General features: G+C 72.1%; 195 protein-coding genes, 3 tRNA genes, 3 rRNA genes, 1 other RNA gene, 8 pseudogenes and 1 riboswitch (2 of these 211 only partly in view). Of the genes and pseudogenes, 96 read left to right on the plus strand and 114 right to left on the minus strand.

The genetic code is table 11. The features are described 5' to 3' along the window. Positions 1–556, plus strand: a pseudogene (locus tag ACN28G_RS24135) (acyl-CoA dehydrogenase family protein) (its annotated part extends 74 nt beyond the left edge of the window); the annotation flags it as partial. Positions 557–563: 7 nt separating this feature from the next. Here the strand turns inward: ACN28G_RS24135 and map are convergent. After that, a complete protein-coding gene (gene map, locus ACN28G_RS24140; protein WP_091445163.1) occupies positions 564–1334 on the minus strand; it encodes a type I methionyl aminopeptidase in 771 nt (256 codons plus the stop codon). A gap of 66 nt (positions 1335–1400) precedes the next feature. Between map and ACN28G_RS24145 the strand changes: the two genes are divergently transcribed. Continuing rightward, positions 1401–1697, plus strand: a complete 297-nt coding sequence (locus tag ACN28G_RS24145) for a helix-turn-helix domain-containing protein (protein ID WP_421480389.1) — start codon at positions 1401–1403, stop codon at positions 1695–1697. Between the two features lie 185 nt (positions 1698–1882). Here ACN28G_RS24145 and ACN28G_RS24150 read toward each other — a convergent pair whose 3' ends face one another. Together ACN28G_RS24150 and ACN28G_RS24155 are read right to left on the minus strand one after the other, a co-directional pair. Beyond that, positions 1883–2914, minus strand: a complete 1032-nt coding sequence (locus ACN28G_RS24150) for a hypothetical protein (protein ID WP_175440691.1) — start codon at positions 2912–2914, stop codon at positions 1883–1885. Next, a complete protein-coding gene (locus ACN28G_RS24155) occupies positions 2911–3867 on the minus strand; it encodes a transporter substrate-binding domain-containing protein (protein ID WP_229688676.1) in 957 nt (318 codons plus the stop codon). Before ACN28G_RS24155 ends, ACN28G_RS24150 begins: the two co-directional genes overlap by 4 nt. Before the next feature lie 126 nt (positions 3868–3993). On the opposite strand from ACN28G_RS24155, the gene ACN28G_RS24160 reads away from it, so the two are divergent. Next, positions 3994–4293 carry a hypothetical protein gene (locus ACN28G_RS24160; protein WP_091445179.1) on the plus strand — a complete coding sequence of 100 codons (300 nt, stop codon included), beginning with the start codon at positions 3994–3996 and terminating at the stop codon, positions 4291–4293. A 55-nt stretch (positions 4294–4348) separates the two neighbouring features. Here the strand turns inward: ACN28G_RS24160 and ACN28G_RS24165 are convergent, their stop codons facing one another. The 7 genes from ACN28G_RS24165 to ACN28G_RS24195 all read right to left on the minus strand — a co-directional run bounded on the left by ACN28G_RS24165 (position 4349) and on the right by ACN28G_RS24195 (position 12257). Beyond that, positions 4349–5932, minus strand: coding sequence for a serine/threonine-protein kinase (locus tag ACN28G_RS24165; protein WP_091445181.1), 1584 nt, complete (start codon positions 5930–5932; stop codon positions 4349–4351). A 31-nt stretch (positions 5933–5963) separates the two neighbouring features. Then, positions 5964–6479, minus strand: coding sequence for a hypothetical protein (locus ACN28G_RS24170; RefSeq protein WP_229688677.1), 516 nt, complete (start codon positions 6477–6479; stop codon positions 5964–5966). Between the two features lie 145 nt (positions 6480–6624). Further along, positions 6625–10224: an adenylate/guanylate cyclase domain-containing protein gene (locus tag ACN28G_RS24175; RefSeq protein WP_091445182.1), complete on the minus strand. Its 3600-nt coding sequence runs from the start codon at positions 10222–10224 to the stop codon at positions 6625–6627. Further along, positions 10221–11060, minus strand: coding sequence for an MBL fold metallo-hydrolase (locus ACN28G_RS24180; RefSeq protein WP_091445184.1), 840 nt, complete (start codon positions 11058–11060; stop codon positions 10221–10223). The genes ACN28G_RS24175 and ACN28G_RS24180 overlap by 4 nt, the downstream gene beginning before the upstream one ends. Positions 11061–11171: 111 nt before the next feature. Next, positions 11172–11633 (minus strand): RidA family protein, encoded by a 462-nt coding sequence (locus tag ACN28G_RS24185; RefSeq protein ID WP_091445186.1) that lies wholly within the window; start codon positions 11631–11633, stop codon positions 11172–11174. Further along, positions 11630–11785: a DUF4177 domain-containing protein gene (locus ACN28G_RS24190; RefSeq protein ID WP_091445188.1), complete on the minus strand. Its 156-nt coding sequence runs from the start codon at positions 11783–11785 to the stop codon at positions 11630–11632. Before ACN28G_RS24190 ends, ACN28G_RS24185 begins: the two co-directional genes overlap by 4 nt. A gap of 49 nt (positions 11786–11834) precedes the next feature. After that, positions 11835–12257, minus strand: coding sequence for a hypothetical protein (locus ACN28G_RS24195; protein ID WP_091445190.1), 423 nt, complete (start codon positions 12255–12257; stop codon positions 11835–11837). Positions 12258–12664: 407 nt separating this feature from the next. On the opposite strand from ACN28G_RS24195, the gene ACN28G_RS24200 reads away from it, so the two are divergent. From ACN28G_RS24200 to ACN28G_RS24210, 3 genes are read left to right on the plus strand one after another with little or no spacing between them, the layout of a single operon-like run. Beyond that, positions 12665–13213 carry a hypothetical protein gene (locus ACN28G_RS24200; protein ID WP_229688678.1) on the plus strand — a complete coding sequence of 183 codons (549 nt, stop codon included), beginning with the start codon at positions 12665–12667 and terminating at the stop codon, positions 13211–13213. 26 nt (positions 13214–13239) lie between these two features. After that, positions 13240–14217, plus strand: a complete 978-nt coding sequence (locus ACN28G_RS24205) for an ArsA-related P-loop ATPase (RefSeq protein ID WP_421480390.1) — start codon at positions 13240–13242, stop codon at positions 14215–14217. A 54-nt stretch (positions 14218–14271) separates the two neighbouring features. Continuing rightward, on the plus strand, positions 14272–15423 hold the full coding sequence (locus tag ACN28G_RS24210; protein WP_421480391.1) for an ArsA family ATPase: 1152 nt from the start codon (positions 14272–14274) through the stop codon (positions 15421–15423). On the opposite strand, the gene ACN28G_RS24215 is transcribed toward ACN28G_RS24210, so the two are convergent. Continuing rightward, positions 15410–15751, minus strand: a complete 342-nt coding sequence (locus ACN28G_RS24215; RefSeq protein ID WP_091445195.1) for a WhiB family transcriptional regulator — start codon at positions 15749–15751, stop codon at positions 15410–15412. The two genes, ACN28G_RS24210 and ACN28G_RS24215, sit on opposite strands and share 14 nt — an antisense overlap. Before the next feature lie 402 nt (positions 15752–16153). Here ACN28G_RS24215 and ACN28G_RS24220 point away from each other — a divergent pair, with 402 nt between their 5' ends. After that, complete coding sequence (locus tag ACN28G_RS24220) at positions 16154–18565, plus strand: penicillin-binding protein (protein WP_421480392.1); 2412 nt, start codon at positions 16154–16156, stop codon at positions 18563–18565. Positions 18566–18685: 120 nt separating this feature from the next. Here the strand turns inward: ACN28G_RS24220 and ACN28G_RS24225 are convergent, their stop codons facing one another. Continuing rightward, complete coding sequence (locus tag ACN28G_RS24225) at positions 18686–19141, minus strand: GatB/YqeY domain-containing protein (RefSeq protein ID WP_091445198.1); 456 nt, start codon at positions 19139–19141, stop codon at positions 18686–18688. A gap of 25 nt (positions 19142–19166) precedes the next feature. Between ACN28G_RS24225 and ACN28G_RS24230 the strand changes: the two genes are divergently transcribed. Beyond that, positions 19167–20063, plus strand: a complete 897-nt coding sequence (locus ACN28G_RS24230) for a metallophosphoesterase (RefSeq protein ID WP_091445200.1) — start codon at positions 19167–19169, stop codon at positions 20061–20063. 77 nt (positions 20064–20140) lie between these two features. After that, positions 20141–20214 (plus strand) — tRNA-Pro (locus tag ACN28G_RS24235). A gap of 148 nt (positions 20215–20362) precedes the next feature. Here the strand turns inward: ACN28G_RS24235 and ACN28G_RS24240 are convergent. After that, positions 20363–20813: pseudogene (locus ACN28G_RS24240) on the minus strand (site-specific integrase); the annotation flags it as partial. 768 nt (positions 20814–21581) lie between these two features. On the opposite strand from ACN28G_RS24240, the gene ACN28G_RS24245 reads away from it, so the two are divergent. Both ACN28G_RS24245 and ACN28G_RS24250 read left to right on the plus strand, forming a co-directional pair. Beyond that, positions 21582–22022 (plus strand): CPCC family cysteine-rich protein, encoded by a 441-nt coding sequence (locus ACN28G_RS24245; RefSeq protein ID WP_421480393.1) that lies wholly within the window; start codon positions 21582–21584, stop codon positions 22020–22022. A gap of 1159 nt (positions 22023–23181) precedes the next feature. Then, a pseudogene (locus ACN28G_RS24250) lies at positions 23182–24043 on the plus strand (transposase). Between the two features lie 447 nt (positions 24044–24490). On the opposite strand, the gene ACN28G_RS24255 reads toward ACN28G_RS24250, so the two are convergent. Both ACN28G_RS24255 and ACN28G_RS24260 read right to left on the minus strand, forming a co-directional pair. Further along, a complete protein-coding gene (locus ACN28G_RS24255) occupies positions 24491–25003 on the minus strand; it encodes a hypothetical protein (RefSeq protein WP_139135791.1) in 513 nt (170 codons plus the stop codon). Then, positions 24993–25997, minus strand: coding sequence for a hypothetical protein (locus tag ACN28G_RS24260; RefSeq protein WP_139135792.1), 1005 nt, complete (start codon positions 25995–25997; stop codon positions 24993–24995). Before ACN28G_RS24260 ends, ACN28G_RS24255 begins: the two co-directional genes overlap by 11 nt. Before the next feature lie 645 nt (positions 25998–26642). Here ACN28G_RS24260 and ACN28G_RS24265 point away from each other — a divergent pair. Further along, positions 26643–26997 (plus strand): annotated as a pseudogene (locus ACN28G_RS24265) (NUDIX domain-containing protein); the annotation flags it as partial. A 6-nt stretch (positions 26998–27003) separates the two neighbouring features. Here ACN28G_RS24265 and ACN28G_RS24270 read toward each other — a convergent pair. Further along, positions 27004–27258 (minus strand): annotated as a pseudogene (locus ACN28G_RS24270) (XRE family transcriptional regulator); the annotation flags it as partial. A 99-nt stretch (positions 27259–27357) separates the two neighbouring features. Between ACN28G_RS24270 and ACN28G_RS24275 the strand changes: the two are divergent. Next, positions 27358–27930, plus strand: coding sequence for an NUDIX hydrolase (locus tag ACN28G_RS24275; protein ID WP_229688665.1), 573 nt, complete (start codon positions 27358–27360; stop codon positions 27928–27930). On the opposite strand, the gene ACN28G_RS24280 is transcribed toward ACN28G_RS24275, so the two are convergent. Continuing rightward, positions 27893–28984, minus strand: a complete 1092-nt coding sequence (locus ACN28G_RS24280; RefSeq protein WP_229688666.1) for an XRE family transcriptional regulator — start codon at positions 28982–28984, stop codon at positions 27893–27895. The two genes, ACN28G_RS24275 and ACN28G_RS24280, sit on opposite strands and share 38 nt — an antisense overlap. A gap of 267 nt (positions 28985–29251) precedes the next feature. Here ACN28G_RS24280 and ACN28G_RS24285 point away from each other — a divergent pair, with 267 nt between their 5' ends. Further along, on the plus strand, positions 29252–29596 hold the full coding sequence (locus ACN28G_RS24285; protein WP_091445214.1) for a DivIVA domain-containing protein: 345 nt from the start codon (positions 29252–29254) through the stop codon (positions 29594–29596). 379 nt (positions 29597–29975) lie between these two features. Here ACN28G_RS24285 and ACN28G_RS24290 read toward each other — a convergent pair whose 3' ends face one another. Beyond that, positions 29976–30377, minus strand: coding sequence for a winged helix-turn-helix domain-containing protein (locus ACN28G_RS24290; protein ID WP_091445218.1), 402 nt, complete (start codon positions 30375–30377; stop codon positions 29976–29978). Between the two features lie 425 nt (positions 30378–30802). Between ACN28G_RS24290 and ACN28G_RS24295 the strand changes: the two genes are divergently transcribed. The 5 genes from ACN28G_RS24295 to ACN28G_RS24315 all read left to right on the plus strand — a co-directional run bounded on the left by ACN28G_RS24295 (position 30803) and on the right by ACN28G_RS24315 (position 33198). Further along, the gene (locus ACN28G_RS24295; protein WP_229688668.1) at positions 30803–30967 is read left to right on the plus strand and encodes a hypothetical protein; all 165 of its coding nucleotides are present in this window, start codon (positions 30803–30805) and stop codon (positions 30965–30967) included. Continuing rightward, positions 30954–32159 carry a helix-turn-helix domain-containing protein gene (locus ACN28G_RS24300; RefSeq protein WP_421480394.1) on the plus strand — a complete coding sequence of 402 codons (1206 nt, stop codon included), beginning with the start codon at positions 30954–30956 and terminating at the stop codon, positions 32157–32159. Before ACN28G_RS24295 ends, ACN28G_RS24300 begins: the two co-directional genes overlap by 14 nt. After that, positions 32159–32404, plus strand: coding sequence for a hypothetical protein (locus ACN28G_RS24305; protein WP_421480395.1), 246 nt, complete (start codon positions 32159–32161; stop codon positions 32402–32404). The genes ACN28G_RS24300 and ACN28G_RS24305 overlap by 1 nt, the downstream gene beginning before the upstream one ends. Before the next feature lie 98 nt (positions 32405–32502). Continuing rightward, positions 32503–32784 carry a helix-turn-helix domain-containing protein gene (locus tag ACN28G_RS24310; RefSeq protein ID WP_421480396.1) on the plus strand — a complete coding sequence of 94 codons (282 nt, stop codon included), beginning with the start codon at positions 32503–32505 and terminating at the stop codon, positions 32782–32784. Positions 32785–32877: 93 nt separating this feature from the next. Continuing rightward, on the plus strand, positions 32878–33198 hold the full coding sequence (locus tag ACN28G_RS24315) for a DMT family transporter (protein ID WP_091445226.1): 321 nt from the start codon (positions 32878–32880) through the stop codon (positions 33196–33198). Positions 33199–33293: 95 nt separating this feature from the next. Here the strand turns inward: ACN28G_RS24315 and ACN28G_RS24320 are convergent, their stop codons facing one another. Further along, positions 33294–34871, minus strand: coding sequence for a DHA2 family efflux MFS transporter permease subunit (locus tag ACN28G_RS24320; RefSeq protein ID WP_091445228.1), 1578 nt, complete (start codon positions 34869–34871; stop codon positions 33294–33296). A 273-nt stretch (positions 34872–35144) separates the two neighbouring features. Between ACN28G_RS24320 and ACN28G_RS24325 the strand changes: the two genes are divergently transcribed. The 4 genes from ACN28G_RS24325 to ACN28G_RS24340 all read left to right on the plus strand — a co-directional run bounded on the left by ACN28G_RS24325 (position 35145) and on the right by ACN28G_RS24340 (position 38460). Next, complete coding sequence (locus ACN28G_RS24325; RefSeq protein WP_091445229.1) at positions 35145–36074, plus strand: diacylglycerol/lipid kinase family protein; 930 nt, start codon at positions 35145–35147, stop codon at positions 36072–36074. 87 nt (positions 36075–36161) lie between these two features. Next, entirely contained in the window at positions 36162–37034 is an 873-nt protein-coding gene (locus ACN28G_RS24330; RefSeq protein WP_139135793.1) for a hypothetical protein, read from the plus strand. Positions 37035–37132: 98 nt separating this feature from the next. Beyond that, a complete protein-coding gene (locus ACN28G_RS24335) occupies positions 37133–37666 on the plus strand; it encodes an NADPH-dependent FMN reductase (RefSeq protein ID WP_421480397.1) in 534 nt (177 codons plus the stop codon). A 47-nt stretch (positions 37667–37713) separates the two neighbouring features. After that, the gene (locus tag ACN28G_RS24340; RefSeq protein WP_421480398.1) at positions 37714–38460 is read left to right on the plus strand and encodes a hypothetical protein; all 747 of its coding nucleotides are present in this window, start codon (positions 37714–37716) and stop codon (positions 38458–38460) included. A gap of 90 nt (positions 38461–38550) precedes the next feature. Here the strand turns inward: ACN28G_RS24340 and ACN28G_RS24345 are convergent, their stop codons facing one another. Both ACN28G_RS24345 and ACN28G_RS24350 read right to left on the minus strand, forming a co-directional pair. Next, positions 38551–38997: a lamin tail domain-containing protein gene (locus tag ACN28G_RS24345; protein WP_091445236.1), complete on the minus strand. Its 447-nt coding sequence runs from the start codon at positions 38995–38997 to the stop codon at positions 38551–38553. A gap of 142 nt (positions 38998–39139) precedes the next feature. Continuing rightward, positions 39140–39796 (minus strand): histone deacetylase, encoded by a 657-nt coding sequence (locus tag ACN28G_RS24350; protein ID WP_421480399.1) that lies wholly within the window; start codon positions 39794–39796, stop codon positions 39140–39142. 118 nt (positions 39797–39914) lie between these two features. Between ACN28G_RS24350 and ACN28G_RS24355 the strand changes: the two genes are divergently transcribed. Beyond that, on the plus strand, positions 39915–41336 hold the full coding sequence (locus ACN28G_RS24355) for a diguanylate cyclase (protein WP_091447628.1): 1422 nt from the start codon (positions 39915–39917) through the stop codon (positions 41334–41336). 70 nt (positions 41337–41406) lie between these two features. On the opposite strand, the gene ACN28G_RS24360 is transcribed toward ACN28G_RS24355, so the two are convergent. Then, positions 41407–42468, minus strand: coding sequence for an aspartate-semialdehyde dehydrogenase (locus ACN28G_RS24360; protein WP_091445238.1), 1062 nt, complete (start codon positions 42466–42468; stop codon positions 41407–41409). A gap of 6 nt (positions 42469–42474) precedes the next feature. Next, the gene (locus tag ACN28G_RS24365) at positions 42475–43740 is read right to left on the minus strand and encodes an aspartate kinase (RefSeq protein WP_091445240.1); all 1266 of its coding nucleotides are present in this window, start codon (positions 43738–43740) and stop codon (positions 42475–42477) included. A 275-nt stretch (positions 43741–44015) separates the two neighbouring features. Between ACN28G_RS24365 and ACN28G_RS24370 the strand changes: the two genes are divergently transcribed. From ACN28G_RS24370 to leuA, 3 genes are all read left to right on the plus strand, one after another. Continuing rightward, entirely contained in the window at positions 44016–44810 is a 795-nt protein-coding gene (locus ACN28G_RS24370) for a hypothetical protein (protein WP_139135795.1), read from the plus strand. A 41-nt stretch (positions 44811–44851) separates the two neighbouring features. Continuing rightward, complete coding sequence (locus tag ACN28G_RS24375) at positions 44852–45520, plus strand: nitroreductase family protein (protein WP_421480400.1); 669 nt, start codon at positions 44852–44854, stop codon at positions 45518–45520. Between the two features lie 294 nt (positions 45521–45814). Next, positions 45815–47572 carry a 2-isopropylmalate synthase gene (leuA, locus tag ACN28G_RS24380; protein WP_091445246.1) on the plus strand — a complete coding sequence of 586 codons (1758 nt, stop codon included), beginning with the start codon at positions 45815–45817 and terminating at the stop codon, positions 47570–47572. 52 nt (positions 47573–47624) lie between these two features. Here the strand turns inward: leuA and ACN28G_RS24385 are convergent, their stop codons facing one another. Continuing rightward, the gene (locus ACN28G_RS24385; RefSeq protein ID WP_421480401.1) at positions 47625–49118 is read right to left on the minus strand and encodes a DHA2 family efflux MFS transporter permease subunit; all 1494 of its coding nucleotides are present in this window, start codon (positions 49116–49118) and stop codon (positions 47625–47627) included. A 112-nt stretch (positions 49119–49230) separates the two neighbouring features. Here ACN28G_RS24385 and ACN28G_RS24390 point away from each other — a divergent pair, with 112 nt between their 5' ends. Together ACN28G_RS24390 and ACN28G_RS24395 are read left to right on the plus strand one after the other, a co-directional pair. Then, positions 49231–49884 (plus strand): HNH endonuclease family protein, encoded by a 654-nt coding sequence (locus tag ACN28G_RS24390; RefSeq protein WP_421480402.1) that lies wholly within the window; start codon positions 49231–49233, stop codon positions 49882–49884. Further along, a complete protein-coding gene (locus ACN28G_RS24395) occupies positions 49884–50237 on the plus strand; it encodes a hypothetical protein (protein WP_421480403.1) in 354 nt (117 codons plus the stop codon). Before ACN28G_RS24390 ends, ACN28G_RS24395 begins: the two co-directional genes overlap by 1 nt. An 80-nt stretch (positions 50238–50317) precedes the next feature. Here ACN28G_RS24395 and ACN28G_RS24400 read toward each other — a convergent pair whose 3' ends face one another. The 9 genes from ACN28G_RS24400 to ffs form a co-directional block, all read right to left on the minus strand. Continuing rightward, the gene (locus tag ACN28G_RS24400) at positions 50318–51421 is read right to left on the minus strand and encodes an ABC transporter ATP-binding protein (RefSeq protein ID WP_091445252.1); all 1104 of its coding nucleotides are present in this window, start codon (positions 51419–51421) and stop codon (positions 50318–50320) included. Next, on the minus strand, positions 51418–52545 hold the full coding sequence (locus ACN28G_RS24405; RefSeq protein WP_421480404.1) for an ABC transporter ATP-binding protein: 1128 nt from the start codon (positions 52543–52545) through the stop codon (positions 51418–51420). The genes ACN28G_RS24400 and ACN28G_RS24405 overlap by 4 nt, the downstream gene beginning before the upstream one ends. A 68-nt stretch (positions 52546–52613) precedes the next feature. Beyond that, the gene (locus tag ACN28G_RS24410) at positions 52614–53588 is read right to left on the minus strand and encodes an ABC transporter permease (protein WP_421480405.1); all 975 of its coding nucleotides are present in this window, start codon (positions 53586–53588) and stop codon (positions 52614–52616) included. Then, positions 53585–54589 (minus strand): ABC transporter permease, encoded by a 1005-nt coding sequence (locus ACN28G_RS24415; protein WP_091445257.1) that lies wholly within the window; start codon positions 54587–54589, stop codon positions 53585–53587. The genes ACN28G_RS24410 and ACN28G_RS24415 overlap by 4 nt, the downstream gene beginning before the upstream one ends. Before the next feature lie 77 nt (positions 54590–54666). After that, positions 54667–56331 carry an ABC transporter substrate-binding protein gene (locus ACN28G_RS24420; protein WP_091445258.1) on the minus strand — a complete coding sequence of 555 codons (1665 nt, stop codon included), beginning with the start codon at positions 56329–56331 and terminating at the stop codon, positions 54667–54669. 257 nt (positions 56332–56588) lie between these two features. Next, complete coding sequence (recR, locus tag ACN28G_RS24425; protein ID WP_091445260.1) at positions 56589–57182, minus strand: recombination mediator RecR; 594 nt, start codon at positions 57180–57182, stop codon at positions 56589–56591. A 9-nt stretch (positions 57183–57191) separates the two neighbouring features. Continuing rightward, entirely contained in the window at positions 57192–57500 is a 309-nt protein-coding gene (locus ACN28G_RS24430) for a YbaB/EbfC family nucleoid-associated protein (RefSeq protein ID WP_217628957.1), read from the minus strand. 145 nt (positions 57501–57645) lie between these two features. Beyond that, positions 57646–60546, minus strand: coding sequence for a DNA polymerase III subunit gamma and tau (locus tag ACN28G_RS24435; protein WP_421480406.1), 2901 nt, complete (start codon positions 60544–60546; stop codon positions 57646–57648). A 212-nt stretch (positions 60547–60758) separates the two neighbouring features. After that, an RNA gene (gene ffs / locus ACN28G_RS24440) (signal recognition particle sRNA small type) lies at positions 60759–60848 on the minus strand. A gap of 82 nt (positions 60849–60930) precedes the next feature. On the opposite strand from ffs, the gene ACN28G_RS24445 reads away from it, so the two are divergent. From ACN28G_RS24445 to ACN28G_RS24460, 4 genes are all read left to right on the plus strand, one after another. Beyond that, positions 60931–61015, plus strand: a tRNA-Ser gene (locus tag ACN28G_RS24445). Between the two features lie 191 nt (positions 61016–61206). Further along, a complete protein-coding gene (locus tag ACN28G_RS24450; RefSeq protein WP_421480407.1) occupies positions 61207–62382 on the plus strand; it encodes a hypothetical protein in 1176 nt (391 codons plus the stop codon). 186 nt (positions 62383–62568) lie between these two features. Beyond that, a complete protein-coding gene (locus ACN28G_RS24455; RefSeq protein ID WP_421480408.1) occupies positions 62569–63180 on the plus strand; it encodes a hypothetical protein in 612 nt (203 codons plus the stop codon). A 32-nt stretch (positions 63181–63212) separates the two neighbouring features. After that, positions 63213–63737, plus strand: coding sequence for a hypothetical protein (locus tag ACN28G_RS24460; protein WP_421480409.1), 525 nt, complete (start codon positions 63213–63215; stop codon positions 63735–63737). A 66-nt stretch (positions 63738–63803) separates the two neighbouring features. On the opposite strand, the gene ACN28G_RS24465 is transcribed toward ACN28G_RS24460, so the two are convergent. Continuing rightward, positions 63804–64844 (minus strand): cytochrome P450, encoded by a 1041-nt coding sequence (locus ACN28G_RS24465; protein WP_421480410.1) that lies wholly within the window; start codon positions 64842–64844, stop codon positions 63804–63806. Between the two features lie 211 nt (positions 64845–65055). Beyond that, positions 65056–65142, minus strand: a tRNA-Ser gene (locus tag ACN28G_RS24470). 75 nt (positions 65143–65217) lie between these two features. Here ACN28G_RS24470 and deoD point away from each other — a divergent pair. Further along, positions 65218–65925, plus strand: a complete 708-nt coding sequence (gene deoD, locus ACN28G_RS24475; RefSeq protein WP_091445272.1) for a purine-nucleoside phosphorylase — start codon at positions 65218–65220, stop codon at positions 65923–65925. 82 nt (positions 65926–66007) lie between these two features. Here the strand turns inward: deoD and ACN28G_RS24480 are convergent, their stop codons facing one another. The 4 genes from ACN28G_RS24480 to ACN28G_RS24495 all read right to left on the minus strand — a co-directional run bounded on the left by ACN28G_RS24480 (position 66008) and on the right by ACN28G_RS24495 (position 67921). Continuing rightward, the gene (locus ACN28G_RS24480; RefSeq protein ID WP_091447637.1) at positions 66008–66475 is read right to left on the minus strand and encodes a nucleoside deaminase; all 468 of its coding nucleotides are present in this window, start codon (positions 66473–66475) and stop codon (positions 66008–66010) included. A gap of 178 nt (positions 66476–66653) precedes the next feature. Further along, complete coding sequence (locus ACN28G_RS24485; protein ID WP_421480411.1) at positions 66654–67184, minus strand: tRNA adenosine deaminase-associated protein; 531 nt, start codon at positions 67182–67184, stop codon at positions 66654–66656. A gap of 98 nt (positions 67185–67282) precedes the next feature. After that, positions 67283–67450 carry a hypothetical protein gene (locus tag ACN28G_RS24490; protein ID WP_175440694.1) on the minus strand — a complete coding sequence of 56 codons (168 nt, stop codon included), beginning with the start codon at positions 67448–67450 and terminating at the stop codon, positions 67283–67285. An 84-nt stretch (positions 67451–67534) separates the two neighbouring features. Further along, positions 67535–67921 (minus strand): hypothetical protein, encoded by a 387-nt coding sequence (locus tag ACN28G_RS24495; RefSeq protein ID WP_421480412.1) that lies wholly within the window; start codon positions 67919–67921, stop codon positions 67535–67537. A 68-nt stretch (positions 67922–67989) separates the two neighbouring features. Here ACN28G_RS24495 and ACN28G_RS24500 point away from each other — a divergent pair, with 68 nt between their 5' ends. The 5 genes from ACN28G_RS24500 (at position 67990) to ACN28G_RS24520 (ending at position 74196) form a co-directional block, all read left to right on the plus strand. Then, positions 67990–68760, plus strand: a complete 771-nt coding sequence (locus ACN28G_RS24500) for a M23 family metallopeptidase (protein WP_421480413.1) — start codon at positions 67990–67992, stop codon at positions 68758–68760. 21 nt (positions 68761–68781) lie between these two features. Beyond that, positions 68782–69855, plus strand: coding sequence for a PHP domain-containing protein (locus ACN28G_RS24505; RefSeq protein WP_091445280.1), 1074 nt, complete (start codon positions 68782–68784; stop codon positions 69853–69855). A gap of 77 nt (positions 69856–69932) precedes the next feature. Beyond that, on the plus strand, positions 69933–70532 hold the full coding sequence (locus ACN28G_RS24510) for a Uma2 family endonuclease (protein ID WP_091445282.1): 600 nt from the start codon (positions 69933–69935) through the stop codon (positions 70530–70532). Positions 70533–70557: 25 nt separating this feature from the next. After that, positions 70558–72228: a DUF885 domain-containing protein gene (locus tag ACN28G_RS24515; RefSeq protein WP_091445285.1), complete on the plus strand. Its 1671-nt coding sequence runs from the start codon at positions 70558–70560 to the stop codon at positions 72226–72228. Positions 72229–72363: 135 nt separating this feature from the next. Then, the gene (locus ACN28G_RS24520) at positions 72364–74196 is read left to right on the plus strand and encodes a VanW family protein (RefSeq protein WP_421480966.1); all 1833 of its coding nucleotides are present in this window, start codon (positions 72364–72366) and stop codon (positions 74194–74196) included. Between the two features lie 76 nt (positions 74197–74272). Here the strand turns inward: ACN28G_RS24520 and ACN28G_RS24525 are convergent, their stop codons facing one another. The 5 genes from ACN28G_RS24525 to ACN28G_RS24545 form a co-directional block, all read right to left on the minus strand. After that, positions 74273–74905: an NADPH-dependent F420 reductase gene (locus ACN28G_RS24525; protein ID WP_421480414.1), complete on the minus strand. Its 633-nt coding sequence runs from the start codon at positions 74903–74905 to the stop codon at positions 74273–74275. 165 nt (positions 74906–75070) lie between these two features. Beyond that, positions 75071–75187: ribosomal RNA gene (gene rrf / locus ACN28G_RS24530) — 5S ribosomal RNA — on the minus strand. 84 nt (positions 75188–75271) lie between these two features. Beyond that, positions 75272–78383 (minus strand): 23S ribosomal RNA (locus ACN28G_RS24535). Positions 78384–78741: 358 nt separating this feature from the next. Next, a 16S ribosomal RNA gene (locus tag ACN28G_RS24540) occupies positions 78742–80256 on the minus strand. The 16S, 23S and 5S rRNA genes sit together here, the layout of an rRNA operon. Before the next feature lie 626 nt (positions 80257–80882). Then, a complete protein-coding gene (locus tag ACN28G_RS24545) occupies positions 80883–81140 on the minus strand; it encodes an SCO4848 family membrane protein (RefSeq protein ID WP_421480415.1) in 258 nt (85 codons plus the stop codon). A gap of 213 nt (positions 81141–81353) precedes the next feature. On the opposite strand from ACN28G_RS24545, the gene ACN28G_RS24550 reads away from it, so the two are divergent. The 5 genes from ACN28G_RS24550 (at position 81354) to ACN28G_RS24570 (ending at position 86930) form a co-directional block, all read left to right on the plus strand. Further along, complete coding sequence (locus ACN28G_RS24550; protein WP_091445290.1) at positions 81354–81776, plus strand: SRPBCC family protein; 423 nt, start codon at positions 81354–81356, stop codon at positions 81774–81776. Between the two features lie 34 nt (positions 81777–81810). Further along, entirely contained in the window at positions 81811–82620 is an 810-nt protein-coding gene (locus ACN28G_RS24555) for a hypothetical protein (protein ID WP_421480416.1), read from the plus strand. A gap of 47 nt (positions 82621–82667) precedes the next feature. Next, complete coding sequence (locus tag ACN28G_RS24560; RefSeq protein WP_229688686.1) at positions 82668–83285, plus strand: ABC transporter ATP-binding protein; 618 nt, start codon at positions 82668–82670, stop codon at positions 83283–83285. After that, entirely contained in the window at positions 83282–84709 is a 1428-nt protein-coding gene (locus tag ACN28G_RS24565; RefSeq protein ID WP_421480417.1) for a DUF6297 family protein, read from the plus strand. Before ACN28G_RS24560 ends, ACN28G_RS24565 begins: the two co-directional genes overlap by 4 nt. 184 nt (positions 84710–84893) lie before the next feature. After that, on the plus strand, positions 84894–86930 hold the full coding sequence (locus ACN28G_RS24570; RefSeq protein WP_421480967.1) for a cellulase family glycosylhydrolase: 2037 nt from the start codon (positions 84894–84896) through the stop codon (positions 86928–86930). Between the two features lie 79 nt (positions 86931–87009). Here ACN28G_RS24570 and ACN28G_RS24575 read toward each other — a convergent pair whose 3' ends face one another. Genes ACN28G_RS24575 through ACN28G_RS24585 form a run of 3 tightly spaced genes read right to left on the minus strand, consistent with a single transcriptional unit; the run spans position 87010 to position 89206 of the window. Continuing rightward, positions 87010–88188: an MAB_1171c family putative transporter gene (locus ACN28G_RS24575; protein ID WP_421480418.1), complete on the minus strand. Its 1179-nt coding sequence runs from the start codon at positions 88186–88188 to the stop codon at positions 87010–87012. A gap of 15 nt (positions 88189–88203) precedes the next feature. After that, on the minus strand, positions 88204–88716 hold the full coding sequence (locus ACN28G_RS24580; RefSeq protein WP_175440695.1) for a hypothetical protein: 513 nt from the start codon (positions 88714–88716) through the stop codon (positions 88204–88206). Next, positions 88706–89206 carry a helix-turn-helix domain-containing protein gene (locus tag ACN28G_RS24585; RefSeq protein ID WP_217628877.1) on the minus strand — a complete coding sequence of 167 codons (501 nt, stop codon included), beginning with the start codon at positions 89204–89206 and terminating at the stop codon, positions 88706–88708. The genes ACN28G_RS24580 and ACN28G_RS24585 overlap by 11 nt, the downstream gene beginning before the upstream one ends. A gap of 162 nt (positions 89207–89368) precedes the next feature. Here ACN28G_RS24585 and ACN28G_RS24590 point away from each other — a divergent pair, with 162 nt between their 5' ends. The 7 genes from ACN28G_RS24590 (at position 89369) to ACN28G_RS24620 (ending at position 96557) form a co-directional block, all read left to right on the plus strand. After that, positions 89369–89596, plus strand: a complete 228-nt coding sequence (locus ACN28G_RS24590) for a hypothetical protein (protein ID WP_091445301.1) — start codon at positions 89369–89371, stop codon at positions 89594–89596. Positions 89597–89629: 33 nt separating this feature from the next. After that, on the plus strand, positions 89630–89857 hold the full coding sequence (locus tag ACN28G_RS24595) for a hypothetical protein (RefSeq protein WP_091445304.1): 228 nt from the start codon (positions 89630–89632) through the stop codon (positions 89855–89857). 96 nt (positions 89858–89953) lie between these two features. Further along, positions 89954–91960 (plus strand): alpha/beta fold hydrolase, encoded by a 2007-nt coding sequence (locus ACN28G_RS24600; RefSeq protein WP_421480419.1) that lies wholly within the window; start codon positions 89954–89956, stop codon positions 91958–91960. Continuing rightward, positions 91957–92526: a DUF5819 family protein gene (locus tag ACN28G_RS24605; protein WP_421480420.1), complete on the plus strand. Its 570-nt coding sequence runs from the start codon at positions 91957–91959 to the stop codon at positions 92524–92526. Before ACN28G_RS24600 ends, ACN28G_RS24605 begins: the two co-directional genes overlap by 4 nt. After that, entirely contained in the window at positions 92519–93289 is a 771-nt protein-coding gene (locus ACN28G_RS24610) for a class I SAM-dependent methyltransferase (protein ID WP_421480421.1), read from the plus strand. The genes ACN28G_RS24605 and ACN28G_RS24610 overlap by 8 nt, the downstream gene beginning before the upstream one ends. Further along, a complete protein-coding gene (locus ACN28G_RS24615) occupies positions 93286–95088 on the plus strand; it encodes an ABC transporter ATP-binding protein (protein WP_421480422.1) in 1803 nt (600 codons plus the stop codon). Before ACN28G_RS24610 ends, ACN28G_RS24615 begins: the two co-directional genes overlap by 4 nt. An 11-nt stretch (positions 95089–95099) precedes the next feature. After that, on the plus strand, positions 95100–96557 hold the full coding sequence (locus tag ACN28G_RS24620) for a phytoene desaturase family protein (protein WP_421480423.1): 1458 nt from the start codon (positions 95100–95102) through the stop codon (positions 96555–96557). 176 nt (positions 96558–96733) lie between these two features. Here the strand turns inward: ACN28G_RS24620 and ACN28G_RS24625 are convergent, their stop codons facing one another. From ACN28G_RS24625 to ACN28G_RS24640, 4 genes are all read right to left on the minus strand, one after another. Next, positions 96734–97435, minus strand: a complete 702-nt coding sequence (locus tag ACN28G_RS24625; protein WP_421480424.1) for a SanA/YdcF family protein — start codon at positions 97433–97435, stop codon at positions 96734–96736. Positions 97436–98331: 896 nt separating this feature from the next. Further along, positions 98332–99393, minus strand: a complete 1062-nt coding sequence (locus tag ACN28G_RS24630) for a hemolysin family protein (protein WP_091445342.1) — start codon at positions 99391–99393, stop codon at positions 98332–98334. Continuing rightward, positions 99390–100811, minus strand: coding sequence for a hemolysin family protein (locus ACN28G_RS24635; RefSeq protein WP_229688286.1), 1422 nt, complete (start codon positions 100809–100811; stop codon positions 99390–99392). Before ACN28G_RS24635 ends, ACN28G_RS24630 begins: the two co-directional genes overlap by 4 nt. Positions 100812–100989: 178 nt before the next feature. Further along, positions 100990–102888, minus strand: coding sequence for a sigma-70 family RNA polymerase sigma factor (locus ACN28G_RS24640; RefSeq protein ID WP_421480425.1), 1899 nt, complete (start codon positions 102886–102888; stop codon positions 100990–100992). Between the two features lie 117 nt (positions 102889–103005). Between ACN28G_RS24640 and ACN28G_RS24645 the strand changes: the two genes are divergently transcribed. The 3 genes from ACN28G_RS24645 to ACN28G_RS24655 all read left to right on the plus strand — a co-directional run bounded on the left by ACN28G_RS24645 (position 103006) and on the right by ACN28G_RS24655 (position 107854). After that, the gene (locus tag ACN28G_RS24645; protein WP_421480426.1) at positions 103006–105594 is read left to right on the plus strand and encodes a S8 family serine peptidase; all 2589 of its coding nucleotides are present in this window, start codon (positions 103006–103008) and stop codon (positions 105592–105594) included. 47 nt (positions 105595–105641) lie between these two features. Further along, positions 105642–106517: a hypothetical protein gene (locus tag ACN28G_RS24650; RefSeq protein ID WP_139135798.1), complete on the plus strand. Its 876-nt coding sequence runs from the start codon at positions 105642–105644 to the stop codon at positions 106515–106517. Positions 106518–106849: 332 nt separating this feature from the next. Next, positions 106850–107854, plus strand: a complete 1005-nt coding sequence (locus ACN28G_RS24655) for a glycoside hydrolase family 11 protein (RefSeq protein WP_091445332.1) — start codon at positions 106850–106852, stop codon at positions 107852–107854. A 112-nt stretch (positions 107855–107966) separates the two neighbouring features. On the opposite strand, the gene rpmG is transcribed toward ACN28G_RS24655, so the two are convergent. Together rpmG and ACN28G_RS24665 are read right to left on the minus strand one after the other, a co-directional pair. Further along, positions 107967–108134 (minus strand): 50S ribosomal protein L33, encoded by a 168-nt coding sequence (gene rpmG, locus ACN28G_RS24660; protein WP_091445329.1) that lies wholly within the window; start codon positions 108132–108134, stop codon positions 107967–107969. After that, positions 108134–108271 (minus strand): annotated as a pseudogene (locus tag ACN28G_RS24665) (large ribosomal subunit protein bL28); the annotation flags it as partial. The gene rpmG and the pseudogene ACN28G_RS24665, both read right to left, overlap by 1 nt. 86 nt (positions 108272–108357) lie before the next feature. Here ACN28G_RS24665 and ACN28G_RS24670 point away from each other — a divergent pair. After that, positions 108358–109644 (plus strand): CobW family GTP-binding protein, encoded by a 1287-nt coding sequence (locus ACN28G_RS24670; protein ID WP_091445327.1) that lies wholly within the window; start codon positions 108358–108360, stop codon positions 109642–109644. A 95-nt stretch (positions 109645–109739) separates the two neighbouring features. Then, entirely contained in the window at positions 109740–110903 is a 1164-nt protein-coding gene (locus ACN28G_RS24675) for a 5'-methylthioadenosine/S-adenosylhomocysteine nucleosidase (RefSeq protein ID WP_139135797.1), read from the plus strand. 48 nt (positions 110904–110951) lie between these two features. On the opposite strand, the gene ACN28G_RS24680 is transcribed toward ACN28G_RS24675, so the two are convergent. From ACN28G_RS24680 to ACN28G_RS24695, 4 genes are read right to left on the minus strand one after another with little or no spacing between them, the layout of a single operon-like run. Further along, positions 110952–112934 (minus strand): dynamin family protein, encoded by a 1983-nt coding sequence (locus ACN28G_RS24680; protein ID WP_175440698.1) that lies wholly within the window; start codon positions 112932–112934, stop codon positions 110952–110954. A gap of 4 nt (positions 112935–112938) precedes the next feature. Continuing rightward, entirely contained in the window at positions 112939–113424 is a 486-nt protein-coding gene (locus tag ACN28G_RS24685) for a hypothetical protein (protein WP_421480427.1), read from the minus strand. After that, positions 113421–114758 carry a GTPase gene (locus ACN28G_RS24690; RefSeq protein ID WP_421480428.1) on the minus strand — a complete coding sequence of 446 codons (1338 nt, stop codon included), beginning with the start codon at positions 114756–114758 and terminating at the stop codon, positions 113421–113423. Before ACN28G_RS24690 ends, ACN28G_RS24685 begins: the two co-directional genes overlap by 4 nt. Then, positions 114755–116776, minus strand: coding sequence for an Hsp70 family protein (locus ACN28G_RS24695; protein ID WP_421480429.1), 2022 nt, complete (start codon positions 116774–116776; stop codon positions 114755–114757). The genes ACN28G_RS24690 and ACN28G_RS24695 overlap by 4 nt, the downstream gene beginning before the upstream one ends. 152 nt (positions 116777–116928) lie before the next feature. On the opposite strand from ACN28G_RS24695, the gene ACN28G_RS24700 reads away from it, so the two are divergent. Further along, positions 116929–117477, plus strand: a complete 549-nt coding sequence (locus ACN28G_RS24700) for a hypothetical protein (RefSeq protein ID WP_421480430.1) — start codon at positions 116929–116931, stop codon at positions 117475–117477. 45 nt (positions 117478–117522) lie between these two features. Here the strand turns inward: ACN28G_RS24700 and ACN28G_RS24705 are convergent, their stop codons facing one another. Next, positions 117523–117972 (minus strand): MarR family winged helix-turn-helix transcriptional regulator, encoded by a 450-nt coding sequence (locus ACN28G_RS24705; protein WP_229688250.1) that lies wholly within the window; start codon positions 117970–117972, stop codon positions 117523–117525. 200 nt (positions 117973–118172) lie between these two features. On the opposite strand from ACN28G_RS24705, the gene ACN28G_RS24710 reads away from it, so the two are divergent. The 8 genes from ACN28G_RS24710 (at position 118173) to ACN28G_RS24745 (ending at position 128310) form a co-directional block, all read left to right on the plus strand. Then, the gene (locus ACN28G_RS24710; protein WP_421480968.1) at positions 118173–119891 is read left to right on the plus strand and encodes an ABC transporter ATP-binding protein; all 1719 of its coding nucleotides are present in this window, start codon (positions 118173–118175) and stop codon (positions 119889–119891) included. Positions 119892–120029: 138 nt separating this feature from the next. Next, positions 120030–120179: riboswitch (cobalamin riboswitch) on the plus strand. A gap of 98 nt (positions 120180–120277) precedes the next feature. Next, the gene (locus tag ACN28G_RS24715) at positions 120278–121318 is read left to right on the plus strand and encodes a peptidase (protein WP_421480431.1); all 1041 of its coding nucleotides are present in this window, start codon (positions 120278–120280) and stop codon (positions 121316–121318) included. Between the two features lie 116 nt (positions 121319–121434). Continuing rightward, positions 121435–121923 carry a hypothetical protein gene (locus tag ACN28G_RS24720; RefSeq protein WP_091445350.1) on the plus strand — a complete coding sequence of 163 codons (489 nt, stop codon included), beginning with the start codon at positions 121435–121437 and terminating at the stop codon, positions 121921–121923. A gap of 155 nt (positions 121924–122078) precedes the next feature. After that, the gene (locus ACN28G_RS24725; protein ID WP_421480432.1) at positions 122079–123578 is read left to right on the plus strand and encodes a cell wall anchor protein; all 1500 of its coding nucleotides are present in this window, start codon (positions 122079–122081) and stop codon (positions 123576–123578) included. Beyond that, entirely contained in the window at positions 123575–124537 is a 963-nt protein-coding gene (locus tag ACN28G_RS24730) for a hypothetical protein (protein ID WP_421480433.1), read from the plus strand. The genes ACN28G_RS24725 and ACN28G_RS24730 overlap by 4 nt, the downstream gene beginning before the upstream one ends. Next, positions 124530–125708 (plus strand): CbiQ family ECF transporter T component, encoded by a 1179-nt coding sequence (locus ACN28G_RS24735; protein ID WP_421480434.1) that lies wholly within the window; start codon positions 124530–124532, stop codon positions 125706–125708. Before ACN28G_RS24730 ends, ACN28G_RS24735 begins: the two co-directional genes overlap by 8 nt. Continuing rightward, positions 125705–127384 (plus strand): ABC transporter ATP-binding protein, encoded by a 1680-nt coding sequence (locus ACN28G_RS24740; RefSeq protein WP_421480435.1) that lies wholly within the window; start codon positions 125705–125707, stop codon positions 127382–127384. The genes ACN28G_RS24735 and ACN28G_RS24740 overlap by 4 nt, the downstream gene beginning before the upstream one ends. 89 nt (positions 127385–127473) lie before the next feature. Next, the gene (locus tag ACN28G_RS24745; RefSeq protein WP_421480969.1) at positions 127474–128310 is read left to right on the plus strand and encodes an ECF transporter S component; all 837 of its coding nucleotides are present in this window, start codon (positions 127474–127476) and stop codon (positions 128308–128310) included. Here ACN28G_RS24745 and ACN28G_RS24750 read toward each other — a convergent pair. The 5 genes and pseudogenes from ACN28G_RS24750 to ACN28G_RS24770 form a co-directional block, all read right to left on the minus strand. Next, a complete protein-coding gene (locus tag ACN28G_RS24750) occupies positions 128281–128571 on the minus strand; it encodes a hypothetical protein (RefSeq protein ID WP_421480970.1) in 291 nt (96 codons plus the stop codon). The genes ACN28G_RS24745 and ACN28G_RS24750 overlap by 30 nt on opposite strands. 268 nt (positions 128572–128839) lie before the next feature. Continuing rightward, positions 128840–129502: a nucleotidyl transferase AbiEii/AbiGii toxin family protein gene (locus tag ACN28G_RS24755; protein ID WP_421480436.1), complete on the minus strand. Its 663-nt coding sequence runs from the start codon at positions 129500–129502 to the stop codon at positions 128840–128842. Positions 129503–129504: 2 nt separating this feature from the next. Beyond that, positions 129505–129852: pseudogene (locus ACN28G_RS24760) on the minus strand (hypothetical protein); the annotation flags it as partial. 120 nt (positions 129853–129972) lie between these two features. Then, a complete protein-coding gene (locus tag ACN28G_RS24765) occupies positions 129973–130239 on the minus strand; it encodes a hypothetical protein (protein ID WP_091445360.1) in 267 nt (88 codons plus the stop codon). Positions 130240–130243: 4 nt separating this feature from the next. Then, positions 130244–130858 carry a superoxide dismutase gene (locus tag ACN28G_RS24770; protein ID WP_091445363.1) on the minus strand — a complete coding sequence of 205 codons (615 nt, stop codon included), beginning with the start codon at positions 130856–130858 and terminating at the stop codon, positions 130244–130246. 292 nt (positions 130859–131150) lie between these two features. Here ACN28G_RS24770 and ACN28G_RS24775 point away from each other — a divergent pair, with 292 nt between their 5' ends. From ACN28G_RS24775 to ACN28G_RS24785, 3 genes are all read left to right on the plus strand, one after another. Then, positions 131151–132083 (plus strand): TerC family protein, encoded by a 933-nt coding sequence (locus ACN28G_RS24775; RefSeq protein ID WP_421480971.1) that lies wholly within the window; start codon positions 131151–131153, stop codon positions 132081–132083. A gap of 283 nt (positions 132084–132366) precedes the next feature. Further along, entirely contained in the window at positions 132367–135489 is a 3123-nt protein-coding gene (gene ileS / locus ACN28G_RS24780) for an isoleucine--tRNA ligase (protein ID WP_091445366.1), read from the plus strand. Between the two features lie 66 nt (positions 135490–135555). Then, positions 135556–135771 (plus strand): hypothetical protein, encoded by a 216-nt coding sequence (locus tag ACN28G_RS24785; protein WP_091445367.1) that lies wholly within the window; start codon positions 135556–135558, stop codon positions 135769–135771. Positions 135772–135848: 77 nt separating this feature from the next. Here ACN28G_RS24785 and ACN28G_RS24790 read toward each other — a convergent pair whose 3' ends face one another. Next, the gene (locus ACN28G_RS24790) at positions 135849–136130 is read right to left on the minus strand and encodes an SCO0607 family lipoprotein (RefSeq protein ID WP_421480437.1); all 282 of its coding nucleotides are present in this window, start codon (positions 136128–136130) and stop codon (positions 135849–135851) included. 222 nt (positions 136131–136352) lie between these two features. Here ACN28G_RS24790 and ACN28G_RS24795 point away from each other — a divergent pair, with 222 nt between their 5' ends. Then, positions 136353–138452, plus strand: a complete 2100-nt coding sequence (locus ACN28G_RS24795; protein WP_091445371.1) for a cellulase family glycosylhydrolase — start codon at positions 136353–136355, stop codon at positions 138450–138452. 110 nt (positions 138453–138562) lie between these two features. Here ACN28G_RS24795 and ACN28G_RS24800 read toward each other — a convergent pair whose 3' ends face one another. After that, positions 138563–139870, minus strand: coding sequence for an ABC transporter permease (locus ACN28G_RS24800; RefSeq protein WP_421480438.1), 1308 nt, complete (start codon positions 139868–139870; stop codon positions 138563–138565). Then, positions 139867–140565, minus strand: a complete 699-nt coding sequence (locus tag ACN28G_RS24805) for an ABC transporter ATP-binding protein (protein ID WP_091445375.1) — start codon at positions 140563–140565, stop codon at positions 139867–139869. Before ACN28G_RS24805 ends, ACN28G_RS24800 begins: the two co-directional genes overlap by 4 nt. Positions 140566–140793: 228 nt before the next feature. On the opposite strand from ACN28G_RS24805, the gene ACN28G_RS24810 reads away from it, so the two are divergent. From ACN28G_RS24810 to ACN28G_RS24820, 3 genes are all read left to right on the plus strand, one after another. Next, positions 140794–141933 carry a sensor histidine kinase gene (locus ACN28G_RS24810; protein WP_217628882.1) on the plus strand — a complete coding sequence of 380 codons (1140 nt, stop codon included), beginning with the start codon at positions 140794–140796 and terminating at the stop codon, positions 141931–141933. After that, on the plus strand, positions 141930–142625 hold the full coding sequence (locus ACN28G_RS24815; RefSeq protein ID WP_091445379.1) for a response regulator: 696 nt from the start codon (positions 141930–141932) through the stop codon (positions 142623–142625). The genes ACN28G_RS24810 and ACN28G_RS24815 overlap by 4 nt, the downstream gene beginning before the upstream one ends. 202 nt (positions 142626–142827) lie before the next feature. Then, positions 142828–144456, plus strand: coding sequence for an alpha/beta hydrolase-fold protein (locus ACN28G_RS24820; protein WP_421480439.1), 1629 nt, complete (start codon positions 142828–142830; stop codon positions 144454–144456). A gap of 73 nt (positions 144457–144529) precedes the next feature. Here the strand turns inward: ACN28G_RS24820 and ACN28G_RS24825 are convergent, their stop codons facing one another. After that, a complete protein-coding gene (locus tag ACN28G_RS24825; RefSeq protein ID WP_421480440.1) occupies positions 144530–146350 on the minus strand; it encodes a sensor histidine kinase in 1821 nt (606 codons plus the stop codon). Next, a complete protein-coding gene (locus ACN28G_RS24830; RefSeq protein WP_091445383.1) occupies positions 146347–147054 on the minus strand; it encodes a response regulator transcription factor in 708 nt (235 codons plus the stop codon). The genes ACN28G_RS24825 and ACN28G_RS24830 overlap by 4 nt, the downstream gene beginning before the upstream one ends. A gap of 90 nt (positions 147055–147144) precedes the next feature. On the opposite strand from ACN28G_RS24830, the gene ACN28G_RS24835 reads away from it, so the two are divergent. The 3 genes from ACN28G_RS24835 to ACN28G_RS24845 are packed head-to-tail and all read left to right on the plus strand — an operon-like array spanning position 147145 to position 150298. Further along, positions 147145–148338, plus strand: coding sequence for an efflux RND transporter periplasmic adaptor subunit (locus tag ACN28G_RS24835; protein WP_421480441.1), 1194 nt, complete (start codon positions 147145–147147; stop codon positions 148336–148338). Continuing rightward, positions 148335–149057 carry an ABC transporter ATP-binding protein gene (locus ACN28G_RS24840; RefSeq protein WP_091445387.1) on the plus strand — a complete coding sequence of 241 codons (723 nt, stop codon included), beginning with the start codon at positions 148335–148337 and terminating at the stop codon, positions 149055–149057. The genes ACN28G_RS24835 and ACN28G_RS24840 overlap by 4 nt, the downstream gene beginning before the upstream one ends. Then, positions 149054–150298, plus strand: coding sequence for an ABC transporter permease (locus ACN28G_RS24845; protein ID WP_421480442.1), 1245 nt, complete (start codon positions 149054–149056; stop codon positions 150296–150298). The genes ACN28G_RS24840 and ACN28G_RS24845 overlap by 4 nt, the downstream gene beginning before the upstream one ends. Positions 150299–150367: 69 nt before the next feature. On the opposite strand, the gene ACN28G_RS24850 is transcribed toward ACN28G_RS24845, so the two are convergent. From ACN28G_RS24850 to ACN28G_RS24865, 4 genes are all read right to left on the minus strand, one after another. After that, positions 150368–150919: a hypothetical protein gene (locus ACN28G_RS24850; protein WP_139135801.1), complete on the minus strand. Its 552-nt coding sequence runs from the start codon at positions 150917–150919 to the stop codon at positions 150368–150370. Between the two features lie 207 nt (positions 150920–151126). Next, on the minus strand, positions 151127–152794 hold the full coding sequence (locus ACN28G_RS24855) for a cellulose-binding protein (protein ID WP_421480443.1): 1668 nt from the start codon (positions 152792–152794) through the stop codon (positions 151127–151129). A 153-nt stretch (positions 152795–152947) separates the two neighbouring features. Next, complete coding sequence (locus ACN28G_RS24860; RefSeq protein ID WP_139135802.1) at positions 152948–153646, minus strand: hypothetical protein; 699 nt, start codon at positions 153644–153646, stop codon at positions 152948–152950. 134 nt (positions 153647–153780) lie between these two features. After that, on the minus strand, positions 153781–157083 hold the full coding sequence (locus ACN28G_RS24865) for a non-ribosomal peptide synthetase (RefSeq protein WP_421480444.1): 3303 nt from the start codon (positions 157081–157083) through the stop codon (positions 153781–153783). 171 nt (positions 157084–157254) lie between these two features. Between ACN28G_RS24865 and gntD the strand changes: the two genes are divergently transcribed. Next, positions 157255–158328, plus strand: a complete 1074-nt coding sequence (gene gntD / locus ACN28G_RS24870; protein ID WP_421480445.1) for a guanitoxin biosynthesis L-enduracididine beta-hydroxylase GntD — start codon at positions 157255–157257, stop codon at positions 158326–158328. Positions 158329–158409: 81 nt separating this feature from the next. Here the strand turns inward: gntD and ACN28G_RS24875 are convergent, their stop codons facing one another. Continuing rightward, entirely contained in the window at positions 158410–158787 is a 378-nt protein-coding gene (locus ACN28G_RS24875; RefSeq protein WP_217628883.1) for an ACT domain-containing protein, read from the minus strand. A 70-nt stretch (positions 158788–158857) separates the two neighbouring features. On the opposite strand from ACN28G_RS24875, the gene ACN28G_RS24880 reads away from it, so the two are divergent. Next, positions 158858–159259, plus strand: coding sequence for a VOC family protein (locus tag ACN28G_RS24880; protein WP_091445405.1), 402 nt, complete (start codon positions 158858–158860; stop codon positions 159257–159259). A 40-nt stretch (positions 159260–159299) separates the two neighbouring features. On the opposite strand, the gene ACN28G_RS24885 is transcribed toward ACN28G_RS24880, so the two are convergent. Both ACN28G_RS24885 and ACN28G_RS24890 read right to left on the minus strand, forming a co-directional pair. Continuing rightward, entirely contained in the window at positions 159300–161906 is a 2607-nt protein-coding gene (locus ACN28G_RS24885) for a condensation domain-containing protein (protein ID WP_421480446.1), read from the minus strand. Positions 161907–161922: 16 nt separating this feature from the next. Further along, positions 161923–165261: a non-ribosomal peptide synthetase gene (locus ACN28G_RS24890; protein ID WP_421480447.1), complete on the minus strand. Its 3339-nt coding sequence runs from the start codon at positions 165259–165261 to the stop codon at positions 161923–161925. A 234-nt stretch (positions 165262–165495) separates the two neighbouring features. Between ACN28G_RS24890 and ACN28G_RS24895 the strand changes: the two genes are divergently transcribed. Beyond that, positions 165496–166773, plus strand: a complete 1278-nt coding sequence (locus tag ACN28G_RS24895) for an MFS transporter (RefSeq protein ID WP_091445413.1) — start codon at positions 165496–165498, stop codon at positions 166771–166773. Here ACN28G_RS24895 and ACN28G_RS24900 read toward each other — a convergent pair. From ACN28G_RS24900 to ACN28G_RS24990, 19 genes are all read right to left on the minus strand, one after another. Continuing rightward, positions 166763–168406, minus strand: a complete 1644-nt coding sequence (locus tag ACN28G_RS24900) for a condensation domain-containing protein (RefSeq protein ID WP_421480448.1) — start codon at positions 168404–168406, stop codon at positions 166763–166765. The two genes, ACN28G_RS24895 and ACN28G_RS24900, sit on opposite strands and share 11 nt — an antisense overlap. Position 168407: 1 nt before the next feature. Next, entirely contained in the window at positions 168408–171767 is a 3360-nt protein-coding gene (locus ACN28G_RS24905) for a non-ribosomal peptide synthetase (RefSeq protein ID WP_421480449.1), read from the minus strand. Position 171768: 1 nt separating this feature from the next. Beyond that, positions 171769–172923, minus strand: coding sequence for an acyl-CoA dehydrogenase family protein (locus ACN28G_RS24910; RefSeq protein ID WP_421480450.1), 1155 nt, complete (start codon positions 172921–172923; stop codon positions 171769–171771). Beyond that, positions 172920–174062, minus strand: coding sequence for an acyl-CoA dehydrogenase family protein (locus tag ACN28G_RS24915; RefSeq protein ID WP_091445422.1), 1143 nt, complete (start codon positions 174060–174062; stop codon positions 172920–172922). The genes ACN28G_RS24910 and ACN28G_RS24915 overlap by 4 nt, the downstream gene beginning before the upstream one ends. Beyond that, positions 174059–177442 carry a non-ribosomal peptide synthetase gene (locus ACN28G_RS24920; protein ID WP_421480451.1) on the minus strand — a complete coding sequence of 1128 codons (3384 nt, stop codon included), beginning with the start codon at positions 177440–177442 and terminating at the stop codon, positions 174059–174061. Before ACN28G_RS24920 ends, ACN28G_RS24915 begins: the two co-directional genes overlap by 4 nt. Positions 177443–177445: 3 nt before the next feature. Continuing rightward, positions 177446–178297, minus strand: a complete 852-nt coding sequence (locus ACN28G_RS24925) for a [LysW]-aminoadipate kinase (protein ID WP_091447685.1) — start codon at positions 178295–178297, stop codon at positions 177446–177448. An 11-nt stretch (positions 178298–178308) separates the two neighbouring features. Then, positions 178309–179334: an N-acetyl-gamma-glutamyl-phosphate reductase gene (gene argC / locus ACN28G_RS24930; RefSeq protein ID WP_421480452.1), complete on the minus strand. Its 1026-nt coding sequence runs from the start codon at positions 179332–179334 to the stop codon at positions 178309–178311. Continuing rightward, on the minus strand, positions 179334–179498 hold the full coding sequence (gene lysW / locus ACN28G_RS24935; protein ID WP_091445428.1) for a lysine biosynthesis protein LysW: 165 nt from the start codon (positions 179496–179498) through the stop codon (positions 179334–179336). The genes argC and lysW overlap by 1 nt, the downstream gene beginning before the upstream one ends. 185 nt (positions 179499–179683) lie before the next feature. Beyond that, positions 179684–180769 carry a BtrH N-terminal domain-containing protein gene (locus ACN28G_RS24940; RefSeq protein WP_421480453.1) on the minus strand — a complete coding sequence of 362 codons (1086 nt, stop codon included), beginning with the start codon at positions 180767–180769 and terminating at the stop codon, positions 179684–179686. After that, a complete protein-coding gene (locus tag ACN28G_RS24945; protein WP_421480454.1) occupies positions 180759–181379 on the minus strand; it encodes a hypothetical protein in 621 nt (206 codons plus the stop codon). Before ACN28G_RS24945 ends, ACN28G_RS24940 begins: the two co-directional genes overlap by 11 nt. Then, positions 181376–182359, minus strand: coding sequence for a transketolase family protein (locus ACN28G_RS24950; RefSeq protein WP_091445434.1), 984 nt, complete (start codon positions 182357–182359; stop codon positions 181376–181378). The genes ACN28G_RS24945 and ACN28G_RS24950 overlap by 4 nt, the downstream gene beginning before the upstream one ends. Continuing rightward, positions 182356–183213, minus strand: a complete 858-nt coding sequence (locus tag ACN28G_RS24955) for a transketolase (protein WP_091445436.1) — start codon at positions 183211–183213, stop codon at positions 182356–182358. The genes ACN28G_RS24950 and ACN28G_RS24955 overlap by 4 nt, the downstream gene beginning before the upstream one ends. Further along, positions 183210–184541, minus strand: coding sequence for a DegT/DnrJ/EryC1/StrS family aminotransferase (locus tag ACN28G_RS24960; protein WP_421480455.1), 1332 nt, complete (start codon positions 184539–184541; stop codon positions 183210–183212). The genes ACN28G_RS24955 and ACN28G_RS24960 overlap by 4 nt, the downstream gene beginning before the upstream one ends. After that, positions 184538–184888 carry a hypothetical protein gene (locus tag ACN28G_RS24965; RefSeq protein WP_421480456.1) on the minus strand — a complete coding sequence of 117 codons (351 nt, stop codon included), beginning with the start codon at positions 184886–184888 and terminating at the stop codon, positions 184538–184540. The genes ACN28G_RS24960 and ACN28G_RS24965 overlap by 4 nt, the downstream gene beginning before the upstream one ends. Continuing rightward, positions 184885–185772, minus strand: a complete 888-nt coding sequence (locus ACN28G_RS24970; protein WP_217628887.1) for a RimK family alpha-L-glutamate ligase — start codon at positions 185770–185772, stop codon at positions 184885–184887. Before ACN28G_RS24970 ends, ACN28G_RS24965 begins: the two co-directional genes overlap by 4 nt. Then, on the minus strand, positions 185769–186953 hold the full coding sequence (locus tag ACN28G_RS24975; RefSeq protein ID WP_421480972.1) for a M20/M25/M40 family metallo-hydrolase: 1185 nt from the start codon (positions 186951–186953) through the stop codon (positions 185769–185771). Before ACN28G_RS24975 ends, ACN28G_RS24970 begins: the two co-directional genes overlap by 4 nt. A 2-nt stretch (positions 186954–186955) precedes the next feature. Next, positions 186956–187726 (minus strand): 2OG-Fe dioxygenase family protein, encoded by a 771-nt coding sequence (locus ACN28G_RS24980; protein ID WP_421480457.1) that lies wholly within the window; start codon positions 187724–187726, stop codon positions 186956–186958. 154 nt (positions 187727–187880) lie between these two features. Next, positions 187881–190799, minus strand: coding sequence for an AAA family ATPase (locus ACN28G_RS24985; protein ID WP_421480458.1), 2919 nt, complete (start codon positions 190797–190799; stop codon positions 187881–187883). Between the two features lie 116 nt (positions 190800–190915). Continuing rightward, the gene (locus ACN28G_RS24990; RefSeq protein WP_091445446.1) at positions 190916–191125 is read right to left on the minus strand and encodes an MbtH family protein; all 210 of its coding nucleotides are present in this window, start codon (positions 191123–191125) and stop codon (positions 190916–190918) included. 118 nt (positions 191126–191243) lie between these two features. Between ACN28G_RS24990 and ACN28G_RS24995 the strand changes: the two genes are divergently transcribed. Next, positions 191244–193556 (plus strand): M20/M25/M40 family metallo-hydrolase, encoded by a 2313-nt coding sequence (locus ACN28G_RS24995; RefSeq protein ID WP_421480459.1) that lies wholly within the window; start codon positions 191244–191246, stop codon positions 193554–193556. 4 nt (positions 193557–193560) lie between these two features. Here the strand turns inward: ACN28G_RS24995 and ACN28G_RS25000 are convergent, their stop codons facing one another. Together ACN28G_RS25000 and ACN28G_RS25005 are read right to left on the minus strand one after the other, a co-directional pair. Next, complete coding sequence (locus tag ACN28G_RS25000) at positions 193561–194286, minus strand: hypothetical protein (protein WP_217628889.1); 726 nt, start codon at positions 194284–194286, stop codon at positions 193561–193563. Then, positions 194283–199556 (minus strand): MupA/Atu3671 family FMN-dependent luciferase-like monooxygenase, encoded by a 5274-nt coding sequence (locus ACN28G_RS25005; RefSeq protein ID WP_421480460.1) that lies wholly within the window; start codon positions 199554–199556, stop codon positions 194283–194285. Before ACN28G_RS25005 ends, ACN28G_RS25000 begins: the two co-directional genes overlap by 4 nt. A 155-nt stretch (positions 199557–199711) precedes the next feature. Here ACN28G_RS25005 and rsgA point away from each other — a divergent pair, with 155 nt between their 5' ends. Beyond that, entirely contained in the window at positions 199712–200764 is a 1053-nt protein-coding gene (gene rsgA / locus ACN28G_RS25010) for a GTPase RsgA (protein ID WP_421480461.1), read from the plus strand. A gap of 54 nt (positions 200765–200818) precedes the next feature. Here rsgA and ACN28G_RS25015 read toward each other — a convergent pair whose 3' ends face one another. From ACN28G_RS25015 to ACN28G_RS25035, 5 genes are all read right to left on the minus strand, one after another. Beyond that, positions 200819–201967 carry a homoserine dehydrogenase gene (locus ACN28G_RS25015; protein WP_421480462.1) on the minus strand — a complete coding sequence of 383 codons (1149 nt, stop codon included), beginning with the start codon at positions 201965–201967 and terminating at the stop codon, positions 200819–200821. Positions 201968–202112: 145 nt separating this feature from the next. Continuing rightward, a complete protein-coding gene (locus ACN28G_RS25020; RefSeq protein ID WP_091445454.1) occupies positions 202113–202484 on the minus strand; it encodes an ArsR/SmtB family transcription factor in 372 nt (123 codons plus the stop codon). A 66-nt stretch (positions 202485–202550) separates the two neighbouring features. Beyond that, positions 202551–202721 carry a hypothetical protein gene (locus ACN28G_RS25025; RefSeq protein WP_175440702.1) on the minus strand — a complete coding sequence of 57 codons (171 nt, stop codon included), beginning with the start codon at positions 202719–202721 and terminating at the stop codon, positions 202551–202553. A gap of 74 nt (positions 202722–202795) precedes the next feature. Beyond that, positions 202796–203014, minus strand: a complete 219-nt coding sequence (locus ACN28G_RS25030) for a hypothetical protein (RefSeq protein ID WP_139135806.1) — start codon at positions 203012–203014, stop codon at positions 202796–202798. 68 nt (positions 203015–203082) lie between these two features. After that, positions 203083–203499 carry a DUF4260 domain-containing protein gene (locus tag ACN28G_RS25035; RefSeq protein ID WP_091447701.1) on the minus strand — a complete coding sequence of 139 codons (417 nt, stop codon included), beginning with the start codon at positions 203497–203499 and terminating at the stop codon, positions 203083–203085. An 86-nt stretch (positions 203500–203585) separates the two neighbouring features. Between ACN28G_RS25035 and ACN28G_RS25040 the strand changes: the two genes are divergently transcribed. The 6 genes from ACN28G_RS25040 to ACN28G_RS25065 all read left to right on the plus strand — a co-directional run bounded on the left by ACN28G_RS25040 (position 203586) and on the right by ACN28G_RS25065 (position 210450). Beyond that, complete coding sequence (locus ACN28G_RS25040; protein ID WP_217628890.1) at positions 203586–204770, plus strand: sensor histidine kinase; 1185 nt, start codon at positions 203586–203588, stop codon at positions 204768–204770. Positions 204771–204778: 8 nt separating this feature from the next. Further along, entirely contained in the window at positions 204779–205465 is a 687-nt protein-coding gene (locus ACN28G_RS25045; RefSeq protein WP_091447708.1) for a response regulator, read from the plus strand. Positions 205466–205591: 126 nt separating this feature from the next. Next, positions 205592–207199, plus strand: coding sequence for an alpha/beta hydrolase (locus ACN28G_RS25050; RefSeq protein WP_421480463.1), 1608 nt, complete (start codon positions 205592–205594; stop codon positions 207197–207199). Between the two features lie 98 nt (positions 207200–207297). Further along, positions 207298–208572, plus strand: coding sequence for a glycosyltransferase family 2 protein (locus ACN28G_RS25055; protein WP_175440703.1), 1275 nt, complete (start codon positions 207298–207300; stop codon positions 208570–208572). Positions 208573–208761: 189 nt separating this feature from the next. Further along, positions 208762–209880, plus strand: a complete 1119-nt coding sequence (locus tag ACN28G_RS25060) for a hypothetical protein (protein ID WP_421480464.1) — start codon at positions 208762–208764, stop codon at positions 209878–209880. Positions 209881–210090: 210 nt separating this feature from the next. Next, the gene (locus ACN28G_RS25065) at positions 210091–210450 is read left to right on the plus strand and encodes a hypothetical protein (RefSeq protein WP_421480465.1); all 360 of its coding nucleotides are present in this window, start codon (positions 210091–210093) and stop codon (positions 210448–210450) included. Between the two features lie 43 nt (positions 210451–210493). Here the strand turns inward: ACN28G_RS25065 and ACN28G_RS25070 are convergent, their stop codons facing one another. Together ACN28G_RS25070 and ACN28G_RS25075 are read right to left on the minus strand one after the other, a co-directional pair. Continuing rightward, positions 210494–210958: a CPBP family intramembrane glutamic endopeptidase gene (locus tag ACN28G_RS25070; protein ID WP_217628892.1), complete on the minus strand. Its 465-nt coding sequence runs from the start codon at positions 210956–210958 to the stop codon at positions 210494–210496. Between the two features lie 132 nt (positions 210959–211090). Next, entirely contained in the window at positions 211091–211744 is a 654-nt protein-coding gene (locus ACN28G_RS25075) for a hypothetical protein (protein WP_421480466.1), read from the minus strand. Between the two features lie 101 nt (positions 211745–211845). On the opposite strand from ACN28G_RS25075, the gene ACN28G_RS25080 reads away from it, so the two are divergent. Beyond that, positions 211846–212469, plus strand: a complete 624-nt coding sequence (locus tag ACN28G_RS25080; RefSeq protein WP_421480467.1) for a TetR/AcrR family transcriptional regulator — start codon at positions 211846–211848, stop codon at positions 212467–212469. 111 nt (positions 212470–212580) lie between these two features. Here ACN28G_RS25080 and ACN28G_RS25085 read toward each other — a convergent pair whose 3' ends face one another. Continuing rightward, positions 212581–215967 carry a S8 family serine peptidase gene (locus tag ACN28G_RS25085; RefSeq protein ID WP_421480468.1) on the minus strand — a complete coding sequence of 1129 codons (3387 nt, stop codon included), beginning with the start codon at positions 215965–215967 and terminating at the stop codon, positions 212581–212583. Positions 215968–216132: 165 nt separating this feature from the next. Here ACN28G_RS25085 and ACN28G_RS25090 point away from each other — a divergent pair, with 165 nt between their 5' ends. Continuing rightward, the gene (locus ACN28G_RS25090; RefSeq protein WP_421480469.1) at positions 216133–216666 is read left to right on the plus strand and encodes a SigE family RNA polymerase sigma factor; all 534 of its coding nucleotides are present in this window, start codon (positions 216133–216135) and stop codon (positions 216664–216666) included. Then, entirely contained in the window at positions 216653–217834 is a 1182-nt protein-coding gene (locus ACN28G_RS25095; protein WP_421480470.1) for a hypothetical protein, read from the plus strand. Before ACN28G_RS25090 ends, ACN28G_RS25095 begins: the two co-directional genes overlap by 14 nt. A gap of 109 nt (positions 217835–217943) precedes the next feature. Here the strand turns inward: ACN28G_RS25095 and ACN28G_RS25100 are convergent, their stop codons facing one another. Further along, positions 217944–218423, minus strand: a complete 480-nt coding sequence (locus ACN28G_RS25100) for a MarR family winged helix-turn-helix transcriptional regulator (protein ID WP_229688259.1) — start codon at positions 218421–218423, stop codon at positions 217944–217946. A gap of 189 nt (positions 218424–218612) precedes the next feature. Here ACN28G_RS25100 and ACN28G_RS25105 point away from each other — a divergent pair, with 189 nt between their 5' ends. Both ACN28G_RS25105 and ACN28G_RS25110 read left to right on the plus strand, forming a co-directional pair. Then, entirely contained in the window at positions 218613–219185 is a 573-nt protein-coding gene (locus ACN28G_RS25105; protein WP_091447714.1) for an NADPH-dependent FMN reductase, read from the plus strand. An 89-nt stretch (positions 219186–219274) separates the two neighbouring features. Further along, a complete protein-coding gene (locus tag ACN28G_RS25110) occupies positions 219275–220138 on the plus strand; it encodes a pirin family protein (protein ID WP_091445478.1) in 864 nt (287 codons plus the stop codon). On the opposite strand, the gene ACN28G_RS25115 is transcribed toward ACN28G_RS25110, so the two are convergent. After that, positions 220122–220502 carry a VOC family protein gene (locus ACN28G_RS25115; RefSeq protein WP_091445481.1) on the minus strand — a complete coding sequence of 127 codons (381 nt, stop codon included), beginning with the start codon at positions 220500–220502 and terminating at the stop codon, positions 220122–220124. The two genes, ACN28G_RS25110 and ACN28G_RS25115, sit on opposite strands and share 17 nt — an antisense overlap. Before the next feature lie 120 nt (positions 220503–220622). Here ACN28G_RS25115 and ACN28G_RS25120 point away from each other — a divergent pair, with 120 nt between their 5' ends. Continuing rightward, positions 220623–220994: a winged helix-turn-helix transcriptional regulator gene (locus tag ACN28G_RS25120; protein WP_091447718.1), complete on the plus strand. Its 372-nt coding sequence runs from the start codon at positions 220623–220625 to the stop codon at positions 220992–220994. 10 nt (positions 220995–221004) lie between these two features. Here the strand turns inward: ACN28G_RS25120 and ACN28G_RS25125 are convergent, their stop codons facing one another. From ACN28G_RS25125 to ACN28G_RS25140, 4 genes are all read right to left on the minus strand, one after another. After that, entirely contained in the window at positions 221005–221421 is a 417-nt protein-coding gene (locus tag ACN28G_RS25125; RefSeq protein ID WP_421480471.1) for a hypothetical protein, read from the minus strand. A gap of 97 nt (positions 221422–221518) precedes the next feature. Next, positions 221519–221698, minus strand: coding sequence for a hypothetical protein (locus ACN28G_RS25130; RefSeq protein ID WP_091445490.1), 180 nt, complete (start codon positions 221696–221698; stop codon positions 221519–221521). A 232-nt stretch (positions 221699–221930) separates the two neighbouring features. Continuing rightward, positions 221931–222578: a response regulator gene (locus ACN28G_RS25135; RefSeq protein ID WP_268239658.1), complete on the minus strand. Its 648-nt coding sequence runs from the start codon at positions 222576–222578 to the stop codon at positions 221931–221933. A gap of 129 nt (positions 222579–222707) precedes the next feature. Continuing rightward, positions 222708–223883, minus strand: a complete 1176-nt coding sequence (locus ACN28G_RS25140) for a sensor histidine kinase (protein ID WP_421480472.1) — start codon at positions 223881–223883, stop codon at positions 222708–222710. Between the two features lie 157 nt (positions 223884–224040). Between ACN28G_RS25140 and ACN28G_RS25145 the strand changes: the two genes are divergently transcribed. Beyond that, complete coding sequence (locus ACN28G_RS25145) at positions 224041–225195, plus strand: sensor histidine kinase (RefSeq protein WP_421480473.1); 1155 nt, start codon at positions 224041–224043, stop codon at positions 225193–225195. A 93-nt stretch (positions 225196–225288) separates the two neighbouring features. Here the strand turns inward: ACN28G_RS25145 and ACN28G_RS25150 are convergent, their stop codons facing one another. The 4 genes and pseudogenes from ACN28G_RS25150 to ACN28G_RS25165 all read right to left on the minus strand — a co-directional run bounded on the left by ACN28G_RS25150 (position 225289) and on the right by ACN28G_RS25165 (position 228266). Continuing rightward, positions 225289–225729, minus strand: a complete 441-nt coding sequence (locus ACN28G_RS25150) for a hypothetical protein (protein WP_421480474.1) — start codon at positions 225727–225729, stop codon at positions 225289–225291. A 265-nt stretch (positions 225730–225994) separates the two neighbouring features. Further along, a pseudogene (locus tag ACN28G_RS25155) lies at positions 225995–226378 on the minus strand (MFS transporter); the annotation flags it as partial. Positions 226379–226836: 458 nt separating this feature from the next. After that, positions 226837–227163, minus strand: a complete 327-nt coding sequence (locus tag ACN28G_RS25160; RefSeq protein WP_091447728.1) for a TraR/DksA family transcriptional regulator — start codon at positions 227161–227163, stop codon at positions 226837–226839. 86 nt (positions 227164–227249) lie between these two features. Continuing rightward, entirely contained in the window at positions 227250–228266 is a 1017-nt protein-coding gene (locus ACN28G_RS25165) for a methyltransferase (protein ID WP_421480475.1), read from the minus strand. 455 nt (positions 228267–228721) lie between these two features. Here ACN28G_RS25165 and ACN28G_RS25170 point away from each other — a divergent pair, with 455 nt between their 5' ends. The 3 genes from ACN28G_RS25170 to ACN28G_RS25180 form a co-directional block, all read left to right on the plus strand. Further along, on the plus strand, positions 228722–229981 hold the full coding sequence (locus ACN28G_RS25170; RefSeq protein WP_421480973.1) for a replication-associated recombination protein A: 1260 nt from the start codon (positions 228722–228724) through the stop codon (positions 229979–229981). Between the two features lie 186 nt (positions 229982–230167). Beyond that, the gene (locus tag ACN28G_RS25175) at positions 230168–230641 is read left to right on the plus strand and encodes a DUF488 domain-containing protein (protein ID WP_229688261.1); all 474 of its coding nucleotides are present in this window, start codon (positions 230168–230170) and stop codon (positions 230639–230641) included. Next, positions 230638–230686, plus strand: partial view of an asparaginase domain-containing protein gene (locus ACN28G_RS25180; protein ID WP_421480476.1) — the 5' end (the start) only. It continues 1616 nt past the right edge of the window; only the first 49 of its 1665 coding nucleotides appear in the window; it begins with the start codon at positions 230638–230640; its stop codon lies off the right edge, out of view. Before ACN28G_RS25175 ends, ACN28G_RS25180 begins: the two co-directional genes overlap by 4 nt.

The raw sequence follows: 230686 nt of genomic DNA on the forward strand, positions 1-230686 counted from the left end.
CTCACCGGAGAACCAGTTCCTGCTCTATCTCGACGAGGTACGGGTCCCGGCCGACGCGCTGGTCGGCGGGTCGGTGGACGCCGGGTTGCCGGCGCTCTTCGCCGGGCTCAACCCGGAGCGGATCACGGTGGCCGCGATGGGTGTCGGCACCGGCCGGTACGCCCTGGAACGGGCCTCGGAGTACACCGCCACCCGCCGGGTGTGGCGCGGCCGGAGCATCGGGTCGCACCAGGGAGTGGCCCATCCGTTGGCCCACGCGGCGGTGCAGGTCGAGTTGGCCCGGCTGATGATCTACAAGGCGGCCACCCGTTACGACGCCGGCCGGGACCTGGAGGCGGGGATCGCCGGCAACCTGGCCAAGTACGCCGCCGGGGAGGCCGCCGCACTCGCCGTGGACACCGCCGTCCAGGCGCTCGGCGGGGCCGGCATGACCACCGAGTACGGGGTGGCGACCCTGCTCGGGGCGGTCCGGGCCGGCCGGATCGCCCCGGTCAGCCGGGAGATGATCCTCAACTTCGTCGCCCAGCACGTGCTGGGCCAGGAGAAGTCCTACTGACCGTTGGTCACCTCGCCACGGTGAGGATCTCGGCGCCGTCGTCGGTGATGGCGATGGTGTGCTCGCTGTGCGCCGTCCGGCAGCCGGTCGCGCTGCGCAGGGTCCAGCCGTCCGCGTCGGTGACCAGCTCGGCGGTGTCCGCCATGATCCACGGCTCCAGGGCCAGCAGCAGCCCGGGGCGGAGCCGGTAACCGCGACCGGGCCGTCCGGTGTTGGCCACGTGCGGGCCCTGGTGCATCGTCGAACCGACCCCGTGCCCACCGAACTCGGTGTTGATCCGGTAGCCCGCCGCGCTGAGCACCGAGCCGATTGCGTGGGAGAGGTCGCCGATCCGCGCACCGGGGCCGGCCGCGGCGATCCCCGCCCGCAACGCGCGCTCGGTCGCGTCGATCATCGCCAGGCTCTCCGCGGGCCGGGTATCGCCGACGACGAAGCTGATGGCCGAGTCGGCGACGACTCCACCCAGGGAGACCGCGAGGTCGAGCGAGAGCAGATCGCCGTCGGCGAGTTGGTAGTCGTGCGGCAGTCCGTGCAGCACAGCGTCGTTTACCGAGGTGCAGATGTAGTGGCCGAACGGTCCACGACCGAAGGACGGTTCGTAGTCGACGTAGCAGGACTGCGCCCCCGCCTCGACGATCATCTGTTCGGCCCAGCGGTCGATGTCCAGCAGGTTCGTGCCGACCGTGCTGCGGTCCTTCAGGGTCTGCAGCACGTCGGCGACCAGGGCACCGGTCTCCCTGCCCTGCCGCAGCTCGGTGGGGCCCAGAATCTCGATCATGCAGCGCCTTCCCTCAACTGCCAATAAGAATCCCGGCCATACTATCCCGGTACTAGAATCGGAGTCATGGTCAGGTTGCCGCTCACTCCCGAGGAGGTCGAGCGCGGGCAGCGCCTCGGCGCTCTGCTGCGTCGCGCCCGGGGAGACCGGTCGATGCTGCGCACCGCGCTCGCCGCCGGCATCTCACCGGAGACCCTTCGCAAGATCGAGTCCGGCCGGGTGGCCACCCCGGCCTTCTCCACCATCGCCGTGATCGCCGGCGTCCTCGACCTCTCCCTCGACACGGTCTGGACGGAGATCAGCCAGCCGGCCGAAGACCTCACCGGACCAATCCGCCCCGCCGACGAACGCCTGGCCTCCTGACCCACCCCTGTCCCGCCGCCCCGCCTGCCCCGCCGCCCCGGCCCCGCCCCGGCCCAGCTGCCCCGCCGCCCCGGCCTGCCCCGGCCCAGCCCAGCTGCCCCGCCGCCCGGCGTGCTCCGGCCCTGGGGTGAGGTGTGAGCGGGGAACCCTTCTCTACCAAATGCGTTAATAGGGGGCCCTTCCTTTCACCCGGTGGTGCGGCAGGCGGCGTCGATGCGGTGCACCGGACGCACCCGCCGGCCCAGCCCCTCCAGCAACGAGTCCTCGATGTGGAAGTCGTGGATCCGCAACCGGTGCCGGGGCAGCTCCTCCTCGGCGGGGCAGAGCACCTGAGCCCGTACCTGGTCGACCGGGACGTACCGCACGCCGCCGCGCTCCTGCAGGATCACCATGCTGACGTCGTCGACGCTGACGACGTGCCCCCGGAGGTCCTCGGTCGCCTGCGGACCGGCCACCGTGGTCACCGTCAGCGGCAGCACCGGCGTGCTGATCACCGGCAACGCCGCCCAGACGATCACCGCCGCCACGGCGAGCTCGGTGAGCGTGCTCAGCGGCCGGATCACCCGGGCCGGCAGTGGCCCGGCGATGGCCAGGGCCAGCACCGGCGGCGCGACCAACAGCACGACCACCAGCAGCTCCCGCTGCGCCACCGCGTCGGTCAGGGTGGCCCAGAAGAACCAGAGGTACCCGCCGAGCAGCCCGACGACGATCAGCACCCGGGGGCCGAGCCGGTCGTGCAGCCGGGCCGGGCCGAGTTGGAACGCGGCGGCGAACGCGGGCAGCAGCAGCGGCAGGTAGAGCAGCTTCCAGGTGATCAGGGCGAGCAGGAAGCTGGCCACCACGAACCAGTCGGGAGTGATCTCGGTCCAGCGGGCGAAGAGCGGCCGGCGGAACGTCGCCGGCATCCGGTCGGCGCTGACCGCCAGCACCGCGCCGAGGGCGAAGACCGCGACCAGCGCGGTGGAGAGCAGCCGGGCCGCCGTGGTGAGGAACCCGGCGACCAGGTTGACCGGGCCCACGTTGGCCACCAGCAGCAGAGTGGTCTGCAGCTCACCGCCGGCCTCGACGCCGAGCCGGAGCACCGAGAAGACCGCCGGCACCCCCACCACCGCCGTCCAGAACGACTGGCTGGCCCGGGCCCGACGCTCCGGGTCGGCCCGTACCGCCCGTCCCCGGACCGACCCGGCCTCCGTTGTCGGGTCGGTGGATCCCCTCACCGCTGGGGGGCCCGGTCGTCGAAGTCCACCAGCTCGGGTACGTCGAGCGGCTGCGGCTGGGTCCGTGGCACCCCCAGCCAGCCACCCAGGGTGCGGTTGTACGCGCTCTGCCACGGGCTGTTGCCCGTCTCGCGCCCCTGTCGGTAGCTCTTCTGCAGGAAGAAGGCGACCAGGTCACGCAGCGCCGGGTCGCCGATCGGCACGCCGACCCCGATCAGCTCGCTGGTCCCGAAGGGCATGTTGACGATCTCGAAGTCGTCCGGGTAGAGGTAACGGAATCCGGCCAGCATGGTCTCGTCGGAGGCGGCGGCGTCGTACCTGCCCTCCAGCATGCCCTTGACGCAGTCCTCGACCTCCTGGACCACCCTGACCGGTACGTCGTGCTGACGCAGCTCGGTCTCCGTGGTGGACCCGCCGCTGGCGCAGACCTTGTACGCCGGATCGGCGAGGTCCTCCAACGTACGGATCTTGTCCTTGAGCGCGACCGGCACCAGCACCTCCGGGGTGGTGACCAGGTACGGCCCGGCGAAGCTGACCAGTTTCTCGCGTTCCTCGGTCATCGAGAAACTGGTGACCACGAGATCGACCGTGCCGGCCTGCAGTGCCTCGACCCGCTGCTCGGTGGTCAGCGTCACGAAGTCGATCCGCTGGTCCCCCTCGTAGCCGAGTGAGGTCGCGATGTACCGGGCGATCTCGATGTCGAACCCGGAGAAGGTGCCGTCGGCGTTGCGTTGGCTCATCAGCGGGGAGGTCGCGGAGACGCCGATCCGCAGCTTCGGCTGGCCGTAGATGTGGGACTCGCGGATCTTGTCCCGGACCGAGGGCAGCTTCGGCTCCTGCTGGTTGTCACAGCCGGCGGCAGCGGCGAGCGCGAGGGTCAGGGCCACCGCGACGGTGGTGGCGACGGAGCGCAGCCGGGACCGGGAGAGGGTCAGTTTCAACGGCGACCTCACAGGGTCGAGTATCCTGCGGAGCACCGAGAGTAGCCGGTGTCGTCCAGCCTCGACCACGGTTGACAACCGCCCCGCGCGGTACATGCTTGTCGGGTGAGGAGATTACCCCCGTTCGATGCTCGCGCGGTGGCCGTCCTCGCGTCGCTGGCGACGCTGTCCATCCTGGTGGTGCTGCTGCTGTGGCGGCGCGACGACGTCCTGACGGTGGCTCTGGCACTGCTCGGTGTGCTCTGTGGAGTGGTCACGGTGGTGGCGGTGAACGCCGCCCGGTACGGACGTCAGCCGCGCGAGACCGCCGCGCCGCAGCCGTACGTGCCCACGCCGCTCGGCGTCGACGCGGACACCCTGGACACCTTGGACAGCCGGGACGCCATGCACGCGGTGAACGTCCGCCGTCGCCGCGCGAGCGGCCTCAACGACCGGTGAGGGCCGGTCGACAGCGGCCGGTGGCCGCCGGTCGACAGCGGAGGCTCGGACGGTCTCAGCGACCGGTGAGCGTCGGGGTGGCGAGCGCGTCCACGCCCCGCCCGGCCAGGCAGCGGTAGGTCTGGTCGCCGTCCGGGTCACCGGGTGGCAGTACCTCCAGGTTCCACCCGCTGGGGTCGCTGAGCCCGCTGGTCAGCCGGAACGTCTGCGGGTGGCAGACCTCCCGCACGGTCGCGTCGGCCCGGACCGCCTCGTATCCCGCGCCGACCAGGTCGCCGGGCAGCTCGCCCTCGGCGTAGCTCTCCCAGGTGTGCCGCCCGTCGCAGGTGACCCGGACCGCCTCCACCCGGCTGTCGCGTACCCGCAGCGGCCCGAAGCACTCCAGCTCCGGCGCGCAGCGGGCCCCGGCGGGCAGCGCCTGGGTGCCGCCGGTGCCGGGCAGGCAGCCCGGCAGGGCCCCCCAGCGGCCCGCCGGTAACACCGCCCGGCTGGTCGCCGTGGTCGTCGGCGACCCGACCGGGGCGCCCCCGGCGACCCAGGCACCGGCGGTGGCCGACCCGGCGAGCGCGAGCATCCCGGCACCGCCGAGGAACCAGCGTCGGCGTCGCCGGACCGACGCCGGCACGGTGGGGTGCGGGTCCTGCTCGGCGGCCGGACGCGGCGCGGGGCGGGTCTCGGCGCGTTGACCGGACCCGGCACCGCCGGACGGGCCGGAGCCGTCGCGGGGGCCCGGCCACTGGGCGTGGGCCGCCGCGCCGCCGGAGTACGGGCCGTACGACAGGCCGCCCCCGGGCAGGCCACCGGAGGTGCCGGGAGCCAGCGGCAGCCCCATCAGCAGTCCCCGCAGCTCGACCGCGGAGGGCCGGGCACCGGGGTCGTTGTCCATCCCGGCGCGCAGCACGTCGAGGAACTCGGCCGGCACCCCGGGCAGGTCGGGGATCGGCTGGTGGAACATCTCCAGCACGGTGACCAGGCTCGGGTTGCGCTCGCTGCGCCAGCGGGGCGGGCGGCCGTACATCACCGCGTAGAGGGTCGCGCAGAGCGCGTAGACGTCGACGGCGGGCGACGGCGGGCTGTGGTTGAACATCTCCGGTGGCGCGTACGCCGGGGTGAGCACCTCCAGGGCGACCGAGGCGTCCCGCATCTCGGCCACCACGGCCAGCCCGAAGTCGGCAAGCACCGCCGAGTTGAACTGCGAGTGGAGGATGTTGGCCGGCTTGACGTCGCGGTGCAGCACGCCGGCCGCGTGCGAGTGCACGATCGCGTCGGCGATCTTGATGCCGAGGTCGCACGCCTCGGCCGGCCCGAGCGGCGAGTTGCGCATCCGCTCGGCGTACGACCCGTCGCAGAGTTCCATGATCAGGTACGGGTGCTGGTCGACCGTGACGCCGACGTCGAAGAGGTCGACCACGTGCGGGTGGGAGGACATCCGGCCGGCCGCCCGCGCCTCGCGCAGGAAGCGGGCCTGGTCGCGTTCGCTGTCCAGGGTGCGGTTCTCTATCTTGACCGCTACCTCGCGTCCCACCGAGATCTGGACGGCCCGGTAGATGGTCGCGTACCCACCTCGGGCAAACATCTCCAGATCGGTCAGACCGGGCACGATGGGTGCCGGACGGGCACCGGGCGGAGTCTCGGTCACAGCTTCGAAAATACCCAACTCGATTGACGGCTCAGCGGGCCGTGTCGGCGCTGGCAGCCGTGGCGGGCCCGGAGCCGTCGCCACCACCAGCCGAAACAGTCTTCTCGGTGCCAACCGGACCGGCTCCGTCGGCCGACGCGACCGGCGAACCCGCGCGGGCGTCCCACCGCAGACCGAGGAAGGTGGCCAACGCGCCGAGGCCCTCCCAGGCGGCCACCCCGAAGAACCGGTCCGGGGCGATGTCGGCCAGCACCGCCAGGGTGAAGACGCTGAACGTCACCAGCCGGAAGAAGACCGTGAACCGGAAGAAGGCCCGCCACTCGGTGGCGGTGGCCAGCAGGTAGTAGACCCCCATGTTGAACGAGGCCATCGAGGAGGCCATCAGGAATGTGCCGGTGTAGTCACCCGGCGCCCGTTGCTCCGGCACCTCGAAGCCGAGCAACCGCAGTTGCGCCTCCGGCCAGAGCAACCCGACCGCCCCCATGACCAGCGCCAAGACGCCGAAGACCGCGATCGTCCAGCCAGCACCGGAACGCGGCAACCTCATGACACCCCCTCTTCCACCCCACAGTGGACCCCCGCGTGCGTCCCACCGGTGGGACCCCGCTCGCGCCCCACACGCTAGCCGGTCCGCCCGGCGAGCACATCGGCGAAACCGGCACGTCCCACCGCGACCCGTCGGCCCGGGGCGATCAGGGGCGTCCGCTGAGGCGGGCGTGCAGCCGGGTGGCGGCGAGCCGCTCGCTTATCTGTTCGGTCGAGAAGGCCAGCCGTACCGCGTCCTCGGCACTGGCCAGGGCCTCCTCCGGCCGGCCGGCGGCGGCCAACGCCTCGGCGAGCACGCTGGCACCGACCACCTGGCTGCGGACGTCCTCGGCCGGGGCGGCCACCGCCCGTCGGGCCCAGTCCAGCGCCTGTTCCACCTGCCCGTGGGCGAGCAGCGCGGAGGCGTACCGGGCCATCGTGTGGCGGCGGGAGAAGAGCAGGGACGGCGCGTCGGCCGCGGCGGTCGCCACCGGGGCGAGCAATCCGACCGCGGTCGCCGGGTCACCGGCGGCCAGCCGGGCGGTGGCCAGCAGCACCCGGGGTCCCACCTGCGCCGGGGCCTGCGGATTGTGCGGTTCGACGGCGGCCAGCACCGCCCGTGCGGACCGTTCGGCGGCCTCGCAGTCGGCCATGTCCAGGGCGACGAACCCGCGCAGCGTGCCGGCCATCCCGGTCAGCAGCGGATGCGAGGTGCGCTCGGCGTAGGTCGACGCCTCGGCGAGCAGGTCCGCCGCGTGCTCCGGCTCCCCCAGGCCGCGCGCCACCACCGCCCGCACAACCAGCGCGAACCCGCAACCCCAGTCGTCGGAGGCCTCGGCGAACTCCCGGTACGCCCGGCGGGCCCCCCGGTCCGCCTCGCCCAGCTCACCCAGTTCGGCGGCGGCGTACGCCTCGACCGCGCGCAGCGTGCCCACCGCCCAGGCCTCGCCGACCCGCTCGCCGAAGGGCAGGAAGACCCGGGCCAGCCGGCAGGCCTCCCGCAGCCGGCCGGCGAGCAGCCGGGCGAACGCGGTGGTCCCGCGCAGCCAGGCCCGCCCGTACGGGTCGCGCAGCTCGGCGAAGAGCCGGGCGGCCCGGCCGAGCACGGCGTCGGTACCGGCGAAGTCACCCCGGGTGGTGGTCACCCAGGCCAGGTTCTGCAACGACCAGGCCTGCCCGCGCGGGTCCTGCGCACCCAGGCTGACCTGGTACGCGGCGGCGAGCCGGCTGCTGGCCTCACCCAACCGCCCGGCCACGAAGTCGGCCATGCCGAGCCGCCGCATCGCCGAGGCCCGCAACGTCGGCAACGCGCCGGCCGTGGCCACCTGCATGGCCTCCTGCCAGCAGGCCACCGCCCGCTCCTGGTCGCCGAGGGTCTGGTGGGCCTGCCCGGCCAGCAGCAGGGCACTGACCCGGATGGTGTCGTCACCGGTGTTGGCGGCGATCTTCTCGGCTGAGGCCAGCGCGTCGGGGACCCGCCCTACCTGCAGCAGGGCCCGGGCGTGCACCACCCGGTCGGCGGCGGGTACCGGCTCACGGGTCAACTCGGCGGCCCGTTCGGCGTACTCCACGGCCAGGGCCGGCTCACCGGCGGCCAGTGACCGGCGGGCGGCCCGGCCCAGCGCGGCGATCCCCAGACCGGCGACGGCCCGCGCCGGTGAGTCCGGGCGCAGCCCGACCGCGTCGGCCAGGGCGACCGCCCGCTCGACGTGCGCGGCCACGAAGTCGTCCCGCCCGGCCTCGGCGCCGGTCCCGTCCCGGTTGGCCCCGGTGAACCCGCCGTCGCTCGGGGTCGCGCCCTCCGGCGCCGGGGCGGCCCAGCGGGCCAGCGCGGCGTGCCGCTCGGCCAACTCGGCCTTGCTCACCCCGGCGTAGGCGGCCTCGCGCATCAACGGGGTGGCGAAGGCGTATCCGGTGCGGGTCTTGTGCAGCATCCGGCGTTGCAGCAGTTCCTCGACGGCCCGGTCGAACTCCAGGGCGACCACCGCCGCCGGTCGGCCGTCCCGGCCGGCCCGCTGCCCCCGCAGCGCCTCCAGGGTGCCGCCGGGCACGGTGTCGCCGACCACCGCGGCGTCCCGCAGCACCGAGCGGGCGTCGGCCGGCAGGGCGTCGATCCGGGCGGCCAGCACGGCGGCCAGGTCCCGGGAGAGCAGCCGGCTGCCCAGCGAGCCGGGGGCCAGTCGCCAACCGCCGGCGCCGACCGCGGTCAGCGCGCCCCGCTCCATCAGCAGGGTGACCAGCTCGGCCAGGTAGAACGCGTTGCCCTGGGCGGTGGCGAGCAGCCGGTCGCTGTCGGCCTGGGGCAGCTTTCCGCCGCTGAGGTAGCTGGTGAGCAGCCGGGCCGCGTCGGCGCCGCGCAGCGGGGGCAACGCGTGCACCTCGGCGTCCGCGACCCGGGTCAACGCCCCGGCGGTACGCACCAGCTCGGGCCGCCCGAGCAGCAGCACCAGCACCGGCCCGGAGAGCCGGGACAGGGTCAGGCCCAATGCTCCGATGGTCTCGGCGGTGGCGTCGTGCAGGTCGTCGACGATCACCGCCAGGGGTGCCTCCATCGCCAACGCGCTGAGCAGGTCGGCGACGGCGGACGGGGCCGCCTCGGCGTCGGCGGGCGCCCCGCCGGTGCCCCACTCCCCCTGGTCGGTGGGGCTGCCGGTGGGCAGGTCGGCGTAGCCGAGCAGGGCCAGCAGCTGGTCGGCGGCGATCGGGGGCGGCTCGGGGCGCAGCCGGGCCAGGCGTTGACTGAGCCGCCGCAGCCGCTCCTCCACGGCCGGGCGGGTGAGCGCGGTGGCGGTGTCGCTGGGCAACCCGACGGCGGCCCGGACCAGGTCGGCCAGGGGGGCGAGCCGGCGACGTTCACCGAAGGCGGCACAGCGTACGGAGAGCACCCGGGCCCCGGTGTGTGCGGCGTACCGGCCGGCGCCCACGTCGTAGCCGGCGGCGAGGCGTTCCACCTCGGCGGAGAACCGGGACTTGCCGATTCCCGCCTCGGCGGTCATCAGCAGCACCCGGGGTTCGCTGCGGTCGATCACCTCGGCGAGCCGGCCGGCGACCCGCCCGATCTCGGTCTCCCGGCCCACGAAGGGCGCCTCGTCGCCGAGGCCGGAGCGGGTGCCCGGGGCGTCCAGGAGCCCGAGCAGCTCGTACGCCTCGACCGGCTCGCGTTTGCCCTTGAGCCGCAGTGGCCGCAGGGCCCGCCAGGAGGCCACGTGCCGGGTGGCGGCGGAGGTGCGTCCGCCCGCGTAGACCGCCCCGACGGCGGCGGCGTCGGCGAGCCGGGCGGCGGTGTTGACCGTGTCCCCGATGACCGTGTACTCGATGGCGGCCTGGATGCCGGCGATCACGTCGCCGGTGTTCAGCCCGACCCGCAGCCCCAGCGGCGCGCCGCCGCCCCGCTCGTCGTCGAGCACCCGGCGGACCGCCCGCTGCATGGACAGCGCGGCCCGGACCGCCCGTTCGGCGTCGTCCTCGTGCGCCACCGGGGCACCGAAGACCGCCATGATCCCGTCACCGGTGAGCTTGTCGACGTGCCCGCCGAAGGTCTTCACCGCGCCGGCCAGCGCGGCGAGCACCCGGTCGGTGACCGCGCCCACCCGTTCCGGGTCGAGGTCCTCCGACCAGGAGGTGAAGTCGGAGAGGTCGCCGAAGAGCACGGTGACCACCCGGCGCTCGGCCGCCGGCAGCATCGCGGCGGCCGGCAGGGCCGCCCCGCAGTTGTGGCAGAACCGTGCGCCGGGTACCGCGACGGTTCCGCACACCGGGCAGGTCACGGCTGGTCCAACCGCGGCTCCCCGGCGCCGGATTCCCCGGTCGGCACCCCGAGGTGTTCCAGCTGGGCCCGGACCGACCACTCGGCCGCCCACCACAGCGAGCGGTCCACGTCGGCGTAGACCCTTGCGACCACCTCGGCGGCGGTCCGGTCCCCGGCGGCGACCGCCGCCCGCACCTGGTCCAGCCGGGCCCGCCGGTGGGCGAGGTAGTACCGGGCGGCGGCACCGCAGTCGGCCAGCGCCGGGCCGTGTCCGGGCAGGGCGGTCACCCCCTGGTACGCGGTCAGCCGCTCCAGGCTGGCCAGGTAGTCGCCGAGGTTGCCGTCGGGGTGGGCGACCACGGTAGTGCCCCGGCCGAGGATGGTGTCACCGGTCAGCAGCACCTGCTCGTCGCCGTGGCTGACCAGGAAGCAGACCGAGTCGGCGGTGTGCCCCGGCACCGGCAGCGGTTCGATCCGCAGCCCGGCCAGCTCCAGCACCGCACCGTGCGGCGGGCCGAGCGGGGCCGCGGTGATGGTGTGTGCCGGGTCGACGGCCCGGACCTCGACCCCGCCGAGCAGCTCGGCCAGCCGGGCCGAGCCGGCGGTGTGGTCCGGGTGCCCGTGGGTGATCAGCACGGCGGCGATCGGCCCGTGCCCGGCGATCCGGGCCAGGTGCCCCTCGTCGGCCGGGCCGGGGTCGATCACGATCGCCTCGGCCCGGCCGGGGGCCCGCAGCAGCCAGGTGTTGGTGCCGTCGAGGGTCATCGGCCCGGGGTTCGGCGCACGCAGCAGCGTCACCCAACCCGGCAGCTCGTCGGCGAGGGCCGCCGTCGGCGTGGTCACATGACCGGTCATGGCTGCGATCGTACGACCCCGGCGGGCACGGGCCGCGATCTTGGCGGGGCCGGCCGGTGCCGGCGGAGGCGGCGGTGACGCTCGGGCAGGAGGCCGTCGCCCCCCGCACGCTCAGGCGACCTCGAAGAGGACCTCCACCTCGACCGGGGCGTCGAGCGGCAACTCGGCCACGCCGACGGCGCTGCGGGCGTGCCGCCCGGCCTCGCCGAAGACCGTGCCGAACAGGTCGGAGGCGCCGTTGATCACGCCCGGCTGCCCGGTGAAGCCCGGCGCCGAGGCGACGAACCCGGACACCTTGACCACCTTGACCACGTTCTCCAGGCCGACCAGGGCGTCCACCGCGGCCAGCGCGTTGATCGCGCAGCGCTGGGCGAGGTCCTTCGCCTGGTCGGCCGAGACCCCCGCGCCCACCTTGCCGGTGGCCAGCAGCTTGCCGTCGGCGATCGGCAGCTGCCCGGAGACGTGCACGTGCTGGCCGGACTGCACCGCCGGCAGGTAGCTGGCCACCGGGGGCACCACCTCGGGCAGGGTCAGCCCCAGCTCGGCCAGCTTCGCGTGGGGGCCGCCGCTCACGCCTTGGCCCGCTTCAGGTACGCGACGAGCTGATCCGGGTTGGGTCCGGGGATCACGGCGACGAGCTCCCACCCGTCCTCGCCCCAGTTGTCGAGGATCTGCTTGGTCGCGTGGACCAGCAGCGGGACCGTGGAGTACTCCCACTTCTGCATCGCTTCGGGGCTCCCTCTCGTGGCGTCGACTGTCCCCGACAGCCTACGGTCAGCCCGTCGTACGGGGCGGGGGGCGCTGCTCGGGGGCGGTCGGCTCGCCGCACTGCCCGTGGTGGTCGTACGGCTGGGGGCAGCGGGAGCGGTCACCCAGGAGCAGGTCGCAGAAGACCCGTCGCCGGTTGTTCTGGTCGTCGGTGCTGGAGACGGTGGTCTCGCCGGCGTCCAGTTCGGGCAGGAAATCGAGCGACACGGCGACCCGGTTGGCCAGGGCGGTCGCCGCCGCCAGGTTGGTCACCCGGATCGGCAGGTGGATGACGTACCCCGGCTCCTCGTCGTCGCGGCCGTGGTCGTCCAGACGGCTCAGCGTGCGTACCAGTTCGCCGGGGTCGGCGAGGCGTCGGTACGAGCGTTCGTTCAGGGGTGGACCGTTGACCGGCCCCTCAGGTCGGGGGTTGTCCTCCGCGTCGTACATCGCAGTTCCTCCGGGCCTCGTCGTCGTCCATCATTGGCCTGCCGGGCGGACTCTTGGTCGTCGTCCACCGGTGACCTTCACGGGCGCTTCCTGGTCCGCATCGACCCCGCCGTTCGGGCCGAAAGTAGGATCACACCGCACAAGGTTCAACTAGACGCGCAGATTCGACGACCTCAAGTCACATACTTGACAGACGGCGAATCCCGTGCTGACCACGTCACCAGCCAGCCTTTCGTCCGGCGCACATCCGCACGACGGGCCGGCGGCCCGACCATCGGGCCGACGCCCTCCCCGCCGCCGGAGTATCGACGGTTAACCTTCCCTCGGGCGCAGCCCGGCTCGCCCGCCACGCTCGACTCGCGCCCGGCCGCCTCCGCGTGGCCGGACGCCGCATCCCGGGGGACCAGATGACGCAACCACCGTCCGGTGGCTCGACCCCGCAGCACGCCGCCGCCACCGGGGGCCGCCAACCCGCCGCCACCGGTCAGCCGACCCGCGCGGCGCGTTCGCCACGCAGCCGGCGCGGCCTGGTGGTGGTCTCGGTGGTGCTGGTCGCGACCCTGCTGCTCTGCGGGGGCGGCGGCGCCGCCGCGTTCTTCGCCCTGCGCAACGCCGAGAACGGCGAGGGTGCCGAGGAGCCGGCGGTGGCGGTGGAGAGCTTCCTGTCCGCCGTCTACCAGGACCGGGACCCGGCCCAGGCCGCCGAACTGGTCTGCTCGGACGCCCGCGACGACGAGAAGATCGCCGCGAAGGTCGCCGAGGTGCAGGCGTACGCGGCCAGGTACCGCAACCCCCGCTTCCGGTGGTCGTCGCCGAGCGTGGACAGCCAGAACGGCGAGCGCGCCACGGTCAGCACCAAGCTGACCATGACCACCGCCGACGAGAAGGTCGCCGAGCAGAACCTGCGCTTCACGGTGGTACGCAAGGCGGGTTGGTGGGTCTGCGAGGTGGGCTGACGTCGGCGACTGGATAGGCTCGACGGGTGCGAGTCTCTGAGCAGCCGGCTGGCCAGTCCGGTGCGGGCTGGCCGGGCCGCCTGCACGTGGTGACCGGCAAGGGCGGCACCGGCAAGACCAGCGTGGCGGCGGCCCTCGCCCTCGGGCTGGCCGCCGGTGGCCGGCGCACCCTGCTGGTGGAGGTGGAGGGGCGGCAGGGCATCGCCCAGCTCTTCGACACCGAGCCGCTGCCGTACGCCGAACGGCACCTGACCGCGGCACCCGGCGGTGGTGAGGTCCGCGCCCTGGCGGTGGACGCCGAGACGGCGCTGCTGGAATACCTGGACATGTTCTACAAGCTCGGCGGGGCCGGGCGGGCGCTGCGCAAGCTCGGCGCGATCGACTTCGCCACCACCATCGCCCCCGGCCTGCGGGACGTGCTGCTCACCGGCAAGGTGAAGGAGGCCACCACCCGCACCGACGGGCAACGCCCGGCGTACGACGCGGTGGTGTTGGACGCGCCGCCGACCGGACGGATCGGCCGGTTCCTCAACGTCACCGCGGAGACCGCCCGGCTGGCCAAGGTCGGCCCGATCAAGACCCAGAGCGAGGGGGTCGCGGCGCTGCTGCGGTCCACGGTGACCAGGGTGCACGTGGTGACCCTGTTGGAGGAGATGCCGGTCCAGGAGACGGTCGACTCGATCGCCGAGCTGACCGCGCTCGGTTTCCCGGTCGGTCGGGTGATCGTCAACGCCGTCCGGGCTCCGCTGCTCGCCGGGCGGGCGGTCAGCCAGGCCGAGCTGCGCCGGGGACTGCTCGCCGCCGGCCTGCCGGCCGAGAAGGAGGTCGTCGCCAGGCTGCACGACGAGGCACGGGAGCAGGTTGTCCGGCGCGAGCTGGAGGATTCCCTGCGGGCCGAGCTGGGCGAGCTGGGCCGCCCGTTGACCGAGCTGCCGCTGCTGCCCGACGGGGTCGACCGGGCCGGGCTGGAGACGCTCGCGGCGCAGCTCGTCCGGGCGGATTGACTCACACCTGCCGCCGGCACCGGGCGCGGTCGCCCCGAAGCCCGATACGCTCGTTTGGTGCCTTCCGAAGACGCGGCCCCTCGGCTGGACGTCGACCAGATCCTCGCCGACCCCGGCGTCCGGATCGTGGTCTGTTGCGGTGCGGGCGGCGTGGGCAAGACGACCACGGCCGCCGCTCTCGCGCTGCGCGCTGCGGAGCGACACGGCCGGCGTACGGTGGTGCTCACCATCGACCCGGCCCGCCGGCTGGCCCAGTCGCTCGGCCTGACCGAGCTGGACAACACCCCCCGCCAGGTCAAGGGCATCGACGGCGAGGCCAGCGGCGGTGAGCTGCACGCCATGATGCTGGACATGAAGCGCACCTTCGACGACGTGGTGCTCCAGCACACCGATCCGGCGAAGGCGGCGGAGATCTTCGCCAACCCCTTCTACCAGGCGATGAGTTCGACCTTCGCCGGTACGCAGGAGTACATGGCGATGGAGAAGCTCGGCCAGCTGCACGCCCGGGGCGAGTGGGACCTGATCGTGGTGGACACCCCACCGTCGCGCTCCGCGCTGGACTTCCTGGACGCGCCGGCCCGGCTCTCCCGGTTCCTGGACGGGCGGATGCTGCGGCTGCTGCTGGCTCCGGCGCGTACCGGGGGGCGGAGCATGTTCAGCTTCGTCACCGCCAGCTTCGGGCTGTTCTCGAAGGTGGTACAGAAGGTTCTCGGCGCTCAGCTGCTCACCGACCTGTCCGGCTTCGTCGCCGCGCTGGACTCGATGTTCGGCGGCTTCCGGCAGCGCTCGGAGCAGACGTACCGCATCCTGCAGGCGGCGGAGACGGCGTTTCTGCTGGTCGCGGCCCCGGAACCGGACGCGGTCCGGGAGGCCGCCTACTTCGCGGGCCGGTTGCGTGACGAGCGGATGCCGCTGGCCGGGCTGGTCTTCAACCGGGTGCACCGACCGGCCGCGGGGACCCCGGAGGCCGCGGCCAGCCTGGCCGCCGCGCAGCGCCTGGCCGACCTCGGTGGACACGAGGGCACCGTCGAGGTGTTGCGGGCCCACGCCGCCCTGGCCCAGCAGGCGGTACGCGAGCAGCGGGTGGCCGCCCGGTTCACCACGGAGTTCCCGGCGGTGCCGACGGTGTCGGTGCCGGCACAGCCCGTCGACGTGCATGACGTCGACGGGCTGCGCACGATCGGTACGGCGATCAGCCGACCGTGACCTGCGGGCCGGAGCCCGCGTTGATCAAGATCTTGTCCCTGCCGTCCTTGTCCTTGGCGTCCTTGCGCATGGCCGCCTCGAACATCTTGCGCCAGCTCGCCACCTGCGGGTGTCGACGCAGCAACGCCCGGCGTTCCCGCTCGGTCATGCCACCCCACACGCCGAACTCGATGCGGTTGTCGAGTGCGTCGGCCAGGCATTCGTACCGGACTGGGCAGCTGCGGCAGATCCGCTTGGCGACGTTCTGTTCGGCGCCCTGGACGAACAACGCGTCCGGGTCCCCGTTCTGGCACGCCGCCAGCGCCGGCCAGTCAGTGATCATGCCCATCGTTAAACGTCCCCCCTTGGAGTACAACCGACTTCGTGCGACGCCGCGCCTGTCTCCCCCCGGTCGTCCCGCCGGACCTTCGGTGAGGCGGCGCGGACGACCTGCGGCTGTGTCGCCGTCACCATCATGCTCTGTAGTCGCCTGATTACGCAACGTTGTCGGCCAAATCCATCATTCCGGACACACCCGGCTTACCGGGCGCTCGCCGGCCACTTACCCCGCCCAGCTACGTGAAAACGCTGCGCGACGCCCCGGTTACCGAGGAGACTCACCGTGGTTCACCGCAACCTCCCGCAGGGGGTCGTGCGTTTAGCACAACGAGGTCGGCGCGCGCAGGAAATGGGGAAAGTACGCCCCAGCGCCCCTCGTTCCCTGTTCGCGTACCCTGTCGAGGTGACTTGGATGCGGAAACGTGACCACAATGTCTTCACCAACGCCGCATCGCTGCTCATCTGTGGCCTGTTGGCCGGGGTGGTCGTCGCCGCGGCGGCCTTCCCTGCGGTGGCGATGTCCGGACTGGCAGCCAAGGCGGGTGCCGAGACATTCGGCAACCTGCCCAAGGAGCTGACCGCCGCCCGCCCGCCGCAGATCAGCTACCTGCTGGCCTCGGACGGCAAGACCCCGCTGGCAACCATGTACGACGAGAACCGCCGGGACGTCAAGCTCGCCGACATCTCGCCCCTGATGCAGAAGGCGATCATCTCGGCCGAGGACCACGACTTCTACAAGCACAACGGAGTCGACCTGCAGGGCGTCGCCCGGGCGTTCGTCAACAACCAGTCCGCCGCCAACTCGCGGCAGGGCGCGTCGACGCTCACCATGCAGTACGTCCGGCTGAACATCGCGTACTCGGCGACCCACCCGCAGGACGTGGTGGCCGCGACCGAGGACACCAGCGCCCGCAAGATCCGCGAGATGAACTACGCGCTGCAGGTGGAGAAGGATCTCACCAAGGACGAGATCCTGGAGCGCTACCTGAACATCGCCGCGTTCGGCAACGGCGCGTACGGCGTCTACGCCGCCAGCCAGGTCTACTTCGGCAAGCCGCCGAAGAACCTGAAGATCGAGGAAGCCGCGATGCTGGCCGGCATGGTGAAGGCCCCCACCGACTACAACCCGGCCACCGCCAGCGGCAAGCCGCTCGCCCTGGACCGGCGCAACTACGTGATCCAGAACATGGTCATCACCGGGGCCATCACCCAGCAGGAGGCGGACGCGGCCAAGGCCACCAAGCTCGTGGTCAAGGGCAAGCGGGCCCCGAACGGCTGCGTCGCCACCAACAAGAAGGGCTGGGGCTTCTTCTGCGACTACTTCTACCGCTGGTGGATGAGTCAGGAGGAGTTCGGCTCGACCACGTACGACCGGGAGCGGCGGCTCAAGAGCGGCGGCTACACCGTCACCACCACCCTCGACGTGCAGGCACAGGACGGCGCCGACAAGGCGGTCCGCAAGAGCCTGGGCGTGAACAGCAAGGCGGCCCGGATGGTGGCGGTGGTCGAGCCGGGCAGCGGCCGGGTGCGCGCCCTGGCGGTGAACCGCAACTTCAAGCTCGACGACCCGGACAAGCCAAAGAACAAGATCTCCAGCGACCCGAAGAAGGCCGCGAAGAAGATCCGGGGCAGCTATCCCAACACGGTGAACCCGCTACTCACCGGCGGTGACGGCATCACCGGCTACCAGGCGGGCTCGGTCTTCAAGATCTACACAATCGTGGCCGCGCTGGAGAAGGGCATCCCGTTGGGGTACACCTTCAACTCGCCGCAGCAGTTCAAGTCGGAGTACATCGTGGAGGCGGGCAGCCCGGCCGCCTGTCCGGGCACCAACAACTACTGCCCGACCAACTCCGACCTCAAGCCCGGTGGCCCGCAGACCATGTGGAGTGCGTTCGCCCGGTCGACCAACACCTACTTCGTCCCGCTCCAGCAGCGGGTCGGCGCGGACAACGTGATCGACGTGGCCAAGCGGCTCGGCATCGAGTTCCGGGTGAGCAGCGAGGCGAACTGGGCCAACAACAAGGAGGCCGCGAAGGACTGGGGTGCCTTCACCCTGGGCGTCTCCTCGGTCACCCCGCTCGACCTGGCCAACTCGTACGCCACCCTGGCCGCGGACGGCAAGTACTGCGAGCCGATCCCGGTGCAGGAGATCAAGGACCCGGACGGCAAGAAGCTCGACATCGCCGACCCGCGCTGCAAGAAGGTGATCAGCACCGAGGTGGCCCGCGCCGCCGTGGACGCGGCCCGCTGCCCGGTCGGTGACAACTCCTCCACCAGCCGCTGTGGCGGCAGTCGGACCGCCGCCAACGTCCGGGGGATCGTGGACGCCCCGGTGGCCGGCAAGTCCGGCACCACCGACTCGGAGAAGACCTCCTCCCTGGTGGCGATGACCAAGCAGTACGCGGTCGCCGGCATCATGGCCGACCCGGACTGGCCGCAGACCAACCAGCAGATGGGGCACGGCAATCCCCAGGGCATCAACCCGCCGGTGTACGAGACGCTGCGGGACGCGATGAAGGGCAAGAAGCGGATCAACTTCACCGCGCCGGGGGAGAAGATCTCCGTGGGTGACCAGCGGAGCATCCCGACCGTCGCCTGCCAGTCGCTGGAGAGCGCGAAGTCCCGGATCCAGGGGGCCGGCTTCGAGGCCGTCGTCTCCGACGTCCGGGTCCCGTCGACCTGCCCGCCCGGCACCGCCGCCGGCACCAGCCCGGACGGTCGGACCATAAAGGGTGGTGTGGTCACCATCCAGATCAGCGCCGGCGGAGGCGGCGGCCCCTCCGGGGGCCAGAGTCCAGCCGCCAACCGGGACAACAACTAGCGGGACTGACAGGCACCACACGCGAGGGGGCGGCACCGACCGGTGCCGCCCCCTTCGTCGTACCCGGGGTGTTTCGTCGTGCCCGGGGTGGGTCTGGTCGGGCCCGGGGTGTCGAAGCTCTCAGAGGCCGAGCTGGCGACGTACCTCGGCGGCGACCCGACCACCCTCTGCCCGGCCGGCCACCGCGGCCTGGGCCGCCTTCATCGCCGGGCCCATCTGGCCCTTGCCGGTGAAGCCACCGGCGGCCAGCGCCCCCGAGACCAGCTCGGCCACCTCGGCGTCGGAGAGCTGCTTCGGCAGGTACCTGTCGAGCACCTCACCCTCGGCGGTCTCCTTGGCGGCCTGCTCGGTGCGACCGGCGTCGGCGAAGGCGGTCGCGGCCTCCCGCCGCTTCTTCGCCTCCCGGGTCAGCACGGCGAGCACCTCGTCGTCGGAGAGCTCGCGCTTGGCCTTGCCGGCCACCTCGGCGTTGCCCACGGCGGCCAGCGCCATCCGCAACGTGGAGGTGGTCAGCTCGTCGCGCGCCTTGAGCGCGGAACGCATGTCGGCGGTGAGGCGGTCCTTCAGCGTGCTCATGGTCGGTCAAACTACCCTGATCGGCATGCGAAAGCGCACACTATTCCGCCGGCTCGCGGCCGGGACCGTGGTGGCCGGCGCGGCCACCCTCGCCTACGCGTCGCTCGTCGAACGCAACATGTTCACCCTGCGCCGGTTCGACGTGCCGATGCTCCCCGCCGACGCGGAGCCGCTGCGCATCCTGCACCTGTCGGACCTGCACATGATGCCCGACCAGGCCCGCAAGCAGAACTGGGTAGCCTCGCTTGCCGCCCTCGACCCCGACCTGGTCGTGGTGACCGGGGACAACATGGCCGACCCGGCCGCCGTCCCCGGGGTGCTGCGGGCCCTGACCCCGCTGCTGGACCTGCCCGGCGCGTTCGTCTTCGGCTCCAACGACTACACCGGCCCGGTGCTGAAGAACCCGTTCACCTACTTCCTGCCCGACCGGGAGTACGCCGAGGGCGCCGAACTGCCGTACGAGGAGCTGCGCGACGTCCTGGTCGGTGCCGGCTGGGCCGACCTGAACAACGCCCGTACCTCAATCAAGGCCGGCGGACGGCTGATCGAGCTGGCCGGCGTGGACGACCCGCACATCGGCCGGGACGACTACGACCTGGTCGCCGGCCCGGTCTCGACCTCGGCGGACCTCTCCATCGCGCTCACCCACGCCCCCGAGCCGATCGTCCTCGACCAGATGGCCGCCGACGGCTTCGGCCTGCTGCTGGCCGGCCACACCCACGGCGGCCAGGTCTGCGTACCCGGGGTGGGTGCCCTGGTCACCAACTGCGGCCTGCCCCGCTCGATGGCCAAGGGCCTGCACCGCTGGCCCGGCTCCGACGCCTGGCTGCACGTCTCGGCCGGGCTCGGCACCCACCCGACCGCCCCGGTCCGGTTCGCCTGCCCACCGGAGGCCAGCATCCTCACCCTGATCCCCCGCTGATCCGGCTGCCTCCGTCGGGGGGTGGGGTACTGAGTTTGCCCCCGGAGCGGGGTGGGCTACTATTTGTCGGCACGCCTCGGGGTGTGGCGCAGCTTGGTAGCGCGCTTCGTTCGGGACGAAGAGGTCGTCGGTTCGAATCCGGCCACCCCGACAGAGGTCAGAGGGCACATCCGATCCATGGATGTGCCCTCTAGTGCTTTGTACAGCAGTGGAGTACACCAGCGGCGGTGATCACCGCAGGCTCTCGCCCGGCCGCTTGAGGGCATCGCGGGTGGCGTTCAAGGTAGGCGTCTTAGTTTCCGGTGCAGCAGTTGGCCGCCGACCCGCGGCAACTGCCAGCCGATTGACAGCTCCCCCGCCGCCAGGTCGACGGCGTCCCCGGTGAGGCCGAGCACCTCACCCCTTGCGCAGGTTGAACACTAGAATCAGCACGTACGCGGCGTACAACGGGGTCGCGGTCGGCCCGCGCGGACTCCAGGAAGCGACGCGCCTCGTCGCTGGTCCACACCCGGCCCCTGCGGCGGCGGACCGGTGGAAGCTTGACCAGTGCGGCGGGGTTGCGGGTGACCAGCTCCTCGGTAGCCGCGTGGTTGAGCGCCGAGCACAGCACGCCCCGGACGTCCTTGACGGTGCGGGCGGACAGCACGTCACCGCAGCACCGGCCGAGCGCGCAGGAACGCTTTCTGAGTTCCGGGCAGGCGTCCTTGCCCTTGGCCGGCACTGGCAGGTGCGGGCCACCTCGTTGATCCAGTGGTGCCGGGTGTGACGGCGGTGAGGGTGCCGGCCAGGCGGATCGGGCGGGTGCAGCCTCCGGCTGCGCGGGTGTGCTCCAGCCAGCCGAAGTAGTGAGGGTGGACACGGTTTTCTCCTCAAGGGGTGGCAGGGGACGGGCGACGAACTGCCACCGGACGCCGGAGCGGTGTCCGTCGGTGGTGTTCGTGGTGTCTCCTGCCACCGCCGGAGAGGGCGGCTCACACCGGAGGGCGGGTGCAGGCCATCGGCCTTGGACCGCCGTTGAGCTGGGTTCCTGTGTTCTGGGTGATGCCGGGACGGGTGGGGTGCCTGGTCGTCGGCTTCCGGTGGTTGCCGCAGGCGATCCCCACCCGTCGAGGTGTGCGAATCCGAGGGCCATCGTGGACGGCAGGGAAGGCCGTGCTGGGCCGCTCAGCGGACTTCGGACCGGCGCAGTCGCCGGTGCGATCGAGAGCAGGCGGGACGTGACCCGCGTCAGCGGCAGGAAGGCCGCCAGCAACTCCGAATTCAAGTTCAGCGATCCGGCGGGAAGGCCGCGCTGGCGTGCTCGACGAGGAACACGTTAGCACCGAGCACCGACGCGTCAACCCGCCGTGACCCCGGACCGGAGGCGATCCAGCCGGCTGCCGGCCGTGTCGGGTCTCAGGACGTGCGTGACACGTCCCGTTAGACCATCTTGTCTGCCTCGGGCAGTTCGTGGCGACAGAGTTACGGAAGGTACGTGTAAGCGAAGCGGTAGCGCCACCTCCCTCCGGGGGCCTTTCTGTGCTGAACTCGATCCTTGAACTGGATCGACAGCGAGAGGTGCTGATGGACGATCATGCCGGTAAGGAGGAGGGGCCGTCCGCGGAAGAACTCGCGTGCCGCACCAGGTGGTTCGAGCAGTACGTCGAGGCGTTGAACCAGCGATCTGTAGTGGCTGAAGCGGGTGACGAACCGTATGCGTGTCCCTGCTGTCGGCACCCGACGCTTGAGGGGCGAGGTCAGTTCGAGATCTGCTTCGCCTGCGGCTGGGAGGACGACGGGCAGGATGACGAAGACGCGGACACGGTGCGAGGCGGCCCCAACGGCTCGCTGAGTCTGACGGCTGCCCGGCGTGCCTACGCCGAACGGCCGGTCAGCCTGGCAGATGCGCGGCGTGCCTATGCCAGACGACAAGCCCGTTGGGAAGAGCGCAGACGCCGATCGGCGCGCGAAACGACTTGACGTGATTGTGATCGCACGCCGATCGATTCGGCGCTCTCGCGGAGTGTCACCCAGGTCCTGATACCGATCTGCCACGGAGGTCCTGGGACCGGACAGCCAGCTGCCGGCCGGTGTGGGAGGACTTTCTGTACCTCTATCAAGGCGGCCCTAAACGGGCCGCACGCGCCGCCGCCAGGGCGCGCGTCCGTCGCTCCGCTGGCGCTCCGACTCCGGCCACGCAACACGCCCGGCGGGCTGGCGCGAAGGGCGGGTAGCCCGGTGGGCCGCCGAGTGACGGACAGGCCGTTGTCCGGTGGGGGGTGGTGGGGCCGGCAGCCGGCCGTGCCGCGCGGAGAGCACCGCGCGGCGTGAGGAAGCAGACGCCGGCCGCGTCGGCGAACTGGCGGCGGGTCGCGGGGTGGCGGTTACTGCGCCTCCGGCGGGGGTGCTCCGGCTCCGGGATGACCAGGGGTCCGTCGGCGGCTTGCGGTTCGTGCGTGGTGGCGGTGGGAGCCATCCCGGCCACCGTCGACCCGGGCAAGCCGAGCAGACCACCGCCCGACCCGCCAGCGTCCGTACGAGCCGTCAAGGCCGTCTTGACGTGGCGGGCCGGGCGGCGGCCCGCTCCCCAGTAGGGCGGGTCGACGGCAGACGGGATGGCTGGCTGCGCGCGACCCGGGCGTGTCAGCTCTTGTTCACCCAGAGAATGTAGCCAGGCGAGTCATGTTCGCATACGTATCGCGCGACGACCCCCGCATCGACGTAGGCTTGCCCCAATTCGCGGCAGTGAGACTGTTTCGCCCAGTGGCTGTCGAATATCCAGCCACTTCCTGGCGGTATCGCCTGTGCTGGCGATCCGATTGCCACGACAGCGAAAAGCCCGGCCGCGAGCGCGCCAACCATAGAGGTCACGAACTTTACCCTTTTCACAAGCTTTCCTCCCCCGTGGGCGATTTTTATTAGCGTAGGGCAATGCGTGGAGCTTGGCAACGGGCCGGTTGAACTTCGGCTCGTCGTGTGCCAACCGGTTACGGGCCTGATGCAGGGCGCCTGTCCGCCGCTGCACGGTCAGGCGCCGCTGGCCTGACACGGCGCAATGCAGCAGGCCGGCCGGGTCTGCTGCACCGATAGGTGACATCTGAAATGGCTTGCCTGGTGGGCAGGCTGGAAGGATGTCGCTGTGCCCAAGCCCTACCCCCGAGAGTTCCGTGACGACGTCGTGCGTGTCGCTCGTGACCGCGAGCCAGGCGTGACGGTTGAGCAGATCGCCAAGGATTTCGGCGTGCACCCGATGACCTTGTTCAAGTGGCTGCGCCAGGCCGACATCGACGCGGGCGCCACCCCTGGGACGTCCGGCAGCGAGTCGGCCGAGTTGCGCGAGGCGCGTAAGCGGATCAGGTTGTTGGAGCAGGAGAACGAGGTCCTGCGCCGGGCCGCTGCGTACCTGTCGCAGGCGCATCTGCCGGGAAAAGGCTCTACCCGCTCGTGAGTGAGCTGGCCGCCGACGGGATCCCCGTGGCGGTGACGTGCCGGGTGTTGAAGATCGCTCGTCAGCCCTACTACCGGTGGCGTGCCCACCGTGTCACCGACGCCGAACTGGCGCAGGCGTATCGGGCGGACGCGTTGTGCGACACCCACCGCGACGATCCGGAGTTCGGCTACCGGTTCCTGGCCGATGAGGCCCGCGCTGCCGGCCAGCCGATGGTCGAGCGCACCGCCTGGAAGATCTGCTCCGCCATGGGCTGGTGGAGCGCGTTCAGCAAGCGCAAGCGTCGGGGCAAGGGCGGCAAGGTCGGTCCGCCGGTGCACGACGATCTGGTGCGCCGCGACTTCACCGCCCATGGCCCGAACCGGTTGTGGCTGGCCGACATCACCGAGCACCGCACCGCCGAACCTGGACGACCCGGCAGCAGTTGAGGACCGCGATCGTGACCTGGGTCGAACGGACCTACCACTGCCGTCGACGCCAACGATCCCTGTCCCGGTTGACCCCTATCGAGTACGAGACCATCATGACCCCGCCGGCGAGTCAGGCCGCGTGACTGAAACTGTCACCTATCGGTGCAGCAGACCCGATCGAGAAGGGCGTCCATGAGTTCCGCACCGCGCACGTGTAGCTCTTCAGCTGCGATTGGTCTGCCGCCTTCGTCCTGTACGTCGAATCCGTGGATGATCAGGAACTGAATCATCTAGTCCTACCCCCTTCATCGTCGATCCAGCAGTCGTGTCGGCGTGCCCCACTGATGACCTCCTTATCGTAGTTCGGGTTGGAGGGCGTGAGGTGGACTTGTCGCTGATGTAGCCCACACGGACAACGGACCGTGTAGTACTTGGGCGGGTCGAGCATCTTGCAGCCGTGTCTGTGTAGAGCGTCCAGCACCCTCGCTAGATCTTCGTCTTGATGCCTCTGCCAGTTAGGGCGAGTAGCTGCCCGGCACCGTCAAGAGCAGATTGACAAGACGACGGCACTGCTGCAGGACTTCACCGAGCTAAAGACGAAACTGCTCGTATGCGGCTTGAGTACGTTTCAGGGCCATCAACATGATCAGAAGGAGGTGACAAATACTGAAAACAGAAACCGTGCTGATCGGCACGCCTAGCGCATGATCCTTCAAGGTCGTACTCACTCCGACGATAAGCACCGTGGTGGTAAAGAGTCCCACCAGAACGGCGTAAGCGACGTTACCTTGGAGCTGATCGACTAGTTGTGCCGTCTTTCCACTCTTTGAAATGCGGGGGTCATCGGTGATCCGGAGTCCGAGCGAAAAAACGTGAACCAGCAGTCCGAATAGGAGCGCTGTGAAGATCGCAACACCCGCTAGCAGCCCCTCCACGCCACGGAGGCGAAAGCCCGTCAAGAATCCGGCAGCAGCAAGAGCCAGCGGAAGTCCGAAAAGGCCGAGATAGTCACCTACCCGTGGTCGCTGCTTCGGATCATTCTGGTCGACAAGGGTGTTCAGCTGTTTCTTGATGATTGGTGCCACGGACCACTTAGCGCTCACGGACGGCTCCCATCTTCACTGTAAGCTGATCCTTTCGCCACTCAGCGGAGTCCCAGTCCCCGGGAAGTTCGAGTCCAAGCTGCTTCGTAAGGACTGGGACAACGCTATGCATTTCGCTGTATACGACAGAATCTTTTGCGCGTTCCTTGCCATCATGATCAACTGCATACACGAGCGCTGGCAAGTTCTCCTTACCAAGGACTACTTGGCGCTCCTGGTCGCCATCACTGAGCGTAAGGCGCGTCTCATCACTATCTTCCTCGGACAGACCAAGAAGCCCGTGCGCCTTAAGTTCGCCACCCAGTAGTCCGTTTTTCATTCTATTTCCGAGACCCTCAATACCCCAACGGGGCTTAGCCTCGTAAACAATTTTGCCAATAACTTCGGGGTCAATTCCATCTGCGAGATCGTGCGATATCTTGTAGCGTACGACCTTCACGCTGGTAAGCTTAGATCTCTCACGAAAGACTCGCCACTGCTCATTATCGATAAAGCTTTCTGAATGAAGGATTAGATCGGAGAACTTCGCCCTGAATGCCGCCTCCAACTGCCTGAGGAAAATACTCCCTACTCCACGGTTACCGTAACGCTCCGTAAAGAACACCGCAGTCTTCGACCGCGCCAGACAAAGAACCATGTTCCGAATAGGAACAATGGCGGATTCGTCAGCCCCGTACGTATGAGTAGTTTCATGGCTGCGGGTGTGCCGAATTCCCCCTTCGAGGCCGAACTTCCCGTACTCGGCATTGAAATGTATTCGGGCACCCAAGGGTTCAACTTCATCTATGTAAAGGTAGTCTTCGGACTTATCTTCCCGAAGTGGCTCATCCTTAAGATCCCGCAGGAGGCCGTGAATGAGTGACAAGAGGCCGACCCTTTTTCCTCCGATGTCGTCGAGCGGCAGTCGTTCATCCGGGCGGTAGCGCGGTGATACGTGTAGACCATAGGCGGCGAAGGCATGCCTACTCATCGGGATCCTAGCTTCAGTGAACATTGGACGAGCGTATAGGGTATCCGGTCGATCACTTTCCGCGATATTGCTTGTCGGCTGTATGACTCATCCCGCCCCGGTACCACCGCACGTCCCAGCTAGATGCTTGACAACGCAAGCCGCGCTTGCTCCTTCCTGGGCTACGGAACCCACCTGCACCTGGGGTTGGCCGACATCGACAACCGGGCTACGAGGCCGGGCGGAGAAGGATCCCCACGTCGCTTGACAACCTCGTACATCTCATTTGCTGCACCTTTGGACAGAGCAATGTAAACCATCAGGTATCAGTCAAGCTCGTAGGCGCAGTCGGCACGCAGTTACCCGTATACGGGCTCGACCGTGATGGCAGCCTTCGCCGTACCCTTCGTGATCCCCGCTTACGTTGCATCGATGGCGGGATGGTTTCTATTGGCGTGACGGCTTGCAGGGGTCGCCCGAGCGCTCGCCACTCTCGTTAGCGTTGCCGCGCCCCTGAGTCAGGGTGCCCCTTCTGGTCGTCAGATACATCGATGTTGACAGGCGGGAGTGACATTTCTGGCACAGAGGCGGCTTTTCGCAGATGGGCGGGGCTCAGTAGGTGAGATAAGGCCGAGACGAGGCAGCAAAAGCCACGACCAGCGGCAGACAACACGCGACGACTGCCACGGTCGCGCCCACAGAACGATGTACGACAGCATCCCTTGGTGGGAGCTGCACGGCGGCTACGTCGATGGCGAGGAACACCTAGCGTAGTGCGCGGTAGGTAAGGTCGAGGAGGAAATCGGCCGGCAACCCTAGGCGGTGCAGCCGTTTCTGTCCTTCCAAGCGCAGGTCGGGACTGTGGCCCTGAGAACCTTCTCGTCCTGGCCAGGGCGCGCCCGTGGACGTCAACGAGGCGGAGCAGGTCACCTGGATTCCGCTCGACGAGGCGTACAGGCTGGTGCTCCGGCGTGAGATTGCAGTACCGGCAGGGTGATCGCAGTGCTGGCGATGGATCGCGCGCAGGGCTCGCGGGAAGCTGTAGGGGCCGACGTCGCCGGCCGAGGGTGCCGTCGATGCGGCCAGTGAAGTTCCGGACGGCGGGTAGCCGCCGGTGCTGGGCGAGTTGCGCTTGCCGGTCGTGCAGGTAGCGGACGGCTCAGGCGGAGCGAAGTTGGAGGGCCAGGGCTTCCACGCCGAGGGCGCAGGCCCGGCCGGGTTCGCCCTGCTGGGCAGGGACGCTGGAAAGCAGGGCGAGGTTGAAGACTCTGCTATGTACCTAGCGGCTGTCCATGCGCAGGGATCGAACGCCCTTCAACATCTTGAGCAACTGCCCAACCACCCAGTGTTGTAATCCGCTCACGTTCAGGATCTGATGGCCGATGAGCATGGGTAGGGTGGCAGCGTGTGGGACGGGGAGGCGGGCGATGCTGAGCCGTGGTCGATCTTTGGTGAGCGGTCGATCTACGACAGCGAATGGGTCCGGCTCGGACTCGTTGAGGTTCAGCCGCCTGGGATGGAACGGTTCGGGCACCATGTCGTGCGGCTCGGTCATGTGGCGGTCATCGCCATGGTCGATGAGCAGGAGCGGGTGCTCATGTTGCGGCGCTACCGCTTCATCCCTGGGCGGTCGGCGTGGGAGCTGCCGGGCGGCATGGTCGAGCTCGGCGAAGAACCAGCCGATGCGGCATGCCGCGAGGCCGAGGAGGAGACGGGCTGGCGGCCCCGGGTGGTGCAACGCGTGGTCACCTTCCAACCCATGATCGGCATGGTCGACTCACCGCACGATGTCTTCGTCGGCTGGGGCGCGGTGAAGGTAGGCACACCTACCGATCCGGAGGAGGCGGGCCCCGTCGAGTGGATCCCCGTCAACGAGTTGCCGGGTCTCCTGGCGCGCGGGGAGTTGGCGGGGGCCGGCACGCTGGTCGCGGTGCTTCATGTCATGGCCGGGTTGTCGCGGCGGCCATCGTCTTCCTGATCCGTTCGACGCGTTGGCGATAGCGTACCGAGCCGGTCAGGTTCGTCAGCGAGCGTGCTTCTCTCAGGTGTTCCTGAGCGGCGTCCGGCTCGCCCCAGGTGAGATGTGCTTGGGCGAGGTCGCATCGGAGGCCGGCGGCAGCTCTGACGAATGTCCGGTCCATGGACATCAGCGCCGTGGACAGTTCCTTCACGGCTCGTTGGTCGCCCAGCAGTGCCAGGGAGTGGCCTCGCCAGCGGGCGAGGTGGGTTTCGTCCAGGAAGATTCCTGGCAGCTCCGGATCGCGTACGCCAGTTGTCAGCGACAGCTTCTTGTCGGCTCGGTCCAGTGAGCGGCGGCATTCGTCCGATCGGCCGCTGAGCGCCCACAGTTCGGCCTCGGCAGCGGCGAGCCAGGCGGCCAGCCGGGGCGGTGCGGTGTCAGCCACGCGTCGTTGTGCTTCTGTGGCGAGACGGGCACCGAGTTCTGGTCGGCCGGCGTCGGCCAGGACGTAGGCCTGCTCGCCCATGGCGTGAGCGAGGTAGAGCGAGTCTTCTGCCTCCCTGGCTGCGCTTTTCGCCAGTTCGTAGTGTCGCCAGGCCCGGTCGGCCGCGCCGACATCGAGGGCCTGCCAGGCGGCGAGGGAGGCAGCCTCGGCGAGGGCGCGAGCAAGCGGACGCCTTGACTCAGGCAACACGGTGAAGGAGAGGCATTCTTGAAGTTTGCCCAGATGACTGTGCATCTGGTCGACCAGGCGTGCCGCGCCGCACTGGCGGTCCAGGGTGCGCAGGAGTTCGGTCTGGCCGGTCAGGGCCTCGACCATCGAGCGACCGACAGCAGATGAGGCATCGAGTTGCTGGATCAGTCTCGCGTAGCCGTCGTCTGGCGGGTCGGCTGCCTCGTCTGCTCGGAAAAGCTCGTCGTCGGTGAGGCCCACCAGATTTCGGAGGATGGCGGCGTAGTCGGCGGAGATCTTCCGCCGCTCGTTCTCCCACTCGGACACGTAGACCCGAAGGCTCGCCATCGAGGCGACGCTTAGCGACCTTCGGCGAGCAAACTGCTGGATCTCGTGCACCAGCCTTGTCTGCGACCAGCCACGTGTGAGTCTCGCCTGCCGTAGATGATTGCTCATTCATATCCCCGTCTGCCGATTGGCGCCCATGGCCAGCTTGCATCACCTGACTCTCAATACCAAGGGGTCACAAGGTAACTGTGGACAGTTAACCCCTGTTGGCTACCCCTTCCCGCTCGCATCGGGTCTTCTGAGATCAGGGACGAGGACCAGCGGCGACGAAGCCGCAGCGACTTTGTCCTCCCTCAACTCTGAGAGAAGGGCGTGGTAATGCGAAATCTCTTTCGCCGCACAGTTGGCAGCGGTCGACATGCAATTGCGCGTATTCGGGAATCCCATCGGAGATTCGAGGGTGAGCCGTCGCGGGGGACGGCGTACCGGAGTGTGGTTGCCGGGCCGTTGCGGCCCTGGCAGGTCCGCGAGCGGTTGTTCACCGCGCGAGGTAGGTACGGGGTTGACGCCGCCGAGGTGCGGGCCTTCCTCGACCGGGTCGCCGACGATTTGGCCGGTCTCTACGCCGAGGTAGCCGTCACTCACGCCGAGGCCGACCGGATTCGTGACGCTCTGCGTCAATGGCAGACCGAGATGGCCCGCGACCTGGCGGGCGTCCGGTGACCGAGCGTTTTGTGGCGCACCTGCCGTTCACCGCCGCCGACCTGACCGCCGCGCGACAGTTCGCCGGCAGCCTCGCTCGATCCGTGAACTTCTGGTCCGAGGTGGATGCGGGTGAGACCACCGTCTCCGGCGAGGACGAACAGGGCGTACACCATCGGGTCTTCTGCGACCTGCCGCTGGGCAGCGGCCTGCGCTGCGCACGACGCGTTGACCACGACGGACACTGCTCTGTCCGGTCCTCGCGGAGGTCTACCCGACTTCAGCCCAGGCACGGTCGGTGCGATACATGATCCCCAGGCGCTTGAGGGCGTCGCGGGTGGCGTCCGAGGACGGCAACGGACGACGCGCTCAGAACTTACAAGCGAGGGCTCACCGGCTGCTAGCGGCCCACGCGTACGCGGTCGGCTGCGTACAGCTCGCGGGAGCCGTCGGCGCGGAAGACTACGAGGACCGGGACGCCTTCGCCGATCTCCAGTTCACGGCGCTCGGCAGGCGTCGGCATCCGGGCGGAGGCGGTGTCGCCCTTGAGTAGTTTCACCGTCTCGGTCGGCTCGATGGTCCGGACGAAGGTGCCGCGCGGCGGTTCTACGATCACGAGCCCTTCCGACCGGAGTATTGCTATCGCCTGCCGCACACTCGTACGGCTAAGCCCGTGCTCCTGAGCCAGCCGTAGTTCACTCGGCAGTGACGCACCAGGCGCGATGTCGCCAGACGTGATCCGGTCCCGCAGGAGGTCTGCGAGCTGCCGAAACACGGCCCGATCCGAGCTGGGGTCGATCACGAATGTGACGCTACGTGTCCTACAGTTCTACATCTTATTGTATCTACAGTCCTACGTCGGTATGGTGAACGAGCAGGCGCGGCGGCCGGATGACAGGCCCAGGCCCGGCCTCCGCGCCGTCGACCCGCCCGAGGGGAGATCTGGTGCCACGCGTTTCGTACGAGGAGTACTTGGTAGCCGCCGCCCTCAGCTTTGCCCGGCGGCATCGATCGGTCTGGTCCTGGCAGAAGTGGCGGCGGATCTGCCGCTGCGGAGCCGACCTGCCCTGCCACGCCCGACACCGCATCCCCATCAACCGTGGCCACTGGCCAGGAGAGGAGACGCTAGGCGCGGACGGTGTGGCACATGAACCCCGGTCGCATTCCAACCGAGCGCAGCGGTGGCGGTTCCTCCCATCCCGCCGCAGCACACCCGTGGAGGTGGCGATGAGTGACGACAAGCCGGTCAAGAGTCTGGGCGAGCAGGTGCAGGCGGCTGAGCATGCGGCGGCCAGGGAGCGGATTCTGGCGCTGGCCGAGGCGGAGCGGGTTCCGGTCGAGGAGACGACACGGGTGGTCTCGGATCGTCGGTGGCGTGATGCGCAGCGCTGACAACTCGCTACCGATCGGCCGGCGGGTGGCGTACTGGAGGGGTCGGCGACACCTGTCGCAGCAGGTGTTCGCCGATCGGCTCGGCAAGTCCAAGAGCTGGGTCGACAAGGTCGAGCGCGGCGTCCGCGCCCTGGACAAGGTCTCCACCCTCCAGGAGATCGCCACGGTCCTCCGTATTGACACCGCCGTGCTTCTCGGTCGCACCATCCAGCCCGTCGGCGTCATCGCACGGGCAGACGAGGTCGAGCGGATCCGGGCGGCCCTGTCCCGCTACGAGATCCCCCTCGGCAGGCCGCCGGGCAGTCGTCAGGTCCTGCCCGCCGACCGCCTGGCCCGGCAGGTGGAGCACGCCTGGACCACGTTCCAGTACGCCCGCTACCCCCACCTGGTCACCCTCCTGCCCGGCCTGTTGGCCGACGCCCAACGCACCCACGCCGCCGACCCGGCGGGCGGATGGGTACCACTGGTGCACGCGTACCGTGTCACCGCCGCGCTCCTGGTCAAGCTCGGTGATGCGGGGCTGGCGTGGTTGGCTGTCGACCGGGCGATGATCGCCGCCACCGGCGACCGGGTCCTCGTCGCCGCCTCCGCCGTGCAACTCGGACAGGTACTGCGCGCTGCCGGACGGGCACGAGAGGCGAAGTCGGTGATGCTCGCCGCCGCCTACCGCATCGCCCCACCCGTACCCGAATACGCCCCCTGCCCCGAGCTCTCCCTCTGCGGGACGCTCCTGATCCAAGCCGCCCTGGCCGCGGCCCGAGACGGCGACGACTCCGCGACCGCCGAACTCCTCGACGAGGCCACCGCGCTGGCCGCCCAGGTCGGCGACGGCCTGGACCACCACCGGACCGGCTTCGGGCCCACCAGCGTGGCCCTGGCCCGCGCCACGGCAGCGGTCGAGTTGGGCGACGCCGGGCAGGCCATCGTCTGGCACCAGAGCGGCATCCGCCGCGACGGCTGGCGCTGGCTGGCCACCGAACACCGCGCCGCGCACCTGATCGACGCCGCCCGCGCCCACCTGCACACCGACGACGCATTCTCCGCCGGGCGGCTCCTGGCCGAAGCCGACCGGACCGCACCCGCCGAGGTACGCCACCGACCCGCCGGCCGCGACCTCCTCGGTCAGATCGCCCGCGACCCCCGCGCCCCGACCACCATCACCCACCTCGCCATCTCGCTCGGAGTCGGCTGATGACCGGCCCGTTCCTGAGCCTGGCGCAGATCCACAACCGGCTGGTCCTCACCGCCCGTCAGGTCCTCCGCCAGCACCAACCAGGGCCAGACCGCCGATGCCCGAGCTGCCGGACGACCGGCTGCCCGATAGCCGACGCCGCCCGCGACGTCCTACACGCCGCCAAGGAACTACAGCTCTGGCGCACCGCACCCGAACCGACCGCACCCGACCCCGACCCCGACGACCCACCACAGCCCCTATGACCTCGGCGGACGCCCGTCGGACGGTTTCGCGCAGAGGCCCCAGCATTCAGCAGACGCAAGAAACGAAGGAGGTTACGATCATCCGTCAAGGAGATACCGTGATCATCCAGCAAGCTGCCGACCTACTTGGAGTCAGTCGACCCACGATGGTCAAACTGCTCGACGAAGGAAAGATTCCGTTCGAGCGGGTAGGAACCCACCGCAGGGTTCAACTGCCCGACCTCCTTACCTACCAAGAACAGCGCAGGGCCGAGCAGTACGCCGCCCTGGAGGCCACCTCGGTGAGCATCGACGACGAAGAAGACCTCGACGTGACGCTGAAACGTCTGCGGGAGGCGCGGCGCGCGATCGCTCGTCGACGACGCGGCCTGACAGGCTAGTGCTGCAGATCCTCGACGATCAGCGCGCTCAGATGACGTGGTCGCCCAGCAGCTCTGCCGGATGTCGGCCACTCCAGATCGGAGACGGAGCACGTGGCGTATCTGTTCCTGCTGGGGGCCATCACCTCCGAGGTGATCGGCACCAGTCTGCTCAAGGCGACCCACGGGTTCACCCGGCTCTGGCCCACGGTAGGGCTGGTCGTCGCCTACGTCATCGCGTTCGCGCTGCTCGCCCAGGCGGTCAGGACCGTGCCGGTCGGGGTGGCGTACGCGATGTGGTCCGGGCTCGGCACGGCGGCGATCGTGGCGATCGGGGCCGCCTTTCTCGGTGAGCCGTTGAGCCTGACCAAGGTGGCCGGGGTCGCCCTGATCATCGCCGGGGTGGTCATCCTCAACCTCAACTCCGCCCACTGACCCCGGCGAGCGACGACCACGCGCCGAACCCGGGGACCGACCACGGCCGGGGCACCTGTTCCCCCGATACAGGTGCCCCGGCCTGCCCAGAGGGGTCAGTGGATGAGGACCGGGGTCGGGGTGTCGGTGTCGTCGAGGAGTTGGGACGGCTGGCGTCGGCGGGGCAGGAAGAGCGCCGGGACGAAGGTGGCCAGGATGAGCACGAAGCCGACCATGAAGGTGGTGGCGAACGAGTCGGCCACGAACTCCAGGCCCCGTTGCAGGAGGCCGGGCTCGACCGGGAACTGCTGGGCCAGCTCCGGCTCCCGGGCCACCGCGATGGCCAGGCCGGCCTCGGTGACCGGGGCTCCGGTGGCGGGGTCCACCACGCCGGGGATGGCCGGGGAGCCGTTCAGCTCGTTGGTGAGGATCACCGACATGAGCGCGGCGCCGACCGAGCCGGCGATCTGCTGGAGGATGTTCAGCAGGGTGGAGCCGCGGGCCACCTCGTGGTTCGTCAACGTCTTCAGCGCCGAGGTCATCACCGGCATCATCGTGCCGCCCATGCCCAGCCCCATCACGAAGAGCGAACCGCAGAGCAGCCAGTACGACGTGTCGGTGTCGACCTGGGTGAAGGCGAAGAAGCCCGCCGCCAGCAGCACCAGCGCGAACGGGACGGTGCGGCCGACCGGGATGCGGTCGGCGAGCATGCCGGCGATCGGCATGGTGACCATCGCGCCGAGGCCCTGCGGGGCCATCAGCAGGCCGGCGTCGAGCGTGGACTCGCCGCGCACCTGGAGGAAGTAGCTCGGGAAGAGCAGCCCGGCCCCCATGAAGGCGACCGTGAAGACGGCGAGCGTGACCGAGGCGACGGTGAGGTTGCGGTCGCGCAGCAGGCGCAGGTCGAGCAGCGGGTGCCGGGGCTTGAAGGAGTAGAGCACGAAGCCGACCACCAGTGCCCCGCCGACCAGCATCGGCAGCCACACCTTGGTGTCTTCGAAGGTGCCGGTCTCGGGGAGCGAGGAGACGCCGAACAGGAACAGCGCCAGCCCCGGGGAGAGCATCAGCATGCCGAGGAAGTCGAACGACTCGGACGGCTCCGGGCTGTCCTGCGGCAGCGCGAGCTGCGCGTAGACCAGGGCGGCGAGGCCGATCGGCAGGTTGATCAGGAAGATCCAGTGCCAGCTCGCGATGTCGATCAGCCAGCCACCGAGGATCGGGCCACCGATCGGGCCGAGCAGCATCGGGATGCCGAGCACGGCCATCAGGCGTCCGATCCGCTGCGGGCCGGCCGCCCGGGTCATGATGGTCATGCCGAGCGGCATCAGCATGCCGCCGCCGAGGCCCTGCAACACCCGGTACGTGATGAGCTGGCCGATCGAGTCCGCGGTGGCGCAGAGCCCCGAGCCGAGGGTGAACAGCAGCAGCGCGGTCATGTAGAGCCGTTTGGTGCCGAACCGGTCGGCCGCCCAGCCGGTCAGCGGGATGACCGTGGCCAGCGCCAGGGTGTACCCGGTCATCGTCCAGGCCACCTGGGCGTAGGACGCGCCGAAGTCGGCCTGGAAGGTGGGCAGCGCCACGCTGACCACGGTCACGTCGAGAATCGACATGATCGCGCCGAGGACGACCACCCCGGCGATCTTGAGTACGGCGGCGTCGAGTCGATCCGACACCGCCACGGGCTGACTGCTCACCGAGTCTCCTGAACAACGCCATCCGGCCGCGTACCCGTTGGCACGCGGCGTCCCCACCGGGCCGGCAGCTACCGGCAACCCTGCGGAACGATCCCACGACGGTCCGACAACCCGCCCCGCCTTTCCGTCGACCACAACGACGAAATACCTGCTGACAGCTGCCTTGCTGACACCGGGAGTGACCACGCTCACAGCTTCCGGACGACAATCGGTCACCGCGGCGGCCGGGTCAGCATCGACCGCACTCGCGGCGCGCCGATAGGGTCGGTGGCCATGCGGACCAAGCAGGAGCTGAGCGCGACCATCCGGCGGGACCGGCGCGCCGCACTGGTCATCAACGCCCACTCCCGACGCGGCCGTCGGCTCTACGAGCAGGCCCACTCCCGCCTGGTGGCGGCCGGTTTCGACCTGCTCGGCACGTACCCGGTGGAGAAGCCGGGCGAGCTGGAGCGCAGTCTCACCGAGGCGGTCGGGCTCGGGCCGGACCTGCTGGTCGCCGGGGGTGGCGACGGTACGCTCAGCGCCGCCGCCCGGATGCTCGCCCACCGGGACATGGCCCTCGGTCTGCTGCCGCTGGGCACCACCAACAACTTCGCCCGTACCGTCGGGGTGCCGCTGGACCTGGACGGGGCCGTCGGTGTGCTCAGCGACGGGAAGGTCATCGACGTCGACCTGGGGATGGCCGGGGAGATGCCGTTCGCCAACCACGTCGGCATCGGGCTCTCCGCCGACATCATGCGGGCCACCCCGCCGCGCCTGAAGCGGGCCAGCGGTCGGCTCGCGTACCCGCTGACCGCCCTGGCGCTGCTGGCCCGGCACCGTCCGTTGCGGGTCACCGTCGAGGCGGCGGGCGCCGAGCACGAGTTCGTCACCCACCAGCTGTACGTCGCCAACGGCGGCTTCCAGGCCGGCCGGCCGATCACCGCCGACGCCGACGCCGACGACCGGCTGCTGGTGGCGTACCCGGTGGGTGGGCCGACCCGGGGTGGGCTGCTGCGGGAGTCGGCGCGCAACGCCACGACCGGCCACCGGCGCACCCTCGGCGAGGATCCGTTCCTGGCCGTCGACGAGTTGTGGGTACGCACCGACCGGCCGGCCCGGGTGGAGGTGGACGGCGAGCTGTGCGGGCAGACGCCGATCCGGCTCGGCCTGGCCGCCAACGCGCTGCGGGTGATGGCCGCCGCCGACAGCCCCGACCGCTGACCCGGCCGACCGGTTCGGGCCCGGGAGGGAACCGGTGCCGCCGCGTCGACGTCCTAGTCACGGGGAGCTGACAAGACGGAGGACGAGATGCGTGGCAGAGGGTACGTCGTCGGAATGCTGGCCGTGGGCCTCCTGCTCAGCGGATGCGCCGGGCGCACCGACGGGCAGGACGCGCCGGGGGACTCGACGGTGGGGTGGGACGTGGGTGAGCCGACCGGGTTGATCGGCTCGTGGACGGTGACCGGCCTGGACGGGGCCGAACCGATCCTGCGGCTCGCCCCTGACGATCTGTCCGTCTTCGAGGACTGCGGGGTACGTCTCGGCCAGTGGCGGGCCCACCCCGACGGGCTCTTCGTGGCCAGTGTCTCCGGCGGCCTCGCCACCAGCAGGAGCGCCGGTGGTGAGTGCGCCGGTGAGACCGAGACCCCGGACTGGCTGGCCCGGGTCACCGGCTTCCGTACCGACGGTGACCAGCGGGTCCTCCTGGACGAGCAGGATCAGCAGGTGGCCCGGCTGCGGCCCGGTGCCCGCCCCAGCGCGCCGCCGGAGATGTCGGCCGAGCAGGCGGCCCCGCCGGTCGTGACCGACCAGGCGCGGCGTGACCTCGGGCCGGTCAAGGAGTTGCCGGCGGCGCTCACCGCGCCGGCCCGGGACGCGGTGCTGGGCCGGTGGGCGCCGGCCGACGGTGCCCGGGGTGGTCCCCGCGCGGCGCACGTGGAGTTGCGCGCCGACGGTGACTGGCGTGGCTCGGACGGCTGCAACGGCCAGGGTGGACGCTGGGTGCTCGGCTCGGGTGGTGCCTTCCTGGCCAGCAGCGGGCCGAGCACGTTGATCGGCTGCGACAACGTACCGGTGGGGTCCTGGCTCGACGGCGCGCGACGGATCGGGCTCGACGGCGCGGTCCTGGTGCTCTTCGACGCCCAGGGGGCGGAGACCGCCCGCCTGCACCGCGCCAGCTGAGCGCCCGACCGCACCGCGCCAGCTGAGCGGGTTGACGTCAACCTCGGTTGAGTTCCTAGCGTCGTTCTGGTCAGCACCACCGACCAGAGGGAGCACCCATGACCAGTCGACCGCTGCACGTCGCCGTCCTGCTCGGCAGCGTCCGACCGGGCCGGTTCGGGCCCGTCGTCGGCAGCTGGTTCGCCGACCGGGTCGAGGGCCGGGACGATCTCACCGTCGACCTGGTCGACCTGGCCGTCCCGGAGCAGCTCACCGCGCGACTGGCCGCCGCCGACGCGTTCGTGGTGGTGACCCCGGAGTACAACCACAGCTACCCGGGCCGGCTCAAGGAGGTCATCGACGCGCACTTCGTGGAGTGGCAGGCCAAACCGGTGGGGTTCGTCTCGTACGGCGGGCTCTCCGGTGGCCTGCGCGCGGTCGAGCACCTGCGGGCGGTCTTCGCCGAGCTGCAGGCGGTAACCATCCGGGAGACCGTCAGCTTCCACGGGGGGTCGCAGCGGTTCACCGCCGAGGGCCAGCCCCACGACCGGGCCGACTGCGACGCCGCCGCGCACCGGCTGCTCGACCAGCTCGCCTGGTGGGGACACGCGCTGCGGGACGCCCGCGCCGCCCGACCGTACGCGGCTGCCTGAGTCGCCGGTCAGCGGCGAAGTTGCGCTGACCAGGTAAGAATGGCGACATGCCGAGATCCGGACGTCAACCAAGCAGGCCACAGGCGATGCTCACCGTGGTGGTGGGCGTCGGGATGCTGATCGCCGGAGCGGTGCAGTTCGTCGGCAACGGCTTCAGTTCGTTCGGTCTGATCTGGGTGGTGATCCTGCTGGCCGTCATCGCCCGGGCCGTGTCGGCCGCGCTGCCCGGCCGCGGCGACCGGCCGACCGTCGACGGGCCACACCGGTCGGAGTTCGAGACGGCTGGTCGGCCGGGTCCCGGTGAGCCCGGCCGGCCCGGCGAGGTCGCCCCGGGCCCCGACGGCACGAGGGGTTTCGGCGGTGCCGGCCTCGGCGGGACCGACCCGGGCCGGGACGTCACGACGGGTCCGGTCCGTCGACCGGGCGTCGCCGACAGCTACGTCAGCCCGGTCCAGGAGACCGGCTCCGCCTGGTCCCGGCTCTTCCGCCGGGGCGACCGGGCCGATCAGGACCGTCGGGCCGCCCGGCCGACCGGTGACCGGCCGGACCGCCGGGACGACCGGCGGCGCGTCCAGTCGAGCCGGGTGAGTGCCCTGGTCGGCGCGGCCGTCGGGGTGGTCGTGCTGGTCGTCGGGGTGAACGTGCTGCGCGACTTCAGCCAGTTCGGCCAGTTCGGGCCGTTCGCCGCCTTCGGCGAGCGGGCCGATTCGTTCGTCGTCCTCTGGGTAGTGGTCGGGGTGAGCGTCATCGGCTTCAACCTCTGGTCGGCCTTCGCCCGCCGGGACCGCGACTGAGGCGGACCGCCCGGAGCAGCCGGAACGCCGTCGACGCCGGCCCCCGGGACCGGGGCGGCGTCGACCGCGCGCCTCAGCGCCGTACGAGGGTCAGCACTTCTTGTAGCTGTCGGTCTTCTTCCACGAGCAGGAGTCGATCTTCTTGCCGGCGGCGGTGCGCAGGTACGCGGTGTCCCCGGTGTTGTTCCAGATGTGCCAGCCGGAACCCCAGTACCGCTTACTGGCGGTGTTCTTGCCCTTGCCGCTGTAGAGCACCACGCTCGCCTTCGGCTTCAGCTTGAAGTCGCCGAAGGTGTAGACGTGGTTGGCCTTGTCCCGCACCGTCCAGGACTTCAGGCTGACCGTGCGGGAGCGCCGGTTGGTCAGCTTGACGTACTCGCCGTTGACGCTGCTGTTCGCCCGGGTGTCGGTGCCGGGCGCGTTGACGTACACCTTGGTGATCTCGATGACCGGCGCGGCCTGGGCCGGCCCGGCGGCGGTGAGCACCGTCCCGAGGCCGACGGCGACCGCCGCGGCGAAGCCGATGAACTTCCTCATGCTGTTCCCCACTGCTGGTGACCGGCCCCTGTCCGGCCGGTCGGTGCGCCACGCCGTGGCGTGGTCGGGTGAGGTTATCGACGCCCGACGTCCGCTGTGGACCGGTGCGGCCCGGCGGCGGCGATTGGACCTGCGGGGACGATCATGGTGTCCCCGATCGGTGGCCCCCACCCGCACGAACGGTCGCGTCGGCCACCAGGGTGGCCAGGTCGCGGGCGGTCCAGTGGCCGGCCACCCCCGGGCGGTCGGCCAGGTACGCGGTGATCCGCCGGGCGGGCCAGCCGTGCGCCTCGCGCAACCCGCCGGCGATCATCGCGAGGTAGACCGGGGCCGGGGCGGTCCACGGCACGTCCGCCGCCGTCCAGGGCGCGGTGAAGGTGAGCATCGGTACGCCGTCGAGCCGCCCCACCCCGAGCAGCGTCTCGTAGCGGCCGGGCCCGAGGGTGACCCGGCCGGTGGCGGCTGCCGCGACCAGATCGAGGTCGGAACCGGGCGGCCGGTACATCTCCTGCGCGGCGATGTCGGCGAACTGCCCGACGGTGACCAGGTAGGCGCGGGCCGCCGCCCGGCCGGGCAGCTGCGGATCGTAGAAGGCCATCCCGCCGGTCCAGGCCCGGGACTCGCCGGCGAAGTAGACGCCGCCGGGGATCAGCACCGGTTCGGTGCGCCGGGGCGCCCGGCCGTCCCGGCAACCCGGGTACGTCCGCCGGCCGCCGGGCGGGCAACCCCCGGTCAGGTACCAGCCGAGGCGCGCGGCGTACAGGTTCGAGCCGTAGGCGACGTACCAGACCAGCTCCACGCGGGGCCACACTACCGTCCACAGCCTGTGGATAGCACATGTGTACGACGGATGGCTGAGTACCCTTGACCAGGCCCGGTACCCCGCCGGGGCCACCCCTAGCCGGAACGACGTGTGCGTGGATCACAACCGGGTCATCCGTGACGCCACGGTCCGCCTCTCCATGGCGTCGACCGCGGTCGAGGCGTGCCAGTGGACCGTCACCACCCTCGCCCGGTACGCCCCGGCGACCGTCTCCGTCCTGCTGCACGTCCATGATCGGCTCCGCACGGTCGCGGCCACCGGCTCCTGGCAGGTCTTCTCGACCGTCCCGCCGAAGGCCGGCATCGTCGGCCGGGTGTACGCCTCCGGCCTGCCGGCGACCGTCGGCCGGGTCGCCGAGGATCCGGACTACCTGCCGGTGCACCCGGACGTGACGGCCGAGATCTGCGTACCGGTCTGCGACCCCGCGGGAAGCCCGATCGGCGTGCTCGACCTGCAGTGGCGTACCGAGGTGGAACTGGACCCGTGGCGGCGGACCGCCGAGCTGCTCGCCGCCCGGCTGGGCGCGCGGATCATGGCGCTGGGTGGCCCACCGGCGGAGAGCCGCAGCGAGAAACTCCTCCGGCACGCCACCGCGATGACCGCCGCGCAGACCGAGTGGGAGCTGCTGGGCACGGCGATCGGGGCGGCCCGGGAGGTCTCCACCCTCGCCGCGGCGATCGTGGTCCTCGGCGGTCGGGACGGCCCCCGACTCGACGCGCCGACCGGGGTGCCCGGCGAGTTGGAGGGGCGGCTGCGGGCCGAGCTGGCCGAGGCCGGTCCGGCGGCGCTCGGCCGGCTGGTCGCCCGCGCCCACCGGCACGGCGCGGCGTACACCCTGGGCGAGGCGGGACATCCGCCGACCGAGGACTACGCCCCGCTGGACCGGGCGGGGGTCCGCACCCTGATCGTGGTGCCGGTCGGGCAGCCGGACGTCGGCGGGGTGCTGCTGGTCGCCGACGGGCGACGGCTGCGCCCCGACCCGACCACGGTCAACCTGATGGAACTCCTCGCCGGCCAGGCCTGGAGCTGCCTGGATCGGCTCCGCACCCTCCACCAGCTCAGCGAGCAGGCCAACTCCGACCCGTTGACCGGGCTACGGCACACCGGCCCGTTCGGCCAGCGGATCGCCGCAGCCACCCCGGGGCGTACCGCCCTGCTGGCGATCGACGTGGACGGCTTCAAGAGCGTCAACGACACGTACGGCCACCAGGAGGGTGACCGGGTGCTGGTCGGGCTGGCCCGGGCGTTGCAGGCGGCGCTGCGCCACGGCGACGAGCTGTTCCGGATCGGTGGGGACGAGTTCGTGGCGGTGATCGAGGTGCACCGCCCGGCGGAGGCGGTCCGGATCGCCGAACGGCTTACCGAGGCGGCCCGCCGTACCGGCCGGACGATCAGCGTCGGGGTCGCCGTGGCCGAGCCCCACGAGTCCCCCGAAGCCACCCTCCGCCGCGCCGACCAGGCCCTCTACTTCGTCAAACGCAACGGCCGCGACGCCGTCCGGCTGGCCGCCGACTGACCGGCCGGTCTGCTCGGTCGGCGGCTGGGCAACGCGGCCGGCGGCTGGGCAACGCGGCCGGTCCGCGCGGTCAGCGGCCGGTGAGTTCCTTGGCGACCAGTTCGGCGATCTGGGCGGTGTTCAGGGCGGCGCCCTTGCGGAGGTTGTCGCCGGTGACGAAGAAGTCGAGGGCGCGCGGGTCGTCCAGGGCCCGCCGGAGCCGGCCGACCCAGGACGGGTCGGTGCCGACGGCGTCGATCGGCATCGGGAACTCGCCGGTCGCCGGATCGTCGACCATGATCACCCCGGGGGCGTTGCGCAGCACCTCACGGGCGCTCTCCGCGTCGACCTCGGCGGCGAAGACCGCGTGTACGGCCACCGAGTGTCCGGTCACCACCGGCACCCGGACGCAGGTGGCGGAGACCTTCAGGTCGGGCAGGCCGAGGATCTTGCGCGACTCGTTGCGTACCTTCATCTCCTCGGCCGACCAGCCGTCGTCGGCGAGCAGACCGGCCCAGGGGACCACGTTGAGCGCCAGCGGGGCGGGGAACGGACCCAGATCGTCACCGACGGCCTGGCGTACGTCACCGGGGCGGGAGCCGAGCGTCCGGTCCCCGGCGATCTTGCCGAGCTGGGTGTGCAGGGCGTCCACGCCGGCCTGCCCCGCGCCGGAGGCCGCCTGGTACGAGGCGAGCACCAGCTCGCGCAGCCCGTACTCGCGGTGCAGCGGTGCGACCGCGACGATCATCGCGAGGGTGGTGCAGTTGCCGTTGGCGATGATCCCCCGGGGCCGGTGCCGCGTCTGCCCCGGATTGATCTCGGGCACGACCAGCGGGACGTCCCGCTCCATCCGGAAGGCGCCGGAGTTGTCCACCACCACCGCGCCCCGGGTGACGGCGATCGGCGCCCAGTGCGCGGCGACCTCGTCGGGCACGTCGAACATGGCCACGTCGACGCCGTCGAAAGCCTCCGGGGTCAGCGTCTGGACGGTCAGCTCCTCGCCCCGGCAGCGCACCTGCCGCCCGTCGGAGCGGGCCGAGGCGAACAGCTTGATCTCACCCCAGACGTTGCGCCGGGCGGAGAGCAGCTGACACAGCACGGTGCCGACGGCACCGGTCGCCCCGACCACGGCCAGGGTGGGCAGTGCCGGCACGCCGCGCTACCGCCCGGTCCCGGCGTACACCACGGCTTCGGTGTCGCCGCCCAGGTCGAAGGCGTCGTGGATGGCGCGGACGGCCTTGTCGAGGTCGGTGTCCCGGCAGACCACGGAGACCCGGATCTCCGAGGTGGAGATCATTTCGATGTTCACCCCGGCGGTGCCGAGGGCGGCGAAGAACCCGGCCGCGACGCCCGGGTGCGAGCGCATGCCGGCGCCGATCAGGGAGACCTTGCCGACGTGGTCGTCGTAGAGCAGGCCCTTGAACTTGACCGGCTCCTGGATCTTGCTGAGCGCGGCCATCGCGGTCGGCCCGTCCGCCTTGGGCAGGGTGAACGAGATGTCCGTGCGGCCGGTCCCCTCGGTGGAGACGTTCTGCACGATCATGTCGATGTTGATCTCCGCCCCGGCGACCGTGTCGAAGATCGCCGCCGCGGCGCCCGGCTCGTCCGGCACCCCGACGATCGTGATCTTCGCCTCGCTACGGTCGTGGGCGACCCCGGTGATCAGCGCCTGTTCCACAGGAAGGTCCTCCATCGATCCGGTGACCATCGTGCCGGTGTTGGTCGAGTATGACGAACGGACGTGGATCGGCAACCCCGCTCGGCGCGCGTACTCCACGCTGCGCAGGTGCAGCACCTTCGCGCCGCAGGCGGCCAGCTCCAGCATCTCCTCGTAGGTGATGTCCCGGATGTGCCGGGCGTTGGGCACGATCCGCGGGTCGGCGGTGAAGACCCCGTCCACGTCGGTGTAGATCTCACAGACGTCGGCGTGCAGCGCGGCGGCGAGCGCCACGGCGGTGGTGTCCGAGCCGCCCCGGCCCAGCGTGGTGACGTCCTTGGTGTCCTGCGAGACGCCCTGGAAGCCGGCCACGATGACCACCGCGCCCTCGTCCAGCGCGCCCTTGAGCCGCCCCGGCGTGACGTCGATGATCCGCGCCCGGCCGTGCACCGAGGTGGTGATCACCCCGGCCTGCGAGCCGGTGAACGAGCGGGCTTCGTACCCCAGGTTGTGGATGGCCATGGCCAGCAGCGCCATGGAGATCCGCTCCCCGGCGGTGAGCAGCATGTCCAGCTCGCGGCCCGGCGGCAGCGGGCTGACCTGGTTGGCCAGGTCGAGCAGCTCGTCGGTGGTGTCGCCCATCGCGGAGACCACCACCACCACGTCGTCGCCGGCCTTGCGGGCGGCGACGATCCGCTCCGCGACCCGCTTGATCCGCTCGGCGTTGGCGACGGAGGATCCGCCGTACTTCTGCACCACGAGTGCCACGACGGCGCACTCCCTCCCAGCGTCCCTGAGCGTGCCGACGCCGCCGGGGTTGGGCCGGCGGCGTGGGTCGGACGCCCTCAGGGTATCGGGCGGCCCGGACCGCCGGGTCAGGTGATCCCACCATCCGGCCCGACCGGCCCATCGCCGCACCCCGCCCGACCAGCACCGCGGACTCCTGCGGTGCGATCTCGGTCACCCACCCGAACGGGTACGACACGCCGGGGCCGGGCCGGCGGTGCACCGGTGCAGCCGGCGGCGGGCGGAAGAATGGGCGGGTGTCCGCCCGCCTGGGCCCGGTACGCCGAACGGCCGGCCTGCTCACCCTCGTCCTGCCGGTGTGCCTCGCCGCGTGCGCGGCCGACCGGCCGGTGACCCCGCCACCGCCGCCGGGCGGGTCGGTCCCGGGTGACCTGGACGCGGCCCGCGACGAGCTGGCCGCACGGGCGGCGGCGGCCCAGGACCGCCACTTCACCGCCGGGTACGCCCTGCGGACGCCCGGGCACCCGGACCGCTCGGTCACCGTGACCAGCGCCGCCGACGGCACCTGGCGGGTCGACGTGACGTACCAGGTCGACCCGGCCGACATCGATCCCGCCGACACCGACCAGGTGGTTGACGTCTCCCTGGCGGCCACCGGCGACGGGCTCTACCGGTGTGTGCTGCCGTCGGCGGACCGGCTGGCCGGCTGCGTCCGGCTCGGCGACCCGACGGACGTGCTGCCGCACCGGCTCGATCCCCGGGTGCAGCACCCCTTCACCGACTGGCTGGCGGTACTCACCGACCGGCGGGCCCCACTGGCGGTCTCCCGGGCCCGGCCGCTGCCCGGCGTGACCGGGGGCTGTTACGCGGTCGAGTCGACCTCGGCGGCGTTGCTCCCCGCGCTCGACCCGGGGGTCTACTGCTACCAGCCCGACGGCACCCTCACCGCCGCCCGGACGGGTACCGGCACGTTGACCCTGGCCACGCCACCCGGGCCGGCTCCCGCCACCGTGCAACTGGCCGGGCCGGTGACCGACGCCACGCCGCTGCAGACCGGAGGTTACGGGTGGCTTTCCCCACATCCAACATAACCCCTTAATTGAGCAAAACCGGCATAAGGAACGCTTGGGGCATGGCCGACCTCACACCACTACTCGCCGTCCGCTGGAGCCCGCTCGCCTTCGACCCGACGGCGGAACTCACCGCCGCCGAAGCGTCGGCCCTGCTGGAGGCCGCCCGCTGGGCCCCGTCACACGGCAACGTCCAACCGTGGCGGTTCGCCCTGGGGCGGCGCGACGACGAGACGGGCAAGCGGATCCTGGCCAACCTGCCCGCCCGCGACCAGCGCTGGGCCCGGCACGCCGCCGCCCTGCTGGTCGCCGCCCACCTCGCCGACCCACCCGCCACCGCGCCTCCCGCCGCAACCGCAGCCCCCGGGACCGCACCGGTCGACGCGTTCGAGGCCGTGGACGCCGAGGCGTTCGAGGCCGCGCCCGTGGACGCGTTCCGGATCACACCGGCCGACGCGTTCGAGGCCGGCCAGCGACGGGCGTACGACCTGGGTCAGGCCGTCGCCCACCTGAGCGTGCAGGCGACCGCGCTCGGTCTCTACGTCCACCAGCTCGTCGACGTGGACCACGCCGGACTCGCCGCCGACCTGGACCTGCCGGCGGAGGTCCGCCCGCACGCGGTGGTGGCCATCGGCCGGCTGGGCGACCCGTTCGCCCTGCCCGCGGACCTGCTGCACCGGGAGACCGGGCTGCGCCGCCGCCACCGCGTCGCCGACCTGATGCTGCGCTGAACCCGACCCGCGTCGCGGGGAGGCCCGGTCGGGTCGCGGGTGGGGCGGGGGTACGTCCCAGATTACGGACCGGGCTACCAGAGTCCTTGGTGACGACGTAGGGTCACTTCTGTCATGTGGCAGGCGAGCCTTCTCCTTCGTTGCCGCGGCGAGGCCCCATCGGCCGGCACCTCGTCGCGGAGTTGACGCGCGCCGTCCAGCACACCGTCCTCGCGGGAGCCCCTACGCCCCGCCGTCGGCACCGACGCCGACCCACCGACGCTGACGCCACCTGACCTCCGGGAGCGACCCACCATGGCTCAACCCGCCGGCACCACCGACGCCGACACCGATCCGATCGCCCGGCAGCGCCCCAGCCGGATGCCGTACCACCGCTACCAGCCGTACCAGCAGCAGTTCCGGATCGACCTGCCGGACCGCGCCTGGCCGGGCCGGCACGTCGAGGCCGCGCCGCGCTGGTGCGCGGTGGACCTGCGCGACGGCAACCAGGCCCTGATCGACCCGATGTCCCCGGAGCGCAAGCGCCGGATGTTCCAGCTGCTGGTGCAGATGGGCTACAAGGAGATCGAGGTCGGCTTCCCGTCGGCCAGCCAGGCCGACTTCGACTTCCTCCGCCAGCTCATCGAGCAGGACCTGATCCCCGACGACGTCACCGTCCAGGTGCTCACCCAGTGCCGGGAGCACCTGATCGACCGGACCTTCGAGTCGCTGCGCGGCGCGAAGCGCGCGATCGTGCACTTCTACAACTCGACCTCGACGCTGCAACGTCGGGTGGTCTTCGGCCTGGACCGCGACGGCATCACCGACATCGCCACCACCGGGGCCCGGCTCTGCCAGAAGTACGCCGAGATCCACACTCCGGACACCGAGATCTTCTACGAGTACTCCCCCGAGTCGTACACCGGCACCGAGCTGGACTACGCGCTGGAGGTCTGCTCGAAGGTGATCGAGGTGATCGACCCGACGCCGACCCGGCCGCTGATCATCAACCTGCCGGCCACCGTCGAGATGGCCACGCCGAACGTCTACGCCGACTCGATCGAGTGGATGCACCGGCACCTGCCCCGGCGGGACAGCGTGGTGCTGAGCCTGCACCCGCACAACGACCGGGGCACCGGGGTGGCCGCCGCCGAGCTGGGGCTGCTGGCCGGCGCGGACCGGATCGAGGGCTGCCTGTTCGGCAACGGCGAACGCACCGGCAACGTCGACCTGGTCACCCTGGGGCTGAACCTCTTCTCCCAGGGCATCGACCCGATGATCGACTTCTCGAACATCGACGAGGTCAAGCGGGCCGTCGAGTACTGCAACCAGCTGCCCGTGCACGAGCGCCACCCGTACGCCGGCGACCTGGTCTACACCGCCTTCTCCGGCTCCCACCAGGACGCGATCAACAAGGGCTTCAGCGCGCTGAACGCCGACGCGGCGGCGGCCGGGGTGCCGGTCGACGAGCACACCTGGGAGGTGCCCTACCTGCCGATCGACCCGAAGGACCTGGGCCGCAGCTACGAGGCGGTGATTCGGGTCAACTCGCAGTCCGGCAAGGGCGGCGTCGCCTACATCATGAAGACCGAGCACCAGTTCGACCTGCCGCGTCGGCTGCAGATCGAGTTCTCCGGGGTGGTCCAGCAGGTCACCGACCACGCCGGTGGCGAGGTCGACCCGGACACCATGTGGCAGATCTTCGCCCGCCACTACCTGGTGACCCACCAGGAGTCGCCCGCCCTCACCCTGGTCGGCTACACGATCGGCACCGCCGACGGCAAGGTCGAGATCAGCGCCGAGATCGAGCTGGCCGGCGCGCGGCACTCCCTCGTCGCGGTCGGCAACGGCCCGATCGACGCGTACGTCAACGCGCTGCAGTCGGTGGGCGTGGCGGTACGGGTGCTCGACTACCACGAGCACGCGCTCTCCTCCGGCGGCGACGCCCAGGCCGCCGCGTACGTCGAGGGCGAGGTCGACGGTCGGACGGTCTGGGGTGTCGGCACCGACGCCAACATCGTCACCGCCTCGATCAGGGCGGTCACCAGCGCCGTCAACCGCTCCCGCACCTGAGGTGCAAGGAAGGGCCCCCTGTTAACGCTTTCGGTAGAGAAGGGTTCCCCGCTCACCGCTGCCCGTTAAGAGGGGGCCCTTCCTTCGCGGCGGGAGCGGCGGTGGTGGGGGGAGCGGGGGCGGGTGGGGGGCGGTGGACGAGGAAGGCGGCCAGCGCCGCGCCGGCCAGGAGCAGGCCGGCGCACCAGAGCAGCGCCCCCCGGTAGGCCGAGGTCAGCGCGGCGCTCTGCTCGTACCCGGTGCCGCTCAGCCCGACCAGCAGCGGCAGCGCGGCCACCGCGAGCAGGCTCCCGGCGCGGCTGGCGGCGTTGTTGAAGCCGCTGGCCACCCCGGCGAACCGGTCGGCGACGGCGGCCAGCACCGAGGCGGTCAGCGGGGCCACCACCAGGGTCAGGCCGGCGCCGAAGAGGATCACCCCGGGCAGCACGTCGGTCCAGTACGACGCGCCCGGCTCCACCCGGCGCAGCAGGAGCAGGCCGGCGGCGGCGACGACCGGGCCGACGCTGAGCGGCAGCCGGGGGCCGATCCGGGCCGACAACGCCCCCGCCCGCGAGGAGCCGAGCAGCAGCACCGTCATCGGGATGGTCGCCAGGCCGGTCAGCAGCGCCGACCAGCCCACCACGTTCTGCAGGTAGACCGAGAGGAAGAAGGTGAAGCCGCCGAGCGCGGCGTACACCACGACGGTGAAGACGTTCAGCACCGAGAAGAGCCGGCTGCGGAAGAGCCTGGTCGGCAGCATCGCGGAGTCCCCCCGATGCCGTTCCACCAGCACGAAGGTGACCGCCGCGAGCAGCCCGACCAGCACCGCGGCCACCACCGACCACGAGGCGAGGCCCCGCACCGGGGCGTCGATCAGGGCGTACGTCACCCCGCCGAGGCCGAGCGCGCCCAACACCGCACCGGTCACGTCGAAGCGCCGGTGTCCCGGCCCCCGCCCACCGGCCCGGGAGACGTTCTCGTCCCGGCTCTCCGGGATCCAGCGCATCGCCGCGAGGAAGACCGGCACGGCCAGCGGCACGTTGATGAAGAAGATCCACCGCCAGGAGAGGGTGTCGATCAGCCAGCCGCCGACGAACGGGCCGAGCGCGGTGGAGACTCCGGACAGTCCGGACCAGGTACCGATCGCCCGCGCCCGGTCGTCGGGGTGGAAGCTGGCCTGGAGCACCGAGAGCGAGCCGGGGGTGAGCAGCGCGCCGCCGGCGCCCTGCAGGAACCGGGCCGCGATCAGCCACTCGGTACCCTGGGCCAGGCCACACAGCATCGAGGCGACGGCAAACCAGAGTACGCCGAGCAGGAACACCCGCCGCCGGCCGAACCGGTCGCCCAGTGCCCCGCCGAGCAGCACGAACGCGGCCAGCATCAACAGGTAGCCGTTTACCGTCCACTGCAGACCGGCCACGGTGGCACCGAGATCGGCACCGAGCCGGGGCAACGCGACGTTGACCACGGTGCTGTCCAGGAAGACCATCCCGGAGGCGAGGATCGCCGCGAGCAGCGCCCCCCGTCCGGCGGAGGTGCCCATGCGGAGTGCGGGAGCGGAAGCCATGGTTACCAATCTGCCTCGACGCGGGTACTGAGACGCCAGAAAACGCCGAATCCGGCAGCCCGGGGTACTGTGCGGGATCGCCGGGAGCACGCAAGCTGGAGGGGTGTCGTCTGTGCGTACCAGATCAGGACCGCGGGTAGCGGTCGCGGCCGCGCTGGCGGCGGTGCTCGCCCTGGGCACCGCCGGTTGTGTGGCCATCGAGGAGTCGGGGGCGGACCCCTCGCCCAGCAGCGGCGGTGGCGGCGGTAACGCCACCGCGCAGCTCGGCGAGCTGACCGTGGCCAGTGCCGGCTCGATGAAGGGCTACAGCCGGAGCCGGTTCCCCCACTGGCGCAGCACCGGCAAGAACTGCGACGTCCGCGACACCGTGCTGGAACGAGACGGCCGCGACATCAAGCACTCCGGCTGCAACGTGGTCGGTGGCAGCTGGGAGAGCGTGTACGACGGCCGGAGCTTCTCCGACCCCTCCGACGTGGACATCGACCACATGGTCCCGCTGGCCAACGCCTGGCGCTCCGGTGCCGACGAGTGGGACGACAAGAAGCGTGGCGACTTCGCCAACGACCTGGACCGACCGCAGCTCTTCGCGGTTTCCGCCAGCTCGAACCGGGCAAAGGGTGACCAGGATCCGTCCCAGTGGGAGCCGCCGAGCCAGTCGTACTGGTGCACGTACGCCGAGGACTGGGTGGCGGTGAAACACCACTGGGAGCTCTCGGTCACCAGCGCCGAGAAGGACACCCTCGCCGACATGCTGAAGGGGTGCTGATGGGGGACCAGAAACCGGACACCGCGGCTGACACACCGAGCCCGACGGAGGCCGACGCACCGAGCCCTGCGGCGGCCGACCCGTCCGGCCGGACGGCGGCCGACCCACCGAGCCGGACGGCGGACATCGTGGCCGGGCCGGGCGGGGTGATGACCGACGAGGTGGGTGTGGTCACCGGTGAGCTGACCCTGCGCACCGAGTACGCCGACGGCCAGGTCACCCTGCACGTGCAGTACCGGGAGGCCGACGAGTGGTACGTGGTGACCGGTGGGCGGGCCCCGCTGGCCGACCCGGCCGCCCTGGACGCGGTGCACACCATCGCGGTCGGCCTGCTCGACCGCCCCGAGGGCTGAGCGGCCGCTGCCCCGATCGCCCACCGGGCCGCCGCCGATCTCAGCCCGGCCGGGTCGATCTCAGCCCGGCCGGGCGCCGGTCAGACGTACGAGCCGGGCTCGGTGGGCGCGGAGACGACCGACGGGTCCTCGCCCTCGTCCGCCGGGCGGGTGAGCTGCGGGCGTACCTGGTGCGGACGCAGCTCGCCGCTGGCGATCGGCTCGGCCCAGTGGCAGGCCACCCGGCTGCCGCCGATGTCCCGCAGTGCCGGCCGCTCGTCGGCGCACCGGGTCGGCTGGGCCCACGGGCAGCGGGTGTGGAACCGGCACCCGCTCGGCGGATTCGCCGGGGAGGGCAGGTCACCGGAGAGCAGGATGCGCTCCCGGTTGTCCTCCACGTCCGGGTCGGGCACCGGCACCGCCGACATCAACGCCCGGGTGTACGGGTGCAGCGGCTCGGTGTACAGCCGGTCGCTCGGCGCCTCCTCGACCAGTGCGCCCAGGTACATCACGCCGACGGTGTCGGAGATGTGCCGGACCACCGCCAGGTCGTGCGCGATCACCAGGTACGTCAGCCCGAGGCTGTCCTGGAGTTCGTCGAGGAGGTTCACCACCTGGGCCTGGATCGACACGTCAAGCGCGGAGACCGGCTCGTCGGCGACGATCAGCTCCGGCCCGAGCACCAGCGCCCGGGCGATGCCGATGCGCTGACGTTGCCCGCCGGAGAACTCGTGCGGGTAGCGCGACAGCGCCCAGCGGGGCAGCCCCACCGCGTCCAGGGTCTCGCCGATGATCCGTCGGCGTTCGTCCCGGTTGCCGCCGATGCCGTGCGTCTGCAGGCCCTCGGTGAGGATCGACTCGACGTTCTGCCGGGGGTCCAGGCTCGACATCGGGTCCTGGAAGATCATCTGCATCCGGCGGCGCATGGTGCGCAGCTTCCCCGCCGGCAGGGTGGTCAACTCGGTCCCGTCGAAGTTCACCTCGCCGCCGGTGGGCGGGGTGAGCTGCAACAACGCCCGACCGAGCGTGGACTTGCCACACCCGGACTCGCCGACCAGCCCGTACGTCTTGCCGCGCGGAATGCTCAGGTCCACCCCGTCGACGGCCTTGACGTGCCCGACGGTCCGGTCGAAGAGCACCCCCCGCCGGATCGGGAAGTGCACCTTCAGGTCCCGTACCTCGACGAGGATGTCGTTCCCGGTCACGGCTTCTCCTCCTCGCGCTGTGCGGGCACCGCCGGCGCGCTCTCCTCCGCCACCGGCCCGCCGGCCGCCGGCCCGGTGGTGACCGGTCCGTCGGCGGCCGCTGCGGAGCCGGTGCCGGCAGCCGGCCTGGTGACAGCCGGCCTGCTGCCGGGCAGCGGGGCCGGGTTGACGCAACGGTAGGCATGGTCGTCCTGGGTGGGCACCATGGCCGGCGGCCCGCCCACGCACTCGTCGGTCCGGCGCTCGCAGCGCGGGGCGAACGCGCACCCCTGCGGCCAGGGCAGCAGGTCCCGGACCGAGCCGGGGATCGGGTTGAGCCGTTCGCCGCGCCCGGCGTCCAGGCGCGGCACCGAACCGAGCAACCCCACCGTGTACGGATGCCGGGGCTGGCGGAACAGCGGACGACGGCGGGCCGTCTCCACCACCCGCCCGGCGTAGAGCACGTTGATCGTGTCGCACATCCCGGCGACCACGCCCAGATCGTGGGTGATCATCACCAGCGCGGTGCCCGACTCCCGGACCAGGTCCTTGAGCAGCTCCAGGATCTGCGCCTGGATCGTCACGTCCAGCGCGGTGGTCGGCTCGTCGGCGATCAGCAGCCGGGGCTGGCAGGCCACCGCCATCGCGATCAACGCCCGCTGCCGCATCCCACCGGAGAGCTGGTGCGGGTACTCCTTCAACCGGCGGCGCGGGTCCGGGATGCCTACCCGGTCGAGCAGCTCGGCGGCCTCCTTCTGGGCGGCCTCGCCCTTCATCCCCCGGTGCCGCCGGAGCACCTCGGTCACCTGCAACCCGATCGGGATGACCGGGTTCAGCGAGGAGAGCGGATCCTGGAAGATCATCGCCACGTCCCGGCCCCGGATGTCCCGGCGGGACCGGTCGTCGAGCCGGAGCAGGTCGGTGCCGTCGAAAACCGCCCGCCCGCCGACGCTCAGGCCGGGCTGCTTGGGCAGCAGACCCATGAGGGCCAGCGACGTCACGCTCTTGCCGCAGCCGGACTCGCCGACCAGGCCGACCACCTCACCGGTGTCGACCGAGAAGGAGACCCCGTCCACCGCGTGCACGGCCCGCTGCCCCCGACGGGCGAACGTGACCGAAAGGTCGTCCACTTCGAGCAGTGCCATTATCGACCTTCCGTTCGCGACTGCGGGGCTCCGCTGCGCTGCACTCCTCGCGCTTCACACATGCCGACCTACTTCCGCAGTTTCGGGTCGAGGGCCTCGCGCATCGCCTCACCGAGCAGGGTGAACCCGAGCGCGGTGATGATGATCGCGACCGCCGGGTAGATCGCCAGCGCCGGCCGGATACCGAGGTACGGCTGCGCGTCGGCGAGCATCACCCCCCACTCCGGTACGGACGAGTCGGGGTTGCCCAGGCCCAGGAAGGAGAGCGCGGCGGCCTCGATGATGGCGGTGGCCAGCGTCAGGGTGGCCTGCACGATCACCGGGGCGAGCGAGTTGGGCACCACGTGGGTCAGGGCGATCTTCGACTTCTTCACGCCGAGCGAGGTGGCCGCCAACACGTAGTCACTGTTGGCCTGGGAGATCATCGAGCCGCGCAGCAGCCGGGCGAAGACCGGCACCGACACCACGCCGACGGCGATCATCACGGTGGTCAGGCTGGCCCCGAGCAGGGCCGCGATGCTCACCGCGAGCAGCAGGCTGGGCAGGGCCAGCAGCATGTCGATGAAGCGCATCAGGGTGCTGTCGATCCAGCGTCCCCAGCGGCCGCCCAGCCCGGCGGCGGCACCGGCGACCCCGCCGATCAACGCGCCGACGGCCAGTCCGATCAGGGTGGAGACCACCCCGACCAGCAGGGTCTGCCGGGCGCCGACGACCATCCGGCTGAACACGTCCCGGCCCTGGTGGTCGTAGCCGAACCAGTGTTCGGAAGAGGCACCGGGGATGATGCCCTGCCCGGAGCGGACCAGCCCCTCCCGGATGCCGATGGAGTCGGTCGGCCCGTACGGCACGAAGAAGGGCCCGACCAGCGCGACCAGGATGAAGATCGCCAGGATGACCGCGCCGATGATCGCGGCCGGGTTGCGGCGCAGCCGGCGGAACGCCTCCTGCCAGAGGCTGACCCCGCGCTCGTCGTCGCGGACGGCCGCCAGCTCGGCGAGCCGGTCGATCTTCTCGCCCTTTTTGCGGCCCAGGTTGACGGTCATCGCACTCTCACCCTCGGGTCGATCAGGCTGTAGGAGAGGTCGACCAGGAGGTTCACCAGCACGTACACCACCGCGATGATCATGATGAAGCCCATCAGCACCGGGTAGTCACGCTGGCTGATCGAGTCGGCGACGAACGCCCCGATGCCGCTGAAGGCGAAGACCGTCTCGGTGAGCACCGCGCCGGAGAGCAGACCACCGGTGAGCAGGCCGATCGAGGTGACCACCGGCAGCATCGCGTTGCGCAGCACGTGCCGGCGACGGACGGTGTTCTCGGTCAGGCCCTTGGCCTCGGCGGTGCGTACGAAGTCCTCGTTGAGCACCTCCAGCACGCTGGCCCGGGTGATCCGGACGATGATCGCCAGGGGGATGCTGGCCAGCGCGACGCCCGGCAGCACCAGGTGCCAGATCGCGTCGGCGGCGGCGTCCCACTCCCGGGTCATCAGCCCGTCGAGGACGAAGAAGTTGGTGATCCGGGTGGCCCCGATCGTCGGGTCCTGCCGGCCGCTGGACGGGAACCAGTTCAGGTTCTCCGCGAAGATCGCCTTCAGCACGTACGCCAGGAAGAAGACCGGGATGCAGATGCCGATCAGCGAACCGCCCACCGAGGCGTGGTCGAGGAACCGGCCGCGACGCCGGGCGGCCAGGTAGCCGAGCGGGATGCCGACGCCGATGGCGAGCACCATGGCCATCACGGTCAGCTCGACGGTGCCCGGGAACCGCTCGATGAACTCGGTGGTGACCGCCCGCTTGGTGGCCGTCGAGGTGCCCAGGTCCAGCCGGATCATCCGGCGCAGGAAACGGAAGTACTGCACCATGATCGGCTCGTCGAGACCCAGGTTGCGCCGGATCTCGGCGCGCATCTCGGGGGTGCCCCGCTCGCCGAGGATGGCGGTCTCGGGGCCGCCGGGCAGTCGCCGCAGCCAGATGAAGAGCAGGATGGAGAGCCCGAACAGCGTCGGTATCAGCTGTAGCAGGCGTCTGACGATGAACCGGAACACGGGCGGCCTCGAAAGGTGTACGGCGGGCTGCGGGCGGGCGCTGTGGTCCAGCGCCCGCCCGCGTCACCTGCCTCAGGTCAGGACTTGAACTCGGCCGTGGCGAACCGCTCGTCGGTGAGCGGGCTCGCCGTCACCCCGGTCACGTCCTTGCCGAGCACGATCGCCGGCGGCGAGTGCGAGATCGGCACACCGGGGAGGAAGTCCATGATGGTCTTGTTGATCGCCTTGTACTTCTCCGTCCGGGCCGCCGGGTCGGCGGTCGAGTCGGCGTCCTTGAACTGCTCGAAGAGCGCGGCGTTGGTGAAGCCCCACTCGTCCTTCTTGCGGTCGAAGAAGGTGCCGATGAAGTTGTAGCCGTCGCCGTAGTCACCGGTCCAGCCGAGGAAGTGCAGGTCGTGGTTCTTCCCGGAGGTGGTGGCGTTGAGGTAGTCCGGGCTCCACTTGAGCGGAATCGCCTCGATGGTGATGCCGACCGCCTTCAGGTCCGCCGAGAGCAGCTCGAAGAGGTCCTTCGGGTTCGGCATGTACGGCCGGGTGACCTCGGTCGGGTAGTGGAACTTCAGGGTCAGGTTCGACGCGCCCGCCTCGGCCAGCAGCTGCTTGGCCTTCTCCGGGTTGTAGTCGTACTTGGTGACGTCGCCGTTCCAACCCTCGACGGTGTCGGGGAAGAAGTTCACCGCGACCTGCGCGCCCGGGGGCAGCTTCGAGTCGACGAGCGCCTGCCGGTTCAGCGCGTGGGCGATCGCCTGCCGGACCTTCAGGTCGGCCAGCTTCGGGTTGCCCGACTGGTTGATGGCCAGGTAGAGGATGTTGAACGCCGGTCGGGTGAGCATGTTGAAGCCCTCACCCTTGAGCGGCTCGACGTCGGCCGGGCCGACCAGGTCGTAGCCCTGGATGTCACCGGAACGCAGCGCCTGCTTGCGGGCGTTCTCGTCCGAGATGGTCTTGAAGATGAGGGTCTTCAGCTTGGCCTTGTCGCCCCAGTAGTCCTCGTTGCGCTCGATGGTGAGCGTCTTGTTGGCCACGTCCCAGGCCTTGAACTTGAACGGGCCGGTGCCGGTCGGGTGCTCCAGCGCGTACGAGGGGTACTTGATGTCCTCGGCGGTGCCGGTGACGTCGCTGGCCTTGTACTCCTCCAGCGCCTTCGGGCTGTGGATGGAGAACGACGGCAGCATCAGCGCGGCCGGGATCTTGCTGGAGACCCGGGTGAAGGCCAGGTCCACCGTGGTCGGGTCGGTCGCGGTGCAGGACTTGAAGAGGCTCTCGCCGAGGTCCGGGCTCTCGTTCTGGGCGTAACCACCCATCACGTCCTGCCAGTAGGCGGTGACGTCGGGGCTCTGCATCAGGCCCTTGGCGTTGTACCACCGGTTGAAGTTGACGCAGACCGCCTCGGCGTTGAAGTCGGTGCCGTCGTGGAACTTCACCCCGGAGCGCAGCTTGAAGGTCCACACCGTGCCGGTGGAGTCGGGCGTCCAGGACTCGGCCAGGCCGGGGCTGGGCTTGGTGCCGCCGTCCTCGGCGCGGATCAGCGTCTCGAACACCTGACGGGCCACCCGCAGCGACTCGCCGTCGCTGGCGAGGCTGGGGTCGAGCACCTTCGGGTCGCCGGCGACGCCGAAGACCAGGGTGTCCTTCTTGCTTCCGCTGGAGCCTTCCTCACGGTCGCTCTCGGCACAGCCTGCTACCGCGAGGGCCGCGACCGCGATGGCCGCCACGGCGACCTTCGGCCTGCTTGCACGCATGGTGCTTTCACCTCGTCCTTGGGGGTACGGGACAACGTGGTGACAGGGGTCACCGATGGCGGAGACCTTAGCCTTCGTTTGGACCGACGGGAAACTGGCGGTAGCCGCTTTGGTATCGGATCGTGTCCCAACCCGGCGTGCAGATTAGATCCTTCGGCGAAGGCGGCGATTCGCCGAAGGATCCGAGGTCGCGATGCGAAACTGTTACGTCGAGTAGGCCCGCTCGGCCGGCGGGTGTCAGATCGTCGGGATCGACGTCAGACGACCCGGCGGCCCTCGAACGCCCGGCCCAGGGTGATCTCGTCGGCGTACTCCAGGTCACCGCCGACCGGCAAACCGCTGGCCAGCCGGGTCACCGAGATCCCCATCGGCTTCACCATCAACGCCAGGTACGTCGCCGTCGCCTCGCCCTCGGTGTTCGGGTCGGTGGCGAGGATCAACTCCCGCACCGCCCCACCGCCCAGCCGGGTCATCAGCTCCCGGACCCGCAGGCTGTCCGGGCCGATCCCCTCCAGCGGGTTGATCGCGCCGCCGAGCACGTGGTAGCGGCCCCGGAACTCGCCGGTCCGCTCGATCGCCACCACGTCCTTCGGCTCCTCGACCACACAGAGGACCTCATCGGTACGCCGTGGGTCGCGGCAGATCCGGCACTGCTCCGACTCGGCCACGTTGTAGCAGCTGGTGCAGAACCGCACCAGCTCCTTGACCTTGCGCAACGCGCCGGCCAACCGGTTGACGTCGGCCGGATCCGCCGACAGGACGTGAAAGGCGATCCGCTGGGCGCTCTTCGGTCCCACCCCCGGCAACCGGCCCAACTCGTCGATCAGGTCCTGGATCGCACCCTCGTACATCGTGTCGGCTCAGAACCCGGGCAGCCCGAGGCCGCCCATGCCCCCGGCGACCGGCCCCATCTTCTGCTCGGTCAACTCCCGGGCCGCCTCGTTGGCGTTGCGGATGGCCGCGAGAACCAGGTCCTCCAGGGTCTCCACGTCCTCCGGGTCCACGGCCTTCGCGTCGATCCGGATGCCCTTCAGCTCGCCGGAGCCGGAGACCGTCGCGGTGACCAGCCCGCCGCCGGCCGTGCCGGTCAGCTCCGCCTCGGCCAGCTCCGCCTGGGCCTGGGCGATCTGCTGCTGCATCTTCTGCGCCTGCTTCAGCATCTGCTGCATGTTCGGCTGTCCACCTGGGCGCACGGACGACTCCTTCGACACTCGACTTGACCGGCCGCCGCCAGCCTATCCCTGCCCCCTGACTCCCCCCGCGCGGCGCTCGCACCGACCGGCCACGGGGTGTGGGACGCACGGAGCAACCCGGTCAGCGGGCGTCCACCTCGTCGATCTTCTCGGCGCCGAACGCGTCCCGGAGCAGCTGCACGGCCTGTTCCTCACTGCTCTGCCGGGCGGTCCGCTCGTCGATCACCTCGTCCAGCGGCTCGTCCCCCGGATCGAAGCCCTCGAACGCCGCAGCCGGCGACGCGCCGTGGGACTGGGCCGCCGGGCCACCGGGCCGGCTTCCGCCCCGGACCGGACCGTCGAAGTCGGGATCGTACGGCGGCTCGCCCGCCCAGTCGGCGTCGGCGGTCTTGCGGGCCCCCGCCGGCTGCCCCCGGTGCGCACCGGACGCGCCCGCTCCCCGGTTACCGGCCGCCGCGGCGGCGGCTCGGGCCGCCGCGATGGCACCGCTGGCCGCACCCCCTCCCGGGCCGTTGCGTCCCGGGCCACCGGGCTGCCGCGCCGCCCCGTTCGGTGCGGAACCGTCCGCCCCGGCACGACCGGAACCCGGAACCCCGTCCCGACCGGGCTGACCGCCGTCGGCGACCCGTTCTCGTCCGCCTTGACCGGAGCCCGACCCCACATCCCGACCGGCCGACCCGTCCCGCCCGAACGCACCGGCCCCAGCCGGTCCGCCGGAGCCGGCGGGGCCGGTCGGTCCGGAGCCGGTGACGCCGTCCTCGCCGGGGCGAGCGGCGGGACCCGACGGCTCGGCGGCGGAGGTCGCCCCACCCGGGCGGGCCGCCTCGGGCCAGTGATCGTCGGGCTGCCCGGACCCGTGGTCCGCGGCCCCGGCGGCTCCCCCGGGTCGCGCCGCCTCGGGCCACTCCTCGTCGCCACCCGACGCCGAACCGGACCCCGACACCGCACCAGCCCGCGCCGCCGAGCCAACCGAGGTCGCCGAGCCAGCCGGCACAGCCGAGCCGGTCGAGGTCACCGAGCCGGCCGAGGTCACCGAGCCGGTCGAGGTCGCCTGGCCGGTCGAGGTCACCGAGGTCCCGTCACCAGCCGCACCAGCGTCGGGGCGGCCGGACGCACGGCCACCGGCGTCAGGACGCGGGGGCGGCGGGGCAGCCGGTGGGGCGGGCGTCGGCCGGGGCGCGGCGGCGGCACGGGCGCCACCGCGTTCGCCGGCCACCTCGCACCGGATCTGCCAGCGTCCGCCCAGCTCCTCGTAGAGCGCGTCGGTGAGCACCGGGGCGTGATCGGCGAGCATCTTGGCCAGCACCGTCGACTTGACGGTCAGCACCAGCACGTCCCCGTCGAGGTCACGGACCACCGCGGCGCGCATCAGCGCGGCGATCTTCTTGTGACTCCGGTTGACCTTGTCGACCACCTCGGGCCAGACCCGGCGTACCGCTACCGCGTCGAGGGTGCCCGGCTGGTCCGCACCGGGTCGGGGCGGCTCCGGGGTGGCCGGGTCGGGCAGCACGGCCGACGGGGGTACCGCCCGACGGGCTGGGGCGGCGTCTCCGGCGGGGTCGCGGTCCCGGTCCACGGGCCGGCCGGCCGGGACACCGGACTCCGCGCCGGCTGCACCCGCTGCCGGAGCAGCACCGGACGGCTCGGGCCGGGCAGTAGCAGTAACGGCGGCGCGGGACGGAGCGCCGGCGGCGGCGCGGGCGGCAGCCAATCCGGAGAGCGCACCGGTGCCAGCGCCCGAGGCGGGGGCTTCGGCAGCCGCCGGCCTGCCGGCGGGGTACACCTCGGGCGCGGCGGCAGCCGCGGGCGGGGCGGGAGACTCCTGGCGTACCTCAGGGGTGTTGATCTGCTCGGTGCCGGTGAGGGTGAAGCGGCGTTCCATGCGTTCCAGGCGTTGCAGCAGGCCGCCGGTGGAGTCGTCGGCGCCGGGCAGCAACATCCGGGCGCAGATCAGCTCCAGGACCAGCCGGGGCGCGGTGGTACCGCGCATCTCGACCAGGCCGTTGTGCACGATGTCGGCGCAGCGCGACAGCGTGCCGGGGCCGAGCCGCTGGGCCTGGGCGGCCATCCGCTCGATCTGGTCGGCGGGGCCGTCGATCAGACCCTTGTCGGCGGCGTCCGGCACCTGCTGAAGCACGATCAGGTCGCGCAGCCGCTCCAGCAGGTCGGAGGCGAACCGGCGGGGATCGTGCCCGGCCTCGGCCACCCGGTCGACAGTGGCGTACGCCGCCGCGCCGTCGCCGGCCGCCAGGGCGTCGCACATCTCGTCGATCAACGCGGCGTCGGTCACCCCGAGCAGGGCCGCGGCCCGCGCGTAGCTGACCCCCTCCGGCCCGGCACCGGCGATGAGCTGGTCGAGCACGGAGAGACTGTCCCGGGCGCTACCGCCGCCGGCCCGCACCACCAGGGGGAAGACCGCCGGATCGACGGTGACCCCCTCGGCCTGGGTGAGCTGCTCCAGGTACGGCCGCAGGGTCTTCGGCGGGATCAGCCGGAACGGGTAGTGGTGGGTCCGCGACTTGATCGTGCCGAGGACCTTCTCCGGCTCGGTGGTGGCGAAGATGAACTTGACGTACTCCGGGGGCTCCTCGACCAGCTTGAGCAGGGCGTTGAAGCCGGCCGACGAGACCATGTGCGCCTCGTCGATGACATAGATCTTGAACCGGCTGTTGGCCGGCGCGAAGAAGGCCTTCTCCCGCAGCTCACGGGCGTCGTCGACACCACCGTGGCTGGCCGCGTCGATCTCGATCACGTCGATCGACCCGGCCCCGTCGCCGCTGAGCGACCGGCAGGACGCGCACGTGCCGCACGGCTCGGGGGTGGGGCCCTGCTCGCAGTTGAGCGACCGGGCCAGGATCCGCGCGCTGGAGGTCTTGCCGCACCCGCGGGGCCCGGAGAAGAGGTACGCGTGGTTGAGCCGCCCGCTGCGCAACGCCTGCGACAGCGGCTCGGTGACGTGCTCCTGCCCGATGACCTCGGCGAAGGTACGCGGCCGGTACTTGCGGTAGAGCGCCAGTGCCACCCCTCCCGCCTCCTCTCGACCGAGCCATTCTGCGCCGCCGCGCCCGCCCTGACCACCCACCCCGCCGCCCCCTCGGTAAGGAAGGGCCCCCTGTTAACGCCTACGGTAGAGAGGGGTACCCCTCTCACAGCCGTGAGCAGGGCGGGCAGCAGGGGACGGGGCGGCGCAGGGTGGGCCGGTGGGGCCGGCGACGCTGGGGTCGCCGGAAACAAAAAGGCCTCCCGTGCACCCGGAAGAGCCCGCTTATCCTTGCTGCCTTCCGGCCCTGGGGAGGTTCACGGGGTACCGCCGCACGGGAGGTAACGCCCACCCTACCCGACCCCGCGTGGATCTTCAGGGGGTGGTGGGCTGGTCCTGCGCGCGGGGACCTGTATCCTGGCTCGCGGAGGATTCGCCTAGAGGCCTAGGGCGCACGCTTGGAAAGCGTGTTGGGTTTACACCCTCACGAGTTCGAATCTCGTATCCTCCGCTCGCTTGAGCAGTGCAACGACAGGGCCGGCCCCACGGGGACCGGCCCTGAATCGTTCCCGGGTCCTCGTGGCACCCACCGAGCCCACGGCTACTGTCCAGAGCCGACCGGAGCTGGCAGAATGCGTCCGCTGCGCCTATCGACGCAGTTGACAAGCCACGCGGAGTTCACCCCATATGCGCCGTTTATCCATGCTGCTGACCGGAGCAGTCGCCGGCTCCCTACTGCTGGCCCCGTCGGCGCAAGCCACCCCCACGCCGGCCATCCGCACCCAAGCCACGCCCACCCAGGCCACGCCCACGCCCGGCACGCCCCAGCCGGCCGTGCCCAACTACCACGACACCAAGCTCCTCAAGACCACCATCAACCACGGCAAGCCGATCGTGCTGGGCATCACCGGCCACGTCACGGTCCCGGTCACCACCGAGGTCTACGACGACTCCGGCGGCGTAGCGTGGATCAACGCCCAGCTCCGTACCATCGGCGGCGGCTTCTTCTTCACCTTCCTCGAAGGACCCGACAACTACAGCATGACCTGCGTGTCGTCCACCGCCACCACGCAGACCTGCACCGGCACCGCGATCGTCCACCACCACTCCATGGACAACGCCTCCGCCGGCCGGCCGGTCCACCTGACGATCGCCGGGTACGCCATCGACGGCGGACAGTACAGCAACCTGATCAGCACCGAGAGCGTGCCGCTTCGGAAGCAGACGAGGCAGGTCACCGCGAACGCCACCCCGGAGCCGGTCCGTAAGGACGGCACGCTGACCGTCACCGGGCAGCTCACCCAGCCGGACTGGAACTACTGGATCAGCTCCACCGAGTGGCGGTCCGTCGGCTACTCCGGCCAGCCGGTGCAGCTGCAGTTCCGCAAGGCCGGCGCCACCGCGTACAGCACGGTCAAGACGGTCACCTCCGGCACCGACGGGAAGCTGACGACCACGGTCAAGGCGACCACCTCGGGCACCTGGCGGTGGTCGTTCGCCGGCAGCGCCACCTCCGCCGGCTCGGTCGCCGGCGGGGACAGCGTCACCCTGCTCAAGGTCGCCAAACTGACCGTGAACGCCACACCGGAGCCGGTCGCCAAGGGAGGCAAGCTCACCGTGACGGGCCGGCTGACCCGGGCCACCACCGACGCCGCCAGCACCTTCACCGGGTACGCCAAGCAGCCGGTCAAACTGCAGTTCCGCAAGTCCGGCAGCAGCACGTACCGCACCGTCAAGACCGTCTACACCGATGCCAACGGCAACCTGAAGACGACCACCACCGCCACGGCCGCCGGCTACTGGCGATTCTCGTACGCGGGCAACTCGACTGTCGCCTCCGTCTCGGCCGCCGGCGACGGCGTCGTGCTGAAGAAGTAACTCTCCACACCACCACGGCCGCGGGCCCCAGGGCGACCTGGCTCCCGCGGCCGTGCCGCGACCTCCGCCTGTCGGATCGTCGCGACCCTGGGCACTTACCGTTCGATGCTGACGGAACTCATGGCGGGGGCGGACAGGCGTCGTACACATGTGCTATCCACAGGCTGTGGACAGCCGGGGGGTGAGATGAGTTACCAGCTCAGCGCGGTCGTGGCCGATGTCGAGCTGCTGCGCGAGCAGACCGTCGGGCTGGATCACGCCGTTCTTGCCGCGTTGCGGCAGGACTTCGCACTGCTGCCGGTCACCTCCCAGCTGGTCGAGGAGCTGACCGGTACGCCGTCGGACTTCGCCACCGGCGAGCCGGGGCCGCAGCAGCCGTTCGGGTTGGTGCTTTCGGCAACGTTCACCGCCACGCTCGAAGGCTGGTCCCGGCTGGGGCCGGTGGCGTACCTGGAGGCGGAGTTCGCCGGCGGCCTCGGTCGGCAGGCGTCGGTGGTGTGGCTGGGCGGCGCGGTCAGCTTCGGACCGGCGTACGACGACCGCCTGGACGGGCCGCGTCCAGAGTGGCCGATGAATGCGGCGCTGGCCCGGCTCGGGGTGGAGCCGGGGCGGTGGATCGACCTGTTCGCCGAGGTCGGGTTGCACCTGGAGCGGCACACCGAGGGGTGGCTCGCGCACGGGCGGCGCGGGCTGAGCGCCGACTACTGGGACGAGCTGGCCGAGGAATGGGAGGAGCAATCCGGCGGTGACCAGCAACCTCAGCGCTCCCGTCACGTTGGGGACTGGGGGATTCCATGAAAATACGACAATTTGCCTTTATCGCGACACTCTTGACGCTCGCCTCGATCGCCGGCAGTGGGCTACCGCCGACCGGCCCGACACCGACCGGCGGAGCGCCCGACGGCGGGCCGGCCGGAGCCGAACCGGTAGGCAACACCAAGGTCGTCGATCTCAACGGTCTGTCTGACGTCGAGTTCGGCGACACCGAGCAGGAGCTTGCCCGCCGGGGCATCCTCCGGGCCGAGGTGGACACCTGCGGACCGCTGCTCACCGGACACGAGACGGTCAGCCCGATCTTCGTCGACGAGCGGTTGGTGCTGCTCTGGGCCGGCGAGCCGATGAGCACCCCGGAGGGCGTCACCGTGGGTACGCCGCTCCCGGACGTCCGGGCCCGCTACCCGGCGGTCAGCCGGCTCGACGCGCCACAGGGGACGTACCGCTTCGACGGCCTGCTGGCCCGCCGGGGCGACCGGGCGTACCTCTTCCTGCACGACGGCCGGGTGGTCCGCAAGGTCATCGCCGGGTACGCCGACTGGGCCCGCCGCCTCTTCGACGAGGGCCACGGCCCCTGCTGAGCCCACCCACACCGAGCTGACCGGACCCGACCGACCACGCCGAACAGACCCAGCCGGCCCGGCGGGTCACCAGCGGACCGGCAGTGCCTCCGGGCCGAGGATCAGCTGCCCGGCCTTCCAGCGCACCTGCTCGGGCGGTACGGCGAGCCGCAGGCCGGGCAACTCCCGCAGCAGCAGTCGCAGGGCGACCCGCACCTCCAGCGCACCCCAGTGGGCGCCGACGCAGTAGTGCGGGCCGTACCCGAAGGAGAGGTGCGGGTTCGGGTCCCGGCCGAAGTCCATCCGCTCCGGGTCCGGGAAGACCCGGGGATCCCGGTTCGCCGCGTCCGGGGACGGGACCACGATGTCGCCCTTCCGCAGCGAGACGCCGCTGGGCAGCCGCACGTCGGCCCGTACCCGGCGGGGCATCGCGTCGGCGTTGCCGGTGGAGTGCAACCGCTCCAACTCGGTGATCGCCCGGTCCACCTGCTCCGGGTGCGCGACCAGGTGGGCCCAGGCCGTCGGGTGGTCGCCGTACGGCCTGGTGTGCAGCACGTGGAAGAAGGTGCCGATGGAGCTGGCGGCGGTCTCCCGGCCGCCCACCACCAGCGAGATCGGCAGCTTCACCTGGATGTCCGCCGGCAGGTCACCGATGGTGTGCAGGGCGAACGGCAACGCGAAGTCGGCGATCAGGTCCGCCCGCCCGCCCCGTGCGGTCAGCACGGCCAACCGCGCCTCGGCCTCGGCCTCGATCCGGTCCGACAGCCGGGCCACCGCCGCCGGGGTGAAGAAGTCCTCGATGCTGCCCCGTGCCTGCGCGTGCTCGGGTCCGTCCATCCCGAGCATCGTCCCGGCGACGTCGACCGGGTCCGCCGGCCCCGCCTCGGCCCGGGAGAAGACGTCCTGCCGGCGCAGCACCTCCCGCACGTCCGCGTGCCGGCAGATCAGGTACGCCGGGGTCAACTCGCCGGCCACCTCCCGCACGATCGGCACCACCGGGTCGGACTCGGCGGCGAGCCGCCCGTACCGCCAGTGCTTGTCCGGGCCGGCGGGCCGGTTGATCCCGTCGTCGTGCAGGTAGAAGGGGTGACGGAGCCGAGTGTCGACAGGGTGGCTGGCGGCGGTCACGGTGTCGGTCCTCTCCCGCGACGGGCCGGTCGCGGGCCGGCCCGGTGCGTCTCATCGATCGACCAGACCCCCAAGATTGCATCGATGCCAGTCAGAATCAACCGGGCCGGGGTGGCCAACAGAGCGGGTCGGACAGACCACAACTGGGACCAGAAGCGGAACGCCCGGTGCGATCCTCGCGGATCGACCGGGCGTCCTCGCTGTTCACGAGCGGTGGCGGCGGGATTTGAACCCGCGGAGGGCGTAAACCCTCACACGCTTTCGAGGCGTGCTCCTTAGGCCACTCGGACACGCCACCGCGAAGTAGGCTACCGCAGGCCCGGCTCGGACGCCGAACCGGTATCCCCGCGGCCGGCCTGGCAGGATCTTTGGCATGAGTACGCACATCGGCGCGAAGCCGGGCGAGATCGCCGAACGGGTCCTGATGCCGGGTGACCCCCTGCGGGCCAAGTGGATCGCGGAGACCTACCTCGAGGACACGACCTGTTACTCGACGGTGCGGGGGATGCTCGGCTTCACCGGCCGCTGGAACGGCGTGGCCGTCTCCGTCCAGGGCTCCGGCATGGGGATGCCGTCGGCCAGCATCTACGCCCACGAGCTGATCAACGAGTACGGGGTGAAGTCGCTGATCCGGGTCGGCTCCTGCGGGGCGCTCAGCGAGGACCTCCAACTGCGGGACGTGTTGGCCGCCAACGGCTCCGCCACCGACTCGAACATGAACCGGATGCGGTTCAGTGGGCTGATCGACTACGCCCCGGTGGCCGACTTCGGGCTGCTGCGTACCGCGGTCGAGGTGGCCGAGCGACGCGGCGTCGACATGCGGGTCGGGCCGGTGCTGGCCGCGGACGCCTTCTACACCGACCGGCCGGACCTCTACGACACCCTCGCCGACTACGGCGTGCTGGCGGTGGAGATGGAGTCGGCGGCGCTGTACACGATCGCCGCCCGGTACAAGGCGCGGGCGCTGACCGTGCTGACCGTCAGCGACCACATCAAGACCGGCGAGAAGACCACCGCGCAGGAGCGGGAGCAGACCTTCAGCCAGATGGTGGAGATCGCCCTGGACACCATCGTCGCCTGACCCGTCCGATCCCGCCCGGCCGGTCCGGCCCCGCCGGGCGGGGGCGACCCGGGCGGGCCGGGCCGACGACCACCGCCCAGGGTCAGCGGAAGAAGGCGCGCAGCACGGCTGCCGTCTCGGTCTCCAGCACGCCGCCGTAGACCTCGGGGCGGTGGTTGAGCCGCCGGTCCCGCAGCACGTCCCAGAGCGAGCCGGCCGCGCCGGTCTTGGGCTCCCAGGCCCCGAAGACCACGGTCGCCACCCGGGCCAGCACCAGCGCGCCCGCGCACATCGTGCACGGCTCCAGGGTGACCACCAGGGTGCAGCCGTCCAGTCGCCACCGGCCCAGGCGCTCGGCACCGCGCCGCAGCGCCAGCACCTCGGCGTGTCCGGTCGGGTCACCGGTCAGCTCCCGCTCGTTGCGCCCGACGGCCAGCTCGGTGCCGTCCGGGCCGTAGAGCACCGCACCCACCGGTACGTCCTCGCCGGCGGCCAATCCGCCGTCGGGAGCCGCCGTACCGGCGACGGGCGGCAGGTCACCGGTGACCGCGATCTCCAGAGCGCGGCGCATCCACAGCTCGTGCCGCTGCCGCCGGCCGGTACCGGTCGGATCCGCCAGCCCTTCCCGGGCGCCCGGTCCGACCCGACCCACCGAGCCCGGGGTCGGCTGCCCGGCCCGGACGGTCCCCAGCGCCGGATCGGTCGCGTCCGCCGGCGCACCGACCGGCGGTGCGGAGCCAGCCGGCGGCTCAGACCTCACGCAGCTCCTCGACCTCGTCGCCGCAGCCGAGCAGTTGGCACACCTCGGCGGTGACGTCGGCCGGCAGCATCCCCTCGTGGCCGCAGAGCGCGAGCAGGCGCTGCGCGGAGATGCCGAGGTCGGTCAGGAGGTCCGCCTCGCCGACCGGATCGGCCTCCGGGTCGACCGCCGGCTGCTCGTTGTCGTCGTCACCGCTGCCGCCGGACGGTCGCGGCTCGTCGACGTCGTCCAGCCCGGTGACCGAGGTCTTCAGGTCGCCGACCAGCATCGCGCCCATCCGGGACTCCTCGGCGTACGCCGAGTCGGAACCGAAGATGCGCAGGTCCTCGCCCTCGTCGAGGCGCAGGATCACCAGGTACGCGTCGTCGGCCTCGACGAAGAGCAGGGACAGGTCGGCCTCCGGGTCGACGTCCCGGAGCCGGTCGGCGACCTCCTCGACGTCGGTGGCCCCCCGCAGACTGACCTCGGCAGCGGTCCAGCCACTGTCGTCACGCACCACGGCCGCAGCGAAGTACGACACGGTCCCCCCAAACTGCCACGCCGACTCGTTACGCGTGCACGGTATCCGGTCGACTCGGCGACCGAAGCGTCAACGCCCCGACGGGGTGGAGACAAAACTCAGCCGGCGACCCGGCGCCGGGTGGCGATCAGCTGCCGAAGCTGTGCGGAACGAGCCCGCTGCGGTCGCTCCCGCTGTCGTACCGCTCTGGCCCCGGCCAACTCGGCGAGGAGCTGAAGGCGGCGGCGGCTACGGTCGGGGTCGAGCCGCGGGGTGGTCCAGGCCATGGTCCCGAGGGTCGCCCAGCCCTGGCGGGTACGTCAAGATGGTCTTCACCGCGAATTCACACTGTCACGCAGAGTGAAAGCAACTCACCATAACGGCCAGTCTCCGGTACCCGACCAGCGGAGGGCCACCACGGCGGCGGCGATGCTCCAACCACCGGCGGTGACGATCGCGATGCCGGTGGCCACCCCCCGATCACCCACCCTGACCAGCACGAACGAGGCCAGCCAGGCGACCGCACCGGCGAACAGCGTCCACCGGGCGTACCCGGTCAGGTCCGAGCCGAGCAGGCCGAACAACACCAACCAGCCGGCGGCGACCGCGCCGCCGGCCGCGACCCCGGCACCGCTGACCTGGTGCGGCTCGCGGTAGGTCGGCTGTGCCGGCGGCGCCGACGGGAACAACCCCGACGGGGTACGCGGCATCGGGCGCATGCCGGCCGCCGGATCGGGCCGGAAGGCCGGGTGGGTCATGCCGTAGCTCCTCGTGCCGTGGCTCGCGCCGTCCGGCTCCAGGGTAGTCGTCGTGTCAGGATGACCGGATGGTCCCGCGATCCGCCGTCCGTAGCCGCCGCCGTCCGGCGTACCCGGTGTTGTTGCTCGCGGTGGCGGTGCTGGCCGCCGGCTGCGCGACCGAGCGGGAGTTGCCGGAGTCGCCGCAGGGCCGCAGCCCGGACGCGCTGCGCACCGCCGAGCAGCCCGCCCCGGCCGAGCCGTCGCCGGCCACCGCGTCCCCGACCCCCACCGCACCGGACGGCACGGCACCGGGCAGCGCCGGGCCGACGCCTACCCGCACCGGACTGCGGCACGTCTTCCCGGTACGCGCCGACAACGTCGACTACCACCCGACCCACTCGGCGTACCCGGGCACCGACCTCTTCGCCGACTGCGGCGAGCCGTTCGTCGCGGTCACCGACGGGCGGATCCTGGAGGTCAGCCGGGTCGACCGGTACGACAAGCGGGGCCCGCAGGGGCCGTACAACGGCGGCCTGTCGGTGTCGCTGCTCGGCGACGACGGGGTGCGTTACTACGGCTCGCACCTGAGCGTCGTCGACCGCGGCATCAAGGAGGGCGCCCGGGTCCGGGCCGGGCAGCAACTCGGCAAGGTGGGCCGCACCGGCAACGCCAACAACGTCTGCCACGTGCACTTCGGCATCTCGCCACCCTGCACCGGCCAGGACGACTGGTGGATCCGCCGGGGCGTGGTCTGGCCGGCGAAGTACCTCGACTCGTGGCGTCGCGGCGGCAACCGGGAGCCGGCCGCCGCGGTGACCGCCTGGCGACGTGAGCACGGTTGCCCCGCGAAACCGTGACCCGGGCGTAGATTCGGCAGGGTGAGCGACCGGGATCCCATCGCCGACCTGCGCCGCATCGCCTTCCTGCTGGAGCGGGCCAACGAGGCGACCTACCGGGTACGCGCGTTCCGCTCGGCGGCGGCCGCACTGTCCGCCCTGCCCGTCGGCGAGCTGACCGAGCGGGCCGGCAGCGGCCGGCTCACCGAACTGTCCGGGGTCGGTGACGTGACCGCCCGGTGCGTGGCCGAGTCGCTGGCCGGCGAGGAGCCGGTATATCTGCGCCGGCTGACCGCCACCGAGGGCCTGGACCTGGACGCCGAGGCCGCCGCGCTGCGCGCGGCCCTGCGTGGCGACTGCCACCTGCACTCCGACTGGTCCGACGGCGGCTCGCCGATCGAGGAGATGGCGCTGGCCGCGGTCGAGCTGGGCCACGAGTACGTGGTGCTGACCGACCACTCGCCCCGGCTGAAGGTGGCCCGGGGGCTGACCGCCGCCCGGCTGCGCCAGCAGCTCGACCACGTGGCGCGGCTCAACGCCGACCTGCCGGACGGGTTCCGGATCCTCACCGGCATCGAGGTGGACATCCTCGCCGACGGCTCGCTGGACCAGGACGAGGAGCTGCTGGCCCGCCTCGACGTGGTGGTGGGCTCGGTGCACAGCGGGCTGAACGACGACCGGGCGAGGATGACCCGCCGGATGCTCGCCGCCGTCGCCAACCCGCACCTGGACATCCTCGGCCACTGCACCGGCCGGATGGTCGCCTCCCGGCCGGCCGGGGTGACCGGGCCGGGTGACCGGGGGCACCGGGCCCGTACCCGGGCCGAGAGCGACTTCGACGCGGACGCGGTCTTCGCCGCCTGCGCCGAGCACGACAAGGCCGTCGAGATCAACTCCCGGCCGGAGCGGCAGGACCCACCGAAGCGGCTGATCCGGCGGGCCCTGGAGGCCGGCTGCCGGTTCGCCATCGACACCGACGCGCACGCCCCCGGCCAGCTCGACTGGCAGCGCTTCGGCTGCGACCGGGCGGCCCGCTGCGGCGTCCCCGCCGACCGCGTAATCAACACCTGGCCCGCGAACGAGCTGCTGGCGTGGACCCGACGGTCATCCCGCTGACCGCCGGCACGCAGTGGTGGACACCACAGCCACTTCCTAGAGTGGACGTCGTTGACCGATCGGGAGGTGGAAGCCGGATGACGGTGCCGATGAAGTTCGATCCACTGACGGATCTCGACGGGATGTGGACCACCCAGCTCGCTGATCGATACCTCCCGCTGCCCGAGTTGCCGCACGCGCGGTACGAGTGCATCGACGGAAGGTTGGTCATGACCCCGGCAGAGGTCGGCACGAACAGCTACGGCGAGATGCAGTTGGGACGGCTGCTGTCCCCCCACGCCGAGGAGCACGGTTTCTACGTGTTCGGCCAGGTGAACCTCACCTTCACCCCGCAGCGCTGGATCCAGCCGGACGTGACCGTGCTGCACACCCTACCCAAGACCGACGAGGAGGACCGGTGGATTCCGGTCCACCTCTGCACGATGGCCGTCGAGTTCGTCTCGCCGGGCAGCCGGCGGCAGGACTTCGTCGACAAGCCGAAACGGTGTGCGGAGGGCCGGGTGCCGTACTTCATGCGGGTCGAGATCTCCCGACGGCTGCGGCACGCCGCGGTCGAGCTGTACGCCCTCGGCGAGGCCGGCGGGTACGAGCTCGTCACGCAGGCGGTCAGCGGGATGCGGCTGCTCTCCACCGAGCCGTTCCCGATCGACTTCGACCCGGCCGAGCTGCTGCCCTGACCGACCCGTCCCGTACTGTCGCACCGTGGGACGAATCGATGACCTCGCCGACCGGTACGTGGCCGACTGGGCCCCGCTGAACCCGACCGGCGCGACGTACGTCGGCATCACCGGCTACGACAACCTGCTCGACGACCTGACCCCGCAGGGGTACGAGGCGCGTGCCGAACTGGCCCGCCGGACCCTGGCCGACCTGGACGTGACCGAGCCGGCCACCGAGCCGGAGCGGGCCGCCAAGGAGGCCATGCAGGAGCGGCTCGGTCTGGAGCTGGCCCGGCACGACAGCGGTGACGCCGCCAGCGAGGTCAACGTGGTCTCCAGCGGGCTGCACGAGCTGCGCAGCGTCTTCGACCTGATGCCGACCGAGGGCACCGAGGCCCAGGCGAACATCGCCGCCCGGCTCAACCGCTTCGCCGCCGCCCTGGAGGGCTACAAGACCACGCTGCGCACCACCGCCGCCGCCGGGAAGGTCAGCTCCCAGGCGCAGCTGGTCGAGGTGGCCAAGCAGTGCGACGTCTGGATCGACCCGGACGGCGACAACGTCTTCCACGCCCTGGTGGAACGGCTCGACGCCGACGGCACGATCGGTGCCGAGCTGCGTCGGGGCGCGGCGGCGGCCACCGCGGCCATCGCCGAGTTCGGCCAGTTCCTGCGCACCGAGATGGCCCCGCAGGGCCGCGAGAAGCAGGCCGCCGGCCGGGAGCGGTACGAGCTGGCCTCGCAGTACTTCCTCGGGGCCAAGGTCGACCTCGACGAGACGTACGCCTGGGGTTTCGAGGAGCTGGCCCGGTTGGAGGCCGACATGCGTACGGTCTCGGCGCGGATCGCCGGGCCGGGCGCGACGATCGACGAGGCGGTGGCGGCGCTGGACGCCGACCCGGCCCGTACCGTCGCCGGCAAGGAGGCGTTCCGGGACTGGATGCAGGAGCTGGCCGACCGGACGGTCGACCAGCTGCACGGCACCCACTTCGACATCCCGGAGCAGGTCCGCCGGATCGAGTGCCACCTCGCGCCGACCAGCGACGGGCTCATCTACTACACCGGCCCGAGTGAGGACTTCTCCCGCCCCGGGCGGATGTGGTGGGCGGTGCCGCAGGGCATCACCGACTTCTCCACCTGGCGCGAGGTGACCACCGTCTTCCACGAGGGCGTCCCGGGCCACCACCTGCAGATCGCCCAGACCGTGGTCCGGGCCGACCTGCTCAACCGCTGGCAGCGGCTGCTCTGCTGGGTCTCCGGGCACGGCGAGGGCTGGGCGCTCTACGCCGAGCGGCTGATGGACGAACTGGGTTACCTGGACGACCCGGGTGAGCAGCTCGGCATGCTCGACGGGCAGGCCATGCGGGCGGCCCGGGTGATCGTCGACATCGGCATGCACCTGGAGCTGCGGATCCCCAAGGACAACCAGTTCGGCTTCCACCCGGGTGAGCGGTGGACCCCGGAGCTGGGCTGGGAGTTCATGCGCGCGCACTGCCGGGTGCCGGACGAGAACCTGCGCTTCGAGTTGAACCGCTACCTGGGCTGGCCGGGGCAGGCCCCCTCGTACAAGGTCGGCGAGCGGATCTGGCTCCAGGCCCGCGAGGACGCCAAGGTACGCAAGGGCGCCGACTTCGACCTGAAGGAGTTCCACCAGCAGGCGCTCGACCTCGGTGCGCTCGGGCTGGACCCGCTGCGGCGGGCGCTGGCCCGGCTCTGACCGTCCGCCCACCGGGCCCGACCGGTCCATGATCGGGCCCGGAGCGGGACGGCGGCTGCCGTTCCGCCCGCGCGTTGGCTACCGTAGGTGTCTTCGTGGGGGGAGCGCTCCCCCATGTGGTACGTCCCGATCGAGGTGCCCTTGACTCTGTACGGTGAAAAAACTCCCCCCGCTGACGACCGGCCGACCGTGCAGGTCACGGCGGTCAGTTGGCCGGGCGTGGACCCGCCGCCGACGCAGGCGGGGCCCCCGACCGCCGGCCCGGCCGGCAGGCGTTCCCGCTTCCGGCGGCCCCGGGTCCTGCTCGCCGCCGGGGTCACCACGGTCGTGCTGGCCGGTGCGGCCGGTGCCGGCGCCTACGCGTACGCCGGTGACGTGCCCCGGGGCACCACGGTGCTCGGCACCGAGGTCGGTGGCCGCAGTCGGACGGCGGCGGCCGGGGAACTGCGCGCCGAGTTGGAGCGACGGACCGGGACGCTGACCGCCCCGCTGACCGTCCGGGTCGGCGAGAAGACCGCGGAGATCGACCCGGCCGAGGTCGGGTTGACCGTGGACGTGGACGCGACCGTGGCGGCGGCGGCCGAGGCCGGGGCCCACCCGGTGAGCCGCCTGGTCGGCTCCCGGGAGGTCGAGCCCGTGGTGGTGGTGGACGCCGACCGGCTCGACGCCGCCCTGCGCAAGGTGATGGGCAACCAGGGCCGCAAGATGACCATGCCGGCGATCAGCTTCAAGGGCACCACCGTCAAGGTCACCCGCCCGAAGCCCAGCCTGGCGTTGGACCCGCAGCGCTCCGCCGAGGCGGTCCGGGCCGGCTGGCTCGCCGGGCAACCGGTCACCGTGCCGCTGGTCGAGACGCACCCGGCCACCACGGCCGAGGAGGTCGACAAGCTCGCCGCCGAGCTGGCCGAGCCGGCCGTCGCCAAGGCGGTGACCCTGCGCACCGACCAGGGTTCGGTGAGCATCCCGCCCGCCGCCATCGCCAAGAGCCTGCGGTTCAGCGCGGACAAGGCCGGCAAGCTGACCCCCAAGGTCGACGTGAAGCGCCTCCGCAGCGCCCTCGGCGACAAGCTGTCCAAGATCGAGGTGGAGGCCCGGGACGCCCGGATGGCCGTCACCGGCGGCAAGCCGAAGGTGGTCGACGACGGCCGTCCCGGGCAGCAGCTCGACACCGCCACGCTCGGCAAGGACCTGCTCGCGGTACTGCCGAAGGGCGACGACCGGACGGTCTCCGGCGAGCTGAAGCCGGTCCAACCCGAGGTGACCGCCGACAAGATCGGCGAGCTGGGCATCAAGGAGCGGGTCTCGAAGTTCACCACCCAGTTCACCGGTGGTCTCTCCGCGCCCCGCAGCAAGAACATCGTGCAGATCGCCAAGGACGTCGACGGCACCGTGGTCCTGCCCGGCGAGACGTTCTCCCTCAACGGGCACACCGGGGAACGCGGCTACGCCCAGGGCTACCACGACGCCCCGGTCATCATGGACGGCAAGCTCGTCCCCGGCGTCGGCGGTGGCACCTCGCAGTTCACCACCACGCTCTTCAACGCCACGTACTACGCCGGCCTGGAGGACGTGGAGCACAAGCCGCACTCGTACTGGTTCAGCCGGTACCCGGCGGTCATCGAGTCCACCATCTTCTGGCCGAACCTGGACTTCAAGTTCCGTAACAACACCGAGTACGGGGTCCTGATCGACACGTCGTACACGTCGAGTTCGATCACCGTGTCGATCTGGAGCACCAAGATCTACGACAGCGTCAAGACCGAGTACGGCCCCCGTCGGGACATCACCAAGCCGGTCACGACGTACCTCGAACCCGGTCCGTCCTGCATCCCGGCCAACGGCATCGACGGCTTCGCCCAGGACGCCTTCCGGGTCATCAAGAAGGACGGCAAGGTCGTCAAGCGGGAGAAGTTCAGCTGGCGCTACGCCGCCGAGCCGCGGTTCGTCTGCGGCAAGAAGCCCTCCTGACCTCCGTCGAGGGCAGACCGCACGGTGCCCCGCCGGCAACTCGCCGGCGGGGCACCGGCACATCCGGGGTACGTCCTCAGGGGCGCGCTTCGGCCAGGCCCCTACGGACGCCCTCGGCGTCGCGGTCGGTGCCGTAGACCGGGGTGTCCGGCTGCTGCCGCCAGCTCTCGTCCAGGGTGCCGGCGTCGACGGCGTCGAATCCCAGGGTGTCGACCAGCTCCATCACCAACCGCTTGGCGTCGGCGTCGGCGTCGTCGGCGGCCACCGGCAGCGCGATCCGGTCGCCCGCTCCGGCCGGCCGACCCCGCTCCAGCAGGTGCGGGGCCTGGATGTTGTTGAACGCCTTGACCACCCGGGCGCCCTTGAGGTGGTCTGCCGTCCACCGGCTGGAGCTGAGGCTGCGGTCCAGCAGCTCGGCGATGTCCCCGTCCCGCTGGGCGTAGTAGTTGTTGGCGTCGACCACCACCTTGCCCTCGAACAGCGCACCGGGCAGTTCCGGTACGGCCCGCAGCGGGATGGCCACCACGACCAGGTCCGCGCCGTCGACGGCCTGTTCCACGGTCCCCGCGTTAGCACCGGTCTCCACGGCGAGCGGGGTGAGGGACTCCGGGCCGCGCGAGTTCGCGACGGTCACCTCGTGTCCCAGTGGCACCAGCCGACGAGCCAGGTTGCCACCGATGTGCCCCGACCCGATGATTCCGATCTTCATGGCGTCTCCTCGTCTCCGCCCGTCTCGGGCGGTCTGGTTCCTGTCCCGTCACAGGACAGGTACCCCGTAGGGACGCCGACGATCACGAAGGAGGCCTAGACCACGCTCCCAAACGCAAAAAGCAGTGAGGGCCATCCCTGTCGGGATGACCCTCACTGTAAGAATGTCCGGCGGTGTCCTACTCTCCCACACCCTCCCGAGTGCAGTACCATCGGCGCTGGAAGGCTTAGCTTCCGGGTTCGGAATGTAACCGGGCGTTTCCCTTCCGCCATGACCGCCGTAACCCTATCGACATATCAAACAACACCCACACACGGTGATGTCGTTCGTTTGTCAAGAGTTGCACAGTGGACGCGTAGCAGCTTCGTAGTCAAGTCCTCGGCCTATTAGTACCGGTCAACTCAACCCGTTACCGAGCTTACATTTCCGGCCTATCAACCCAGTCGTCTAGCTGGGGGCCTTACTCCACCAAAGGTGGATGGGATACCTCATCTTGAAGCGAGCTTCCCGCTTAGATGCTTTCAGCGGTTATCCCTTCCGAACGTAGCTAACCAGCCGTGCCCCTGGCGGGACAACTGGCACACCAGAGGTTCGTCCGTCCCGGTCCTCTCGTACTAGGGACAGCCCTTCTCAAGTATCCTACGCGCACGGCGGATAGGGACCGAACTGTCTCACGACGTTCTAAACCCAGCTCGCGTACCGCTTTAATGGGCGAACAGCCCAACCCTTGGGACCTGCTACAGCCCCAGGATGCGACGAGCCGACATCGAGGTGCCAAACCATCCCGTCGATATGGACTCTTGGGGAAGATCAGCCTGTTATCCCCGGGGTACCTTTTATCCGTTGAGCGACACCGCTTCCACACGCAAGTGCCGGATCACTAGTCCCGACTTTCGTCCCTGCTCGACCTGTCAGTCTCACAGTCAAGCTCCCTTGTGCACTTGCACTCAACACCTGATTGCCAACCAGGCTGAGGGAACCTTTGGGCGCCTCCGTTACCCTTTAGGAGGCAACCGCCCCAGTTAAACTACCCACCAGACACTGTCCCTGAACCGGATCACGGCCCGAAGTTAGATACCCAAATCAACCAGAGTGGTATTTCAAGATTGCCTCCACCCATACTGGCGTATGGACTTCACCGGCTCCCACCTATCCTACACAAGCTAATTCGGATACCAATGTCAAGCTATAGTAAAGGTCCCGGGGTCTTTCCGTCCTGCCGCGCGTAACGAGCATCTTTACTCGTAATGCAATTTCGCCGGGCCTGTGGTTGAGACAGTGGGGAAGTCGTTACGCCATTCGTGCAGGTCGGAACTTACCCGACAAGGAATTTCGCTACCTTAGGATGGTTATAGTTACCACCGCCGTTTACTGGCGCTTAAGTTCTCCGCTTCGCCCCGAAGAGCTAACAGGTCCCCTTAACGTTCCAGCACCGGGCAGGCGTCAGTCCATATACATCGAATTACTTCTTCGCATGGACCTGTGTTTTTAGTAAACAGTCGCTTCCCCCTGCTCTCTGCGGCCATACAACGCTCCACCCGCGCGGGGCTTCACGTCTCCGGCCCCCCTTCTCCCTAAGTTACGGGGGCAATTTGCCGAGTTCCTTAACCACAGTTCGCCCGATCGCCTCGGTATTCTCTACCTGACCACCTGTGTCGGTTTGGGGTACGGGCCGCTAAGAACTCGCTAGAGGCTTTTCTCGGCAGCATAGGATCACTGACTTCACCTGAATCGGCTCGGCATCACGTCTCAGCCTCATGCGCCACGGATTTGCCTATGGCACGGCCTACACGCTTACCCCGGCACAACCACCGGCCGGGATCAGCTACCTTCCTGCGTCACCCCATCGCTTGACTACTACCCGCCAGGTTCCCACGCTCCCCACCATCAACCCGAAGGCCTCAAGCAGTTCGGATGGTTAGCACAACGAAGTTCATCAGGGACGCTCTTTCGCGGGTACGGGAATATCAACCCGTTGTCCATCGACTACGCCTCTCGGCCTCGCCTTAGGTCCCGACTCACCCAGGGCGGATTAGCCTGGCCCTGGAACCCTTGGTCATCCGGCGGAAGGGTTTCTCACCCTTCTTTCGCTACTCATGCCTGCATTCTCACTCGTGCCGCGTCCACAACTCGATCACTCGGCTGCTTCACCCCCGGCACGACGCTCCCCTACCCATCCACACACCTGCACCCCCACCAAAAGGCGGAGACGAAGTAAAAATGTGAATGCCACAGCTTCGGCGGTGTACTTGAGCCCCGCTACATTGTCGGCGCGGAACCACTTGACCAGTGAGCTATTACGCACTCTTTAAAGGGTGGCTGCTTCTAAGCCAACCTCCTGGTTGTCTATGCGATCCCACATCCTTTTCCACTTAGCACACGCTTAGGGGCCTTAGCTGGTGATCTGGGCTGTTTCCCTCTCGACTACGAAGCTTATCCCCCGCAGTCTCACTGCCGCGCTCTCACTTACCGGCATTCGGAGTTTGGCTGATTTCGGTAAGCTTGTGGGCCCCCTAGACCATCCAGTGCTCTACCTCCGGCAAGAAACACACGACGCTGCACCTAAATGCATTTCGGGGAGAACCAGCTATCACGGAGTTTGATTGGCCTTTCACCCCTAACCACAGGTCATCCCCCAACTTTTCAACGTTGGTGGGTTCGGCCCTCCACGTAGTCTTACCCACGCTTCAGCCTGCCCATGGCTAGATCACTCCGCTTCGGGTCTAGAGCATGCGACTCAAACGCCCTATTCAGACTCGCTTTCGCTACGGCTCCCCCACACGGGTTAACCTCGCCACATGCCACTAACTCGCAGGCTCATTCTTCAAAAGGCACGCCGTCACCCCTAAAGGCTCCGACGGATTGTAGGCGAACGGTTTCAGGTACTATTTCACTCCCCTCCCGGGGTACTTTTCACCATTCCCTCACGGTACTCGTCCGCTATCGGTCACCAGGAAGTATTTAGGCTTACCAGGTGGTCCTGGCAGATTCACGGCAGATTTCAGGAGTCCGCCGCTACTCGGGAACACCCACAGAAGACCAGCCACTTTCACCTACCGGACTCTCACCGACTACGGTCAGCCTTCCCAGACTGTTCAGCTAGCAACTGGCTTTATCACTCCTCACACGAGTGTCAGCTCGTGTAGCAGGGTCCCACAACCCCGACCACGCAACCCCTGACAGGTATCACACGCAACCGGTTTAGCCTCAATCCGCTTTCGCTCGCCACTACTCACGGAATCACTAAATTGTTTTCTCTTCCTACGGGTACTGAGATGTTTCACTTCCCCGCGTTCCCCCCACACACCCTATGTATTCAGATGCGGGTGACATCACATGACTGATGCCAGGTTTCCCCATTCGGACACCCTGGGATCACAGCTTGGTTGACAGCTCCCCCAGGCCTATCGCGGCCTCCCACGTCCTTCATCGGCTCCTGGTGCCAAGGCATCCACCGTTCGCCCTTGACAACTTGACCACAAAGATGCTCGCGTCCACTGTGCAATTCTCAACAAACGACCAACCCACAACCCACCAACCCCACACCAGCAACCCACCAGGATCCGGTATGCGAGGCCAGGCCATGCCTGGCAACCTCATCACAAGGCTCTGAAAAAACAACCATGGTTGTTCCTTCAGGACCCAACAGGGTGCTCTCCGCCTTCCCCCAGCCGCACCAGGATCACCGTTCCCACCACTCCGAAGAGCAGCTGTACTAGACGACCCCGACCGTTGCCAGGAGAAAACTCACCAGTGTCTCCGCCATTCGAGCACCCCACCACCACATTCGGGCAGTGCGGGCTCCTTACCGACTTTCGTCGGAAGGTGCTCCTTAGAAAGGAGGTGATCCAGCCGCACCTTCCGGTACGGCTACCTTGTTACGACTTCGTCCCAATCGCCAGCCCCACCTTCGACGGCTCCCTCCACAAGGGTTGGGCCACCGGCTTCGGGTGTTGCCGACTTTCGTGACGTGACGGGCGGTGTGTACAAGGCCCGGGAACGTATTCACCGCAGCGTTGCTGATCTGCGATTACTAGCGACTCCGACTTCACGGGGTCGAGTTGCAGACCCCGATCCGAACTGAGACCGGCTTTTTGGGATTCGCTCCACCTCACGGTATCGCAGCCCATTGTACCGGCCATTGTAGCATGCGTGAAGCCCTGGACATAAGGGGCATGATGACTTGACGTCATCCCCACCTTCCTCCGAGTTGACCCCGGCAGTCTTCGATGAGTCCCCGCCATAACGCGCTGGCAACATCGAACGAGGGTTGCGCTCGTTGCGGGACTTAACCCAACATCTCACGACACGAGCTGACGACAGCCATGCACCACCTGTGACCGCCCCCGAAGGACCCCCCATCTCTGGAGGTTTTGCGGCCATGTCAAACCCAGGTAAGGTTCTTCGCGTTGCATCGAATTAATCCGCATGCTCCGCCGCTTGTGCGGGCCCCCGTCAATTCCTTTGAGTTTTAGCCTTGCGGCCGTACTCCCCAGGCGGGGCGCTTAATGCGTTAGCTGCGGCACAGAGAACCGGAGAGGCCCCCCACACCTAGCGCCCAACGTTTACAGCGTGGACTACCAGGGTATCTAATCCTGTTCGCTCCCCACGCTTTCGCTCCTCAGCGTCAGTATCGGCCCAGAGACCCGCCTTCGCCACCGGTGTTCCTCCTGATATCTGCGCATTTCACCGCTACACCAGGAATTCCAGTCTCCCCTACCGAACTCTAGCCTGCCCGTATCGACTGCAAGCCCGCAGTTGAGCTGCGGGTTTTCACAGTCGACGCGACAAGCCGCCTACGAGCTCTTTACGCCCAATAAATCCGGACAACGCTCGCACCCTACGTCTTACCGCGGCTGCTGGCACGTAGTTGGCCGGTGCTTCTTCTGCAGGTACCGTCACTTGCGCTTCGTCCCTGCTGAAAGAGGTTTACAACCCGAAGGCCGTCATCCCTCACGCGGCGTCGCTGCATCAGGCTTCCGCCCATTGTGCAATATTCCCCACTGCTGCCTCCCGTAGGAGTCTGGGCCGTGTCTCAGTCCCAGTGTGGCCGGTCGCCCTCTCAGGCCGGCTACCCGTCGTCGCCTTGGTAGGCCATCACCCCACCAACAAGCTGATAGGCCGCGAGCCCATCCTAAGCCGAAAAACTTTCCACCACCAACCATGCGATCAGCAGTAATATTCGGTATTAGCCCCGGTTTCCCGGGGTTATCCCAAAGCCTGGGGCAGGTTGCTCACGTGTTACTCACCCGTTCGCCGCTCGAGTACCCCGAAGGGCCTTTCCGCTCGACTTGCATGTGTTAAGCACGCCGCCAGCGTTCGTCCTGAGCCAGGATCAAACTCTCCAACAAAAACTTGTCGAAAAATCAACCCCGACAACAAACAACATGTTGCCAAAGGAATCCGAAACCAACCGATCGAAACCGGCCAGCCCGGGGTATAAAACAATTGGCACTGGCTTATCAAGCACCCTGTTGAGTTCTCAAAGAACAACCACACACCAACCAGAAACCCGGCATCACCGAGCCCCACCTGGGGTATTTCGTCCGCTCGCCCCCGCCGCTCTCGCGCCGGGCACTTTTACTACGTTACCTTACCGTCTGCCCCGTGTCAAACCGTGTGTCCCGGTCTGTCGCGGTTCGTACGGGTCGCGCACCCAGCACAGCGCGCAGCAGTGTCTCACCGCGTACCGTCTTGGGTTTGGCAGTCCGGCCGCCGCGGTCTCCCGCAAGCTCGCCCGGTGCTCTGCCGGTCGACAACGTTACCCGGTCGGCTCCGCCGCGCCAAATCGGCCTCGTCGACCGCTTCAGGGGCACCGCCCGCCCGCTGTCGTCGGGGTTGACCCCCGCCGACCTCGGCGTTGTCACCGCGCTCCGGCCTCTCGGGGTGTTCGCCCCGGTTCGTCCGTTCCGCGCTGGCAGAGAGAAAGTTACGCGTACCCGGGTTTGATCGTCAAATCGGGGGGTAGCGTCGCGCGTCACACGCCCGGTGAGCTGGCCTTGCGCGCTCGCCAGCCGCGTATCCCGAGCAGTCCCACCGTGGTGCCGACGGCCAGCGAGGTACCGATCAGCAGCGCGTGGATCCACAGAAAGCCGGCTGCCGGCCAGTCCCCGACGGTGCCGCTCACCCAGGCCCGGGGGTCCTGCCAGATCGCGACCGCGAACCTGGGCCAGATCACCCAGGTCCAGACGCCGACCCCGACCAGGAACAGTGACCAGCCACGCGACAGCACCATGGCAGCCGAGTATGCCAGCGCCGCCGACCACCGACCGCCGCCTTCCCCGCACCGACCACCCGTCTCCGCCAGCCCGCCGGGACACTGCCGGCAGCCCGCCGGGACAGTGCCAGCAGCCCACCGGGACACTGCCGGTCCGCGAACGGACGGTTGCCTCCGTCGATCGATCCGGTTCTTCGCGTGACACCATCATCAGGACGAGCGGGAGGACCGATGGAGCATCGCACCAGCGTTCTGACCACAGCCGGACCGACGGAGCTCTGGCGGGCGCTTACCGATCCGACCGAATGGCCCCGGTGGACGGCCTCGATGACCCGGGTGGAGGCCCTCGACGGTCCGGTGGCGCCGGGGAACCGGTTCCGGATCGTTCAGCCGGGCCTGCGTCCGATGGTGTGGACCGTCACCGGGTACGTCGACGGCTCCTCCTACGAGTGGACCGCGAGCCTGCCCGGGGTGACCAGCGTCGCGTGGCATGCCGTCGGGTCGGCACCGGACGGCCGGTTCCGGATCGAGCTGGGGATCCGCCAGTCCGGTCCGCTGGCACCGCTGGTGGGACTGCTGGTCGGCCGCCGAACCCGTCGCTACGTCGACGCCGAGGCCGAGGGACTCGTCCGGTACGCCGAACACGCCGGGTGAGCGCCGGGTTGCCGGCTGCTGCCACGATGCCGGCATGGCAGCAGCGGGGTCGGACGGTCGTCGATGGTGGCCGCCGAACTGGTGGTCGGTACTGCGGGTCGGACTGGTCGTCGTCTGGGTGGTCTGGGCGGCGGCGACCTGGTGGTGCATGCCGCGAACCGGCACGTTGGCCGAGGCCCGGGCGGACCTGGCAGCCGGACGGTTGGTCGCCTACGCCTGGGGTAACTCGTGGCAGACCTCCTCGACCGGTTGGTGGCACGACGAGTTCCAGCTGATCCAGGGCAGCAACGAGGGCCCGGTGTTCGTCTGGCGGACCTCCGATCACCGGGTACGACACGTCGAGCCGGACCAGTCGACACCGGTGCGGGATCCGGTGCAGCTCGACGGGGTCTGGTCCGCGGGGCCGGAGGTTGTGGAGCCGGAGGCTGTGGAGCTGGCGACGCGGCTGCGGGCGGCCGGTACGCCGGTGCGCTCGCCCGTCTCCGGGTTGCCCGGGCCGGTGCCGCTGCTGGTCACGCTCGCCGCGGTGGTCGTACTCGGGGTGCTGGTCTTCGGGCCGGCGCCGGTGACCGGTACCCGGTGGTTCTGGTTCTGGTTGTTCGGTCTGTCGATGGGTCTCGGGGTGCTCTACTGGCTGGCCCGTGAGCATCCCTGGCGGGTTGCCGCCCGCCGGCCGACGGGCCCGGTCGGTACGGATCCGCCTGGTACGGATCCACGACGGCGCTGGTACCTCGGCCTGGCGGTGGCGATCGTGGGCTCGCTCGCGGTGAGTCTGCTGGTGTTCAGCCTGCAACGGGTGCTGGGTGAACAGCTCGTGCCCTGCGCGCCGGACGGCTGCGGGTGACCCGGTGCGGGGTCCGCGGCCCGGGGCGGTCTGGCAGAGTGGCCGCTGTGGACGCGCTCACGGTACGGGGGTTGAGCCGCAGCTTCGGCGATCTGGTCGTGCTCGACCAGGTCAGCTTCACGGTGGCGCCGGGTCGGATCGCTGTCGTGGTGGGCCCGAACGGCTCCGGCAAGACCACCCTGCTGCGGTGTGTCGTCGGTGCCGACCGGCCCGACGACGGTGAGGTGCTGGTGGACGGCCGACGGGCGTACGAGACAGATCCGTGGGTGCGGGCCTTCGTCGCCGCCGCCCTGGACGACATCGACTTCTTCCCCGATCTCTCCGTGGTCGAGCACCTGGAACTGCTCTCGTACGCGCACGGCGGCAGCGGTGCGGACGTGGCAGAGGTGCTGGCCGAGTTGGGGCTGGAGCGGGCCCGCGACCAGCTGCCCGCCACGCTCTCCAGCGGCCAGCGGCGACGCCTCGCGCTGGCGTCGTGTTTCGTCCGGCCGCGCCGGCTGCTGATCCTGGACGAGCCGGAGCAGCGCCTGGACGTCCGGGGTCGGGCGTGGCTGGCCGAGAGGTTACGCGGCGAGCGGGACGCCGGTACGGCGGTCCTGATGGCCTCGCACGACGCCGACCTGATCGGGGCGGTCGCCGACACCCAGGTCGAGATCGGCACGTGACCGCCGCACCGGCGGCGAGCCGGACCGTACCGCCGTCGGGCGTGCCCAGCGCCCGGCAGCTGCGGTCCCGGCTGCGTCGGGCCCGTCGCCGGCACCATCCGCCGTCCCTGGGCGACCTGCTCACCGACATCTACATGGCGGTGCTCTTCACCGCGATGTACGGCTGGGCGTTCGTCAGCAACGTCCGGGAGTACCTGCACTCCCCGTCGGCCGACCCGGCCGATCCGGCGGAGCGGTACTGGCTGGCCGGGGCCGCGTTGCTGGCCGTGGCCGGGCTCGGTTGGCAGGGGCTGCGGGCGCTGGGGCCGGTGCTGGTCACCCCGGCGACCCAGGCCTGGGCGGTGAGCGCCCCGGTCGACCGGCGGGCCTGGTTGTTGCCCCGGGCCGGGTTGCTGATCGGGCTGGCCGCCGGTGCCGGGGCACTGCTCGGTGCCGCGCTGGGTGCGGTCGGCACCGCCCTGGTCGACCGCGCCGACCTGAGGCTGGCGGCGCTGGCCGGTGCGGCGTGCGGTGCGGCGGGGGTCGGGTTGAGCATCGTCGCCCAGGGCAGCCTGCCCGGTCGCCGTTGGCCACGGCTGCTCGGTACGGGGGCGACGGTCGCGGGTGCGCTCGGCGCGGTCACCGTGGTCGTCGCGCACTTCACCGGTCTCGGGTTGGTCCGGCCGTCCGTACCGGTAGCCCTGTTGGTGGTCGTGGTGGCGCTGCCGCTGGCGGTGCTGACCGGCGCACTGGCGCTGCGGGCGCTGCCCCGGGTGGACCGGGCGTCGCTGACCACCGGGGCGCAGTTCGCCAACGCCGCCGCCACTGCGGCGGTGCTGTTGGATCCGTCCCTGCTCTTCGGGCTGGTGGAGAGCCGCCGGTGGCGCGGGGTGGGCCGGGTCCGCAGCCGCCGGTTCCTGGCCGGGCGTCGCTGGTGGGTGCTGTTGCAGGCCGAGGCACGCCGGTTGCGTCGGCATCCGAGTGCCCCCACGGCGTGGGTGGCCCTGGTGCTGCTGCAGTACGCGGTGGCCGTGGCGGTGCCGGTGGCGGCCGGTACGGCCCAGGTGGTCGGGGCGTTCCTGGCCGCGGGCCGGCTCGCCGGTGGGCTGCGGGCGGTGAGCCGTTCGCCGGGTCTACGGCGGGTGTTGGGCGGTGACGACACCGCCGTCCGGCTGGTGCACCTGGTCTGGCCGGCGGTCGGGGCGGCGCTCTGGTGGGTGGTCACCCTGCCGGTCGGTGGGGCGCAGCCGGGCTGGCTGACGGTGGTGCTGGTGCTCGGGGTGGTGGCTGGCGCGTACCGGGCCGCCACCAAGCCACCCATGTCGTACGACACGGCGATGGTGGACACCCCGTTCGGGATGATCCCGGTCGGTCTGCTGAGTCAGCTGCTTCGGGGCTGGGACGTGGTGGCCGTGGTGGTCGTCGCGCGCCTGCTGCTCACCTGACCCGCCCCTGAACTGCGCCAACAGGCCTCTATATAGGCATTGGCCGATTGACAAAGTTTGACTCCCCAACTTAACCTGCCGGTCCGGTAGTCCACAGGCGAGGAGCGTCATGGCCGGCACAACAGGCACGTCGATGCGAGCACGATGGCGACTCGGTCTGATCACCGGCACCCTGACGGTGCTGATGGTCAGCCTCGGAATGACCTTCGCGGTGAGCGCCCAGGCAGCGGCCGGCTGCCGGGTGGCGTACACCGCCAACCAGTGGCCCGGTGGCTTCACCGCCAACGTGGCCGTGACCAACCTCGGCGATCCGGTCAACGGCTGGCGGCTGACCTGGACGTTCCCCTCCGGACAGCAGGTGGCCTCGGCGTGGAACGCCACCGTCACCGCCGCCGGCGCCAACGTCACCGCCACCAGCCTGAGCTACAACGCCAGCCTGGCCACCAACGGCAGCACGTCGTTCGGCTTCAACGGCTCCTGGTCGGGCAGCAACACCGCGCCCACCACGTTCGCCCTCAACGGGGTCACCTGCACCGGCAACGTCGGCCCCACCACCCCGCCGCCGACCACCCCGCCGGTCACGCCACCGCCGACGACCCCGCCGCCGGCCGGTGACGCGATGTCCTACGTGGCGGCGATGCAACCGGGCTGGAACCTCGGCAACACCTTCGACGCGGTCGGCGACGACGAGACGGCCTGGGGCAACCCCCGGGTCACCGAGGCACAGCTGGACAACATCCGCGCCCAGGGCTTCAAGAGCATCCGGATCCCGGTCACCTGGAGCAACCACCACGGGGCCGGCCCGGACTACACCATCGACCCGGTCTGGCTGAACCGGATCAAGGAGGTGGTCGGCTGGGCGCTGGACGACGGCTTCTACGTGATGATCAACCTGCACCACGACTCGTGGCAGTGGATCAACGCGATGCCCACCGACCGGACCACCGTGCTCAACCGGTACAACGCGTTGTGGACCCAGATCGCCGCCGCGTTCCAGGACGCCCCACCGAAGCTGCACTTCGAGAGCGTCAACGAACCGCAGTTCGCCAACAGCTCCGGCGACGCGCAGAACGCCCAGCTGCTGCACGAGCTGAACGTCAACTTCCACCGGATCGTGCGCGCCTCCGGCGGCAACAACGCGACCCGGATGCTGGTCCTGCCGACCCTGCACACCTCGTCCGAGCAGCCCCGCATCGACGAGCTGACCGCCACCTTCAACCAGCTCAACGACCGCAACCTGATCGCCACGGTGCACTTCTACGGGTACTGGCCGTTCAGCGTGAACGTCGCCGGGGGCACCCGCTTCGACGCCACCACCCAGAAGGATCTCACCGACGCCTTCGACCGGGTGCACAACGCCTTCGTCGCCAAGGGCATCCCGGTGGTCATCGGCGAGTACGGTCTGCTCGGCTTCGACCGGCACACCGGCACCATCCAGCAGGGCGAGAAGCTCAAGTTCTTCGAGTTCCTCGGCCACTACGCGAGGTCCAAGCGGCTGACCACCCAGCTCTGGGACAACGGGCAGCACTTCGACCGGACCACCTTCCAGTGGCGCGACCCGGAGCTGTGGGGGCAGATCAGGTCGAGCTGGACCACCCGCTCCGGCACCGCCTCGTCCGACCAGGTGTACGTGCCGCGTACCGGGTCGATCAGCGCCAGGTCGCTGACCCTGAACCTGAACGGCACCACCTTCACCGGGCTGCGCCAGGGCAACACCGAGCTGGTCCGGGGCACCGACTACACGGTCTCCGGCGACCAGCTCACCCTCACCGCGGGCGCGTTGACCCGACTGGTCGGCAACCGGGCGTACGGGGTGCGGGCCACCCTGTCGGCCCGGTTCTCCGCCGGGGTGCCGTGGCGGATCGACGTGATCTCGTACGACCCGCCGACGGTGTCCAACGCCACCGGGGCGACCAGCGCCTTCACCGTCCCGACCCAGTTCCGGGGTGACCAGCTCGCCACCATGGAGGCCAGGTACGCCGACGGCAGCAACGCCGGCCCGCACAACTGGACGTCGTACAAGGAGTTCGACGTCGCCTTCTCACCCGACTACGCGGCCAACACCATCGAGCTGACCCCGGAGTTCTTCGCCGAGGTCAACGACGGTGCGCGGGTGACCCTCACCTTCCACTTCTGGAGCGGTGCGACGGTCACCTACCACGTCACCAGGTCGGGTGACACCGTCACCGGCACCACCGCCAGCGCCGCCCGGGTGGGCTGACGCCCGAGCCCGCCCACGACGGGCCGTGACCGCCAGCCGGTCACGGCCCGTCGCCCCGGTCGAGGCGCGACCGGGGCGGCTACGACCGCTGGGCGGGGTCTGCGGCAGTGGCCGCTTCGGCGGCGAGGTGCCGGACCCGGTCGACCTCCGCCGAGTCGGTGAACTGCCGGGCCACCCGGGCCAGCCAGGCGCTCTCCGAGGCCACCGAGGCGTCCACGTCCTGGAAGGGGTGCTCGGCCCGGTAGTCCCGCCTGTGGGCGTGACCGACCAGGGCGGCGGCGATCACCGCCGCCTCCACGGTGGCCGGGTCAGCCGCCGGGCCGACCCAGCGGGGCACGTCCGGATGCGCGTACGACCGCAGCGTCAGCTGGGCGTCGCGGACCTCGATCACCCGCCGGTAGAGCGCGAACTCCGCACCGGGCAGCGGCCAGCCGCCGCTGGTGTTGAGCGTGATCTGCGGCAGCGCGGCCCGCAGCGCCCGCCAGAGCGGGTCGATCCGGCGCAGCCGACGCACCGCCCGCAGCCAGCGCAGTGGCGCGGTGATCCGGTCGCCCCAGGCGGTCAGGGTCGCCCCGATCAGCCAGAGCAGCATGCAGATCGAACCCAGGGTGCTGCCGATCGGCAACGTGGTGGCCAGGGACCGGCCGCTGACCAGGGTGACCACCGGCCGGACCCCGGACCAGGCCGCCCAGACGATGCCGAGCGCGGCCCCGGTGACCACCAGCGCCAGTCCGGTCCGCAGCACCGGTTCGGTCACGTGCCGTAGGTAGCCGCCCACGCTGGTGATGAAGGTGACCAGGCAGAGCGCGATGTAGCTGAAGAAGACGACGAGGTAGCCGACCACCAGCGGGTCCCGGGAGTACGCGTTGACGAAATTCAACGTGAAGGCGGTGTCCGCGCCGGCCAGCAGCGCCCCCATCAGCAGGACCGTGCCGACCAGCAGGACCGTGTGCCGGCGCAGCCACCGACGGGTGCCGGCCGGGCGGGCGATGCTCTGGCCGAGCGCGCCGAGGAAGTACGCGGCGAGCATCTCCAGGCCGTTGCCGAGCAGCCGACCGAGGTTCGGTACCGGCTCGACGTGGCTGATCGCGACCAGCACCGGGTGTGCCATCACGGCCAACCCGAGACCGATGCAGAGGAAGAACGCGGAGAGGTACCGGGTGCCGGCGGCGCGCCGCCGGCCGCGTACCGGCACGAGTTTGTAGCCGGCGACCCCGACGGCCAGCGCCAGGGCGGTGAAGTTCAGCCAGGTCAACACGGTGCCCGGCCCCGCTCAGCCGGCGTCGAAGATCGAGCCGAGTCGGGCCAGCCCGTCGGCGACCTCGGGGGTGACCGGGCCGGGACCGCCGGTCGGTAGCCGGCGGGCGCGTTGGGCGATCATCGAGGCGACCAGCTCGGCCTCCTGCTCCTGGGCGGCCGAGTAGTCGGAGCGGCCGAGCACCCGACGGACCAGGTCGGCGGAGAGGTTCGGCAGCAGCAGGGCGGGCAGTGCGGCCAGCGAACGGTCGTCGACGTGGCCGCAGAGCAGGTGCCCGACCTCGTGCAGCAGGATGTGCTCCTGGTGCAGTCGGGTGGTGCTGGTGGCGTAGAAGAGGTAGTCGGCCTGATCGGTGGCGACCAACGCGCCGCACTGGGTGGCGCCGCCGGGCATCGGCACCAGCTCGACCGGCCGGCCCCGCTGACGGGCCAGCCCGTCGACGAACCGGGTCGGCTCGAACGGCGTCGGGATGCTCAGCGCGTCGACGATCCGCTGGCACCGGCGCCACATGCCCCGGTCAACCGCCATCGCGCTCCACCGGCGCGACCGGGGCGGCACCGCGCTCCACGGGAGCGCCGGGAGCGGCACCGCGCTCCACCGGCGCGCCGGCGCGACGGGCCTCGCGCCGCCCGATGGCCTCGATCATGTCGCTGATGGTGTCCAGCCCCTCCGGTGAGAGGGTGACCGCGCGCAGCGCGATCTGCCGGACCGCGCTGTCGCGCAGCGCGCCGAGCAGCTCCAGCTCCTCGACGATGCGGGCGCTGCGCTCGTCGTCGAAGAAGTAGGCCGCCGGCACCTGGAAGAACTGGGCGAGGGCTTCCAGGTGCCGCTTGGTGGGGTTGGTCCGTCGGCCGTTGCGCAGCTGCCAGAGGTACGTCGTGGAGAAGCTCTCCCCGGTGGCCTCGCGGCAGGCGGTGGCCACCTCCTCGTTGCGGTACGGCTCCCGGTCGGGGCGGCGGACCACCTCGAAGAGTCTGTTGATCTTGTCGGCGAGGGTGCCCGCGCTCGGGTGGTCCATGCGGTGCCCCTCCCCTCGCCGGATCGGGTGGATCCCGTGCTCCGTGGTTGACGGCGGCGACCCCCTCGGACATCCTAGCGATTCAGAAATTTTAGCTGAGATGAATGGCGAGCGCGCCGCCTTTCATGCTGGCTGAGAGCTGTCCGGGAGGAGGTGAAACAGATGACCGCACTTGTCGACCACACCAACGACGTCTCCCTGGAGATGTTCGGCGAGCTCAACGAGGCCGACCGGACCGCACAGGGCCTGGCCGGGCTCACCCCGGTGCTCGCCACCCCGACGGCGGTGGCGCTCGGCGTCGCCGTCGGCGCCGTGGCGTTCCACGCCGGCTACATGGTGGGCATCGTCCGCAACATGGCCGAGGGCACCGTCACGCCCCGGCCGAAGTAGTCGCTGACCAGCCACCCAATCAGGAGGTGACCCATGTCCGTTCTCGCCACGAAGGTGAACGCGGACCCCGCCCTCGCCGCGATCCCGATCCACAGCGACGAGGCGTGCAACCAGGTCGGTGGGATGCCGGTGCTGGCCACTCCGGCGACCATCGTCGGGGTGGCGGCCGGAGTCGGCCTGGTCGGCTCGGTGGCGGCGCTCTTCGGTGCCGGCTACGTCGTCGGGCGCAACCTCGGCGGCACCACGCCCCGACCGAAGTGACGAACCGGATCCGATAGCACCACCCGGGCCGGTGTGCCGTCACGGTGGCACGCCGGCCCGTCCACCCCGGCCCGCACCATCAGGAAGCGCAACCTCATGAAGCGAGCACCCTGGCACCGACGGCTCCGGCCGCCCGCCGCGTTCGACCGCTCCGCCGTGCTGAACTGGACCGAGCGGATCAGCTCGGTGACCCACCTCTTCGCCAGCCTGGAGTACCTCACCCGACGCCGGGACCGGCAGCGGGGCGGGGCGAACAACTGGGCGGTGAACCGGCGTACCTTCCACGAGCACGCCCCCCGCCTGACCCGGGCGCTGGACCTGGCCGCCAACGACCGGGTGGTCACCGCGCTGCACGTCAGCCGGGCCGTCGCGGCAGCCGCGCTCTGGCTGCCGCTCAGCCGCCGGCAGCGGGTCGCCGCCAACGCGGTGCTCACCGGCAGCCAGGCCGCACTGCACGCCCAGCACCTCTACGGCAGCGACGGCGCCGACCAGGTCTCCTTCCTCGTCCAGGCGCTCACCACCGCCGCCCGCGTCGGCCAGCGCCGACCCGCCGTGGTCGACGCCTGCCTCTGGTTCGTCGCCCTCCAGTCGGTGCTGTCGTACACCGTCTCCGGCTGGGTCAAGCTGCCCAGCGAGACCTGGCGCAGCGGACGGGCCCTGCCCGGCATCGCCCGGACCCTCACCTACGGCGACCCGCAGGTCTGGCAGCTGATGCGCCGCTACCCCCGGCTGACCAGGCTCGCCGCCCACGGCGTACTGGCGATGGAGTGCGCCTTCCCGCTGGCGTACGCCGCCCGGGGCCGCCCCGCGCCGTACCTGCTCGCCACCGCCGGCGCGTTCCACCTGGTGAACGCGAGGGTGATGGGGCTGGGTCGGTTCTTCTGGGCGTTCACCTCCACCTACCCGGCGGTCGCCTACACCACCCGGGACTGGCGACGGACCGGCGACGCCGACGGCGTACGCCGGGACGACACCCTGCCCGCGGTGGCCGCCGCCGCCGGACTGGCGCTGCTCACCGCCGGCCAGGTCGCCCGGGTCCGCCGCCGCCGGCTGATCGAGCGGGGGCGCGGCGACGAGCACACCTTCACCACCACCGCCGGCAACGTCCTCTCCTACCGGTACGCCGGCACGGGAGCCCAGCCCGGTGGGGCCGTCCGCACCGGAGCACGGCCCGATGGGGCCGTCGACGCGGGGCCGGTGGTGCTGTTGGAGAGCGGGATGGCCGCGACCGCCGAGCACTGGGAACGGATCGCCGGTCCCCTCGGTGGCCGGTTCACCACGGTCACCTACCAGCGGGCCGGCTACGGGGCCAGCCGGTACCGGGGCACCGGGCCGTACCGGTTCGAGACCATGGTGGACGATCTGGTCGAGCTGACCCGGCACGTCGCCGGCGAGCGTCCGGTGGTCCTGGTCGGGCACTCCCTCGGCGGGTACCTCGCGCTGCTCGCCGCCGAGCGGCTCGGCACCCGGGTACGCGGGGTGGCCCTGGTCGACTCCAGCCACCCGGCCGAGCTGCGCCGGTCGCTGCGTCAGGCCGAGGGGGGCCGGGCGTTGACCAGCACGCTGGCCATCATGCCCGGCTCGCTGCGGATCGGCTTCGGTTCGCTGCTGCCCCGGGCCGCCTGGATCGACCGGCTGCCCGAGCCGGTCCGCCCGCTCGCCCTGGCCCAGTACCGCGACCCGGAACTCTGGGCCGCCGCCCGGCGGGAGTGGCAGGTGGTGCGGGAACGGTTCGAGGACGGGTCGACCGGGCTGCCCCGGATCGACGTACCGCTGGTGGTGGTGACAGCCGGCCGGACGGCGCGGACCGACGCGGTCCAGGCCGACCTGCACGACGAGTTCGCCGCGGCGGCGCCCCGGGCCGAGCGGCACGTGGTCGCCGACGCCGACCACGACGAGATCCTCACCGACGCCGACCGGGCCGAGGAGGTCGTCAAGATCCTCACCGCCTTCGTCGACGACGTCACCGAAGCGGGCGACGGTGCCGGGCCGGGCGACGGTGCCGGCACGGACAACGGTGCCGGGCCGAGTGACACCGCCGGGCCAGGCGACACCGCCGGGTCCGGTGACGTGACCGGACGCGGCACGGAGGTCGGCCGGTGAGCCGCCGAGTCGGTTCGGATCTGCGCCCGCTGACCACGGCGATCACCGCCGGCCTGGTCGGCTGGTTCGGGGTGACCGTGCTCAGCCAGCACCCGCAGCAGGTCTTCGACCGGTTCCGCCGGTACGACGTACCCGGGCTGTTGATCGGCAACTGGCGGTTCTTCGCCCCCGAGCCGGCGCAGCACGACTTCCACGTCCTGCACCGGGTGCTCACCGCCGACGGCGAGCAGACCCGCTGGGTGGAGACCACGCACATCCCACGCCGGCACTGGCGGCAGGTGGTCTGGTTCCCGGAACGCCGGCAGGACAAGGCGATCTTCGACATCTGCGCCGACCTGATCGTGCACCTGGGCACCCCCGGTGTCGAGATCACCACCACCCCGCCGTACGAGGTGCTGCGGGACTTCGTCGAGCACGCCGTACGCCGGCAGTACGCCGGTGCGGACGTACCCCGGGGGTTCCAGTTCGTGATCGCCCGCAGCGCCGGCTACGACGAGTCGCACAAGCCGGACTACCTGCTCGTCTCCCCGTTCGAACCACTGCCGGAGGGCAGCACAGATGACTGAGATCGCCGACATCGGCTACGGACGGCAGTTCGTCGACTTCTACGACCGGCTCTTCCCGGGCGGGGCGGCGGCCGAGCCGGCCGTCGGGTACCTCGCCGCCCTGCACCCCGGTGGCGACGCGCCCACCCTGGAGTTCGGCGTCGGCACCGGCCGGATCGCCCTGCCGCTGGCCGACCGGGTGGGCGAGATCGTCGGGGTGGACTCCTCACCGGAGATGCTCGACGCGCTGCGGGCCCAACTGGCCGACCGGCCCCGCCCGGTCACCCCGGTGCACGGCGACGTCCGCGACTGGGCCGACGACCGCCGGTACGGGCTGGTCTACTGCGTCTGCGGCACGTTGTCGATGCTGCTGGACCCGCAGGAGCAGCAGCGGGTCGTGACGGCCGCCGCCGCCCGGCTGGCCCCCGGCGGAACCCTGGTGGTGGAGACCCACAACCCGGAGTTCGCGCTGGCCGTGCTCAACCAGGGCCGGGCCCGGGACTCCTTCTTCGTGCCCTACCCGGGCCCCGACACCGGACTGCTCTCCTATTCCACGATCGACGTGCAGAACGGCATCTGGCACCTGGCACACATCTGGATCGAGCAGGGCCGCTCCCGGATCGCCACCGAACTGAGCCGGCTGACCACCCCCGACGAGATCGACGGGTACGCCGAACAGGCCGGCCTGGTCCCGGTCGCCCGGCACGGCGACTGGGCCGGCAACGACTTCACCGGCGTGGAGCCGATGTACGTCACCGTCTACCGCGCCCCGGGTGACAAGTGAGTACGCCGGCCGCCGGTGAGCGGCACTGGCTGCGCATGATCAGCGACTACGTCCGGCCGCACCGGGGGCCGTTCGTGGCCGCCGGCGTGCTGCTGCTCGCCTCCAGCCTGCTCGGGCTGGCCCAGCCGCTGGCCGCCAAGGCGCTGATCGACGGCCTCACCGCCGGGCAGGGCGTGGGTGGGGCGCTGGCCGTCCTGACCGGGCTGGTGCTCCTCGCTGCCCTGCTGCTCGGCGTCGGCAACTACCTGATCCTGCGGACCGCCGAGGCGGTCGCCCTGGACGGCCGGCGCGGCCTGGTCCGGCACCTGCTGCGGCTCACCGTGCCGGCGTTGCAGCGGCAGGCCCCCGGTGACCTGCTGGCCCGGGTCGCCGGGGACACCATGCTGCTGCGGCAGATCGCCAGCCAGTCCCTGATCGACCTCTTCACCGGCGGCGTCATGCTGCTCGGCGCGGTGGCGCTGATGGCCGTGGTCGACCTGGCCCTGCTCGGGGTGACCGCGGTCGTGGTGGTGCTGCTGGTGGTCATCATGGGGCTGCTGATGCCCCGGATCCGGTCGGCCGCGCTGCGCTCGCAGGAGTCGGTGGGCGAGATGGGTGCCGCCCTGGAGCGGGCGCTGGGCGCCTTCACCACCATGAAGGCCTCCGGCACCGAGGCCACCGAGGCGGCCCGGATCGACGCGGCGGCGCTGGCCGCGTACCGGCAGGGGGTGAGCCTGGCCCGCTGGGGCTCGGTCGCCGGCACCAGTGCCGGCCTGGCCATCCAGGTCGCGTTCCTGGTGGTGCTCGGCGTCGGCGGCGCGCGGGTGGCCAGCGGCGCGATGCCGGTCTCGGCGCTGGTGGCCTTCCTGCTCTACGTGGCCTACCTGACCCATCCGGTGATGCAGCTCATCGGCGCCAGCACCTACCTGCAGATCGGGCGGGCGGCACTGACCCGGATCGCCGAGATCGACGCGCTGCCCACCGAGCCGATCGACCTGCCCCCCGCGGCGGAGCCGGCTGGGGCCGCCGCTGTTGCGGTCGTGCCGGCTGGAGCCGCTGCCGCAGGGGTTCACGAGCGGGGCGGCGGGCCGGCGGAGGTGGTCTTCGAAGGGGTCTGCTTCGGGTACCCGGACCGGGACGAACCGGCGCTGCGCGAACTCACCCTGCGGGTGCCGGCGGGCGGGCTGACCGCCCTGGTCGGCCCCTCCGGCTCGGGCAAGACCACGGTGCTCGCCCTGATCGAACGCTTCGTCGAGCCGCAGCAGGGCCGGATCCTCCTCGACGGCCGGCCGCTGGCCGACTGGCCGCTCACCGAACTACGGGCCGCCATCGGGTACGTCGAGCAGGACGTCGCCGTGCTCGCCGGCACGCTCCGGGAGAACGTCGCGTACGCCACCCCCGGCGCCACCGACGAGGAGATCCGCGAGGTACTGCGGACCACCCGGCTGCACACCCTGCTGGACCGCCTCGGCGGCGACCTGGACGCGCCGATCCGGCACCGGGGCCTCTCCCTCTCCGGCGGCGAACGGCAGCGGATCGCGGTGGCCCGCGCGTTGCTGCGCCGACCCCGGCTGCTGCTGCTCGACGAGGTGACCTCACAACTGGACGCCGCCAACGAGGCCGCGTTGCGCGAGGTGATCCAGGAGGTGTCCCGCCGGACCACGGTGGTCGTGGTGGCGCACCGGCTCTCCACGGTCCTCGCCGCCGAGCAGATCGTGGTGCTGGAGAATGGCACGGCCCGTTCCGTGGGTTCGCATCCGGACCTGGTCCGCACCGATGCGCTCTACGCCAGCCTGGCAGCGGAACAGGCGCTGGTCTGAAAGGGGGGCCCATGGTGGACGCGGTGGTGGTCGGCTCCGGCCCGAACGGGCTGGCCGCCGCGCTGGTGCTCGCCTCGGCGGGGCTGCGGGTGCAGGTGCACGAGGCCGCCCCGACCACCGGCGGTGGCACCCGCACCGAGGAGCTGACCCTGCCCGGGTTCCGGCACGACGTCTGCTCGGCGGTGCACCCGATGGCGCTCGCCTCGCCGTTCTTCCGCGCCTTCGACCTGGCCGCCCACGGCGTACAACTACGACAACCCGAGATCCCGTACGCCCACCCGCTGGACGGTGGCCGGGCGGTGCTGGCCTGGCGGGACCTGGACCGTACCGCCGAGGGGTTGGGTCCGGACGGGGCGGCCTGGCGGTCCCTGCTCGGCCCGCTGGTCCGGCGCTGGTCGCAGGTGGTCGACACGGCCATGTCCGACCTGCGCCGGTTGCCGCGCGACCCGTTCGCCGCGCTGCTGCTCGGGTTGCGCACCCTCGAACAGGGCACCCCGGCGGCAGCGGCCCGGTTCCGGGGCACCGAGGCCGCCGCGTTGCTGGCCGGGGTGGCCGCGCACGCGATCGCCCCACCGCGCCGGCTCGCCCCGGCCGGGGCCGGGCTGCTGCTGGCCACCCTCGGACACGCGGTCGGCTGGCCGGTTCCCGCCGGTGGCAGCCAGGCGATCACCGACGCGATGGTGACCCGGCTGGAACAGCTCGGCGGCCGGGTGGTCACCGGGGACCGGATCGACGACCTGGCCCAACTGCCGCCGGCCCGCGCGGTCCTGCTCGACGTCTCCCCCGCCGGGCTGCTGCGCATCGCCGGTGACCGGCTGCCCGCCGGCTACGCGCGCCAACTGCGCTCCTTCCGGTACGGCGGGGCGGCGTGCAAGGTGGACTTCGCGCTCGCCGGCCCGGTGCCGTGGGCCGACCCGGCATGCGCCCGCGCCGGCACCCTGCACCTGGTCGGTTCCGCCGCCGAGGCGCGGACCGCCGAGCACGCGGTGGTCCGGGGCCGGCACGCACAGCGCCCGTACGTGCTGGCGGTGCAGCCCGGCGTCGTCGACCCGTCCCGCGCCCCCGCCGGCAGGCAGGTGCTCTGGACGTACGCGCACGTGCCGAACGGCTCCCCGCGGGACGTCAGCGACCAGATCGTCGCCCAGGTGGAACGCTTCGCACCGGGCTTCCGCGACCTGATCCTGGCCACTCACGTGGTGCCGGCGGCACAGGCCGGCGGGCACAACCCGAACTACGTCGGCGGGGACATCTCCGGCGGGGCGGTCACCCCATGGCAGCTGGTGATGCGGCCGACGGCCCGCTGGGACCCGTACCGGACCCCGCTACCCGGGGTCTACCTCTGCTCAGCCTCCACCCCGCCCGGTCCGGCCGTACACGGCATGTCCGGCCTGCACGCCGCCGGTCGGGCGCTGCGTCACCGGTTCGGCGTCCGCACCGACCCCCTCGCCCTGCTCCGCGCCGCACGTTGATCGCCCGCGCCGCGCTGCAGCGCACCGGTCCATGGCGCGCCGCCGGGCCGGGCCGCCGGGCCGCCGGGCCGCCGGGCCGGGCCGCCGGGCCGCCGGGCAAGTTCCGGGAAACAGGGGCCTCGGCTGACCCTCGACACCACTGTTTCCACGATGTGGCGCCGATCTGGGTGCGGGGTTCAGTTGCCGCGGAGGGCGTCCTGGAGGGCGGGGGTGGCGGGCGAGTGGACCGCTGGGGGCCGGGCCAGTACGGCGTCCCAGGCCGCCTTCGGAGCGGCCAGGTAGTCGCGGACCGCCTTGCCGGCCAGCAGACCGGTGCCGCAGCCGGCGCAGCGGGCGGCCACCCCGTCGACGCCCATCCCGACGGTGCGGCAGAGCGTCACCGCCCGCGACAGGTGGTAGGACTGGGTCACGATCAGCGCCCGCCGGACGCCGTACACGTCCCGGGCGCGGACACAGCTGTCGTAGGTGTCCAGGCCGGCCGGATCACCCACGATCCGCCCTGGGTCGACCCCGAGCGCCCCGGTCAGGTGCCGGGTCATCGCCACCGGCTCGTCGCCGGAGACACCGTTGCCGTCCCCCGAGACGAGGACCACCCGGGCCCGCCCGGAGTGCACCAGCTCGGCGGCGGTGGCCAACCGGCCGGCCAGCCGGACCGACGGCCGGCCGTCCGCCAGGACCTCGGTACCCAGCACGATCACCACGTCCGCACGGGGTGCCCCGGTCTCGTCGTACCGGTGACCGTGGGCGGCCACCACCGTCCACAGCCAGGGGGCGCTGACCAGCAACAACCCGACGATTCCCGCGACGACCAGCCGCCGGAGGAGACGACGCCGCCGGATCGCGCGAGTTGGCCGGTCGGTCGTCGGCGAGGGACTCACCGGCACACCCTAACGACCTGACGAACCCGCCGGTGCCCGCGCAACAGCGCGCCGGATCCCCGGGCCGGGGGCCGGGGCCGGGGGCCGGGGCCGGGGGCCGGGGCCGGGGGCCGGGGCCGGGGGCCGGGGCCGGGGGCCGGGGCCGGGGGCCGGGGCCGGGGGCCGGGGCCGGGGGCCGGGGCCGGGGGCCGGGGCCGGGGGCCGGGGCCGGGGCCGGGGGCCGGGGCCGGGGGCCGGGGCCGGGGGCCGGGGCCGGGGGCCGGGGCCGGGGGCCGGGGCCGGGGGCCGGGGCCGGGGGCCGGGGCCGGGGGCCGGGGCCGGGGGCCGGGGCCGGGGGCCGGGGCCGGGGGCCGGGGGCCGGGGCCGGGGGCCGGGGCCGGGGGCCGGGGCCGGGGGCCGGGTGACTTGGCAACAGAGCCCCCAGGGGCCGTTTTCTTCCCCATCACCCGGCCTGTTGCCGACACCTACGGAGACCCGGCGGGACAGCTGGGTGCGAGGTGGTTCGGTTTCCCGGTCACCACCACCAACCCCGCCCCGTCGACAGCCTCCGCCCCCGCCCTCCTCCACAGCCGATGCGCTTGCTCTCTCCGTACCCGCGATCGGCTGTAGATCTTGGACACTTACCGTCCAAATAGAACGGTAAGTGTCCAAGATTCACATCGGGGCCCGCCGCAGCGGTGACGGGGCCGCGTGGCGCAAAGATCTTGGAAGCAACGTACCCCTGGAGGGGCCGTTTGCTTCCAATATCTTGCGGCACACCCTGCGGGCACCATCCCCTGCGGCACACCCAGAGGTCACACCCCGCGGGCACACCCAGAGGTCACACCCCGCGGGCACGCCCACAGGGCACACCCCGGGGGACGCTCGGCGGGGCGGGGCGGGGCGGGGCGGAGCGGTCAGGCGCGGGCTGGCTCGGGGACGCGCTGGGTGGCGTCGCGGACCTCGCCGACCAGCTCCTCGATCACGTCCTCCAGGGCGGCCAGGCCCAGTAGCCGGTCCGTACCCGGCTCCACCACCCTGGCCAGGTGCGCGCCCTGCTGCTGCATGACGGCCAGCACGTCGCGCAGCGGCTGCCCGGCGTCCACCGTGGCCAGGTCGCGGATCCGCTGCCGGTCGACCGGCCGGTCCCGGTCCTCGTCGGGGACGCCGAGGATGTCCTTGACGTGTACGTAGCCGGTGAGCGTTCCGTCGGGCCCGGTGGTCGGGAAGCGGGAGAAGCCGGTGCTGGCGCACTGCTCCTCCAGTTCGACGGGGGTGCTGTCCTGAGCGACGGTGACCAGCGACGACAGCGGCAGGGCCACCTTCTCGGCGGTCTGCTCGTTGAAGCTGAGCGCGCCGGTGAGCAGGTCGTGTTCCTGCTGGTCGAGGAGGCCTTCCTGGCGGGACTGGCTGATGAAGCCGGCCACCTCCTCGCTGGTGAAGGCCGACGCGACCTCGTCCTTCGGGGTGACCCGCAGCAGCCGGAGCACGGCGTTGGCGAGCTGGTTGAGCAGCCAGATCAGCGGCCGCAGCACGGTGACGATGCCGTAGAGCACCGGCCCGAGGATCAGCGCGGAGCGTTCCGGGCCGGCCAGGGCGATGTTCTTGGGCACCATCTCGCCGAGGACCATGTGCAGGAAGACCACCACGACCAGGGCGATCGCGAAGGCGATCGGATGCAGCAGCCCGTCCGGTACGCCCATCGCGGCGAACGGCCGTTCCAGCAGGTGTGCCACGGCCGGTTCGCCGACGGCGCCCAGGCCCAGCGAACAGACGGTGATGCCGAGCTGCGCGCCGGCCATCATCAGCGAGACGTTCTCCATCGCCCGCAGGGTGACCCGGGCGATGGTGGAGCCAGCTGCGGCGCGCGGTTCGATCTGGGTACGGCGGGCCGAGATCAGGGCGAACTCCGCGCCGACGAAGAAGGCGTTGCCGATCAGCAGCGCCACGGCCAGCAGCAGGGCGGTGACGTCGCTCATGACCGTACTTCCTCGATCTTCTCGGCGTCGCCGGCGGGCGCGGGCACGGTGCCGGGGGTGGGTCTGGCGTCGGTGGTGGGTGCGACCTGGCGCAGGGTGAGCCGGTCGACCCGGCGCCCGTCGAGCCGGGTGACGGTGAGCTCCACGTCGGCCGGGGTGGGCAGGCCGTCGTCGTCGGGATGGGCCCGGTCGGCGGCGGTCACCAGCACGCTGTCACCGACCTCGGGAAAGCGGCCGAGCTGTTCGGTGACCAGTCCGCCGAGGGTCTCGGCGCTGCGCGCCTCGGGCAGGTCGAGGTCGATCAGCCGGGACGCCTCGTCCGGGCGGAGCAGCCCGGACAGCGTCCAGGTGCCGTCGGCGGCCCGGTGGTGCCGGCGTACCGGCCGGTCCTGCTCGTCGGCGATCTCCCCGACGATCTCCTCCACCAGGTCCTCCAGGGTGACGATGCCGGCGGTGCCGCCGTACTCGTCGAGCACGACCGCCATCTGCAGGCCCGGTTCGCGCAGCACGGCCAGCAACGGGTCGAGCTCCATCGTCTCGGGAACCTCGGGCAGGTCGACCATGATGCTGCGTACGGGTCGCTGGGCCCGCTCGGCGGTGGGCACGGCCAGGGCGTGCTTGAAGTGCACCGCGCCGAGGACCTCGTCCGCGCCGGAGGCGGTCACCGGGAACCGGGCGTGCCCGGTGTCGGCGGCCAACGCCAGGATCTCGGCGGCGGAGGCGTCGGCGGAGACGAACCGGGCCCTGGTCCGGGGAGTCATCACGTCGTCGGCGGTACGCTCACCGAAGTCGATCGAGCGGGCCACCAGCTCGGCCGTCCGGGCGTCCAGGGTGCCCTCCCGACCCGAGCGGCTGACCAGGGAGGAGAGCTCCTGCGGGGAACGGGCCGAGGCCAGTTCCTCGGTCGGCTCGATACCCATCCGGTGCAGGATCCAGTTGGCCGCGCCGTTGAGGAAACGGATCAGCGGGCCGGCGGCGGTGGTGAAGCCGCGTTGCGCCCCGGCGACCGCCCGACCCACCCGCAGCGGTTCGGAGATCGCCCAGTTCTTCGGCACCAGCTCACCGAGGACCATCTGGAAGACGGTCGCCAGCACCAGCGCCAGTGAGATCGAGAGCGCGGTGGTCGCGCTGTCGGACAGGCCGGTCAGTCCGAGTGGGCCGCGCAGCAGCGCGGCCAGGGACGGCTCGGCCAGGAAACCGGTGATCAGGCTGGTGACGGTGATGCCCAGCTGCGCTCCGGAGAGCTGGGTCGACAGCGTCCGCAGGCCCTTGAGCAGGCTGGCCGAGCGGCCGTCACCGGCTTTCGCCTCGCGTTCCACGGTCGCGCGGTCCACCGTGACGAAGGCGAACTCCGCCGCCACGAAGATCGCGTTGGCCGCGATGAGCAGCACCACGATCGCCAGCAGGAACCACTCCATCACCACCGGGCCACCTCGGGCAGGTCGGCACGGCGGCTCGGACTGGGAGGATCACTGTCAGCGGACATCAGCCAAGAATAGGCAGCGAGGCGGCATCGGCAAGCCGAGCGCTGTGATCCACGTCATGCGGTCGTCGCCCCGGGCAGGCGTACCGGTTGGCGGTGCTGGATGCCCGGCGCTAGCCCGGCCGGACGCAGGGATCGCTGATCGGGTACGACGGGCTGCGGGCGGTACGGCCGTCGGCGGCGGTCGCCCGTACCCGCCAGGTCAGGCCGGTAGCCCGCAACTGTCCCACGGTCACCGACGCGGACGGTCCCGTCACGGTCATCGCCCGGGTCGACGGGGCACCACCGGTTGGCGTGATGCTCAGCTGGGCGTCGCCGAGCGCGGCGCTGCCGGTGACCCGTACCACCAGGAGGTAGCTGTCCGACCCGCAACGGGTGTGCGCATCGGCGGTGACCGTGAACGGAGCGGCCAGTTGCGGCGAGGCGGCCGGCCGGGGCACGGTCGGCGAGGGCACGGTCGGCGAGGGCACGGTCGGCCGGGGCCTGGCCGGCGAGCTGGTCGTGGTCGGTACCGACGGCCCTGCCGGGGTGATCGCCGGATCCGGGCCGGCCGGCCCGTGGTCGGGTGCCGCCGCACCCGCCGCTGTCGAGGCGGCCTGGTTGTCGGTCGTACCGTCGGTGCTGGCCGGCCCGGATCGCGGTACACCATGGGGTGGCGATCCGGACACCGCCGTGCCACCGGGAGCTGTGCCACCCGGACTCGTCAGTGGCAGCGCCTGCGCGCCGGAGGTCCCGACCTGCTCGGCGGCCGGGTGTCCGATGACCAACGCCCAGGTTCCGCCGATGGCCAGGAGCACCAACAGCACAGCGGTCGTGGCCAACCGGCGTCGATGCCGGTCGCGGCCGGTCGGGGCCTGCCGCGCCGACACCGAGGTCACCCGGACCGGGTGGGCCACGGTCCGCCGTGCTTCCGCAGCAGCCTCCGGGACCCCACCCGCCGCCACCGCCGGAGCGGGGGGCCCGTTGGGTGCGCGCCCCGCGTCGACCGGGTCGATCCGGCCGTCCGACGCGTCGGCGTCGGCGTCGGCGTCGGCCTCGGCGTCGGCGTCGGCCTCGGTCTCGGCGTCGGCGTCGGCGTCGGCGTCGGCGTCGGCGTCGGCCTCGGCCTCGGTCTCGGTGTCGGCGTCGGCGTCGGCGTCGGCGTCGGCGTCGGCCTCGGCCTCGGCCTCGGTCTCGGCCTCGGTCTCGGCGTCGGCGTCGGCGTCGGCGTCGACTTGGGCTTGAACCTCGGTGAGCCTCGACCACACCGGGTCCGCGGCGACGAGGAAACCCGGGGCCGTGTACGCGGTCAACAGCGCCGCCGGGTTGAACTGCTCGCGCCGGAGCAGACCGCAGGCGGGGCAGCCGTCGATGTGCCGGGAGACGCGCTTGCGCAGGGTCGGGGTGAAGCGGCCCTGCCAACCGTCGAGAAGATCGGCCAGCACCGGGCAGTCCCCCGCTCCGCTCCGGGCCACGAGCAGCGCGCCGAGGGCCCGTTCGAGCTGCGAGCGGGCCCGGGACAGGCGAGCGTGGGCGTGGTTGGCGGACACCCCGAGGGCCACGCCGATGTCGACGGCGGACAACTCGTGGCGAATCGCCAGATGGACCACCTCGCGGTCGCCGGGGTTGAGGGCGGCCACTGCGGCGTGCACGAGGTCGCGTACCTGGTCGGCGTTGACGCCCGTGCCCGGGTCGGCGGTGTCGGCCACCGGCTCCGCCGCCTCGGCCAACGGCGCGGAGCGGGACCGTTCCCGCAGCTGCCGGAGACACTCGTTGCGCACGATCGTGTACAGCCAGGGGCGCAGCCGGTCAGGGTCGCGGAGCTGACCGATGCGCTGGCTGGCGGTGAGGAAGGCGTCGTGGACGGCGTCCGCGGCGGCCTCCGGCTCACGCAGCAGCACCCGGGCGTACGTGTGGAGCCGGTCGGCGTAGCACCGGTACATGGCTTCCAGGCCGGCCCGGTCGCCCCGGCGAACCGCCTCGACGAGCGTGCGGTCGTTCTGCGCGGCGGCGTCCATCCGTCCCCCAGTCATCCGACTACGGGGTCCAGCAGAACGAAGGAAGACTTTCCTGAGGTCTTTCTGTTGGCATGCCGACCCGCCCGCGCTCCCACCGGTGTCACATCCACCACCGACACCGAGGAGTACCTCATGAATCCGACTCGTTCCGCCCACCGGAAGGGCACAGCCGGGCACCGCTGGCTGGTCGCCACCGTGGTCGCGGTGCTTGCCGGCGGACTCGTCGCCCCCACCACCGCCGACGCCACCGTCGTACCGGCGCCCACCGCGACGCCCGGCAGCACCGTCCCGACCGCGACGCCCGGCAGCACCGTCCCGACCGGGACGCCCGGCAGCACCGTCCCCACCGGGACGCCCGGCAGCACGGTTTCCGGACCGTTGGCCTTCCGGGTCGACCCCGCGCTGTCCGCACCTCGACTGACGGTCGACCCCGTCGGTCGACTCGGCACCGACCGGAAGCTCGGCGTGCTGGCCGGGCCGGACGATTCGCCGGTCGGCCTGGTTCTCGACGAGGTGATGGTGCGGGTCGCCGACCAGACCGAACTGGACGCCTTCCTGGCCCGCTGGGGCGGCCAGGTACTCGACTCGTTCGCTCCGGACGAGCAGGGTCAGGACCACCTGGTACGGGTCGACGTCGGGCGCGCCGACCCGGCCGGGCTGGTCGCCGATCTGCTCGCCGCCGAGCCGGGCCGGTCCGGGGTGTACCGGGTCGGTGACGAGCGGGCGTTGCGGCTGCTCGCGCTGGCCGCCGCCGAATGGCGGTCCGGCACCGAACTGGTCCTCGACTGGCTGGTGGAGCCGGCCGGCATCGTCGACGGCGAGGTGTACGAGTCCGCCGACATCCCGCTGAACGTCTTCGACTGGTCGTTCATGCGGGCCGGCGGCGCGATGGACACCGGGGTCGCACCGGCCTGGCAGTTGCTCGAATCCAAGGGCCGGCTGAGCAAGCAGGTCAAGTATCTCGTCCAGGACGGCGGTTTCCAGTCCAACCTCGACTTTCCGAGCAAGGTTTCCCTGCACAAGGTGGAGTGGGGCAAGCCCAACACCAACGACTGTACGAACGGCACGCCCTGCCCCTTCCACGGCACCGACGTGGTGCTCGCCGGGATGGGTCGGGTCGACAACGGCTACGGCACCGCCGGCCCGGCCGGGCCGGTGGTCGAGGAACTGGTCGCCGTGCGCAACGGCATCGACTACTGGACGGTCCTGCGCCGGTTGGAGAAGGCCGCCGAGGAGACCCACCCGGACGTGGTCAATCTGAGCTTCACCCGCGACGTCGATCTCGGCAAGGCCTGGGCCCGGACCTGGACCGACCGGCGGATGGAGCACGTCCGGGCCACCGGTGCGGTGATCGTCGCGTCCGCCGGCAACAACGGGAAGAACATCGACGGTGACCTGCTCTACGTGCCCTGCGAGAGCACCCACGTGATCTGCGTCGGTGGCATGAACACCGACGCGACGGTGGCTGCCGGGTCGAACTTCGGCACCAACGACCTCACCACCTCGGTGGAGATCTACGGACCGATGTGCGTGCGGACGCTCGCCGACTCCGGCAAGCCGGTAGGTGACGCGACGAAGCGCACCTGCGGCACCAGCGTCGCCGCGCCGTTCGTGGGCGGGGTCGCCGCCCTGGTGCTGGCCGCCGACCCGAGCCTGACCTCGGCGGAGGTCCGGGACATCCTCAACAGCACCGCGCACGTCGGCGGGCTCGGCGCCAAGGTGACCGGCAGCCAACGTCGGATCGACGCCCTCGCCGCGGTCGCCCGGGCGCTGGGGGTCAAGATCGGCAAGCCGACCGTGAGCATCAGTACGCCGAAGACCAAGCAGCAGTTCGGTGTGCACCAGACGGTCGACCTGTGGGGTACGGCCACCGACTTCCTCGGTAAGCAGATCCCGATCACCTGGACCAGCAGCATCGACGGCGTACTGGGTGACACCTCGGTCACCGTCGTGCCCTCGCTGTCGGCCGGAACCCACGTCATCACCGCCAGCGCCACCGACAGCCTGGGGCGTACCGGCTCGGCGGCGGTCACCGTGACGGTGGTGGACAGCCCGACGACCACGGCCATCATCTCGCCGCCGGCCGGACTGACGCTCACCCCGGGCCAGTCGGTCAGCCTGGTCGGTGCCTCCAACGACCCCGACGCCTTCGGACCGGTCCCCGACACCGAGGCGTCCTGGACGGTCCGGCGGGGCGGCACGGTGGTCTTCCAGGCCACCGGTCACCAGGCCCTCCTGCCGGCGGGCACGGTCACGGCGGGGGCGTACACGGTGACGTTCACGGCTGGTGGTACCAGCGCGCAACGAGCCTTCACGGTCACCGCGCTGCTGGCCGGGCAGCATCCGCCGGCTGCCACGATCACCCAGCCGGCGACGCCGCTGCAGCTGACCATGGCCGACGGCAAGCCGAAGTCGGTCACGTTCGCCGGCGCCGGCACCGACGTCGAGGACGGTGCGGTCTCCGGAACCCGCTACCGGTGGACCGCCTACGGCGACGGCGGGGTCAAGAAGGTGCTCTGCCAGGGCAGCGCGGTGCCGACCGACGGCCCGATCGACGACGTGGTCCTGCCAAAGAGCTGCGCCAGCTTCACCGCCCAGCTGGGCCAGTTGGACAGCGGACACACCGGCACCACCTGGTCGGTGTGGCTGGAGGTTTTCGACTCGACGGGCCTGATCGGCGTGGATTCCGTACCGGTCCAGATCCAGGTGGTCACGCCCTGACCGGCCGAACCGAATCGAATCGAATCGAACCGAGGAGAGGAAAAACCATGCGAGACACGTCGAACCGCTGCTGGGCACGTCGGACGGCCGCCGTGGGCGGGGCCGCGCTGAGCGCGGTCGTACTCGGCCAGCTCGCCCTCACCGCACCGGTGGCGGCCGTGCCCGGCCTGGTGGTCAAGACGAGTGTCGGGCCCAGCACCAGCTCCGCCAAGACGCAGAACACCGTCTGCCCGGCGGGCACCAAGGTCATCGGTGGTGGGGCCGTGCTCACCGGGTCGGGTCTCGGCCAGGTCGGCCTGGACATCATGCTGCCGTTGGCCGACGCCAACCTCTACTCGGTGACCGGCCGCGAGGATCCCAACGGGGTGGCCGGCAACTGGGCGGTGACCACCAGCGCGATCTGCGCTCCCGCGCCCACCGGGCTGGAGGTGGTCACCGGTCACTCGGCGACCGATTCGGTCAACCCGAAGTTCCGGGAGGTGTCGTGCCCGATCGGCAAGCGCGCCATCGGCGGCGGCGGCGCCGCTCTGGCGCTCGGCTCCGGCGCCAGCGACGTGCTCCTGGAGGACGTCCGGATCCACCTGAACAGCGTGACGGTGGCGGGCGTCGAGGCGGGCGGCGACTTCGCCGGCAACTGGTCGCTGGACATCGCCGTCATCTGCGCCGACCCGCTCCCGGGCGAGCAGCGGTTGTCCACCGACAGCGCCTTCGGCTCGCTGGCCAGCCAGTCGGTCACCGCGACCTGCCCGGCGGGCACCCGGGTACACGGGGTGGGTGGTGAGGTCGTCGGCGGCGACGGCCAGGTGCGCCTGACCGAGCTGCGGCCCACCTCGTCGACCACGGTGACCGTTCGCGCCGCCGAGGACGAGAACGGCTTCAGCGGCAGCTGGAAGGTGCGCGCGTACGCCGTCTGCGCGACCTGACCGACCTCCGTACCCGTGGTCCCGGGCCGGCTCGTCGGCCCGGGACCACGGCGGGTTCAGGCTTGATCACAGAGTCCGAAACTTTCGATAAACCTCCTCCGAACCCCGATTGGAATGCCCCTGGTTCTGGTGAACCCGTTCCGGGTGACGACCACCAGAACATGCGCGTTCAGCAGGGACGACACCGTGAATCCGGCGACCGGTCACCCGGCAGAGGTTTCGGCAGTTTTTCCGAAACTTGTTGACAACCCGACTCGACGGAGCCAATACTGTCGCCCAATAAGACATCGATTTTTGTCGATGCAATTCATAACGAGGAGGAAGGTTCGTCCATGCCCGAGACCCCCGTCCACTCGAACAACCGCAGGCGCCGACGTCTCAGGTTGCTCCTCGGCGCCGCCTGCGCCGCGATACTGGCCACCACCGGGACCACGGCGATCGTCTCCAGCCCCGCCCACGCCCAGACCGTGACGTCCAACCAGGAGGGCACCCACAACGGGTACTTCTTCTCCTTCTGGAAGGACAGCGGCAACGTCTCCATGACCATGGGCAACGGCGGGCAGTACAGCACCCAGTGGAGCAACGTCAACAACTTCGTCGCCGGCAAGGGCTGGAACCCGGGCACCCGCCGGAACGTGACCTACTCGGGCACCTTCAACCCGAACGGCAACTCCTACCTGACCCTGTACGGCTGGACGCGTAACCCGCTCGTCGAGTACTACATCGTGGACAGCTGGGGCTCCTGGCGGCCCCCGGGCGCCAGCTCGATGGGCACGATCAACACCGACGGCGGCACCTACGACATCTACCGGACCCAGCGGGTGCAGCAGCCCTCGATCGACGGCATCCAGACCTTCTACCAGTACTGGAGCGTCCGCACCTCGAAGCGGGTCGGCGGCACCATCACCACCGGCAACCACTTCGACGCGTGGGCCAGCCGGGGCATGAACCTGGGCAACCACTACTACCAGATCATGGCCACCGAGGGGTACCAGAGCAGCGGTAGCTCCAACATCACGGTCGGCGGCACGACCGGCGGCAACCCCACCAACCCCACCAACCCGCCGCCGGGTGGTGGCTGCTCGGTGAGTGTGAGCCGGGCCGAGGACTGGAGCGACCGGTTCAACACCACCTTCTCGGTGAGCGGCAGCAACAACTGGACCGTCACCATCCGCACCAACGGCGGCCAGAGCGTGCAGAGCAGTTGGAACGCGTCGGTCAGCGGCTCCAGCGGCACCCTCACCGCCCGACCGAACGGCAACGGCAACAACTTCGGCATCACGCTCTACAAGAACGGCAACAACACCACCCCGACCGCGACCTGCTCGGCCAGCTGAGCCGACCCCACCGGTGGGGGTGCCGACCGCGGTCGGCACCCCCACCATCGCTCATCTGGTCACCGGGACGCCTCGCGGACGGTGGGCGGCCCGGTCGGATCGCACACGGGCGTCAACGCACCTCGCGGAACTCGACATGCCGGCGCACGATCGGGTCGTACCGGCGCAGGACCAGGCGGTCCGGGTCGTTGCGCCGGTTCTTGCGGATCACGTAGGTGTAGCCGGTGCCGGCGGTGCTGCGCAGCCGCACGATCGGATGCAGCGCGGTCTGCCGGGCCATCAGACCTTCACCCCCCGGGTACGCAACTCGGCGACCACCCTCTCGATGCCCCTGCGGTCCACGGTCCGCAGCGCCTTGGCGGTCAGGGTCAGCCTGACCCAGCGCCGCTCCGAGGGCAGCCAGTAGCGGTGGCTCTGGTGGACACGGGCACTCCTGGAGGTCGAGCAGGGTCAAGAACCTGTTTATAATGACAATCGTTTTCAACTAAGTCGAGAGGACTGTGATGTCGTCGTCGCCGCTCGCGCCCACCGACACCGGCACCCCGCCGGGCGACACCCGCCCGTCGTTGACCGTGCTCAGCGGTTTCTGGCCGGCTGCGACGTATGCCGTCGCCCGGGCCCTGCTCGCCGCGGACCCGACGCTGATCCTCATCCGGCACGACCTCGCCGACCTCGGCAACGGCACCGTGCACCGGATCGTCCGCGACTCCGGCGGCCGCCTGGAGGACGAGCGGATCACCCTGGCGCACGGCTGCGCCTCCTGCACCCTGCGCGAGGACGTACTGCCCACCCTCGCCCGGTTGGCCCGCGCCCACCCCCGACGGGACCTGGTGCTGATGCTGCCCGAGGTGGTCGAGCCAGAGGCGGTCGCCGCCGTCTGCGCGCACTGCCGGGTCGACGAGGTGCCACTGACCGACCTCGTCCGGATCGACTCGTACCTGACCGTGGTCGACGCCGAACACCTGCTCGACGGCCTGGCCAGCACCGAGGGTCTCAAGGCCCTCGGCATCCAGGCCGCCGACAACGACGACCGGGCACTCGCCGACGTCATCGCCCGGCAGATCGAGTACGCCGACACCCTGGTCCTCTGGGGACGGTCCCGGGACGGGGCGTACGGCCTCGACGGTTCGGCCGTGCTGCTGGAACGGATGGCCCCGTGGGCGACCCAGGTCCGGGTCGACGGCGACGTCGTCGACGCCGACGCGTTGACCCGGCGTCTGCGCGGCACCCACCGGCACCGTCCCGAGACACCCGCGGTGCTGGCCCGGGGACTGGAAGGCCGCAGCCTGGGCCGGCACGAGCCGCAGTCCGACTGCGGGGTGGTCTCGGTGGTCTTCCGCGCCCGCCGGCCGTTCCACCCCCGCCGGCTGCACGACGTGTTGGAGGACGTCAACTCCGACGTCGTCCGCTCCCGTGGGCACCTCTGGTTGGCCAGCCAACCCGAGACGGTCGTCGCCTGGGAGTTCGCCGGTGGCGGCCTCCGGCTCGGTTCCCTCGGCCGCTGGCTGGTCGCCCTGCCCGACGCGCACTGGGACGGGATCTCCGACCATCGGCGGCTCGCCGCCGCTCTCGACTGGGACCCTTACTACGGCGACCGGCACCAACTGCTGGTCTTCGTCGGCATGGACCTCGACCCCGACGCGCTGCACCGTACGCTCGCCGACTGCCTGCTCACCGACGCCGAGCTGGCCGACGGGGAGGACACCTGGCGGCACTACGACGACCCGTTGGCCGGCTGCTTCCCGCTCGCCCACCTCGACCCGAACCGCGCCGGAGACAGCCCGGCCTGACCGGTTCCACTCCGCGTCCGCCGCCGCGCCGGGTATCCGACACCTGGTGGTCCGACCGTCGATCTCCACCGGGTACCCGCACTATCGTGCTGTTCATGAGCAGCGAGGGTGGTTACCGACTGGGCCTGCTCGTCGCGCTCGGCGAGGAGTTCCGGTACGTCCAGGACACCGTCGGCCCGATGTCGTCCTTCGTGGACCAGGGTCGCCAGATGTACCGGTTCACCTTTCCCGGCAGCCGGACCAGGGGCCTCGCGTTGCCGTTGCACGCGATGGGGCCGGTCGCCGCCGCGCTCGGCGCCGACCTGCTGGTCCGGTCGTACGGGGTGTCGGTGGTGGCACTGGTCGGCACCGCCGGCGGGCTCGACCCCGACCTGCGACTGGGTGACGTGGTGATCGCCGCCGAGGTCGACTCCTACCTGTACCGGGCAAAAGCGGTGCCCACCCCCGACGGTACGAGCTTCGCGCTGCGTACGGCCGGCACCTCATGGCGGTTGCGCGGCCAACTGGCCGCCTTCGTAAACAACTTCCCGTTCGGCGAATGGTCCGGTCCGACGTACCGACGGTGGCGCGCCGACCGGGTCGCGGACCATCCCGACGGCGCGGCTGACCCACCGAAGGCGCTGGTGGGGCCGGTCGCCAGCGGTGACCTGGTCGGGGCCGCGGAGCAGTTCACCGCCTGGCTGAGGGGTCGCAACCGGGCGTTCACCGCGCTCGAGTGTGAGGCGGCCGGCGCGGCGGCGGCGGTGGACTGGCACGAGGGGGTCGATCTGCTCGTGCTGCGCGGGGTCTCCGACCACGCCGACCCGGGAAAGGCGGCGCTGGACGCGCAGTCCGACGGGAGCGGGGCTCCCAACGTGTGGCGCCGGTACGCCACCACCAACGCGGTCATGCTGCTCGGCTGTCTGGTGTCCGACCCCGACTTTCCCTGGTCGACGCTGCCGACCAGGGCGCCCTCGGCCGACGCCGGTGTTTCGGGCACCGGGCTGTCACCCGCCGAGGCCGCCGCGATCGGCATCTCCCTGTTGGCGCTCGGCGTGGCGGTGAACGGTTCCCCGGCGCCGGATCCCACCACCACGCCGACGCCGCCGGGACCGGACGTGGGTCCCACCCACCCGGGCCCCGACGGCGGCGGCGAGGACTGGCGGCACGGCACCCGCCGGAGTCCGCCCCGCCACCGCCTCGGCGATCGGGGCGGGCCGGACCAGGAGGGACCCGACGACACCGACGATCCGGACGTCGACGACGGCGACGCCTCGTGACCTCCCCGCACCCGCGGACGAGTGGCTGTGCCGGTCGGCCGGGTCCGGTCAGATGCGACCGGCCAGGGCGGCTGCCTCGGCGCGGAGATCCTCGACCCGGGCCAGCAGGTCCTCAGCGTCGCTGATCCGGGCCAGTCGGGCGGCAGGGGTGAGGGTGGTGGCGTCGGCGAGGTCCCGGCGCGCCCGGTCCGCCTCGTCGTGCAGTTCCCGGATCCCTGCCTCGATGTCCTCCTCCACCATCCGCCCGACCTCCTTCGCGGCGTCGAGGGCCCGGGTCAGCGCAGTTCCCGCGATCTCCTCGCGAACGGTGGCGAGCACCGTACGGGCCTGTTCCCGGGTCCGGGCACGGACCCGGGAGACCTGGTGGATGGCGACGAACGCCACCGCACCGACGACGAACGGCCAGAAGATCGGCGCGGCGATCGTCGCGGCGGTGGCGGCCAGGCCGGTCCCGGCGGCCCCACCGGCGGTTCCGGCGGCCGCCGCAGCGGCCAGGGCACCCGGCAGGATGCCGGCGTGAGCCAGCACGAGGGCACCGGAGGAGGCGATGCCCACCCCGGCCATTCCGCCGAGCGTCGCGTGTTTCAGGTCCTCGACGGACAGGTTGGTGGAGGCTCTGGTGAAGGTCCCGTCACCGAGACGCTCGAAGGTCACGCCGTCATCGTCCGTCTGATGCGCCTGCTGGGCCAGCCCGTCCCGCTCCAGGAGTTCACGCACCCCGGCGGCAGCGGCGGCGATCTTCGTGTCGACCTCGGTGAGCAGTTCGGTGAACACCTGTGCCGGCAGGCCGAGCACCCCTTTCATGGCCTTCTCTATCTCCGTGGGCTTCATGGCGGCGAGTTGCCGGCCGACGTCGGTGTTCAACTCCGCGCACCGCCGGTCGACGATCACTTGGAGCTCGTCCGGGATCCGGGCACAACCCGCGCGGTACCTCCGACGCCACAGGTCACCGCCGTGGGCCACCCAACGGCCGATGGTGGCCCGCCGGTCCTCGAGGATCCGGGCCGCCTCGGCGTCCCCGCTGAGCAGGGCGACGGTCTCCCGGGTCCGGTCGCGGGTCTGCCGTAGCACCAACTCCACCAGTTGCAGTTCGGTACGCTGCCGGACCCGCCGTCGGGCGGCCACCACGTCGTGCTGGAGCACCTCGGTCAACATCTGCAGGCCCGAGGAACGCAGGAGCGTGTCCCGGACCGGACCGGGTGGCTCGTCCTGTGCCAGTAGGGCGTTCCGACTGGACACCGAGATCCCCTTGACGTCCCGGAAGTACGCCACGACCCGGTCGGCTCGTTCCTGGTCACCGAGCAGGGCGCACCACTGCTGCCGGTCGGTGAGGCTGGCGAGATCCGCGTCGAGCGCCGCCTTCGCCTTGAGCGTCTGGTCCCGGTGGGTCTGCACGACGACGCACGTGCCGATCTGCTCACTCGCCTCGGCCAGGAAGAGTCGCTCACTGGCCGAGATGGGCTCCCCGGGCCGGATGACGAAGACGACGGCGTCGGCCTCGGCCAACGCGGTGAGGGTGGCCTGCCGGTGGGTGGCCCGCAGACCACCCACACCTGGCGTGTCGATCAGTTGCAGACCCGACTCCAGGAGGGGAGAGGGCACTTCGAGCACCATCGAGACACACCGCGCTCCTGCCCCGTGCAGGTCCTCCAGCTGTTGCTGGCCGTCCACGGCGAGGTAGGTCCCCAGCGCCGCCACGGTGTTGACCGGCACCGTCTCGATCGTCCCGTCACCACACTGGACGGTGGCCTGCCCGGCGAGCGAGGGCCCGTGTTTGATCAACGTCCACGTCGAGGTGGTGACCGTGCGGTCTGCCGGCAGGACACGCTGCCCGACGAGGGCGTTGACCAGTGTCGACTTGCCACGGGAGACCTCACCGACCACCACCACCGGCAGCGCCGGAGTACGCCGCCGGGCGGTCAACCGCCGCAACGCCGCGACCGCCCGCCCGGACCCCGGGTTCGCCAGCTCGACGGTCCGTTCGGTGATGGCTCGCAGAGACTCGTCCAAGAGTTCCTCCGGCTGACTCATGGCGTCACTCACCTTCCTGGTCGTAGACGGCCACCCGCGCCGGACGCACGACCCGACCGAGGTGGTCGGTGAGGCCGACGGAGAGGGTGACGGCAACGGTGTCGCGATCGACGGCTTCCGGGGCCGGACGGGTCTCGGCCCAGGCATGCCGTTCGGGGTCGAAGACGGTGCCCGGGGCCGGATCCACGAGCCCGATGTCCGGCAGCAGGGCGACCGCCTCGATCAGCCGCCGCCGCAGCTCGACACTGGTCATCGCGGCGACGACGTCGAGCACGGCCGCCGCCACCCGCGCGTCCAGCTCGGGTGACCTGACCGGGCGGACGGGGTCCGGGTCCGTCCCGGCCCCCGGCGCGGGCGGGACGACCGGCGGGGACGGTGGCGGGACCGCCGGGGAGACCGGCCGTTGGTGCGGACCACGGCAATGGCGACGCCAGAGGACCGTCGGCACTGCGGCGAGCAGGAGCACGAGACTGCTCCACAGGGTTTTCACGGTCGGCTCCCGGTCGGCTCGGCACGGGCGGCGTCGGCGACGATCTCGGCCACCCGCCGGACGACGGTCGGACGGCCCGGTCGGGCGGCGATCAACGACCAGCGGTGTGCGATCTCGGGATCGGGGCTCGTGCCGGAGCTGGCGAGCAGGTGTGCCGCCGCCTGTCGCTGCGCCGCCTCGACGCTGCGGCGTAGCGGCGGTGACTCCAGCGCCAGCGCCGCCTCCCGGCGCTCGATCCGACGGAACGGTTGGGCCCGGGTGGTCTCGGCGAGCCCGGACCAGACGACCGCCCCCCGTTCCGGGCCGAGCCGGGCGGCGAACCGACGGAGCCGACCGACGACGGCACAGACGGTCAGCACGTCGGCGTCGGCCGCCAACTCCGCCAGGACGCGCTCCAGCACCGGCACCCGGGACGCCTCGTCCAACCGTTCGAGGATCTTCCGGTGGTCGGCGCCGGCGAGTCCGGGCAGCGCCACGGCCAAGGGCTGGAGCAGGTCGGCGATCTCCGCCAGGGTCTCCGCGTCCGGGCCGTCGGCCGGCAGACCGCTCAGCAACGCCTCCGGTCCGGCAGCCGCCAGGACGGACAGCACCGGGTCTGCGGCGACGGCCGCGATGACGCGCAGGTGCCGGTCGGTGACCGCACCGAGCCGCACCGCCATCGCCAACCGCTGGTTGACCGCCACCACCCGGTCCGGCGAGAGCCCGGTCTGCTCGGACAGGGTCGCCTCGGCCTCCTCCGGGCCGGCCACGGCCAGTTCGTCCAGCTTGCCCACCACGGCGACGACGTTGCCGCCGCCGCCCAGCGGACCTGCGGTCAACGAGGTGTAGCGCCTCAGCTGCCGCCGGGCGCGCTCGGACAGCAGGCCGCCGCGCGTCAGGTACACCAGAGCCGCGACACTGCCGGCGGTCTCGGTGGCGGTGTGCACCAACTCCTCCGTGAGCCGGTCGGCACCGGAGGCGGTGTTCGTGCCGGGGCTGTCGGCCAGCACGATGCGGTCGGCGAGCGGGAACGCTGCGGGCTGGTGCCGGTGGTGGGGGCCGATTGCCGGCGGCACGGGCAGCGCCGGATGGCGGTACCAGGTCACCCCGGCGGTCGTCTCGGGCCGGTCGACGGCCGCCACGAACCGCCTCACCAACGCGTTCACCAGCGTCGACTTGCCGGTCGAAACGTCACCCACCACCGCCACCCGCAGCGGCTCGGCGCACTGCGCCGCCAGGTCCGCGAGAGTCGCCTCACCGCGTAGCTCGGCCCGCCCGGCCAACCGCCGGCACAACTCACCGAGCAGGGCCGAGGCTGGCCCGGGACCGGGCGGCCTCGACCTGTCCGCGGTCACCTCGGGCCGCCCGTCAGGGTCAGGAACCGGACCTCGTTACCGATCGCGACGAAGAAGCGGTCCGGCCAGGCGGTAGGGGTGAGCTGGCTGACCTCACCCGGATCCGGTACGTCCAGGCGGGCGAGTTCCGCACCGGTGCACCCGTCGAGGGCCAGCACCGCGGACTCGGCCGGAGCGACGGTGAGCACCAGCGGGCGGCTGGCGTATGTGCCACAGCAGAGCGCCCCCGTCCCGGCGATCTCCCGGCGGAAGCCTGCCCGGATGGACCGTCCGTCGATCCGGTAGGCGGCCAGCAGGTCGGCCGAGCGCAGGTAGGCCCACCCGTGCCGGGGCTCCACCCGGATCACCGGGTCCTGCGTCGGCAGCTTCTCGGTGGCGAGGGTGTGACCGCTGTCGGGGTCAAGGAGTTCGAGCCGCTCGCCTCCCCAGCGCAGCAGCGCCCCGTCCCGGGCGAGGATCGACAGCCCCACCGTGGGACCGGTCAGATTGAGGCGGTGGTGCAACGACCACCGATTCCCTTTACGGCGGTACACGGCACCCGTGCCCCGCTTCTCGACCGATGCGATCCGGTCACCCCGCACAGCCAGCGCGGTCACCTCCTGGTCACGAAAAAAACCCAGCACCGACGCCGACCGGCCGAGGAAGCCACGGTGCCGCAGGGTCAGCTCCTCGCCGTGCTCCCAGAGCTCGACCAGGCCGTTGTCGCTGCCGCTGACCAGGAGCCGCTGGTCGAGGTCGTAAGCGAGTCGCCAGACCCGGGTGAGGCTGGTGATGTTCCCGACCTTGGCCGCGAGCCGGTTGCCACCGGGCCGGGACAGCCCGATGTCGGCGGCGTCGGTGGTCGGGTAGGCGAAGCCGTCGGCCGTCGGGGTCAGCGGCGGGACTCTGGGGAACTTGTCGAAGTTCACCACCCAGTCGTCGTCGGACCGCAGGACCGGCCGGTGGGCCACCCGGACGGCACCGAGTGCCACGGCGGCGACCCGGGCCGGGCCGCCACCGGGCCCGCCCACCTCGACGAAGCCGGCTCCCAGCCGGCGGGCCAGCGCCGCCACCTCGTCGCGGAAGTACGGCACCCGGGAGGCGGCACCACAGAGCCCGACGGTCCGGACCGGCCGGGTCCGGTGCACCGTCTCCACCGCCTGTGCCGCGGTCTCGACACACTCCTCGACCAGCGGCGCGACGGCCTCGTCGAACTCCTCCCGGCTGATCTCCCGCTCGACGTCACGAAACGCGAAGGTGGCCCGTGGCTCGACGGTGAGCCGGATCTTCACCGCCTGGGCCTCCCGGGTGACATCGTGTGCGGCCTCGGTGCGCAGCTCGACGAAGCGCCGTCTCGCCGCCCCGGTCAGGCCGTCCTCGACCAGGTCGAGCAGGGCCACGTCGAAGTCGTCCCCGCCGACCGCCCGCCCGTCGGCGTGCAGCCGCCCTAGCCGCCCGTCGGAGTCCCGGTCGAGCACGGCCAGGTCGAAGGTGGACGCGCCGAGGTCCAGCATGGCGATCGGCGTCGGCAGCCGGTCGTGGGTGGCGGAGAGCTGCCAGGCCGCCGCCTCCGGCTCACTGACCAGTTCGATGCGGGCCTCGATCCCGCCGAGCCGCGCCGCCTGCCGCAGCGCGGCACGGCGGGCGGCGTCCCAGATCACCGGGTACGTGAGCAGGAGCTGGCCGGGTGGGCCGGACAGGCTCGACTCGACCGCCCGGTACGCGTGCGCCAGCACCGCCGCGACGGCCTCCAACAGTGGCATCGGCCGAGCGCCGCCGACCTCCACCAGCGGGTTGTTAGCGCGTACCACGGTCGCGTGGTTCAGCCGTTGCTTGAGGTCGGTGCGGACCTGGTGCGGCCGGCGGTCCAGGTACGCCAGGGCAGGCCGACCGACCAGCAGCTTCCCACCGCGGTGCCGGTGCACGGCGGTCGGCAGGTGGTTCGTCGCGTCGAAGGCGATCAGCCGGGCGGCGTCCGTGGTCGCGTCGAGTACCGCGGCCTTGGTGGCGGACGCGCCGAAGTCGATCGAGGCGATCACGACAGTCCCCTGTGCTCGGTTCTCCTGTGTGTAGGCAGGCTACGCAAGCCCTCGCCCCCCGATCACCGTCCGTACGGACGAGTTGACCGGACCGATCGTTGCCCGCTACGTGAATGATGGGTGACGCTGTCGGCACGACTCCGGGAGGTCACGTGACCAGTGAGATCACCACGGGCGGACTGCTGCTCGCGGAGTACGCGCAGATCAAGGAGGAACAGCGCAACCGGATCGGATTCCGGGACAATCTCATCTACGCCACGCTCGCCTCGATGGCCGCGGTCGTCGCCGCCGTGCTGTCCAGCCAGGACAGGGCGAACCTTCTTCTCCTGCTGCCGGCGGTCACCGTGGTGCTGGGCTGGACGTATCTGGTCAACGACGAGAAGATCTCCGCGATCGGCCGGTACGTCCGCACCGACCTCGGGCCACGGCTGGTCGCCCTCACCCCCGACGGCCAACCGGCCTTCGGCTGGGAGGTGGCGCATCGCAGTGACCCCAGGCGCAGCTCACGCAAGTACCTCCAGCTCGCCGTGGACCTGGGCACCTTCGTCCTGCCTCCGTTGGCCGCCCTGGTCGTGTACTGGGTCAACGGCCCCTACGACGTCGCCTTCGTCACGGTCTCGCTCGCCGAACTGGGCACGGTCGGCGTGCTGGCCTGGCAGCTGGTGCGCTACGCCGACCTCGCCACCGGCCCGACGACCTGAGCCACCGCTCCGCCGGGCGTTCCCGAAGTCCGCGCGGCGGGCCGGTCAGGCGAGCAGCGTACGCAGGATGCGGGCGAGCTGTTCCCGGTCGGCCGGCGGCAGGTCCCCGAAGAGATCGTCGGCGGCGGCCCGGCGGGCGGCGTACATGGCGGCACCGGCGCGGGTGCCCTCCTCGGTCGGCGTGACCAGGGTGGCGCGCCGGTCCGTCGGGTCGGCCTGCCGCCGCACCAGACCCCGGGCCTGCAGGTCGTCGACGACCTCGGTGGCCGAGCGGGGGGCGATCCGCAGGTGCTCGGCGATCGCACTGAGCCGCAGCGGACCGTGCCGGTTGAGCACGCCGAGCGCCCGGGACTGGGCGGGCGTGACGTCCCACGGCGCGAGCGCCTGACGGGTGCGGTGGCGCAGCCGTCGGGTCACCGCCCAGAACGCCTCGGCGAGGCCGTCCTCGGGCTGGTGCGGGTCCGTGGTCACGGGGACCGGCGGGTCTTCGGGCACGGGAACAACCTACCAGGAGAAGGTGTTGTTCCCTCATGTTGAGGTAACCTCAGCATTAGTCGAAGGTAAGGGAGCATCCCTTGGAACCCGTCCCCTCCGGCCGCGACCGCGGCTCCCACAAGCCCGGCCGCGACCACAAGCCCGGCCGCGACCGCGGCTCCCACGAGCTCAGCGCCGAGGAGCAGGCGCAGGCCCGCCAGGTGTCCCTGCGTCGCATCGGCGGACTCTTCGCCCGGCACCGGGGCGCGCTCGCCACCGTCACCGCGATCATCGTGGCCTCCTCGGTGCTCGCCACGGCCACGCCCTTCCTGCTCCGCGCGGTGATCGACCGGGCCCTGCCCGAACGCGACCTGCCGCTGCTGGCCTGGCTGGTGGCCGGCCTGGTCGTGGTCGCCGCCGTCACCTCCGTGCTGGGCGTGGCGCAGACCTGGATCTCCACCCGGGTGGGCCAGCAGGTCATGCACCGGCTGCGCACCGACGTCTTCACCCACCTGCAGCGACAGTCACTGGCGTTCTTCACCCGGACCCGCACCGGCGAGGTCCAGTCCCGGATCACCAACGACATCGGTGGCATGCAGTCGGTGGTCACCTCGACCGCCACCTCGATCGCGGCCAACCTGACCACCGTGATCGCCACCGGGGTGGCCATGCTCGCCCTGTCCTGGCGACTGTCGCTGGTCTCCCTCGTCGTGCTGCCACCGGCCATCTGGCTGACCCGCCGGGTCGCCCAGCTCCGTCGGGAGATCACCGCGCGGCGGCAACGTGAACTCGCCGACCTCAACGTCACGGTCGAGGAAGGGCTCTCGGTCAGCGGCGTACACCTGGCCAAGACCCTCGGCACCGGCCCCGCCCTGGCCGCGCGCTTCACCGCCTCCTCGGCCCGCCTGGTCGACCTGGAGCTGCGCTCCGAGCTCGCCGGCCGCTGGCGGATGGCCACGATGAGCGTCGTCTTCGCCGCCATTCCGGCGGTGATCTACCTCAGCGCCGGACTGCCCGGCACCGCCGGGACGCTCAGCATCGGCACCCTGGTCGCCTTCACCGCGTTGCAGGGCGGGTTGTTCCGGCCGCTGACCGGGCTGCTCAACGTGGCCGTCTCGGTCACCGCCTCGCTGGCGCTCTTCGCCCGGATCTTCGAGTACCTGGACCTGCCGGTCGAGGTGGCCGACCCGGCCGAGCCGGTCGAGATCGACAGGCGCCGGGTCCGGGGCGAGCTACGCCTGACCGACGTCACCTTCCACTACCCGGGCAGTGACACCGCCGCCGTAGCCGGGATCAATCTCGACGTCCCCGCCGGCACCAGCCTGGCCCTGGTCGGCGAGACCGGGTCCGGCAAGAGCACCCTGGCCGCGCTGCTGAGCCGGCTCCACGACCCGACCAGCGGCCGGATCACCGTCGACGGCGTCGACCTGCGCCAGCTGCGCCTGGCTGATCTCGCCGCCATCGTCGGGGTGGTCAGCCAGGAGACGTACCTGCTGCACACCACGGTCCGGGAGAACCTGCGCTACGCCCGTCCGGACGCCACCGACGCCGAGATCGAGGCCGCCGCCCGCGCCGCCCAGATCCACGACCTGATCGCCGGCCTGCCCGACGGGTACGACACGGTGGTCGGGTCGCGGGGGCACCGCTTCTCCGGCGGCGAGAAGCAGCGCCTGGCGATTGCCCGGACGCTGCTGCGCGACCCGCGGGTGCTGATCCTCGACGAGGCCACCAGCGCCCTGGACACCGAGACCGAGCGCGCCGTGCAACGGGCGTTCGACGAGGTGGCCCGGGGTCGTACCACCATCACCATCGCCCATCGGCTGGCCACCGTGCGCGACGCCGACCGGATCGCGGTGCTCGACCACGGGCGGATCGTGGAGTCCGGCGACCACGCCGACCTGCTGGCGCGGGCCGGCCGCTACGCCGCCCTCGCCGCCTGACAGCCCCGCTCCGGCGGCGCTCCGCGCACCGTCCCGGACCGGCCGATCCGGCCGGATGCGTTCGTGGTGGCCGGCACCAGGGGCAGGAGCAGCGGCAGGACGTCGGCTGCGACGTACGACGCATTGACACGCCCTGTCGTCGCTGGCCAGACTGACGGCACAACTCCACAAGCGCGTACGTGCGGGGGAAGTCCGGTCTGAGTCCGGCGCTGGCCCGCAACGGTAGGCCGTCGAGGTGATCCACTTTTGACGGCGAGCCCGAATACCCGCCGTACGCGTGAATTCGTTCCCCCACCCGTCGTGGCCCACGGGTCGGAGTCCCGGTCCTCCGCGTCACGACGGTCGTCCGGGTTTCTGACGACCGCCGGGCCGGAAAGGCGCTTCCGATGGTCGTCCGCCTGAGCCGGCACCACCTGCTCGTCCTCCTCTGCGGTCTGCTCGCCGCCCTCACCCTCACCACCCCCGCGCTCGCCGCGCCCGCGCCCGCCGGCCCGGTGCCGACGGGCCCGACCCGCGCCGAGGCCGCCGCCGGTTGGCTGGCCCGTCAACTCGTCGATGGCGAACGCCTCGAAGTGGTCTTCGACGGCGTCGCCTACCCCGACCAGGGGCTCACCCTCGACGCGGTCCTCGCCTTCGCCGCCGCCGGCGTCGCCGACGACTTCGGTGCGTCGGCACTGGCCTGGGTCACCCGGCCGGACATCCGCGACGGTTACGTCGGCGACGGCAGCACCGAGGCGTACGCCGGGGCCACCGCGAAGCTCGCCCTCGCCGTCGCGGTACGCGGCGCGGATCCGACCGATGTGGGCGGGGTCGACCTGACCGCCCGGCTGCGTTCGCTGCAGTCGACCGACGGCCGGTTCACCGACCGGTCGGCGTTCGGTGACTACAGCAACGCCTTCAGCCAGTCCCTGGCGATCCTCGCCCTGCACCGCACCGCGCCGGGGGTGCCTCCGGCGGCGGCGTCCTGGCTGGCCGGCACCCGGTGCGCCGACGGCGGCTATCCGCTGCTGCCCGCCCAGCCGGTCTGTACCTCCGACGTGGACGCCACCGCGCTCGCGGTGCAGGCGCTGCGGGCCGCCGGCCGCCCGGCCGACGCCGCCGCCGGGCTGCGCTGGCTGGTCTCCGTGCAGGGCACCGACGGTGGCTTCGGCAACGCCAACAGCACCGGTCTCGCCGCGCAGGCGCTACGCGCCGGCGGCCGGCCGCTGGCCTGGGCTCGGGCCCGCACCTTCCTCACCGGACTCCAGGTGGGCTGCGCCGGTGCGCCGGCCGACCGGGGCGCGGTCGACTTCGACGGCGGCACCTTCGATCCGCAGACCGCCGTCCGCGCGACCGCACAGGCCGTCCTCGGCCTGACCGGCACCGGGTACGCCCAGCTCACGGCCACCGGGACGACCGCCGGGGCACCGGTGACCTCCTGCCCCTGAGCGGCCCCGGTGCGCCACCCGTCCGGTCCCCGCTCGTCCCAGCTCAGCTCGCCGTGCCCCAGCTCCCCTCACCTCAGCTCGTCTCACCTCGGCTCGTCCGACCACAGGAGGACGTCATGTTCCGTCACCGTTGCGCCATCCGCCGCCGGCTCGCCGGGCTGCTGGCCGCCGCCGTCGCCGCCGTCGCACTGACCGCGGTCGAACCCGCACCCCGGGCGGCGCACGCCGCCGCCTGCACCGGCACCACCGGAGTGACCGTGGTCGTCGACTTCGCCGCCCTCGGCGGGGGCGTCCAGGTCGCCTGCGCCCTCGGCGATCCGGCCACCGGGGTGGCCGCCCTGCAGGGCGCGGGCTTCACCGTCACCGGCACCTCGCGCTGGGGGCTGGCCTTCGTCTGCCGGATCAACGGCAAGCCCACCGCCGCGACCGACCCGTGCGTCAACACCCCGCCCGCCACGGCGTACTGGTCGTACTGGCACGCCTCCGGCAGCGGCGCGGCCTGGTCGTACAGCACCTCCGGCGCGTCCAGCTACAACCCCGCGCCGGGCAGCGTCGAGGGCTGGTCCTTCGGCGCGGGCGCCGCACCGAGCATCACCGCTCCCTGACCTGCCGCCCCGGGGTGGACCGGGCGTCGACCGACCACACTGCGAAAGGCACCCTCATGCCACTGTCCGCGCCACGGCCACCCGGGCCCCGGCCACCGTCCCGACCGCCCGTACCCCGGCCACCCGTCTCCCCGGCACCCGCGTCCCAACGGCTCGTGTCCCGGCGGCTCATCTCTCGGCGGCTCGTGTCCCGGCGGGTCGGTGCCGGTCTCGCGGCCAGCACGGCGGTGACCCTGGCCGCGCTCAGCGCCGTACCCCTGAGCGGGGTGGCCGCACCGGCGGCGGCCGATACCGCCGCCGGGCGCGCCGCCGCGACCTGGCTGGCCGGGGAGTTCGACGACGGGGCGCTGCCCGGACCGTTCGGCGGCCCGGACTGGGGCCTGACCATCGACGGGATCCTCGCGCTCTCCGCGACCGGGGTCGCCGCACCGACCCGGCAGGCGGCAACCGCGCAGGTCGCGGCGCACGTACGGGCCTACAACAGCTACGACGACTGGGGTATCCCCGGCTTCACCGACGGTGGGGCGACGGCCAAACTGCTGTACGCCGCCGCAGCCGCCGGAGCCGATCCCACCGCATTCGGCGGCTTCGACCTGCGGGCCGAGACGCTGTCCCTGATCGCCGGGGCGGACACGGGGCACCAGCGGGGGCGGATCACCAGCCGGACCACCGCCGACAGTGGACCGGACGCCAGCAACACCTTCGACCAGTCCTTCGCCGTGCTGGGCCTGGCCCGCAGTGGTGACCTGCCACCGGCCACCGTCGACTTCCTGCTCCGGCAGCAGTGCGCGGCGGGTGGGTTCCGGCTCTACCCGGACACCGTGGACGGGCCGTCACCCTCCTGCGACGAGCAGGCCGACGCGCTCCTCGACGTCGACTCGACCGCGATGGCCGTCCAGGCGCTGTTGGCCGCCGCCGACGCCGGTGCCGGCGGTGCCGCCGACGCGGCCGGCCGGGCGGCGGACTGGCTGGTCGCCCAGCAGCACCCGGACGGGTCGTTCGGTGGTTCGGGGCCGACCACCGGCGCGAACTCCAACAGCACCGGCCTGGCCGGGCAGGCCCTCGCCGCCGCGAGGCGCGACACCCCGGCCACCCGGGCCGCCGATGCGCTGCGCGCGCTGCAACTGACCACGGCGAACGGCGGGGCGGCCGCCGCCGACGCGGGAGCCGTCGCGTACAACACCACCGAGTTCACGGCGGGAGTTCAGGCCGGTATCGCCGACACCGGCCGGGACCAGTGGCGTCGGGCCACCGCGCAGGCGCTGCTCGGGCTGGTCCAGGTGCCGCTCGGCCGGATCGGCCTCGACCCGCCGCCGTCGCCGGAGCCGACCCCGACCGGCACCGTCACCCCGACCTCCTCGCCGACCGCCACGGCCACCCCGACCGGCACCGCCCCGCCCACGCCCACCGGGTCGCCGACCCCGGGCACGCCGACGCCGACCGGTACGGCCCCGGCCAGCCCGACACCGAGCGGCTCGGCCGGTGCCACACCGCAGACCCCGGCCCCCACCACGCCGGCCGTCGCGCCGGAGCCGACACCGACCGGTGGGCTGCCCAGGACCGGTGCGGCGATCGTCAGCTACGTACTGGTCGCGGCCCTGCTGGTCGGGGTGGGCGTACTGCTGCTGGTGCTGACCCGACGGCGGGCGACATGACGGGGTCCCGGCGGGCCGGGCTGGTCGTCGTCGGGGTGCTGGCGGGCACGGTGGGCGTGCCGGGGCCGGCCGCGTCGGCGGCGGGCTCCGCCGGGTACTGCCCGGACGCCTCCGGCGTCACCGTCGTGGTCGACTTCAACGAGCTCGGCGGCGGCACCGTGGTGCGGTGTGCCCCCGGCGCGCAGAGCACCGGCCTGACCGCACTCAAGGACGCCGGTTTCCAGGTCACCGGCACCCTGCGCTGGGGTGAGGGGTTCATCTGCCGGATCGAGGGCAAGCCGTCGGCGGCCGCGGAGAAGTGCGTCGACACGCCACCGGCCAGCGCCTACTGGTCGTACTGGCACGCGCAGGACGGCGGCAGCTGGGCGTACAGCGACAAGGGGGTGCTCAACCGCAGGCCACCGGCGGGCAGCTTCGAGGGCTGGTCGTTCTCGCTGAACCGCAGCGGCAACGACGCGCCCCGACCGGACGTGGCACCGAAACGCCCCGCCCCGCCACCGCCCGCCCCGCCACCGCCGGGCCCGGTCGCGCCCCCGCCTGGACCGGTCGCGCCTCCGCCGGCCGGCGACGACGGGCCGGTCGCGCCACCACCGCCGGCCGCCGACGGTGGACCGGTCGTACCGCCGGCCGCCGGCAGCGCGCCGGTCCGTCCGCCACCGGCAGCCGACGGTCGGCCCGCTCCGGCACCGACGGCCGGGACCACCGGACCCGCACCCCCCACCGGTACGCCGCCGACCGGTGCACCGACGCCGAGCGGGGCGGCACCGACCGCACCGGCCAGTGGCGCCGGTACGTCGGCCGACCCCGCCGGTCAGCCGCCGCTGACGCCGATCGCCGGACGCCGGGACGGCGGCGGGCTTCCCCTGGGTACGGTGGCCGGCGTCCTGGTGTTGGCCGTACTCGCCGCCGGTGGCCTGGTCGCCGCCCGACGACGACGGACCGCCGAGCCGGATGACTGAGCCGCCCCGGCGCTCGGCGCGGCTGCCCCGGGCGCTGCACCCGGGCGCGTGGTGGCTGTGGGCGCTCGGCCTGGCCACCGCCGCCAGCCACACCACCAGTCCGCTGCCGCTGGGGCTCTTCGTCGCGGTCGCCGCGCTGGTGGTGGTCCGCCGACGCGGGGACGCGCCGTGGGCGCTGGCCTTCCGGATGTACCTGGTCCTCGGCGCGGTGATCGTGGCGATGCGGGTGGTGTTCCGGATCGTGTTCGGCGGTGGGCAGGGCGAGACCGTGCTGGTCCGGCTGCCGGAGATCCCGTTGCCCGAGTGGGCCGCCGGTATCCGGCTGCTCGGGCCGGTCGCCGCCGAACAGCTCCTCGGCGGGTTCTACGACGGGCTGCGGCTGGCCACCATGCTGGTCTGCCTCGGCGCGGCGAACGCGTTGGCCAACCCGAAGCGGCTGCTCAAGGCCGTACCCGGGGCGCTCTATGCGGTGGGTACGGCGGTGGTGGTGGCCCTGTCGGTGGCCCCGCAGCTGGTGGAGAGCGTGCTGCGGGTCCGCCGGGCCCGGCGGCTGCGCGGGGCCTCCGGCCGGGGCGTCCGGGCGTTGCGGGGCATCGCGTTGCCGGTGCTGGCCGACGCGTTGGACCGGTCCCTGGCGCTGGCCGCCGCGATGGACTCCCGGGGGTACGGCCGCACCGCGGCGGTGCCGGCCGGCCAGCGTACGGTCACCGGCGCGCTGGTGCTCGGCGGTCTGGTCGGGGTCTGCGCCGGTACCTACGGGTTGTTGGACGCCACCGGCCCCGGTTACCTGGGCCTGCCGATGCTGCTCGCCGGGCTGGCCACCGCCGTGACCGGGATGGTGCTGGCCGGCCGTCGGGTCCGGCGGGGCCGCTACCGCCCGGACCGTTGGCGTACCGCGGAGTTGCTGGTGGCCGGCTGCGGTGCGACGGCCGCCGGGCTGACGGTGCTGGCCGGCTCGCTCGACCCGGAGCTGCTGTATCCGCCGGTCAGCCCGCTCACCTGGCCCGAGCTGACGCCGTTGACGCTGCTCGCGGTAGCGGTCGCGGCGGCACCGGCCTGGCTGGCACCGCCACCGGTGCTGACCCGGTCGACCCCGCCGCCCGCACCGACCCCGGCCGGTGGCACGAGCCGCCTGCCGGTCCCGTCCGGAGCCCGGGGAGGCCCACGGTGATCGAGTTCGACCGGGTGACCGTCCGGTACGCCGACAGCGACCAACCGACGCTGCGGGACGTGACGCTCCGCATCGACGAGGGCGAACTCTGCCTGGTCGTCGGGCGCACCGGCACCGGCAAGTCCACCCTGCTGCGGGCGGTCAACGGGCTGGTGCCGCACTTCACCGGCGGCACCCTGCACGGCACCGTCACGGTGGACGGCCGGGACACCCGCCACCATCCGCCGCGTGACCTCGCCGACGTGGTGGGCGTGGTCGGACAGGACCCGCTCGCCGGGTTCGTCACCGACACGGTCGAGGAGGAACTCGCCTACGGGATGGAGCAGCTGGCCCTGCCGGCGGCGGTGATGCGCAAACGGGTGGAGGAGACCCTGGACCTGCTCGGCATCGCCGAGCTGCGGGACCGGCCGCTGCGGACCCTCTCCGGCGGGCAGCAGCAGCGGGTCGCCATCGGCGCGGTGCTCACCGCCCACCCCCGGGTGCTGGTGCTCGACGAGCCCACCTCCGCGCTGGACCCGACCGCCGCCGAGGACGTCCTGGCGGTGGTGACCCGGCTGGTGCACGACCTCGGGGTGACCGTGGTGCTGGCCGAGCACCGGCTGGAGCGGGTGGTGCAGTACGCCGACCGGCTGCTCCACCTGCCCGGCGACGGCCGGGTGGTGTCCGGGGACCCGGCCACCGTCCTGGCCGGCGTCGACATCGTGCCGCCGCTGATCGAGCTGGGTCGCCTCGCCGGCTGGACGCCGCTGCCGCTGTCGGTCCGCGACGCCCGCCGCCACGCCACCGACCTGCGCCACCGACTCACCGCGACCGCTTCGGGGACGGCGGCTCCGGGCGCGGCAGCCCCCGGCGGGACGGTTCCGTCCGGACCGACTCCCGGCGCGGCGGCTCCGCCCGCCGTGCTGACCGCGCGGAAGATCGTGGTGCGGTATCCGGGCACCGTCGCCGTGGCCGGGGTCGACCTCGACCTGCACCCGGGGCGGATCGTGGCGCTGATGGGACGCAACGGCTCCGGCAAGTCCAGCCTGCTCTGGGCGGTGCAGGGCAGCGGCCCCCGGCAGGGCGGCACGGTCACCGTGGTCGGCCCGCAGGGGGCCGTGGACCCGAAGGCCCTGCCGCCGGGCCGGGCCCGACGGCAGGTGGGGCTGGTCCCGCAGACCCCCGGTGACCTGCTGTACCTGGAGACCGTGGACGCCGAGTGCGGCCAGGCCGACCGGGAGACCGGTACGCCGTCCGGCAGCTGCCGGACGCTGCTGGACCAGCTCGCCCCCGGGCTGCCCGGCGACCGGCACCCCCGGGACCTGTCCGAGGGGCAGCGATTGGCGCTCGCGCTCGCCGTCCAGCTCACCGCCGCCCCACCGGTGGTGCTGCTCGACGAGCCGACCCGGGGCCTGGACTACCGCGCCAAACGGCAGTTCGCCGCGATCGTCCGCCGGTTGGCCGCCGACGGGCGGGCGGTGGTGGTCGCCACGCACGACGTGGAACTCGTCGCCTCCCTCGCCGACCGGGTGGTGGTGCTGGCCGAGGGGGAGATCGTCGCCGACGGCAGCACCGCCGAGGTGATGCTCGCCTCGCCGGCCTTCGCCCCGCAGGTGGCCAAGGTCCTCGCCCCCGCGCCCTGGCTGACCGTGGACCAGGTCACCGCCGCCCTGGGTACGGACGGGGTGCGGTCATGAGCGAGCGGCCCGGCGCGCGAGTCGCACCGGACGGGGCTGTCGCGCGACGCGGTCAGCGCCGCGTCGACCGGGACAGCGAGCGATCGAGTGTGCTGCGGGTCGCGCCGCGCACGGCGGTCGTGCTGCTGCTCGCCTCGGTCGCCGCGCTGGCCACCTTCACCTGGCCGTTCTTCGTCCCCGCCCAGCCCGAGGGGACGGCCAGGACCGGGGAGGCGCCGCTGGTGTTCCTGGTGGTGCTGCCGGTGCTGGTGGCGTTGGTGTTGGCCGAACTCAGCTCCGGCGGCATCGACAGCAAGGCGTTGGCGATGCTCGGCGTACTCGCCGCCGTCAACGCCGCGTTGCGCCCGCTCGGTGCCGGTACCGCCGGCATCGAGACGGTCTTCTTCCTGCTCGTCCTCGCCGGCCGGGTGTTCGGGCCCGGCTTCGGCTTCCTGCTCGGCTCGACGTCGTTGTTCGCCTCCGCGCTGCTCACCGCCGGGGTGGGGCCGTGGCTGCCGTTCCAGATGCTGGCCGCGTCCTGGATCGGCCTGGGCGCCGGCCTGCTGCCGGCCGGGCTGCGTGGCCGGGCGGAGGTCGCCGTCCTGGCCGGCTACGGCGTGCTGGCCGCGTACGGCTACGGCCTGCTGATGAACCTGTGGTTCTGGCCGTTCAGCATCGGCGCGGACACCCAGCTCTCCTACGTGGCGGGTGCCCCGCTGCTGGAGAACCTGCACCGCTTCGCCGTCTTCACCGCGGTCACCTCCACCTTCGGCTGGGACACCGGCCGCGCCGTCACCACCGCCGTGGCGATCGTCCTGGCCGGCCCGGCGGTGCTCGCCGCGCTGCGCCGGGCCGCCCGCCGGGCCGCCTTCGGCGCACCTGTCACCTTCGCCGACCCCGCCCATCCGGGTACGATGTCACCTCTTGGTCCGGACCGTAGGCGCTGAGCTACCAGCGCGTCGTGGCCCCGGCACTCCGTCGGGTTCCGGCCGGGGGCCGATCAGCCGGAGCCCGTCCCACCGCACGAGAACCTCTCGCCTCCGGGTGGCGTCGCCGACCTGGTCCAACTCGTAACCCTCAAGCCACACCCACCCGTGGTAGGTGACAAGATCTTCCCGGACCCGGATCAACCGGAACATGATCGGCTTGACGAACTGCACGCTCGCCGCCCGAGTGAGGTGCAGAACATCCCCCGCCCTGATCGCCATCCTCACGGTTCGAACCGCCGCCGGGCGATGATCCGCGCTCGGGCCACCCGCACCTGCCAGCAACCGCCGACCTCGCAGGCGGGACACTGGCGGTGGCGGTGGATCAACCTACGTTGACCGTCATCAGGTTCACGATGATCCAGCTCAAGGCCCGTGGTCTCGTGTACGGTCAGCCGGGCCCGGGCGTGTACGTCACGAGCGGTGAATCAGCCTGAGCACCTGCGCCGAGGCCGGCTGAACAGCATCGATCGACGAGCGGACGCAGGGATCACCTGACCGAATCCGCAGGCCCGACCAGACCCAACAGCTCACGGCGCCAAGCCGCGAACCGGCCACGCAGACTCTCCAATGCCCGACCGGTGACCTTGTACTGGGCGAAGTCATCGGCATCAAGCAGATCGGCCTGCCCGAGAGCATCGGCGAAGAGACGCCGATCAAAGCCACGGTCGGCACGTTCGATGAGACCCAAGAGATTCTCTCGGGTGTATCGGCTGGATCGCAGCGCGGCATCGATGTCGACGAAGTCACGGGCGAAGGCTCGTCCGTAGAGCGCGCCCATCTTGTTCGCGACTGCGTCATCCGGATGCAGGACCGGCCCAATCGCCATGAGGATCGGTTCGTTTGCCCGCCAGTCCACGCCGAGTTCGACCTTGGAAACGCGGCAGCCGTCCGTGATTGTCAACCGAGCGAAGGTGTCGTACTGCCGCTCGATTCCAACGGTGAGGTCGTCGAGACGATAGGCGTGCAGAACGGCCTCGACCGCAGCGGTGAACTCTTCGCGACGGTCCCAGGCAGTGAACAGATCGACATCCTCACTGGGCCGCTCGACAAGCCCGGCAGCCTGGACCGCGTAGCCGCCAGCAAGAGCGAACCCGTAACGATGAGTGGCCGCGAGGCCGATACGGGCGAGTCGTTCGTGAAAGGGATCCACCGTTACGCGGCGTCAACCTGGGTGGCAGCGAGCTCGGGAAAGGTCTCTTCCCAGCGACGGCGTAGCTGAGGTGGCAGCCAGAGGCTGGGCCAGAGCTGTAGGAGAAGGTCGGCGTTGAGCCACCTGTTCAGATCGCCGACGGTGCCGGCTTCGGCGAGCACCACCTTGTACATGCTGGCCAAGCGTCCGGGCCGGCTCAGGTCGTACTCGGCGTGACCCGACCAGTCCAGGTGGCGCGGAAGCGAGACCACTCCACCGGTGGGGCCACCCAGCGCGGCAAGGGTTTCGGCCACGACGTACGGCTTCCGATCGCCATACGAACGGTAGTCCGTCGGTGGCCGGAGAGAGGTCTCGGATCTACGGCCCATGACCAGCATTCTATCTGGCTGGGCCGAGCATGACGGCACTGTGGCGACGGCGGGTCCCGTGGACGACTGAGGCGCCCACGGTGGCCCGCACGTCCTGCCGGGTCAGGGGCCGGCCGGTGGTTGGCCCGCGGTGGTTGCGACGAGCAGGGACAGCTCCCGGACCAGGTCGTCCATGGGTTGCCCGCTGCCCGCCCGGACCAGACCGAGCGCCAGGTCGGCGAGCAGGTAGAACCCGAGGGTACGGGCCGGCTCGCTGGGGAAGGCCGCGAGCAGTTCCTCGGCACCGGCCAGGTCACCACGGTGTTTGGCGGCGATGACCCCGGCGGCGCGTTGGACCAGCTCCGCGGCGGCCGGGGTGGCTGCGCTCATCGGATCAGATCTTCGGGCCGCTGGCCCGGGCGGCGTCGAACCGGGCGATCACGTCCGACCAGTTGACCAGCCCCCACAGCCGGTCCACGTAGTCCGGCCGGACGTTGCGGTACTGCAGGTAGTAGGCGTGCTCCCAGGCGTCGAAGACCAGCAGCGGGGTGGACCCCTGCCCGACGTTGCCGTGGTGGTCGTAGACCTGTTCCACGATGAGCCGCCGCCCGAGCGGTTCCCAGGCCAGGACGCCCCAGCCGGAGCCCTGCACGCCCTTGGTCGCCGCCGACAGCTGACCGGCGAAGGCGTCGAAGGAGCCGAAGTGCTCGTCGATCGCCGCGGCCAGCTCGCCGTCGGGGCGGTCGCCGCCGTCCGGGGACAGGTTGCCCCAGAAGATCGAGTGCAGGACGTGACCGGAGAGGTTGAACGCGAAGGTCTTCTCCAGCCCGACGAGCGTGCCGAAGTCACCCTTGGCGCGGGCCTCGGCGAGCTGTTCCAGTCCGTCGTTGGCACCCTTGACGTACGCGGCGTGGTGCTTGTCGTGGTGCAGTTCCAGGATCTGTCCGGACATGGCCGGTTCCAGCGCGCCGTAGTCGTAGGGCAGGTCGGGCAGGGTGTAGGACGTCATCGACTCTCCTCAGCCAGTTTCGCTATTCTCTTGCTATTGCCCATAGTTTGCAACAAGAGCATCGGTTTCGGGAGGCCCATCCGGGGCAAACAGGAGCAGGCACTAGACAAGCGAAGTGCGCTTCGTGAATAATCGAGCGTAGTTCGAGGGGGAGTACCCGCCACCGGCCGCGCGGCCGTCAGTACGGACCAGTCCGGTCCCGGTCGCGCGAACCGCCCACCAGCGGTTCGGGGAGACCTTCGACCCCTCGCCGACGGTCCTCGTCGGCCCGGTCGAAGGAGGCGGCATGTCGGTGTCCGTACCGTGGTGGGCCTGGTTGGCGTTGAGCGCCGCGATCGCCGTGATGCTCGCGATCGACCTGTTCCTGCACCGCGACAACCACGTCATCGGATTCCGGGAGGCGGCCACCTGGTCGGCGGCCTGGATCGCGGCGGGCCTGGCCTTCGGCGTGGTGCTCTGGCTCTGGCAGGGCGACGAGGCCGCCGGCGCCTACTTCGCCGGTTACCTGATCGAGAAGGCGCTGTCGATCGACAACGTCTTCGTCTTCGCCCTCATCTTCACCTACTTCTCGGTGCCGGCGGCCTTCCAGCACAAGGTGCTCTTCTGGGGCGTCATCGGCGCGCTGCTCTTCCGCCTGGTGTTCATCTTCGTCGGCGCGGGACTGCTGGAGACCTTCTTCTGGACCGCGTACCTGTTCGGCGCGTTCCTGATCTACACCGGCTGGAAGATGGCCTTCCAGCACGGCCAGGAGATGCACCCGGACCGCAACATCGTGGTCCGGACGGTCCGCCGGATCATCCCCACCGACAGCCGGTACCACGGGGACCGGTTCTTCACCCGGGTCGACGGCAAGCGGGTCGCCACCCTGCTCTTCGTCGTCCTGATCGCGGTGGAGGCCACCGACCTGATCTTCGCGATCGACTCGGTAGCGGCGATCCTGGCGATCACCACCAGCACCTTCATCGTCTGGACCGCCAACGCCTTCGCCGTACTCGGCCTGCGCAGCCTCTACTTCTGTCTCGCCGGGCTGCTGCGCCGCTTCGTGCACCTGCACTACGGCCTGGCCTTCCTGCTCGCCTTCGCCGGAGTCAAGCTGATCCTCTCCGAGACCCCGGTGGGCAAGCTGCCCATCCCGCTCACCCTCGGCGTCATCGTCGCCACCCTCGCGGTGACCATCGGCTGGAGCATGGTCAGCACCCGCGAGGCCGACCGGCAGCAGTCGTGAGCACGTGCGGAGCCCGCACCCGGATCGGCTATGGTGGGCGGGTGAGGCGTTGATGGGGACGAGTACCGCCGCACGCAGCCAGGAGCGACCCGGGGACGGTGGAAGCCCGGGGGTGTGCGCGTCGGGAAGATCACCCCGGAGCCGTCGGAGGAAAGGCCACCCGGCCGAGTAGAACCGACCGCACGACAACGAGAGGGCCGTACGCGGCCAAGGAGGGTGGTACCGCGGGGCCCCGGCCTCGTCCCTCCGCCGGAGCACCGCACGCGCATCCGACGGAGGAGCCATGTACCGCAGCGTCCCCACCCAGGTCGCTCTGCCCGCCCTCGACCACGAGGTTCTCGACTTCTGGCAGGCCAACAGCGTCTTCGAGCGCAGCCTGGAGCAGTCCGAGGGCCGCCCGGAGTGGGTGTTCTACGAGGGGCCGCCGACGGCCAACGGGATGCCCGGCACCCACCACATCGAGGCCCGGGTCTTCAAGGACGTCTTCCCCCGCTACCGGACGATGAAGGGCTTCCACGTGGCCCGCAAGGCGGGCTGGGACTGCCACGGCCTGCCGGTCGAGCTGGCCGTGGAGCGGGAGCTGGGCTTCGCCGGCAAGCAGGACATCGAGAAGTTCGGCATCGCCGAGTTCAACGCCCGTTGCCGCGAGTCGGTGACCCGGCACACCGACGCGTTCGCCCAGCTCACCGAGCGGATGGGCTACTGGGTCGACATGGCCGACGCGTACCGGACGATGGATCCGCAGTACATCGAGTCGGTCTGGTGGTCGCTCAAGCAGATCTTCGACAAGGGCCTGCTGGTCGAGGACTTCCGGGTCGCGCCGTGGTGCCCGCGCGACGAGACCGGGCTCTCCGACCACGAGCTGGCCCAGGGGTACGAGACGGTAGTGGACCCGTCGGTCTACGTCCGGTTCCCGCTCACCTCCGGCCCGCTGGCCGACCGGGCCTCGCTGCTGGTCTGGACGACCACCCCGTGGACGCTGCCCTCGAACGTCGCGGTGGCCGTGCACCCGGACGTCCGGTACGTGGTCGCCACCGACGGCAACGAGCAGCTCGTGGTGGCCGAGCCGCTGCTGGCGTACGCGCTGGGTGACGGTTGGGACCTGACCGGGGAGTCGTTCCGGGGCAAGGAGCTGGAGCGGTGGAGCTACCGGGCCCCGTTCGACCTGGTCGAGGTCCCCGACGCGCACATCGTGATCCTGGCGTCCTACGTGACCACGGACAGCGGCACCGGCCTGGTCCACCAGGCACCCGCCTTCGGCGCGGACGACCTGGCCAGCAGCCGCGCGTACGGGCTGCCGATGGTCAACCCGGTGCAGCCCAACGGCCGCTTCGAGGCGGGCCTGCCGCTGGTCGGTGACCTGTTCTTCAAGGCTGCCGACCAGCCGCTGGTGGAGGACCTGGCCGCCCGGGGGCTGCTCTTCAAGCACGTGCCCTACGAGCACAGCTACCCGCACTGCTGGCGCTGCCACACCGCGCTGATCTACTACGCCCAGCCCTCCTGGTACGTACGCACCACGGCCGTCCGCGACGAGCTGCTGCGGGAGAACGAGCGGACCACCTGGCAGCCGGCCACCGTCAAGCACGGCCGGTACGGCGACTGGCTGAACAACAACGTCGACTGGGCGCTGTCCCGGCGGCGGTACTGGGGCACCCCGCTGCCCATCTGGCGGTGCGAGCAGGAGCACCTGACCTGCGTCGGGTCGCTCGCCGAGCTGAGCGAGCTGACCGGCACCGACCTGACCGACCTCGACCCGCACCGGCCGTACATCGACGAGGTGACCTTCGCCTGTCACTGCGGCGCGACGGCCCGTCGGGTGCCGGAGGTCATCGACGCCTGGTACGACTCCGGGGCGATGCCGTTCGCGCAGTTCGGCTACCCGTACCACAACACCGAGCTGTTCGAGCGGCGCTACCCGGCGCAGTTCATCTCCGAGGCCATCGACCAGACCCGGGGCTGGTTCTACACCCTGATGGCGATCGGCACGCTGGTCTTCGACCGCTCGTCCTACGAGACGGTGGTCTGCCTGGGGCACATCCTGGCCGAGGACGGCCGGAAGATGTCCAAGCACCTGGGCAATATCCTGGAGCCGATGCCGCTGATGGAGCAGCACGGCGCGGACGCGGTGCGCTGGTTCATGGCCGCGGTCGGCTCACCCTGGTCGGCCCGTCGGGTCGGACACACCGCCCTCCAGGAGGTGGTCCGCAAGATCCTGCTGACCTACTGGAACACCGTCGCCTTCCAGTCCCTGTACGGCCGTACCGCCGGTTGGTCGCCGTCGGCGGCGGACCCGGCGCCGCAGGACCGTCCGGTGCTGGACCGGTGGCTGCTCTCCGAGCTGAACACGCTGGTGCAGCAGGTGGACACGGCGATGGCCGCCTTCGACACCCAGCAGGCCGGCCGGCTGCTCTCGGCCTTCATCGACGACCTGTCCAACTGGTACGTCCGGCGCAGCCGTCGCCGGTTCTGGCGGGGCGACCCGGCGGCGCTGGCCACCCTGCACGAGGCGCTGCGCACGCTGACCCTGCTGATGGCCCCGCTCACCCCGTTCGTCACCGAGCGGGTCTGGCAGGACCTGGTGGTGCCGGTGGCCCCGGACGCCGCGTCGTCGGTGCACCTGGCCGGGTACCCGGAGGCCGACGCCGCGTTGATCGACCCGGCGCTCTCCGGGCAGATGGCGCTGGCCCGGCGGCTGGTCGAGCTGGGCCGGGCGGCCCGCGCCGACTCCGGGATGAAGGTACGCCAGCCGCTGTCCCGTGCGCTGGCCTCGGCCACCGGCTTCGCCGACCTGCCGGACGAGCTGCTGGCCGAGATCGCGGCCGAGTTGAACGTCGGGTCGGTGACCGCCGTGGGCGCCACCGGCACCTCGCTCGTCGACACCACCGCGAAAGCCAACTTCCGTACCCTGGGTCGGCGGTTCGGCAAGGGGGTGCAGCAGGTGGCCGCGGCGATCGCGGCGGCCGACGCGGCGGCGTTGAAGGACTCGCTGCGCTCGACCGGTTCGGCGACCGTCGTGGTGGGCGACGAGCAGGTGACGCTCGGCCCGGACGAGGTGGTCGTCGTGGAGACCCCCCGGGAGGGTTGGGCGGTGGCCACCGACTCCGGTGCCACCCTGGCGCTGGACCTGCACCTCACCCCGGAGCTGCGCCGCGCCGGTACGGCCCGGGACGCGATCCGGCAGATCCAGGAGGCCCGCAAGTCCAGCGGGCTGGAGGTGGCCGACCGGATCGAGCTGCGGTACCGGCCGAGCCGGGAGGAGACCGCGTTGGCCCTGGCCGAGCACCGGGAGCTGGTCGCCGAGGAGGTGCTGGCCACCGACTGCGCCGAGGGTGAGCCGTCCTGGCCGGACGCCGAGCCGTTCACCGACGAGGCGCTCGGCCTGACCTTCTGGCTGCGCCGGGTCTGACCTGACCGGTGTCCCGGGCCGTGGTCGTCACCGTGGCCCGGGACACCGCACGCCTATGCTCGACGGGTGGCGGAGAGCGAACCGGCCGTGCTGGCCGAGATACTGCAGTCGGCCGAGGACGCCGCACCGGTCGAGGCGGTCGAGGCCGTCACCGGGGCCGTCGCCCGGGCGCTTCGACAGCGTGAAGTTCACGACAGCCCCTCCGTTCCGGAAACCGGAAAACTCGGTTCTCGGTTGTCACCGTACCTACGCTGCCAGACCCGGGCCTCGATCGCCCGTTGACCAACGGTGATCGACGGGGCGAAAGGGAAAGACGCCTGGCAGCGGCCCAAGTCGGCCGACACCAGGCGCCGGGAGTGTCAGAGGTCGATGATGTTGCCCTGCTCGTCGATGCCGTGATCGCGCCAGTAGACGTCCCACTCGTCGTCGACGTGCTTCGGGACCTTGCCCTCCGGGTAGTGCACCCACCCGGCGGGTGGCTCCTGGCCCTTCGGGATGCAGTCGGAGCCGTTGTTCACCCCGACCGCGAGGATCGGGTAGTCGCCGTCGCCGCAGATGCTGTCCTGGAAGGAACAGCCGCTGGTCGCCATCGAGCCGACCAGCCCGAGGGTGGCGAGGAGGATCGTCATCCGGGTACGCATGGGAAGCATTCTGCTGCCCGCGACCGGGTCGGCCATCGGTACAGGTACTCAGTCCTCTCCATGACCTGCGTCACTCCTTGGTGGAGTGCCGACCGACCTTGCCGGAGCAGACATCGATGGCTATGTTATCGGTAACACGGGAGCCTCTTCGCTCGGCGCGGACGTCACGGGCAGCGTCCGCACACCCCATCACCACGCGCCAGCATGGCGAGGAGTCTCCTGATGAGTGCGTACGACGTTCGAAGAACCCGAGGACGGATCGGCCTGGTCGCCGGCGCGGTGGCGCTGATGATGACGGCCGGCCTGATGGTCGCCGGCAACGCCCAGGCCGCAGCCGGTTGCCAGGTGGCGTACACCGTGTCGGCGCAGTGGCAGGGTGGTTTCACCGCCGACGTGAAGGTCACCAACCTCGGTGACCGGGTCGACGGCTGGAGCCTTACCTGGGCCTTCCCGTCCGGCCAGCGGGTGACCCAGGCGTGGAACGCCACGGTCACCTCCGCCGGGGCCCAACACACCGCGAAGAACCTGAGCTACAACGCCGCGATCGGCACGAACGCGGCGGTCTCCTTCGGCTTCAACGGGTCCTGGTCGGGCGGCAACACGGCACCTACCTCGTTCGCCCTCAACGGCGTCACCTGCACCGGCAGCGTGGGCACGCCGACCCCACCCCCCACCACCGGGCCCCCGTCCCCTACGCCGACGAATTCACCGTCACCGTCACCGTCGCCCGGTGGCGACGCGATGGCGACGGTGGCCGCGATGCAACCGGGTTGGGGGCTGGGCAACACCCTCGACGCCATCCCCGACGAGACCGCCTGGGGCAACCCGCTGGTCACCCAGGCCCTGCTACGCCAGATCCGCTCGCAGGGGTACAACAGCATCCGGATCCCGGTGACCTGGACCGACCACACCGGTCCGGCCCCCTCGTACACCATCGACCCGGTCTGGTTGAACCGCGTCCGCCAGGTGGTCGACTGGTCCCTCGCGGAGGGCCTGTACGTGATGATCAACCTGCATCACGACTCCTGGCAGTGGCTCAACGGTTACCTCGCCGACCGCACAACGGTGATGAACCGTTACACCGCGCTCTGGACCCAGCTCGCCACCACCTTCCGGGGCCACTCGTCGAAGCTGACCTTCGAGAGCATCAACGAGCCGCAGTTCGCCGGCACCTCCGGCGAGGCCCAGGGCGACGAGCTGCTGCACGAGCTGAACCTCGCGTTCGTCCGCCTGGTACGCGCCTCCGGTGGCAACAACGCCACCCGGCTGCTCGTGCTACCCACCCTGTACACCACCTCCGATCAGGCCCGACTCGACGCACTGACGACCACGCTCGACCAGCTCCGGGACCCCAACATCGCCGCGACCGTGCACTTCTACGGCTGGTGGCCGTTCAGCGTCAACATCGCCGGCGGCATCCGCTACGACGCCACCGTGGAGAAGGACCTGGTCGACGGCTTCGACCGGGTCCACGACACCTTCGTCGCCCGGGGGATCCCGGTGATCATCGGCGAGTGGGGCCTGCTCAGCTACGACTACACCCGGCCCGGCATCATCCAGCGGGGCGAGCTGCTGAAGTTCTTCGAGGCGGTCGGCCACCACGCCCGGACCAGGAAGCTCACCACCATCCTCTGGGACGCCGGGTCCTTCCTCAACCGCAACACCCTGCAATGGCGTGACCAGGGCCTCTACCAGCTGATGAAGGCGAGTTGGACCACCCGCTCCGCCACCGCCGCCACGGACCAGCTCTACCTGCCCCGCACCGGCACCATCGCCAGCAGGGCCCTCACCCTGAACCTGAACGGGGTCTCATTCCAGGGGCTGCGCCAGGGCAGCACCAACCTGGTCGCCGGCACCGACTACACCGTGTCGGGCAACACCCTCACGCTTACTGCCGCCGCGTTGACCCGGCTGGCGGGCAACCGCGCGCCGGGCGTCAACGCCACCCTCGAAGCCCACTTCTCGGCGGGTGTGCCCTGGCAGATCAGCGTCATCTCGTACGACCCGCCGACCCAGGCCGCGGCCACCGGCACCACCAGCTCGTTTGCCGTCCCCACCCAGTTCCGCGGCGACCAGCTCGCCACCATGGAGGCCAGGTACGCCGACGGCAGCAACGCCGGCCCGGCGAACTGGACCTCGTACAAGGAGTTCTGGACGCACTTCCAACCCGACTACACCGCGAACACCATCCTGCTGAAGCCCGAGTTCTTCGCCGAGGTCAACGACGGTCCGGTCGTCCTGACCTTCCACTTCTGGAGCGGTGCCCGGCTCACCTACCGGCTGACCAGGTCCGGCGGCACCGTCACCGGCAGCGTCGGCTGACGCCTCGGGTCCGACCGCGCCGCCGGCGTGGTCGGACCGCCCGACGACCAGGTACGGCCGTCCCGGCGCGGGGCGTCGGAACGGCCGTACCGGCGTGGTCGGGTGACCGGCTACTCGTAGCGCAGCGAGTCCACCGGGTCGGCCCGGGCCGCCCGCGCCGCCGGCAGGGTGCCGGCCAGGAAGGCGATCGTCATGACCAGCAGGATGATCGCCGCGATGGAGAGCGGGTCGAAGGCGATCAGGGTGAGTCCGGGCAGGTCCGCGAGGAACGAATCGGCGAGCATGGAGCTGATCACGGTACCGGCCAGCATGGCCAGCGCCGCGCCGACGGCGCTGCCGACGAAGCCGATGAAGGTGGCTTCGAGGCTGAACAGGCCGAACACCCGGCCGCTGCCCATGCCCATCGCCTTCATCAGCCCGATCTCGCGGGTACGTTCCTGCACCGACATGAACAGGGTGTTGACGATGCCGAAGCTCGCCGCGAGCAGGGCGATGACGGCGAAGGCGTTGAGCACCAGGACGATTCCGTCGATGATGCTCTTGAAGGTGCCGAGTTGGTCGTCGACGGTGACCCCGTTGTATCCGGCGTCGGCGAGGTGGCCCTTCAGGGCGTCGACCTCCTGTTCCGTGGCGTCCGGGTCGAACCAGACGCTGGCCTGGGCGTACCGCTGCGCCTCGGCGGCGGACAAACCGGTGTTCTGGGCGTCGAAGAGCGTGTCGGTGAGCGTGGCGTTGGGGAGGACACTGGCGCCCTCCGGGGACGCGAAGGACTCCTCGGCCACTCCGACGATCGTCGCCTCGACCACCTGGGCGGTGCGCTCCGCGTCGGTGATCGCGATCGACACGGTCTGCCCGAGCGCCGCGCCGGCGTCGGCGAAGCCGAGCGGCTCGACGTACGAGGTGGGGAGCACGACCTGCGGCTCGGTGGAGGAGTCGTCGGGTTCGGCCCCGGCGGCGAGCTGGATCTGCTGCCCGGCGACGATCCCACCGACGGTGACGACGTACTTCGGGCCCGTGCCGGCCTGGATGTAGTCGGGCCGGACCGCCTTGCTCGCCTGCACGTCGCGCACGCCGTCGATGGCGGCCAACGAGTCGAGATCCGCCGGGGTGAGCGCCACGACCGTCTGCCCCGGCGGGCCGGGCTGCGCGGACGCCACGGTGTCCGGGTCGTACTCGACGGGCCCGGAGGAGTTTCCGAAGCCTTCGGAGCCCTCCGAGGGCTTGACGACGGTCATCACGTCCGAGGCGCCGATGGCGGTCACGGTGTCGTCGATGTAGTCGTTGATGCCGGTGCCGAGCCCGTTCGTCAGGGTCAGCGTGAACGCGCCGATGAAGATCGCGAGGATGGTCAGCAGGGTACGGGTCTTGGCGCGGAAGGCGTTGCCGGCGGCCGAGCCGACGAGGTCGGAGATTTTCATGCCGGCACCGCCACGGTGTCGTCCACCAGCTGACCGTCCCGGACCAGGACGCGGCGGTCGCAGCGCGCGGCCAACTCGTCGTCGTGGGTGACCACGATGAGCGTGATGCCGTGCTGCCGGTTGAGGTCGAAGAGAATGTCCTCGACCACCGCGCCGGTGGCGGAGTCGAGATTGCCGGTGGGTTCGTCGGCGAAGATGACCCGAGGATTGTTCACCAGTGCCCGGGCGATCACCACCCGTTGTTTCTGGCCACCGGAGAGATTCGCGGCCTTGTTCTTCGCCTTGTCGCCGATTTCGAGCTGCTCCAGCGCTGCCAGGCCCCGGCGTTTACGTTCGGCGCGGCCCACTCCGGCGATTTTCAACGGTAGCGTCACGTTTTCCAGCACCGAGGCGCCCGGGGTCAGGAAGAACTGCTGGAAGACGAAGCCGAACGTCTTGTTGCGGGTCTCGTTGAGCCGCTTACCACGCAGCGTACGGGTGTCGACACCGCCCAGGGTGACGGTGCCCGAGGTGGGCGCGTCCAGCAGTGCGAGAATATGCATGAGGGTCGACTTTCCGGACCCGCTCTTACCAAGGATCGCGATGCTCTCACCATCGGCGATGTCGACGCTGACGCCCTTCAGGGCGTCGAAGCTGTTCGCCCCGCGACCGTATGTCTTGCGCACGTCCGCGGCCGAGATGATCGGGCTTTCCATAGGGTTCCTTTCGCAGTTCGGCCAGCGGCTGGCTGGCGACTCCATCGTTGCCCTGCACCCACCTCCTCGACGTCCCCCCGCTGCGGATACCCGAATACCGCGTTCGCGGTATCCCGGTTGCCGCGGAAGGAGTACGCACACCGCCGGGGGGAGCGGCAGAATGAGGCGGTGACGTCGACAGCCACCGCGGCGGACCCCAGGATTCCGCGCCGCAGAGCACCCTGTTGGGTGGGGGACGTCGTCGCCGGGGTGGCCATCGTCGCCGCGGCGTTCACCCCGTTCGACATCGGGGAGTTCCGGCCGGGCAGTCACGCCGTCACGGCGGTGGTGATCGCCCCGGCCGCGCTGCTACCGCTGCGACGGCGGTGGCCGATCCCGGTGCTCGCCGGCTGCCTCCTGCTCTACGGCGTCGCGGCGTCCACCGGCATCCTGGCCCCTGGTGCCGTGCTGGCCACGGCGATCGCCCTGTTCCACGTCGCCAACCGGATGGACCGCCGGACCACCCTCACCGTGACCTGTGCGACCGTCGTGGCGATGGCCCTGCTCAGCCTGCTGTCGGTGATCGGGAACGTCTTCGATCCCCGGTCCCTGCAGTTCGCCGTGATGATCGCGTTCGCCGCTGCCGCCGGTGACGCGACCCGGTCCCGACGGGAGTACCTGATCGCCGTCATCGAGCGCGCCGAGCGCGCCGAGCAGACCCGTGAGTCGGAGGCCCGCCGGCGGGTGACCGAGGAACGGCTGCGGATCGCGCGTGACCTGCACGACGTCGTCGCCCACCAGATCTCCGTGATCAGCCTCAACGCCGGGGTGGCCTCGTCCACCCTGCGAACGCGGCCGGAGCGGGCGGAGCAGTCCCTCGGTGTCATCCGAAGCGCCGCCCGGACGGTGCTCACCGAGATCGGCGACCTGCTCCGGGTGCTGCGCGCCTCCGACGACGACCCGGCCAACCGGGCAGCCGTCCCACAGCCCGGTCTCGACCAGCTCGACCGGCTGGTCCGCGGGTTCGTCGAAGCCGGACTCAGCGTCTCGGTACGGACCACGGGAGATCTCTCGACGGTCACCGGCGCCGTCGACGTGGTCGCGTACCGCGTCGTCCAGGAAGGCCTCACCAACGCGCACAAGCACGGCACCGGGCACCGGGCACACGTCCTGATCGAGCTCGGTGACCAGCAAGTCACGGTGGTCGTCACCAATCCCGCCCCGCTCGGGGCGGCGGACGACCGGCCGGAGGCGGCATCGGGCGGCCACGGCCTCGTCGGCCTGCGGGAACGCGTCGCCTCCGTCCGCGGCGTCGTGGAGACCGGGTTGTCGACCAGCGGCTTCCGGCTCGCCGCCTGCCTACCCCTACCGAAAGAGGATCCGCGGTGACGACCGTGCTCGTGGTCGACGACCAGCCACTCATCCGTCAGGCCGTGACGGACATCCTGGTCGACCAGGCAGGCATCAGGGTCGTCGGGGAAGCGGTAAACGGCACGGAGGCGGTGGCGCTGGCCGCCTCGCTCCGCCCCGACGTCGTGTTGATGGACATCCGGATGCCGGAACTCGACGGCATCGGGGCCACCGCCGCGATCTGCGCCGACCCGACGTTGGCCGAGACCCGGGTGCTCATCCTCACCACCTTCGAGGAGGACGAGTACCTGGTGGCGGCCCTGCGGGCCGGTGCGAGCGGGTTCATCGGCAAGGGCGCGGAGCCCGAGGAGATCGTCCGGGCCGTACGCGCGGTGCACGCCGGCGACGCGCTGCTCTCGCCGGCTGCCACCCGCAGCCTCATCGAGAAGTACGTGCTGGCCGCCCCCGACCTGGCCCTGGCCAGGACGCACCGGCCGAACCCCGCCGCCGAGAAGCTGGAGCAGTTGACCGACCGGGAACGGGAGGTGCTGCTGCTGGTGGCGCGGGGCCGGTCGAACCAGGAGATCGCCCGGGAACTCGTCATCTCACCGCACACGGCGAAGACCCACGTGAACCGCATCATGGCCAAGCTGTACGCGCACGACCGGGCCCAGCTGGTCGTGCTCGCCTACGAGAGCGGCCTGCTTCCCGTACCCGGGCAGTCAGCCTGAGTGGCGACGGGACGCGGGTCGGGCAGCACCGTCCGCCGGCAGGCGCCGTGACCAGGGACAACCACCCCGCAACAGCACCGCAACACCCTTGACATCGATTGGTGTGTCCGGCGACACTACCGACGCTAATTCGATTTAGCGTCCGAACCAGACCAGGAGATCCGCAACCGGCCACGCACCCCCCACAGAGGAGTTCCTTCAGTTGAGGACAACGATCGGAAGACGCCGACTCGGGCGCGCCGTCACGGTGCTCGCCTGCCTGTCCCTCGGCGCGGGCGCCGTCGCCCCCGCGCCGGCCGTCGCCGGCAAACCCCGGCCCGCGACCGCCGAGGGGGCGACCGTCACGGCGGACCGCCACTCGCCGACCGGGTACACCGTCACGTTCGTCTACCGCAACCCGAACGCCACCCAGGTACGCCTGGCCGGCGACCTGACCCTGCTCGACGTCGGCACCGGCACCACCCGGTACCAGCCGGAAGAATGGAAGCCGGGGCGGTACCACGCCGGCGGGACCGAGTTCCTGCGGGACATGACCAGGGACAAGCGGGGAAACTGGACGGTCTCGCTCCCGCTGCACGCCGGCGGCCTCAGCTACTGGTACCGGGTCTGGGACCCGAGCCGGGGCTGGGAGAACAAGCGCATCTGGGATCCCGCCTCGACGAACCCCCGGCCCCCGGGCGAGTCCTCGTTCCGGGTCCGAAACAACGACGTGCTCGACGCGGTGTACGTGCCGTACGCCGAGAAGCAGAACGACCCGGTGCTCAAGGAGCGGGCGGCGTACGAGCTGCCGGCGGCCAGGCGCTCGCAGCGGGGCACCGTCCAGTACATCCCCTACACCACGATCCTCGGCGACAGTGGGCACCACCTCGGCGTCTACCTGCCGGCCAACTACGACGCCAAGCGTGCCGAGCCGTACAAGGTCGCGTATCTCGCGCACGGCATCTTCGGTGACGAGACCGACTTCATGGTCCCGGCCAACGTGCCGAACATCCTGGACAACATGACGGCCAAGGGCGAGATCGAGCCCACCGTGGTGGTGACCGTGGGCAACCACTTCACCGGCACCAGCCTCGGCTTCGCCTCGTACAACCAGACCAACGCCGCCAACAACCTGGTACGGACGGTCCTTCCCCTCATCGAGAAGAAGTACAACGTCTCCACCGACCGTACGGGGCGGGCCTACGCCGGGTTCTCCTACGGCGGCATGACCGGCGCCCACGTCATCCGGGGCTACCCGACCACGTTCGGGTACTTCGGACACTTCTCCGGCAACCCCTCGCTGACCACCGAGGACTACGACGAGGTCGCCGCCGCGGTAGGCGACGACGACCTCTTCGTCTTCCTCGGCAACGGGGTCTTCGAGGGCAGCCTCGACGTCCAGAACGCCATCGCGGACAACTTCCGGGCCCGCGGGTACGCCGCCGAGACGGCCCAGGTCCCCGGCGCACACGACGGGATGACGGCCAGCCAGCTCTTCACGATCTTCGCCCGGGACCACCTGTGGTCGGCCGGCACCGGCGCGGTCGGTACGGCGAAGACCGTGGTGAAGGCGAAGGCCGCCCCCGCCTCGGTCGTCCGGGGCGGCACCTTCACGCTCGACGTCGAGGTGCGGGCGCAGTCCCGGCACAAGAAGTCCCCGACGGTGACCGGCGAGGTCGTGGTCACCTTCGGCGGCACCACCCAGGCGGTGGCGTTGGCCGGCGGCCGGGCCGTGGTCACGCTGCCGACCGCCGGACTGTCGGCGGGGACGTACCCGGTCCACGTCGCCTACTCCGGTGACCCGACCTACGCGCCCGCCGCCGCGCTCCACCAGCGGCTGCGGGTCCGGTAAGCAGGGGGCGGTGGTGGACCGGCGACCCCGGTCGCCGACCCACCACCGCCATCGGTTCCGCCAGGGGCCGCCGTCACCCGGGACTGCTCGCCACCTCGGCCGGCAGCCGGACGGTGAACACGCTGCCCTCGCCGAGCACGCTCTGCACCGTCAGCGTGCCACCGTGCGCGCTGACCAGGTGCTGGGTGATCGCCAGCCCCAGGCCGCTGCCGCCGGTGGCCCGGTTACGTGACCCGTCCGCCCGCCAGAACCGCTCGAAGATCTTCGGCAGGTTCTCCGGCGCGATGCCCACCCCGGTGTCCCGTACCGTGATCGTGGTGTCGCGGGCGGCGACGGTGACCGAGCCGCCGGGCGGGGTGTGGCGGATCGCGTTGGAGACCAGGTTGCCGACGATCTGACGCAACCGCACCGCGTCGACCGGCAGCACCGGATCGTCGTCGATCCGCGTGCTCAGCTCCACACCGGCCGCCTGGGCGGTGCCCCGGTGGCTCTCCACCACCTGGGTGAGCACGTCCCCGACGTAGGTCGGCTCGGGGTGGATGCGCAGCGTGCCGGCGTCCGCCGCGGCCAGGTCCGCCAGGTCGTCGATGATGTGCTGGAGCAGCACCGCCTCCTCGTGCAGCAGGCCGAGCAGTTGGGCGTCGGTCGGTGCGAGGTCGTCCTGGGCCGCCTCCAGCCAGCTGCGGATGTTGGTCAACGGGGTACGCAGCTCGTGCGCCACGTCGCTGACCATCGCCCGCCGCTGGGCCTCCGCCCGGTCCCGGCGCTGGATCGAGTCGTTGAGGGCGCGGGCCAGCCGGCCGATCTCGTCCGGGGCGGTCACCGGAGCGGGCCGCTGCCCGTCGACGGCCTCGGTGAGCACCCGCAGCGGACGGACCAACCGGCGGCCCACCAGCACCGTGACGACGATGGTGGCGACCAGTACCGCACCGGTCACCGCCACGACGCGGGCGGTGTTCTCGCCGGACAGGGTGAACGTGGTCTGGTCGGTGCCGCTGTCCGGGGCGGTGATGAACAGCAGCACGGCCGGGGCCACGTACGGCTGCAGCAGGGTCCGCCGGGACTTCTCCACACAGCCGTCGAGCCGGGCCGGGCCGGTCGTCCTCACCTCGGTCCCCAGCGCCTCCTGCGGGATGGGTCGTTGGCTCCGTTCGCCGTCGACCACGGCGACCACGTACGCCGAGAAGTCGGGCAGCACCTCCAGCTGGTGGCGTTTCTCGTCCAGGTCGAGGCAGCGGGCCGCCAGCCGGCCCAGCGAGCGCAGCGTCTTCGCCTCGGAACGGGTGGCCGTCGCCAGCGGATCCGGACCACAGGCACCCGCCGCCACACCCAGGCCCGGCGTGGCCAGGACCACCTCGGGCCGGCCGTTGGGCTGCTCCTCGATGCGCGCGTCGAACCCGGACTGCCGGAGGCAGGCCAGTTGCTTCTCGGCGCGCTCACGCAGTCCGACGCGATCGGCGGGGGTGAGCCGGAACGGGCCGACCGCCCGACGGTCGATGCGGTCGGTGCCGCCGGTCAGACCGAGGTCCAGGTTCAGCGGATCCACCACGGCGGCCGGCCGGGCGGTACGCAGCGACGGGCCGGGCATCGTGTCCACGATGACCGTCCGGTCCTCGGTCGTCAGGGTGATCCGGCGGTCCAGCTCGGCGGCCCGTCGTTCGAGCACGGGACGTACGCCGGACCAGTCCGGGTGACCGGCGGCGTAGTCGACCAGCAGGTCGTACACGCTGGTGTTCTCGGCGAGCGAGCGGCCCTGCTCCTGGCTGATCGCCCGGGTGGCGGTCCGGGTGGCCAGCCAGGCGGTGGCGGCGATCGCGGCGATCGCGATCAGCACCGAGGTGACCAGCAGCCGGGTCACCAGGCTGTGCCGGATCGGCACCCGCCGCCCGCTCACCGCGGCGGCGCCGCGACGGTGCTCAGCTTGTAGCCCACCCCGAAGACGGTGACCAGCCAGGCCGGGCGCTGTGGATCGCGTTCGATCTTGCGGCGCAGGTTCATCAGGTGTACGTCGATGGTCCGCTCGGTGGAGTTGCGGTCGATGCCGTGGGTGTGGTGCAACAACTGCGCCCGGCTGAATACCCGGTTCGGCTGCTCCGCCATCGCCGCCAGGATGGCGAACTCGCCACGCGTGCAGGCCACCCGGACACCGTCCACTGTCACCTGGTGCGCGGCGGTGTCGATTTCGATCGGGCCGATCCGGCGCGGACCGGTCCCGGCCACCACCGGCGCGCCCCGGCCCGCCCGCCGCAACAGGGTACGGACCCGGGCCATCAGCTCCCGCGGGCTGTACGGCTTGGTCAGGTAGTCGTCGGCACCGATCTCCAGGCCGGTCAGCAGGTCGTCCTCGGTGGTGCGGGCGGTCAACATCAGCACCAGCACGTCGGACTCCCGGCGCAGGGCCTGGCACACCCGCAGGCCGTTCAGCACCGGCATCATCACGTCCAGCACCAGCAGGTCGGGGCGGGTCCGGCGGGCCGTGTCCAGCGCCGCCCGGCCGTCGTGCACCACCGTGACACCGTGACCCTCTGCGGTCAGGTACCGGCGTACCACCTCGGCCTGGCGGGGATCGTCGTCGGCGACCAGAACCTGTGCGCACATGGCGGCGATGATAGGTGCCGATTCCCGCCGGTGGGGCTTCGGCCGCCATACCTGACAGGTTCCTAACGACCGCTGGACACCCTCGTCGGCATGCATCCGTTGCCTGACGCCCCGACCGAGTTCATTCCACGGGTGGCCGATCCGCCCCACCGCCGGCGCGGCGTGCGGTGGCTCGTCGTGGGGCTCGTGGTGGCGGGACTGGCGGTCGGGTCCGGGATCGCGGTGACCCGGCACCGGGCCGCCGCCGAGCCGAAACCGGAGCGCACGACCGCCGCCGCGACCGCACCGATCGAGCGCCGTGACCTCTCCACCACCAGGACGCTGCCCGGCACCATCGGGTTCGGCGCGACCCGCCCGTTGGCCGGGCACCTGGCGGCGACGGTGACCTGGCTGCCGGAGGCCGGCGTCACCATCAAGCGGGGCGGGCAGCTGTTCCGGGCCGACGACCGGCCGGTGGTGCTCTTCTACGGCAGCATGCCGTTGTACCGGGACATCGCCGGGGCGAACCTGGTCGGCCGGGACGTGCGGATCGTCGCGGAGAACCTCGCCGCGCTCGGCTACGCCACCGGCCGGCAGCCCGCGTCCGGCGAGCGGGTGCCCTCACCCGCGCCCACCGGCAACGCCACCACCGGTTCCGAGACCGGACCCCGCCGGGTACGCGACGGCGAGGGCGTGCTCACCGCGGCCCTGACCGCGGCGATCAAACGGTGGCAGGAGGATCTCGGCGTACCGGCGACCGGCACCATCCCGGTAGGACACGTCGAGGTCGCCAGCGGGGCGGTCCGGGTCGACTCGGTCACCGGGCAACCCGGTTCCCCGGCGAACGCGCCCCTGCTCGCGGTGACCGCCGTCCGCAAGGTGGTCACGGTCGGCGCCGAACTCGCAGACGCCGCCACGGTCAAGCGGGGGGACCGGGTCCGGGTCGGCCTGCCCGACGACCGTACGGTCCCCGGCCGGGTCCTCTCCGTCGGGCGTGCTCTCGTCGCGGCCGACAACGGCCCCGTCACCGGCCCACAACTGTTGACCGTGACGGTCGCCGTCGACAAGCCGCAGACCATCGCCGACCTCGACTCCGGTGAGGTGCGGGTGCACTTCGCCGGGCGTACCGCCACCGACGTGCTGGTCGCGCCGGTCGAGGCGTTGGTGGCACTGCGCGAGGGAGGCTACGCGGTGCAGACGCCCGGCGGGCTGGTGGCGGTGCGCACCGGCATGTTCGCCGACGGCTGGGTCGAGATCACCGGCGACGGGCTGACCGAGGGCACCGAACTGGTGGTACCCGAATGAGCGGGCGACCCGTGCTCTCGGTGCGCGACGCGTCGATGGTCTATCCGGGCGGGGTCACCGCGTTGGCCGGGGTGAGCCTGGACGTCACCGCCGGGGAACTGGTGGCCATCGTCGGACCGTCCGGTTCGGGCAAGTCGACCCTGCTCAACATCATCGGCACGTTGGACCGCCCCACCTCGGGCACCGTCCACATCGCCGGCCGGGACGTCGCGACGCTTGCCGACCGGCGACTGTCCGCCCTGCGGGCCCGGGAGATCGGCTTCGTCTTCCAGCAGTTCCACCTCTCCGACGGCCTGAGCGCGGCCGACAACGTCGCCACCGGTCTGCTCTACGCCGGGGTGCCGCGTCGGCAGCGGCGGGAGCACGCGGTGCGTGCCCTGGCCCGGGTCGGCCTGGCGCACCGCACCGGGCACCGTCCACCGCAGTTGTCCGGCGGCGAGAAGCAGCGCGTCGCGATCGCCCGCGCCCTGGCCAACCGCCCCTCGCTGGTCCTGGCCGACGAACCGACAGGCGCGCTGGACACCGCCACCGGGCAGTCCGTGCTGCGGCTGCTGCGGCGGCTCAACGAGGAGGGCACCACCATCGTGCTGATCACCCACGACCGCGACATCGCCGCGGCCCTGCCCCGGCGGATCGAGATCCGCGACGGACGGCTGGTCCGCGACGACACCGGGCCGGCAACCCGGCCGTCGGCACCCGCCGGTCCGGTGGCCCGGTGACGGACTCACGCCGGTCCGGTGGCCCGGTGACCGGGCGGTTCGACGGGGCGCCACGGCCGGTCCGGCTGGGCGTGGCGGACCTGCTCGCACTCGGCTCGACGGGCCTGCGGACCCGTCCGCTGCGGGCGGCGCTGTCGGCGCTGGGCATCGCGATCGGCATCGCCACGATGATCGTGGTGACCGGCATCCCGGCGTCCAGTCAGGCCGCGCTGCTGACGCAGCTGACCGCGCTCGGCACCAACACCCTCCAGGCGACGGCCGTGGAGCGCGACCCACCGGCCCGGCTGCCGGAGTCGGCGGTGGGGATGGTCCAGCGCATCGGTCCGGTCACCGCGGTCAGCGCGGTCGGCAACACCCGCACCCTGGTACGCCGCAACGACCAGCTGGACGCCCTGGACGGCTCCGGCCTCACCGTGCTCGCCAGCCGCCTGGACCTGCTGCCCACCATCAACGCCCGGATCCGGACCGGCAGGTGGCTGACCCCGGCCACGGCGAACTTCCCCACCGTCGTGCTCGGCTCGGTCGCCGCCGGACGGCTCGGCATCGTCGACCTGCCCACCGGCCAGCCCGCGCCGCAGGTGGTCATCGCCGACCGGCGGTTCACCGTGATCGGGGTGCTGGCCGAGACCCCGCTGTCACCGGACATCGACCGGTCGGTGCTGGTCGGGTGGGAGGCGGCCCGCAGCGAGCTGCGCTTCGACGGTCATCCGACGGTGATCTACGTCCGCTGCGAGGAGTCACAGTTGGAGGTGGTCCGGGGTGTGCTGGCCGAGACGATCTCACCGGAGAGACCGGGCCAGGTGGTGGTGAGCCGGCCCTCGGACGCGTTGGCCGCCAAGCGGGCGACCGAGGGCAGCTTCTCCGTACTCTTCCTGGCCCTGGCCGGGGTCGCGCTGCTCGTCGGCGGGATCGGGGTGGCCAACACGATGGTCGTCTCGGTCCTGGAGCGACGCGCCGAGATCGGCCTGCGACGGGCCCTCGGGGCGACCCGGGGGCAGATCCGGGGGCAGTTCCTGACCGAGTCGGTGGTGCTCGCGGTGCTCGGCGGCCTGGTCGGCACGACGCTGGGACTGCTCATCACCGTCGGGTACGCCAGCTGGCAGGGGTGGCCGCTGGTGGTGCCGGGCGAGTCGGCGGTCGTCGGCGTCGGCGGGGCCGTCGTGATCGGCGTGCTCGCCGGCGTCTACCCGTGTGTACGCGCGGCCCGGCTGCCCCCGACGCAGGCCCTCGCCGCCGGCTGAGCAGCCGGACGGACGAAGAAGCGCGGCGGCCGGGGAATCCGGCCGCCGCGCCTGCTGTCAGTCGCCGGGTCACTTGAACTCGGCGGCCACCTTCCGCTCGCACTCCGGCGCGAGGTCCAGGCCCATGCTGATCGAACGGGAGTCGTTCTGGTCACCGCCGAAGGCCAGGGAGATGCCGTCCTCGTCGACCTCCACGTACCTGACGCCCTGGGCCTTCAGGCACTTCATCACGTCGAGCGCGAAGTCCCGGGCCTCCGGGTTGGCCGGGTCCTTCTCCCACGGCGGCAGCGGATAGAACTGCGGCTCGCAGACCCGGTTGGCCGCCTCGAACGTCTCCATCTCGGCCTCGCTGGTCGGCCTTGGCGCGCTGCCGTTCTTGCCAGGGATGCCCTGCTCGGCCATGCACGCGTTGTACGGCCCGAGCATCGCCAGGAACTCCTCCGACGTGGTGTCGAGCCGCTGGCGCGGACGTTCCTTCTTCGGCTCCGCGGAGCCGGTGCGTTCCGGTTCCGCGGTGGCCAACGTGGCCACCTGCGGCGCGTCGTCCTTCGCTGGCGGCCTGGCGTCCGCGCTCCCGCAGGCCGACAACGCGACCAACGCGACGGCAGCTACCAACAGCACCCGACTCCTGCGCATGGCATCGCCCTTCGTCTCCGGTCGGCCCGGGACGCTCCCGGTCCGTTCCGGCCCACCTCCCGGCGGACTGGAGCCAGCCTGTCGGGCCCACGTGAGGAAGATGTCAGGTTCGCCGACCGGCATCGACCCGGACAGCGCGGCGCGCGGATGCCGGCGTCACCGCTGCGGTGACGCCGGCACCGTCCGTGCTGGTTACGGGGTGACCACCCGGCCGCCGAAGGTCACCACGAGGCGACCGTCGGAGGCGAAGGACCAACCCAGGGCTCCGGTGTACGCGGAGCACCGGGAGCCGTTGGAACCGGACCAGAACTGGTTGGAGCTGTCGGCGTTGCCGATGATCCGGTCGTTCGAGCCGCTGTCGCAGGAGGTGTTGTTCCGGAACACCGAGGAGCCACCGTCGAAGTTGAAGTTGCGCTCGGTGTTGCCGATGTTGGCGTTGTTCGACACCGTCATCGTGCCCGGGTTGCGGTTGTAGGTGAACCCGTGCTTGCCGTTGTCGTAGGCGATGTTGCCCCGGATGGTGTGGTTCACCGCGATGTCCTCGCCGCCGAGCTTGAAGCCGTTGCGGTCACCGTTGCCGGCCTGACCGCCGTTGCTCAGCGTGCCGTTGCCGTACGCCAGGGAGGACTCGATGGTGATCGCGCCGATCGCCCCGGTGTCGCTCTTGGTGTAGAGGTCGTACCCGTCGTCGATGTTGTTGTGCGAGACGGTGTAGCGGAAGACGTTGCCCGGGCCGACGGTCAGCTTCGGGGCGAAGCCGTCGGCGTCCTCACCGTCGGAGTCGACGTTGTCGTGCGACTCCGTGCTGACCACGAGGTTGTTCGACGGCCACTGGTCCCGGGGTGCGTTGGCGATCAGCCGGGAGAGCTGCAGCCCGGAGTCCCGGTTGTGCCGGGTCACCACGCGCTCGATGATGTTGTTGTTGCCGGCGAGCAGGATGCCGTTGTCCCCGGCCCGTTCGACGACGATGCCCCGGACGTGCCAGTACGACCCGCCGATGGCGAGTCCCCGGTTGGCCGGGTCCTCGCTCTGCGCCGAGAAGTTCAGGACCGGGGTCTCGCCGGCGTACGCGAAGATGTTCTTGCGGCCGCTCGACGTGCCGTTGTTGCCCTGCCCGATGGTGATGGTCTGCGAGTAGCGGTAGGTGCCACCGCGCAGGAAGATCGTGCCGCCGGGGGCGATCCGGGTGATCGCGGAGGTGAGCGTGGTCGGGTTCGCAAGCGTGCCGGCCGCGCCGTCGGTGCCGGTCGGTGCCACGTACAGGGTGCCGCTCGACGGGGGTGGGGTCGACGGCGGAGGCGTGCCCGGCGGGGTGGTGGGTGGGGTCGTCGGCGGCGGGGTGGTCGGCGGGGTGGTGCCGGCGGCGTACGTCTCGAACTCGGCGATCCGCGGCGTGCCGCTCGCCCCGGTGATCTCAAAGTTGATCTTCCGGAGCGAGGTGGCGGTGAAGGATACTGCTCCGGCCCCGGTACCGCTGGCCAGGACCGCGCCGTTGTCGTTGTTGACCAGCCGCCAGGAGCCGATGACCCCGACGGCGCCGGCCGCCTCCCTGATGTTGACCGAGGCCACCGTGGTGGCCGCACCCCACTTGATCGAGATCCGGCCGGTCGAACCGGACGGCGACCACCAGGTGCCCATGTTCCCGTCGAGCACGTTGCCGTAGCTGGTGCCGCTGGCCTTGCTGGAGCCGTCGGAGCCAGCCCCGAGGCTGAGGTTCGTCGCGTTGGCGTTTACCGACGTGCCGGCGGGGCCGTCCGCCGCACCCGACGCCTGGGTCACCGGCAGCGCCGCAGCCACCACGGCTGCGGCGACCACGGCGGTACCGCCGGCAAGAAGCCGGTGTCGCACGGAAGTTCTCACGGTGGGACTCCTCGCAAGTGAGCAGGTGGCTACGTCTTCGCGCCCTCAGCCTGGCCATACAGCGAAACATCGATGTAACACCACCGTAGGAAAGCGCTTGCCACCCACGCAAGGGCAGAGACGTGCAGGTTTGTTGCAGGATCGGGACCGCAGCTACCCGCGCGCGGCGGCGCGGCGCCCGCCGATCTCCCGGACGGCGAACCACGCCAGTGGCACCAGGGCGCTCGCCGCCAGGATGGCCGCCGGCAGCAGCCATCCGACGCCGCCCACGCCCGTGGCGACGAAGCCGGTCACGAAGGCGAGCACGGCGGCGGCAACCGCGTAGGCCCGGCCGGAGCCACCCCCGAAGCTCCGCTCCCGGCGCAGGCGCCACACCCCGTAGAGCTGCACCACCATCAGCACGAACGCCGGCGGCAACAGCGTGGAGACCAGCATGACCCCCGGCGGCCAGGGGTCGCGCACGTACTGGTCCTCGACGGTCACGAGGTGCCCGCGCCACGTACCCACCCGCACGGTCTGCCCCTCTTCGACGGTGAGGTAGGCAGCCCGGTCCCGCAGCACGGAGGTCCGCTCACCGCCGCCGGGCAGCCGGTACCGGACCTCCTGCACGCTGCCGCCGCCGTACCCGTCGTCGAGGCTGCGGTAGCCGACCGCCACGGCCTCGGCCTGCTGCACCACCAGGGTGCCCGCCCGGTGGGCCCCGGACGCGCCCAGCTCCACGTAGCCACGGTGGCCGAGATAGGCCAGGAGGACGAGAGCGACCACACCGGAGGCCACCGCCAACCAGAGACGGTCGCGGGCCTCCTGCCGGCCGACCGGCGGTACACCACCACGCCTGCGCTCGGGGGTCATGTCCACCATGCTAACGAAGCACGGCAACAGCAACGATCCAGTCGATCACCGAACGTGATCACGGTTGGTCGATGGTCGCCGATGGGGCCCGGCACCGGTGGCACCGGGCCCGTCCGCTGCCCCGTCTCCTCCCGTTATCCGGTACGCCCACCCGAACCGCGGTCCCGCAGCCCCCGCAGCACCGCCGTGACCACCGCGGCGAAGGTCGGATCGGCGAGGAAGGCGTCCATCGTGATCCGGGTACCGAAGCTGTCCCGCACCGCCTGGCACAGGGCGAGCGCACCGATGGAGGTGCCACCCGCGTCGAAGAAGTCCTGCGCCCCGGGGCTGTCCGCCGGCGCCCGACCGAGGGCCCGCCACCAGAGCACCGCGAGCCGGTCGTTGAGCGGCGACGGGGGAACGGTGGCGCCGCCCTGCGCCGAGGCCAGCCGGGCCAGCGCCACCCGGTCCACCTTGCCGTTCGAGGTCAACGGCAGACTGTCCACGGTGATCGCGCGGTTCGGCAGGAACCGGGCGGGCAGCCGGTCGCGCAGGAAGTCCCGCAACTCGGCCACGCCCATCGTGGCCCCGGCGGCGACCACCAGGTAGGCGATCAGGTCCTGGTCCCCGGCGGGCTTGCGGTACAGGTCGACCACGGCGTTGCGCACGTCCGGGTGCAGCCGCAACGCGACCTCGATCTCGCCCGGCTCGATCCGGTTGCCGTGCAACTTGATCTGACGGTCCACCCGGCCGAGGAAGTCGAGGTTGCCGTCCGGCAGCCAGCGCACCAGGTCACCGGTGCGGTACACCCGGGAGCCGGGCGGGCCGTGCGGATCCGGCTGGAACCGCTCGGCGGTCAGCGCCGGCCGGTGCAGGTAGCCGCGCACCACCCCGTCGCCGCCCATCCGCAGCTCACCGGGGACCCCGTCCGGGGTCAGGTCGCCGAACTCGTCGGTGACGTAGGCGGTGAGGTTGGTGAGCGGCCGGCCGATCGGTGGTCGGCCGGGCGGCGCCGGGTACGGGAAGCGGTACTCCGTCGAGGTCACCGTCACCTCGGTCGGGCCGTAGATGTTGTGCACCTCCCGCTCCGGGGTCCGCCAGCGCGGGGCGAGGTCACCGGGCATCTCCTCGCCGCCGACGTTGAGCATCCGCAGGTCTTCGAAGCCGTCGAGATCGAGCAGCTGCGGGATGACCGGTGGCAGGTCGGCTGCGGTGATCCGCTCGGTGCGCAGCACCACGGCGAGTTCCCTCGGGTCGTACAACGCGGCCCGTGGGGCGTGCACCAGCGTCGCGCCGTTGGCCAGGGTGGCGAAGATGTCGAAGACGCTCACGTCGAAGCAGGGGTTGGCGAACTGCAGGATCCGGTCCCCCGGCCCGATCGGGAACCGGTCGCGGCAGTGCAACACGTAGTTGACCGCCGAGCCGTGCTGCACCAGCGTGCCCTTCGGCCGCCCGGTGGAACCCGACGTGTAGATCACGTACGCGAGCCGGTGCCCGTCGATCGCAGGGGTCCGGCCCGGCTCCGGCGCGGTGCCCTCCGCTGCGGTGCCCTCCGGCGCGCGGCCCTCCGGTGCGGTGGCCGGCGGTGCGCCGCCCGGGTCGGCGGGGTCGACGATGACGGTACGGACGCCGGCCGGCAGCCGCGCGGCGAGCGTCGCCGTGGTCACCACCAGCCCGCACCGGGCGTCGCCGATCTGGTAGCCGAGCCGCTCGACGGGATGGTCGGGGTCCAGCGGCATGTAGGCACCGCCGGCCCGCAGGATCCCGAGCATGGTCACCGGCAGCGCCGGCCCCCGCTCGAACAGCACCCCGACGATCTCCTCCGGCGCGATCCGCAGCTCGGTCAGGGCCGCTGCCACCCGCTCGGAGCGGGCCCGCAGCTCGCCGTAGGTGTAGCCCCGGCCGTCGAAGCGCAGTGCGGTCGCCCCGGGAGTGCCCGCCGACCATTCGTCCACCAGCTCGACGAGGTTCCGGGACCGCCGGTCGTCGCCGGTGGACACCGGGCCACGACCCATCTCGACCAGTCCGCGCACCTCCTCGGGGTACAGCAGCGTCGCCGATCCGACCGCGGCCTCCGGGTCGGCGACGGCCTGGCCGAGCAGGTGCAGCAGGTGGCCGCCGACCGCCCGTACCTGCTCGGCGGCGAAGAGCGCGGGTTGGTACGCCAGGCGTACCCGCAGGCCGTCGGGGCCGCCGGTGAACGCCCACACGGCCAGGTCCAGCCGGCCCAGAGCCGGGATGACCAGAGCCGCGCCGGCTGCTTCCACCAGCGCGACAGTGGTCTGGAACAGCGGATGGCGGCCCGGCTCCCGGGCGGGTGCGGCGGCCCGTACGACGTCGGTGAACCCGGTCCGGTCGAGGCTCGCCCGGGCCAGGCCGGCGGCGGCGTGCGCGGTCAACGCGCGCCAGCTCAGGCCGGTCACCGGCAGGTGCAGGACGGCCGGGGTGGCGACGACGGAGGTGTCGATGCTGGAGGTGGCGTGGGTGGAGGTGCCGTCGGCCGGCGGCCGGCGCAGGGTACCGAGCACCGCGGACCGGCCACCGCCGCCGTACCGGCTGAGCAGGACACTCCACGCGGCAGCCAGCACGGCGAGCAGTTCGTCACCCGACCTGGCGGTCAGGGTGGCCGCGAGGGTCGGGGGGAGGTCGACATCATGGGTCGCGGCGGTCCATGTCGCCGGTCCCGTGCGGTCCGCGCCGGTCCACAGGCCGGTCGTCCCGCCGGCCGGCGGCGGTGTCGGATCGACCACCGCCGCGTCGGACGCGCCCGGACCGGCGCTTTCCGGGTCGCTCCCCGCCGGTCCGGCCCCGGCCGGATCGGGAACGGCCGGATCGATGTCGGCCGGATCGGTGCCGGCCGGGTCGATGTCGGCCGGGTCGTCGGTGGGGGTCCGGGCCGGATCGGGTCGGTCGGCGGGAGGCTGGCCGGCGGCGGTGGCGATCGCGGTGAGCAGGGCCGGCGCGGTCCACTCGTCAACCGCGATCCGGTGCCCGACCAGGAGCAGCTCGTCGGGACCGTCGGTACGGCGCAGCAACGCCACCCGGACCGGGCAGTCGGTCGCCAGCTCGAACCGCCGCTCGACCAGCTCGGCCGACTCGGTCTCGGTGGGATCGGTCAGCACGGCCGGGCCGGCGGGGACGGCATTCGGCTCGGACCACCGGACCGGGCCCTCGGCGCCGTCGGCCCAGCGGTGGCGCCAGAGGTCGTGCTCGGCGGCGACGGCACGCAGCGCCACGTCGAGACGGGCCGGTTCGACCGGGGTGTCCAGGGCGGTCCGGGCCACCACGTGTACGGCTCCGGCCCGGTCCGACCACCGGTGGGCCAGCCACCAGGGCTCCTCGGCCGGTGCCAACGGTACGGTCCGGTGTGCCGTCGGCGCGGCGGTGGCTGCCCGGCCGGCACCAGCCCGGCCAGCGGCGTAGGCCCGCCGGTCGATCCGCGCAATTCTCTCCACCACTCACCGAGACTCCCCCCGCGCGGGTGACCGAGGCAGTCGGGTATCCACCTGACTGCCCTGGCAGGGGGGTCGTTGCGAGCCTGGGACCAGTCCACATCCGTCGGCGATCCGGCGATCTTGCGGGCAGGCCGCCGACGGCGTGCGTGTCCGCCGGCAAAGGCGAGGTACGGCATGAGCAAGTCGACCATCGAGGGCAGCGAACAGCGGCACACAGCGATTGCTCGCCTCACTCTCTCCACCGCTGAGCGCGAGGAGCTGACCGGCCTCGTCGACGAGGCGCTGACCGGACCGCAGGCGCTGCCCGTCGAACACCAGCTCGGTCGGCTCGCCGTGCTGGCGCACCGGCTGCCGGAGCGGGTCCGGGAGACGCTCACCGAGTTCCGGCTCACCGGCCGGCCGTACGGCGGTCTGGTGCTGGCCGGCCTGCCGCTCGACGAGTCGGCCCTCGGCCCCACCCCGGCCAGCTACAGCGAGGTCACCGACCGGCCGGAGCTGCACCGGGCGACCGCCCTGCTGGCGCTGCTCGCGTCGCTGCTCGGTGACCCGTTCTCGTTCCTCAGCCAGCAGAAGGGTCAGCTCTTCCTGGACGTGTTCCCGGTGACGCAGCACGAGAACGACCAGCTCGGTTCCAGCTCGACGGTGGAGCTGGACTGGCACAACGAGGACGCCTTCCACGAGGACCGGGCGGACTGGATCATGCTGCTCTGCCTGCGCAACCACGATCTGGTGCCGACCACCTTCGCCACCACCGAGGCGCTGCCGTTGGACGCCGAGACGGTACGGACGCTCTTCGCCAGGCGCTTCGTCATCCTGCCCGACGAGTCGCACACCGCCTCGTTCAACCAGGCCACGACCGGGGTCACCGACGACGCGATGCAACAGCTGGCCTTCGACCTGATCGCCGACCTGAACACCGGCAAGCACCACATCCCGATCCTGACCGGCGACCCGCAGGCCCCGATGATCCGGATCGACCCGGCCTTCATGCAGCGCGACCTGGGTGACGAGGAGGCGGAGCGGGCCCAGCAGGTCCTCATCGACACGTTCGCCCGGCGGATGACCGACGTGCCGCTGACCACCGGGGAACTGCTGGTCGTGGACAACAAGCGGGCGGTGCACGGCCGACGGCCCTTCAAGGCCCGCTACGACGGCACCGACCGCTGGCTGCGGCGTACCAACATCACCGCCGACCTACGGCGCACGGAGGGTCGACGCGGTGGCAGCCACGGCCGCGCCGTGGTCTGACCCGCTGCGGCCGGTCCGACGCGGGCCCAGGCCGGCTCGGTGCCGGTCCGGACCGGTCGGTGCCGGTCCGGCTCAGTGCGGTCAGTCGGCGACGGTGTGACCGGCGTCGTGCAGGGCGGTCAGCGCGTCGGCGCGCCGATCCTCCGGCACCAGCACGAGGTCGGCGTGGTGGGTGGACGCGACGAAGACCGGCACCCCGGCCTGCGCCAACGGCACGAGCAGTGCGGAGAGCATGCCGGGCAGGTCCACCGGATGGGCCTGGTCACCGGTGTAGAGGGCGATCCAGGTGCCCTCGGCGGGCTTCTCACCGGCGGCCACCGGCCGGATCACGGTGAGCCCTTCGGGGGCCCTGACCAGGGCGATCCACTCAGCCGGGGGTACGGAACCGTCGGCAGCCAGCTCCATCGTGCATCGGCCGGGCAGCACCCGCAGTCGCTGGCTGGTGTCGGAGGTTGGCACGCTTGTACCCTACCGGCCCATCGCCGGCGCTCCGCCGCGAGCGTCGGCCACCTCGATCGACAGGAGTCCCGTGCCCGCCGTCATCCGTCACGTCACCATCGACTGCCGTGAGCCGTACGCCCTGGCCCAGTTCTGGAGTGTGGTCACCGGTTTCCCGCTCGACACCGAGGACGAGCCCGGCGACGACGAGTGCGCGGTGGTCCCGCCGGACGGGGGATCACCGGTGCTGCTCTTCGTGCAGGTGCCGGAGGCCAAGGCGGGCAAGAACCGGGTACACCTCGACATCGCGCCCCGCTCCGGCACCCGTGACGAGGAGGTCGAGCGGTTGCTCGGGGCCGGGGCCAGCCTGGTCGACGACCGGCGCAAGCCCGACGGCAAGGGCTGGGTGGTGCTGGCCGACCCCGAGGGCAACGAGTTCTGCGTCGAGCGCGGCGAGGCCGAACGGGCGAACGACAAGCCGTCCGGCACCTGACGGACCTCGGCCGGCACGCCGGTGCGTCGTCAACGCGCCGTCAGGCGCCTGACGGACCGTCGGCGAGCATCGCGCGTACCTCCTCCTCGGAGAGCCGGCCGACGGAGAGCGCCAGTTCGGCCGCGGCGGTGACGTCGACGGCCGCGGCCCGCCCGGCCTCGACCAGGAACTCGGCCTGCGCCGCCACGGTCGGCAGCTCGAAGAGGGTACGCACGGGCAGCTCGACCGCGAGGGTGTCGCCGGTGAGCGCGGCGATCCGCATGGCGGCGACGGAGTGCCCGCCGAGCGCGAAGAAGTCGTCGTGCACGCCGACCGGGCCGACCTGCAGGACCGAGCCCCAGATCTCGGCGAGCACCGTCTCGACCGGATCGCGCGGCTCGATGTGCCGGTCCGGGGTCACCCGCTCGGTGCCGGTCGGGTCGGACCGGCCGGTGCCGAGCAGTTCGATGCTGTCGTCGACGGCCTGGCGGGCGGCGAGTCCGGAGCGCCACAGCCGGGTCCCGGACGGTGTCGCCGGGTCCACCCCCGCGTAGGGGTGGTCGACCAGGTCGTCCGGACCACCGGGGCGTCCCGCGAACGCATCGGGCCCGGCCGCCAGCAGGAGTTCGCCGGGGGTGCCCGGGGCGACCAGCCGGCCGTCCGGATCGACGATCGCCGCCCGGCCACCGGGCAGCAGCCGGGCGGCGATCCGCGACCCACGCCACGGACCGAGCACCAGCGTGGGGCCGCCCGCCTCGACCCCACCGAGCAGGGCGACCGTGGCCAGGCCGGGTGCCCTGGCCGCGAACCAGCCGGCCACCGCCTCGGACAGTGGACCGTCGACGACCAGCCGGCGCAGCGCGGGCAGCGGGCCGGTCTCCGGTAGCGCGGCGAGGCGGGCCAGCTCCGCCGCCGGCCCGGCCAGCACGGTGACCTGCTCGGCAAGCGCCAGCCGGGCCCACTGCGCGGCGTCGGCCACCCGCTCGACCGACGGCTCGACGGAGCCGGCGCCAGCCGACAGTACGACGGAGCCGGCGCCAGCCGGCGGTACGACGGAAGTGGCACCAGCCGCGCGGACGTGCCAGGACCAGGCGGCGGACGCCGGGCTGTCCGGATCGGACAGGTCCAGCACCCGGTCGTCGGGCCGGAGTGCGGCGTGCTCGGCCAGCACGCCGACCCAGCGGCGCAGCGCGGCCGGGGACAGGGCGGCCACCGCCGGGTCCGCAGAGTCACCGGCATCCGGGGAGCCGGCCAGGTCCGGAAAACCGTCGGCGGCCGGGCTGTCGGCCGGGGCGGCCGGTGCCGGGGTCGGGCCACCGGCGGTCAGCGCCCGGCGCAGGTCGGTCGGGTCGAGCGGGGCGAGCTGCGACAGTGGCCGGTCCCCGTCGGTCGTGGCGTCCTGCAGCAGCGCCACGAACCGGTCCCACAGCCGCTGCACGGTCGCCGAGTCGAACAGGTCGGTGGCGTACTCGCAGAAGCCCTCGATCCGCTCCCCCGCGGCCCAGAGCTGGATGTCCAGGTCGAACTGGGCCACCCCCCGGGCGACCAGGCCCGCCTCCGCGGTCAGCCCGGCCAGTTCCGGCTGCGGCATCGGGGCGTTCTGCACCCCGAACATGAGCTGGCTCAGCGGCTGGTGCCGCAGGTCGCGCGGGCGTGGCCCCTGCTCGACGATGCGGTCGAAGGGCAGGTCCTGGTGCTCGAAGGCACCCAGCACGGCCGTCCTGGTCCGGTCGGCCAGCTCCGTGAACGACGGTTCGCCGGCCACCGACACCCGGATCGGCAGGACGTTGAGGAAGCAGCCGATCAGGTCCTCCACCTCGGGGGTACGGGTGGCGACGCTGGTCGTGACGAGCACGTCGGTGCGGCCGGTGGACCGGGCGACGACGGCCTGGAAGGCGGCGAGCATGACCACGAACGGGGTGCTGCGCAGCCGACGGCTGGTCGCGGTCACCGCCGCCACCAGCTCGGGCGGGAGCGCGACCGGCAGGGTGGCCCCGGCGAACGAGGGCACGGCCGGCCGGTCCCGGTCGCCGGTCAGCTCCAGCGTCGGCGCCGCCCCGGCCAGCGTCTCCCGCCAGTACGTCTCCAGCTCCGCCACCTCCGGGCCGGCCAACCGGTCGTGCTGCCACACCGCGTAGTCGACGTACTGCACGGGTGGTTCGGGCAGCTCGGGCGACCGGCCGTCCCGGGCGGCGGTGTACGCGGTGGAGAGGTCCCGGACGAACACCGCGCACGACCAGGTGTCGGCGACGGCGTGGTGGAGGGTGACCGCCAGGACGTGCTCCTCGGCGGTACGCCGGTAGAGGTCGAGGCGCACCGCGGACCGGGTGAGGTCGAACGGCTCGGCGACCGCTGCGGTGAGCCGGCGGCGGACCGCCTCGACGGTGCCGGCCGCCGGATCGGCGCTCAGGTCGTGCTCGGTGACCACCGGCCCGGCCCCGGCGTCGACCAGCTGCACCGCCTCGCCGTCCAGCACGGTGAACGTGGTCCGCAGCGACTCGTGCCGCTCGACCACGGCGGAGACGGCGGCGGTCAGCGCGGCGGTGTCCAGCGGTCCGTGCAGCCAGAGCGCGAACGCGACGTGGTACGTCGCCGTGCCCGGGTGCAGCCGCTCGAAGGTCAGCAGCCCCTGCTGGGCGTACGAGGTGGGAAAGATCATCGGCTGCATGGGCGCTCCACGGTACTCAGTCCACGTGCTTCGGACGACGGAGGGATTCGGGCAGCCGCAGGGCACCGCCGGCCCGGCCGGCGACGTACCGGCTGCGGTCCACCCGGGTCACGGCGGGCGCCGGCGCCGACCCACCGGCGGCGGCCGGCGGCGGACCGCCGGAGGCCGCCGAAGCAGCACCGTCGGCGGCGGTGGAGACCAGCGCGGCGAGCCGCGCCACGGTGGGGTCGTCGAAGAGCTGGTGCAGGGGTACGGCCACCCCGAAGCTGTCCCGCAACCGGATGACCAGCCGGGACATGGTCAGCGAGTCGCCGCCCAACTCGAAGAGGTTGTCGGTGCGACCGACCTCGACGCCGCCCAGCAGCTCACCGACCAGGGCGGCGATGTCCCGCTCGACCGGTCCGGCGGGCGGCTCGACCACCCGCCCCGTCGCCGCCTGCTCCGGGGCGGGCAGCGCGGCCCGGTCGACCTTGCCGTTCGCGGTGAGCGGCAACTCGTCCAGCCACACCAGGGTCGACGGGACCATGTACCCGGGCAGGGTCCGGGCCACCGAGGAACGCAGCCGGGCCCCGTCGGCCTGCCGGGTCGGGTCGTCCGCCGTGGGTGCGGTGGTGGCGGTCAGGTAGCCGACGAGCACCGGGGTCCGGCCGTCCCGCCGGTGCACGGTGACCGCGGCCCGCCGTACCCCGGGTTGGGCCTCGAACGCGGCCTCGATCTCACCCAGCTCGATCCGCAGCCCATTGAGCTTGACCTGCAGGTCGGTACGCCCGAGGTAGTCCAGCTGCCCGTCGGGGCGGTACCGCCCCAGGTCACCGGTGCGGTAGAGCCGCCCGCCGGGGGTCGGGCCGTACGGGTCGGGCAGGAACCTGGCGGCGGTCAGCCCGGGGCGGTGCAGGTAGCCGTGCGCCACCCCCGCACCACCGAGGTAGATCTCGCCGACCACTCCGGGCGGCACCGGCTGCATCGCGGCGTCCAGGACGTACACCTGGGTGTTGCCCACCGGCCGGCCGATCGGCACCGGGCCGGGGCCGCCGTCGACCCGGGCGGCGGCCGACCAGATCGTCGTCTCGGTCGGGCCGTACATGTTCCACACCCGGCCGGCGACGCCGGTCAGCCGCGCCGCGAGGGCGGCCGGCATCGCCTCGCCGCCGCACAGGGCGGTGATCGCGGCACCGTCGCGCCAGCCGGCGTCGAGCAGCAGCTGCCAGGTCACCGGGGTGGCCTGCAGGTGGGTGACGGCACCGTCGGTCAGCCGACGACGCAGTTCGTGGCCGTCGGCGGCGACGTCCCGGGTGACGATCTCGGTGCTGCCGCCGGTCACCAACGGCAGGAACAGTTCGAGTACGGCGATGTCGAAGGAGAAGGTGGTCACCGCCAGCATCCGGTGCCCGGGACCGAAGTCGAACAGCCTCCGCATGGCCGCCAGGAAGTTGACAAGCGCCCGGTGCGGTACCGCCACCCCCTTGGGCCGGCCGGTCGAGCCCGAGGTGTAGATGACGTACGCGCTGCTCTCGGGGGGTATCCGCACCACCGGCGGGCCGGGGTCCGCCGGGTCGGCGGTCGGTGTCGGAAGCCGCAGGGTCGGCAGGTCGGCGGCCGGGACCGCTGTTTCGGCGTCGGTGAGCAGCACGACGGGCCGCGCGTCGGCCACCATGAACGCCAACCGGTCCGCCGGCAGTTCCGGGTCGAGCGGCAGGTAGGCGGCCCCGGTACGCAGCACCGCCAACGCCGCCACCACCAGCGCGGCACCGCGTTCCAGGTGCAGCCCGACGATCCGGCCGGGCCCGGCGCCCGCCGCGACGAGCCGGTGCGCCAACCGGTTCGCCGCCCGGTCCAGCTCGGCGTAGCCGAGCCGGACGTCCGGGCCCCGCACGGCCGGGGCGTCCGGGGTACGCCGGGCCTGCCGGGCGACCTGACCGCCCAGGTCGTCGGCGGGCTGGAACGGCATCGCGGTGTCGTTCCAGGCGTGCAGCACGGTGTCCCGCTCGGCGGCGTCGAGCATCGGCAGCGTCCCCACCGGACGGTCCGGTTCGGCGGCCAGGGCGGCGAGCAGGGTCCGCAACCGGGCGGTGAACCGGTCGGCGGTGGAGCGGTCGAACAGGGCGGTGTCGTACTGCAGCTGGCCGTGCAGCCGGTCGCCGACCTCCGCCACGGTCAGGGTGAGGTCGAGCTGGCTGTGCCGCTGCGCCACCGGCACCGGGGTCATCCGGTGCGGCCCCATCGACAGCGCGGTCGCCGGCACCCCGGTGGCGAACCCGGCCAACGCCGTGGCCTGCGGGCCGACCGGGCGCATCAGGTTGAACAGCGCCTGCACCAGCGGGGCCCGGCTGGGATCGCGCGGCACCCGCAGCCCCCGGACCACCTCGGTCAACGGCAGTTCGGCGTGCCGCAGCGCCGCCCGGGTGGTGGCGTGCAGCCGGGCCAGCAGCGCGGTGCCGGGTTCGCCGGCCACGATCCGGCCGCGCATCACCACCGTGTTGACGAAGAACCCGACGGTACGCAGACCGCCCGCGCGCCGCCCGTGCACCGGTGAGCCGACGAGCACCTCCGGTTGCCCGGTGTGCCGGTGCAGCAGGATCTGGTAGGCCGCCAACAGCACGGTGTACAGGGTGGTGCCGGTGCGCTCGGCGAGCCCGCGTAGGGCTGCGGTGAGCTGCGGATCGAGGGAGAACCGGGCGGTGTCGCCGCCGAACTGCCGGACCGGTGGGCGCGGCCGGTCGGTGGGCAGGTCGAGGGTGGTCGGCGCGCCGTGCAACTCCGCGCGCCAGAACTCGCGCAGCTCGGTGCCGCGCGCCCCGGCGAGCCGCAGGTGCTGGTCGGCGGCGAGCTGCGGGAAGCCGGGTACCGGCCGTACCGGGGTGGGCCAGGCGGTACCGGCCAGCGCGGCGGCGTACCGCTCGCCGAGTTCGGCGGCGACGATCTGCATCGACCACAGGTCGGCCACGAGGTGGTGGACGACCAGCAGCAGCAGCGGTCCGGCGGCACCGTCGTCGATCACGTCCACCCGCAGCACCGGCCCGGTGGCCAGATCGAACGGCCGCTCGGCCAGCGACGTGACCAGCCGGTCGGTGTCGGTGCCCGCCGCCGGGCGGTGCCAGGTGACGTCCACCGGCGCGGGCGGTGCCACCCGCTGCACCACGTCACCGTCGACGGACGGGAAGGTGGTCCGCAGGGCCGGATGGTGGTTGACCAGGCCGGTCACCGCCTGCCGCAGCGGCTCCGGCTGCAGCGGGCCGTCCGACCGGGCGGCGACGACGATGGTGAAGGCGGTGCTGGCCGGGGCGAGCTGGTGGAGGAAGAACATCGCCTGCTGGTTCGGCGCGAGCGGATGGTCCCGCGACTCGCTGTCCGGCATCGTGAGCGCCCCACCTTCGCACCGCCACCCGCGACGGTCTCGCCCCGCGACGGTCTCGCGCAGCTCTCGCGGACGATTCCGCACCACCCTCGCTGACCGGCGGGCCGCCGACCATCGGGTCTTTCCCGGACTGGCCGGCCCGGCCGAGGCCGGCGAGAGTACGAACGCGCAGCTGCGTGCGGATCCAGATCAGTCACCCGCCGGAGCCGGTCGGCACGCCGACGGAGGAGTCCGATGACCGCCCGTCCCACCGAAGCCGTCAAGCCGGGTAACCGCGGTTGGAGCCGCGACTTCCGCCTGCTCTTCGCCAGCGACGCGACGGCCCAGCTGGGTTCCCAGGTCACCATGACGGTGCTGCCGCTGGTGGCGATCGCCCAGCTGGACGCCTCCGGCACCCAGTTGGGCGTGCTGCAGGCGTTGTACATGCTGCCGTTCCTGGCTCTGCCGTTGCTGGCCGGCGTCTGGATCGACCGCCGCAGCCGGCGTCCGGTGCTGATCCTCTGCGATCTCGTCCGGGCCGCGCTGGTGGTCACCGTGAGCGTCGCGGCCTGGCTGGGCGTGCTCACCCTCCCCCAGCTCTTCCTGATCGCCCTGCTCGGCGGCTGCCTGTCGGTGGTGTACGACATCAGTCTCCTCGCCTACGTCCCGACCATGGTCGGCCGCAGCCGCCTCGACGGGGCCAACAGCGCGCTCGGCGTCAACCAGGCGGTCGGCGGCACGGTCGGCCCCGCCCTCTCCGGCGTGCTGGTCCGGGTGATCGGCGGTCCGGCGACCCTGCTGGTGGACGCCGTCTGTTACCTGTTCTCCGGGCTGTCGTTGGCGCTGATCCGGCACCGGGAGCCGACGGAGACCCGTACCGGCCCACGCAACCTGCGCCGGGAGGTGGCCGAGGGGCTGCGCGCGGTCTGGCGGACGCCGCCGATCCGGGCGATCGTGGTGCACGCCGGCCTGTACAACCTCGGGATGGAGCTGCTGGCGATCGCGTTCCTGGTCCGCGTGGTGACCGACCTGGACCTGGGCACCTTCGTGTACGGCATGGTGCTGACCGCCGGCGGGGTGGGTGCCATCGGTGGCGCGCTGCTCGCCCCGGTGCTGATCCGGCGGATCGGCTACGGTCCGGCCGTCGGCGCCGGGGTGGTCCTCGGCGTGCTGGCCTACCTGGCGCTGCCGCTGGCCGGCACCGGGGGCACGGCGATCGTGGCCTGGTCGGCGGGCTTCCTGCTCGGCTCGGCGGGCAGCGGGATCGGCAGCGTCGTCGCGGTGACGGTGCGCCAACTGCTCACCCCGTCGGAGCTGCACGCCCGGATGAACGCCAGCTACCGGCTCATCGCGTTCGGCGGGATCCCGGTCGGCGCACTGGCCGGTGGCGTGCTCGTCGACGCGCTCGGCTCGCGTACCACGATGGGGATCGCGGTGGCGGTGGTCGCGCTGTCGGCGGTGCCGGTCCTCACCCGACCGGTCCGCACGCTGCGCAGACTGGACGGGCCGGACGGGGGTGGGTTCAAGGCGTGACCGGGGTCTCCCAGTGTGCGGCAGCGGCCAGCTGCCGCACCGTGTGCTCGCCCATCAGCGCCTCCACCGGCAGGCTGAGGCCGGACTCGCGGGCCGCCATCACCACCCGTACGGCACGTAGCGAGTTGCCGCCCCGGGCGTAGAACTCGTCGTCCACGTCGACCACCGCGACGTCGAGCACCTCCCGCCAGAGCCGGGCGATCAGCTGCTCGGCGGGGGACTGCGGGGCCCCGCCGGTACCCGCCGACGGCGCTCCGGCCGGTGCCCCGGCCGACGCCGGTTCCTCCGGGTAGCCGGGGCCGTCCCCCCGCGCGCCGACCGCCGAGGTGATCGCGCAGGGCAGCGCGGCGGTGTCGAGGTCCGGGTCGTCGGCCGCCGCCGACAGCACGTCGAGGAACGAGCGGGCCAGCAGCTCGGCGGTGCGTTGCTCGAAGAGGTCCGCCGACACCGCGAAGGAGGCGACCAGGGTGTCGTTCTCCGTCGCCAGCTCGGTCAGCACGTCGAACTCGATGTGCGTCACCGGGACCGGCACCTGCTCGACGGTGAGGTCCCCCATCCGGCCCAGCCGTGGGAAGGGGGTGTTGTTGAGGCCGAACATCGCCCGCGCCAGCGGCAGCCGGCCGGCCCGTCGGCGTACCCCGGCCACCTCGACGATCCGCTCGTACGGCGGCTCGGCGTTGGCCAGCGCGGCCAGCCACCGGTCACGCACCTCGCCGAGCAGCTCGCGGAAGGTCGACGTGCCGCCGACCGGCACCCGCAGCGGCAGGGTGTTGACGAAGAACCCGATCACCGGCTCGACCTCGGCCTGGTCCCGGCCCGCCACCGGTACCGCGACGACCACCTCGGGCTGCCCGCTCCACCTGGCCAGCACGACCGCGTACGCGGTGAGCATCAGCATGAAGTCGGTGACCGAGGCGTCGACGCCCGAGCGCAACCGGTGCAGCACCTCGGCCGGCACCCGGCTGACCGCGGTGTGCGCCGTGGCCTGCGGCTCCGCCGGATACGGCAGGTCCGGCGGCAGCCGCAGCGGGGCCGCCCCGGCGAGCTGCCCGCGCCAGAAGTCGAGCTGCCGGGTGAGCGACTCCGAACCGGCCGTCTCGCGCTGCCAGACGGCGAAGTCCGCGTACTGCACCGCCAGCTCGGGCAGCTCGACAGGCGTCCCCTCGCGGTGCGCGGCGTACAGGACGCCCAGCTCCCGGACGAGCACGCCGAGCGACCAGCCGTCGGCGACCGCGTGGTGCACCACGATCACCAGGAGGTGTTCCTGCGGGGCGAGCCGCAGGAGGCGGCAGCGGATCAGCGGGCCGACGCCGACGTCGAACGGCTCCCGGACGGCCGCCGCGACCGCCGCCGACGCATCGTCGACCGGCTCCACCACCTCCAGCGGTACCGGCACCGAGTCGCGGATGAGCTGGCACACCGCGCCCTGCTCCATCCGCAGCACCGTCCGCAGCGCCTCGTGCCGTTCGACGATCTCGGTCAGGCAGCGCTGCAGCACCGCCACGTCGAGCGGGCCGCGCAGCCGTGCCGTCGCCGGCACGTGGTACAGCGGCGAACCAGGCTGGAGCTGCTCCACCAGCCACAACCGCTCCTGACCGAACGAGGCGGGCAGCAGGTAGGCGTCGTCAGACATGTCACGCTCTCCGGTCGGTGGGGTCGGCGGGACGGGTGACCCGGTACCGCTCGCGGGACACCCGGCCGATGGTCGGCGGGGCCGCTGCGGACCCGCCGTCTGCTCGCGCGGCCCGGACCGCCGCGGCCATCCCGGCCACCGTCGGCGCGGCGAAGACCACCGGCAGGGCCACCTCGACCCCGAGCACGGTACGGACCCGGGTCAGGATCCGTACCGCGACGATGGAGTGGCCACCGAGCGCGAAGAAGTCGTCGTGCGCGCCGACCCGGTCGACGTCCAGCACCTCCGCCCAGATGGCGGCCACCGCGCGTTCGGTGTCGTCCCGGGGGGCGACGAAGGCCTGCGGCGACGTCGGCGCGGCGACCGGCAGCGCGGCGCGGTCCAGCTTGCCGTTGGCGTTCAGCGGCCACCCGTCGAGCACGGTGACGGTAGCGGGCAGCAGCGCGGCGGGCAGCCGGTCCCGCAGGTGGGCCCGGAGCACCGCCGGCAACTCAGGTGCCCGGGTGGCCCCGTCCGGGCAGGTCACCCAGGCCAGCAGCAGCGCGGCGCCGTCCGGTCCGGGCCGGACGTCGACCACGGCCGAGGCCACGTCGGCATGGTCGGCCAGGGTCGCCTCGATCTCGCCAGGTTCGATCCGGACGCCCCGGATCTTCACCTGCCGGTCCAGCCGGCCCAGGTAGTCGAGCGTCCCGTCGGGCAGCCAGCGGACCCGGTCACCGGTACGGTACGCCCGCGCGCCGGGCGGACCGAACACGTCGGGTACGAAGCGTTCGGCGGTCGCCGCCGGGCGGTTCCAGTACCCCCGGGCCACGGCCACCCCGGCGATCAGCAGCTCACCCGGCACCCCGACCGGCACCGGCTGGCCGTGGCCGTCCACCACGTGCAGGCGTACCCCGGCGATGGGACGGCCGATCGGCACCCGTGGCCCGTCCTCGGGGCGGCACCGGTGCCAGCTCACGTCGACGGCCGCCTCGGTGGGGCCGTACAGGTTGAACACGGCGGCACCGGGCAGCTCCCGGGCACAGGCGGCGACCAGCGACGGGGGCAGCTCCTCGCCGCTGCAGACCACCCGGCGCAGCGCCCCGCCGCAGTCCGCCGCCGCGCCGGCGGCCAGGAAACCCGCAAGCATCGACGGTACGAAGTGGACGGTGGTCACCCGGTGCTCGGCGATCGTGGCGGCCAGCCGGGCGGGATCGCGGTGTGCGCCCGGCTCGGCCAGCACGCACTGCGCGCCCACGAGCAGCGGCCAGAACAGCTCCCACACCGATACGTCGAAGCCCAGCGGGGTCTTCTGCAGCACCGCCTCGCCCGGCTGCAACCCGAACGCCTGCTGCATCCAGAGCAGCCGGTTGACCACCGCCCGGTGGGTGTTCATCGCCCCCTTCGGGCGGCCGGTGGAGCCGGAGGTGTGCAGCACGTACGCCAGGTCACCGGGGGTGGCCACCGGCTCGGGGCGGTGCTGCGGGAGGCCGCCGGCGGACACTTCGGCCCCGTCGAGTTCCAGCACCGGCGTGCCCTCGGGCACCGCTGCGGTGACCGCCGCCCGGTGCCGGGCGACGGTGAGCACGACCGGCACCGCCACGTCGGCACCGATCTGGGCGAGCCGGGCCGGCGGGTGCTCCGGGTCGAGCGGCACGTACGCGCCACCGGCCTTGAGCACCCCGAGCAGGGCGACCAGCAGGTACGGCCCGCGGGGCAGCGCGACACCCACCGGTCGGTCCGGTCCGATCCCCCGGGCCCGCAGCAGGTGCGCCAGCCGGTTCGCCGCGGTGTCCAGCTCGGCGTAGCTGAGCCGGTGCCCGCCGGAGCGCACCGCCACCTGGTCGGGCCAGCGGTCGGCGGCCACCTCGACCAGGCCGTGCACGGTGGCCTCGGACCCCTCCGTCGGCGGGCCGCCCGAGCCGAACCGCTCGACGACCTCGATGCGTTCGGCCGGGGAGAGCAGCGGCAGATCCGCCAGCCGGGTGTCGGCGGTGGCGTGGGCCAGGACGGTCCGCAGGCCGGCCGCGAAGCGGACGGCGGTGTCGGGGTCGAAGAGTTCGGTACTGTACTCGACGGTCCCGTCGAGACCGCCGTCCGGCGCGGTGGCCAGCTCCACGGAGAGGTCGAACTTCGCGGTGCCGGTCTCCACCGGGAAGAACCGGACCTCCAGCTCACCGACCCGCACCCGGCGTACCGGGCGGTCCTCGTAGCTGATCAGGTGTCCCACGATCGGCGGTCGGCCACCGCTGTCGCGTTCCGGCCGGAGCCGCTCCACCAGCAGGTCGAACGGCACCGCGCTGTGCTGGTGCGCATCCAGCAGCGTGTCCCGGGCCTGCTCCAGCAGGTCGACGAAGCGGTCCGCCGGGTCCAGTCGCAACCGCAGCGGCAACGTGTTGACCAGGCACCCGACCACACCGGCCAGCTCCGGCCGGTGGCGTCCCGCGTGCGGGGTGCCGAGCACCACGTCGTCCTGGCCGGCCCAGCGGCCGGCGACGACCGCCGTCCCCGCCAGGGCGGCCAGGAAGGGGCTCGCCCGGTGTTCGGCGGCGAGCGCCGCCAACCGGCCCGCGACCCGCGGCTCGATCGAGAACCGGTGGGTGTCGCCGGCCGAGGTCGGTTGGAGCGGGCGGGGCCGGGTGGTCGGCAGCTCCAGCAGGGGCGCGTCGGCGAGCTTCGCCCGCCAGTGGTCGAGCTGGCTGGCCGCCTCGGCGGAGGCCAGCCAGCCGGGCTCCCAGCACGCCACGTCCCCCAGTTGCAGGCCCGACCGCGACTCGGACTGCGCACCGCCGGCCCCCTCGGCGTACGCGTCGAGGAGCTGCCGGAGCAGCAGGTCGAGCGACCACCCGTCGGCGACGATGTGGTGCAGGACGACTACCAGCAGGTGGTCGTCGTCGGCCAGGCGCAGCAGGCGGCACCGCAGCGGCGGGCCGGCGGGCAGGTCGAACGGCTCCCGGGCGATCTCCCGGGCCAGGCGCAGCGCGGTCTGCTCGACCTCGGCCGGGGTACCCGCCAACGGCTGCGCGGGCAGCTCGATCAGGCGCGGTGCCGCGGCGGGCAGCTGGGTCGCGATGCCGTCCGGGCCGGGCGGGAAGACGGTACGCAGCGCCTCGTGCCGGCGGACCAGGGTGGTCAGCGCGGTGGCCAGCGCGGCCACGTCCAGTGGTCCGCGCAGCCGGGCCCCGGCGGCGATGTGGTAGACCGGGCTGCCGCCGGAGAGCCGGTCGAGGAACCACAGCCGGCGCTGGGCGTACGACAGCGGCGCGCCCGGTCCGGTGCGCGGGGTGACGCCGGCCGGTCCCCGCCGCACGCCACGCTGGGCGGCCAGCCGGGCCAGCAGTTCCCGTCGGTCGTCGGTGAGCCACCCCGGTCCCGTCGACATCTCAGCCACCCACCGCTCCGGAGCCGCCGGCATCCGCCGTCGCCCGGCGGATCAGGGCGTCCGCCGCGGTTCGGCGCAGTTGGGCGGGGGTGCCCCACCAGCCGGCGTCGACCACCGCCCGACGGAAGTAGAGCTGGGCGTCGCTCGCCTCGGTCAGCCCGTACGCGCCGTGCAGGTGCACCGCCTCGGCGGCGGTCTCCCGGGCCAGCTCCGCGGCGAGCATCAGCGCCTGGGCCCCGGCCAGCACCGGGTCGGCGTACGCCGGGTCACCCAGGGGTGTCGGGCCGTCGGCGCGGGCGGCGCGGCGGACGAGGGCGAGCACGGCGTGCCGGCGGGCGGTGAGCGCCGCCAGGCGGAACGACAACGCCTGGTTGCGCGCCAGCGGCTGGCCGAAGGCGGAACGGGACCGCAACCGGGCGGTGGTCAACTCGACCGCACCACGGGCGCCGCCGAGGAGGTAGGCGGCGTGCCGCAGCCGGGCCCGGCCGATCGCCTCGGCGTACCGGCTGCCGTGCCAGCAGCCACCGGGCAGGGTCGCGGCACCGTCCAGGTCCACCCGGTAGAGGTCGCCCCGGCCGGTGTCGTCGTGCCGACGCAGGCGCACCCCGGGCTGGTCCCGGGGCACCAGTCGCAGCTCGGTGCCGGCCGGGCCGGGTGCCGGCACCAGCAGCAGGTCGCAGTCGGCGGCGAAGGCGACGAACCGGCGTACCCCGTGGATCCGGTCGTCGTCGACGGTGACCGGGTCGGGCACGGCCGGGTCGGTGCGGCCGTCGGTGCGGGGGGCCACCGCGACGGCACACCGACCGGCGGCGATCGCGACCCGCACCTCGCGCGCCGCCGGGCTGTCAGCCTCGGCCGTGGCGAGCAGCTCCGCGGCGAGCACGGTGTCCGGGTACGGGCTCTGCAACAGGCTCTCGCCCATCAGCTCGGCCAGCTCCACCAGCTCCGGCAACGGCTCCGGCCGGTGCGCACCGGCGTCCGGGTCGGCCCAGGCCAGCGCGCCGAGACCGACCAGGCTCTGCCAGACCGCCTGCCGGGCGACCCGGTCGTCCGGGTCGACGGCCGCGTCGGCTCCCGCACCCATCGGGCGTTCACCGAGCCGGCGCAGGGTGGGCACCAGCTCGGGGTCGAACAGCTCCCGGTAGTCGGCGCTCACTGCAGCTCCAGCCCGCTGGTCGCGATCAGGTACAACATGATCTCCGAAGTGCCGGAGGCCAGCCGCTGGGTGGGGCTGGCCCGGTAGGCGGCCTCCAGCAACCCCTCCTGCGGTGCCTCGCCGTCCCAGGCCGACAGCGCCAGGTCCAGGCCGAGGCCGTCACCGGCCGCCGCCATCACGTCCCGGACCTGCTCGGTGACAAACCACTTGGCCATCGCCGAGCGCACCGGATCGGGCTCGCCGCGCGCCAGGTCGGCGACCATCTCCCAGGCCAGCGCGTGCCCGGCGCGCAGCCGGGCGTCGAGGTCGGCCAGCCGGTCGGCGTACGCCGGATCGTCGAGCGCGCCGGTCGCCGCCGCCTGCCGCACCAGCAGCTCGAACTGGCGGCGGGTCTTGGCGTGGAAGTCGATGCCGGTGCGTTCCCGCAGCAGCAGTTCGTTGATCAGCTGCCAGCCGTCGTCCGGGCGGCCCACCACGTCGTCGGCGGTCAACCGGACGCCGTCGATCACGACCAGGGTGAACTGGTCGTTGCCGATGCCGGGCACGGTCTCGATGTGCACGCCCGCCGAGCGCAGCGGCAGCAGGAACAGCGTGATCCCGTGGAACGGCACCGGGCTCTCGGTGGTCCGGGCGGCGCAGAGCGCCACCTCGGCGAACTGCGACTTCTGGTTGTAGATCTTGGAGCCGGTGAGCCGCCAGCCGTCGCCGTCGGGTTCGGCGCGGGTGCGCAGCGCGGCCAGGTCGGAACCGGCCTCCGGCTCGGTGAAGAGCACGGTCGCCATCCGCTCGCCCCGGGCCAGCGCGGGCAGGTGCGCGGCGCGCTGGGCGTCCGAGCCGTGTCGCAGCACGAACGCGCCTACCAGGTCGATGCTCAGCACGTGCAGGTCGTCCGGTACCCCGGCCAGCCCCATCTCCTCGGTGACGACCGCCGCCTCCGTCGGGCCGAGGTCGGCGCCGCCGTACCGGGTGGGCCAGTCCGCCGCGAGCCAGCCCCGCTCGCCCAGCCACCGGTAGATGTCCAGCAGCGCGGGTTCCCGGCCGGCCGGATAGCGGGCGATCTCGACCACCGCGTCCCGGACCCGTGGCTCGGCCAGGAACCGCCTGACCTCGGCGCGGAACCGCCCGGTGTCGCCGCTCACCGCCGCTCCCCGGTCTCCGGCGGGGCCGCCTCCAGGGTGGCCAGCAGGTCGGCCAGTTCGTCGTCCGAGGCGGCGGCCAGCTCCTGCTCCTCGACCAGCTCGGCGAGCTGGGCGATGGTCGCGCCGACGAAGACGTCCCGCAGGCTCAGCGTCACCCCGAACCGGTCCCGGATCCGGGACACCAGCTGGGTGGCCTGCAGCGAGTTGCCGCCGACGGCGAAGAAGCTGTCGTGCACCCCGAAGCCGTCGGCGGTCAGCAGCTCGGCCCAGATCTCGGCGAGCACGACCTCGGTGGGGGTGCGGGGCGCCACCGTCGGCACCGGGGCGGGGCCGCCGCCCGATTCCGCGAGGAGCCGGTTGCGGTCGAGCTTGCCGCTGGCCCCCCGGGGCAGCTCGGGCAGCTCCACGAGCTGCCCCGGCACCAGGTACGCCGGCAGCCGCTCGGCCAGAAACTGACGCAGCCTGGCCTGGTCCAACGTGGTGCCCGGCACCGGCACCACGTAGGCCACCAGCCGCGCGTCGGCACCGCTGCCCCGGGCCAGCACGGCCACCTCGGCGACCTGCGGGTCCGCGCCCACCACGTGTTCGATCTCGCTCGGCTCGATGCGCAGCCCGCGCAGTTTGATCTGGTTGTCCACCCGACCCAGGAACTCCAGGTTCCCGTCGGCCCGACGACGCACCAGGTCGCCGGTGCGGTACAGCCGGCCACCGGGCGCGCCGAACGGATCCGGTACGAAGCGTTCGGCGGTCAGCCCCGGCCGGCCCACGTACCCGCGGGCGACCCCGACGCCGCCGACGTACAGCTCGCCGGGTACGCCGACGGGTACCAGGTTGCCGGCCGGGTCGAGGACGTACGCGGTGTAGTTCGCCAGCGGCACCCCGATCGGCGGCATCGACTCGTGGTGCTCGTCGGGGCACCGGTAGTTGATGCAGGCGACGGTGGCCTCGGTCGGGCCGTACCCGTTGTGGAACTCGCGGTCCTTGGTGTTCCACCGGTTGACCAGCTCACCGGGGAAGGGCTCCAGGCCGACGAAGAGGGTCCGCAGCGCGGGCAGCCCGGTCGGGTCGAGCAGGCCGAGCACCGCCGGCGGCAGGTCGGTGACGGTGACCTGCTCGTCGCGCATCAGCGCGGTCAACGCCGCCGGGTCCAGCAACGTCGTCCGGGGTGCCTGCACCAGGGTGGCCCCGCTGCACAGGGCGCTGAAGAAGTCGAAGAGGCTCACGTCGAAGGACGGGTTGGCGAACTGCAGCACCCGGTCACCCGGACCGAGCCGGAACAGCTCGACGATCGCGGTGGTGAAGTTGACGATGCTGCGGTGCTCGACGGCGACGCCCTTGGGCCGCCCGGTCGAGCCGGACGTGAAGATCACGTACGCCAGGTCGCCGGGCCCGGCGACCGAATCAAGCCGACCGCCGGGCCCGGCGACCGGATCAAGCCGACCACCGGGTCGGGCGACCGGCCCGATCCGACCACCGGGCAGTTCGCGGTGGGCGGGGTCAGCGGCGAGCACCGGTACCGTCTCCGGCGGCAGGTCGGCGGCGAACTCGGCGGCGGTGACCACGTGCCGGCAGCCCGCCTCGGCCAGCAGGGTGGCCCAGCGGGCCGGCGGATGGTCCGGGTCCAGCGGCAGGTACGCCCCGCCGGCCTTGAGCACGGCCAGCATCGCGGTCGGCAGCTCGGGCGAGCGGGGCAGCAGGATCGCCACCGGTGTCTCCGGGCCGACCCCGGCGGTCCGCAGCGCCCGCGCCAGCCGGTTGGCGGCGGCGTCCACCTCGCCGTAGGTGTGGGTGGCACCCTGCCAGCGCAGGGCCGGCGCCTGCGGGTCGGCGTCGACCCGGTCCTCGAAGAGCTGGTGCAGGCAGCGCTCCCGGTCGGGCGGCCCGGTCTGGGTGTCGTTGGCGGTGACCACCAGCGCGTGCCGCTCGTCGGCGGTGAGCAACGGCAGCTGCGACAGGCGTCGCCCCGGCTCGTCGACCACGCCGGCGAGCAGCGTCAGGTAGTGCCCGAAGAGCCGGGAGATCCGGTCCGGCTCGAACAGCTCGGTGGAGAACTCGGCCCACAGCCGCATGCCCGCGCCGGGCGTCTCGGTCACCTGCACCGCCAGGTCGAAGCGGGCCGTGCCCAGCTCCAGCGGGAAGAGTTCCGCACCCACGTCGGCGAAGCGCGCCGACCCGGCGGACGCGGTCTCCATCGTGAACGACACCTGGAACAGCGGGTTGCGGCTGGGGTCGCGCTCCGGCCGCAGCTCGTCCACCAACCGACCGAACGGCAGGTCCTGGTGGAAGTGCGCGCCCAGCACGGTCTCGTTCGTCCGGGCCAGCAGCTCGGTGAAGGCCGGGTCACCTTCGGTGGAGGTACGCAGCACCAGGGTGTTGGCGAAGAACCCGATCAGCGGCTCGATCTCCGGGCTGGTCCGGCCGGAGAAGACCGACCCGATCACCAGGTCCCGCTGACCGGTGTACCGGGACAGCACCGCGGTGAACCCGGCCAGCAGCACGGTCAACAGGGTCACCCGCTCGGTACGGGCCAGCGCCACGAGCCGGGAGTGCAGCTCGGTGGGGATCACCGTCTCCAGGGTCGACCCGGCACCGGTAGGTACCACCGGTCGTGGCCGGTCGGTCGGCAGGTCCAGGGTGGGCAGCCCGGCGAGCCGGTCCCGCCAGTAGCCGAGCTGCTTCTCCAGCACCTCGCCGGTCAGCCGGCCACGCTGCCAGACGGCGTAGTCGGCGTACTGCACGGGCAGCGCGGGCAGCGGACCGGCGACACCGGTCAGCTCCCGCTGGTACAGGGTGATCAGGTCGCGCAGCAGGATCTCCGCGGACCAGCCGTCGAAGGCGATGTGGTGCAGGGCGAGCACGAGCACGTGGTCGTCGTCGGCGATCCGGATCAAACTGGGCCGGAACACCGGGCCGGTGCCCAGGTCGATCGGTTCCCGGGCCACGGCGGTGACGATCTCGGCGGCGCCGGCGACCCCGGTCGCCTCGACCACGTCCAGCTCCGTCGCCTCCGGTGCCGGGTCGACGATCTGGTACGGCACCCCGCGCTCGGCCGCGTACCGGGTGCGCAGCACCTCGTGCCGGTCGACCAGGGCGGTCAACGCCCGACCCAGCGCACCGACGTCGACCGCCCGGCGCAGCCGGATGGCCACCGGCGAGTTGTAGACCGGCAGACCGGGGGCCCACTGGTCGAGGAACCAGAGCCGTTGCTGGGCGAACGACAACGGCAGCGGCCGGTCCCGACGGGCCGGGGTGATGGTGGCACCGGTCGCCCGGGTGGCCTGCCGTTGCCGCTCCCGGACCGCCAGCAGCGCGCGGCGGGTGTCGGCCAGGCTGGGCACCGGTGCGCCGGCGCTGGGGGTACTTCCGGCGGAGGTCGACATGCGCTAGCTCCCGGCGGGGGTTCGGACCGGCTCGGACAGGGTGACCGTGGTGCCCTGGCCGGCCAGGGCCGCGGTCAACGGGCCGGTGCGCCGGCCGTCGGCGATCAGCACCCGGCCGACCCCGGCGAGCAGCGCGTCGTGGGCCGCCTGCAACTTGACGGTCATGCCCGCCCCGGCGATCTCCGGCGACGGTGGCTCGGCCGGGGACAGCTCCAGCCGCCCGACGACGCTCGTCTCGTCCGCCGGGTCGCGCAGCAGGCCGGGCGCGCCGGTGAGGAAGACCAGCTCGGCCGCGCCGAGCGCGCCGGCCAGCGCGGTGGCGACCCGGTCGGCGTCCACGTTCACCGGGTGGCCGTCCTCGCCCAGCGCCGGTGGCGACACCACGGGCACCACGTCGGCGGCGAAGAGCGTCCGGAGGAGCTGCGGGTCCACCCGGGTCAGCCGACCGTTGTGGTCGTCGCGGATGACGACCTTGCGCCCGTCGAGCACGGCCCGGTGCACCGCGGTACGGCGCGCGGTGAGCAGTCCGGCGTCCAGCCCGGTCAGGCCCACCGCGCGGGCCCCGGCACGGGCCAGCGCGGCCAACAGCCCCGGCTTGACCTTGCCGGCGAGCGCCATGGTCAGCACCTCCAGGGTGGCCGGGTCGGTGTACCGGCTGGACGACCCGCTGGGGGTGGTCAACCGGCGCTGCGGCAGGCCGAGCCGCGCCGCGAGCCGGTCCAGCTCCGCCGCGCCGCCGTGCACGAGCAGCACCCGCCGCCCGTTCCGCTGCAACGCCGCGATCTCGGCGCACAACGCGTCGTGCGCGATCGTGGCGGCCCCGCCGCACTTGACCACGGTGATCTGGTCGTCCATCACGCCCCCGCCTAGATCGGATGCAACCCGAGGAATTCCAGCCCACGGCGTTCGGGCAGCCCCATCCGGACGTTGAGGCACTGCACGGCGTTGCCCGCGCCGCCCTTGCCGAGGTTGTCCAGCGCGGCGATCAGGACCAGCTCGCCGTGCGCGGCGTCGAACGAGAACCCCACGTCGCAGTAGTTGGTGCCGAGCAGGATCTTCGGCTCGGGCAGGCGGTAGTTGCCCCGGCGCTGGGCGATGACCCGGACGAACGGCTCGTCGGCGTACCGGGCGCGGTAGGCGGTGCGGATGTCCAGCTCGGTCAGCCCGTCCGCCGGGGTGACACGGCACAGCACCTGGGCCCCGCGTACCGCGTCGACCCCGGTCGCGCCCATCCGCACGGACAGGCCGGTGGCCTGGGCGATCTCCGCCTCGTGCCGGTGCCCCGACGGCGCGAAGACCCGCAGCACGCCGGCCCGCTCGGCGTGCTGGTTGACCTCACCTGCCTGCGAGCCCGAGCCACTCGACCCGATCCGCCCGTCGACCAGGACGTCCGGGCCGATCAGGCCGGCGGCGGCCAGCGGTTGCAGGGCCAGGATCGCCGCCGTCGCCATGCAGCCCGGCACCGCGATGGTGTCCGCCTTGGTGAGCGCGGCGCGGTGCAGCTCCGGCAGACCGGGTACGGCCACCGCCGCCAGCTCGGGCGACGGGTGCTCGCCGCCGTAGTACCGCCGGTACGTGGCCGGGTCGGCCAGCCGCAGCTCCGGACCGATGTCGATGAGCACCGCACCGGCGTCCACCCGGGCCCGTACCGCGTCGCTCATCGCCGCTCCCGGCGCGGCGAGCAGCAGCACGTCGCAGTCGGGCAGCCGGTCGTGCGGCGCGTACGTCAGGTCGGTGTGCCCGCGCAGGGTCGGATGGTTGCCGTCGACCCGACGCCCGGCCAGCCGGTCCGAGGTGGCGGCGACGACCGTGACGTCCGGGTGCGGAATCAGCATCCGCAGCAGCTCACCGCCGATGTACCCGGCTCCGCCGACGACGGCGACGTCGACCACTACTCGCCCCAGTCCTCGTCCACGTCCGGCGCGACCGCGATCAACAGCGGGTCCACGGACATCACCTCGATCTCGGCGCGGCACTCGGGGCACTCCAGGATCTCGTTGAGCTGCACGCTCTCCGGCACCGAGATGCCGCCACCGCACTGCGGGCATGCCGACATGCTGATCAGTCCTTCCACTGCGGACGGGACGGCCCCGCGGGGAGCCGTCGCCCGGTCGGTAGGCCACGAGCGGCCAGGCCGGCGGGCGGTCGACACGGGACCGCTCCGATCGTCGCGCGCGGTGGCTCGGGCGGGCAGTCGGGGACTCTCCTGACTGCCCGGCCCCGGGGCCGTCGGGTGGCCGGTCAGCAACGGTCCAGCGCAGCCAGGGCCCGCTCGTGGTCGGCGAGCATGGCCGCGCACCGGCGACGCAGCCCCGGCACGGCCGACGCACGGTCGTGCCGGGCCGACGCGACCGTGATCCGCAGCGCCGACCAGTGGTGGGCCACCCGCTCGACCAGCCGGGCGTTCTCCCGCAGGCCGGGCAGCGCGAACCGGTCGGCCGCCCGGTACAGGTAGTCGGCGTGCAGGCCGGCGACCGCCATGGCGGGCTCGCCGACGAGGAAGACCTCGTCGACAAGTCCCGGCTCGTCGGCGAACCGCTCGGCGACCCCGTCCAGGTACGTCCGCAGTCCGGCCAACCCGGTCAGCGCCGCGGTGCCGTCGGCTTCCTCCGGTGACCCGACGGCGGAGTCGTCGGCCCGCTCGGGCGCGGCGGCGGTGCCGTCCAGCCGCTCCGGTGCCCCGGCAGCGGTGAAGCCGGCGAGGTTGGCGCGGATCGCGGCGCGTACCGAGTCCGGGTCGAACGGCGGGCCGTCGGGGCGTACCGACACCTCCAGCCAGCGGTTGCCGATCGGGTTGGCGGTGTAGAACATGTCCCGGTCGTGCCGGACCGGGTTGGCCGAGTCCCGCGCCGCGGTCAGCGCCTCGATGGTGATCGGCCCCTGGAACGCCGGCGGCACCGGATCCGCGACGAACACCTCGCCGGCCTCGTCGTCGAAGCCGTAGACCACCAGCAGGTGGTTGGTGTGCACGTCGCGGAAGGCGGGCCGGAACGGCAGGTGGAAGTTGTCCGCGGCGACCGCGACCGGGTTGCCGGCGGCGACGGCGGCCCGGACCTGGGCCCAGCCGGAGTCCGCGTCCGCCGGCTGGTGCCACCGCGAGGAGACCGGATGGTACGGCGCCAGCCCGGCGAACAACGAGTCCCGGGTGGGCGGGAAGTAGTACTCCTCGCGCGGCACCGGCCCCGGCACGTGGTGGAACCCCCAGTACGCGCCGAGCACCTCCAGCGGGTCCAGCCCGTGGAACTCCAGCAGCACCCCGGCGGTGGTGTGCAGGCAGTACGTCAGGTCGTGCCGCCAGGTGCCGATCGGGGCGAGTTCAGTCCGCATCGGGCCACCCCTCCGCCGGCAGTTCCGCGTCGGTCACCGCGGTCAGCGCGAAGACGTGCATCGCCGGGTTGTCCGGCAGCCGCACGGCGTGCACCTCTCCGGGGCGGCTCACCGGGATCCGCTGCTGCCAGATGGCCGGTGCCATGCTCGGCTGCGGGTGCCGGGGGTAGAGCATCCGCGAGCAGCGGAACGCCAGCAGGTCACCGAAGCGCGGTGCGGTGTCCGGCCAGAAGTCGGAGATCCGCAGCCACTCTTCGGCGGTCGATCCGTCGGTGTAGTGCAGTCGTACGGTGTCCTCGGTCCGGCGCTCGGCGGCGGCCAGCACGTACAGCCAGTCGTAGTGGCCGGGGGGCAGCGCGACGACCTGGCCCCGGCAGCGGATGTTGTCCCGGTTGCCGGCCAGCGGGAACGAGAACGACACCCCGTCGACCGTGCACACCCCACCGGCGGGTGGCAGCTCGTCGGCCGGGAACGCGTTGCCCCAGATGTTGAAGCCGCCGCCGTGCGGCCACCGGGGCACCACGATGCCGAGGTTGTCGACGTGCTCGGTGAGGTCGACGTGCCGCTGCCTCGTCCCGGCCCCGGCTCCGGTGCGGGTTCCGGTGGTCACGCCGGCCGCCGCATGCCCAGCACCAGTTGCGCCTCGGCGGCGATCCGCTCCGGGGTCACCCCGACCAGCTCCAGCAGTTCGAGTTCGTCGCCTACCGCGTCGTGGAAGCCGTCGGGCACGCCGACCCGGCGTACCGGGCAGGGTGCCGCCTCGCCGACGACCTCGGCGACCGCGCCACCCATGCCGCCGACGACCAGGTGGTCCTCGACCGTGACGATCCCGGCGGTCTGCCGGGCCGCGGCCAGCAGCGCCTCGGTGTCGATCGGCTTGACGGTGTGCAGGGCCAGCACCCGCGCGTCGATGCCCCGCTCGGCGAGCAGCTCACCTGCCTGCACCGCCATCAGCACCGGGTAGGGGCCGGTGGCGACGATGGTCACCGCCGCGCCGTCGCGCAGCGGCACCGCCCGGCCGAGCTGGAAGGTGGTGCCGTCCGGCCAGGGGATCCGGGGCGTCGCCGCGCGGCCGAGCCGCAGGAAGAGCGGGCCGGGCAGGTCGGCGGTGGCCGCCACGGCCAGCCCGGTCTGCACGTCGTCGGCCGGAACCACCACGGTCATGTGCGGCATCGTCCGCATGATCGCGATGTCCTCGACGGCGTGGTGGGTGGGCCCGTAGTGGCCGGCGGAGAAGCCGGAGTGGGTCACCACGATCCGTACCGGCAGGTTGTTGCCGGCCACGTCGATCTTGATCTGCTCGCAGGCCCGCGCCGCCGCGAAGCTGGAGATGGTGTTGGCGTAGGGCCGTAACCCGGCGGCGGCCATGCCGGCCGCCATCCCCATCATGTTCGCCTCGGCGATGCCCAGGTTCAGGTAGCGCTCCGGCACCTCCACGGCGAAGCCGGTCTCCAGCCCGCCCATGTCGGTGTCCAGGCACCACACCCGGGGGTCCCGGCCGGCCAGGGCGAGCAGTTCGGCCCGGTACGCGTCGCGCGCCGCCACCGGTGCGGCGCTGTCCACCTCGGGCGGTGCGGCCTGGCTGGTCATCGCGGTTCCCCCGTCGGGTTCGGTGCCGGCGGCGCGTCGGCTCGGGACTTGCGGAGCCCGGCCACGGCCCGCTGGAACAACCTCGGCGAGAGCGTCACGTGGTGGCTCTTCTTCTTGCCCTCGAAGAGCCCCACCCCGCGCCCCTTGACCGTGCGGGCCAGCACCACTGTCGGTCGGCCGGCGGTCACCGGCAGTCCGGCGAAGACCTTCCGCAGCTGGTCGTGGTCGTGGCCGTCGACCTCGGCCACCGCCCAGCCGAAGCTGCGCCACCGGTCGGCCAGCGGTTCCAACGACACGCACTCCTCGGTGTCGCCGGTGATCTGCAGCCCGTTGCGGTCCACCACCGCCACCAGGTTGTCCAGGCCCTGGTGCCCGGCGAGCATGACCGCCTCCCAGACCGAGCCCTCCTGCAGCTCGCCGTCGCCGAGCAGCACGAAGGCGCGGGCACCGGTGCCGGCGGCGCGCGCGGCGACCGCCGCCCCGCAGCCCAGCGAGAGCCCGTGCCCGAGCGAACCGGTAGGGAACTCGACGCCGGGCAGCCGGCGCAACGGGTGCCCGGCGAGCCGGCCGCCGGACACCGCGTAGCTGTCGCACTCGTCGGCGGGGATGAACCCGAACTCGGCGAGGACCGCGTACAGGGCGGCACCGGCGTGGCCCTTGCTGAGCACGAACCAGTCCCGGTCTCCTCGGTCCGGTTCGTCGGGCGAGACCCGCAGCACCTCGCCGTAGAGAACGGTGAGCAGGTCCGCCACGGACAGGCAGCCGCCCACGTGGGCCCCCTGCGGGGTGGCCGCCATCTTCAGGATGCGCTCGCGCACCCGGTACGCCCGCTCGGTGCTGTCGGTCGAGGTCATCGGGTCACCGTCCTGCTCCGGCCCGCCGCGGCGGCCATGCTGGCCAAGGCGGGAAGGTGCGCCCAGACCTTCTCGAACGCGTCGGCCACCCGCCGCAGCACCGGCCCGGCCGCCGGGTTCAGGTGCCAGCGCTGCAGGGTCAGCGAGTCCGCGATCACCTCCTGGGTGACCGGGTGGTCCTCGGCCCGGTACGGCTCCCGGGGCCCGCCCGGCAACCGCCACGGGTACCCGCCGAAGCCGGTCAGCTCCTGGAACGCCTGCTGGCCGGGGAGGGCGACCAGCTGGTACGGCTGCACCGGCACCCCCTCGGCCCGCAGCGCCCGGTGCAGCACCGCGCGCATCGCCGCCGGCGGCACGTCGAAGCCCATCTCGGCCGGGCGGAACCGCAACCGCAGGATGTGCCAGCTGTGGGTCCGCTCCGGCGGGCAGGTCGGCACGACGACCCCGGGCAGCTCCGCGAGCCGGCCCAGCAGCTCGGTCACGTTGCGGTGCCGGGCGGCGGCGTACTCGTCCAGGCGGGCGAGCTGGCAGCGGGCGAAGGCGGCCTGGACGGCGCTCATCTTCTCGTTGCCGGCCAGCAGCCGGGAGACGTAGTCGCGGGCCCGGCCGCCGGTGAGGTCCTCGCCGAACTGCCGGGTCAGCACGATCCGCTCGTGCACCCCGGCGTCGACGGCGGTGACCAGGCCACCCTCGCCGCAGGTGGGCAGGTTCTTGGTGGCGTTGAGGCTCACCGTCCCGACGTGCCCGACGGCGGCGACCCGGCGGCCCCGGTAGGTGGCCCCCTGCGCCTGTGCGGCGTCCTCGACCAGGAACAGCCCGTGCCGGTCGGCCAGCTCCCGCAGGGCGGTCAGGTCGGCCGGCAGGCCGTGCAGGTGCACCACGATGATCGCCCTGGTCCGGGGGGTGACGGCGGCGGCCGCCGCGACCGGGTCCATGGTGAAGGTCACCGGGTCGACGTCGACGAAGACCGGCACGCACATCCGCTGCACCGGGGCCACCGCGGTGGCGATGAAGGTGAACGCGGGGACCAGCACCTCGTCGCCGGGCTCCAGGCCGAGGCCGGCGAGGGCCAGTTCCAGCGCGGCGGTGCCGTTGGAGACCGCCGCCGCGTGCGGGGCGTCGACGTACGCCGCCCACTCGCGCTCCAGCGCGGAGACGTCCCCGGACCCGGCGTCGTTGGAGGTGAACACCCCACGGTCGAGCACCCCGCGTACGGCCTCCTGCTCGGCCTCGGTGACCACCGGCCAGCCGACGAGGTCCCGGGACGCGTCGGCGGCGGGCAGGCCGCGCGGGCCACCGAGCATGGCGAGCTGGTCGTGGCCGGTCATCGCGGTGCCTCCGAGTCCGAGGTGACCAGGGTGGCGGCCAGGATCCGGGCGGTGGGCACGTCGGGCAGCCGGACCCCGGTCAGCACGGCCCGCCGGGTGACCGGCACCCGGTGGGTGCCGCGCCCGGCCGGCAACGGGAGCGTCTCCGGGTCCACCGCGTCGGCGTAGTGCAGCCAGACGGTCTCCGCGCCGGGCTGCGGTGCCGTCTGGTCGATCCGCAGGTACAGCCAGTCGTACCGGCCCGGTGGGAGGCTCATCAGCTGGCCGGCCAGCGGCACCGCGTCGGGCCGCAGGGGTACCCGACGCCCGTCGTCCGGTGCGGCGGCGACCCACTCGTCGGCGCTCACCGGGTCACCTCGTCCAGGTGCCGCAGGACGTAGTCGACGTAACGCTCGACCAGGTCCTCGGAGAGCACCTTGATCGCCCCGTGGAACTCCGGGGTGTGGTTGACCTCGTTGACGAACATCCGGCCGTCCCGGTCCTCGATCACGTCGATGCCCAGCACCCCCTCGCCGATCACCCCGGCGGTCGCGGTGAGCAGCTTGACCAGGTCGTCGGAGAGCGGGCAGCGCTCCGTCCAGCCGCCCCGGGCGGTGTTGGTACGCCAGTTGTCCGAGCACTTGTAGATCGCCCCGGCCACCTCGCCGCCGAAGACGTACGCCTTGATGTCGCGCCCCGGCTTGTCGATGTACTCCTGGACGAAGGTGATGTTGTGCTGCGGGCCGGGCAGCGCCGCGCGGTGCTCCAGGATGCTGTCGGCCATGTCCTGGTCGGTCAGCCGGGCCCCGAGCCGCCCCCACGACCCGATCAGCGGCTTCACCACCGCCGGGTAGCCGAAGTCGGCCAGTTCGGTGCGCGCCGTCTCCGGGGTGAGCGTGACCATGGCCCGGATGGTCGGCAGGCCGGCCTCGCGCAGCGCCAGGGTGGTCAGCAGCTTGTCGCCGCAGAGGTTGATCACCGCCGAGGAGTTGACCACCGGCACCCCGAAGTGTTCGAGCAGCCGCACGGCGTACGAGTTGCGGGTGTGCGAGATCTCCCGGCTGACCGCACCCCGGTACGGGGCCTGGTGCTCGCCGGCCGCCTCTCCGCCGCGCGGCAGCTGGGCCGACCAGGTCCGGGTGTCCAGCTGTTCGAAGGCCACCCGGCGCTCGCGCAGAGCCGCCATGATCAGGCGTTCCTCGACGCGTACCAGCGAGGTGAGCAGGGCCAGCGGACGGTTGTCACCGGTCACGTCGGCGTCTCCTGTCGGTCGTCTGATCGGGTCGACGTGGTCACGCCGGCCCGTCCCGTCGTGGCGCGGTCACCCGCGGGTCCGGTCACGGGGTCACCGGCGGGTCCGGTCGCGCGGCCATCGGCGAGGTCGCCGGCGAGCAGGAGCAGGGCGTCGGTGAGCACGTCGACGGCCAGCCGGTACTCGGCCACCGAGATCCGTTCCTGCGCCGTGTGGCAGAGCCGCGAGTCGCCCGGTCCGTACGCGACGACCGGCACCCGCCAGACCGGTCCGACCACGTTCATGTCCGACGTGCCCAGCTTGCGCTTGGCCACCGGCTGGCCGCCGTGCTGCCGGACCGCCGTGGCGAAGGCCCGCCACAGTGGCCCGGTACGGGTGCCCCGCACCGCCGGCACGCTCTCGGTCACCTCGATCCCGACGCCGTCGGTGAGGCCACGCACCAGCGCGACGAACTCGTCGGCGTCGAAGTCGGGTGGGATGCGGCAGGACACGTCCGCGACCGCGGTCTCCAGGTCTCCGGTGATCCCGACCAGGGTCGGCATGATCCGGTCGAAGAGCGCGGTCTCCGCCGGTACGCCGTCGGTCAGCCGGGACCGCAGCGCGTGCCAGAGGCCGGCCACCGCCTCCGCCGCCGTCTCCTGGTCGGAGCTGGTGTGCGCCGGTGGCCGCCGGACGGTCAGCCGCAGCCGCAGCACCCCCTTGTAGCCGACCGCGATGCCGTACGCGCCGTTGGGCTCGCCGATCACCACCGCGTCGGGCCGCACGCCGGTGAGCAGGTGTCGGGCACCGACGGAGGCGCGTTCCTCGTCCACCGCCCCGACGACCAGCAGCCGACCGGGGAACCGGCCGGCGAGCCGGATCCCGGCGCTGACCATCGTGGCGAGTGGGCCCTTCGCGTCGACGGTGCCCCGTCCGTGCAGGACGTCGCCGTCGAGCCGTACCGGCGGGGCACCCGGCACGGTGTCGAGGTGGCCCAGCAGCATGACGGTGGGCCCGGTCGCGGCGTCACCGGTGCTGCCGATCACGTTGCCTACCTCGTCGAGCCGCGCGTCCAGTCCGGCCGCCCGCAGGTGCGCGGCGACGTGGCGGGCCAGGGCGTCCTCGGTGCCGGAGACCGACGGGATGTCGACCAGGTCCCGGAGCAGCCGCGCCTCGGATTCGGCCACCGCCCCGGGCGTCATCGTCACCGCCCGCCCGGTCGGTCGGTGGGCGCGCCGTCGTCCGACCGCCAGCGGTTGAGGTCCACCAGCAGCATGTCCCGTACCCCGGTGCCGTTCTCCGCACCGACCGGGGTGACCTCGTGGGTCACCTCGCGGTCGGCGACGAACAACGAGTCCAGCGGCTCGGTGAGCGTCGACTCGACCGGCGGGCCCTGCCTGGGATGGATGACGGAGAGCCCACCCGTGCAGTTGTCCCGCCGGATGAGGTGCATCCCGACGAAGTGGTGGCCGTCGCTGTGCCGCCCCTCGGGCGTCGGCAGCCCGGCCGAGGTGGGCTGCGCGATGATCCGGACCAGGTGCAGGCCGACCTCCCAGTCGGTCATGCCGGACAGGTCCCGGGCGAGTCCGGCGTCCAGCGCGAGCAGGAAACGCAGCGCGGGTGAGCGCAGGAACTCCTCGGCCACCGGGGCGAAGACCCTGGTCCGCCCGCGCCAAAGCGGGATGGTGTCCTGCCGGAACGCCGTGTTGGCGAGCGGGGTGACCACGGGCCCGTCCGCGCCGAGGACCACCCGTACCCGCCCGTACCGGCGGCGGCGGTAGGTCACGCCCTCGGCGACCTGCTCGTCGACGGGCAGGTCCGCCCACGCCTCGCGCAGGGCGGCGAACTCCGGGTCGGGTAGCTGGGCGCGCAGGTGCTGACCGGCAAGGACGGCGAAACCGTCGCGGCGGATCGCCTCGGCATGGCCAGCTGACCCGGTGGTGCCGCTCGGCCGCACGGTGCGGTTGATGGTCATGTCGCCTCGTCCCCCCGTACCGCTGCGCTGCGCACCCGTGCCGGGTGCGGTGCCCGCGGTGCCGGTCCTCGCCACGTCTGACGACCCTGACACGTCCGGCCGGGAAACGATCGTCGGTAGATTCCCCGACTGGTTGCTCCGGTGGACCGGTCCGTCAGGCCGTCCGGCCTGGGACGTCGTGCGTCACGGCACCGGCCCGGCCGACCAGGTGGGCGATCTCCGCCCGCGAGGAGACGGCCAGTTTGACGAAGATCCGCCCCAGGTGGGTCTCCACGGTCTTCGGGCTCAACGTCAGCAACCTGGCGATCTGCCGGTTCGTCAGCCCGCGCGCCACCAGGCAGGCGATCTCGGACTCCCGGGGACTGAGCAGGCCGAGGTGACCGGCGGCGGTCGGCGGCATCTCGACGGCGACCTCGGCCCGGGCGGATTCGACCGCCGCGACCAGGTGTGCCGGCGAGCCGAGCCGGGCCACCAGGTCGGCCGCGTGGTGGAGTTCGGCGTCGGCGGCCGACGTCGACCCGACACCGAGGTACCGCCTGGCGGCCAGCAGACAGGCCCGGACCGCCGTGGCCCGGCAGCCCGAACCGCCCTGCGCGCCCAGCCGCCGGGCCAGCAGGTGCGGCTCCTCGGCGTGGCTGCCGTTGACCTCGACCAGGACGAGCTGCGCGAGCGCGATCTGCTCCGGCAGCCCCAGCTCGGTCGCCACCACGCAGGCCCGCTTCGCCCAGATCGGGGCCGCGTCCTGCCCCCGCGCCGCACCGGCGCGGGCCAGCAGGCCGAAGGCCCGGGCCTGCTCGAAGGCGGGCAGCCGGACCAGGTCCTCGCCGCCGCCGCTCTCCAGCACCAGCAGGCGGCAGGCGTCGGCGTCGCCGGCGCGCAGCTGGGCCTCGGCCCGGACCAGTTGGGCCCGGTGCCACCAGGCACTGTTCACCACCGCGTCCACCGGGGACGTACCGGTGAGTTCCAGGGCCTGGTCGAGTTCGTCCCGCTCGAGGGCCACCTCGGCCCGGACGACCGCCGCCATCGCGGCCAGCAGGGTGCTGTCGGTACGGTCGGCGAGGGCCAGCGCGCGGGCGGCGAGCCCGGCGGCGTCGTCGAGCCGGCTCTCCCGCACCGCCAGCAGGGCGAGCCCGCACAGGGCCGCGACCTGTGCCGGAACGTCACCGCTGGGGCCGGCGACGAGCAGGCAGCGGTTCAGCCGGTCGTGGGCCGACGCCGGGCGTTCCAGCAGCAGGTCGGCCCAGCCGAGCCAGCCGAGCAACGCGGGACGGCCGGCCAGCTCGTCGGCGCTGAGCCGGCCGACCAGCTGGCCGCACTCGTCGGCGCTGCGGACGGCCGCGCCGGGCACCCGGGCGGCGAGGCGGACGACCGCGTTGACGGCCAACGCCTGCGCCTGGAGCACCCGCGACCCGCTGCCGACGGCCGCGACGATGGCGTCCTCGCACCAGGGTGGAGCGTTCTCCAACGGCCCGGCCTCGAAGGCCCCGGCCACGGAGAGCGCCACCCGCAACCGGGCGGAGTGCGCCCCGCCGTCGTGGGCCGGAGCCGTCCGCAGCGCACGGATCAGCAGGTCCTGCGCCTCCAGTGGGCTGCCGGCGAGCATGGCGAGATCCGCTCTGATCCCGGCGACCCGCGCCTGCTCGACTCGGTCCGTGGTGGTTGTGCCGGCCAACGCGTCCCGCCGGTCGAGCACGGACCGGACGGCGGCCAGGTCCGCCGCGCGCAGCTGGCAGCGCGCCAGGGCGGTCAGCAGCGGCCGGCGACGCCGGTCGCCCTCGGGGTCGGCCGGCAGCATCCGTTCCGCGGCGACGTACCAGCGCAGGGCACGGTCGTTGTCGGTACCGGCCACCGCCCGGGCCGCCGCGATCAGGACCTCGGCGGCGGCCACCGAGGCCACCGAGGCACCCCGCTCGACATGGTCGGCGTACGCCTGCACCGGCGCGCCCCGGTGCCGCAGCAGGTCGGCGGCGAGCTCGTGGGCGGCCAGCAGCCAGCCCTGGGGGGTGCTGCGGTACACCGCGGCCAGCAGCGCCGGGTGCACGAACCGGAAGGTGCCCACGCCCCGCCCGGCCTCCAGGAACCCGGCGTCGACCAGCTCGTCGAGGCCGGTGAGCGCGTCGGCGGACGCCAACCGGGACAGTGCCGTGACCAGCTCGACGTCGGCGTCGTTTCCGAGCACCGCGGCGGCCCGGGCGACCGAGCGTGCCCCCGGGGTCAGGGTCTCCAGCTCCGCGCAGAACTCCGCCGGTGGAACGGCGTCCGGCTGCGACCACCACGGCACCACCGGGCAGTACGGCTCACCTGTGCAGTTCCGCCAGTACTCCCTGAGCAGGGCCGGATTGCCTCCGCTGAGCGCCGGTGCGGACCTCAGGTGCCGCCCGCAGACCCGGCCCCGGCCGAGCGCCGCGACGTCGTCCGGGCCCAGCGGCGCCAGCTCGACGTGGGTCACCGAGGTGGGTGCCGTGCCGGAGGTCGTCGGCACCGCGCCGAACGGTGCGCCGGAGCGCCGCCGGTGGTACGTCAGGACGGTGAGCACCGGTGCGCGGGGCGGCCGGCGCAGCAGCTCGTGCAGCAGCGCCACGGTGGCCGGGTCGGCGCGTTGTACGTCGTCGAAGAGCAGCACCAACGGCCGGTCCGCGGTCAACCGGCCACAGAGCGTACGCAGCGCCGACGCGGCGTCGTAGGGTGCCGGCACGGCCACCGGCCCGTCGGTGGCCAGCCGGGGGAAGACGCCGGCCAGGGTCCGCCGGGTGACCGGGTCGAGGCCGGCGGTCAGCTCCGGCCGGTCGGCGAGGTCGTCCTCGAACGCCTCCACCACCGGGGCGTACGGCCGGTGTGCCCCGCGCACCGAGATCGCCACGCTCCGGAGCCGGTGTCCCCGGTCGCGGGCCAGTTCGGCGTACGCGCCCAGCAGGGCGGTCCGGCCGAGGCCCCGCGCCCCGGCGACGAGCAGGACACCGCCTACCGGCTCCACGGCCGTCAGGGCGTCGAGCCGGGCGGTGAAGAGCTGGAGCTCCCGGCACCGTCCGGCCAGACTCGACGGTGCCGATCGCGGTTGACCGAGGTCGAACACGTAACTCCCAGGGTGGAGGGGACCCAGGCGGTTGTTCCGGTTCAAGGGGCCGGCGCTCAAGGGGCCGGCGTTCAAGGGGCCGGCCGGGCCGCTCGCCGCAGCCGGCTGGTCGTCGGTCAGCCCGGCTGGGCGGTGTCCCGGCGGACACTCAGCGGCCGCATGTCCACCCAGACGGTGTCGATGTGGTCGAGGCACTCCTGCCGGCTGCCGGTCGTGCCCACCTCGGCCCAGCCGGCCGGCAGCTCGCGGGCGGCCGGCCAGATCGAGTACTGCTCCTCGTCGTTGCGGACGACCGTGTAGACGGTGTCGTCGGTGTCAGCCTGCATGTGCGCACCTCACGGACGGTGTCGGAGACTTGTGGATCATTTTTTCGGATGGTACGACACTTGCTCAACCGCAGCCTCCCGGCGAGGATGGCCCCTCCGCAACGAACGGGGAGGTCACGTGCGTCGTCGGCTACTCACGGCCAGGTGGGTTCCTCCCCTGATCGCCACGCTTGTGGTGGTTCTGGCGCTCGGCGGCTCGCTGTGGGTGATCTCACCGCCGGCGGCGGTGGGGTCGGGTGCGCCGGCTGACGCGTTCTCCGCCGACCGCGCACTGGCCCAACTCGACATCCTCGGCTCCGGCCCGCGCCCGACCGGTTCACCGGCCGCGGCGGCGGTCGGCGACCGGTTGACGGCCCGGCTCACCGCCCTGGGCCTGCGGCCGGAGACCCGCCGGGACACCGCCGCCCGGGTGGCGTCCGACGGGGCCCACCGGGTCGGCCGGGTGGCCAACATCCACGCGGTCATTCCCGGTCGCGAGCCAGGCGTCGGTGCCGTCTACCTGGTGGCGCACCACGACTCCATCCCGTTCGGCCCGGGTGCCGCGGACGACGGCATGGGGGTGCTCACGATCCTGGAGACGGCCCGCGCGGTGCTGGCCGGTCCGCCGCTGCGGCACGACGTGCACCTGCTCTTCACCGACGCCGAGGAGGCCGGCCTGCTCGGCGCACGGGCCTTCGTCGCCGCCGGCCTCGGTGATCCGGACCGGACAGCGGTAATCAACCTTGAGGCGCGTGGCAACCGCGGTCGGGCGGTGATGTTCGAGACCGGCGGCCGGTCGGGTTCGGTCGTGCCGGCGCTCTCCGGCGGCTCGGCGTTGGCCACGTCGATGGCGGGTGCGGTCTACCAGGTGCTACCCAACGACACCGACTTCACCGAGTTCCGCGCCGCCGGCTACACCGGTCTCAACTTCGCGCTGATCGACGGCTCGGCCAGCTACCACACCCCCCACGACACCGCCGACCGGCTCGACCCGGGCAGCGTGCAGGACCTCGGCGACCAGGTCCTGCGGGCCACCCGGAACCTCGCCGACGGTCCGCTGCGCACCGACGACGCCGGTGAGGTGAGCTACTTCCCGTTGTTCGGCACGACGGTGTCGTACCCGCGGGTGGTGGACCTGGTGGTCGCCGTGCTGGCGGCGGTGCTGCTGCTCGGCGCCGGCGTCCTCGCGCTGCGGCGGCGGGTCGCCCGGGGCCGGGCCACCGTGCTCGCCGCGTCGACCCTGCCGTTGTCGCTGCTCGGCGCGGCCGTGGTCGGACTGCTGCTCTGGCCGCTGTCGGTGCTGATCCGGCCGGCCCTGGGCGGGCTGGTGTTCAGCCTGCCGTACCGGCCGCTGCCGTACCTGCTGGGGTTGTCGCTGCTGGCGGTGGCCGGCACGGCCGGTTGGCTGGCGGTGCTGCGCCGCCGCGGGGTGGGTGGCCCGGAGCTGCTGCTGGCGGCCGGGGCCTGGTTCGCGCTGCTGGCCGTGGTCGCCTCGGTGCTGCTGCCGGGGGCCGGGTACCTCTTCGCCTGGCCGGCGCTGGCCACCGGCGGGGCCGTGCTGCTGCTGGTCCTGCTCGGTACCGACTCGCCGTGGCGGCCCGTCGTGCTGGCCGTCCCGGCCGCCGTCGCCGTCCTGCTGCTGACCCCGGTCGCCGTACTGGTCTTCCCGGCCGTGGGGCTGGCCGCCGCCGTGGTGCCGATGCTGCTGGTCGCCCTGCTCGGCGCGGCGGTCGCCCCGCTCGGCGGTCGGCTGCCGGCCGGCCGCCCGGTGCTGGCCGGCACGCTGGCCCTGACCCTGGGCGGGCTGGCCACGCTCGGCGTCGGGCTGGGCACCGAAAGGGTGTCGGTGGACCGGCCCGCGCAGGTAAGCCTCCTCTACACCGTCGATCTGGACACCGGTACCGCCCGGTGGGCCAGCGCGGGCGGGGCCCCGGACGCCTGGGTCGACCGGCACGTCGGGGACGACACCGGCAGCCTGGAGGAGGACTTCCCGACCCTCTACGACCCGGGCGGCTACCGCACCGGCCCCGCGCCCACCGTCGACCTGCCGGCCGCCGGGATCACCGTGCTCGGCCAGCGCCAAAACGACGACGTACGGGTGGTCCGGCTGCGGCTGGCCGTCCCGTCCGGGCAGGCCGACATGCTGGCGCTGTACGCCGACTCGGTTACCCCCCGCCTCGACGGCGTCACCGTCGACGGCGCGGTCCTGCCCGGTGCGGTCAACCGGCCATTCACCGACACCCCGTGGCGGTGGGGCAGCTACCTGTTCGGCGTACCGGCCGGGGGCATCGAGGTGGAGCTGCGGATCCGGGGCGCGGAACCGCTCGCGCTGCGGCTGCTCACCTACTCCGCCATCGGGCCGGCCGTGGCCGCCGATCCGCCGCCGGCCCGGGTGACCTGGTCGGCCGACGCGGCCGGCGAGGCGATCACCGCCCGCACCGTCCGGGTCTGACCACCTAACCGGCGGCCGGGGTGAGCCGGTGCCGGCGCAGCGCCACGTAGAACGGCTGGTGGTGGTCGCGGTAGCGGGCCAGCAGCGGGTTGTTCTCGGTGGTCTCGGCGTAGGCCGCCGGCCGCCGGACGAAGCCCCGGCTCCCGTTGACCTCGACGTGCCAGCGACCGGTCCGTTCCCAGTCCGGCAGGGCCCCCTCCGGCCAGCTCAGCGCCGCCGGGTCGAACGGCAGACCGACGGCTGCGCAGTAGGCGGCCATCGTCGCCGTCGGGCGGTCCACCAGGTCGTCGGAGTCCAGCACCACCGGTTCGTGCCCACCGGCGGCCCGGACCGCCTCGAACAGCTCGTGCATGTGCTCGATCCCGACGTCGGAGAGCCGCATGTCGGGGCGGAGCGCGTAGTAGGAGGGGATGATCTCCTCGGGCCGGCGGATCACGAAGGTGTGCCGGGCCGTGGCGAGGAAGTCCCGGTCCGCCAGCACCGCCGGGTACCGGTAGTCGGTGGTGTCCTTGAAGAAGACCGGCCCGTCGTCGCCGAGCGCCCGCAGCGCCCCGATCACCTGCCGGTGGTCGGCGGCGGTGACGGTACCGATGGTGACCTGCCCGAAGTCGGTCACCCCGCAGAACGGCTCGTGCACCGTGCGCAGGTCACCCCGGGCCACCATGGACCGGTAGAAGGCGGTGGAGCGGGACCTCGGCGCGCTCCAGAGCGCGACGATCGGGGCGGTCACCGGCCCGCCTCCCGTTCGGCCAGCAGGTCGCGCAGCGTCGCGGCGAGCGCCGGCGCGGCCGGCTGCCCCATCATCGCGTAGTGGTCGCCGGCCACCCGGTGCTCGCGCAGCCCGCCGGTCACCAGCGCACCCCAGCCGGTCCGGAAGCGTTGCGGGTCTCCCCCGTCCGTGGCCAGCAGCAGGTCCACCGGGCCGGCGAAGGGTTCCGGACGCCACACCGCCCCGGCCGCCACGGTGGCCAGGAAGACCCGGGCCCGGGCCGCCACGTCCGCAGGCCGCATCCCGGCGGTGAGCCCGGCGTCGGCCAGCCGGGCCAGCAGCACGTCGAACTGCTCCGGCTCCGGCCGGCCGCGCAGCTCGGCCGCCTCCAGCGCCGGTGGTTGCGCACCGATCGACAGGGCGAAGTCGGCCGCGAACAGCGCCAGCACCTCGGCGGTCTCCGGCGGCTCGGCAAGCATCGGCGGCGGCGCGGCGTCGAGCAGGGCCAGCAGCCCGACCTCGGCGCCGTCGGCCCGCAGCCGCTGCGCCACGGCCAGCGCCAGCCCGCCGCCGGTCGACCAGCCCACCAGGTGGTACGGCCCCTGCGGCGTGGTGGCCCGGATCAGCGCGGCGTACCGCTCGGCCATCTCCGGCACCGAGGTCAGCGGTGGCGTGCCGGTCAACCCGACGGCGTCGATGCCGTACCCGGGCCGGTCCGCGCCGAGGTGCCCGGCCAGGTGCAGGTACGCAAGCGACGACCCGCCGCTTGCGTGCACGAACCAGACCGGCGGCCGACCGGTGCCCGGGTGCAACGGGACCGGCCCCCCGGTGTTCTCCTCGGCGGTGCCGCCCACCGCGCGGGCCAGCTCGGCGATGCTCTGGTGGGTGAAGAGCAGCCGGACGCTGATCCCGAGCCCACGGCGGTTGACCAGGTCGACGACCCGGATCGCGACGATCGAGTTGCCGCCCAGCTCGAAGAAGTTGGCGAGCACGCTCACCTGGTCGAGTTCCAGCACCTCGCACCAGACCTCGGCCAGGGTCCGTTCCACGTCGTTGCGCGGCGCCAGCATCGGCGTCGCGGGGGCGGCCTGTCCCGGCTCGGGCAGCGCGGCGGTGTCCACCTTGTTGTTCGGGGTCAACGGCAGGGCGTCGAGCCACTCGTACGCCGCCGGCACCATGTGCTCCGGGAGGTGGGCCCGGAGGGCGGCGCGGAGGTCCTCGGTGTCGGGGCGCGGCTCTCCGGCGGCGGCCACCAGGTACGCCACCAGCCGGGCCTCCCCACCGGCGGAAGCCCGGGTGACCACCGCCGCGTTGCCGACGCCGGGCACCGCGCGCAGCGCCGCCTCGATCTCACCGAGCTCGATCCGGAAGCCGCGCACCTTCACCTGGTGGTCGGCGCGTCCGTGGAACTCCAGCCGCCCGTCGGAACGCCACCGCACCAGGTCACCGGTGCGGTAGAGGCGGCCGGTGCCGGCGGCGTCGGGGCCGTACCGTTCGGCGGTCAACGCCGGCCGGCGGTGGTAGCCCCGGGTGACCCCGGCCCCGCCGATGGACAGCTCACCGGTGATGCCGACCGGCACCGGTCGCTGCCAGCGGTCGAGCACCCGGACGACGGTGTTGGCGATCGGTCGCCCGATCGGCACGGCGGCGGCTGCGGTGTCCCCGGGCTGTCCGGCAGGCTGGGTGGTGGACCAGATGGTGGTCTCGGTCGGGCCGTACATGTTGACGATCCGGGCGTCGGTGGCGTCGGTCAACGCCGCCAGCAGCGCGCCGGGCAGGGCCTCCCCGCCCACCAGCAGGGTCCGCAGCCGGGCCAGCCCGGCCCGCCCGTGCGGGTGCTCGACCAGCAGCCGGGCCAGCGCCGGGGTGCACTGCAGGTGGGTCACCCCGTGCCGGGCGATCAGCGCGGGCACCGACTCGTCGGCCGGGTCGTCGGGGCCCTGGTCGCGGCCGGTCTGGGTCGGCTGTGCCCCGGTGACGAGCCGGCGTAGCCGGTCCAGGTGGGGCAGGGCCGCGAGCACCTCGTCCCGGTCCACACCGAAGTCGACCAGGCAGGCAATCTCGTCGACGCCGACGCCTACCAGCCGGTCGACCAGCGGCAGGCAGTCCTCGGGGGTGCCGAAGAGGCCGCTCTCGTGCACGTACCTGTCGAAGGCGTGGTCGAGGACGACGTCGATGTCGTCCGCGCTGACCGTGCCGGCGGCCACGTCCATCCCCATCCGCTGGGCGAGCGTACGGACCAGGTCCAGCGAACCCCGCAGGTACTCGATGAACGGCCCGCGTACGGTCCGCAGCACCCGGTCGTGGTCGTCGCCGACGAACGCGTGCAGCATCAGGGTGACGTGGCCGTCGGTGCCGGTGGCCTCCCGATGCGCGGCCCGGTACCCGGCGATCTTCTCGGCGAGCTGGTCGACGTCCTGGCCGAGCAGGTGGGTGAGCAGGTTCGCGCCGATCGCGCCGGCCTTGCGGAAGGTCTCCGGGCTGCCGGCCGCGGTGATCCAGACGGGCAGTTCCGGCTGCACCGGCCGGGGCCGGATCCGGACGTCGACCGGCGCGCCGGCACCGCCGGGCAGCCGGACCGAGCCCCCGCGCCACAGCTCACGCACCGCTTCGAGCTGCTCGACCATGACCGTACGCCGGTCGGCGTAGTTGTCCGGGGCGAAGACGAAGTCGTCGGCGTGCCAGCCCGACGCCACCGACAGCCCGACCCGGCCGTGCGACAGGTTGTCGATCACCGACCACTCCTCGGCGACCCGTACCGGGTGGTGCAGGGGCAGCACGACGCTGCCGGCCCGGATGGCGACCCGCTCGGTGACCATGCTCAGCGCCGAGGCGACGACCGCCGGGCTGGGATAGTTGCCGCCGAAGGCGTGGAAGTGCCGCTCCGGCACCCAGACCGCGCTGAACCCGTGCCGGTCGGCGAACCGCGCCCCGTCGAGCAGGAGCTGGTACCGGTCGCCGGGCAGCTCCGCGTCGCTGGCGAAGTAGAAGAGGCTGAACGCGGTGTCCGTGGGGGTACGCGGGGCGGGCCGGGCCGGCAGCACGTCGGCGGCCCGGCCACCGGCGACCACCACCCGCAGGCCCCGGGTGAGGGTCCAGAGCAGCTCCAGCACGGAGATGTCGAACGAGACACTGGTGACCGCGAGCCAGGTGCCGGGGCCGTCCTCGCCCCCGACCTCGATCTGCTGGTCCATGGCCAGGAAGAAGTTCAGCACCTGGGCGTGCTCCACGACCACGCCCTTGGGACGCCCGGTGGACCCGGAGGTGTAGATGACGTAGGCGGCGTCCCCGGCCAGCACGTCGTCGACGGCGGCGACCGGTTCCGCCCCGCCGTCGGCGTCCCGCTCCGGCCGGTCGTCGGCGTCCCGCTCGGGCCCGTCGTCGGCGGCAGCGTCGGCGAGGTCCACCAGGCGCGGGCCGGCCGGCAGCGGTCCCAGACACTCCCGACCGGCCTCGTCGACAAGCACCGCGACCGGTTCGGCGTCGTCGAGCATCAGCCGCAGCCGGGCGAGCGGGTACTCCGGGTCGAGCGGGACGTAGGCGGCCCCGGACCGCAGCACCGCCAGCAACGCCACCACCAGCTCCGCTGAGCGGCCCGCGCAGATCCCGACCAGGGTGCCCGGCCGGGCACCGACGGCACGCAGCCGGGCCGCGAGCCGGTCGGCCCGCTCGGCGAGTTCCGCGTACGACAGCCGGGTGTCACCGTGCACGACGGCCACCGCGTCCGGGGTACGCCGCACCTGCTCGGCGACGGCGTCGTGGATCAGCCGCGCCGGGCCCGGTGCCAGGTCGGTGGCCGTCCACTCGCCGAGGATCAGGTCCCGTTCCGCGCCGGTGAGCAGCTCCAGGCCGCTCAGCCGGGTGTCCGGGTCGGCGGTTACCTGACGCAGCACCTCCGTGAGATGGTCGAGCAGGCGGCTCATCCGGTCGTCGTCGAAGAGTTCGGTGGCGTACTCCAGCTCCAGGTCGATCCCGCCCTGGTCCGGAGCCTCGGCGGCGCTGATCGTGAGGTCGAACCGCGAGGTGCCGAGCGACACCGGCAGCTGGTCGACCCGGACGTCACCGAGCGCCAGCTGACCGGCACCGCCGTCGGCCAGGTAGAGCGCCACCTGGAACAGCGGGTTGCGGCTGGGGTCGCGGGCCGGCCGCAGCTCGTTCACCAGGTGGTCGAAGGGCAGGTCCTGGTGGTCGTGGGCGCCGAGGACCGCCTCGTTAACCCGGTCGAGCAGCTCGCCGAAGGTGGGGTCACCGGCGGTGGACATCCGCAGCACGACGGTGTTCGCGAAGAAGCCGAGCAGCGGCTCCACCTCGGAGCGCGTCCGACCGGAGAAGATCGACCCGACCGGCACGTCGAGCTGCCCGGTGTAGCGGCTCAGCAGGGCGGTGAACCCGGCGAGCAGGACCGGCAGCAGCCGGACCCCGGCCCGGTCGGCCAGCGCGGCGATCGACCGGTGCAGCTCCGCCGGGAGCCGCCGGCCCAGCACCGCACCGGCCCAGGTCGGCTCGGCCGGTCGGGGACGGTCGGTAGGCAGGTCCAGCACGGGCAGGCCGGCCAGGCGGTCCCGCCAGTAGGTGAGGTGCCGGGTGGCCCCGTCGCCGGCGAGCTGCCGCTGCTGCCAGGCCGCGTAGTCGGCGTACTGCACGGCCAGTGGGGCCAGGCCCGGAGTCCCGCCGGCACGGGAGGTGGCGTAGAACTCGCCGAGCTCGCGCACCAGCAGCCCGGTCGACCAGGCGTCGGTGGCGATGTGGTGCACGGCCAGCACGAGCACGTGGTCGTCGGGGTCGAGCCGGGCGACGGTGGCCCGGAACAGCGGCCCGGCCGCCAGGTCGAACGGTTGGGCGGCCAGCTCGGCGGCGAGTTCCCGGGCCCGCTGGTCGCGCTCCTGCGGCGGGATCCCCGGCAGGTCGTGCACCGGCAGGTCGAGCCGGTCCGGCGGCGGGTCGACGACCTGCCGCGGACCGGCCTCGGTGTGCACGTACCGGGTCCGCAGCACCTCGTGCCGGCCGACCACCCGGCGCAGCGCGTCGGCGAGCAGGTCCAGCTCGACCGCGCCGCGCAGCCGCAACGCGTACGGGATGTTGTAGAGCGGCAGTCCCGGTGCGAGCTGGTCCAGGAAGTACAACCGCTGCTGCGCGTACGACAGCGGCAGCGGCTCGTCCCGGCCGACCACCGGGATCGCACCGGCCACCGGGCGCCCGGCGCGGGCCGCCCGCAGTTGCTGGATCAGCTGGGCGCGCTGGGTGGGCGGCAGCGCCATCAGCCGGTCCCGCATGTCCGGTCGGTCGATCATCGGGCAGCCTCCGCAGGTGGGGCGTCACGGGAGCCGGGGACCGGGCCGAACAGGACACCGCCGGTAGAGTGGTTCGGGATGCTTCACGCCACTCTTCGCCCCGCCGGGCGAGCGGGCCAGTCAGGGATTACCCCGACCGGCGGAGGGAGCCGACGGTGAGCCTCGCCGAGCTGGGTTGGGACGACGAGCGCGACCGGGCCTTCGCCGCACTGCGCAACGCCGGCCGGACCCCCGCCCGGGTCGCCCGGGTGGACCGCGGCACCGCCCTGCTGTACGCCGCCGCCGGGCCGGTCCGGGCCCGGATCGTCGACGGTCGGCACCGGTCGGCCGCCCCGGCGGTGGTGACCGGTGACTGGGTGGCCCTGCGGGCCGGTGAACCGCCCACCGTCGACGTGCTGCTCGACCGGCGCGGCACGGTACGCCGGCCGGCCTCCGGAGGCGGGGTGCCCGACCAGGTGCTGGGCACCAACATCGACGTGCTGGCCGTGGTGGAGGCGCTGGATCCCGCGCCGGAGGCGCTCCGGGTGGGCCGGTTGCTCACGCTCGCCTGGCAGTCCGGTGCCGTACCGGTGCTGGTGTTGACCATGGCGGACCGGGTGGCGGATCCGGCGGCGGTGGCCCGGCAGCTTGCCGACGACGCACCCGGGGTGCCGGTGCACCCGGTCGACGCCACCGATCCGGCGCAGGTGGCGGTGCTGCGGCGGTACCTGTCCGGCGGGCGCACCCTGGGCCTGGTCGGCGCGCCGGGGGTCGGCAAGTCACTGCTGGCCGCCACCCTGGCGGCCAGCGCCACGACCGACGGCCGGGCCGCGACAACCGACAGCCGGGCAACGCCGGACGACGACGGCCGGGCCGCGACGCCCGGCGGCGGTCGGGTGCTGGTCCGGGTGCCCTCGGGCGGCTGCGTGCTGGACACCCCCGGTCTGGCCGGCACCGGTCTGCTCGGGGCGGCCGAGGCGGTCGACCGCACCTTCGCCGACGTCGTGGCGCTGGCCGCGGAGTGCCGGTTCCCGGACTGCGCGCACCTGACCGAGCCCGGCTGCGCGGTGCTGGCCGCGATCGACGACGGCGTGCTGCCGGCCCAGCGGTTGGCCAACTGGCAGCGACTCGGCCGGGAGATCGACTGGGAGACCCGCCCCCAGGAGGCCCGGATCGCCTCGGCCGCCCGATGGGAGCAGCGCCGGGCCCAGCGCCGCGCCCGGGGCTGACCCCGACCCGCCGGCCGGACCCCGCGCGCCGCCCGTCGCGCGCCCGCCGGTCGGTCAGGTGCGAGCCGGTTCCCGCGCGGCCAGCGGGCCGGTGGCGGCGATCGAGGCGGCGGCGATGTCGAGCAGGTCGCGGACCATGGCCGCGGAGGCCGGCTCCGCCCCGGGCTCCAGACTCGACGCGACGATCCGGTCCACCTCGTCGCTGTGGTAGACGACGCCCATCTCGTCGGGGGTCAGCCCGGCCAGCGGGTGGGTGAGCGGCACGGCGGTGGGGCGCACCGACAACCGGAACCCGCCGTCGGTGGCCTCGGCCAGGCAGAGCAGCACGATGCGCTCACCGCGTTCCGCGGCGGCCGTCACCGCCTCCCGGGTCACGCCCCGAATGCCCTCGACCCGCACGTCACCCAGCTTCGCCTGCTGGTCGAGCACGGCGTTGACGGTGATGACGAGCTTGCACGCGGCGTCCAGCCCGTCGACGTCGAGCGACGGGTCGGCCTCGGCGATGCCCCGGCGTTGCGCGTCGGCCAGGGCCTCGGCGTACCCCTGGCCGGCCTCCATGGCCCGCAGGATGCTCTGCGTGGTGCCGTTGAACAGCGCCTCGATCCGGGTGATGCCGGCACCGGCGAGGTCCCGGGCACCGATGTTCACCACCGGCAGGGCCCCGGCCACGCAGGCACTGAACCGCAGCCGCGGCCCCGGGTGCCGGTGCGCCAGCCCCCACCCGTCGCGCAGGTCGGCGGCGCCGGTCAGCTCCTCGTACGCCAGCGCCAGCGGGCCCTTGTTGGCCAGCACGGCGTGGGTCCCCAGCGCCAGCGCGGTGCGTACCGTGCCCAGGCCCGGCTCACCGTCGTCGAGGTTGACCGGGGTGGCCTCCAGCAGCACGTCCGGCCGCAGCTCGGTGACCAGCTCGGCGGGGGTCAGCCCGGGACGACCCACCCCGGGCAGCTCGGCGACCGGACGACCCTCGCGTACCGTCCGCCGGATCGTGGCGAGGTCGAGGCCGGCCGGGTCGACCGCCGCGCCGCCGTGCTCGGCGACGCCCACCAGGACGAACTCCAGACCGTGCCGGCGCCGCAGCTCGGCGGCCCGTTCGTCCAGGATGCGCAGCACCCCGGAACCGACGTTGCCCAGACCGGCGAGGACCAGCCGCCACGGCCGGTCCGCCGGGGGCCGGGGATGCGGGGACGCTACGGACTCAGGCATGGTGGCACTCCTCAGCGGGTGGCTGGTCGGCGGGCGGACCCGACAGCGGGTGCCACCGGGTCAGGGGATCGACCATCGGCCAGTTTGCCAAGGTGGTGCCAGGTCGGCGACTCGTCCGCGCGCCGGGGAGTGCTCGTCGCCCCGGTCAGCGGGTCTTCTTCGCCGCCCGCTTGCGGGGTGGCGTCAGCAGGTCCGCGATCGTGGCGATCGCGGACGGCACCAGGCGGTAGTACGCCCAGACGCCACGCTTCTCCCGCTCGATCAGGCCGGCCTCGGTGAGGATCCGGAGGTGGTGGCTCACGGTCGGCTGGGAGAGGCCGAGCGGCGCGGTGAGGTCGCTGACGGACGCCTCCCCCGCCGGCGAGGCCTGAATCAGGCTGAGCAGTCGCAGCCGCGCCGGATCGGCGAATGCCTTCAGCACTCCCGCAAGCCGCTCGGCATCGGCACGCTTGATCGGCTCGCCGGCGAGGGGCGAGATGGCCGGCGTCGAAGTCTTCGCAGTTCCCACGCCTTGCATAGTGGCAGCAACAGCGCCGGTCGGCGGCGAAACGAGGGCGGAATCACCGCGAGGCGGTGCGGCCCGTCACGCCGGCTCGGGTACGCCGCCCGGCTCGCCGTCGTCGGGCATCGGCTCGACCGGTGCGTCCGGCAGCGTGTCGGGCGTACCGGGAAGCAGTTCCTCGGCGTTGTCCGGCACCGGCTCACGCGGGTCCAGGGGTGGGTAGACGTCCGGATCGAGGTCAGGATTTGTCATCGGGCAAGTATCCGTCACCATCGCCGGCACCGCCTCCGGAGCCGCGGACGCGGGCCCGACGACCGCGCCGCCGTTCACCACAGACCCTCCATCTGCGCGACGGAGCTGGCCGGCGGCGGCTCCCGGAGGAAGACGTCGAGCAGGAAGTCCGGCTCCTCGTGACGAGCTGTGCGGGCCAGCCCGTCCAGGTCACCGAGGAGCCGGTGCACGTCGTCCCCGCTGCGTACGTGGTCGGGCACCGACGGGCGCCAGTGCACCGCGACGAGCGTCCCGCCCGGCGCGAGCGTCGCCATCACGCGGCTGGTCAGCAGGTCGAATCCGGCGTCGTCGAGGTAGTGGAGGGTGAAACCTGAGGCCCGTCCTATCCCCTGGGGTCGGAACCCCGTCCGGCCTGTCGTGCCTTGCCGATCAGCCCCAGGTGGGTGTGCTCGAACCCGTCGGTCGTCTTGAGGCCGTAACCCAACGCGCGGTCGACGGCGATGTGGAACACCCACGCGACGGCCAGCACCCCGAGCCAGCCGATCTCGTCGCGGAACGCGGCTGCGGCCACGGCCACCGCGCCGAGCAACGCCGGCACCGTGTACGAGTGGACCACGTTGTAGCAGAAGGCGCCGAGGCGCGGCCCCCGCAGGTAGCCGAGCATGGACAGGTCGAAGACGAGGAAGAGGGCGAGCAACGACCACCACGGGTATCCGACGGCGACGGTCACCACGACGGCGAGGGCCGCGACGACGACGGCCTCGACACGCTGCGCCACGACCGGGTTCAGCTCTGGCATCTCCACACCTCGATCAGGGGGTGTCGCTCGAACCCATGGTACGGGGCGTTCCCCCGGGTCCTCTTCTTCGGTAGATTTCGGTCGACGTGCAGCAGGACGGTGACGACAGCCTCGATCCGCGGGTCCTCCGGGAGATGGTGGACGACCGGGTGGTCGACGCCGTCCTGATCGGGCTGGCCGCCGCGGTGGGCCTGACCGCCGCCGTCCAACAGGCGAACGACCCGGTGCCGGTGTCCGCCTGGATCCTGGCCGCGGACTGGGTCGCGGGGGTGCTCGGCTGCCTCGCGCTGTGGTGGCGGCGCCGGTTCCCGGTCGTACTCGGCGTCGTCCTGACCGTGGCGAGCGCGTTCTCCGAGACGGTCGCCCCGGCCGCGATCGTCGCGTTGTTCACCGTCGCGGTGCACGGCTCGACCAGGGCGACGCTCGCGGTGTGCGCGGTCAGCCTCGCCGCGCTCGGCACCCATCAGCTGCGCTGGCCCGAGCCGGCGGTCCCGCCGTTGACGGTGTTCGTCATCATCGGGCTGGGACACCTCGCCACCGTGGCGTGGGGCCTGTCCGTGCGCAACCGGCGGGCGTTGGTCGCGTCCCTGCGGGCACGGGCGGCGGCGGCCGAGGTCGAGGCGCTGCTGCGGGCCGAGCAGACCGCGCGGGAGGCCCGGGAGGCGCTCGCGCGGGAGATGCACGACCTCCTCGGGCACCGGCTCTCCCTGCTCAGCGTCCACGCGGGTGCCCTCACCTACGCCCGCGACGCGCCGGCCGAGGACCGGGCGCGGGCGGCCGAGGTGGTCCGCGAGAACGCGCACCGGGCCCTGCAGGACCTCCGCGAGGTGATCGGGGTGCTCCGGGCCCCCGTGGGTGAGGAGCTGCCGATGCCGGGCGCCGAGGACGCCCTGGAGCTGATCGAGGAGGCCCGCCAGGCCGGCACGGCGGTCGAGCTGCGCGACGAGGCCGGGGTGACGACCGGCGACCGGAACATCCCGGAGACGTACGGCCGCACGCTCTACCGCCTCGTCCAGGAGGGCCTGACCAACGTGCGCAAACACGCCCCGGGTACGCCGGTGCTGATCCGGATCACCGGGCGACCCGGCGACCGGGTGACCGCCGAGGTGGTCAACGGGCCCCCGGCGGATCCACCCTCGCGCCCGGACGGTGCCGGTGCGGGGCTGCGCGGGTTGCGGGAACGCGCCCAGCTCGTGGGCGGGCGGCTCGACCACGGACCGACGAACTCGGGCGGCTGGCGGGTCCGGCTCCGGCTACCCTGGCCGTCGTGACCCATCCGATGCCCGCCGACGGCACGGGCGACCCGGTCATCGACGTGCTGCTGGCCGACGACGACCCGGTGGTCCGGTTCGGGCTCAAGATGATCCTGAGCGGCGCCCCCGACCTGCGGGTGGTGGCTGAGGCGAGCGACGGCGCGGAGGCCGTGGAGCTGGCCCGGCGCCACCGGCCCGACGTGGTGCTGATGGACATCCGGATGCCCGACACCGACGGGCTCACCGCCACCGAGACGCTGCGCAGCGGTGCGTCCGGCCCGCAGGTAGTGGTGCTCACCACCTTCGACGCCGACGCCCAGGTGCTGCGTGCCCTGCGGGCGGGCGCGGCAGGTTTCCTCCTGAAGGACACCCCGCCGGACGAACTCGTCGTCGCGATCCGGCACGCGGCGCAGGGCCGCCCCGTGCTCTCGCCCGAGGTGACGCGTCGGCTCATCGCGCGGGTCGCGGAGCCGGGGCAGGACGACCGGCAGCAGGCCGCCCGACGGCGGCTCGACGTGCTCGCCGACCGGGAGCGGACGGTCGCGGCCGAGATCGGTGCCGGGCGCACCAACGCGGAGATCGCCGCACGGCACCACCTCGGCCTGACCACGGTCAAGACCCACGTGTCGGCGATCCTCACCAAGCTGGACCTCAACAACCGCGTGCAGGTGGCACTGCTCGTGCAGGAGGCCGGGCTCACCCCCCTGGAGTGACCGGGCGGTCAGCTGCCGTACCCGCGCTCCTACTTTGGTTGGTGGATCCGGAGCCTTGGACGGAGAACGGAGCCGGGTGGCCCGCCTAGCGTCGATGTCATGCGACTTTCATCCCGACATAGCCGCGTGTCACCCGTACCCCTTCGGATCGGCGCGGCGCTGGCCGGCGCGGTGCTGGCCCTGGCCGGTTGCACCGGTGCGGCCGGACCGGCGGCGCCGGACCGCCCGGTGGCGGCCGTCGGCCCGACCGGGCCCGCGCCGACCCCGGACCCGGTGCAGTGGAAGGAGTGCGGGCCGGGCCGCGACTGCGCCACCGTCGAGGTGCCGCTGGAGTACACCGACCCCGACGGGAAGCAGATCCCGCTCGCCGTGACCCGGCACCGGGCCACCGACCCGGACCGGCGCATCGGCAGCCTGTTCATCAACCCGGGTGGTCCGGGGGTGTCGGCCACCGAGACGGTCGCCTCCATCGACGCCGCCAACGACAAGGGTCCCTACTCGCCCGAGGTCGTCGCCCGGTTCGACGTCGTCGGCATGGACCCGCGCGGTGTCGGTGAGTCCGGTGCCGTGCGGTGCCTGACCGACGAGCAGCGGGCCGAGCAGGCAGCCGAGGACCGTGACCCGACCGTCCCCGGCGGAAAGCCGTTCGGCAAGCTGCTCACCGACGCCCGCACCTTCGCCAAGGGCTGCCTGGACCACCAGAGCCCCGAGTTCCTGGCGGGTCTCTCCACCGACAACGTGGCCCGGGACCTGGACCAGGTGCGCGCCGCGCTCGGCGAGGAGAAGATCACCTTCTACGGCGCCTCCTACGGCACGGTGGTGGGTCCCATGTACGCCACGCTCTTCCCCGACCGGGTACGCCAGATGGTGATCGACGCCCCGGTCGACACCGGCCTGTGGCAGAACGACCCCCTGCGGCTCCTGGACGACGTCGCCCGCTCCAACGAGGAGACGCTCGACGCCTGGTTCAAGACCTGCCGCGCCGAGGGCGTCAAGGTGTGCGCCTTCGGCGACGGTGATCCGGAGGCCGCGTTCGACGCCCTGATCACCAAGCTGGAGGCGAAGCCGCTGCGGGTTCCCCCGGTCGAGGGCCTCACGCCGGGCGGCACGCTCGACGGGGCGATGGCCCTGGAGGCCGTGCGCGCCGCCGCCGGCAACCGGACACTCTGGCCCACGCTCACCGCGGGTCTGCTCGCCGCTCAGCGGGGCGACGGCACGGCTCTGCACTTCGTGGTCTCATTCGTCACGGTCGCGCCGTTCGGCGCCCCGTTCGCGAGCCTCCAGGAGCCGCACAACGCCGTCCGCTGCGTCGACTGGCCGGAGCTGGGCAAGCTGTCCGAGCACCACGCCGCGGCGAAGAAGATCACCGGGCGTGGCGAACGGCTCGGCAGCCGGGCCGCCTACAGTGCGCTCAACTGCGCGTCGTGGCCAGTCGAGAACAAGGACCGGTTCACCTCCGAACTCACCGGTGCCGGCGCCCCGCCGATCCTGGTGGTCGGTGGTCGACTGGACAACGTGTCGCCGCACCACTGGGCCGAGAACATGACGAAGCGGCTGGCGGACGCCGTCCTGCTCACCCGCGAGGGCGTCGGCCACACCTCCTACCGGATGAGCGGCCCGTGCGTCGACGCGGCCGTGGACGCCGTACTGATCGACGGGGTGCTGCCCGCCGACGGCACCGTCTGCGACGACGTGCCCCCCGGCACCACCCGGCCGCCTGCTCCGCAGGGGTAGCCAGGGAGGCGCTCAGTCCCCCTGCTCCAGCGGTAGCCGTCTATGCTGTGCCGGTCGACAGCGATCCGCACCCCGGTGCGGTGGGGAGGTCCAGGGCAGTGGGACTGAGCGTCGTCATCCCGTACTTCCGACAGGCCCGGTGCCTGGACCTGACGCTCGGTGCGCTGGCGGCACAGGACCCGGACGCGGGCCGCTTCGAGGTCCTCGTCGTCGACGACGACTCCCGGGACGACGTGGACGCCCTCGTCCGCGCCTACCAGGACCGACTCGACCTGCGGCTGATCCGGTTGCCGGTCAACCGGGGCCGGGCGGTGGCCCGCAACCGGGGCATGGCCGAGGCCACCGGCGACCGGATCGTCCTGCTCGACGCCGACTCGCTGGCCGGCCCCGGGCTGATCGGTCGGCACGCCCGGTTCCACCGCAGCCGCCCGGAGGACGTGCTGTTGGGTGCCCGGATCGAACACGACTGGCGGGCGGTGCACGACCCCACCCGACCCCCGGCACCGTCGGCGTACCACACCGACCTGCGCTACCGGTGGGGCCTGGACCCGGGGACGTTCGCCGACCACCCGGCCCCGTGGATCTTCGGCTACAGCCATCACATGTCGGTGCCGTCGGCCCAGGTCCGGGCGGTCGGCGGTTTCGACGAACGCTTCGTCCGGTGGGGGCACGAGGACGTCGAGTTCGCCTACCGGCTCTTCCTGGCGGGCCGACGGCGAGCGGGTCACTTCCACTTCGACCCGCTCGCCCTCTGCCACCACATCCCGCACTTCCGGGAGACCGCCAACAGTTGGGCGGAGGCCGGCCAGCTGCTGACCTACATGATCGACAAACACCGTACGCTGGAGTTGGAGCTGTACAAGGACGGGCCGATGGGGGTCGCCGCGGCCCTGCCCACGTACCTGGAACGGCTGCGGGCCCTGCACGACTGGGACAACCGGGCCGCCCGCGACGAGGCCCTCGCCGCGCTACCGGCCCGGCAGGAGCCGGGTCGACTGGTGATGGGCATCGGACTGGCCGACCGCGTGCCGTTCACCGGGCACACCGAGGTGCTGGACCAACGGCCGCCGACCGAGGCGCCGCCCGGACTGATCGGCCTGCGCCTGCCGTTCCCCGCCGACCACTTCGCCGACCTGCTCCACCTGGACGTGTGGCGGACCGCCGCACCGGACCACCTATCCAGGATGGTGGTCGAAGGGCTGCGGGTGGCCCGGACGGTGTACCTCGGCGCGTCGAAAGGTGTCCCCACCGCGGACGAGGTCGGCCTGGTCGACTGTCCCGAACACCTCTGCGACATGCTGCGCGGGCACACCGACAGCGAGGTGGTGCACGACGGTGACCATGCCTGGCTGATCCGGATCAGAAGGGGATAGTCCCGCCCCGCGCACCACGGCCGCCGGGTGCGCGAATGGATGTTCGGGCAGCCATGACACCCGGACGGTCGATCCATTGGGGACTGTCGGATTCCCGCTTTCGAGGCCCGGTTCCGCGCCGGAGGATGCTCTTCCAAGCTCCTCTGTCAGGTCCGCTGTGGAGGTGTCCGCAGGCGAAGGCGGTGAACGATGCGTTGTGTCACCTGTGGTGCCGACACCGATGCGGTGCTCCCCACCTGCCAGCGCTGCGGTTCGGCCCTGCCCGGCGCCGCCGCCGTACCGCAGGTGCAGTCGCCGGCCCACCCGGTGGGACCCGTGCCACCGGTGCCGCCCGGTGCTACGGAGCCGTCGGTCGTGCCGTCCGCGTCGCCGGGGTCGGCCGTGGCGGCACCGGTCCCGTGGTGGGACCTGCTGCTCTGCACGGTCCTGCTCGTTGCCTGGTTGCTGGTGGTGCTTCTGCTCGCCTTCGCCCGGGGCGCCCGGGACCTCTCCCTGGTGCCGGATCGGCTGGCCCTGTGGCACCACCTGCTCGCCGCGCTCGCGGTGGCCGTCTACCTGGTGAGCGCCGTCCGGGGCGTACCCGAGACACCCGGGCACACGCTGGCGCGCAACATCCGGGGATCGGGGCGTGCCGGCGATCTGGCGCGGGCGGTCCGACTCCTCCTGCCCAGCCTGCTGGTGACCGTTGTGGTGGCGCTCATCGCGGGAGTGACCGTGCCGCTGCCCGCGAAGGTCTCCGGACCGGTGGTCACCGCCACGCCGCCGCCCGCCGCCGACCCGGTGCCGGTCGACACGACGCCGGCGCCCGCCCCGTCCGCGATGACGGCATCGGCACCGGAGACGCTGACCGGGATCGACGATCCGGACGCCCGGCGGCTTGCGCAGGCCGTGGCGGTGGATGCCCTGCTCTCCGAGTCGATCAATTCGCGCAGCGACCTGGCGGTCGGCATAGCGGCGGTGGGACAGTGCCGCGATCTGGAACGTTCACTCGGGCTGCTGGAGGGCGTGACAGAACGACGCCGCGACCAGCGGGACCAGGCCAAGGCGCTGGACGTCGACGCGCTCGCTGACGGGTCGGCGATGCGGAGCCACCTGGTGTCCGCCTTCTCGTACGCGGGGGACGCCGATGCCGCCTACGCCGCCTGGGCCCGGCGGTCCATCCGCTCCGGCTGCTCGCTCGACGCCAACTGGCGGCGCGGCAATGAGCTCTCCCAGCAGGCGCAGCGGGCCAAGAGTGAGTTCCTCCGCAGGTGGAACCCGATCGCCAGCTCCTGTGGACTGCCCACCCGCACGACGAAGGAAATCTAGGCTCCCGGGAGATGGTGACGGTGACCGACCCGCCGCAGGCTGATCATTTCGACTTCCCGTCGTACCAGGTGCCGCCCTCGCTGTCCGATACCACCCGACACCTGTGCGGGGCGGCCCACCTCGACGAGAAACTCGCCGACACGGTTATCCGGGAGGTGGTCGAGGAGGGGCGCCGCGCCGTCGCCCTCTCGTTCGGCTTCGGAGCTTGCCATGGCAGATCCGGATCAGCCGGCCCGGTCGATCGTCTTCCACAACACCATCCACGGCGGCCAGCAGGCGATGGCCAGCGACAAACCGGTCATGGTCCAGTACAACGGGACGAGCGGGCCCGGGGAGAGGTTCGACGCGTTACTGCGGATCCTCAAGGAGCACGTGACCGACTTCGACGACCCGGATCGGGCCGGCCGTGAGGTGGCGACGATCGAGGCGGCCCGGACGGAGCGGGCGACGGACCGCCGCCCGGTGCTTACCTCGTTGGAGGAGCTGGCCGCGTTGGCCGCGGCGGGTGGCACGCTGGCGGAGACGGTCGGCAAGATGATCGAACTGGTCTCCCAACACTGGCCGCTGTGAACCCCGCCGCAGGTGCGCCGCCACCTGGCGGGCCTGACTCATGTCACGTGCCGGGCGTGCGTACGGGGCCCGATTTCCTGGTCATCCACCAGATGATCGCGGTGATGACGACGAGCCCGGCACCAGGCAACAGGTTGTTGATCGAGCCGACCGCCTCGTCGCGACTCTCGAGGGAGCCACCGACATCGAGGTGCAGGGTCGTGGCGAGGACGAAGGCCATGGCGTTGTAGACGGCGTGCAGCACGACGGCGACCTCCAGCCCGCCGGTGCGCCAGGTGACGATCGCCATCGTCGAGAACAGCACGAGATACGACGTGAGCAGGTAGGGGTCGAGCGTGCCGTGCAGGAGCGAGAAGAGCACGGTCGTGACGATGATGCCGAGGACCGCCCCGGAGCGGGCGCCGCGGGTCCAGCCGCCGACGACGCGGAACATCAGGCCGCGCAGTCCGTACTCCTCACCCGCCGCCGCCAGCGGCGTGAGCAGGACACTGATCAGGAGGAACGCCACGAGGTCGGCGGTCGTCCAGGCGACCGGGTCGTCGGGAACGAAGAACCCGATGGTGACGAGGACGGCCAGCAGCGGGCCGAAGGCGAGCAGCGTACGGCCGAGGACGCCGTAACGGAAACGCCCCTCTCGAGGTCAGCTCGCGAGGGAGTCGAGCCAGTTCGTGCGCAGTCGCAGTGCGCGCTCGGCGCTGCCCGCGACCGCTGCGGCACCGGCGGCGATGTTCACCGCGAGCGGGATGCGCACCGGCAGTTCGAAGGTTCCGAGGGAGTCCGCCACGGGCGGGACCTGCGAGAGCGTCGCGACGAGTTGCGGCATGGCCACGCCGAATCCGACGAGTACGAGCAGGGCCGAGACGACGCCGATGAGGCGGCTCACGCCCGGGTGGGTCTGATGGAGGCGGGCGCGTCGACCTTCGGCGGAAGCGGGATGGGGCACCAACTGCGACTGGGTGCCGTCGGCACGCACGTAGTGGCAGCGGCGTAGGCCGAAGGTGTTGACGGCGACCTCGATGTGACCGCCCGGCACGGGGAAACGGGCGGGCACCGTCGAGAACGACAGGAGCGCGCCGTCGAGGTAGAGCCGCGCCCGTACCGCGCCGTCGTCGCGATCGCCCAGCTGACGGACGTCGACCGCGTACGTGGACACGGTGCCGTCTGGTGCGCGCAGGGTCAGTGTGCGTACGGACCTGCTCAGCAGCTGCCACCAGCGGAAGCGCGGCAGCGGCTCGCCATTGCCGGGGCGGATGCGCCGCGCCGCGAGATGGTTTCGCATTCTTCCGAACGCCACCCGGGGACCCCCTGTCTTCGATCACCACACGACTAACACACTGTGCTAGTCCCTGGAAGCTAGCACAGTGTGCTAGAAATGAGTGTGAGGAGGTGCCGAAGATGCCTGACCGGCCGACGAAGCGGGACACCCGCGACCGGATCCTGATCGCCGCGGCGACCATGCTCGGGGAGAACCCGACCGCTCGGCTGAGCGTCCGAGGAGTCGCCGCGCGGGCAGGCGTCAGCACCGGGTCGCTCCGCCACTTCTTCCCGACCCAACAGGCGCTCGTCGACACCGTCGTGGCCAGCCTCTACGACATCGACATCCCCGACGATCCGATCCGCGACACCGAACGCACGCCGGCGGAACGCCTCGTCGAGTGCCTGCGGCAGTTGCTCGCGCAGGTAGGCACCGGAGATCGGGCGCGTGCGTACTGGCGCGGACTGTACGAGACGTACATCACGCCCGGCCTGGCGGACGACGAGGTCGCCGCGTACCGCTCGCTCGAACGGTTGGGCCTGCACCGCATCGAGCGGTGGCTGACCGTCCTCGCCGAGGAAGGCGTGCTTCCGGCGGACGACGTCGCACGACGCGCACGCTTCCTGGGCACCGTGCTCAACGGTCTGTGCACCGAGCGCGCGCTACCCGTCGACGCCCTACGACACGAGTTCGAGGCCGACACCCTCCGGATGGCCGCCGACGCCGTCACGAGCGGCGGCACAGGGGGCGCCCTGAACGGTTGACGCCGCCGCGGCCCTGCGCTGAGAATCGGTCGTCGGGCAGCACGGGCCCGAGCCGCAGGAACGCGGCTCGGGCCCCTCGATCCCCAGGTGGGGCCACGAGTCAGCCGATGGTCACCCGTCGCTCAACCGGTACGCCCGGACGACCGTCTGGTCGAGGCTGTTGCCCTGCCCGTCGGTGACCGAGGTACGCAGCGACACGTACCCACCGGAGCGGGGGTGCTGGAGGGTCGCGGTCCACGTCGTGCCGGCACCCCGGACCGTGGCCGGCTGCCAGGTCTTGCCGTCGTCGTAGGAGACCCGCACGGTGACCTGCTTCGGGGTCACCGGGACCCCCTCGGCGCCGAGGACCCGCAGCGGTACCTCGAAGGGCCGACCGGCCGGTGCCGCCGACCGGCCGTCCAGCTCCGGGGCGTACCGCACCACCATGACCGGCAGCCGCACCCAGTCGTCCCCGTCCGGCCGGGCGGAGCGGAACCGCCAGGTCAGGTCGACCTCGGTGGAGAGTTCGGTGAAGCTGCGCCGGGCGGAGGCCTCCAGCCGGTACGCCGCCGCCTCCGCCGGCACCTCGAAGAAGCCGAAGCCGGCGGCGGTGGGTTCGGTGAACTCCTCGACCAGTTCGTCACCCCGGTAGAGCGCCGTCCGACCGACGTCACCGGCGGACCAACCGCCGTGCCCGGCCGCGTCGCCGTGCAGCGGGATGTCGACCCGGATCACGTCCTCGATCCGGCCGGCGCTGCTGTACGGGGTCCCGGTCGCCACCAGGGTCGGTCCGATCGGTGCGGTGTTCCACACCTCCCGGTAGCTGCGACCGGCCTGGTACCGCCGGGGCTGGCTGTAGAGCACCTTGCGGAACTCCGCCTCGGGCTCCCCCTCGACGCTCTGCCAGATGGTGATGCCACCCGACCAGGCGACGTCCGTGGTGCTGTAGTACTCGGTCCAGGTGTCGCCGACCGGTACCTCCGCGCTGAAGGTCGAGCCGTACACCCCGTCGAACTCCGCCGACATGTTCCGTTCGACCTGGTCACCCAGCCGCTCGCCGCGCAGCTCGTGACGCATGGTGGCCAGCTCCGCGCGCCGCACGTCCTTGCGGTACCCGGTGGGCAGCCGGCCGGGGAAGCCCTCACCCAGGTGATAGAGGTACGGCGTCCCGGCGAAGCCGCCGTCGCCGTCCGGCCGGGCCCACTGGTGCGCGACGTAGCCGGCGACGTGCCCGTGGCTGGCCTGGTCACCGAGTTGGGCCGAGTAGAGGCTGCCGAACCCGGCGGCCCCGATGTCGATGATCGCCGGGGAGCGGCCGAAGAGTTCCACCAGCACCCCGGTCTGCACCAGCACCGGACGGGCGGTGCGCTCCGGCACGGTCGCCGTGATCGGCTTGGCCTTCCGCGCGTCCAGGGTGACCGTGGTGTCCCGGGTCAGATTGATCTCGGGTCGGCTCAGCAGGCTGCTGCGCTCCCGCTCGCCGAACTCCTCGACCACCCCGGTCACCGCGTAGCGGCCCTTGGGCAGCCGCCGGATGGTGGGTCCGCCGGCGGTCCCGTCGAGCGGCTCGATCCCCGGTACGTCGATCCCGCTGACCAGGCTCCAGTACGTGTCGGCCGGCGCGCCTGTCGAGTCCAGGTGGGTGACGGTCAGGTCGTAGCTCTCCACCTCGCGGTGCACCCCGACCGGGACGACGGTGCGGTGCTGCCCGGCGGTGGCGAGCAGGTGCCCGCTGTAGTAGCCGTCCTTGCCGTCGACGCTGGTGTCCACGGTGGCGGCCACCTCGGCGGTACCCCCGGCCGGCACGGTGACCTGCGGCGCGGCGGTGCGGAACATGCCGGCCGGAGCGGGCCTGCCGTCGGGCCCGATGATCTGCCAGGCCAGGTCGAGAGTGAGCGCCTCGGTCCCGTCGTTGCGCAGGGTGAGGGTCCGGGTGATCGGGTCGTCGTCGTGGTGCGGCCACCTCGTGCGTCCGTACGACAGGCTCTGCGGGGTGGCGGTCACCGACTGCCCGATGGCCCGCGCCACGTCGACCAGGCCCGCGCCCTGCTGGTACGCGGTGTCACCGGGTCGCGGGTTGGCCGAGCCCATCAGGGTGGCCTTGATCCGGGTGGCGTCCCAGTCGGGGTGCTGCTGGGCGAGGAGCGCCGCCGCGCCCGCCACGTGCGGGGCGGCCATCGAGGTCCCGGACTCGGCGACGTACTGCTCCCCGACCGGTACCCCCATCTGACCCTCGGCGGCCTTGGCGGCGACGATGCCGACACCCGGCGCGGTGAGGTCCGGTTTCACGGCGTCGTCGCCTACCCGCGCGCCCCGGCTGGAGAAGGGTGCGAGGGACCCGTCCCGGTCGACCGCCCCGACGGTCAGCGCGGCGTCTGCGCTGCCGGGTGAGCCGACCGTCTGCCCGTCCGGCCCCTCGTTGCCGGCGGAGACCACGAAGAGGGCGCCGGTCTGCGCGGTGAGCGTGTTCACCGCCTCCTCGAACGGGTCGACCTCCGGCCCGTCGCCGCTGCCGAGGCTCATGTTGACGACCGTGGCCTTCTTGTCCACGGCCGCCCAGTGCATCGCCGCGAGGATCGCCGAGTCATCGCACCAGTAGTCGCAGACCTTCGCGGAGACCAGGCTGGCGTCCGGGGCCACCCCCCGGTACTTCCCGTCGGAGGCGGTGCCCCGGCCGGCGATGGTCGAGGCCACGTGGGTGCCGTGCCCGAACCGGTCGACCGGGTCGGTGTCCGGCAGGAAGGTGACCGCCTCGGTCACCGCCCCGGCCAGGTCGGGGTGGGTCGGGTCGACGCCGCTGTCGATGACCGCCACGGTCACCCCGGTGCCGGTGAAGCCGGCCTCGTAGGCGGCGGGCGCGCCGATCTGCCGTACGCCCCGGTCCACCGTCAGCCGACGCTTCCCGTCGAGCCAGATCCGCTCGATGCCGGGGATGCGGTCGGCGGTCTTCGGCGCGGCCCCGGTCAGCTTCGTCCAGACGTCGGCCAGGTCGGTCTTGTCCGCGCTGACCGCTACCCCCTCGATCGCCGGTAACGCCCGGTCTACCCGGAGTTCGGCACCGGGCAGCGGCGAGCCACCCCGCCGGGCGGCCGCCCGGTCCGGGTACGCCACGATCAGCGGTAGCCGGTCGCGGGCCGCGTCGTGGTAGCCGTACTCGATCAGCCTGCTGACGTTGAACAGTCGACGGTCCAGCACCCCGGAGGCGATCAGCGGCACCGCGTCCGCGGGTACCACGTGCAGTTCGCCGTCGATCCGGTGGGACCGGAACCGGATGCCGGCGCGGTCCTTCGCCGGTCGGATCGTCACCCGACCACCCCGGTCGACGGTGATCCGGTCGCCCGTGACCAGCGTGACCGTCGCCGGCTGGCCGTCGGCCCCCACCGGCACCCCGCCACCCGGGCCGGTTCCGTCGCCGCCGGGCGTACCGCCACCGTTCGGCGCGGCCCAGCCGGGTTGCCCCAGCCCCAGCAGCATCGCGGTGGCCAGCCCGGCCGCGCCGATCCGTGTGCGTCTCCTCATCGAACCTCCCGATCAGATCATCAAGACGTACGAGCAGGATCCGGACCACTCATCAGGTTCCGGTTAGGACGGTGCGGGTTGGGAGTGGCGCGTGTCACACTCACCCGTCTGCAACCCTTTGCCCGACTGCCACCGTTCCACCTCCGTCGAAGGAGGCAGGCGATCGTGAATGCCGAGGAAGAGGAAGGGTTCCGTCAGTTCGTCGCGGCCCAGTTGGGCCCGTTGCGCAAACTGGCGTACCTGACCTGCGGTAACTGGCACACGGCGGAAGATGCCGTGGCCACCGCCCTAGCCAAGCTGTATCCGCGCTGGCGGAAGCTCGACCGTCCCGACCTGTACGTCAAGACGATGGTGTACCGGGCCGCGGTGGACGAGGTCCGCCGGCCGTGGCGTCGGGAACGCTCCGCCGGTGACGAACTGCCGGACGTCGCGCTACGTGACCCGGCGGCCGGCACCGACGAACGGATCCGGGTTCAGGCCGCCCTGCGTACCGTGCCCCGCAAGCAGCGGGCCGCGCTGATCCTCCGCTACTACCTCGGGATGACCCTCGAGGAGAGCGCGGCGGTCCTCGGGGTCTCCGTCGGCACCGCCAAGAGCCAGACGTCGCGAGGGCTGTCCCGCCTTCGGGAGGTGCTGGCCACCGAGAGCATCGACCTGCAGGTCGTGGAGATCAAGGAGTTGTCCCGTGCGGTTGCATGAGGTGGTGGAGCTGGCGACGTCCGACGCGCCGCCGGACCGGAACACGATCGACGAGATCGTGGGCAGGGGCCGCCGGGCGCAACGTCGCCGGCGGGCCGGCTTCGCCGGTGCGGGCGCGGCGCTCGCCGTGGTCGCGGTGAGCGCCGCGGTCGCCCTTCCCCCGCTCTTCGGGGGTACGCCCCAGGGCCCGGCCCTCCAGGCGGCGGCACCCCCGCCGGTCGAGCAGGCCGCCAAGCCGGCCCAGTGGGAGTTCCCGGCCGACCCGTTCCAGTTCACGTTCGGCGCCTTCGAGGTCGGCCGCTGGAAGGTGGCGGCACCGACCGTGGCGTCGACGTCGTACCAGATCGCGTCGGTGTACCTGGACGGCCGGACCACGAACGACAGGGCGATCACCGACGAGGAGGCCGCCCGGGTCGGCGACCGGCGGAAGAAGGGCGAGGCGGGCCAGCAGTCGGAACCGACGATCTTCGCGCACCTGACGCTGTACCGGCCGGGCGCGTTCGACCCCGCCGGCCTGACCGGGGCCACCCGGCTGACTGTCGACGGCAAGGAGGCGTACCAGGTCAGCAGCCTGAAATACGGCTACATGACCAACCGGATGCTCGCCTGGTCGTACGCCAGGGACGCGTGGGCGGTCCTGTCGGCGATCTCGGACTCCGCGCAGGACCCCTCCGACGCGGAGCTCCAGAAGATCGTCAAGGGCCTCAAGCCCACCCGGGCCACCCCGGCCACGCTGCCCTTCACCCTCGACTACGTGCCGGCCGGCTACCAGCCCGTCGAGCTCGGCTCGCACGTCATCTCCGGTCTCAACGGCATCGCGGGAGCCCGGGACGGCGACTACGGTGGCGCGATCTTCGCGAACCCGGCGCCGCCCACCACCGGCCTGGTCGAGCCGTACGGTGGCGCCGAGGGCGAGAGCATCCCCGGCAGCTTCCAGATCTTCGTGGTGCCGGCGAAGAACTCGAACCAGACGACCGGCGACACGACCATCAGGTGCGGCAACGGATTCTGCACCCACCGCAGCGCCGACGGCGAGACCAGCATCCAGGTGGCCAGTGACGGCCGCCTCTCCGACGCCGAGATGACCAGGATCCTCAAGGGCCTGAAGCTGAGGAACGTGAACGACGACTCCACCTGGGCGGACGCGGCCACCGCGCTCGGCAGGTGACCGTCTCCTGACGCAGGCGGCCGGGCCCTCGGGGCCCGGCCGCTTCCGTTTCCGCCGAGTCCTCGGCGGATCACCAGAACCACCACCGCCGGCCTGACCGTCGATGGCCCTATCCGCCGCAGGCAGGGGCCTCGTGCTCGCTGTCGAGGTGGTTGGTGATGATGTCGGCGATGTCCCCTAGCGTGTCGAGCTGAGCGGGCGTGAGGAGATCGGCGAAGCAGTGTCGTACCGCGGCCACGTGCTGCGGCGCTGCGGCGTCGATGGCGGCGACGCCGGCGGTGGTGAGGACGACGTCGAATCCCCTCCTGTCGTCCGCGCTGGCGGCCCGCCGTACGGTGCCGCGATTCTCCATCCGGGCGATCTGGTGCGAAAGTCGACTGCGCTCCCACCCGAGCAGCTTGCACAGCTCCCGGGCGCGTAGCCGTCGGCCCGGGGCCTCGGAGACGGTTGCGAGGATCGCGTACTCGGCCTCGGTGAGGCCGTTCTGTTGGGCGAGTTGCCGTGCGAGGTGGGCGGTGAGTTCCGCGCGCATGGCCTGAAAGCCTCGCCAGGCCCGGTCCTCCCGGTCGTTCAGCCATCGTGGGGTCACCCCTGCAGGATAGGCTTTGTTGACACATCACGAGAAGCCTCGACCGCCCGGGACCTGCGGGGTAACCAGCACCACAGCACCTTTGTTGACATGTCACGGAGCCCGACGTAGCTTTGTTGACATGACAACATCGGTGGTCCGCAGCGACCCCCGACCCTCTCACCGGAACCGTTGATCACAGGGGTGGACATGGCCAAGATCGGGATCATCCTGGGTAGCACCCGTCCGAACCGCAACGGCGAGCAGGTCGCCAAGTGGGTGTACGACATCGCCTCCCGCCGGACAGACGCCGAGTTCGAGCTCGTCGACCTGCGGGACTATCCGCTGCCGCACCTGGACGAGCCGATGTCGGCGTCCTTCGGGCAGTACCAGCACGAACACACCAAGCAGTGGGCGGCCAAGATCGGCTCATTCGACGGCTTCGTCATGGTGACTCCGGAGTACAACCACAGCACCTCCGGAGTGCTCAAGAACGCGATCGACTACCTCTTCGCCGAGTGGAACAACAAGGCGGTCGGGTTCGTGTCGTACGGCGGTGCCGGCGGCGCCCGAGCCGCTGAACACCTGCGCCTGATCGCCGGCGAGCTGATGATGGCCGACGTGCGTCAGCAGGTGACGCTCTCCCTGGTGACCGAGTTCGAGAACTTCTCGGTCTTCAAGCCCGGCGAGTACAGCACCGGCGCGCTCCACACGCTGCTGGACCAGGTCGTGGCCTGGAGCACCGCCTTGGCACCGTTGCGCGTCACGGCCCGCGCAGCCTGACCACCTTCCTGCGGTCCCGGTGCCGGCTGCCGTCCTCCGGCAGCCGGCACCGCCGCCATCGACACCCATCCGGGATCGGAGCCATCACCATGTCGATCACCTTTTCGCCGGTTGTGGCCGCCGGAACGCGCCACATACCCGGCTTCACCGCACTGCACTTCATCGACCTGGAGAAGTTGGAAGTAGCGGCGTCGCCGCTGGCCGTTCTCGACGACTTCCGCGTCGACGGACTCCCGTTCTCACCTCATCCCCATGCCGGCTTCGCGGCTGTGACCTACGTGTTCGAGGACTCCCCGGGTGAGGTACGGAGCCGCGCCTCCTCGGGCGTCGACATCACCGTCGGGCCCGGCGGAATCGTGTGGACCGACGCCGGCAGCGGCGTCGTGCACGAGGAGGTCCCCGCCGTCCGCGGTCGCGAGCTGCACGGACTTCAACTCTTCGTCAACCTGAGCGCCAGGAACAAATCGGCCGCGCCACAGGTCCGCCACCTCCAGGGCCACGAGGTCCCCCAATGGCACAGCCCGGACGGCGACGACCGGGTCCGGGTGGTCGTCGGCTCGTTCAAGGGTGTGTCGTCGCCGTTGAGGCCCACCGAGCCGTTCACCATGCTCGACGCTCGGATACGACACGAGATCACTTTCGATCTTCCGCAGGCTGAGAACGCCGTCGTGTACGTCCTCGACGGGACGGTCGACGTCCACGCCGACAGCCAGACCCGGCAGGTCGGCACCAGCCACGCGCTGGGCGTCCGCGGCGGTGGCAGTGGCGGCCGACTCACGGTCGCACCGCGGCAGAGCGCGCACCTGCTCATTCTGAGCGGCGCGGAGATCCGGGAGCCGGTGGTGACTGCCGGCCCCTTCATCATGAACGACGCGGCGCAGGTCAGGGACGCCGCCGACCGCTACCACGCAGGATCGATGGGACAGCTGACGCCGCTCAGCGACGCGGGATGATCCGCTCGACCAGCTCCGGCACCCACTCGACGTACTCGACCTCCGCCCCACCGGCGTGCCGGGCGTACAGGTAGCGGCCGGTCGGACTGGTCGCCTCCGGCGTGGTGACCTCGCCGCCTGCGGCGGTCAACCCGGCGACGACGGCGTCCAGATCGGCCACGATCACGGTGGCGGAGGCGTGCCGGTAGCGGGCCCGTTCCGCCGGCGCGCCGGCGATCACCAGGAAGTCGCCGATCGCTGCCAACTCGATCGCGTCGAAGGCGAAGCGCAGCTCCGGCTCGCTGCCGACCAGGGTCCGTAGTGACGGCAGCGACGCGTCGAGGTCATCCACCCAGAGCCGGGCGTACGTCTTCAGGATGGTCATGTCTCCTCCAGTACGTTCGAGATGGTCGACCAGACCGTACGACGACTGCCTCGAATGGGGTAAGTACGCACTTTTTGGTAAGTAGTGCGTGCCACTGAGGGAGGGCAAGTGGACGAGCCGATGCCCGGCGCGCCGACGGCGGCGGCGGAGGTGGCGCAGGCACACCAGGCGGCTCGCGAGGTGTTCGACGTGGTCGGCACCAAGTGGGCGCTGTCGGTCATCGAGGCCCTCGGTGCCGACACCCGCCGCTACGGGGAACTGCACCGGCAGGTCACCGGCATCAGCCACCGGCTGCTCACCGCGACCCTGCGGCAGCTGGAGCAGCACGGGGTGGTCGAGCGGACGCTCCATCCCACCGTGCCGCCCCGTACCGAATACCGGCTCACCCCCGCCGGCCAGGAGCTACAGCACACGATCAACGGGTTCTGTCGGTGGAGCCGCCGACACCTTGACGAGATCCTGGCCGCACGCCGCCGGTCCGAGCAGGCCTGACTCCGGTGACTCAGCCGATCCGACGGGGACCGCGGGTCAGGTAGGCGGCAGCTCCGGTGACCGCGAAGACCGCGGCGGTCGTCAGGGCCGCGACGCTGTCCGGTGGTTGGCCCGCCCAGGTGAGCAGGTACAGCGCGAACGGCTCCGGGATGGCCGGGATGCCGGCGGAGACGCAACCCGTCACGACCGGCAGGGTCCAGGCCAGTCGCCGCCCGAACAGGGTCGCGGCCAGGGCGGCGAGCCCGGTGAGGCCCGCCGCGTCGCGCAGGACGACGCCGGCCGGGGCGGTGGTCACGACCGTCACCACGGTGGCGGTGAGCACGGCTATCGCGGCCAGGTTCAACGCGCGGCGGGGGGCCCAGCGGATCGCCGCGGTCGCCTCCAGGCTGGGGTCCGCCCCGCCGAGGCCGTTGCCCAGGATGGCCACAGGAACTCGCCGAGCTGTCGTTTCGCGTCCACGTCACCCAGTATTCGGCCGGCCGGACCGGGTAACCACACCTTGTCAGGGGTAGGCAGGCGTCTGCTCAGCCGTCCATACCGCTGATGGCCACCTGCACCCAGAGGATCGAGGCTGCGGCGATGCCCAGGAAGGTGAGCGCCGACAGTCCCGACGCGGCGGCGAGGCTCAGGCGCCTGCGGGTCACGACGAAGACGGTTGCGGATGCGGCCACTGCGAACAGCGCCAGGTAAGTCGTGAATCCCATGTTCTGCTTCTCTCTGTCCAGGTGGTTGGCATCGACGAGGAGACCGGCCGGTCGAGCGCCGTTACGGGGCGTACGGCAGGACCTGCTGGCTCTTTTTCCTCATGCCGTAGAGACTGCCGAACGGAGGCTGCGGCCTCTTCCGTCCGCGGGCCGGCGTCGGCTCGGCGCTGAGCGGATATCAGGCGCCGCGCCTCATTCGAAAGGTGGAGGCGACCTCACCGCGGCGACCGGGTCAGGCGTCGACCAGCCCGGCCCGCCACGCCCAGGATGCGACCTCGACCCGGTTGCGTACGCCGAGCTTCGACTGCGCGGCAGCCAGGTGGGTCTTGACGGTGGACACCGCCACGAACAGTTCACCCGCGATCTCCTGGTTGGTCAGTCCCCGGGCCACCGCCCGTACGACGTCGCTCTCCCGGTCCGTCAGGGCCTCCACCGGTGCGGTCGTGCGTTGCTGCGGCCGGTGCCGGAAGTGGCGCAGCAGCCGGACGGTGACCTGTGGCGCCACCAGGACGTCGCCGCGTACGGCCGCGCGGACCGCCTCCACCAGCAGGGCCGGTCCGCAGTCCTTGAGCAGGAACCCGCTCGCCCCGGACTGCAGGGCGATGTCCACGTACTCGTCGTCGTCGAACATGGTGATGACGACGACGGCGATCGGATCGGCCACGTCGGGGCCCGCGAGCAGCCGGGTGACCTGGAGTCCGTCCAGGCCCGGCATCCGGATGTCCAGGAGGCACACGTCCGGGCGCAGCCGACGCGCCGCCTCGACGGCCGCTCGCCCGTCGGCGACGTCGGCCACCACGGTGATGTCCGGCTGGGCTTCCAGGATCATCCGGAACCCGACCCGCATCAACTCCTGGTCATCGGCGATCAAGACCCGCACTGGCTACCGTCCCGTTCTCGTGACCGCTTCCCGGTGGACACCTGGCAGCCCTCGACTGATACTCGGCGGGACACCCCCCGGAGGCCGTCGGAGTTCCCCGCTCAACGAGCACGGATGATACGGGTGGCACTACCGTTCGGCCGGGTACAGCGGCAGGTCGGCGCTCACCTGCCAGCCGCCGCTCGTGCGGCCGGCGGTGAACCGGCCGCCGAGCAGGCGCACCCGCTCCCGCATGCCGACGAGTCCGAAGCCACCGCGACGTCTGCCGATCATCCGGGTCACCCTTCCGTCGTCGCGGACCTCGACCCGGACGTACCCCTGCTCGGTCCGTACCGATGCCACGATCTGCCGTGCCCCGGCGGCATGCCGCCGGGCATTGGACACCGACTCCTGGACGAGGCGCAGTACCGATGTCGCGACCTCGTCGGCCACCGGTTCAGCCAGCTCGACCGTCACCCGTACCGGCGGACTGCCGGCCGACGTCATCGCCCGTAGGTCGGCCGACAGGTCGGTGGTCCGGGTCAGCGGTGCCGGCATCCTGCCTTCGCCCGGTTCGCCCGCACGCAGCGCGGCGACGAGGTGCCGCATCGAGGACAGCGCCTCGATACCGGAGCGTTCGATCACCGGCAGCGCCCGGGCGGCCGCGTCGGGGTCCGACGCGGACCGCTCCTGGGCGGTCTGTGCCTGCTCCATCATCATCCTGACCTGGTACGTCACCACGTCGCGGAGTTCCCGCGCCAGGCCGAGCCGCTCCCGCTGCTGCACCGCGATGACGGCAGCCCGCCTCGCCCGGTCCCGTTGCCGGTCACGACCCCGCAGATACCACCCGTACGCCACTGGCAGCACCACCACCGCCATGTCCGACAGCGACACACTCCACCACGGCTCCGGCACCGACCCCGCGGACAGCGACCAGTACTGCGGCCGGAACTGCTCGGCCGCCGCGCCGGCGGCCAGGACCAACCCGACGAGGCCGGTGGCGACAGCCCCGGAAACCCGCCGGACGACCGCCACGGTGACGATCACCTGCGCGCCGATCTCGGTCATCGTCAGGCCCCCGGGCACCTCGCCACCGACCGCCCGCAGTAGCGCCGTCGAGAGGACGAGAGTTGCCGCGGCACCGAGCGCCCCGGCGACCGGCCGCGCCTGTGCCAGCAGCGCCATGGCCGCCATCACGACGATGCCGGGGACCAGCCACCCCCGGCCCGTGGTGTCGAGTTCCCCGGTGATCTGCACGTCGAGCAGGGCCAGGGCCGTCAGTACGACGGCCCACGGCAACTGCCGCAGCACCAGCGCCAGCACCATCGTCTTCTCACCATCCCGCGCGGTACCTCCACACTCGACCGGAGGACACCGGGAACCGTACGGCTCCTCGGCACCGCAGCGGAAACCGCTGCGGCACTACCCGTCACCGACGACACCCCCGAATCCGGACCGGTACGAGGACTGTTGTGATTGTGGTGTGAAGCTCGACTGGCGAGATCTGATCACCTGGGACTGGCCCCTGGCCGGGCTGCTCACGATCGCGCTGCTGCTGGACGGTGCGGCGGCGAGCGAGGTGGGACATTACGACGGGCGGTGGGAGCTGCCGGGTTTCCTCGCGGTGTGTGCCCTCGCGCTGCTGGCGTCCCGCTGGCCGGTCGTCGCGGGCGTCGGTGTCGTGGTGGTGCTGCTGGCGGGGTCGGTGGTGCTGCGGCTGGCCGGCGTCACGGTCCCCTCCGCCGCGGGCGGACTGGGGGCCGCCGAGGTCGCCGCGGTGCTGGCCGTCATCGTCGCGGTGGTCCGCCGGTTGTCCAGATCCACCGCCGCCGGCCTGGTGGTGCTGCTCCTGCTCAGCTGTCTGGTGGTCGGGGTGCTACGGCCGGAGCACCCCGCTGCTCCGCAGGATCTGGGCTGGTCCGGGATCCTGCCGGTGGTGGCCGTTCTCGCCGGATGGTACCTGCGTACGCGCGACGCCCGGCATGCGCGGGAGATGCGGGCTGTGACGGTCGCGGCGCAGTTGCGTGAGCGGGTGGCCCTGGCGCGGGAACTGCACGACGTGGTGGCCCACCACATCGGCGGCATGGTGGTGCAGGCCCAGGCGGCGCAGGCGGTGGCCGTACCTGATCCCGGCGCTCCGGCGCGGGTGCTGCCGGTGATCGAACGTGCTGGCGAGGGTGCCCTGTCGGCGATGCAGCGGATGGTCGCCATGCTGCAGGACGTCGGCGGGGAACCGGCGTCGCCGACCACTGACCTGCTCGCCGACCTGCGCGCGGCGACAGTCACCCCGGCAGGCGCCACTGAGGTCCGGTTGGCGGTGGAACTCGCCGAGCCCGTACCGGCGGCGGTCGCGACCACGGTGCTGCGGCTGGTCCAGGAGTCGGTGACGAACGCGCGGCGCTACGCCGTAGGCGCCCGTGAGATCACCGCGACGGTACGGTCCGCAGACGGGACCGTCCGGGTGCAGGTACGCGACGACGGGCGACACACCGACCGACCGAGCAGGTCCGGGGGCGGCGGTTACGGCCTGGTCGGCATGCGGGAACGGGTGCACCTGCTCGGCGGCCGGTTCGAGGCGGGCCGGGTGGCCGGTGCGGGCTGGCAGGTGCTCGCGGACGTGCCGCTGCGGGCCGAGTGAGCTCCGGGTGGCGGTCACGGACGCCGAGACCGGGTAGCTCAGGCCGTTGCTCACGGCGCGACCGTCGCCGGGAGAAACGGTGGAGAACACCTGTCAGCGCACTGGTCGATCCTCCTTGAAGGCCGCGCGCAGCATGTCGCGGTGCGTCCGTACGTAGCGGATGTCCGCCTCGTACAGATCGGCGTGCCCTGCCACGATGTGCTGCCGGAACGCCGCGTTGCCGTGACTGGCCTGATCGCGCATGAAGTCGATGAGCGCCTGCAGTCGGCCCGGGACGACGTCGATGACCTCGGCGCCCACGTCCGGCCCGTACGCGCGGCAGAACTCGGGGGTACGCAGCTCCGGCGTGATCACGTCGGGCACCTCGCCGTCGAGGAACGTGAGTATCTCGTTGCCCTCGATGTCGAAGCCACGTGGCTCCGGCGCGCCGTGGAACCCGTGGTCATGGAGGTGCCGCAGGAGCCGGTGAATCGCCGGCGCCGCCGGTGACGCCGGCCGGTGGACGACGTCGCCGTGGCGGCGCACGACGTTCACTCCGCCACGGAACTCCTGCTGTTCAGTCATGCCCTGCCCGCTTCCACCGGACCAGGGTCCGGCCATGGCCGGTCGTACCAGGGCGGGCAGCCGGTGCCGGAAGATCCCGCAGGGGACCATCGGGTGACAGGCGGCACCACCGTCGGTGACGCAACTCGGCAAGTATCACCGCCAGTGCGATCAGCGCGCCGAGTAGGCCCGTCGCGGCGAAGCCCCAGGCCGGTGCGGAGGCGTCGATCACCGCCCCGGCCAGGGGGGTGCCGAAGGCGGCGATCGACTGCCGGATCACGGAGAAGACCGGGAGTGTGAGCAGCCCGCCCACGAGCGCGGCACCGAGCAGCACCGGGTACGGCAGGACCGGCGCCGTACCCCAGAACAGCGCCGAGACCGCCGTGGTCAGCAGCAACATCGGCCGTAGGCCACGCCTGTCGACCAGCCGGCCGAGCAGTGGCGCGCCGAACGCCGAACCGACCGTCAGCACGGCTCCGACCAGTCCGGCGACGAAGTATCCGTGACCCAGATCGAGTACGTGCAGCGTCATCGCCACCGCGGTGGCCGCCACCGGCACCCGGGCGAGGATCGCGACCAGCAGCAGGGGCCGCAACCCCGGCAGCGCGAGCGCGTCGCGGTAAGGTCTTACATCCAGCATGACCGATACCTTCCAGGGTGACCTGCTAACCGGAACTGAGGGATGTCTGCGTCAGATCTCGTTGCTGACCGACCGGGGTTTCATGGCCACCTGTCGAGCGTTGAGGCGAGGGCGGGCCCGGTGAAGCTGATCGAGTGGCGTCTTACCGGACCGCCCGCGAATCAGAAGCTGTACAACCCACCCCACCTGCCCGGACAGCACGGCAGGCCAAGGCTCACCGTGGTGGAGGCGGCGGGGATCGAACCCGCACATCCGGAGTGGTCAGGGGCATCGTCGTGAGGCCACCGCCACTGTGCCCGTCCGGTCGCTTCCGTGCCCTGGTCGTGTGGCGACCCTAACGGTCGCCCACTCCTGCATACCGGCCGTACCGAGCACCGCGCCGCAAGGCCCGGCCGGCGGACCACACGTCGGCACGACCGCTGATCCGACGCACTGCGGCACCCGACTGTCTCACCGTCCTACGCGCAGGAGATGCAGTGGCGGGCGAACGGCCGCACGGCGAGTCGCTCCTCGCCGATCGGCTGCTGGCAGCGCTCGCAGATCCCGTAGGTTGCCGCGTCCACCCTGAGCAGGGCGTCGTCGACCTCGGCAATCCGTGCCCGCGTTGCGGTGAGTAACGCGATCAGCTGGGCGCGTTCGAAGCCGACGGTGGCACCCTCGGGGTCGTGTTCGTCGTCGGCGTTCGAATCCCGCGATGCTGTGAAGAGCGCCTTCAGATCCCGCGCCAGCGTCTCCGCCTCGGACTCCGCACTCGCCCGTAGCCGCAGCAGCTCCTCCCGGACCATCTTCACAGTTTAGTACGGGAGGGTCGCACCAGCGGCTGATCCAGGTGGCGGGCGGGGCCGCTCCCGACCGTCGGCGGCCCGCGCGGTCAGGGTGCCTGGCGGGGTGCGGCGACGACAGCGACGTGCTCCATCGGTAGCGCACCGGTCCGCTCGACGTCCAACCCGGCACGGCCGAGAAGCTCGGTGACGTGGTGGAGGCTCCGGTGCGCGCCGCCGGTGATCATCAGCAGGTGAAGATCCCACAGGGCCGGCAGCACGGACGGGTCCTCGTCAACGACGAAGCGGTCGAGGACCAGCAGCCGTGCCGTCGGGCCGGACATCGCCCGGCGACAGTTGTCGAAGGCCTGGACGACCGCGTCGTCGTCCCACCCGGCCAGCGCGCGGGACAGGATGTAGACGTCGCCGCCCGTCGGCACGCTGGTGAACATGTCGCCGCCGACGAGGGTGACCCGGTGGAGCCCGACGGTGGCGGCGAGGTGTTCGCCGGCCCTGGGCATCATGTGCTCGCGGTCGAACAGCACGCCCTTGGCGTCGGGTGTGGCCGCGAGGAGCGTGGAGAGCAACTGCCCACCCCCACCACCGACGTCCACGATGGTCTTGCCGCCGGTGAAGTCGAAGGCGGCCGGCACCTCGTGGAAAAACATGTTGCCGGCATTCATGGTGGCCTGGAACCGGCGGGCGGTGTCCGGGTCCCCGCTCAGGTAGTCGTAGAAGGATCTGCCGTAGGCGGCCTCGAAGCCGGAGCTGACTGTGCTGATCGCGCGGTGCACGTGTCCCCACGCGGCGTAATACTCCTCGCCGTGCAGCAGGCACATGTCGCGCATCGACAGCGAGCCGGAGCGCAGTGCCTCGCTGATCGGGGTGCTGCGGTAGCCGCTCGTCTCGTTGCCGTCGAACACGCGCATCGCCACCAGGAGTCGCATTAGACGACGTAGCCCCACTGGGCCGGCACCGCTCGACGCGGCCAGTTCGTCGCTGGTGGTCCGGCCGGCGGCGACATGATCCGGTAATCCGAGTTTGACTGCGGTGTAGAGAGCCTGTGCCTTCCACCCGCCGGTCATGACATCGACAATGTCCCGAGTGGCCTGCAAGTCGATCGTCATTGGTCCTCCGCCCGCACTGCCCTTCGCGACGACGGTGGCAACCGTACCGCGTAGTGAACTGCCGAGGAAAGGATTTGGTGTCACGGACGCCCTCCCAACTTACCCAGCGGGCAGAAAGTCATCTTCCATGGCCCTTTCGGCCAATGACCGAAGTGCGACAAACTTGATGTACAACAACGGTGGATCCCGGCGTGCGTTCTGGCGAACCGCCGTTGTTGTATTGGCTGGTTGCTCGCGGGCGACGGGTTAGGGTGCGCACGACATACCCAGCTCACCGAAGGGGAGGGCCACCAAGCGTGTCCCAGCAGAGCACCGTCGCGACGGACGGCCGTGACGACGGAACGGATGACAACATCGAGACACTGTTCGAATTGCCCGCCCCGTCCTTCACTGCCCCGTCCACCGGCCCACGGCCGGGCGCGGCGGCACCGGACGCCGGCCCGCTGGCGACCCGGATGCGACCTCGCACGATCGACGAGATCGCCGGTCAGGCTCACCTGCTGCGTCCCGGTGCCCCGTTACGCCGGCTGCTCGAGGGTGCCGGCGCGGCCTCGGTACTGCTCTACGGCCCGCCCGGCACCGGCAAGACCACGATCGCCCGGCTGCTGGCCACCGCCGGCAGCACCCGGCAGTTCGTCGCTCTCTCGGCGCTGTCCAGCGGCGTCAAGGAGGTGCGCGACGTGATGGTCGAGGCCCGCCGCCGGCTCGACCGGCAGCATCGGCAGACCGTGCTGTTCATCGACGAGGTGCACCGCTTCTCCAAGACGCAGCAGGACGCGCTGCTCGGTGCGGTCGAGGACCGGCTGGTGTTGCTGGTCGCCGCCACCACCGAGAACCCGTCGTTCTCGGTGGTGACCCCGCTATTGTCGCGCCTGCTGGTGCTGCAACTGCGGTCGTTGGACGACACCGACGTCCGCGACCTGCTGCGCCGCGCCGCAGCGGATCCGCGGGGTCTCGGCGGCGCGGTCACGCTGTCGGCCGAGGCCGAGGCCGCGCTGGTGCGGTTGGCCGCTGGCGACGCCCGCAACGCACTGACCGCGTTGGAGGCCGCCGCCGACGGGGTGCTGGCGACCGGAGGCACCGAGATCGACGTGCCGGCCGTGGAACGGGCCGTCGCGGAGACAACCGTGCGTTACGACCGGCAGGGCGACCAGCACTACGACGTCATCAGCGCCTTCATCAAGTCGATCCGTGGTTCCGACCCCGACGCCGCGTTGCACTACCTGGCCCGGATGCTGGTGGCCGGGGAGGACCCGCGGTTCGTCGCGCGGCGGCTCGTCGTGCACGCCAGCGAGGACGTCGGTCTGGCCGACCCCACAGCCCTGCACACGGCGGTCGCCGCGGCACAGGCGGTGCAGTTGATCGGGATGCCCGAGGCGCGTCTCGCGCTGACGCAGGCCACTCTGCACCTCGCGATGGCGCCGAAGTCCAACGCGGTGATCGAGAGCATCGACGCGGCGATGTCGGACGTGCGCAGGGGTGCCGTGGGCGACGTTCCCGCCCACCTGCGCTACGGGCGCTACAAGGGTGCCGCGGAACTCGGCAATGCGATCGGTTACCGCTATCCCCACAAGGCGCCGGACGGGGTGCTGGAACAGCAGTATCCGCCGGACGGTTTGGTGGGAAAGAACTACTATCATCCGAGTCGGCACGGTGGTGAGCGCACCCTTCGTGATCGACTCGCAGACCTCCGCCGCGTGATTCGCGGCGGCTGAGACGTAGCACATAGGACGGTCGATGCAGAAGGGTTGGGCGGGTGGTCGGATCGGTATTTTCGGCATGATGTTCGAACCACTGTGTCGAGCGCCTCGAAGGGTAGTCTCGGGTGAGGCAACCAAGGATCAGGATGCGGATTGTGCGGTGCCGCCACAAGAGGGGTCGGGATGCCAATGCATAGATTGGTGACAATCGGAGTCTACGACTTTGACGTCGAATCATTCCTGCAACGCCTGCGCGCCGCGGACGTCAGACTGCTGTTCGATGTGCGCCAGCGTCGCGGGGTCCGCGGGCCCGACTACGCATGGGCGAATGCTCGCCGGCTGCAGGCGACCCTGGCCGGTGCCGGCATCGCCTACGAGCACCACCGCGAGTTGGCCCCGACCACCGAACACCGCCATCTGCAGTACGCCGAGGACGACCGTCAGGGCGTCGGTAAGCGGTCCAGACGGGAGTTGGCCGCCGAGTACGTGCGCCGCTACACCGCCGAGGTCCTCGACCTCGTCGACCTGGTGCCGCTGCTGGCGGTGTTACCGACGCAGGGACGGGCGGCGCTGTTCTGCGTCGAGCGCGATGCGGTGGCCTGTCACCGGTCGCTGATCGCCCGGCGGCTCACCGAGCAGCACGACGTGTCGGTCGAGCACCTGGCCCCGGCATGACCGGCCTGACCCCGACGGGCGGGACACGGCCCCGGATCGCGGTGT

The organism is Micromonospora sp. WMMA1923 (assembly GCF_049179195.1).
Classification (GTDB): domain Bacteria; phylum Actinomycetota; class Actinomycetes; order Mycobacteriales; family Micromonosporaceae; genus Micromonospora; species Micromonospora yangpuensis.

Bases quoted from the DNA above. Each gene is read 5' to 3' on its own strand.
- map (WP_091445163.1), bottom strand. From the start codon at position 1,334: ATGATCGAGATTCTGGGCCCCACCGAGCTGCGGCAGGGCAGGGAGACC.
- ACN28G_RS24145 (WP_421480389.1), top strand. From the start codon at position 1,401: ATGGTCAGGTTGCCGCTCACTCCCGAGGAGGTCGAGCGCGGGCAGCGC.
- ACN28G_RS24170 (WP_229688677.1), bottom strand. From the start codon at position 6,479: ATGAGGTTGCCGCGTTCCGGTGCTGGCTGGACGATCGCGGTCTTCGGC.
- ACN28G_RS24180 (WP_091445184.1), bottom strand. From the start codon at position 11,060: ATGACCGGTCATGTGACCACGCCGACGGCGGCCCTCGCCGACGAGCTG.
- ACN28G_RS24190 (WP_091445188.1), bottom strand. From the start codon at position 11,785: ATGCAGAAGTGGGAGTACTCCACGGTCCCGCTGCTGGTCCACGCGACC.
- ACN28G_RS24195 (WP_091445190.1), bottom strand. From the start codon at position 12,257: ATGTACGACGCGGAGGACAACCCCCGACCTGAGGGGCCGGTCAACGGT.
- ACN28G_RS24200 (WP_229688678.1), top strand. From the start codon at position 12,665: ATGACGCAACCACCGTCCGGTGGCTCGACCCCGCAGCACGCCGCCGCC.
- ACN28G_RS24215 (WP_091445195.1), bottom strand. From the start codon at position 15,751: ATGGGCATGATCACTGACTGGCCGGCGCTGGCGGCGTGCCAGAACGGG.
- ACN28G_RS24220 (WP_421480392.1), top strand. From the start codon at position 16,154: ATGCGGAAACGTGACCACAATGTCTTCACCAACGCCGCATCGCTGCTC.
- ACN28G_RS24225 (WP_091445198.1), bottom strand. From the start codon at position 19,141: ATGAGCACGCTGAAGGACCGCCTCACCGCCGACATGCGTTCCGCGCTC.
- ACN28G_RS24230 (WP_091445200.1), top strand. From the start codon at position 19,167: ATGCGAAAGCGCACACTATTCCGCCGGCTCGCGGCCGGGACCGTGGTG.
- ACN28G_RS24260 (WP_139135792.1), bottom strand. From the start codon at position 25,997: ATGTTCACTGAAGCTAGGATCCCGATGAGTAGGCATGCCTTCGCCGCC.
- ACN28G_RS24285 (WP_091445214.1), top strand. From the start codon at position 29,252: ATGCGAAATCTCTTTCGCCGCACAGTTGGCAGCGGTCGACATGCAATT.
- ACN28G_RS24295 (WP_229688668.1), top strand. From the start codon at position 30,803: ATGAGTGACGACAAGCCGGTCAAGAGTCTGGGCGAGCAGGTGCAGGCG.
- ACN28G_RS24300 (WP_421480394.1), top strand. From the start codon at position 30,954: ATGCGCAGCGCTGACAACTCGCTACCGATCGGCCGGCGGGTGGCGTAC.
- ACN28G_RS24305 (WP_421480395.1), top strand. From the start codon at position 32,159: ATGACCGGCCCGTTCCTGAGCCTGGCGCAGATCCACAACCGGCTGGTC.
- ACN28G_RS24325 (WP_091445229.1), top strand. From the start codon at position 35,145: ATGCGGACCAAGCAGGAGCTGAGCGCGACCATCCGGCGGGACCGGCGC.
- ACN28G_RS24330 (WP_139135793.1), top strand. From the start codon at position 36,162: ATGCGTGGCAGAGGGTACGTCGTCGGAATGCTGGCCGTGGGCCTCCTG.
- ACN28G_RS24335 (WP_421480397.1), top strand. From the start codon at position 37,133: ATGACCAGTCGACCGCTGCACGTCGCCGTCCTGCTCGGCAGCGTCCGA.
- ACN28G_RS24340 (WP_421480398.1), top strand. From the start codon at position 37,714: ATGCCGAGATCCGGACGTCAACCAAGCAGGCCACAGGCGATGCTCACC.
- ACN28G_RS24345 (WP_091445236.1), bottom strand. From the start codon at position 38,997: ATGAGGAAGTTCATCGGCTTCGCCGCGGCGGTCGCCGTCGGCCTCGGG.
- ACN28G_RS24375 (WP_421480400.1), top strand. From the start codon at position 44,852: ATGGCCGACCTCACACCACTACTCGCCGTCCGCTGGAGCCCGCTCGCC.
- leuA (WP_091445246.1), top strand. From the start codon at position 45,815: ATGGCTCAACCCGCCGGCACCACCGACGCCGACACCGATCCGATCGCC.
- ACN28G_RS24385 (WP_421480401.1), bottom strand. From the start codon at position 49,118: ATGGCTTCCGCTCCCGCACTCCGCATGGGCACCTCCGCCGGACGGGGG.
- ACN28G_RS24395 (WP_421480403.1), top strand. From the start codon at position 49,884: ATGGGGGACCAGAAACCGGACACCGCGGCTGACACACCGAGCCCGACG.
- ACN28G_RS24405 (WP_421480404.1), bottom strand. From the start codon at position 52,545: ATGGCACTGCTCGAAGTGGACGACCTTTCGGTCACGTTCGCCCGTCGG.
- ACN28G_RS24410 (WP_421480405.1), bottom strand. From the start codon at position 53,588: ATGACCGTCAACCTGGGCCGCAAAAAGGGCGAGAAGATCGACCGGCTC.
- ACN28G_RS24420 (WP_091445258.1), bottom strand. From the start codon at position 56,331: ATGCGTGCAAGCAGGCCGAAGGTCGCCGTGGCGGCCATCGCGGTCGCG.
- recR (WP_091445260.1), bottom strand. From the start codon at position 57,182: ATGTACGAGGGTGCGATCCAGGACCTGATCGACGAGTTGGGCCGGTTG.
- ACN28G_RS24430 (WP_217628957.1), bottom strand. From the start codon at position 57,500: ATGCAGCAGATGCTGAAGCAGGCGCAGAAGATGCAGCAGCAGATCGCC.
- ACN28G_RS24450 (WP_421480407.1), top strand. From the start codon at position 61,207: ATGCTGCTGACCGGAGCAGTCGCCGGCTCCCTACTGCTGGCCCCGTCG.
- ACN28G_RS24455 (WP_421480408.1), top strand. From the start codon at position 62,569: ATGAGTTACCAGCTCAGCGCGGTCGTGGCCGATGTCGAGCTGCTGCGC.
- deoD (WP_091445272.1), top strand. From the start codon at position 65,218: ATGAGTACGCACATCGGCGCGAAGCCGGGCGAGATCGCCGAACGGGTC.
- ACN28G_RS24480 (WP_091447637.1), bottom strand. From the start codon at position 66,475: ATGCGCCGCGCTCTGGAGATCGCGGTCACCGGTGACCTGCCGCCCGTC.
- ACN28G_RS24490 (WP_175440694.1), bottom strand. From the start codon at position 67,450: ATGGCCTGGACCACCCCGCGGCTCGACCCCGACCGTAGCCGCCGCCGC.
- ACN28G_RS24495 (WP_421480412.1), bottom strand. From the start codon at position 67,921: ATGACCCACCCGGCCTTCCGGCCCGATCCGGCGGCCGGCATGCGCCCG.
- ACN28G_RS24500 (WP_421480413.1), top strand. From the start codon at position 67,990: ATGGTCCCGCGATCCGCCGTCCGTAGCCGCCGCCGTCCGGCGTACCCG.
- ACN28G_RS24510 (WP_091445282.1), top strand. From the start codon at position 69,933: ATGACGGTGCCGATGAAGTTCGATCCACTGACGGATCTCGACGGGATG.
- ACN28G_RS24525 (WP_421480414.1), bottom strand. From the start codon at position 74,905: ATGAAGATCGGAATCATCGGGTCGGGGCACATCGGTGGCAACCTGGCT.
- ACN28G_RS24545 (WP_421480415.1), bottom strand. From the start codon at position 81,140: ATGGTGCTGTCGCGTGGCTGGTCACTGTTCCTGGTCGGGGTCGGCGTC.
- ACN28G_RS24550 (WP_091445290.1), top strand. From the start codon at position 81,354: ATGGAGCATCGCACCAGCGTTCTGACCACAGCCGGACCGACGGAGCTC.
- ACN28G_RS24555 (WP_421480416.1), top strand. From the start codon at position 81,811: ATGGCAGCAGCGGGGTCGGACGGTCGTCGATGGTGGCCGCCGAACTGG.
- ACN28G_RS24570 (WP_421480967.1), top strand. From the start codon at position 84,894: ATGGTCAGCCTCGGAATGACCTTCGCGGTGAGCGCCCAGGCAGCGGCC.
- ACN28G_RS24580 (WP_175440695.1), bottom strand. From the start codon at position 88,716: ATGGCGGTTGACCGGGGCATGTGGCGCCGGTGCCAGCGGATCGTCGAC.
- ACN28G_RS24585 (WP_217628877.1), bottom strand. From the start codon at position 89,206: ATGGACCACCCGAGCGCGGGCACCCTCGCCGACAAGATCAACAGACTC.
- ACN28G_RS24590 (WP_091445301.1), top strand. From the start codon at position 89,369: ATGACCGCACTTGTCGACCACACCAACGACGTCTCCCTGGAGATGTTC.
- ACN28G_RS24595 (WP_091445304.1), top strand. From the start codon at position 89,630: ATGTCCGTTCTCGCCACGAAGGTGAACGCGGACCCCGCCCTCGCCGCG.
- ACN28G_RS24600 (WP_421480419.1), top strand. From the start codon at position 89,954: ATGAAGCGAGCACCCTGGCACCGACGGCTCCGGCCGCCCGCCGCGTTC.
- ACN28G_RS24610 (WP_421480421.1), top strand. From the start codon at position 92,519: ATGACTGAGATCGCCGACATCGGCTACGGACGGCAGTTCGTCGACTTC.
- ACN28G_RS24620 (WP_421480423.1), top strand. From the start codon at position 95,100: ATGGTGGACGCGGTGGTGGTCGGCTCCGGCCCGAACGGGCTGGCCGCC.
- ACN28G_RS24630 (WP_091445342.1), bottom strand. From the start codon at position 99,393: ATGAGCGACGTCACCGCCCTGCTGCTGGCCGTGGCGCTGCTGATCGGC.
- ACN28G_RS24635 (WP_229688286.1), bottom strand. From the start codon at position 100,811: ATGGAGTGGTTCCTGCTGGCGATCGTGGTGCTGCTCATCGCGGCCAAC.
- ACN28G_RS24640 (WP_421480425.1), bottom strand. From the start codon at position 102,888: ATGACTGGGGGACGGATGGACGCCGCCGCGCAGAACGACCGCACGCTC.
- ACN28G_RS24645 (WP_421480426.1), top strand. From the start codon at position 103,006: ATGAATCCGACTCGTTCCGCCCACCGGAAGGGCACAGCCGGGCACCGC.
- ACN28G_RS24650 (WP_139135798.1), top strand. From the start codon at position 105,642: ATGCGAGACACGTCGAACCGCTGCTGGGCACGTCGGACGGCCGCCGTG.
- ACN28G_RS24655 (WP_091445332.1), top strand. From the start codon at position 106,850: ATGCCCGAGACCCCCGTCCACTCGAACAACCGCAGGCGCCGACGTCTC.
- rpmG (WP_091445329.1), bottom strand. From the start codon at position 108,134: ATGGCCCGGCAGACCGCGCTGCATCCGATCGTGCGGCTGCGCAGCACC.
- ACN28G_RS24670 (WP_091445327.1), top strand. From the start codon at position 108,358: ATGTCGTCGTCGCCGCTCGCGCCCACCGACACCGGCACCCCGCCGGGC.
- ACN28G_RS24675 (WP_139135797.1), top strand. From the start codon at position 109,740: ATGAGCAGCGAGGGTGGTTACCGACTGGGCCTGCTCGTCGCGCTCGGC.
- ACN28G_RS24680 (WP_175440698.1), bottom strand. From the start codon at position 112,934: ATGAGTCAGCCGGAGGAACTCTTGGACGAGTCTCTGCGAGCCATCACC.
- ACN28G_RS24715 (WP_421480431.1), top strand. From the start codon at position 120,278: ATGGTCGTCCGCCTGAGCCGGCACCACCTGCTCGTCCTCCTCTGCGGT.
- ACN28G_RS24720 (WP_091445350.1), top strand. From the start codon at position 121,435: ATGTTCCGTCACCGTTGCGCCATCCGCCGCCGGCTCGCCGGGCTGCTG.
- ACN28G_RS24730 (WP_421480433.1), top strand. From the start codon at position 123,575: ATGACGGGGTCCCGGCGGGCCGGGCTGGTCGTCGTCGGGGTGCTGGCG.
- ACN28G_RS24735 (WP_421480434.1), top strand. From the start codon at position 124,530: ATGACTGAGCCGCCCCGGCGCTCGGCGCGGCTGCCCCGGGCGCTGCAC.
- ACN28G_RS24750 (WP_421480970.1), bottom strand. From the start codon at position 128,571: ATGGCGATCAGGGCGGGGGATGTTCTGCACCTCACTCGGGCGGCGAGC.
- ACN28G_RS24765 (WP_091445360.1), bottom strand. From the start codon at position 130,239: ATGAGCGCAGCCACCCCGGCCGCCGCGGAGCTGGTCCAACGCGCCGCC.
- ACN28G_RS24770 (WP_091445363.1), bottom strand. From the start codon at position 130,858: ATGACGTCCTACACCCTGCCCGACCTGCCCTACGACTACGGCGCGCTG.
- ileS (WP_091445366.1), top strand. From the start codon at position 132,367: ATGTACCGCAGCGTCCCCACCCAGGTCGCTCTGCCCGCCCTCGACCAC.
- ACN28G_RS24790 (WP_421480437.1), bottom strand. From the start codon at position 136,130: ATGCGTACCCGGATGACGATCCTCCTCGCCACCCTCGGGCTGGTCGGC.
- ACN28G_RS24795 (WP_091445371.1), top strand. From the start codon at position 136,353: ATGAGTGCGTACGACGTTCGAAGAACCCGAGGACGGATCGGCCTGGTC.
- ACN28G_RS24800 (WP_421480438.1), bottom strand. From the start codon at position 139,870: ATGAAAATCTCCGACCTCGTCGGCTCGGCCGCCGGCAACGCCTTCCGC.
- ACN28G_RS24805 (WP_091445375.1), bottom strand. From the start codon at position 140,565: ATGGAAAGCCCGATCATCTCGGCCGCGGACGTGCGCAAGACATACGGT.
- ACN28G_RS24830 (WP_091445383.1), bottom strand. From the start codon at position 147,054: ATGTGCGCACAGGTTCTGGTCGCCGACGACGATCCCCGCCAGGCCGAG.
- ACN28G_RS24835 (WP_421480441.1), top strand. From the start codon at position 147,145: ATGCATCCGTTGCCTGACGCCCCGACCGAGTTCATTCCACGGGTGGCC.
- ACN28G_RS24840 (WP_091445387.1), top strand. From the start codon at position 148,335: ATGAGCGGGCGACCCGTGCTCTCGGTGCGCGACGCGTCGATGGTCTAT.
- ACN28G_RS24860 (WP_139135802.1), bottom strand. From the start codon at position 153,646: ATGACCCCCGAGCGCAGGCGTGGTGGTGTACCGCCGGTCGGCCGGCAG.
- gntD (WP_421480445.1), top strand. From the start codon at position 157,255: ATGAGCAAGTCGACCATCGAGGGCAGCGAACAGCGGCACACAGCGATT.
- ACN28G_RS24885 (WP_421480446.1), bottom strand. From the start codon at position 161,906: ATGCAGCCGATGATCTTTCCCACCTCGTACGCCCAGCAGGGGCTGCTG.
- ACN28G_RS24890 (WP_421480447.1), bottom strand. From the start codon at position 165,261: ATGCCGGACAGCGAGTCGCGGGACCATCCGCTCGCGCCGAACCAGCAG.
- ACN28G_RS24895 (WP_091445413.1), top strand. From the start codon at position 165,496: ATGACCGCCCGTCCCACCGAAGCCGTCAAGCCGGGTAACCGCGGTTGG.
- ACN28G_RS24900 (WP_421480448.1), bottom strand. From the start codon at position 168,406: ATGTCTGACGACGCCTACCTGCTGCCCGCCTCGTTCGGTCAGGAGCGG.
- ACN28G_RS24905 (WP_421480449.1), bottom strand. From the start codon at position 171,767: ATGTCGACGGGACCGGGGTGGCTCACCGACGACCGACGGGAACTGCTG.
- ACN28G_RS24920 (WP_421480451.1), bottom strand. From the start codon at position 177,442: ATGTCGACCTCCGCCGGAAGTACCCCCAGCGCCGGCGCACCGGTGCCC.
- ACN28G_RS24925 (WP_091447685.1), bottom strand. From the start codon at position 178,297: ATGGACGACCAGATCACCGTGGTCAAGTGCGGCGGGGCCGCCACGATC.
- lysW (WP_091445428.1), bottom strand. From the start codon at position 179,498: ATGTCGGCATGCCCGCAGTGCGGTGGCGGCATCTCGGTGCCGGAGAGC.
- ACN28G_RS24940 (WP_421480453.1), bottom strand. From the start codon at position 180,769: ATGCGGACTGAACTCGCCCCGATCGGCACCTGGCGGCACGACCTGACG.
- ACN28G_RS24950 (WP_091445434.1), bottom strand. From the start codon at position 182,359: ATGACCAGCCAGGCCGCACCGCCCGAGGTGGACAGCGCCGCACCGGTG.
- ACN28G_RS24955 (WP_091445436.1), bottom strand. From the start codon at position 183,213: ATGACCTCGACCGACAGCACCGAGCGGGCGTACCGGGTGCGCGAGCGC.
- ACN28G_RS24960 (WP_421480455.1), bottom strand. From the start codon at position 184,541: ATGACCGGCCACGACCAGCTCGCCATGCTCGGTGGCCCGCGCGGCCTG.
- ACN28G_RS24975 (WP_421480972.1), bottom strand. From the start codon at position 186,953: ATGACGCCCGGGGCGGTGGCCGAATCCGAGGCGCGGCTGCTCCGGGAC.
- ACN28G_RS24980 (WP_421480457.1), bottom strand. From the start codon at position 187,726: ATGACCATCAACCGCACCGTGCGGCCGAGCGGCACCACCGGGTCAGCT.
- ACN28G_RS24990 (WP_091445446.1), bottom strand. From the start codon at position 191,125: ATGCAGGCTGACACCGACGACACCGTCTACACGGTCGTCCGCAACGAC.
- ACN28G_RS25005 (WP_421480460.1), bottom strand. From the start codon at position 199,556: ATGATCGACCGACCGGACATGCGGGACCGGCTGATGGCGCTGCCGCCC.
- ACN28G_RS25015 (WP_421480462.1), bottom strand. From the start codon at position 201,967: ATGCCTGAGTCCGTAGCGTCCCCGCATCCCCGGCCCCCGGCGGACCGG.
- ACN28G_RS25020 (WP_091445454.1), bottom strand. From the start codon at position 202,484: ATGCAAGGCGTGGGAACTGCGAAGACTTCGACGCCGGCCATCTCGCCC.
- ACN28G_RS25025 (WP_175440702.1), bottom strand. From the start codon at position 202,721: ATGACAAATCCTGACCTCGATCCGGACGTCTACCCACCCCTGGACCCG.
- ACN28G_RS25030 (WP_139135806.1), bottom strand. From the start codon at position 203,014: ATGGCGACGCTCGCGCCGGGCGGGACGCTCGTCGCGGTGCACTGGCGC.
- ACN28G_RS25035 (WP_091447701.1), bottom strand. From the start codon at position 203,499: ATGCCAGAGCTGAACCCGGTCGTGGCGCAGCGTGTCGAGGCCGTCGTC.
- ACN28G_RS25045 (WP_091447708.1), top strand. From the start codon at position 204,779: ATGCCCGCCGACGGCACGGGCGACCCGGTCATCGACGTGCTGCTGGCC.
- ACN28G_RS25060 (WP_421480464.1), top strand. From the start codon at position 208,762: ATGCGTTGTGTCACCTGTGGTGCCGACACCGATGCGGTGCTCCCCACC.
- ACN28G_RS25065 (WP_421480465.1), top strand. From the start codon at position 210,091: ATGGCAGATCCGGATCAGCCGGCCCGGTCGATCGTCTTCCACAACACC.
- ACN28G_RS25080 (WP_421480467.1), top strand. From the start codon at position 211,846: ATGCCTGACCGGCCGACGAAGCGGGACACCCGCGACCGGATCCTGATC.
- ACN28G_RS25085 (WP_421480468.1), bottom strand. From the start codon at position 215,967: ATGAGGAGACGCACACGGATCGGCGCGGCCGGGCTGGCCACCGCGATG.
- ACN28G_RS25105 (WP_091447714.1), top strand. From the start codon at position 218,613: ATGGCCAAGATCGGGATCATCCTGGGTAGCACCCGTCCGAACCGCAAC.
- ACN28G_RS25110 (WP_091445478.1), top strand. From the start codon at position 219,275: ATGTCGATCACCTTTTCGCCGGTTGTGGCCGCCGGAACGCGCCACATA.
- ACN28G_RS25115 (WP_091445481.1), bottom strand. From the start codon at position 220,502: ATGACCATCCTGAAGACGTACGCCCGGCTCTGGGTGGATGACCTCGAC.
- ACN28G_RS25120 (WP_091447718.1), top strand. From the start codon at position 220,623: ATGCCCGGCGCGCCGACGGCGGCGGCGGAGGTGGCGCAGGCACACCAG.
- ACN28G_RS25130 (WP_091445490.1), bottom strand. From the start codon at position 221,698: ATGGGATTCACGACTTACCTGGCGCTGTTCGCAGTGGCCGCATCCGCA.
- ACN28G_RS25140 (WP_421480472.1), bottom strand. From the start codon at position 223,883: ATGGTGCTGGCGCTGGTGCTGCGGCAGTTGCCGTGGGCCGTCGTACTG.
- ACN28G_RS25160 (WP_091447728.1), bottom strand. From the start codon at position 227,163: ATGGTCCGGGAGGAGCTGCTGCGGCTACGGGCGAGTGCGGAGTCCGAG.
- ACN28G_RS25165 (WP_421480475.1), bottom strand. From the start codon at position 228,266: ATGACGATCGACTTGCAGGCCACTCGGGACATTGTCGATGTCATGACC.
- ACN28G_RS25170 (WP_421480973.1), top strand. From the start codon at position 228,722: ATGCGACCTCGCACGATCGACGAGATCGCCGGTCAGGCTCACCTGCTG.